Raw genomic sequence first — 226,121 nt, 5'->3', positions numbered from 1 at the left:
GGGTTATTCCACGGACGTCGGTCCCCGGATCAAGGCCAACTGGACCCGACACTGGGTTAACCCGCAGGGCGACAGTTATGGCTGGGAAGCCGAGCTATCGGCGCCCCGGCAAAACGTCGGGCTGTTCTACGACATCCCGCTGGACCCGCCGCTGACCGACAAACTGCGCTTTGCCGGTGGCTACCAGAACGAAGACATCGCCGGCACCGACACCCACAGCAAGCTGCTGACCATCGGCCCGGAATGGCACAGCAAATTGCCCAGTGGCTGGCAGCGCGTGGTGTCGTTGAAATGGCAGCGCGAGGATTACTCCCTGGGCGACGACGCGGGTTTGAGTACGTTGCTGATGCCCGGCGTCAACTATTCCTACCTGAAAAGTGACAACCGCATCGACCCGCACAACGGCTATCGCCTGCAATTCGAGTCCAAAGTGGCGAAAGAAGGCCTGGGTTCAGACAGCAACTTGGTCTACGGCACCGCGTTGGTGAAAGGCTTGACCACGGTCTTCGACAAACACCGCTTTCTCGGTCGAGTGCAGGTGGGCGGCAGCGCCACCAATGGCTTTAGCTCAGTCCCGCCGTCGCTGCGGTTTTTCGCCGGTGGCGACCAGAGCGTGCGCGGTTACGACTATCAAAGCCTGTCCCCGGAGAACTCCGAGGGCGATCGCATCGGCGGCCGCTACATGGTCGCGGCCAGCGCCGAATACCAATACTCCATCGCCGAGAAGTGGCGGATCGCGACCTTCGTCGACCAGGGCAACGCTTTCAATACACTCGAACTGCCAAACCTCAAGACCGGGGTCGGCATCGGCGTGCGTTGGGTTTCACCGGTGGGGCCGATCCGCCTCGACCTGGCCCACGCGCTGGACGATGACGGCGGCATTCGGCTGCACTTTTCCATGGGGCCTGAGCTGTGAATCGCGGTTTGAAAATAACGCTGCTGGCGATTCTGGCGCTGCTGATGCTGGTTGGCCTGAGCATCGCTTCGGTGCTGGGCACGGCCACGGGCAGTCGCTGGGCGTTGGGCTTCGCGCCGGGTTTGACCGTCGAGAATTTCCAGGGGCGTTTGGGCGGGCAGTGGAGCGCCGATCATGTGCTTTGGCAGCAAGACACCAGCCGGGTTGAGCTGAGTAAGGTGATTTTCGCCTGGTCGCCGCTGTGCCTGACACGCATGACGTTGTGCCTTGAGCAGGTGAAGGCCGATCAAGTCAGCCTGCAATTTCCACCCGGTGTTGAAGAAGCAAGCAGCGGGCCGATCAGCCTTCCGGATCTGAAGTTGCCGCTGGCCCTCGAGCTGGGTGATGTGCAGATCGGCAGCCTGCTGTTCAACGGCAGTGAGCAGCTCAAAGGCCTGCAACTGGCGGCGCACTGGACCGCGCAAGGGATGCAGATCGACTCGGTTAAGTTGCAGCGCGATGACCTGAGCCTGAACCTCTCCGGCCTGCTGCAACCCACCGGCAATTGGCCGCTCAAGGTTGAAGGCCAACTGACCCTGCAAACCCCCGCGCCGTGGACGCTGGAGCTGAAGGTTGACGGCGACCTGCTGAAAACCCTGAACCTGAAAGCCGACAGCAGTGGTTACCTGAACGGACAGTTGACCGGTGAACTGCAACCGCTGGCGGACAACCTGCCGGCCAAGGTACGAATCACCGCCGACGGCTTCAAACCCGCCGCCGACCTGCCAGACACCCTGCAACTCAATCAACTGGAACTCACCGGCGACGGCGACCTGAAAAACGGTTACCAATTGCTCGGCAACGCCTCGCTGCCCGCCGAAAAAGGCCCGGTCGCGTTGCTGCTGCAAGGCAAGGTCGACGCCAAGGGCGCGCAAATCGCCGCCCTCGACCTCACTGCCAACGACAAACAAAGCCTCAAACTCAGCGGCACCCTCGACTGGAGCAAAGGCCTGAGCGCCGACGCGAAAATCGCCTGGCTGGACTTCCCGTGGCACCGCCTCTATCCGCTGATCGACGAGCCGGACGTGGCGTTGCGCAGCTTCAACGGTGACATCTCCTACACCGACGGCAAATACCTCGGCAGCTTCCAGGCGGCGGCGGATGGCCCGGCCGGTGCCTTCACCCTGAACAGTCCGTTCAGCGGTGACCTGACGAAAATCTACCTGCAACAAATCCAACTTCAGGCCGGGCAGGGCAAGGCCGAAGGGCACTTGAACCTGCAATTCGCCGACGGCATTGCGTGGGACACCGCGCTCGACCTGTCGGCGATCAACCCGGCGTACTGGGTGGCCGAATTGCCGGGCACGCTGGCCGGACCGCTGCGCAGCAAAGGCGAGATGAAGAATGACAAGCTCAGCCTCAATGCCGACCTCGACCTGAAAGGCAAACTGCGCGGGCAACCCGCCGTGATCCAGGCCAAGGCGGATGGCGGCGGCGAGCAATGGAACCTTAATGCGCTGCAAATCCGCCTCGGCGACAACAGCATCAACGGCAAGGGCAGCCTGCAACAGAAACTCGCCGCCCAGATCGACATCAAGATGCCGCGTCTGGCCCAGCTCTGGCCGCAACTGCGCGGGCAACTGAACGGCCGCATCGACGTCGCCGGTACGCTTAAAGCGCCGCAAGGCAAGCTCGGGCTGCAAGGCACGCAACTGGCTTTCGACGATAATCGCCTGCAAAGCCTCAATCTCGACGCGACGCTCGACAGTGCGCAGCGGGCGAAAATCGACCTCAAGGGAAGCGGTATTCAGACCGGTGAAACCTCACTGGGCACGCTGACTGCCAGAGGCCAGGGCGACATCAAAAACCAGAAGCTCAGCCTCGACCTGCAAGGTCCGCAGCTGAAGCTGGCCCTCGGTCTCGACGGTGCCTTGGACAAAGGCAGTTGGCGCGGACGTCTGGCCAGCGGTGATATCCAGACCGGTGGGCAGGACTGGAAGCTGCAAGGGCCGGCGAAACTGGAGCTCCTGGCAGATGGCAAAATCAACGTTGGCGCCCATTGCTGGATGTCCGGCCCGGCCAGCCTGTGCGGTGAGGACCAGCGTTTAATGCCAGAGCCGAAGCTGCGTTTCCACCTCAAGCAATTCCCGATTGAAAGCCTGGCGCAGTGGCTGCCGAAGGATTTCGCCTGGAAGGGCAGCCTCAACGCCGACCTGCAACTGGACCTGCCGGCCAGCGGCCCGAACGGCCAGATCAGCATCGATGCCAGCGGTGGCACGTTGCGCATGAAAGAGAAGGACCAGTGGCTGGACTTTCCGTACCAGACGCTGAAACTCACCAGCAAACTGACGCCGAAACGCATCGACACCGACCTCAACTTCGTCGGCGGCAAGCTCGGCGAACTGATGGTGCAGGCGCAGATCAACCCATTGCCGAAAAACAAACCGCTGACCGGCTCATTCCGCTTGAGCGGGCTGGACCTGTCGGTGGCGCGGCCGTTCGTGCCGATGGTCGAGAAACTCACCGGGCGCTTGAATGGCAGCGGCACGATTTCCGGTGGCCTGTTGGCGCCGCAGGTCAACGGCAGTCTGCTGCTCAGCGACGGCGAAGTCTCCGGGGCGGAACTGCCGATGACGTTGCAAGCCTTGCAACTGCGAGCGGTAATTGCCGGCGAAACCGTGCAATTGAACGGCGACTGGAAAAGCGGCAAGACCGGGCAGGGCACCCTTAAAGGCAACATCGCCTGGGGGCAGGCGTTGGTGGTGGACCTGGCGCTCAAGGGCTCGCAGTTGCCGGTGACGGTCGAGCCTTACGCGAAGCTGGAAGTCGCGCCGGACCTGAAAGTCTCGATGAAGGGTGACGAGTTGGCCATCGCCGGCAAAGTGCTGGTGCCCAAAGGTGAGATCATCATTCGCGAATTGCCGCCCTCTACGGTCAAGGTCTCCGATGACGTGGTGATCGTCGGCCAGCAGACTGAAGAAGGCAAACCACCGTTGGCCATGAAAATGGACATCGATGTGGAGGTCGGTGCTGACAAGTTGAGCTTTGCCGGGTTTGGCCTGACCGCGAATGTACAGGGGCATGTGCACGTCGGCGACAACCTGGACACACGTGGCGAGCTGTGGCTCAACGACGGGCGTTATCGCGCCTACGGTCAGCGCCTGACCGTGCGCCGGGCGCGTTTGCTGTTTGCCGGCCCGCTTGATCAGCCGTACCTCGACATCGAGGCGATTCGCCAGACGGACGACGTGATCGCCGGTATTCGCTTGAGCGGCAGCGCCGAGCAGCCGACCACGCAGATCTTCTCCGAACCGGCCATGAGCCAGGAACAAGCCTTGTCCTATCTGGTGCTGGGGCGCCCGTTGAGCACTAACGGTGAAGACAACAACATGTTGGCCCAGGCGGCACTCGGGTTGGGCTTGATGGGCAGCTCCGGCGTGACCAACGGGTTGGCCAAGAACCTGGGGATTCAGGATTTCCAACTGGACACCCAGGGCAGCGGCAACGCCACCAGCGTCGTAGCCAGCGGCAATATCTCCGAAAAACTCAGTTTGCGTTATGGCGTTGGCGTGTTCGAACCGGCCAACACCATTGCCTTGCGCTACAAGCTGAGCAAAAAGGTCTACCTCGAAGCCGCCGGCGGTGTGGCCAGCTCGCTGGACATTTTCTACAAGCGGGATTTTTGATTTAAAAACTTCAAACGCTCTCTCCTCTTCATGTAACAACAATGTGAAGTAAGGAGGGAGGTTTTTGTGTGTGGGAATATTCACTATAAGGAATAAGAAAAGTTGTCACGGTTTGAGTGATTAACTTTATTGTTATCGTAGGGTGAGTGGATGTTTTCTTGTGGGAACTGTTTGTTTGGTTGTTTTTTTGTGAGGCATGTATTGATGTGAGTTTGATCGATTTAGGTGTTTAGGGTATTGGTTTGTAAGGGTTTGGCTGTCATTTCTGATTTTGTTTTTTATTGCTTTTCATTTTTTTGTAGTGGCCTAAGTTTAAACGTTTTGATGTTTTTTTACGTCTCTCTACTGGTTTGTTGAAATCAGTTTCTGTACTAGGATCCGTCATCGCAATTGATGCGATCAATTGATTTATCTGCCTGGGCTAATAGTCGTAGATGGATGATGACTAATCTTGAAGTGCACATGGAGTAACAAGCATGACCGGTATTAACAAGAAATTTTCCGCTGGCGTAGTTGTAATGATGGCTTTGATGGCTAATGCCTACGCCGGCAACGCTTGCCCGACTGTCGGGGCGATTCAGCAAACAGCCATGAAAGACGGCGGCTTTGTTTACACCGCAGCTGCCAGTAAAGGTCTGCAATGGACGGGCGAGAACCCGGTAGCTGCAAAGGAGGATCTGAAAGCCGTAGCCTTCGAGGAAGCGTATGTCGTCAACGCGAAAAACTTCGTAGCCTGCGATTACGTGGGGCCAAAACGCGAAGGTATGCGAATGACGTTGAAATCCGCCGACGCGGTGAAGCCAGTGGGCACTGCCTGGACCAACCAGACCCAGGCCGATGGCAGCGTGCTGCCTCGTTGCTCTGGCGTGGCGCCGGAGCAGTGCAAGTTTGAGTAAGTGAGTCTCGCGCCGACCTGGTTCAAGCCTGGCCACTGCGGCAACGTTTGTGAGCAAAAAGCATAAAGATCGCAGCCTTGCGGCAGCTTCTACGGGGTACACAAAAACCTGAAGAAGCTGCCGCAGGCTGCGATCTTTTTGCTTTTGTGCTGCGCCATTAATCTGTCAAATACAAAGCCTCCTAACTATTGGGTTGACATTCGCTGCCTAAGCAGTAACATCTCGACATACATTCACTGCTTAGGCAGCTAATTGGTGGTCAGATGAAACATTTCACCCCGGACGATTTCGAAAACTGCCATCTCGGCCTCCTGCTAGGGCGCGCCGCGCTGCTCAAGGACCGGATCATCGACACGCATATGGAACCTCACGGCATCACCGCCGCGCAGTTCAAGGTGATGATCATCGTGGCCCAGTTCGGCGTCGATACCCCGGCCGAGCTGTGCCGTCACCTGTCGCTGGACAGCGGCTCGATGACCCGCATGCTCGATCGTCTGGAACAGAAAGGTTTCCTTATCCGCCAACGCTCCGAGGCGGATCGCCGCCAGGTTCAATTGGTGCTGACCGAAGAAGGTCAGAAGCTCGCCGACCGGCTGCCGCATATCGGTGCCGACGCCATGAACGAATTGGCCGGCGCCATCACCCCCGATGAGTTGAAAACCCTGGAACACATCCTCAAGAAAATCCTGGTAGCAGCCGGTGATTCGATCACGTTGCTGCGGGTAGGTGACAAATGAACAGCAAAACCCTGCGTACCGGGCTGAGCCTGGTGCTGGCCGCCATGACCCTGGCCGGTTGCGCCAGCTATAGCGGCCTGACCACCGAAGGCAAAAGCCTCGATGCGAAAACCCTCAAGGCCGGGCAGTCCCTGAGTGGCGTAACCCTGACGCCGGCGGCCTGGCCGAAAAGTGACTGGTGGAAAAGCCTCGGCGACCCGCAGCTCGACGGTCTGATCCGCGAAGCCCTGCACGACAGCCCCGACATGCAAATCGCCGACGCTCGCGCGCATCAGGCCAGCGCCGCTGCATACGCCGCCGACGCCGCGCGCATGCCGACTCTCGATGCCAGCGCCGGCGTCAGCCGTTCGCGTCTGTCGCGGGATCAAGACCCGAGCGGGCAGGGCGGCACTTACGCCACCGTGCGCAATATCGGCGCCAGCTTCAATTACAACTTCGACTTGTGGGGTGGTCAGCGTGACGCTTGGGAAGCTGCGCTGGGCCAGGCCCGCGCCGCCGAAGTCGATCAACAGGCCGCGCAGTTGACCCTGTCCGCCGACGTCGCCCGCGCCTACAGCGATTTGGGTCAGGCGCACATCGTCTACGACCTCGCCAATGAAGACCTCAAACGAACTAAACAAATGCTTGATTTGGGCCAGCGTCGCTTGAGCTCGGGCATCGACAGCCAGTACCAGTTCCAGCAGACCCAAAGCCTTGAAGCCACGTCCGAAGCCAGCCTGATCGACGCCGAAAAACGTCTGAACAGCGCAAAAATCGCCCTGGCGGTACTGCTCGGAAAAGGCCCGGATCGCGGCAACGAAATCGCCCGGCCGAAGATTCTTCAGGCCAGCGCCGTTGCATTGCCGTCGGTGCTGCCCGCTGAATTGCTCGGTCGCCGTCCCGATCTGGTGGCCGCGCGCTGGCGGGTCGAGGCTGCGAGCAAGAACATCGCCGCCGGCAAAACCCAGTTCTATCCCAACTTGAACCTCAGCGCCGCCGCCGGTGCCGAATCGTTGTTGGGGGATGCCATGTTGGGTTCGGCGAGCCGTTTCTTCAACATTGCGCCGACCATTTCTGTGCCGATTTTCGACGGTGGCCGCCTGCGCGCCAACCTCGATTCGCGCGACGCCGATTACGATCTCGCGGTGGCGCAGTACAACAAAAGCCTGGTGAAAGCGCTCGGTGATGTCAGCGACACCATTAACCAGTTGCGCGATATCGGCCGCCAGATCGGTGCCCAGCAGCACGCCACCGACATTGCCCAGGATTCTTACAACACCGTGGTCCAGCGGTACGGTTCCGGCATCGGCAACTACCTGGACGTGCTCAGCATCGAGCAGCAATTGCTCCAGGCCCAGCGTCAGCTGGCCAACTTGAATGCCGAGCAGATCGACCTGTCGATCCAATTGATGCAAGCGCTGGGCGGCGGTTTTCAGGACGAAACCCTGACCGCAGCCAACGCCCTCCCAGCCACGCAGCACAACTAATTCAAGGTATTTGTCATGGCCACTGTCGATACATCTCCTGCTCCAACCAACACGGTGTCGGACAACGCTCAAGACTCGAGCAATCCGCGTAAACGCAAAGTCATGCTGGTCGCGCTGGCCATCGTGGTTGTCCTCGCCGGTGTCGGCGTCTGGGGTTATCACGAAATGTACGGGCGCTGGAACGAAAGCACCGATGACGCCTATGTGAACGGCAACGTGGTGGAAATCACCCCGCTGGTCACCGGAACCGTGGTCAGCATCGGCGCCGACGACGGTGACCTGGTCCACGAAGGTCAGGTACTGATCAACTTCGACCCGAACGACGCCGAAGTCGGCCTGCAAAGTGCCCAGGCCAATCTGGCCCGCACCGTGCGCCAGGTACGCGGTTTGTACAGCAACGTTGACGGCATGAAAGCCCAGGTCAACGCGCAGCAGGCTGAAGTGCAGAAGGCCCAGGATAACTTCAATCGCCGGAAAAACCTCGCTGCCGGCGGCGCGATTTCCCAGGAAGAACTGTCCCACGCCCGCGACGACCTGACCTCGGCGCAAAACGCCCTGGCCAACGCCAAACAGCAACTGAAAACCACCAGTGCGCTGGTCGATGACACCGTGGTTTCGTCGCACCCGGACGTGATGTCGGCCGCCGCACAATTGCGTCAGGCGTACCTGAACAACTCGCGCAGCACCTTGATCGCGCCGGTCACCGGTTACGTGGCCAAGCGCTCCGTGCAATTGGGTCAACGGGTTCAGCCTGGCACCGCGCTGATGGCGGTGATTCCGCTGGATCAGCTGTGGATCGACGCCAACTTCAAGGAAACCCAGCTGCGTGACATGCGCATTGGTCAACCGGTGGACATCCAGGCCGACCTGTACGGCAGCGACGTGAAATTCAGCGGCACCATCGACAGCCTCGGCGCCGGAACCGGCAGCGCGTTTGCCCTGCTGCCGGCGCAAAACGCCACCGGTAACTGGATCAAGATCGTCCAGCGCGTGCCGGTGCGAATCCACATCAATGCCGAAGAACTGGCCAAGCATCCATTGCGTGTGGGGTTGTCGACTCAGGTTGACGTGAACCTGCACGACCAGAGCGGCCCGGTGCTGGCACAACAGCCGCCGCAAAAGGCCTCGTTCAGCACCAACGTCTACGACCGTCAGTTGGCTGAAGCGGACGCGATGATCACTCAGTTGATCCACGACAACAGCGCTGCGGTCAGCAAGACCGCGCAACGCTGATTCGCCCCTGTGGAAGCGAGCTTTTGTGGCGAGGGAGCTTGCTCCCGCTCGGCTGCGAAGCACTCGTCAAGCTTTGGGGCCGCTTCGAGACCCAGCGGGAGCAATCTCCCTCGCCACAAAGGCTCCCACACGGTCAGCTGCGTCTGTAACAGGCGCAGCGCCCACCCGGTTTCCAAGGATTCGCGATGAGCAATAACGCCTCTTTCACGCCGCCCAGCCTGTTGCTCAGCACCATCGGCCTGTCGCTGGCGACTTTCATGCAGGTGCTCGACACCACCATCGCCAACGTGGCGCTGCCGACCATTTCCGGCAACCTGGGCGTGAGTTCGGAGCAGGGCACTTGGGTGATTACCTCATTCGCCGTGAGCAACGCCATTGCGCTGCCGCTGACCGGTTGGCTCAGCCGCCGCTTTGGTGAGGTGAAGCTGTTTCTCTGGGCCACGGTGCTGTTTGTGCTGGCCTCGTTTCTCTGTGGGATCTCCACCTCGATGCCGGAACTGATCGGTTTTCGGGTGCTGCAAGGCCTGGTGGCCGGTCCGTTGTACCCGATGACCCAGACGCTGCTGATCGCGGTCTATCCCCCCGCGAGGCGCGGCATGGCCCTGGCGTTACTGGCGATGGTCACGGTGGTGGCGCCGATTGCGGGGCCGATCCTCGGCGGCTGGATTACTGACAGTTATAGCTGGCCGTGGATCTTCTTCATCAACGTGCCGATTGGCGTCTTCGCCGTAATGGTGGTGCGCCAGCAACTCAAGGCGCGCCCGGTGGAAACCAGCCGCCAACCGATGGATTACGTGGGGTTGATCACGCTGATCATCGGCGTCGGTGCGCTGCAGATTATCCTCGACAAGGGCAATGACCTGGACTGGTTCGAGTCGAGTTTCATCCTGATTGGCGCCGCCATTTCCGTGATCGCGCTGGCGGTGTTCATCATCTGGGAAATGACTGATAAGCATCCAGTGGTGAACCTGCGGCTGTTTGCTTACCGCAACTTCCGCATCGGCACGTTGGTGCTGGTGTTGGGGTACGCCGGGTTCTTCGGCATCAACCTGATCTTGCCGCAATGGCTGCAAACCCAGATGGGCTACACCGCGACCTGGGCCGGCCTGGCTGTAGCACCGATAGGGATTCTGCCGGTGCTGATGTCACCGTTTGTCGGCAAGTACGCGCACAAGTTCGACCTGCGATTGCTGGCCGGGCTGGCGTTCCTGGCCATTGGCCTGAGCTGCTTCATGCGTGCCGGGTTCAACAATGAAGTGGACTTCCAGCACATCGCCCTGGTGCAGCTGTTCATGGGCATTGGCGTGGCACTGTTCTTCATGCCGACCCTGAGCATCTTGATGTCGGACCTGCCGCCGAGCCAGATCGCCGACGGCGCGGGCCTGGCGACGTTCCTGCGTACGCTGGGCGGTAGTTTTGCGGCGTCGCTGACCACCTGGATCTGGATTCGTCGGGCGGATCAGCATCACGCGTATTTGAGCGAAAGCATCACCACCTACGACCAGCCGACCCGGGATGCCCTGAACACGCTGGGCGGGGCGAGCACCCCGGCGTATGCGCAGCTGGATCATGTGCTGACGAGCCAGGCGTATATGCTCTCCACCGTGGATTACTTCACGTTGCTGGGCTGGGGGTTCATGGGGCTTATTCTGATTGTATGGCTGGCGAAACCGCCGTTTGCGGCGAAAGCGGGGCCTGCTGCCTCGGGTCACTAACCCAAACACAATGGGTTGGTGTCACACCAAAAATTGGCTGACACAGTGGGGACCCAATGTGGGAGCGGGCTTGCTCGCGAAGGGGGCGTGTCAGCCAACTAACATGTTGAATGAACGACCGCATTCGCGAGCAAGCCCGCTCCCACAGCGTTTTGTGTTCGGCCTTTAGTGAGTGGGAGCGGCCAATTGCGCTGGCGGGGTGAAGTCGAACGGGGCCAGCGCAAACCCTTGCTCATCCACCTGCAACGCCCAGCCCTGACGATCCCAATCCCCCAACACAATGCGTTTGGCCGCTTGTTCGCCCAACTGCAACTTGTGGATGGCCGGGCGATGGGTATGGCCGTGGATCAAGGTCTTCACGCCATATTCCTGCATGATCCGCGGAATTTCTTCTGGCGTGACATCCACAATGTCATTGGCCTTCATCCGCGTTTGCGCACGGCTTTCACTGCGCAGCTTGCGCGCCAGCTTATGCCGGGTGCGCAGCGGCAAATTCCGCAGGATGAACAGGCTGATCGGGTTGCGCAGGTAGCGACGCAGCTTCATATAGGCTTCGTCGCGGGTGCAGAGGCTGTCGCCGTGCATCAATAGCACTGGCTCGCCGTAAAACTGCACGACACTCGGGTCCTTCAACAACGTGCAGCCGGCCTGTTTGCAAAAGGCCTGGCCGAGCATGAAGTCGCGATTGCCGTGCATCAGAAAGATGGCCGTGCCGCTGTCGCTCAATTCGCGCAGGGCCTGGCAGATGGAACGCTGAAAGGGCGTCATGGCGTCGTCGCCAATCCACGCTTCGAAAAAGTCGCCCAGGATGTACAACGCACTCGCCGAGCGGGCGCGTCCGGCAAGCAAATCCAGAAACGCCCGGGTAATGTCCGGGCGCTCCTCTTCCAGATGCAAGTCTGAAATCAGCAGTATCACGCTTCGATAATCTCGGCTTTCTCGATGATTACGTCGTCTGCTGGAACGTCCTGGTGGCCGGATTTCATGGTGGTGGAAACACCTTTGATCTTGTCCACGACGTCAGTGCCGGCAACCACTTTGGCGAATACCGCGTAGCCCCAGCCCTGGGTGGTCTTGGCGCTGTGGTTCAGGAAGCTGTTGTCAGCCACGTTGATGAAGAACTGGGCGGAAGCCGAGTGCGGCTCCATGGTGCGGGCCATGGCCACGGTGTACTTCTCGTTCGGCAGGCCGTTGTCGGCTTCGTTCTGGATGCTTGGACGCTTGTCTTTCTTTTCTTTCATGCCTGGCTCGAAACCGCCGCCCTGGATCATGAAGTTACCGATGACACGGTGGAAAACGGTGTTTTCGTAGTGACCGGCTTTAACGTATTCGATGAAGTTGGCCACGGTGATCGGGGCTTTATCAGCGTTCAGTTCCAGGACGATGTCGCCATGGTTGGTGGTCAGTTTGACTTGGGTCATGATCGGTACTCTATCTGGGAATTCGTAGGTTTCGGGGCACAGCAGCCCCCAACCGGTCTGGCCAGTAACAGCCAAGGTGCGCAGTTTAGCGTGCCGGGCGCGAATTTCGAGGGTGTTTTTCATCGATAGCCGATTAAATGCGACCGTTTGCAGGCGCGCTCTGTCAGGTGCTTGACAGCATCGGCTATGATAGCGGCTTTGTTTTACTTGGCCCTCTTCCGGCCGCGCACTTGTACGTTCAAGGATCCTATGAGCAAGCCCACTGTCGACCCTACCTCGAATGCCAAGACCGGCCCTGCCGTGCCGGTCAATTTCCTGCGCCCGATCATCCAGGCGGACCTGGACTCGGGTAAGCACACGCAGATCGTCACCCGTTTCCCGCCTGAGCCCAACGGCTACCTGCACATCGGTCACGCCAAGTCGATCTGTGTGAACTTCGGCCTGGCCCAGGAATTCGGCGGCGTCACCCATCTGCGTTTCGACGACACCAACCCGGCCAAGGAAGACCAGGAATACATTGACGCGATCGAAAGCGACGTCAAATGGCTGGGCTTCGAATGGTCCGGTGAAGTGCGCTACGCCTCGCAGTATTTCGACCAGTTGCACGACTGGGCCGTTGAACTGATCAAGGCCGGCAAGGCCTACGTCGACGACCTGAGCCCGGAACAGGCCAAGGAATACCGTGGCAGCCTGACCGAGCCGGGCAAGAACAGCCCGTTCCGTGATCGCTCCGTGGAAGAAAACCTCGACTGGTTCGCCCGCATGCGTGCCGGCGAGTTCCCGGACGGCGCACGAGTACTGCGGGCCAAGATCGACATGGCCTCGCCGAACATGAACCTGCGCGACCCGATCATGTACCGCATCCGTCACGCACATCACCACCAGACCGGGGACAAGTGGTGCATCTACCCGAACTACGACTTCACCCACGGTCAGTCGGACGCCATCGAAGGCATCACCCACTCGATCTGCACCCTGGAGTTCGAAAGCCACCGTCCGCTGTACGACTGGTTCCTCGACAGCCTGCCGGTGCCCGCGCACCCGCGTCAGTACGAATTCAGCCGTCTGAACCTGAACTACACGATCACCAGTAAGCGCAAGCTCAAGCAACTGGTCGATGAGAAGCACGTGTTCGGCTGGGACGATCCGCGCATGTCCACGCTGTCGGGCTTCCGTCGCCGTGGCTACACGCCTGCGTCGATCCGCAATTTCTGCGACATGGTCGGCACCAACCGTTCTGACGGCGTGGTCGATTTCGGCATGCTCGAGTTCAGCATCCGTCAGGATCTGGACCAGAACGCTCCGCGCGCCATGTGCGTGCTCCGTCCGTTGAAGGTGGTAATCACCAACTACCCGCAAGACCAGGTCGAGAACCTCGAACTGCCGCGCCATCCACAGAAAGAAGAACTGGGCGTGCGCAAGCTGCCGTTCGCCCGTGAAATCTACATCGATCGCGATGACTTCATGGAAGAGCCACCAAAGGGCTACAAGCGCCTGGAGCCGAACGGCGAAGTGCGTTTGCGCGGCAGCTACGTGATTCGTGCCGACGAAGCGATCAAGGACGCCGATGGCAACATCGTCGAACTGCGTTGCTCGTACGACCCGGAAACCCTCGGCAAGAACCCTGAAGGCCGCAAGGTCAAAGGCGTGGTGCACTGGGTACCGGCCGCGGCCAGCGTTGAGTGCGAAGTGCGTCTGTACGATCGCCTGTTCCGTTCGGCCAACCCTGAGAAGGCCGAAGACAGCGCCAGTTTCCTGGACAACATCAACCCTGACTCGCTGCAAGTACTCACCGGTTGTCGTGCCGAGCCCTCGCTTGGCAATGCACAGCCGGAAGACCGTTTCCAGTTCGAGCGCGAAGGTTACTTCGTCGCGGATATCAAGGACTCGAAACCGGGCGCTCCGGTATTCAACCGTACCGTGACCCTGCGTGATTCGTGGGGCCAGTGATTCCAGGAAATGACTAAAGTGCTATCGATCTACAACACGCTCACCAAGAGCAAAGAAGTCTTCAAGCCGCTGGATGGCAACAATGTGCGCATGTACGTCTGCGGAATGACCGTGTATGACTACTGCCACATTGGCCACGGCCGCAGCATGGTCGCGTTTGACCTCGTGACCCGCTGGTTGCGCTTCAGCGGTTACAACCTGACTTACGTGCGCAACATCACCGACATCGAAGACAAGATCATCAATCGGGCCAAGGAAAACGGCGAGCCGTTCGACGTGCTGACCGAGCGCATGATCACCGCGATGCATGAGGACGAGGCACGCCTCAACATCCTCAAGCCGGATATGGAACCGCGGGCCACTGATCACATCGCTGGCATGCAGACCATGATCCAGACTCTGATCGACAAGGGTTACGCCTACGCACCGGGCAATGGCGACGTGTACTACCGCGTCGCCAAGTTCATGGGCTACGGCAAGCTGTCGCGCAAAAAGATCGAAGACCTGCGCATCGGTGCGCGGATCGAAGTCGACGAGTCCAAACAGGACCCTCTGGACTTCGTGCTGTGGAAAGGCGCCAAGCCGGGCGAGCCGAGCTGGCCTTCGCCGTGGGGCGACGGTCGTCCGGGCTGGCACATCGAGTGCTCGGTGATGTCCACCTGCTGCCTCGGTGAAACGTTCGACATTCATGGCGGCGGCAGCGACCTCGAGTTCCCGCACCACGAAAACGAAATCGCTCAGAGCGAAGCGGCCACTGGCAAGACCTACGCCAACGCGTGGATGCATTGCGGCATGATTCGCATCAATGGCGAGAAGATGTCCAAGTCCTTGAACAACTTCTTCACCATTCGCGACGTGCTGGAAAAGTACCACCCGGAAGTCGTGCGTTACCTGCTGGTCTCGAGCCACTACCGCAGCGCGATCAACTATTCGGAAGACAACCTCAAGGACGCCAAAGGCGCACTTGAGCGTTTCTACCATGCGCTCAAAGGCCTGCCGAACGTGGCGCCTGCTGGCGGCGAAGCCTTTGTCGAGCGTTTCACCCAGGTGATGAACGACGACTTCGGCACACCGGAAGCCTGCGCGGTGTTGTTCGAGATGGTGCGCGAGATCAACCGTCTGCGAGAGAGCGATCTCAATGCAGCGGCGGGTCTGGCGGCGCGCCTGAAAGAACTGGCGAGCGTGCTGGGCGTGTTGCAGCTTGAGGCCGATGACTTCTTGCAGGCTGGCGCTGAAGGGCGTGTGGATGCCGCTGAGGTTGATGCGTTGATCGCTGCGCGCCTGGCGGCTCGTGCCGGTAAAGATTGGGCCGAATCCGACCGCATCCGCGACCAGTTGACCGCGATGGGCGTGGTGCTGGAAGACGGCAAGGGCGGCACGACCTGGCGTTTGGCTGACTGATTGCCTTGATCGCGACAAAACAAAACCCGCCTTGTGCGGGTTTTTGTTATGTGCAGGGTTTGAGGTTTGCGGTAATAGGGCTGACGCCTTCGCGAGCAAGCCCGCTCCCACATTGGATGTGTGGTGTACACAGAACTCAACTCACCGCCGACCAAATGTGGGAGCGGGCTTGCTCGCGAAGGTCGCAAGTCAACCACAGCCAGTACGGCTTAATTGTCATTCCGACTGGCGCAATCGCTTGTAAAGGGTATTGCGGCTAACCCCCAGACGCCGGGCCAAGTGCGAGATATTCCCCCCAGCCGCCGCCAACTGCCGATTCAAATCCTCGACATCATTCAAATCCACCGCCAGCACCTCCGGCGAATCCACCGGTTCCATCTCCAGATCGACAAAAAAATCATCCGGCAAATGCTCCAGCCGCACCGGTTGTTCCTCGGCCATGGCCAGCGCCACCTGCATCACGCTGCTGACCTGGCGCAAATTCCCCGGCCATGGATGACGGCCGAACAGCTCCAGCACCTCCCGACTTAACCCGGCCCATTGCGACGGCTCGCGGTGTTGCTCCCACAAGCGCTTGAACAGCGCCTGCTTGTCGCTACGTTCCCGTAGCGGCGGCAATTCCAGGGTCAAGCCGCCAATCCGGTAATACAGGTCTTCACGAAACCGCCCCAGTTGCACTTGCTCGCGCAACGCACGGTTAGTCGCCGAAATAATCCGGATATCGACCGGGAACAGCTCGCTGCTGCCCACCGGTTGCACGCAACGCTCCTGCAACACCCTCAACAACCGGGCCTGCGTCGGCAGCGGCATGTCGCCGATTTCATCGAGGAACAGCGTGCCTTTGTCGGCCTTGCGAATCAGCCCGATGCTGCCTTTCTGATTCGCGCCAGTGAACGCACCTTTCTCGTAGCCAAACAGCTCGGATTCCACCAGCTCGGCGGGGATCGCCGCACAGTTGACGGCAATGAACGGTTGTTTACTGCGTGAGCCGGCCTGGTGCAAGGCTTTGACGAACACTTCCTTGCCGACCCCGGTTTCGCCGTGGATCAGCAGCGGAATGTCTTTCTCCAGCAGGCGTTCGGCCTGACGCACGGCTTTTTCCACGCGACTGTCGCCGAAGTGCAGGGTGTTGAGGCTGATCGCTTCGGGTGCCGCCACGACCACCGGCTCGGCGCTCTTGGGCTCAGAAAACAGCCGCGGTTGAATCGGCACTTGTTTCGGCCGCCGCAGGAGGCACTGGAAGCGGTTGCGCCCCGAAGCTTGCAGAGCAAACGGCAGACCGTCGGGCTGGTTCAGTAATTCCAGCAGCGAGACCTTGAACAGGCTCTCAACGCTGACCCGCGACAGGCTGATGCCCAGCAGATTGTCGGCCCGGCGGTTGGCGGATAGCACCTGGCCGGTCTCATCGAAGATCAACAACCCGGCCCACTGGCTGTCGAGGTTGTTCAACCCGGTGTTGAAGGTCAGTTGAAAATGCTGGCCATGGAACAGGTTGAGAATCAGCCGGTTTTCCACGGTCTGGCTCATCATCTTGACCATGCCGAGGGTGTGGGACGGCGGCAGGTAGCTGTCGCTGGACACGTCCAGCACCGCGATCACTTTGCGCTCGGCATCGAAAATCGGCGCGGCGGAACCGGTCATGAAGCGGTTGGCTTTCAGAAAGTGTTCATCGTGTTCGATGTGCACGGCCTGTTCGCAGGCGAGGGCGGTGCCGATGGCGTTGGTGCCGCTGCAACGCTCCATCCAACTGGCGCCCGCGCTGAAACCACGGGTCAGGCTCGGTTCGATAAAGCGCTGGGTGCCCCAGGACGTCAGGACCTGGCCTTGATTGTCGGCGAGCATGATCAGGCAATTGGAGTTGCTGAGGATGTTTTCGTAATACGGCAGGACTTCCTGGTGCGTGGTCTGCACCAGGGAGTGCTGGCTCTCCAGCAGTTGCGCGATGCCTTCGGCCGGCAACTGATCGAACGCCGGGGCGCTCTGGTGATCGAGGCCGAAGGCGCGGCAGCGTTTCCAGGAGTCCTGAATGACGGCGTCGTGGGAGAGCGGCGAGGCGGGTGCGGCCATGGCAGTCGATCTCTGAGCATTATTATTTTTGTTGTGAGTAGCGCCGTGCGTAATTCGGAATATTTCGCAGTAAAACGGTGTGTAGAGTGTTGTTCACTATTGTTCATTGTCAACCAGCGGATTGTTCAGTTGTTCAGCCTCAGTTGTTCATTTCTGTTCAGCAACGAAAGTGTTCAATCCCTTCGCTGGAAGATTTTCAAACCAGATCAATAGCTTGCAATTTCTGGCACGAAACTCGCTCTGTAGCTCCGGTCGCTTGACTCCAAATAATAAAAAGGCCGAGCCATGTCATTAACCCTGGAGCACGTCAGCCGCACCGTCGAGGGCCAGACCTGGATCGACGATGCCTGCCTGAGTTTTGAACCCGGTTCCTTCAACGTTTTGCTCGGGCGCACGCTGTCCGGCAAAACCAGTCTGATGCGCCTGATGGCCGGGCTGGACAAGCCTGACAGCGGTCGCATCCTCATGAACGGCGTCGACGTTACCCAGCGCCCGGTGCGGCTGCGCAACGTATCGATGGTCTATCAGCAGTTCATCAATTACCCGACCATGACCGTCTTCGAGAACATTGCCTCGCCTTTGCGCCAGGGCGGTGTGTCCAATGAGCTGATCCAGAGCAAAGTGCTGGAAACCGCGAAGATGCTGCGCATCGAGAAATTCCTCCAGCGCCATCCCCTCGAACTCTCTGGCGGCCAGCAACAGCGCACGGCCATGGCCCGCGCGCTGGTCAAGGACGCCGAGCTGATCCTGTTCGACGAGCCGCTGGTCAACCTTGATTACAAGCTACGCGAAGAGCTGCGCCAGGAAATGCGCGAGCTGTTCAAGGCGCGTCACACCATCGCGATTTACGCCACCACCGAACCCAACGAAGCCCTGGCACTGGGCGGCACCACGACAATTCTTCACGAAGGCCGGGTGATCCAGAGCGGCAAGTCGTCCGAGGTCTATCACCAGCCGCAAAGCGTGCTCGCGGCCGAGTTGTTCTCCGAGCCGCCGATCAACCTGATGCCGGGGCGGATTGCCGGCAACGAAGTCAGCTTTGCCAATTTTGTGCACTTCCCGTTGAACGTGGATTTGCGACCGGTGGGCGAGGGTGAGTTCCGCTTTGGCGTACGCCCGAGCCACATCTCGCTGGTGCCGAGCAACGACGATGACCTGGAGCTGGCCGTGACCGTCGAGGTCGCCGAGATCAGCGGTTCGGAAACCTTCCTGCACGTGCGCAACGAGCATTTCCTGCTGGTGTTGCACCTGCCGGGCGTTCACGAATACGACGTCGACGCGCCGATCCGCATCTATATCCCGACCCATAAACTGTTTGTGTTCGATGCGCAGGGACGTTTGGTCCAGGCGCCCGGTCGCCGTATCGCGAGGGTTGCCTGATGGCCGAAATCCGTTTGCAGAACCTCGCTCACAGTTACACCAAAACCCCGGCCGGCCCTGAGGATTACGCGATCCGCGAGATGGACCACATCTGGGAGCAGGGCGGCGCCTATGCGTTGCTCGGCCCTTCGGGGTGCGGCAAGTCGACCTTGCTCAACATCATTTCCGGGTTGCTCAGCCCCTCGCAGGGGCATGTGTTGTTCGACGGCAAAGCGGTCAACGACCTGACGCCGGAGAAACGCAATATCGCCCAGGTTTTTCAGTTCCCGGTGGTCTACGACACCATGACCGTGTTCGATAACCTGGCGTTTCCGTTGCGTAATCAGGGCATGGCCGAGGCGAGAATTCACACCAAGGTGCAGGAAATCGCCGAGGTGTTGGATTTGCAGGCGTTGCTGAGCAAAAAGGCCAGCAACCTCACCGCCGACGAAAAGCAGAAAGTCTCCATGGGCCGTGGGCTGGTGCGCGATGACGTCTCGGCGATCCTGTTCGACGAGCCGCTGACTGTGATCGACCCGCACCTGAAGTGGAAGCTGCGGCGCAAGCTCAAGCAGATCCACGAGCAGTTCAACATCACCATGGTCTACGTCACCCACGATCAGCTGGAGGCCTCAACCTTCGCCGACAAGATCGCCGTGATGTACGGCGGGCAGATCGTGCAATTCGGCACGCCGCGAGAGTTGTTCGAACGGCCGAGCCACACCTTTGTCGGCTATTTCATCGGCAGTCCCGGGATGAACCTGATTGAGGTCACGCCGCAACCGGGTGGCGTGGGGTTCGCCTCGACGCATTTGCCGCTGTCTGAGGCGCAACAACAACGCATCGCCGAATCCGAGTGGAAAACCCTGAAAGTCGGTATCCGCCCGGAGTTCGTCCACGTGTGGGAAGAACCCTTTGATGACGCGATGCAGGCACAGGTCGTACACATCGAAGACCTCGGTACCTACAAGATCCTGACCCTGAACCTCGATGGCGCGCCGCTGAAAGTACGCCTGGCCGAAGACAAACCGGTGCCTGAAGGCACGGCGTACATCAGTTTTCCGGCGCAGTGGTTGATGGTGTATGCCGATGAATACCTCTTGGAGGCACAGCCATGAACAAGGTGCAAAACAACAAGGCCTGGTGGCTGGTGTTGCCGGTGTTCCTGCTGGTGGCCTTCAGTGCGGTGATCCCGATGATGACGGTGGTCAACTATTCGGTGCAGGACATTTTCGACCAGTCCAGCCGCTACTTCGTCGGCGCCGACTGGTACAAACAAGTGCTGCTCGACCCGCGCTTGCATGACTCGCTGTTGCGGCAGTTCATCTACTCGGCCTGCGTGCTGCTGATTGAAATCCCGTTGGGCATCGCCATCGCCCTGACCATGCCGACCAAGGGGCGCTGGTCGTCGCTGGTGCTCATCATCCTGGCCATTCCGTTGCTGATTCCATGGAACGTGGTTGGCACCATCTGGCAGATCTTCGGCCGTGCCGACATCGGCCTGCTGGGTTCGAGCCTGAATGCCATGGGCATCAACTACAACTATGCGTCGAACACCATGGACGCCTGGGTCACGGTGCTGGTGATGGACGTGTGGCACTGGACGTCGTTGGTGGCGCTGCTGTGTTTCTCCGGGTTGCGGGCGATTCCGGACGTGTATTACCAAGCGGCGCGGATTGATCGCGCCTCGGCCTGGGCGGTGTTCCGGCACATCCAGTTGCCCAAGCTGAAAAGCGTGCTGCTGATCGCGGTGATGCTGCGCTTCATGGACAGTTTCATGATCTACACCGAGCCGTTCGTGCTGACCGGTGGCGGCCCGGGGAATGCCACGACGTTCCTCAGTCAGACGTTGACCCAGATGGCTGTAGGGCAATTCGACCTGGGGCCGGCAGCGGCGTTTTCGCTGGTGTACTTCCTGATCATCCTGTTGGTGTCCTGGCTGTTCTACACCGCCATGACTCACTCTGACGCCAACCGCTGAGGTCTGCCATGAGCAAGAGAAAACTCATTCCGTTGCTGCTCTACATCCTGTTCCTGCTGGTGCCGATTTACTGGCTACTGAATATGTCGTTCAAGAGCAACACCGAAATCCTCGGCGGCCTGACGCTGTTTCCTTCGGATTTCACCTTGCATAACTACAAGGTGATCTTCACCGATCCGAGCTGGTACACCGGTTACCTCAACTCGCTCTACTACGTCAGCCTGAACACGGTGATCTCCCTGAGCGTGGCGCTGCCGGCGGCGTATGCGTTCTCGCGCTATCGCTTCCTCGGTGACAAGCACCTGTTCTTTTGGCTGCTGACCAACCGCATGGCGCCGCCGGCGGTATTCCTGCTGCCGTTCTTCCAGCTCTATTCCTCGATCGGTCTGTTCGACACCCACATCGCTGTGGCCCTGGCTCACTGCCTGTTTAACGTGCCGTTGGCGGTGTGGATTCTTGAAGGCTTCATGTCCGGCGTGCCCAAGGAAATCGATGAAACCGCCTACATCGACGGCTACAGTTTTCCCAAGTTTTTCGTGAAGATTTTCGTTCCGCTGATCGGTTCCGGGATCGGCGTCACGGCGTTTTTCTGCTTCATGTTTTCCTGGGTCGAATTGCTCTTGGCGCGCACGCTGACGTCGGTCAACGCCAAGCCGATTGCGGCGGTGATGACGCGCACGGTCTCGGCGTCCGGCATCGATTGGGGCGTGCTGGCGGCGGCGGGGGTGTTGACCATCCTGCCGGGCATGCTGGTGATCTGGTTTGTTCGCAACCACGTGGCCAAGGGCTTTGCCCTCGGCCGGGTATGAGGAACTGATGATGGAATGGATGAGTTGGACGGTCCCGACCGCGGCGTTCTTCATTGTCATTGGCCTGATTCTGGTGGGCATGACGACCTGGGAATTGCGTTCGCCGAGCATTCTTCGGCGGGGTTTGTTGCCGATTGCCACCACCCGTGGCGATCGGCTGTTTATCGGTCTTCTCGGCAGCGCCTACCTGCATTTGCTGGTAATCGGCGTCACCGACTGGAGCATCTGGGTAGCGTCCGCGTTGTCCCTGGTGTGGCTGTTGGCTGTGATGCGTTGGGGCTAGTCGAATCGCTCGGCAATGTTGCTCCGAAAATCAAACAGGAGGTCTCTATGTTCGACAAAAACAATAAGCTGCGACATAGCATTTCATTGGCAGCCATGCTGGCACTCAGTGGGTTGAGCGCTGCGGCCTGGGCCGACGCCTATGAAGACGCTGCGAAAAAATGGATTGGCGCCGAGTTCAAACCGTCTACCCTGACGGCCGACCAGCAGCTCGCGGAATTGAAGTGGTTCATCAAGGCGGCCGAGCCGTTTCGCGGGATGGACATCAAAGTCGTCTCCGAAACCCTGACCACCCACGAATATGAGTCCAAGGTGCTGGCCAAGGCCTTTACCGAGATCACCGGGATCAAGGTGACCCACGACCTGCTGCAAGAAGGCGACGTGGTGGAAAAGCTGCAGACCGTGATGCAATCGGACAAGAGCATCTATGACGGCTGGGTCAACGACTCGGACCTGATCGGTACGCACTTCCGCTACGGCAAGACCGAAGCGATCACGGACCTGATGGCCAATGAAGGCAAGAACTTCACCTCGCCGACGCTGGACCTCAAGGACTTCATTGGTCTTTCGTTCACCACGGCTCCGGACGGCAAGCTCTATCAGCTGCCTGACCAGCAGTTCGCCAACCTGTACTGGTTCCGCGCCGACTGGTTTGAACGGCCGGAGCTGAAAGCCAAGTTCAAGGAAAAGTACGGCTACGAATTGGGCGTGCCGGTGAACTGGTCGGCCTATGAAGACATCGCCAAATTCTTCAGCGAAGACGTCAAGGAAATCGACGGCAAGCGGGTCTACGGGCACATGGACTACGGCAAGAAAGACCCGTCCCTGGGCTGGCGCTTCACCGATGCCTGGTTCTCCATGGCCGGTGGCGGCGACAAAGGCCTGCCGAACGGTTTGCCGGTGGACGAGTGGGGCATCCGTGTCGAAGATTGCCATCCGGTAGGTTCCAGCGTGACCCGCGGTGGCGACACCAACGGCCCGGCGGCGGTCTTTGCCACCACCAAGTACGTCGATTGGCTCAAGGCCTATGCACCACCAGAAGCGGCGGGCATGACCTTCTCCGAGTCCGGTCCGGTGCCGTCCCAGGGCAACATCGCCCAACAAATCTTCTGGTACACCGCGTTCACCGCCGACATGACCAAACCCGGCCTGCCGGTGGTCAACGCCGACGGCACGCCGAAGTGGCGCATGGCGCCATCACCACGCGGTCCGTATTGGGAGGAGGGCATGAAGCTCGGGTATCAGGACGTGGGTTCGTGGACGTTCATGAAGTCCACGCCTGAGAAACAGAAACTGGCGGCGTGGCTCTATGCGCAGTTCGTGACCTCGAAAACCGTGTCGCTGAAGAAAACCATCGTCGGCCTGACGCCGATCCGCGAGTCGGACATCAACTCGCAAGCGATGACCGACCTGGCACCCAAACTCGGTGGTCTGGTCGAGTTCTACCGCAGCCCGGCCCGCGTGCAATGGACCCCGACCGGGACCAACGTGCCGGACTATCCGCGTCTGGCGCAACTGTGGTGGAGCCACATCGCCGAAGCGGCCAGCGGCGAGAAAACTCCACAAGAGGCGCTTGATGGTTTGGCCAAGGATCAGGACGCGATCATGTCCCGTCTGGAACGTTCGAAAGCGCAAACCACCTGTGCTCCGAAAATGAACCCCGAGCGCGATGCGCAATACTGGTTCGATCAACCGGGCGCACCGAAGCCTAAATTGGCGAACGAGAAGCCGAAGGGCGAAACCGTGAGCTACAACGAACTGCTGAAATCGTGGGCGGATGCGCGTAAGTAAGCGAGTGTACTGAGCAAGGCGAACGGCACCGAAAGGTGCCGTTCTTGTTTGTGGCTGATCCATTGTTATTGCGAGCAGACACCCAATTTCTCCAGCTGAACCAGCATCCGACAAAGGCACCTTTTTTCAGCGGCACAGGCTTCGCGTCAAAGTGCGTCGCACGGCTTTCAGCATGGCCCCCTCAAACGCATCATGCCCGGCGTGGAGCAACTGACACTGCAGGTTCAGGTGTTGACGAAGCCAGCGCAGGCTAGTCATGCCAAACGTATCCTTGATGCCTTGTATCACCTGGGTGTTGGCATCGAGGATGAGATGCTCTTGCTTGCGGGTGAAGAAATATTGATTGAGGTGGTAGTGCAACTCCAGACGGATCGAGCGCACGGCTTCTTCATCGACGAAGTCTTCAAGCGTGTCTTGACGCATCGTCTGCCCGTTTAATTGCAAAACGGCCTTTAACCAATGGGTTGCCGCCTGACGTTGCTGCGCTGCACAGCCGTTGCTCAGTATCTGGTAGATCTGCCGCGTACTAGAGCCATCGGTCCCCAGGCTTACACTCGCCAGACATTCGCTTAACTGTTGGTCGTAGGCACTGACGTTTGCGCTAAAGGGTACAAACACCGAGACCAAGGTGGTTTTCAGCACTGCTTGGGGATAAAGCTGCTGGTACTGGATCGCCAGCCAGCTTCCCCAGGAAACTCCCAACAGGCTGATTTTTTCGAAACCCAAATGCTGGCGTAGCGCATCAATGTCTTCTACGCACAGTCCGGTGTTGTTGTGCTTGAGTTCGCCGTGGGGATGAGAGCGTCCGCAGCCGCGCTGATCAAACAGGACGATGTCGAAACGGTTAACGTCGAAGAACTCCAGATGATGACGAGTGCTACGCCCACCCGGTCCGCCGTGCAGGAAAAATATCGGCTCGGTGCCAGGGGTGCCGTGCCGCTCCCAATAGAGCAAATGCCCGCCGCAGGTCGGGAAGTAGCCGTTCTTGAATGTAGGTGTCATTGCATGGGGACCCTCAGCCGGTAGAACTGGAACAGTTCTACTTGCCCGGGTCGAGCCGCCAAACTGGAAATCAGCTCAAGTTTCAGCATCTGGGCCATGTACGGCACCTCGAGCAGCACCGGGGTATGACCGAAAACGAGAATAGTGCCTCCCGGATTCACACAGGCCGTCATCTCGTGAAAAACTTGCCGGGCATCGACCCGAGTCATCACTTCGGCATTGAGAAAACGCAGAATCAGCACATCGCATTTGAGGCCGGACGACGCAACGTTTCGGGCATCGCCCATAAGGAACTCCACCGTGCTGTTGGCATGACGGCCTTTGGCGTGTTCGATCATCGAGGCTGAAAGGTCGGAACCCAGGCAATGGCGGTCGGGAAGCGCACGGGCCAGGTGCGTTATGAACTCGCCAGTCGAACAGGCCGGATCAAGAATCACGGTGCCGGGGTGCGACAGGGTTTTAAGCAGGGCTGCGCAATGCTGGCGCAGGTGGATTTCGTCGGCATCCAGTTGTGTGGCGAGCAAGTCGTCACACTGCCAGTAATCGGTCGGGCAGACGAACTCCAGCCCCTTGTCATCGATTGCAGGAAACGGGAAACGGACTTCACTGTCGGGTCGCGCCTGTGCGAGGTTGAAAGCCGCTTCCTTTTGCTCCAGGGACGCACTGTGAAAATAGAGGGCGATGCCATCATCGCACCACTGCATATCTGCCAGCGGTCCAAGCAACATCCAGGGTTTGAGCAGGCTGTTGATGTACCAACCGCCGGTTTCAGTCTGTTGCAGCACTTTGCGACCAGCCCAGTTGCAGCCGTTCACCCGCAAAACGAAGAGGTGATGGCGCCCGGGGCCGTTGGGTTCGATGTAGCAATTGAGTCCCGCTGTCGCGCTGGGAGGCTGGACGAAGGTTTGAGCCAGTTGCACTTCTCTCCGAGGGTTCATGCGCTCACTCCCTCTTCACGTTCCAGGCGACGCCCCCGCGCTTGCGGAACCACCACATTGCCGCTGGAAACAACAAAAAAGCGTTCCAACCCCGGTATCACGACGTTGACCAGTGTGGTTCCCAGTCTGGTTTGATGCAGCTGTGAAATGCCCAGTGTCCGCTCATGTCGCTGCAGGTCTTTGGCCAGCAGATCGATCTGTTCAGACAATGGCTTTTCCTCCTGTGCGGCGGGCAAGGTCACGTACTGTTGTTCGCTCAGGTTCAACAAAGGATCGAGGTCGAATCGCAAGCAGCGCAACAGCCGGGGAAAATGCTTGAGATGACGTTCCGCGTTACCCAGGCAATGCTTCAGTTCATGTTCGCCGGCCCCGTGATGCAACTGAACGAGCTCTGTCAGGGCGCGCCATGCACCATGTCGGGCCATGAGTGAGCACCCTGTTCCGAACACTCTGGGCGTTGCACAAGGCCCGATGGAAAAAGCGAGAAAGGTACGCGGCAGAAATTCATTGCTGATGTCGACAAGGACAATCTCGGCGCCGATTTCAGACTCGGCGTCTGACCACAGTCGGCCCAGGACATCGTCATCGGTTAATCGGGCGACGCGGCGTAAAGGTGGGTGGTTTTCGTAGTAAAAATGTTCCAGTAGAAACAATGACACTGCGTCGCGTTCGATACATTCATTGGCGGCGTGCAGCACGGCCTCGTTGTAACTCGCCCCAATAGCGGTTCCGCTGTTACTGGCATAACGTCGCAGGGAACGGTAGTTAGTGGTGTCGGGTGCAAAGATATTGTTTGAATAGTCTGGTGTGCACAGGGCTATCGGATAGTAAAACGAAGATTGGTTTAGTGGGTTGATATACGTTCGGCAGGCAGTGCAGGCATTTTGTTTTGCGATAAGTGTAAGTGCCGTGTCGTCGTTAAAAAGTGGGTCGGTGGAAAAACAGGTCGGCGCGATGTAGTGGGCGATGGAAGTATCACAATGATCGCTCAGGTAGTGTTCCAGGGTTTCGTACAGAGCACCGACTCGGGCCTGGTTTGCGTAGCCTTTGCCGGCGCCTCTTGCCCTGCGTCGAGGATTGTAGGTGCTGACAGAGGCGTGGGTCGCAACGATTTTACTGCCAATAGTGCGGATGTCGAGATGAAGTCCAAAGCCCTCCAGTTCGGCAAAAATTCGCTGCTCGGCCTGGGCCAGTGTCAGTTCCCGTTCAGCAACCATGAACTTTTCCATTATTCGCTCCTTCGAGAAACCGGGGGCATTGCCCCCGGTTTTTTTATTCGGCGTCCAGTTCGGCCTGTTCTTCCTCGGTCAATTGAAGTGCTTCGATTTGTTCGGCAGTCGGGGCTTCCTGCTGTACAAGATCGATGACTTTGTTAGCGTTCCAGCTGGAGATATAACCCATGATTGAATCCTCTTGTTGTTAGTGGGATGTGCTTTGTTGAGCACGGATCAAATGTATTCGTCATGGGTTCAGGCCGTCAAAAATGTCAGGAAGTGTCGAAGGCGAGTTGAAGTAACGCGGAAATACGTACACAACAATTGATGTATTGACCGGGTATTGCGTGACGCCGTGGTGAGTTTCGCCAAGAGCGACATTACAAAACGAATAGTTGGTTGACCTTTTTCGTGGTCACTTGTGGGAAATTTCAGCCATAGAACAGGGAAGAATCTCAATAACTGTTTTTTGTGTTCGCTTTGGTCTTTAGTTTGACGAATGTTCCTACAGCATTTGCGTGGAAAGGAGTAACGGAGCGTCTCGTGGTTTGGGTTTTCGGCCTCCGACAAACGAAAAACGGCACCCGAAGGTGCCGTTATGCCTCGATGGTTCAGGACAGGGCTGCGAGCTGTTCGATGGTCTGCGGAAAACGTTCAACCAATCGGATGAGTGTTGTTGCCTGGGCATTGGGCGTTGCGCGTCCCTGTTCCCAGTTCTCGAGGGTCCGGGTGTTGGTGCGCAGGTACATGGCGAACACGGACCGGGAGAGGTTGAGCTGTTGGCGGATAGCTACCACTTCCTCGGCAGTGATCGGCACCAGCTTTGGCAACTGGACTCTGTGGGTTCGCAAAGTGATCTTGCCTTGGCGCTCATCGGCCAGGGCTTCGAGGCCATCCATCAGTTCGGAAAAAATGTCACGTTTCATCGTGGGATCTCGTGTTGATTTCTCTTGCTAGCGCTTGTCTGAAAATTTTTCTCTGGGAGGGCGACAGGTCGTCTTGCTCGTTTTTGTCGTACACGGTGAATAACCAGAATTGATCGAAGCCTGGCCACCAGTAATAAATCACCCGTAATCCGCTGCGCTTGCCCTTGCCTCGGTGTTGATCGCAGAAGCGGATTTTGCGCAGCCCACCGGTGCACTCGATGAGATCGCCCGCTTCCGGATTTTTCAGCAACTCCAGCTGGAGGCTGCGAAACAGATCGTCATCCAGGTAATCGTCTCGGTGTTTCTGAAACATAGGTAATTCGATAAAAAGAGCATCCATGTTCTGTACGCTACCTACGTATAGTGTTGTCTCGATAATCGAATCGGTCAAGGCATCAGCGCCATCCTTTTCGTTTCTGATTTCAACGGTAGACCCCGGTCGTAAAAACACCTGTAGGACAAGGCGACCAGTACGGTGAGAGCATTCGATAAAAGGGAGGGGATACTTGGCAGTAGGACTGACGGGGGGGGCAGCAGGCTTCGTCTACACCGCTAAATCTGTGGGAGCAGGTCTTATAATTCCGTGCACCACAGTTCGTATTTCTATTCTGAATGTTTAAGTGTTTAGTGGAATTAGCTGAACCTTCCCACAGTGTTTTCAGGTTGTCCGTCGGACGTCCGTTCTCTAGCCTGTGAGCGTCGCTGCCAATTCAGCGATCGGGATTGGAACCCCGGCACCCCGAAAGCGCAAAAGTGGCTTTCATGACGTATGCTTGCGCACCTTGATGGTATGCACTCCGTTATGGCGGCTGTACGCGGGAGACTTCGAGTCTGTCGGGTTTTCGGTGTCCCGGGTTCCAACCTGCGTACAGCTGCCACCCCTTCGATTGGAACCGAATGGGTCAGCTCCACAGCCACACACCGGAATTACTTATGAAAAAACCAACACCCAACCCTCCCAAAGCAGACTCCGTTGCGGACGCCGACTCAACATCCCCTTACGCCTCTGTCGACACCCGAAAACTCCATGAAGCCGCCGACCGCGCGCTCGACTACTATCTGAATCCCACCGCCAACATCATGGCCGCGCCATACACCCCCAACGAAATGTTCTTCGTCAACCCCAAAGCCGATACCGAATCGTTGCTGGCCAATGCCTGTGAATCCTTGGCATCGGCCACGGTCATGCTCGGCGACTTTGCTGCGCTGCTGGAAGGCACGCATCGCAGAACGCTGTTGGGGATTGCGCAGGTGGTGATGTTGGGCGAACTGGCGGTGAACAAGGCACTGGATAACGTCGACCCCGCTGGCTGATCAGCGGGGCTGAGCAGACACAAAAAACGCGGCGCCAGAAGGGCCGCGTTTTTATTGAATGGCTGATAGTCGGTTTCGCTGCCGTCAGGCAAATATTCCAAAGAAGGTTCCGCCGAGATGGATCACGCAATAACCTAAAAAAGAATAGCCAAACATTCGAGCTGGAATGATGATCCAGCGTCGCACGGGTAATGGGAAGCGAGCAATCTCGTTCATTGCATCAGGATCACTTCCCGACAAAAAATCATGGTCCAGTAAAAGTATGGGCGAGATCAGGGGGGATCACAGATAACCCGTGACATTGATCCAGACAAGTATTAAAAAAAACCACAAGACACAAATTGTGTTGATGTGACCGGGAATGACCACCCAAGGGCGCAAAGTTTTTGGAAAAATCTCTACCTCATCAATCGAGTCTGGATCCATATTGCGAAAAAATTTGAAGGTTAGTAGGGCATATATAATCTCCAGATTTCCTACTTTGAAGATGATCGCAGTATTCTTGTCTCCTCGATGAGATGCGACGAAGCGAGAGTTGGTGAAGTGGCTTTGAATCTCTTCTAGTTTGTGGGTTGCTACGTACGCCGAGAATAAGTAGTTCACAAAAAACAATACGAAAAGTGGGACTCCGGATAAGCCAATTAATTGGTCGAAGGTCATTGCTGGTTCACCTCGTACAATTTTTCGCCGATAAATTCTCCCGCTTGACCACCGCTATCTCCCATTTGTGCGGCAAGCATACCGCTCACAACTAGCATGCAAGCTAATCCTCCCGTACCAACTGTTCCCACCCCAATCGCAGCACACGTCATTTGTGCAACAACTGGTGCCAGTCGGGTAGCAATCATTCCGCCTGCGACGTTTCCAGATAGTTTCGAGCCCTCCACATATTTTGCTTGACGACATTCCTCCTCGCGTCCAGTGCGACATGCCTCGCGAATCTTCATCGCTGCTGAACCAGCACCTAGACCAATCGCCACATAGCCACCTGCCTTTATGTATTTAGAAGCTCGCGCGACGCCTTCGATATGAGTTGCATAGCCCGGAAGTTGAGTCGGTGCGCCAGCCTTGTTCCAGTTGTGCACGATTCTTCGCGTTGACAAGCCTAGCGCCCGTTTAAGTTTCGGATGATCCGGAATACCTGTTGCCTTGCGAACCAAAGGCCCTAAATCGGCATCGAGTTTAGTCATCAACCTTTTGCGTTTCGCAAAAAAATCCGGGGATTTCAGATGGCCATACTGGCGGTACTGCTCCATGTGTAACCGTTCAAGTTCTTTAAGCGTGTTCTTCAGTGTTTCCATATGCTGACCCACCATAAACGACGCTACACCCAACGCTCCGGAAGAAACTCCCAAAAACGGCTCAATCACCTCATGATGCTCAACCATGAACGAAGCCTCTTCGTCCGTCAGATCCTTCAGCGCTTCATTCACTTTTTCCGCCGCCGCCATCATCTGTGCCTCTTCGCGTCGGCACATGTAGTTGCGCGAGTCGCTGAAGATGACCATTTGCCCCGGCTTTACCTGTTCACCGAGATGAAGATTGAGCGAGCGGAACTCTCGGCGCAGCACATCGCTGGGTGTGACTTCGTACAGCGAGCGTTCCAGTGCTTTGAGGGTCATGGGAGTCTGGACGATGTGGAAGCCTGACTCTGCCGGTTTGGGCAGAGTGAAGGCGTGTTCTTCTACCAGATGGTGTGCGGGTGCTGGCTCGGGTTTGGGTTTGAAGGCGTTCCAGGAGGCACCGCCGCTATCACCAGTAACGCGCGGTTTCACCAGTGCCCAGTCACCGTTACTGATGGCATCCATGAGTTTTCGTTGGTTGATACCTTGCAGGTAGTTGGAGCGATGGAGGCCCAACGCGTTTAGCAGATTGTCGAAGCCGGGCAGATCATCGGGGCGATTCAGAGCCTGTCGGAACTCTTCCATGGCTTGGTAAGGGTCGAGTAGCTGGCTACGTTGGCCATTGAGTTCGCTTTTGGGGATGAGTCTAGTCACGTTCGTGTCCCGATTCGTAAAACGGGGACTTTGGCGAGCGGCCTCAACTTTAAATGCCGGGTGATTCCGTTTTAGGTGTAGGGAAAGTCCGATTTATCCCCAAAAGAATTAGCTTTTCCAAAGGAACCGACAATCCCGCGAGAGCTTCGGGGATTACAGTAGGAGAGGACAGGACATCCGTAACAAATCCCACAAACGCAAAAACGGCACCCGAAGGTGCCGTTTCTGTTTTCTACCGAGTGTCGCTTAAGCGATCAACCCGCCAAGCCGGCCTGCTGAACCAGAACCAGAAGCGGCTGCGGGTAAACGCCGAGGAAGAACGCTACGAGAGCGATCGCCAGCAGCATCACGCCGCCTGCACGTTGTTCCCAGTGCAGTTGCGCATCGTGGCGACGCAGGTTCGGTTCGATCAGGTACAGGGTGACCATCACACGCAGGTAGTAGAACACGCCGATGGCGCTGCCCAGTACCAGAGAGCCGACCAGCCACCATTGGTGCGACTCGACACCGGTCGCGATGATGTAGAACTTGCCGATGAAGCCCGCGGTCAGCGGGATACCGGCCAGGGACAGCATCATCACGGTCAGTACGGCGGTCAGGTACGGACGGCGCCAGAACAGGCCGCGGTATTCGTACAGGGCATCGGCGTCACGGCCGTTGTATGGCGAGGACATCAGGGTGATCACGCCGAAGGCGCCGAGGCTGGTGATCACGTAGGTGACCAGGTACACGCCGATGGCTTCCACGGCCAGACCCTTGCTCGCCACGAGGGCGATCAACAGGTAACCGAAGTGAGCGATGGACGAGTAACCCAGCAGACGCTTGAGGTTGCTCTGGGTCAGAGCCAGCAGGTTACCGAACAGGATCGACGCGATGGCGATGATGGTCAGTACGTCGCTCAGCACGCCGCTGCTCGCCGCTGGCGAGATCTGGAACAGACGCACCATCACCGCGAACACAGCCACTTTGGACGCGGTCGCCAGGAACGCGGCCACCGGTGCCGGAGCACCTTCGTACACGTCCGGGGTCCAGAGGTGGAACGGTACCAGCGACAGCTTGAACGCCAGACCGATCAGCATCATGCCCAGGCCCAGTTGCGCCAGCGAGCTTGGCAGGCCAGTGGCGGCCAGTGCCTGACCAATACCGACGAAGCTCAGGCTGCCCGAATCGGCGTACAGCAGCGCCATACCGAACAACAGGAACGCGGAACCGGCGGCCGACAGCACCATGTACTTGATACCGGCTTCCAGCGAACGCTTGTTGAAGAAGGCATACGCCACCAGACCGTAGACCGGCACCGACAACAGTTCCAGACCGATGAACAATCCGGCCAGGTGCTGCGCGCTGACCAGAACCAGGCCACCGGCGGCGGACATCAGGATCAGCAGGTACAGTTCTTCACGGTTGCCCGGATAACCCGAACCGCCATCGCCGAGGTAGGCGTGCGCGAGGGTGACACAAGCGAGGGTGGCGACCAGGATCAGCGCCATGTACAAGCAGGCAAAGCTATCGATTTGCAGCAGTGGAGTCACGGCCAATGGCGCGACTTTCAAGGCTGGCAGGATCGACAGCAACGCCAGGTTCAGGCCCGCCACGGAAATCAGGAAGGTCTGCGAGTGGTTGCGGCGCCAGGCAATCGCCAGCATCACCACGATGATCGTGGCGCTAGTGATCAACAACGGCGCTAGCGCGATAAAGTGTTGAGTCGTGAATTCCATAGCGCTCTTACCGGGCCGAAGCGAGTTGAGTGAAGGCGGAGCCGAGCCACTGCTGCACGCCATGCATCGTCGCGGCAGAGGTATCGAGGAACGGTTGCGGGTACACGCCGATGTAAATCAGCAGCGCCGCCAGACCGACCACCATGATCAGTTCGCGACCATCCATGCCATGCAACACCGCGTCCGATTTGGACGGGCCGAAGTAGGCACGGTGGATCATGATCAGCGAATAGACCGAACCGAACACCAGGCCCGACGTTGCGATCGCGGTGATCCACGGCGCAGCGGCGAAGGTGCCGATCAGGATCAGGAACTCACCGACGAAGTTACCGGTACCCGGCAAGCCCAGGGACGCCGCAGCGAAGAACAGGCTGATGGCCGGCAGGTAAGCGATCTTCGACCACAGGCCACCCATTTCACGCATGTCGCGGGTGTGAGTGCGCTCGTACAACTGACCGCTGAGGATAAAGAGTGCCGCCGCCGATATACCGTGCGCCAGCATCTGCATCACCGCGCCCTGCAGCGCCAGTTGGCTGCCGGAGTAGATGCCGATCAACACGAAGCCCATGTGGGAAACGGAGGAATAGGCGATCAGACGCTTGATGTCGGTTTGGGCGAAGGCCAGGAACGCACCGTAGAAGATCCCGATCAGACCCAGGGTCATGGCAATCGGCGCGAACTCGGCCGAGGCATTCGGGAACAGCGGCAGGGCGAAACGCAGCAGGCCGTAAGCCGCCGTCTTCAACAAGATACCGGCCAGGTCGACCGAACCCGCGGTCGGCGCCTGAGCGTGAGCGTCAGGCAACCACGAGTGGAACGGTACGACCGGCAGCTTCACCGCGAAGGCGATGAAGAAGCCGAGCATCAGGATGTACTCGGTGGTGAGCGACATCTTGGTTTTCAGCAGGTCGGCGTAGTTGAACGTGATCACGCCGGTGCTGTTGAAGTTGACCAGCACCAGACCCAGGATCGCCACCAACATGATCAGGCCGGACGCCTGAGTGAAGATGAAGAACTTGGTCGCCGCGTAGATCCGGGTTTTCTTGCCGTCCGAAGAACTGTGACCCCAGAGCGCGATGAGGAAGTACATCGGCACCAGCATCATTTCCCAGAAGAAGAAGAACATGAACAGGTCGAGGGCGAGGAACACGCCGACGACACCGCCCAGGATCCACATCAGGTTCAGGTGGAAGAAGCCAACGTGACGCTGGATCTCTTTCCACGAGCAGAGTACCGAGAGGATACCCAGCAGACCGGTCAGCAGGATCATCAGCAGCGACAGGCCGTCGAGGGCCAGGTGCACGCTGATGCCGAAGCGCTGGATCCAGACGTGCTTGAACTCAAGCGCCCAGGTCGGATCGGCGCCAGGCGCCGGAGCAAATGAATAATTACCGTGGGCCCACAGCCAGAGGCCGAGTGCGAGTTCCAGGGTCATGGTCAACAGCGCAATCCAGCGGGGGAGGGTGGCGCCGAAGCGCTCACCCATCCAGCACAGCAGGCCGCCGATGAAGGGGATCAGGATTAGCCAAGGCAGAATCATGACGGGCTCAATTCCTTTCGCAAGTTCGCAAGGTTCATATTCAGACCGCTACCAGCACGATGGCGCCGATGACCAGCACGGAGCCGGCTGCCATCGAGGCGGCGTACCAACGCAGTTGACCGGTTTCGGTACGGCTCAGGGCGGTGTGGCCGCCTTTGGCCATACGCGGGATCAGACCGATGGTCTGGTCGAGCGGGTCTTTGCGCAGTACGTGGCTGATCGCAAGATATGGCTTGACGAACAGTTTGTCGTAGATCCAGTCGAAGCCCCAGGCAGCGAACCACCAGGCCGAAAGGAAGCGGCCGATGCCGCTGTTGGCGATTGCAGTGACGAAACGACGCTTGCCGAGGAACAGCAGCGCGGCCAGCAGGATACCGGCCAGGGCGATGGCGCCCGAAGCGATTTCCAGACTGTGCTTGGCTTCGCCGCCGGCATGGCCGACGCTTTCCGGCAGCACACCGTGCAGCGGCGGAACGATCATGGCGCCGATGAAGGTCGACAGCACGATCAGCACCGACAGTGGCAGCCAGTGAGCGATGCCGTGACCGGCGTGCGCTTCGGTCTTCGCTTCACCGTGGAACGCGATGAAGATCAGGCGGAAGGTGTACAGCGACGTCATGAACGCGCCAACCAGACCTGCGTACAGCAGACCGTGGTTGCCGCTGGCGAACGCTTCCCAGAGGATTTCGTCTTTGGAGTAGAAACCGGCGGTGACCAGTGGCAGGGCAGACAGTGCCGCGCCGCCGACGATGAAGCTGGTGTAGGCCAGCGGCAGTTTCTTCCACAGACCGCCCATCTTGAAGATGTTCTGCTCGTGGTGGCAGGCAACGATCACCGCACCGGACGCAAGGAACAGCAGCGCCTTGAAGAAGGCGTGGGTCATCAGGTGGAAGATCGCGCCTTCCCAAGCACCAACGCCCAGCGCCAGGAACATGTAGCCGATCTGGCTCATGGTCGAGTAGGCGAGGATACGTTTGATGTCGGTCTGAACCAGTGCCGCGAAACCGGCAAGCACCAGGGTCACGCCGCCGACGATGCCGACGAGGTGCAGGATATCCGGCGCCAACGCAAACAGGCCGTGGGTACGGGCGATCAGGTAAACGCCTGCGGTCACCATGGTTGCGGCGTGGATCAGTGCCGAAACCGGAGTAGGACCGGCCATCGCATCCGCCAGCCAGGTTTGCAACGGCAGTTGCGCGGATTTACCGACAGCGCCGCCCAGCAGCATCAGAGTCGCCAGAACGATCCAGAAGTCGCCGACCTTGAAGTGCTCAGGTGCCTTGACCAGCAGTTCCTGGATGTTCAGCGTGCCCAACTGTTGGAACAGGATGAACAGGCCGATGGCCATGAACACGTCGCCGATACGGGTGACGATAAAGGCTTTGAGTGCGGCGTTACCGTTGTTGCGGTTGCTGTAGTAGAAACCGATCAACAGGTACGAGCACAGGCCCACGCCTTCCCAGCCGAAGTACAGGAACAACAGGTTGTCGCCCAGCACGAGGAACAGCATGCTGGCGATAAACAGGTTGGTGTAGGCGAAGAAGCGCGAGTAACCGGCTTCACCGCGCATGTACCAGGACGCGAACAGGTGGATCAGGAAGCCGACGCCGACGACCACACCGAGCATGGTCACGGACAGGCCATCCAGGTACAGCGCGAAGTTCGGCGTAAAGCCTTCAACCGCCATCCACTGCCACAACACCTGGGTGTAGTGACCGCCCTCAGGCGGGGCGACGTTGAATTGCCAGATCACGTAAGCCGTGACGATGGCCGACAAACCGATGGACCCGACGCCAATCAGCGCCGACAGGTTTTCCGAGAAGCGGCCGCGTGAGAACGCCAGCAGCAGGAAACCTATGAGAGGGAATACGAAAGTCAGATAGAGAAGATTCATCCGCGCATCTCGCTGGCAGCGTCGATATCGAGAGTGTGGAAGCGGCGATACAGCTGCAACAGAATCGCCAGGCCAATACTGGCCTCGGCGGCTGCCAGGCTGATCACCAGGATGAACATGATCTGTCCATCCGGCTGCGCCCAGCGGCTACCGGCAACGATGAACGCCAGTGCGGAGGCATTCATCATGACCTCCAGGCTCATCAGCACGAAAAGGATGTTGCGGCGGACCATCAGGCCGACCAGACCGAGGCAGAACAGGATGCCGGCGACCGCCAGACCATGCTCCATAGGGATAGCAGGCATCGTCATTGCTCCTTGGCTTCGTTGCGGCCCAAGTGGAACGCCGTGACGGCTGCGGCGAGCAGCAGCATCGAGGCGAGTTCGACCACCAGCAGGTACGGACCGAACAGGCTGATGCCCACGGCCTTGGCGTCTACGGTGGTGTGGCCGATGGCCTGGCCGCTCTGGTGAGCGAACAGTACGTACAGCAGTTCAGCCAGCAGCAGGGCGCCGAGAATCACCGGGCCGAGCCAGATGCCGGGCTTGAGCCAGACGCGCTCTTGCTGAACCGAGGCCGGGCCAAGGTTCAGCATCATCACCACGAACACGAACAGCACCATGATGGCGCCAGCGTAGGCGATCACTTCCAGGACACCGGCAAACGGTGCGCCGAGGGCGAAGAACGTCATGGCCACGGCGATCAGCGAAATGATCAGGTAGAGCAGGGCGTGCACGGGGTTGGTGTTGGTGATCACGCGAAGCGTGGACACCACAGCGATACCCGATGCGAAATAGAAAGCGAATTCCATCTTTCTTCCTTAAGGCAGCAAGCTCTTCACGTTGATCGGCTGGGCTTCGTTCTGCGCGGAGCCTTTCGGCTTCCCGGCAATCGCCATACCTGCAACACGATAGAAGTTGTAATCAGGGTTTTTGCCGGGGCCGGAGATCAGCAGATCTTCTTTCTCGTACACCAGGTCCTGACGTTTGAACTCGGCCATCTCGAAATCCGGTGTCAGCTGGATTGCGGTGGTCGGGCAGGCTTCCTCGCAGAGGCCGCAAAAGATGCAGCGCGAGAAGTTGATGCGGAAGAAGTCCGGGTACCAGCGACCGTCTTCGGTTTCAGCTTTCTGCAGCGAGATGCAGCCGACCGGGCACGCCACGGCGCACAGGTTGCAGGCTACACAACGCTCTTCGCCATCAGGGTCGCGGGTCAGGACGATACGGCCACGGTAGCGCGGCGGCAAGTACACGGCTTCTTCCGGGTACTGCAAAGTGTCGCGCTTGCGGAAGGCGTGGCCGAAGATCATCACCAGGCTGCGAAGCTGGGTGAAGAAGCCATGCACGATGTCAAATATGTACTTCATGATTCTCTATCCTCACTGAGCCGCGACGGCGGGCGTGTTGAGCAACACGATCGCAGCGGTCACCAGCATGTTGACGAGGGTCAGCGGCAGGCAGAACTTCCAGCTGAAATCCATCACTTGGTCATACCGTGGGCGCGGAATCGAAGCGCGCAGCAGGATGAAGATCATGATGAAAAACGCGGTTTTCAGTGCAAACCAGATGAACGGGATCTGCGGCAGGATATCGAACGGACCGTGCCAGCCACCGAAGAACAAGGTCACCAGCAGCGCCGAAATCAGCACGATGCCGATGTACTCACCGACGAAGAACATGCCCCATTTCATGCCGGCGTATTCAATGTGGTAACCGTCGGCCAGTTCCTGTTCCGCTTCCGGCTGGTCGAACGGGTGACGGTGAGTCACGGCGACGCCAGCGATGAAGAAGGTCAGGAAACCGAAGATCTGCGGAATGATGAACCACAGGTGCTGGGCCTGGTAATCAACGATGTCGCGCATGTTGAACGAGCCGACCTGGATCACGATGCCCATCAGCGACAGGCCCATGAACACTTCGTACGACACGGTTTGTGCCGAGGCCCGCAAGCTGCCCAACAGGGCGAACTTGTTGTTACTCGACCAACCGGCGAACAACACCGCGTAGACCGACAGACCGGCCATGGCGAAGAAGAACAGGATGCCGATGTTCAGGTCCGCCACGCCCCAGGTCGGGGTGATCGGGATGATCGCGAAGGCAATCAGCAGGGCGCTCATGGCCACGACCGGTGCCAACGTGAAGATCATCTTGTCGGCGAACGGCGGGGTCCAGTCTTCCTTGAAGAACATCTTGATCATGTCGGCCGCGATCTGGAACGCGCCGAACGGGCCGACGCGGTTCGGACCGTAACGATCCTGCCAGAGGGCGAGCAAACGACGCTCGACCCAACTGAGCAACGCGCCGCACACCACCACGGCGAGCAGAATCACGATGGCCTGGATGACCGAGATGATCACGGCGATCACTTCAGGAGTGAACCAAGTCATTGAGCTGCCTCCTGCAGGCCGTCAACGGATTTGCCAAAGATCGCTGGCGGAATGCCGGCGATGCCCGCAGGCAATGCAACCAGGCCAGCGCCCAGCTCTTCGTTGATGCGCAGCGGCAGACGCAGGGTCTGACCAGCGACGTTCAAGCTGAGCATGGCGCCGTCATTGACACCCAGACGATCGGCTTCGGACTTGGCCAAGGCGACGTAAGCGGCCGGAATGCGTTCCTGAACCGGTGCGGCTTTCGAAGAGGTCTCTTCGCTGCCGAGCAGGTGGAAGAACGGCACGACTTGCCAGGTGCCCGGAGCCGGGTTGAACGCACGCGGCACAGCGGCGAACCAGTTCAGCGAATCACCGGTGCTTTCGATCAGGCGGGTGCCCGGGTCGCCAGCGCGGATGTGACCACCGACTTCGTCCTGGAACTTGTTCCAGGCTTGCGGCGAGTTCCAGCCCGGGGACCAGGCGAATGGCACTTGCTGACGCGGTTCGACCGAGCCCGAGTAGCCTTCCATCGAGAAGTTGAACGCGGTGTCGTTGTCTTGCGGGGTACGCGGTTCGTGCACGCTGATGTCAGCACGCATGGCGGTACGACCGGAGTAACGCAACGGTTCGCGGGCCAGTTTCATGCCCTTGATGCGGAACGCGGCGGACGGTGCGGCGTCGACGATGCGGTTCAGCAGCGGTGTGCTCGAAGCGACGGCGGCGGTGACGTGGTCCAGTAGGGTCCAGTCGATCGGCTGGTTCAGCAGGGTCGAGCGCAGGGCATGCAGCCAGCGCCAGCCTTCGTGAACCAGGATGCTGGCGTCCATGTATTTCGGATCAAAGACCTGGAAGAAACGCTGGGCGCGGCCTTCCTGGCTGACCAACGTACCGTCACCTTCAGCGAAGCTGGCGGCTGGCAGAACCAGGTGCGCGCGATCGCTGGTGGCGGTTTTTTGATGGTCGGCCACGATCAGCACTTTCGCGGCGGTCAGGGCGGCATCGACCTTGGCTTTGTCGGTACGGGTGTACAGATCGTTTTCCAGCACGACGATGGCGTCGGCCTTGCCATCGATCACGGCTTGCAGCGCGGCGTCGACCGAGTCACCACCGAGCATGGCCAGGCCGAGGCTGTTGGCCTCTGGCACGATCAGGCTGATGGAACCGTTCTTCTCGCGCAGCTTCAAGGCTTTGGCGATGTTCGCAGCCGCTTCGATCAGCGCCTTGGAACCCAACGAGGTTCCGGCAATGATCAATGGACGCTTTGCCGCGAGCAGGGCGTCGGCAATGCGCTTGGCCAGTTCGAGGGCTTCAGCATCCAGGCCTTCAACCGCTGGAGCGCTGGCGTCGAGGGCGTGAGCCACGGCGAAACCGATGCGGGCCAGGTCGTCTGGCGCGGCGTGAACGCATTCTTCAGCGATGTCGTCGAGCTTGGTTTCAGCCAGGCTGGCGATGAACAGCGGGTTCAGCGCGTGCTGACCGATGTTCTTCACCGCAGCGTCGAGCCAAGGCTGAACGCGCATGGCGTCGGCCATGTCTTCAGCTTTGCCCTTGACCGACTGACGCAGGGACAGGGCCATACGCGCTGCAGTCTGGGTCAGGTCTTCACCGAGGACGAAAATCGCGTCATGGTCTTCGATGTCGCGCATGTTCGGGATCGGCAGCGGGCTGTCTTTCAGCACCTGCAGGACCAGACGAATGCGCTCCAGCTCAGCGGCTTCGATACCGGAGTAGAAGTGCTCGGCGCCCACCAGTTCGCGCAACGCGTAGTTGCTTTCAAGGCTGGCACGCGGCGAACCGATACCGACGATGTTGCGACCGCGCAGCAAGTCAGCGGCTTTATCCAGCGCTTCGTCGAGGCTCAGCTTGGCGCCGTTGGCCAGCAAAGGCTGACGTGGGCGATCTTCGCGGTTGACGTAGCCATAGCCGAAACGGCCACGGTCGCACAGGAAGTACTGGTTGACCGAACCGTTGAAACGGTTTTCGATACGACGCAGTTCACCGTAGCGCTCGCCCGGGGAGATGTTGCAACCGCTGGAGCAGCCATGGCAGATGCTCGGCGAGAACTGCATGTCCCACTTGCGGTTGTAGCGCTCGGAGTGAGTCTTGTCGGTGAACACACCGGTCGGGCAGACCTCGGTGAGGTTGCCGGAGAACTCGCTTTCGAGGGTGCCGTCTTCAACGCGACCGAAGTACACGTTGTCGTGGGCGCCGAACACACCGAGGTCGGTGCCGCCAGCGTAATCCTTATAGAAGCGTACGCAGCGGTAGCAAGCGATGCAGCGGTTCATTTCGTGGGAAATGAACGGGCCCAGTTGCTGGTTCTGGTGGGTACGCTTGGTGAAGCGGTAACGGCGCTCGTTGTGGCCGGTCATTACCGTCATGTCTTGCAGGTGGCAGTGACCGCCTTCTTCACAGACCGGGCAGTCGTGAGGGTGGTTGGTCATCAGCCATTCAACGACGCTGGCGCGAAACACTTTCGCTTCTTCGTCGTCGATGGAGATCCAGCTGCCGTCGGTGGCGGGGGTCATGCAGGACATGACGATCCGACCACGGGTGTCGTTGGCGTCGGTGTACTGCTTGACCGCGCACTGGCGGCAAGCGCCAACGCTGCCAAGGGCTGGGTGCCAGCAGAAATAAGGGATATCGAGGCCTAGCGACAGACATGCCTGTAACAGGTTGTCTGCCCCATCGACTTCGAGCTCTTTGCCGTCTACGTGGATAGTGGCCATGGTTCAAAGTTCTTCGTTGGCCCGGTGTCAGCGGGCGTGGCTAATGGAATCTTGTTATTCGCGTGAATCAATACAGCCGTTCAAAGGCGTCATCACACGAGAAGGCGAAGGGCACGGACCCTTCGCCTTCTTTAAGCGTTTACGCGCCGACTACGATCGGCCTTGCCAGAGGCGGGACGACGGCGCTGGTAGGCGCGATGCCGGCTTCGAACTCATGGCGGAAGTATTTGATTGCGCTGCCCAACGGCTCCACGGCGCCCGGTGCGTGAGCACAGAAGGTCTTGCCAGGGCCGAGGAAGCCGACCAGACCCAGCAGGGTCTCGATATCGCCGGCTTGCCCTTCACCGTTTTCGATCGCACTCAGCAGCTTGACGCTCCACGGCAAACCGTCACGGCACGGGGTGCAGAAACCGCACGACTCACGGGAGAAGAACTCTTCCATGTTGCGCAACAGGGACACCATGTTGACGCTATCGTCGACCGCCATGGCCAGGCCAGTACCCATACGGGTGCCCACCTTGGCGATGCCGCCGGCGTACATTTGTGCGTCCAGGTGTTCCGGCAACAGGAAACCGGTACCGGCGCCGCCTGGCTGCCAGCACTTGAGCTTGAAGCCGTCGCGCATGCCGCCGGCGTAGTCTTCGAACAACTCACGAGCCGGGACGCCGAATGGCAGCTCCCACAAGCCAGGGTTCTTGACCTTGCCGGAGAAGCCCATGAGCTTGGTGCCCATGTCTTCACTGCCTTCACGGGACAACGATTTGTACCAGTCCACGCCGTCGGCAATGATCGCCGGCACGTTGCACAGGGTTTCAACGTTGTTCACGCACGTCGGCTTGCCCCACACGCCCACGGCGGCAGGAAAGGGCGGCTTGGAACGCGGGTTGGCGCGGCGGCCTTCGAGGGAGTTGATCAGCGCGGTTTCTTCACCGCAGATGTAACGCCCGGCGCCGGTGTGGACGAACAGCTCGAAATCGAAGCCGCTGCCCAGGATGTTCTTGCCCAAAAGGCCAGCTGCCTTGGCTTCTTCCACGGCACGGTTGAGGTGCTTGGCGGCGGTGGTGTACTCGCCACGCAGGAAGATGTAGCCACGGTAGGTTTTCAGCGCGCGAGCACTGATCAGCATGCCTTCGATCAGCAGATGGGGCAGTTGCTCCATCAGCATGCGGTCTTTCCAGGTGTTCGGTTCCATCTCGTCCGCGTTGCACAGCAGGTAGCGGATGTTGATGGATTCGTCTTTGGGCATCAGGCCCCACTTAACGCCAGTGGGGAAGCCTGCACCGCCGCGACCTTTCAAGCCGGAATCTTTCACGGTCTGGACGATGTCGTCCTGAGCCATGTCGGCGAAGGCCTTGCGCGCAGCGGCGTAACCGTTCTTGGCCTGGTACTCGTCGAGCCACACGGCTTCGCCGTCGTCACGCAGACGCCAGGTCAGCGGGTGAGTCTCGGCCGAACGCTTCATGCGGTTGGCAGGACCGAAGGAAGTCAGGGTCATACGTAGCCCTCGAGCAATTTGGCAACGCCGGCAGGCTGCACATCGCCGAAAGTGTCGTCGTCGATCATCAACGCCGGCGCCTTGTCACAGTTGCCGAGGCAGCAGACCGGCAGCAGGGTGAAACGACCGTCGGCGGTGGTTTGACCCAGGCCGATGCCCAGCTTGCTCTGGATTTCGCTGACCACGGATTCGTGACCACCGATGTAGCAGACCATGCTGTCGCAAACGCGAATGATGTGACGGCCCACGGGCTGACGGAAGATCTGGCTGTAGAACGTCGCCACACCTTCAACGTCGCTCGCCGGGATGCCGAGGATCTCGCCGATGGCGTACAGAGCGCCGTCCGGCACCCAGCCACGTTCCTTCTGGACGATCTTCAAGGCTTCGATCGACGCCGCGCGCGGGTCTTCGTAGTGATGCAACTCGTGCTCGATGGCCGAGCGCTCGGTTTCACTCAAGGTGAAACGGTCTGTCTGGATAAGCGTGCTATTCATGCTTAGCGGTCCACGTCGGCCATAACGAAATCGATACTACCCAGGTACGCAATCAAGTCCGCGACCATGCTGCCTTTGATCACCGAAGGGATCTGCTGCAGGTGCGGGAAGCTTGGGGTGCGAATCCGGGTGCGGTAGCTCATGGTGCCGCCATCGCTCGTCAGGTAATAACTGTTGATGCCCTTGGTCGCTTCGATCATCTGGAAGGATTCGTTGGCCGGCATGACCGGGCCCCACGAAACTTGCAGGAAGTGCGTGATCAGGGTCTCGATGTGCTGCAGGGTGCGCTCTTTCGGTGGCGGCGTGGTCAGCGGGTGATCCGCCTTGTACGGGCCTTCCGGCATGTTGCGCATGCACTGCTCGATGATCTTGATGCTCTGGCGCATTTCTTCGACGCGCACGATGCAACGATCGTAGGCATCGCCATTGGCGGCCAGCGGCACTTCGAATTCGAAGTTTTCGTAACCGGAGTATGGACGTGCTTTACGCAGGTCGAAGTCGCAACCGGTCGAACGCAGGCCGGCACCGGTGACGCCCCATTCCAGGGCCTCTTTGGTGTTGTAGGCGGCGACGCCGATGGTCCGGCCTTTGAGGATGCTGTTGTCCAGGGCGGCTTTCTGGTATTCGTCCAGACGCTTTGGCATCCACTCGACGAAGTCTTTCACCAGTTTTTCCCAGCCGCGCGGCAGGTCGTGGGCGACGCCACCGATGCGGTACCAGGCCGGGTGCAGACGGAAACCGGTAATCGCTTCGATCACCGTGTACGCCTTCTGACGGTCGGTGAACGTGAAGAACACCGGGGTCATGGCGCCGACGTCCTGGATGTAAGTCCCCAGGAACAGCAGGTGGCTGGTGATCCGGAAGAACTCGGCCATCATGATGCGGATGACGTCGACCTTCTCGGGCACCTTGATGCCGGCCAGCTTCTCGACCGAGAGCACGTACGGCAGGTTGTTCATCACGCCGCCGAGGTAGTCGATACGGTCGGTGTACGGAATGAAACTGTGCCAGGACTGACGCTCGGCCATCTTCTCGGCACCACGGTGGTGGTAGCCAACGTCCGGCACGCAATCGACGATCTCTTCACCGTCCAGCTGCAGGATGATGCGGAACGCACCGTGCGCGGAAGGGTGGTTAGGGCCGAGGTTGAGGAACATGTAGTCCTCGTTCGCACCGGAACGCTTCATGCCCCAGTCTTCAGGCTTGAAGCGCGCGGCTTCTTCCTCAAGCTGTTGCTTGGCCAGGTTCAGGGTGAACGGGTCGAACTCGGTGGCACGGGCCGGGAAGTCCTTGCGCAGCGGGTGACCTTCCCAGGTCGGCGGCATCATGATGCGGGTCAGGTGCGGGTGACCGGCAAAGTTGATGCCGTACATGTCCCACACTTCACGCTCGTACCAGTTGGCGTTCGGCCACAGACCGGTCACGGTCGGCACGTTGAGGTCGCTCTCGGACAAGGCGACCTTGATCATCACGTCACTATTACGTTCGATCGACATCAAGTGATAGAACACAGTGAAGTCGGCGCCGCTTGGCAGCCCTTGGCGCTTGGTGCGCAGACGCTCGTCCACGCCGTGCAGGTCATAGAGCATGACGTACGGCTTGGGCAGGTTGCGCAGGAAGGTCAGGACTTCGACGAGTTTGGCGCGCGCAACCCAAAGCACCGGCATGCCGGTGCGGGTAGGCTGAGCGGTGAAGGCGTCCGCGCCAAAACGGTTGTTCAGTTCGACGACCACATCCTGGTCGTCTGCCTTATAAGGCGGGATGTACAGAGCACTGCCTGTAGTCATGGTTATTTATCGCTTTCGGTCAACGTAAAGAATGAAGCCAGTGTCTCGTTCTATTAAAGAAGCAGATCTGGATCAGACTTCGTCGGGGCTGCGCAGGTTGGTGACTGCGATTCGCTGTTCGCGGCGCTTTTCCTTCTCGGAAGGCATCTCGGCGCGGTATACGCCTTGATCACCAACGACCCAGGAAAGCGGACGACGCTCCTGTCCAATCGACTCTTGCAAGAGCATCAAGCCTTGCAGGAAAGCTTCAGGACGGGGCGGGCAGCCAGGCACGTAGACGTCCACGGGCAGGAACTTGTCCACCCCTTGAACGACAGAGTAGATGTCGTACATGCCACCGGAGTTGGCGCACGAACCCATGGAGATCACCCATTTAGGTTCGAGCATTTGCTCGTAGAGACGCTGAATGATCGGCGCCATCTTGATGAAGCAGGTACCGGCGATAACCATGAAATCCGCCTGACGCGGCGATGCCCGGATAACCTCGGCGCCAAAGCGCGCGATGTCGTGGGGCGCCGTGAAGGCGGTGGTCATTTCCACGTAGCAGCACGAAAGACCGAAGTTATACGGCCACAGGGAGTTCTTGCGCCCCCAGTTGATCGTGCCGTTAAGCACGTCTTCGAGCTTGCCCATGAAGATGTTTTTGTGGACTTGATCTTCTAACGGATCGGAAACGGTTTCCCGTTCGCCAATCGGATACTGCTCGTTAGGAGCATCGGGGTCGATCCTGGTGAGATTGTATTGCATTGCCAAAGCCTCATTGTTTCAGCTTCGCTTGCCGCTTACGACGAGCTTCCGGAGCCCAGTCAAGGGCGCCCACTCGGAATAGGTAGACAAGGCCTGCCAACAGAATTGCTATGAAAACGAGAGCTTCGACGAATCCGGTCCAGCCGCTTTCGCGGACGGACACAGACCATGCAAAGAGAAAGAGGGCTTCGATATCGAAGATCACGAAGAGCATCGCGACCAGATAGAATTTGGCTGAGAGCCGCAGACGGGCGCCACCTGTAGGCAGCATGCCGGATTCGAACGGTTCGTTTTTGCTGCGGCCCCAGGCTTTTGACCCAAGGAGGCTGGAAACGCCGAGCATGAAGGCGCAGAGGCCGACGACGCCCAGAAGGAAAATGGCAAAGCCCCAGTTGTGGGCCATGAGTCCTGTCGCTTCGGGCATGCTGGTAATCCTTAACAGAGAGCAAAGGTCTCTGAGCTTGAAAAGAAACAAAGCAGTGACGATATGTCGCAGCAATCAATCCCGCTGATTTTATGGCACAACACTCAGCAAGTAAAATTCCTATAGCGAAATTATTTATAGGAATAAGGACATAGCGCACTTCCAAAGCCCCGCAGCCCATGCGTTGCGGGCATTAGCCGGGTTTTCATCAATATTGTTTTGTAGGGAATGTAACGAACATAGTTGCGGCTAAATGATAATCAATACCGTTTGCGGTGGTTTTTAAACGGGTTATCCGGGTTGGGGCGGGGAAGTTGTCTTTTATGTGCGTTACAGCAAGTAGTGAAGGTGACCGTTTTAGCGGATTTTTCTGACACCGATACCGCGCTGGATCAATGTTTTCTTCGGGCGCCACCATCCCTTGTGGGAGCGGGCTTGCTCGCGAATGCGGTTCAACATTCACCATTGATGGCGACTGATCCGGCGCCTTCGCGAGCAAGCCCGCTCCCACAGGATTTTGTGGTGTTTGAGAAATCGCAGGCAAAAAAACGCCCCGAACCAGTCGGGGCGTCAGATGTGCGGCGTTGCGGTTAGCTTTCTAGTCGGTCCGCAGCGGCCGATCGTTCAGGCGAAGCAGATCAGTGGAACTGTTCTTCTTCAGTCGAACCGGTCAGTGCGGTTACCGAAGACGAACCACCTTGAATCACAGTGGTCATGTCGTCGAAGTAGCCGGTGCCCACTTCCTGCTGGTGAGCCACAAAGGTGTAGCCTTTCGAAGCGTCAGCGAACTCTTGCTCTTGCAGCTTAACGTACGCAGTCATGTCGTTGCGGGCGTAGTCGTGCGCCAGGTTGAACATGCTGTGCCACATGTTGTGAATGCCGGCCAGGGTGATGAACTGGTGCTTGTAACCCATGGCGGACAGTTCGCGCTGGAACTTGGCGATGGTCGCGTCGTCCAGGTTTTTCTTCCAGTTGAAGGAAGGCGAGCAGTTGTACGACAGCAGTTGGTCCGGGTATTCCTTTTTGATCGCTTCAGCGAAGCGACGAGCCTCGTCCAGATCCGGCTTGGCGGTTTCGCACCAGATCAGGTCGGCGTACGGAGCGTAAGCCAGGCCGCGAGCGATGGCCTGGTCCAGACCGGCGCGCACTTTGTAGAAGCCTTCCTGGGTACGTTCGCCAGTCACGAATGGCTGGTCGTACGGGTCGCAGTCGGAAGTCAGCAGGTCAGCAGCGTTAGCGTCGGTACGGGCCAGAATGATGGTCGGCGTACCGGCAACGTCAGCTGCCAGACGGGCAGCGGTCAGCTTCTGTACAGCTTCCTGGGTAGGAACCAGTACCTTGCCGCCCATGTGGCCGCATTTTTTCACGGAAGCCAGTTGGTCTTCGAAGTGAACGCCGGCGGCGCCTGCTTCGATCATGCTCTTCATCAGCTCGTAAGCGTTCAGTACGCCGCCGAAACCGGCTTCAGCGTCAGCCACGATTGGGGCGAAGTAGTCGATGTAGCCTTCGTCGCCCGGGCCTTTGCCGGCTTTCCACTGGATCTGGTCAGCACGACGGAACGAGTTGTTGATGCGCTTGACCACGGTTGGAACGGAGTCCACCGGGTACAGCGACTGGTCCGGGTACATCGATTCGGCGGAGTTGTTGTCCGCAGCCACTTGCCAGCCCGACAGGTAGATCGCCTGGATACCGGCTTTAACTTGCTGTACAGCCTGGCCGCCGGTCAGGGCGCCCATGCAGTTGACGAAATCCTTATCAGGACGGAAGGACGGCTTGGCACCCTGTGTAACCAGGTTCCACAGCTTCTCGGCGCCCAGTTTTGCAAAGGTGTGCTCAGGTTGAACCGAGCCACGCAGGCGGACGACGTCAGCAGCGGAGTAAGCGCGTGTCACGCCTTTCCAGCGTGGGTTTTCAGCCCAGTCTTTTTCGAGGGCTGCAATTTGCTGTTCGCGTGTCAGTGCCATGGAGATAAACCTCGTCGCGTCTTTTACGGAAAGTTGTTCTGCGGTGGAAAATTCATGCGCTCGCTGACCAGAAGCTTGGTGGTCAAGTCGGATTTGGCGGGGGTGGCGACGGGATGAACGATGGGCTCGAGGGGAAGTGAGCAGGTAAGGGCAAACTGGCGAACGCATTGGGGCATCGTGGGCCTTGGTGCAAACTTCAGTGATGTGCCGGGTTACCTAATTACGCTTCCGTCCCTCGGGACAACTTCGTTCCAGTCGGCAACCTCGTCAAACACACCTTGTGGGCGGTACAGACACGAAGCGGCTCGCGGGGTAGGTGCGAGCATCGCTTCGAAGGCCCTTGCCAGGGCCCCTGATTAGCGGGAGCGAGGCCATCATGCCTTTGCTTTTTTCGATCGTCAAACGTTTTGTAGTGCTTTTTTTAAGGCACTACATCTTTGGTCTAATACGACTAATCAGTCAGTTTTCGGTGGTTTAGTCCAAAGTATCGACTTTCACCCGCAGGGTCATGTCATCCCGGCCCTGAGTAGCGTAGTTGCGGCTCGTGCCCTGTTTGTCGGCTTGGGTCTGGCGGTTGACGCCGGCCAGCAGGATCCATTCGCCGAGGCGGCCCGTGACAGTTGTGTCGGTACTTTGCACGTTCACTACATCGGAACGTTCCTGGCTCACGCGGTCACGGTTAGTACTGATCGCCAAGTGAACGATGTCGCCGGTGACGCTGGCGGTGACGTAGAAGCCTTGAGTGACGTTGCGGTATTCGGTCTGGCTGCGCAAATCACCGTAGGAATCAGTCTGCGCGCTGGTGAGCGGAACACTCTGGCCGACCTGGATAAGTGCGGGCGTGCCTTCGCTGGCCTGAATCTGCTGGATGCCGCCGTCGCGGCTGGCGGTGCCGTAATTGATGATTCGGGTCTGGTTTTGCTTGGCGCCGTTGACCGAGTAACCCTGATCACCCTGGATATTGCTGTCGTTGGTGTCGACGGTGATCAGCAAGCGCTTGGCGGCGACGTCGAGTTGGCTGATCAGGGTTTTAAGTTCGTCGATCTTGCGTTGATCTGCATTGACGATCAGCTGATTGCCATAGGCGCTGACCTGGCCTTCCTTACCAATGAAATCCTGCGCCATCGGCAGCATGTCGGCGCTGGTGCGGTAGTTCAGGGGCACGATCTCGGTGGCAGCCATGGCTGAAAAACTGCAGGTCAGCAACAGAGTGGTGAGCAGGGTGCGTAGGGACATATCCGTTATCTCCGACATCTTGAAGTGTTGATAGTGCCAGTTTGTCGGCCCGGCGTGGTGCAAGTTGAATCGTAGACAGCAAAACGCCCCGGCATCCGAAAATGGCGGGGCGTTTTGTGTTCTTGCGGGCCTTTGTGGCGAGGGGGCTTGCCCCCGTTGGGTTGCGTAGCAGCCCTAAAATCTTGGGGCCGCTGCGCGACCCAACGGGGGCAAGCCCCCTCGCCACAGGGGATCAGGCGGAGTGACGCACCATGTCCACATGCGGAATCCCGGCTTCCAGGAATTCCTCGCTGAGAATATGAAAGCCCAGGCGCTCATAGAACGCCGTGGCTTGCACTTGCGCGCTGAGCATTTGTTGCTTCAGCCCGCGCTCCTCCGCTTCACCAATCACCGCGTGCATCAGTGCATCGCCGACCTTCAGGCCGCGCCAGTCCTTGAGCACCGATACCCGGCCGATGTGACCATCGGGCAGCAGGCGAGCGGTGCCAATCGGGAAGTCGCCTTCGTAGGCCAGGAAATGCACCGCGGTGGCGTCATCGGCATCCCATTCCAGCTCAGGTGGAACGGATTGCTCGGCGATGAACACCGTCTCACGAATGCGCCGGATCTCGGCGATGTCCTTCTGCCAGTCTGCGACACGTACGTGAATTTTATTCATCAGCAAACCCCAGGCTGCCTTGCTTGATCAGTTCGCAGATCAGGCCACGGCCGTCTTCGTCGCTCAGCCACTCGCCCAAGTTGTCGACGTGCAGCGCGTCAGCGGCGCAGATCATTTTCAGCAGCTCGCGCAGTTTGCCCGGCAGGTAACGGCTCTGGCCGCTGGCGAACAGCAGCAGGTCGTCATCGACTTCGGACCAGGCGAGGCGGGCGCTTGGGTTACGGATAAGGACGGCGCCTTGCTCAAGGCTGGCAAGCAGGTCGTCTTCCTCGATCTCTTCCGGACCCACCACCAGTTCCGGGTAGCGCGGTTCGGTCATGTACTGGCCAAACCATGTCAGCAGCAGGCGCTCGTCGCTCATGTGCTCGGCCAGCAGGCTTTTCAGGCGATCAAGGGCGTCGTGTTGGATCTGGTGCGGATCAACTGCCGGTAGAGCGTCGGCGTCGGTGTAACGCTCTTCGTCCGTCAGGAACTGGCTGAGGAAGTCAGTGAAGTGGGTCAGCACTTCGGCGGCGCTCGGCGCGCGGAAACCCACCGAGTACGTCATGCAGTCATCGACAGCGACGCCGCAGTGAGCCAGGCGTGGTGGCAGGTACAGCATGTCGCCCGGTTCCAGTACCCATTCTTCGGTGGCTTCGAATTCAGCGAGGATGCGCAGGTCGGCGTGTGGCAGCAGGGCGCTTTCGGAGTCGCACATCTGGCCGATTTTCCAGTTGCGCTTGCCGTGGCCTTGCAGCAGGAACACGTCGTAGTTATCGAAGTGCGGACCGACGCTGCCACCTGGGGCGGCGAAGCTGATCATCACGTCGTCAACACGCCAGCTCGGCAGGAAGCGGAAGTGTTCCAGCAGTTCGCTGACTTCCGGCACAAACTGATCGACCGCTTGAACCAGCAAGGTCCAGTCGCGTTCCGGCAGTTTGCTAAATTCGTCTTCGGCGAACGGGCCGCGGCGCAATTCCCATGGGCGCTCGCCGTTCTCGATCACCAGGCGCGATTCGACTTCTTCTTCCAGCGCCAGGCCGGCCAGTTCGTCGGCGTCGATCGGGCTTTCGAAATCAGGAATCGCCTGGCGGATCAGCAGCGGTTTTTTCTGCCAGTAGTCGCGCAGGAATTCGCGCGCCGTGATGCCGCCCAGAAGTTGAAGAGGAATGTCAGGATTCATGTGTAACCTATTGAAAAAAACTACTTTTTAGACAGGAATAAAAACGCCCGGCGCGGCCGGGCGTCTCAAGCAGGTCCAGCGGTCAATCAGATGCGTTTGGCTTGCTCTACAGCGTTACCGATATAGTTGGCCGGGGTGAGCAATTTCAGCTCGGCCTTGGCGGCGGCTGGCATGTCCAGACCGTCGATGAAAGTCTGCAGCGCTTCGGGGCTGATGCCCTTGCCGCGGGTCAGTTCCTTCAGCTTTTCGTACGGGTTTTCGATGTTGTAGCGGCGCATCACGGTCTGGATCGGCTCGGCCAGCACTTCCCAGCACGCGTCCAGGTCGGCAGCGATCTTCTGAGCATTCAGCTCAAGCTTGCTGATGCCTTTGAGGCTGGCTTCGTACGCGATTACACTGTGGGCGAAGCCGACACCGAGGTTGCGCAGCACGGTAGAGTCGGTCAGGTCACGCTGCCAGCGGGAGATTGGCAGTTTGCTCGCCAAATGCTGGAACAGTGCGTTGGCGATGCCCAGGTTGCCTTCGGAGTTTTCGAAGTCGATCGGGTTGACCTTGTGCGGCATGGTCGACGAACCGATTTCGCCAGCGATGGTGCGCTGTTTGAAATAACCCAGGGAGATGTAGCCCCAGATGTCGCGGTCGAAGTCGATCAGGATGGTATTGAAGCGCGCGATGGCGTCGAACAGCTCGGCGATATAGTCGTGCGGTTCGATCTGCGTGGTGTACGGGTTGAAACCCAGGCCGAGTTCGTCTTCGATGAAGGCGCGGGCGTTTTCTTCCCAGTCGACTTCAGGGTAGGCCGACAGGTGAGCGTTGTAGTTGCCGACAGCGCCGTTGATCTTGCCCAGCAGCGGAACGGCGGCGACCTGAGCGATTTGACGCTCCAGGCGGTACACCACGTTCGCCAGCTCTTTGCCCAAAGTGGTCGGCGAGGCTGGCTGACCGTGAGTGCGCGACAGCATTGGCACGTCGGCAAAACGGATGGCCAGTTCGCGGATGGCTTCGGCGGTCTGACGCATCAGCGGCAGCATCACATCATCACGGCCTTCGCGCAGCATCAGGGCGTGAGACAGGTTGTTGATGTCCTCGCTGGTGCAGGCAAAGTGGATGAATTCGCTGACGGCAGCCAGCTCCGGCAGCTTGGCCGCTTGCTCTTTGAGCAGGTATTCGATGGCTTTGACGTCGTGGTTGGTGGTGCGCTCGATCTCTTTGACGCGCTCGGCGTGCTCAAGAGCGAAGTTTTCCGCCAGGGTGTTCAGCACAGCGTTGGCTTCGGCGGAGAACGCCGGCACTTCGCTGATGCCAGGGTGAGCGGCCAGGCGCTGGAGCCAGCGCACTTCAACCAGAACGCGAGCACGGATCAGGCCGTATTCGCTGAAAATCGGGCGCAGGGCCTGGGTTTTGCCGGCGTAGCGGCCGTCAACAGGGGAAACCGCAGTGAGCGAAGAAAGCTGCATGGGGTGTTCTCGGACAGTCGGGCAACGAAATGGGGCGCGTATCATACATGAAAAAATCCGTCGGTCCGTTGCCAACTGACCGGCGTATTACGCGTAATGCGGAGTAAATAGCTGTCTGCGTGACTTATTCGTTACGCATCAAGGGGTAAAGCTCTTTCAATAATTTGCGACGGCTGATCACCAGCTGCCAGCGATGACCGCCCAACTGCCGCCACAGGCGCGCCGAGCGAATTCCGGCCAGCAACAGGGCGCGGATTTTCGAGGCATTGCTCGGCTGCTGCAGGTTGCGCATGTCGCCGTGGACCTGAATCCGTTGGCGCAAGGTGCTCAGGGTGTCCTGATACAGCGCGCCACACGCAGCGATCACGTTTTCGTGAGCCGGGCCGAAGTGCTCGACCTGGGATTGAATCTGCGGCAAGCGCTTGCCAATGACGTCCAGCATGTCGTTGCGCTTGGCCAGTTGGCGCTCCAGGCCGAGCATCGCCAGCGCGTAGCGCAAAGGTTCGCGCTGAAGGGCGCTCGGGTCGCGTTCAAGTGCGCCCACCAAAGCGCGATAACCTTCGCGCAGATTGAGGTCATCACCGCCGTAGACTTCCAGGGTGTCCTTGGGGTCGCGAATCAGCAGGCTGCCGAGCATGCAGGTCAGGCCGGCTTCGGTGGTCTGGCCGGTCTTGGCAATCTTGTCGACGAGGACAGCGGCGAGAAACACGCCGCCCAGCGCCGTCAGTTGCTCCTGAGTGGGGCTCATTGTTGCTGGCCTTTGCTGGTCCACGGCTCGGCAATTTCGATGACGCCGCCACCCAAGCAGATTTCTCCGTCGTAAAACACCACGGACTGGCCGGGGGTGACCGCGCGTTGCGGGTCATCGAAGGTGGCGCGGTAACCGGTGGCGGTTTTCTCCAGTGTGCAAGGCTGATCACTCTGGCGATAACGCACTTTCGCGGTTAGCTTGCGCGGCTCGGTCAGATCGACCGGGTTGACCCAATAGATGTCCGAAGCGAGCAGGGCGCGGGAGAACAGGTACGGGTGGTCATTGCCCTGGCCAACGATCAACTCGTTGTGTTCCAGGTCCTTGATCAGCACGTACCACGGCTCGTCACTGGCGTCTTTCAAGCCGCCGATGCCCAGGCCCTGGCGCTGGCCAATGGTGTGGTACATCAAGCCGTGGTGACGGCCGATCACTTCGCCTTCGGTGGTCTTGATCTCGCCCGGCTGCGCCGGCAGGTACTGCTTGAGGAAGTCGCTGAACCGACGTTCGCCGATAAAGCAGATGCCAGTGGAGTCCTTTTTCTTCGCGGTCGCCAGCTCGTATTTCTCGGCAATCGCGCGGACTTCAGGCTTTTCCAGCTCGCCGACCGGGAACAGGGTCTTGGCGATCTGTTCGCCGCCGACGGCGTGCAGGAAGTAACTTTGGTCCTTGTTCGCGTCCAGGCCCTTGAGCAGCTCGGTGCGACCGTCGATGTCGCGGCGACGCACGTAGTGGCCGGTGGCGATCAGGTCAGCGCCGAGCATCATGGCGTAGTCGAGGAACGCCTTGAACTTGATCTCGCGGTTGCACAGGATGTCCGGGTTCGGCGTGCGACCGGCCTTGTATTCGGCCAGGAAGTGCTCGAACACGTTGTCCCAGTACTCGGCGGCGAAGTTGGCGGTGTGCAGCTTGATACCGATCTTGTCGCACACAGCCTGCGCATCCGCCAGGTCGTCCATGGCGGTGCAGTATTCCGTTCCATCGTCTTCTTCCCAGTTCTTCATGAACAGGCCTTCCACCTCATAACCCTGCTCGATCAGCAGGAGAGCGGAAACGGAAGAGTCCACGCCGCCGGACATGCCGACAATGACGCGCTTCTTTTGTGTGTCAGAAGGGGCTGGATCACGCATAGGGATTCAATGAGTGTCTTGAAAAAGGACGCGATTCTAGCAGGCTGGAGCCCGCAAGGCTAAAGAGAAGGGCGGATCAGTTCGAGACCGAAGTGATTGCCGACCAGATAATCATCGATGCAGCGGATGATCAGCTCACTGCGCCAGTTTGCGCGCTGTTCCAGCAATTCGTCACGCGTCAGCCACTTGGCGCCGACGATGCCGTCATCCAGTTGATAGTCCGGGTGGTGTTTAAGTGGTTTTGCGATAAAGCAAACCCGTTGGTACGTCACGCCGTTGCTCGGGGCGGTGTACAGGTAAATGCCGACTACGCCGGTGGTTTCGACGTCCCAGCCGGTTTCTTCGAGGGTTTCGCGTACCGCGGCTTCGATCAGGGTTTCATTCGGATCGAGGTGGCCGGCGGGTTGATTGAGTACGACACGACCGTGTTTGAGCTCTTCGACCATCAGGAAGCGGCCGTTGTCTTCGACGATGGTGGCGACGGTGATGTGGGGTTTCCAGTCCATGAAGCTTCCTCGAATTTTAAATAGTGAAACACCGTCAATGTGGGAGCGGGCTTGCTCGCGAAAGCGGTGGGTCTGCCAGCATCAATGTTGAATGATAAACCGCCTTCGCGAGCAAGCCCGCTCCCACATGGTCCGGTGTTCACAGAGTAATGTGCACCACAAACAGAAACCCCGGCACATGGCCGGGGCTTCTTTGCATCCTTACAGCCTTAAACCAGCGCAGCAACTGCTGCGTTGAAGGTTGGGCTCGGGCGCATGGCCTTGCTGATCAGCTCGGCATTGGCGTGGTAGTAACCGCCAATGTCCACTGGTTTGCCCTGAACGGCGTTGAGCTCGGCAACGATGGTTGCTTCGTTCTCGGTCAGGGTTTTGGCCAGGGTCGCGAACTGCGCTTGCAGTGCAGCGTCTTCAGTCTGGGCCGCCAGGGCTTGAGCCCAGTACAGCGCCAGGTAGAAGTGGCTGCCGCGGTTGTCGATGTTGCCGACTTTGCGCGATGGCGACTTGTTGTTGTCCAGGAACTGGCCGGTGGCCTGATCCAGGGTCTTGGCCAGAACCAGCGCCTTAGGGTTGTTGTAAGTCACGCCCAGGTGCTCAAGGGAAGCGGCCAGGGCCAGGAACTCACCCAGGGAATCCCAGCGCAGGAAGTTTTCTTCCAGCAACTGTTGAACGTGCTTTGGAGCCGAACCGCCAGCGCCGGTTTCGAACAGACCGCCGCCATTCATCAGCGGAACGATCGACAGCATCTTGGCGCTGGTGCCCAGTTCCATGATCGGGAACAGGTCAGTCAGGTAGTCGCGCAATACGTTGCCGGTCACCGAGATGGTGTCCTTGCCTTCGCGAGTGCGTTGCAGGGTGAATTTCATTGCGTCGACAGGCGCCATGATCTGGATGTCCAGGCCGGCCGTGTCGTGATCCTTCAGGTAAGCCTGAACTTTCTCGATCACCACGCCGTCGTGGGCGCGCATCGGGTCCAGCCAGAAAATCGCCGGGGTGCTGCTGGCGCGAGCGCGGTTGACGGCCAGTTTGACCCAGTCCTGGATCGGCGCGTCTTTGGTCTGGCACATGCGGAAGGTGTCGCCGGCTTCAACCGACTGTTCCAGCAGAGTACGACCGGCGCTGTCGGAAACCCGAACCACACCGTTGCTCTTGATCTGGAAAGTCTTGTCGTGCGAACCGTACTCTTCGGCTTTCTTCGCCATCAGGCCAACGTTGGGCACGCTGCCCATGGTGGTCGGGTCGAAAGCACCGTTGACTTTGCAGTCTTCGATAACGGCCTGGTAGATGGTTGCGTAGCAGCGATCCGGGATCACAGCCTTGGTGTCGTGCAGCTGGCCGTCGGTGCCCCACATTTTGCCGGAGTCACGGATCATTGCCGGCATCGAGGCGTCGACGATGACGTCGCTCGGCACGTGCAGGTTGGTGATGCCTTTGTCGGAGTTGACCATGGCCAACGACGGACGAACGGCGTAGACCGCCTGGATGTCCGCTTCGATCTGCGCTTGCTGATCGCTAGGCAGGGCCTTGATGCGAGCGTACAGATCGCCAATGCCGTTGTTCAGGTTGAAGCCGATCTGAGCCAGCACGTCAGCGTGCTTGGTCAGTGCGTCTTTATAGAACTCGGCAACAATCTGGCCGAACATGATCGGGTCGGAGACCTTCATCATGGTGGCTTTGAGGTGAACCGACAGCAGCACGCCCTTGGCTTTGGCGTCTTCGATCTCGGCAGCGATGAAGCTGCGCAGAGCGTTTTTGCTCATGACCGCGCAATCGAGGATCTCACCGGCTTGTACGGTGGTTTTTTCCTTCAGGACGGTGGTGGTGCCGTCTTGAGCGATCAGTTCGATTTTGACAGCGTCAGCGGCTTCGATCAGGGCGGCCTTTTCGCTGCCGTAGAAATCGCCGGCGCTCATGTGCGCGACGTGAGACTTGGAGTCTTTAGCCCAGGCGCCCATTTTGTGCGGGTGCTTGCGAGCGTAATTTTTTACCGACAGCGGTGCACGACGATCGGAGTTACCTTCGCGCAGAACCGGGTTTACGGCGCTGCCCTTGATCTTGTCGTAGCGCGACTTGGCGAGCTTGTCGGCGTCGCTGGTCACGGTTTCCGGGTAGTCAGGAACGGCGAAGCCCTGGGCTTGCAGTTCTTTGATGGCGGCTTGCAGCTGCGGCACGGAAGCACTGATGTTCGGCAGCTTGATGATGTTGGCTTCAGGCGTAACGGCCAGGTCGCCCAGTTCGGCGAGGTGGTCGGCTACGGCTTTGTCACCCAGGTGCTCGGGGAAGCTGGCCAGAATGCGTCCTGCAAGAGAGATATCGCGGGTTTCAACGGCGATATCAGCCGAGGCGGTGAAGGCCTCTACGATAGGCAACAGTGAATAGGTGGCGAGGGCTGGGGCTTCGTCGGTGAAGGTATAGATGATCTTCGAGCGGGTGGGCATATTCGGATTAACTCTCTCTTCTTTGCTAAAGCGTGCGCAGAAACTCGAGGGGCGCCGGGTAAGCGCGTTCGTTCAAAGTCATCCATGAGCCGAATATCGAGGTTTCGTTGCTGTGATGTTGGGTGCATCAGTAGGGCGTCAAGCATTCGGACTGCGGTAACAGACCGGCTTGTGGCGGAAAGTCTCGTCGCTTTTTATCAAGGAGCAGGCCTTTCCACCGTCGTGACCCTTTAGTCAGCGGCGGCATTATACATAGGTAGCTGGCTTTCTGCCGATGGTTCATGAGTAACGATTCTCGTCCATTGGTCTAAAGGTCGCAGGCACGAGTGGGGCGTATCGTCGTTCGGCGTGCTCGACTTTGGCGCTTTTCCCTTTGCTTTCAGGCTTGTAGCCCGCGAGGAATGCAGCTTTGCGGCAGATGGATGGAACATAGGGTTTGCGCGCCGATTTAACTGGGTTACGCTCGAACGAAGCCAGATGTTCAATCCAAACAATGGAGTTCAGCATGGGATACAAGAAGATTCAGGTTCCAGCAGTCGGCGACAAAATCACCGTCAACGCGGACCATTCTCTCAATGTTCCTAACAACCCGATCATTCCCTTCATCGAAGGCGATGGTATTGGCGTTGATATCAGCCCGGTCATGATCAAGGTTGTCGATGCTGCTGTTAAGAAGGCTTACGGCGGCGAGCGCAAAATTTCCTGGATGGAAGTCTACGCCGGGGAAAAAGCGACTCAGGTTTACGATCAGGACACCTGGCTACCTCAGGAAACCCTGGACGCAGTCAAGGATTACGTGGTTTCCATCAAGGGCCCTTTGACCACCCCGGTCGGTGGCGGCATTCGTTCCCTGAACGTGGCCCTGCGTCAACAACTCGACCTTTATGTGTGCCTGCGCCCTGTGCGCTGGTTCGAAGGCGTGCCTAGTCCGGTGAAAAAGCCAGGCGACGTCGACATGACGATCTTCCGTGAGAACTCGGAAGACATCTACGCCGGTATCGAGTGGAAAGCCGGTTCGCCGGAAGCGACCAAAGTCATCAAGTTCCTCAAAGATGAAATGGGCGTCACCAAGATCCGTTTCGACGAAAACTGCGGTATCGGCATCAAGCCGGTTTCGCTGCAAGGCACCAAACGTCTGGCGCGCAAGGCCCTGCAGTATGTGGTCGACAACGACCGCGATTCGCTGACCATCGTGCACAAAGGCAACATCATGAAGTTCACCGAAGGTGCCTTCAAAGAGTGGGCCTACGAAGTGGCGGCTGAAGAATTCGGTGCGACGCTGCTCGACGGCGGTCCGTGGATGCAATTCAAAAACCCGAAAACCGGCAAGAACGTCATCGTCAAGGACGCCATCGCTGACGCCATGCTCCAGCAGATCCTGCTGCGCCCGGCCGAATACGATGTGATCGCGACCCTGAACCTGAACGGCGACTACCTCTCCGACGCCCTGGCGGCGGAAGTGGGCGGTATCGGTATCGCACCGGGTGCCAACCTGTCCGACACCATTGCGATGTTCGAAGCGACCCACGGTACTGCGCCGAAGTACGCCGGCAAGGACCAGGTCAACCCGGGCTCGCTGATCCTGTCTGCTGAAATGATGCTGCGTCACATGGGATGGACCGAAGCGGCCGACCTGATCATCAAGGGCACCAACGGCGCGATTTCCGCCAAGACCGTGACCTATGACTTCGAACGTCTGATGGATGGCGCGAAGCTGGTGTCGTCTTCCGGCTTTGGTGATGCGCTGATCTCGCATATGTAAGCGAGCTGGCACAAAAAAAACCGCCCTCGGGCGGTTTTTTCATGTCTGGATGCCGGTCGCGTCAGTTCGATACTGTCTCCTGCTGGAGGGCGGGAGCGACAGGTTCGCTCACTGACGGCGCTGCACCAATATTCACGGCGTGCAATCCCTTGGGGCCCTGAATAATCTCGAAGCTGACGTTCTGTCCAGCCTTGAGGGTCTTGTAGCCGTCCATCTTGATGGCCGAATAGTGGGCAAAGAAATCGATTGCCTTGCCATCCTCGTCACGACCTTCTCTGGCGTCGGTGTTAATGAAACCGAATCCCTTGGCGTTGTTGAACCATTTCACCTTGCCGACTGCCATGCTCATATCCCTCTGCAACAGACTCCATCACTGGAGTATCATCCAGTACATCCGCAGTCTAATCTTGGAAATAAGATTGACTCCGCGGACCTTTTTTACCCACTGTGGGCTCTATTGGTTGTAACACCGTTTTCCCGATAGTCAAGGTGACCGGGCGGTCGGAGTTGAAATCGTCCCTGGGCGCCCCCACCACTGTCTTAGCACAACTGACGAACCTTTCTTTCCATGCATGCAATCAGCCAGATTCGACTAACATTCAATCAGGATCATCCTGATTCACACGACGACGATTCAGCGGGTATTGCTGTTCAGGAGGCAAAGCCTGCTTTACAGGCGCCGCCGATGTACAAGGTGGTTTTGTTCAACGATGACTACACACCGATGGATTTCGTCGTCGAAGTGCTCGAGGTGTTTTTTAACCTGAATCGCGAGCTGGCGACCAAGGTCATGCTGGCCGTCCATACAGAAGGGCGGGCAGTATGTGGAGTGTTTACCCGCGACATCGCCGAGACAAAGGCCATGCAGGTCAACCAGTACGCCAGGGAAAGCCAGCATCCGCTACTCTGTGAAATCGAGAAGGACGGTTAATCGCCGACCACTTGGGTATGAGGTGAAGCTATGTTAAACCGCGAGCTCGAAGTCACCCTCAATCTAGCCTTCAAGGAGGCCCGTTCGAAGCGTCATGAATTTATGACCGTCGAACATCTCCTGCTGGCCCTATTGGACAATGAGGCTGCCGCCACCGTTTTGCGTGCGTGCGGCGCAAACCTCGACAAACTCAAGCATGATCTGCAGGAGTTCATCGACTCCACGACGCCATTGATCCCCGTCCATGACGAGGATCGTGAGACCCAGCCAACCCTGGGCTTCCAGCGCGTATTGCAGCGTGCTGTGTTCCACGTACAGAGCTCGGGCAAACGCGAAGTGACTGGCGCCAACGTGCTCGTCGCGATCTTCAGTGAGCAAGAAAGTCAGGCAGTGTTCCTGCTGAAACAGCAGAGCGTTGCGCGCATCGATGTCGTCAACTACATCGCCCATGGCATTTCCAAAGTGCCCGGGCATGGCGATCACTCTGAAGGTGAGCAAGATATGCAGGACGACGAGGGCGGTGAGTCTTCATCTTCAGGCAATCCTCTGGATGCTTATGCCAGCAACCTCAACGAACTCGCGCGCCAGGGTCGTATCGATCCGTTGGTAGGCCGTGAGCTGGAAGTCGAGCGTGTCGCGCAGATCCTCGCGCGTCGTCGCAAGAACAATCCGCTGCTGGTGGGCGAGGCGGGTGTGGGTAAAACCGCGATTGCCGAAGGCTTGGCCAAACGTATTGTCGACAACCAGGTGCCAGACCTGCTGGCCAACAGCGTGGTGTATTCCCTTGATCTGGGCGCCTTGCTGGCCGGGACCAAATACCGTGGCGACTTCGAGAAGCGCTTCAAGGCGTTGCTTAATGAGCTGAAAAAACGTCCGCAGGCGATCCTGTTCATCGACGAGATCCACACCATTATCGGTGCGGGTGCCGCGTCCGGTGGCGTCATGGATGCCTCGAACCTACTCAAGCCGCTGCTGTCCTCGGGTGATATCCGTTGCATCGGTTCGACCACGTTCCAGGAATTCCGCGGAATTTTCGAGAAGGATCGTGCCTTGGCACGCCGCTTCCAGAAGGTCGATGTGTCGGAGCCTTCGGTGGAAGACACCATCGGTATCCTGCGCGGCCTGAAAGGTCGTTTCGAAGCGCACCACAACATCGAATACAGCGATGAAGCGTTGCGTGCCGCTGCCGAACTGGCATCGCGCTACATCAATGACCGGCACATGCCGGACAAAGCCATCGACGTGATCGACGAAGCGGGCGCCTACCAGCGTCTGCAACCGATCGAGAAGCGCGTGAAGCGCATCGAAGTGCCTCAGGTCGAGGACATCGTCGCGAAAATCGCGCGGATTCCGCCCAAGCATGTCAACAGCTCTGACAGAGAGCTGCTGCGCAACCTTGAGCGTGACCTGAAGCTGACGGTGTTTGGTCAGGATGCCGCAATCGACTCATTGTCGACCGCGATCAAACTGTCCCGTGCCGGGCTGAAGTCGCCTGACAAGCCTGTCGGTTCGTTCCTGTTCGCAGGGCCGACCGGTGTCGGTAAAACCGAAGCGGCTCGTCAGCTTGCGAAAGCGATGGGCATCGAGCTGGTTCGTTTTGATATGTCCGAATACATGGAGCGCCACACCGTCTCGCGTCTGATCGGTGCGCCTCCAGGTTATGTCGGGTTCGATCAGGGCGGTCTGCTGACTGAAGCCATCACCAAGCAGCCTCACTGCGTGCTGTTGCTCGATGAGATCGAGAAGGCGCATCCGGAAGTCTTTAACTTGCTGTTGCAGGTCATGGACCACGGTACGCTGACCGATAACAACGGGCGCAAGGCGGATTTCCGTAACGTGATCGTCATCATGACGACCAACGCCGGTGCCGAAACGGCAGCGCGTGCTTCGATCGGTTTCACGCATCAGGATCACTCGTCTGATGCGATGGAGGTGATCAAGAAGAGCTTTACGCCGGAGTTCCGCAATCGCCTGGACACCATTATCCAGTTTGGTCGCCTGAGTCATGAGGTCATCAAAAGTGTGGTGGACAAGTTCCTTACCGAGCTTCAGGCGCAGTTGGAAGACAAGCGCGTGCAGTTGGAAGTGACGGACGCAGCGCGCGGCTGGCTGGCGGTGGGAGGCTACGACACGGCAATGGGCGCTCGTCCAATGGCGCGTTTGATCCAGGACAAGATCAAGCGTCCGCTGGCTGAGGAGATTCTCTTCGGTGAGCTGGCTGATCATGGTGGTGTGGTGCACATTGATCTCAAGGATGGTGAGTTGACCTTTGAGTTTGAGACCACTGCTGAGATGGCCTGACGGCTGTTGATCTGTTGTAAAGCGAAAGGCGCCTTTGGGCGCCTTTTTGCTGTCTATGGGGTTGGGTGTATATCCGTTGCTGCGGTAACGGCGGCTATAGGTTTCGCTCTTACAGCGACTCCCTTTGGCAAACGCCCCAAAGGAAGCAAAGGTCTTCGCCCCTGGCGTCCGGCCCCTCGCTGGGGCTCGGGGTTCCTTCGCTCCGGTATTCATCTGGGGACATCGCCTACGGTTTGCTTCGCTGCACCTCCTCTCGATGTGTGCGGCTTCGCCGCACGGCGCTACGCGCCTGATCCCCAGATGAACACCTCCACTCAGCCTCCCGACGGGGCGGGTGAATCAAAAGCTGCAGGCGAGCTAACGCTCGGCCTGTTGAGTGGAGAGAGGCGTGGGGGATTACTGTAGGGGTTGTGGGAGGCTCGAAATTTTAGATTGGCTTTGGCTTTGGCTTTGGCTTTGGCTTTTGACCTTGATCTGCTTTTGATCTTTCGCCCCTTCGGCAGGCCGAGCGTAGGTGTTCATCAGGGGGGTAGGCGCGTAGCGCCGTGCGGCGAAGCCGCACACATCGAGAGGAGGTCGTCGCGAAGCAGACCGTAGGCGATGCCCCCTGATGGATACCGTAGCGAGGGAACACTGAGCCTTAGCGAAGTGCCGTACGCCGGGGCGAAGCCTTTTGCTTACTTTTCGGCGTCTGGAAAAGTGAGTCGCTGTAAGAGCGAAACCATATTCAGCCATCACCGCAGCAACGGATATACACCCAAAACCCAAGAACCCAAAACCCAAGAACCCAAGAACCCACCAAATCGCAGGCAAACAAAAACGCCCGGCAGAGCCGGGCGTTTTGTATTGACTTGATTAGCGAGCGCGGTACGTGATGCGCCCTTTGCTCAAGTCATAGGGCGTCAGCTCGACGCGCACTTTGTCACCGGTAAGAATACGAATGTAGTTCTTGCGCATCTTGCCGGAGATATGCGCGGTTACGACGTGCCCATTTTCCAACTCCACACGAAACATGGTGTTGGGCAGGGTGTCGACGACAGTGCCTTCCATTTCGAAGCTGTCTTCTTTCGACATGCAGTAAAGCCCTCGGTGTCCAATGAATGGCCCGGTGCAACTGCGCCAGGCAAAAGCGGCGTGCATTGTGCCCGAAAAATGGGGTTTAAGCCAAGGGGTTCTAGTTCAGGATGACCCAGCGTTGATTAATCAGCAGTTCGATCGGCCGATATTGGGTCTTATAGCTCATCTTTTTGCAGTTTTTGATCCAGTAGCCGAGGTAGACAGCCTCCAGTCCAAGACGCCGGGTCTCGCCGATCTGCCACAGAATCGCGAAACGCCCCAGGCTGCGACGTTCTTCGGCCGGTTCGTAAAAGGTGTAAACCGCCGACAGACCGTTCGGCAGTAAGTCGGTGACGGCCACCGCCAATAGCCGCCCTTCGAGACGAAATTCGTAGAAACGCGAGAACGGCAAATCCCTCACAAGGAACGTGGAGAATTGGTCTCGACTTGGCGGGTACATATCGCCATCGGCATGACGCTGTTCGATGTAGCGCTGATAGAGATCGAAATACTCTTCGCTGAACTGTGCCCTGGCGGGACGAACCTGCAGGTCGGCGTTGCGTTTGAAGATGCGTTTCTGTTGGCGGTTGGGGGTGAACTGGGCCACAGGAATGCGCGCCGGGACGCACGCGTTGCAGTTCTGGCAATGAGGCCGGTAGAGGTGGTCGCCGCTGCGCCGAAAACCCATTTCAGACAAATCTGCATAGACATGCACATCCATGGGCTGGCTAGGGTCGAGAAACAGGGTTGTAGCCTGTTCATCTGGCAGATAGCTGCAAGAGTGGGGCTGAGTGGCATAGAACTTCAAACGCGCCAACTCGGTCATGATCAACCCTCGGGATAAGCTTTGAATTAAGTGTAAGCCACCCGCGCGAAAGTCGCTCAGCAAACCCATGTGGCGCGGTTGGGTTGATCCAGATGCTGCGACAGATAACCGGCAAATTCGCGGCGTGGGATCGCTCGTGCGCCGAGACTGTGCAGATGATCGGTCGGCATCTGGCAGTCGATCAGCACAAAGCCCGAGTCTTTCAGATGTCGCACCAGTGTGGCAAAACCAAATTTCGAGGCGTTGTCGGCACGGCTGAACATGGACTCGCCGAAGAACAACTGCCCCATCGCCAGGCCGTAGAGCCCGCCGACCAGTTCGTCCTGATCCCAGACTTCCACCGAATGTGCATGGCCACGCCGGTGCAGTTCAATGTAGGCGTCCTGCATGGCCTGGGTGATCCAGGTGCCATCGGCGTAATCGCGCGGGGCGGCGCAGGCACGGATGACGGCGTCGAAATCCTGATCGAAGGTCACTGTGTAGCGCTGTTGGCGCAGCAATTTGCCCAGGCTGCGGGAAACGTGCAGTTCGTCGGGAAACAACACGGTGCGCGGATCCGGCGACCACCAGAGAATCGGCTGGCCTTCGGAGAACCATGGAAAGCAGCCGTGGCGATAGGCCTGAATCAGACGATCGGCAGACAGGTCGCCCCCGGCGGCCAGCAACCCGTTGGGGTCGCGCATGGCTTTGTCCAGCGGGGGAAAGGTCAGGGTATTGCGTTGTAACCAAGTCAGCATGGCATCCGGGCTTGCAGAAGGGGAGGGCGGTGGCGGGCTGGTGGGCCCGCCGTAAAGTGTGCCGTTAAACGGCCGGAATGTCGTCGAGGTATTTCTCGGCGTCCAGCGCGGCCATGCAACCGGCCCCGGCGGACGTGACGGCCTGGCGGTAAACGTGATCGGCGACATCGCCAGCGGCAAACACGCCGGGGATGGTGGTGGCGGTGGCGTCGCCTTCGTTACCGCTTTTGACCCGCAGATAACCGTCGTGCATCGGCAGTTGGTCGATAAACAGATCGGTGTTGGGTTTGTGGCCGATGGCGATGAACACGCCGGCCAGCGACAATTCACGGGTTTCGCCGGTCAGACTGTCGCGCAGGCGCGCGCCGGTCACGCCGCTGGCATCGCCCAGCACTTCATCGAGATTCTGATTCCAGTGCAGGCGGATATTGCCGTTGGCGGCTTTTTCGAACAGCTTGTCCTGGAGGATCTTCTCCGAGCGCAACTTATCGCGGCGGTGAATCAGATGGACTTCCTTGGCGATGTTCGACAGGTACAAAGCTTCCTCGACGGCGGTATTGCCGCCGCCGACCACCGCCACCACCTGATTGCGGTAGAAAAAGCCGTCGCAGGTGGCGCAGGCGGAAACCCCTCGGCCGGCGAACGTCTCTTCCGAGGGCAAGCCCAGGTATTGCGCCGAAGCGCCGGTGGCGATGATCAGGGCGTCGCAGGTGTAGGTGCCACCGTCGCCAATCAGTTCGAATGGGCGCTGTTGCAACTTGGCGGTATGGATGTGGTCGTAAACGATCTCAGTGTCAAAGCGTTCGGCGTGTTTTTGCATGCGTTCCATCAGCACCGGGCCGGTGAGCCCTTCGACGTCACCGGGCCAGTTGTCGACTTCGACGGTGGTGGTGAGCTGGCCACCTGCCTGTATGCCGGTAATGACAACGGGTTTGAGGTTGGCGCGGGCGGCATAAACGGCTGCGCTGTAACCGGCAGGGCCGGAACCCAGAATGATCAGGCGTGAATGCTTCGCTTCGCTCATAAAAACACCTCATAAGCCTTTGTCACGAAAGAGAATGCATGCTCAAATTGGCCGCCTGTACCGGCACTTTTTGGCTATGCTGTACCCAATGCCTCACGCATGTTAACGGGCGCACAAACCCGTACAATGCCTGCGTGCAAAGGGGGTTGTAACAAAATAAGCAGTGCTCACCGTGTTTATAAAAGACGGGGTGCAGTGTTAAAAGTAGTCCCGGTTGCGCCTGTTCACTTTTTTACCTGCCTGGATTGGGCAGTTTTTTATAGTCATTCAACAGATGGACGCGCCTCGGGCGCAGGAAAAGAAGCGTTTTGAAGAAATCCACCGCAGCACCCAAAACAGTCGTTCCGCTCTGGCGCCAGCATTTGCACTACCGGCTCAAGGAAGGTGCATTGATCGCCATCGGCGCCTTGTGCCTGTTCCTGATGATGGCCTTGCTGACTTACGGCAAGGACGATCCGGGCTGGAGCCACAACAGCAAAATTGATGACGTGCAGAATTTCGGCGGCCCCGCCGGTTCCTACAGTGCCGACATCCTGTTCATGGTGCTGGGTTACTTCGCCTACATCTTTCCGTTGTTGCTCGCGGTCAAGGTCTATCAGATCTTCCGTCAGCGCCATGAACCGTGGCAGTGGAGCGGCTGGCTGTTCTCATGGCGCCTGATCGGCCTGGTGTTTCTGGTGCTGTCCGGCGCTGCCTTGGCGCACATCCATTTCCACGCCGCCACCGGTCTTCCGGCAGGTGCTGGCGGCGCATTGGGCGAAAGCCTTGGCGACCTGGCCAAGAACGCGCTGAACATCCAGGGCAGCACGCTGCTGTTCATCGCGCTGTTCCTGTTCGGCCTGACGGTGTTCACCGACTTGTCGTGGTTCAAGGTGATGGACGTCACCGGCAAGATCACCCTCGACCTGTTTGAACTGTTCCAGGGTGCGGCCAATCGCTGGTGGGCGGCCCGTACCGAACGCAAGCAACTGGTGGCGCAACTGCGTGAAGTCGACGATCGTGTGCATGACGTGGTTGCACCGACCATCACTGACAAGCGCGAGCAGGCCAAGGTCAAGGAACGCCTGATCGAACGCGAACAGGCCCTGAGCAAGCACATGTTGGAACGCGAGAAGCAGGTGCCGCCGGTGATCGCGCCAGCGCCGCCGAAACCCGCTGCACCGAGCAAGCGTGTGGAGAAAGAGAAACAGGCGCCGTTGTTCGTCGACAGCGCCGTGGAAGGCACGTTGCCGCCGATTTCGATTCTCGACCCGGCAGAAAAGAAACAACTCAATTACTCGCCCGAATCCCTGGCTGCGGTGGGTCATTTGCTGGAGATCAAGCTCAAGGAGTTCGGCGTCGAAGTTTCGGTGGATTCGATTCACCCGGGCCCGGTGATTACCCGTTACGAAATTCAACCGGCCGCCGGTGTGAAAGTCAGTCGCATTTCCAACCTGGCGAAAGACCTTGCGCGTTCCCTGGCCGTGACCAGCGTGCGTGTGGTTGAAGTGATTCCGGGCAAGACCACCGTCGGTATCGAGATCCCCAACGAAGACCGGCAGATCGTGCGTTTCTCCGAAGTGCTGTCGACTCCCGAGTACGACAACTTCAAGTCGCCGGTCACCCTGGCCCTCGGTCACGACATCGGCGGCAAGCCGGTCATCACTGACCTGGCAAAAATGCCGCACTTGCTGGTGGCCGGTACGACCGGTTCCGGTAAGTCGGTGGGCGTGAACGCGATGATCCTGTCGATCCTGTTCAAGTCGGGTCCGGAAGACGCGAAGCTGATCATGATCGACCCGAAAATGCTTGAACTGTCGATCTACGAAGGCATTCCGCACTTGCTGTGCCCGGTCGTGACCGACATGAAGGACGCGGCCAACGCCCTGCGCTGGAGCGTGGCGGAGATGGAGCGGCGCTACAAACTGATGGCGAAGATGGGCGTACGCAACTTGTCTGGCTTCAACGCCAAGGTCAAGGAAGCCCAGGACGCCGGCACGCCGCTGACCGACCCGCTGTACAAGCGCGAAAGCATTCACGACGAAGCGCCACTGCTGACCAAGCTGCCGACCATCGTCGTGGTCGTCGACGAATTTGCCGACATGATGATGATCGTCGGCAAGAAAGTTGAAGAACTGATCGCCCGTATCGCCCAGAAGGCCCGTGCGGCCGGTATCCACTTGATCCTGGCGACCCAGCGTCCTTCGGTTGACGTGATCACCGGTCTGATCAAGGCCAACATCCCGACGCGTATGGCGTTCCAGGTATCGAGCAAAATCGACTCCCGGACCATCATCGACCAAGGCGGCGCCGAACAACTGCTGGGTCACGGTGACATGCTCTACATGCCACCGGGCACCAGTCTGCCGATTCGTGTACACGGCGCATTCGTGTCCGATGACGAGGTTCACCGTGTGGTGGAGGCCTGGAAACTGCGCGGCGCACCGGAATACAACGACGAGATCCTCGCTGGTGTCGAAGAAGCCGGCAGCGGCTTTGAGAATGGCGGCGGTGGTGGCGACGATGATGCTGAAACCGATGCGCTCTACGACGAAGCAGTGCAGTTCGTCCTCGAAAGCCGTCGTGCGTCCATCTCGGCCGTTCAGCGCAAACTGAAAATCGGCTACAACCGCGCCGCACGCATGATCGAAGCCATGGAAATGGCCGGGGTCGTGACGTCCATGAACACCAATGGTTCGCGTGAAGTCCTGGCGCCTGGCCCGGTACGCGACTGATTTGATTTGAAGCAGGGTGGCGCAGTGACGCGCCACTCGCAAACCCCACGAATATCAAGAGGACTCCCATGCGTCTTATCCGCATGCTGTTGCTGCCGGTACTGGCTTTGACCACACTCTCGGCCCACGCCGATGACAAGGACGTGGCGCGCCTGACCCAACTGCTGGAAAAATCCCAGACATTGACCGCACGTTTCTCCCAGCTGACGCTTGATGGCAGCGGCACCCAGTTGCAGGAAACCGCTGGCGATATGTCGTTGCAGCGCCCGGGTCTGTTCTACTGGCACACCAATGCACCGGCTGAACAAACCATGGTGTCCGACGGCAAGAAGGTCACGCTGTGGGACCCGGATCTGGAACAGGTCACTATCAAGACCCTCGACATGCGTCTGACCCAGACCCCGGCTTTGCTGCTGTCCGGTGACGTGTCCAAGATCAGCCAGAGCTTCGACATCAGCGCCAAGGAAGCCGGCGGCGTGATCGACTTCACCCTGAAGCCGAAAACCAAGGACACCCTGTTCGACAGCCTGCGCCTGTCGTTCCGTAACGGTTTGGTCAATGACATGCAACTGATCGACAGCGTCGGTCAGCGCACCAATATCCTGTTCACTGGCGTGAAGGCCAACGAGCCGATCCCGGCGTCCAAGTTCAAGTTCGATATCCCTAAAGGGGCGGACGTGATTCAGGAATAAAACGCAATACCTGTGGGAGCGGGCTTGTGTGGCGAGGGGGCTTGCCCCCGTTCGGCTGCGGAGCAGTCGTAAACCCGGTGGATGCGGCATACCTGATATAACGCGATTGCAGAATTTAGGGTCGCTTCGCAACCCAACGGGGGCAAGCCCCCTCGCCACAGGTAAGCCATTTCCCACAGAATTTCGCCAGATTCGAGAACGTAAGAGAGTGAGGTTTCGCAAGTCGTGATGGACCTGTTTCGCAGCGCCCCGATTGCTCAGCCCTTGGCCGCCCGCCTGCGCGCGGCCAATCTGGATGAGTACGTCGGTCAGGAACACCTGCTCGCTCGCGGCAAGCCTTTGCGCGAAGCGCTGGAGCAGGGTGCCCTGCATTCGATGATTTTCTGGGGCCCGCCGGGCGTGGGCAAAACCACCCTGGCGCGGTTGCTGGCGGAAGTCTCGGATGCGCACTTTGAAACGGTCTCGGCGGTGCTGGCCGGCGTGAAGGAAATTCGTCAGGCGGTGGAAATCGCCAAGCAACAGGCCGGGCAGTACGGCAAACGCACGATCCTGTTTGTCGACGAAGTGCACCGCTTCAACAAGTCCCAACAGGACGCGTTCCTGCCGTACGTTGAAGACGGCACGCTGATTTTCATCGGCGCGACTACCGAAAACCCCTCGTTCGAACTCAACAACGCCTTGCTCTCGCGGGCCCGCGTCTATGTGCTCAAGAGCCTCGACGAAGCGGCCCTGCGCAAATTGGTGCATCGCGCACTGACCGAGGAGCGTGGCCTGGGCAAGCGGCAACTGGCGCTCAGCGATGAAGGCTTCCAGATGCTGTTGTCCGCCGCCGATGGTGATGGCCGGCGGCTGCTCAATCTGTTGGAAAACGCCTCGGACCTGGCCGAAGACAACAACGAGATCGGCGTCGATCTGCTGCAAAGTCTGCTCGGCGATACCCGTCGGCGTTTCGACAAGGGCGGTGAGGCGTTCTACGACCAGATTTCTGCGCTGCATAAGTCGGTGCGCGGCTCCAACCCGGACGGCGCGCTGTATTGGTTCGCGCGGATGATCGACGGTGGTTGCGATCCGCTGTACCTGGCCCGACGCGTGGTGCGCATGGCCAGCGAAGACATCGGCAATGCTGACCCGCGGGCCCTCAGCCTGTGCCTGGCGGCGTGGGAAGTGCAGGAGCGCCTCGGCAGTCCCGAAGGTGAATTGGCGGTGGCTCAGGCCATCACCTATCTGGCTTGCGCGCCGAAAAGCAACGCGGTGTACATGGGCTTCAAGGCAGCGATGCGCAGCGCCACCGAACACGGTTCGCTGGAAGTGCCGCTGCACCTGCGCAATGCCCCGACCAAACTGATGAAGCAACTCGGTTACGGCGACGAATACCGTTACGCCCACGATGAGCCGGATGCCTACGCCGCAGGCGAGGACTACTTCCCGGAAGAACTCGAACCGCAGCCGTTCTATCAGCCGGTGCCGCGTGGCCTGGAATTGAAGATCGGCGAGAAGCTCAATCACCTCGCCCAACTTGACCGTCTAAGCCCTCGGCAGCGGAGAAAATAGTGATTCCATTGGTCATCGCGGTGTCCATCGGCGGTGTCGCCGGCACGCTGTTGCGTTTTGCCACCGGCAACTGGATCAACGCGAACTGGCCTCGGCACTTCTATACCGCGACGCTGGCCGTTAATATCGTCGGCTGTTTGCTGATCGGCGTTCTTTACGGTCTGTTTTTAATTCGCCCGGAGGTGCCGCTTGAGGTGCGTGCCGGGTTGATGGTCGGCTTCCTCGGGGGGCTGACGACTTTTTCATCCTTTTCACTGGATACGGTGCGCCTGCTTGAAAGCGGGCAAGTGCCGCTAGCCCTGGGCTATGCTGCCATCAGCGTATTCGGCGGGCTGCTCGCCACCTGGGCCGGCCTGTCCTTGACCAAACTTTGATAAACGAGAAACCGACATGCTCGATTCCAAACTGTTACGTAGCAACCTTCAGGACGTAGCGGACCGCCTGGCATCCCGTGGCTACACGCTGGATGTTGCGCGCATCGAAGCGCTGGAAGAACAGCGCAAGACCGTCCAGACCCGCACCGAAGCACTGCAGGCTGAGCGTAATGCCCGTTCCAAATCCATCGGTCAGGCCAAGCAGCGCGGCGAAGACATCGCGCCACTGATGGCCGACGTCGAGCGCATGGCCAACGAATTGAGCGCCGGTAAAGTCGAACTGGACGCGATCCAGACCGATCTGGATTCGATCCTGCTGGGCATCCCGAACCTGCCGCACGAATCGGTGCCGATTGGCGAAGACGAAGACGGCAACGTTGAAGTCCGTCGCTGGGGCACCCCGACCAAGTTCGATTTCCCGGTTCAGGACCACGTGGCCCTGGGCGAGAAATTCGGCTGGCTGGACTTCGAAACCGCCGCCAAGCTGTCTGGCGCACGATTCGCTCTGTTGCGCGGCCCGATTGCCCGTCTGCACCGTGCACTGGCGCAGTTCATGATCAACCTGCACGTTACCGAGCACGGCTACGAAGAGGCTTACACGCCTTATCTGGTCCAGGCCCCGGCGCTGCAAGGCACCGGTCAACTGCCGAAGTTCGAAGAAGACCTGTTCAAGATCGCTCGCGAAGGCGAAGCCGATCTGTACCTGATCCCGACCGCCGAAGTGTCGCTGACCAACATCGTCGCCGGCGAAATCGTCGATTCGAAACTGTTGCCGATCAAGTTCGTGGCCCACACGCCATGCTTCCGTAGCGAGGCCGGTGCGTCGGGTCGTGACACCCGCGGGATGATCCGTCAGCACCAGTTCGACAAGGTTGAAATGGTCCAGATTGTTGAGCCGTCGACCTCGATGGAAGCGTTGGAAGGCCTGACCGCCAACGCCGAGAAAGTCCTGCAACTGCTGGAACTGCCTTACCGTACCCTGGCGCTGTGCACCGGCGACATGGGTTTCAGCGCGGTCAAGACGTACGACCTGGAAGTGTGGATTCCGAGCCAGGACAAGTACCGCGAGATTTCGTCGTGCTCCAACTGCGGCGATTTCCAGGCCCGTCGCATGCAAGCGCGTTTCCGCAACCCGGAAACCGGCAAGCCTGAACTGGTTCACACCCTCAACGGCTCCGGCCTGGCGGTCGGTCGTACCTTGGTAGCCGTGCTGGAGAACTATCAGCAGGCCGACGGTTCGATCCGCGTGCCTGACGTGCTGAAGCCGTACATGGGTGGCCTTGAGGTCATCGGCTAAATGAACTATCTGCCGCTGTTTCACAACCTGCGCGGCAGTCGTGTGTTGGTTGTCGGTGGGGGGGAGATTGCCTTGCGCAAATCCCGTCTGCTGGCCGATGCCGGTGCGCTGCTGCGGGTGGTTGCACCTGAAATCGAACCGCAACTGCGCGAACTGGTGGCCGGCAGCGGTGGCGATTGCCTGTTACGCGGTTATGTCGAGTCGGATCTGGACGGTTGCGGGCTGATCATTGCCGCCACCGACGACGAGCCGTTGAACGCGCAAGTGTCCGCCGATGCCCATCGGCGGTGTGTGCCGGTCAACGTCGTGGACGCGCCGGCCCTGTGCAGCGTGATCTTTCCGGCGATTGTCGATCGTTCGCCCTTGATTATCGCGGTGTCCAGCGGCGGCGATGCGCCGGTGCTGGCACGGTTGATTCGCGCCAAGATCGAGACCTGGATTCCTTCGACCTATGGCCAACTGGCGGGCCTGGCGGCGCGATTCCGTCATCAGGTCAAAGGCCTGTTCCCGGATGTGCAGCAGCGTCGCGGATTCTGGGAAGACGTCTTTCAAGGCCCGATTGCTGACCGGCAACTGGCCGGGCAGGGCGCCGAAGCCGAGCGTCTGTTGCAGGCGAAAATCGACGGTGAAGCAGATGTCACGACCGGCGAGGTGTACCTGGTCGGGGCGGGGCCGGGTGATCCCGACCTGCTGACGTTCCGTGCCTTGCGCCTGATGCAGCAAGCCGACGTGGTGCTATACGACCGTTTGGTGGCCCCGGCGATTCTGGAATTGTGCCGTCGTGATGCCGAGCGTGTTTACGTCGGCAAGCGCCGCGCCGATCACGCCGTGCCGCAGGATCAGATCAACCAGCAATTGGTCGATTTGGCCAAGGCAGGCAAGCGCGTGGTGCGATTGAAGGGCGGTGATCCGTTCATCTTCGGTCGCGGCGGTGAAGAGATCGAAGAACTGGCGGCCCACGGCATCCCGTTCCAGGTGGTGCCGGGTATTACGGCAGCCAGCGGTTGCGCGGCGTATGCCGGGATTCCTCTGACCCATCGTGATTACGCGCAATCGGTACGGTTTGTCACCGGGCATTTGAAGGACGGCTCCTCCGATCTGCCATGGGCCGACCTCGTCGCGCCGGCGCAGACGCTGGTGTTCTATATGGGCCTGGTGGGCTTGCCGATCATCTGCGAGCAGTTGATCAAGCACGGTCGCGGGGCGGATACCCCGGCGGCGTTGATTCAGCAGGGCACCACGGTCAATCAGCGGGTGTTTACTGGCACGTTGGCGGATCTGCCACGGTTGGTGGCGGAGCATGAAGTGCATGCGCCGACGTTAGTGATTGTCGGGGAAGTGGTGAAGCTGCGCGAGAAACTGGCGTGGTTTGAAGGGGCTCAGGCGCAAGTCTAGAGACCGAGTCGCCTTCTTCGCGAGCAAGCCCGCTCCCACATTCGACCGAGTTCTAACTGAAGAATACGGTTAAATGTGGGAGCTGGCTTGCTCGCGAAGGGGCCTTCAAAATCAATGCAGAATTCCGATCAAGCCTGATTCCTGCGCCAAACCCCTTTCCCATCCAGCCGCGCCCGATCATGCGCCACGGTGAAGTCCTGCTCCGGCCCTTTCGGCACAATCCCGGTCGGGTTGATGGTCTTGTGACTGCCATAGTAGTGATGCTTGATGTGCTCAAAACTCACCGTCTCGGCAATCCCCGGCCACTGATAAATCTCCCGCAGCCAGTTCGACAGGTTCGGATAATTGGCAATTCGCCGCAGGTTGCACTTGAAGTGCCCGTGGTACACCGCGTCAAAACGAATCAGCGTGGTGAACAGCCGAATATCCGCTTCGGTCAGGTATTCGCCGGTCAGGTAACGATTGGCGCTCAACAGCTTCTCCAGTCGATCCAGTTCTTCAAACAAACCATCGAACGCTTCTTCATAAGCATGCTGTGACGTCGCAAACCCGGCGCGGTACACGCCGTTGTTCACCGCCGGGTAAATCCGCTCATTCAACGCATCGATCTCACCCCGCAGTGGCTCAGGATAGAAATCCAGGTCATTGCCGGTCAGATCGTCGAATGCGCTATTGAACATGCGGATGATCTCCGCCGATTCGTTATTGACGATACGGTTCTGCTGCTTGTCCCACAGCACCGGCACTGTGACGCGGCCGGTGTAGTTGGCGGTGTCGGCGGTGTAGCGCTGGTGCATGAAGTCGAGGTGATCGAGCTTGTCGCCGGTGGAGCCCAGGCTCTGGTCGAAAGTCCAGCCGTTTTCCAGCATCAGCCAGCTGACCACCGACACGTCGATCAAGCTGTCGAGGCCTTTGAGTTTGCGCAGGATCAATGTGCGGTGAGCCCACGGACAGGCGAGGGACACGTAGAGGTGATAGCGGCCGGCTTTGGCGGCAAAGCCACCGACACCGGTCAGGCCCGGCTTGCCGTCGGGGGTTACCCAGTTGCGGCGCTGCGCCTGTTCACGCTGGAACGTGCCGTCTTTGCCGCTTTCGTACCACTGGTCCTGCCAGCGGCCTTCGACTAATAAACCCATGATCAAGACTCCTCAAACCCAGTAAATCGTTGGAGAGGAGTCTATGCCCATGAGTTCGAACAAATAGCGCAAAGGTTGGGCAGTTATGATCGGTTAAATCGATCTGTTGCGAGCATCCCAATATTGCTGGGCCGTTTCGAACGCCTGATCACGGGATTGGCCGAGCCCGCGCAACGCCAGGGCCATGGTCGAAATCAGGGCCATTTGCGGGTAGCTGTCGACTACGTCACCGCGCCACACGGCCTTCATATGCTCAGGGTCGAGCGCGGCGGGTTTGACGTGACGCTGGGCCGACAGTTGCGGCCACTCTTCGTCCCAGCTTTCACCACCGGTGGTGCCGTACAAATGGCTGTCGGCGTCCGGGTTGATCTCGATCTCGCCGCCGTCGCCCTTCACCACAATCGCCGTGTCGCCCAGCAAGCCGCTGGCATCGCGGTGCACCGCCTGGTAGCCGGGGTGGAAAATACTTTGCAGGCCGCAACGCGCGCCCAATGGATTGAGGATGCGCGTCAGGGAATGGATCGGCGAGCGCAGGCCCAGGGTATTGCGCAGGTCGATCATGCGCTGCAGTTGCGGTGCCCAATCCACCAGCGGCATGAATGCCAGGCCGCCGTTATCCAGTGCCGCACCCACCTGTTGCCAATTGCGGCACAGTGGAATGTTCAGTCCTTCCAGCAGTTGTTCGCTGTAAAGCCGCCCGGCCGTGTGCGCGCCGGCGCCATGCATGAAAATGCGCACGCCGTTCTGCGCCAGGCACTTGGCCGCGAGCAGGTACCACGGCAGATGACGTTTCTTGCCAGCATAGGTCGGCCAGTCGAGATCGACGTTCAAGGCGGGCGCCTGCAAACGTTCCCGCAAGGCTTCGGTAAAGCCAGCCATTTCCTCGGCGCTTTCTTCCTTGTGCCGCAGCAACATCAGAAACGCGCCGAGCTGGGTGTCTTCGACCTTGTCGTCGAGCACCATGCCCATGGCGATACGGGCTTCTTCACGCGTCAGGTCGCGGGCGCCGCGTTTGCCTTTGCCGAGGATTCGCACGAACTGGGCGAACGGGTGTTCGGCGGGTGTTTCGAGGGTCAGCGCTGGGAAGTCGGTCATAAGCAATTCGTCGGTTTGGGCAGGCCCGCCAGTTTCGCGGCGAGTTTGGCAGGGGTGCCTTTGAACAGTCGGTTCAGGTGCAGGCTGTTGCCTTTTTCCGGGCCGAGCTTCAACGCGGTGTATTTGATCAACGGGCGGGTGGCCGGCGACAGCTGGAATTCTTCGTAGAAACGGCGCAGTAGTTCGAGGATTTCCCAATGTTCAGGGCTCAACTCGATGTCTTCGGCAGCGGCGAGGGCGCTGGCCACCTCAGCAGACCAGTCGCTCAGTTCGACCAGGAACCCGTCCTTGTCCAACGCGATGGCGCGAGCGCCGACTGTCAGGGAATTCATAGCCAGCTGTTGACCTTGTCGTAGTGAATCGACAGCTCTACGAACGCCGGGTAATCGATGGCCTTGGCCCAGTCTGGCGTTTCAATGGACCGGGCTTGAATGTCCTCGGCCAGTACGAACAGGTTCAGGCCACGAGTGTTCAGCGCGCTGAAAGGTGCGGTGTCCGGTTGCAAGGCATAGGCCGCGTCGCCGGTCAGCAGCAGCGCATCGTTGACGCCGATCACGCGCAGGCAACTGCTCAGGCGATCGTCGCCGAACGGGGAATGAGACAACACATGCAAAGTCGACATCAGAGGGTGATCACCTGGTCGTAACGGTCTATAAGGGCGGTGATGTCGTGGGCGGTCAGCGCCTGGGCTTCTTCCAGCGAAAAAGCGCAAGGATCGAGCCCACGTTCTGCGGCACTGTCAGCGCAGACGAACAGCTCCTCGACACCAAACATCGGCAAGGCTTGCAGGTTCGCGCTCAGGTCTTTTTGTTGCAGTGCCTTGGCGTCCTGCTTCGCGGCGAGTTGAAACACCCCGTCATCGAGAAACAGCAGGCCGATCGGCAGGTCGAAGGCGCCGCCGGCGAGCACGATGTCCAGTGCTTCGCGGGCATTCGGCCCGGACCATGGCGCCTGACGGCTGATAATCAGCAGGGATTTAGGCATCTCACGCGCCTCCGAAACAGATCAAGCGGTCCGCGTCTTGCACCGCGTCATGCAACTGGCCGAGGCCAGACAGTTCCCACGGCGCGCCCACGGCAACGGCGTCACGCTGATAACGCCCGGCTTCTTCCTCGTTCAACACGCCACGGCGCAGGGCGGCGGCGATACACACCACGCCGTCCAATTGATGCTCGCTGACAAACGCGCGCCATTGCTTGGGCAGGTCCAGTTCATCTTGCGGGGTGACCACGCTGGCGGACGCGTTGTAGACGCCGTCCTGATAGAAAAACAGCCGGACAATCTCATGCCCACCGGCCAACGCAGCCTGGGCAAACAACAGGGCGCGGCGCGAGGAGGGCGCATGGGCGGCGGAAAACAGCGCGATGGCGAACTTCATGACGGACTCGATCAGCGAAACTGCGGCCATGATAAAGCTTTATCGGCGGGGCGGCGAAGGGCGTTTTCGCTCTGGGCCGAGTTGCGGCCTTCGCGAGCAAGCCCGCTCCCACATTAGATTTCTGTCGATCACAAAATCATGATTGATCGCAAATCGAATGTGGGAGCGGGCTTGCTCGCGAAGGCGGCCTGTCAGGCAACACCAGATTCAGCGAGGCATATACCCCAACTGCCACCGCCGCGGAATCTTCAACGACACCACCCCCACCACCCCCGCCAGCAGCCCACTGGCAAACAACGCCTGAAGCCCCAAATGATGTTCCAGCACCGCCCCAAGGACCGCCCCGGCGAACATCCCGGTCCAGGGGATCAATTGCACCCTCCAGCCATTGCGCCGCTCGCCGAGCATCCAGCGCCCCAACCCGCGTCCGAAGCGTGACAGGGCGCCCGTGACATAGGTCAGGCCCACCGGTAGGCCGTTCACTTCCTCGACCGCGGCATTGAGCATGCCCATGGCAATGATCGCCGCCAGCAGCGCGGGCAATTGTTCGTCGTAAGGCCAGATGGCAGCCCCGCACAGCAGCGCGGCGATGGTCAGCATCAAGGGCAGCGCCCGTCGCCCGCCGAGGCGGCTGACGATAATGCCCAAGGCGTTGCCGACGATGAACGTGGCCACGAGCAGCAGCAAACGCCCGGTCAGCCCCAGATCGCCGACGCTGATGGCGACGGCGAGGCGCGTGGTGTTGCCGCTCATAAACGAGACGAAATCGCCGCTGGCCATGAAGCCGATGGCGTCGGTCATGCCGGCAAGAACCGAGAGCATGGCCACCAGTGTCATGCCGATGCGCCCGCGCCACTTTTGCGTGTGCAGGTGGCCGGGACTGGCGTGGGTTGAGGCGGCGGAAGGCAGCATCTGTGCGGGCATCCTTGTGCAGGGGTTACGGTTCTATCCCGTATAACTCGCAATAGTCCAGCCAGTCCATGCCGGCCATCTCTGCGACTTCCTTGTGCACTTCCCGGCGTTGGGCCTGATAGTCCTCCGCCGTGAGCGCAGTCAGTTGCAGCGTCAGTTCCCAGGCAAACAGCCCCAAGCGCTCGGCCTCGGCTTCGAAGGCTTCGTGCAGTCGCTCGTCGCGGTACTGCGCGGCAGTCTCGCCTTTGGCCTGGGCCAGCAGCGGGTTGAGGTTGTCGAGTTCGTGGCGCAGTTCAGGGCGCTCGTCGAGAAACTTCTTCAGCGCCTGCTCGTGTTGCTGTTCGGTTGCCGCCATGGTCGCTCCTTGATTACGGGTTACGAAGATTGTTTCTTGCTGGCCTTGGCCGCGGCGGCCAGGCATTCGAGGGCGAACTGCTCGGTATAGGTCATCTTGATCGGCGTGGTCTCGCCTTTGACGGTACGTTCGCCGTCGAGGATGTAACGAATGCGCTTGTCGGTGACGCCGATGCGCTTGGCAATCCAGGACGGCGTCTGGCCAATCTGGCTGATCAGTTTGTCGGCGTATTCAGGGGTTGGTTTGTAGAATTCGGCGTTGGGTGTCATGGGGTCTCCAGAAAAAGGCGGTGTTTATGGCGCGACAGGGTGCGCGAATCGTTACGCGGTGTCGCGGTATAAATGCAGTAAAGCAGAACGAAACGCCGCGCCACGGTGATACAGTCCGCTTTTTCTTGATGAGCGAACGTAATGCGAATTCTGATGGTGGCGCTGGCCGTAACGTTGCTGGCGGGATGCGCGGGCTCGGTGATGGACGATGCTCGCACCAAGGCCCCGTACAAAACCCTGAACTCGAACAAGCCGGAAATGGTTGTGGCCCAGTGCGTGCAGTTTTCCTGGCAGGACGAGGCAGTGTTTGGCGTCGATGCCGGCGCGTATTTGCAGCCGGGCAAGAAGGGCGGTTCGACCGTTTACACGCGATCGGCGGAATCCTTTATCGACGTGACCACCGATGCGTCCGGCACCGTGATCAATTACTACGCGCAGCATGATGATTTCGTGGCCAAGCGCCGTTTAGCGGCGTTGGCGACTTGCCTCTGATCCAAGGCTGACGCAATACCCCTGTGGGAGCGGGCCTTTGTGGCGAGGGGGCTTGCCCCCGTTCGGCTGCGAAGCAGTCGTAAATCCAGGCGACTCGGTTGGCTTGAAAAAGTGCAGGGGCCGCTTCGCGACCCAACGGGGGCAAGCCCCCTCGCCACAAAGGCTCACTCCAGGGTTGTGTGTTGATCAGTTGATCAGGCGCTTCTGGAAGAAATGGCGTTTGTGGCCCGGCGGGTAGTCGGCAATCTGGCCCAGTTCGCTGTAACCGAGCCGTTTGTAAAACTCCGGCGCCTGAAAGTCGAAGGTGTCCAGCCAGATCCCCACGCATTCCTTTTCTCGCGCCAGGTCTTCGGCCATCTGCATCAGCTTCGAGCCCAAACCCTGTCCCCGGGCTTGTTCGGGCACCGACAGCAACTCGATAAACAACCACTGGTAAAAGAACCGGCCATACAACCCGCCGAGAATCTCGCCTTTGTCGTCGCGCACCAGCAACGCCAGCGGTTGCGGATTGCCCGGGCCAGCCTGCGCGGCGTTGTAGGCGCGCAACGGCGTGAGAATCGCCTCGCGTTCTTCGTCCGTGGGGTTTTGCGATTTTTCGATTCGCAGGGTCATGAGCGACATCCTTATGGCAATGAACCGGCAGCCTAGCGTGCTCGCGGCAATTGTGGAACCGTCGCCCTCGCGCGGATGTCTAGCCTAAAGAGCGTCATTTCAGAACGCGGCCAATGAATGAGGACACCCCGTGAATATTTTCGAAGCCTTGCGTGAGAGTCACGAGCGTCAACGCAGCTATGCCGATGCGCTGATCAAAACCAGTGGCGACACCCCGGAGCGGGTCGAGGCTTACAAACAGCTCAAGTCCGAGCTCCAGGCCCACGAAACCGCCGAGGAGCGCCATTTCTACATTCCGCTGATGGAGTTCGACAACGGCGTCGACCTGAGCCGCCACGCCATCGCCGAGCACCACGAAATGGACGAAATGATGGAGGAACTGGACGAGACCGAGATGTCCAGCCCGGCGTGGCTGGCGACCGCGAAGAAGCTGGCCGAGAAGGTCCATCACCACCTGAAAGAGGAAGAGCAGAAGTTCTTCCAGATGGCCGGCAAACTGCTCGATGACAAGCAGAAAGAAACCCTCGCCGGCCAGTACGAAAAAGAATACAAGGCGCAGCTGTCCTGAAGCGTTCCGAGCCTTATTGTGGCGAGGGAGCTTGCTCCCGCTGGGGCGCGAAGCGGCCCTCCACTTCACCCAAAAAGAAGGGGACTGCTGCGCAGTCCAACGGGAGCAAGCTCCCTCGCCACAGGTTTCCGTTTTCCGCGAGATTTTCTTAGGTGGACAGGATTGCCAGGGATGCAGGGCTTTTCCGTTTTCGCCTACCATGGGCGCCTCTCACGAAAAAGGATGCGGTGCCATGGTGAACACAGCCGAACGGGTCAACATAATCGAATCCCAGGTGTTGTCCCACGACTGGTACCTGCTGAAGAAAATCACTTTCGACTATCAGCGCAACAACGGTGACTGGCAACGTCAGACCCGCGAGGTCTACGACCGGGGCAACGGCGCGGCGATTCTGTTGTTCAACCGCGAGAAGCGCACTGTGGTGCTGACCCGCCAGTTCCGCTTGCCGGTGTTCGTTAACGGCCATGACGGTTTGTTGATTGAAGTGGCCGCCGGGTTGCTCGAAGGGGCGGCGCCGGAAGAGCGCATCCGCGCCGAAGCCGAGGAAGAAACCGGCTACCGCGTGCACCACGTACAGAAAGTTTTCGAGTCCTACATGAGCCCCGGCTCGGTCACTGAAAAGCTGCACTTTTTTATTGCCGAGTACGACGCCGCGGCGAAAGTCAGCGATGGCGGCGGGCTGGAGGAAGAGACCGAAGAACTGGAAGTGCTGGAGTGGGCCTTCGACGAGGCACTTGAAGCGTTTTATCGCGGAGAGATCTGCGACGCCAAAACCATCATGCTGTTGCAATACGCGGCGATGAAAAACATTTTCACCGCGGCCTGAGAGTTGACACCTGAACCCTGTGGCGAGCGAGCTTGCTCGCGCTGGGCTGCGAAGCGGCCCCCAAAACATTGGCATCGTCGAAGATTTGTGCCAGCGCTGCGCACTGGAGCGGGAGCAAGCTCCCTCGCCACCACGTTCGGGTTAGTCAGCTCAGAACAAGTCGCCCGTTCTGCTGGTCCCTGACCACTCGCACCCTTCAAGCGTCAGCAACCGTTCTTTCGCCTCCAGCCCGCCGGCAAACCCGGTGAGCTTGCCCGAGGCGCCGATCACCCGATGGCAAGGTGCAACAATCGAGATCGGGTTCTTGCCATTCGCTGCGCCCACCGCCCGAACCGCGCTCGGGTTGCCGATCTGCTCGGCAATCTGGCTGTAGCTGCGCGTCTCGCCGAACGGGATGGTCAGCAGGGCCTGCCACACCTTCTTCTGAAAATCCGTGCCGGCAAAATCCAGCTCCAGATCGAAGCGGTTTCGGGTGCCGGCAAAGTATTCCTGCAACTGCTGAACGGCGCGCGCCAGGATCGGGTTGTCCGGCGCTTCGTGCATCGGGCCCAGTCGCACCCGGTTCGGTTTGTCGTTTTCCCAGAGGATGGCCGCCAGTCTTGCCTCTTTCGCCACCAGCTTCAGTTCGCCGACCGGAGACGCCAGGGTGGTGAAGGTGTAGGTCATGCTGGCGGACTCCGCAGAAGGGCTGAACAGAGGCTCAGCATACCGCCTCGACGGGGAGGCGCAATGTGTAATCCCAGCCATACTGCCTTCTGTTCTTGAAACGTTTTCTCTGCTTTTTTCAGACCCTAAAAACAAAAAGAGACCGACTCATGAAGTACGAATCTTTTGCCAAATCGCTCATCGCGACGTCATTGGCACTTAGCTGTCTCACTGCCCATGCCGCCTCCGTAGCCCCCGTCGCCGCCGAAAACGGCATGGTGGTCACGGCCCAGCATCTGGCCTCCCAGGTGGGGGTCGACGTACTCAAAAACGGCGGCAACGCCGTGGATGCCGGCGTCGCGGTGGCTTACGCGCTGGCGGTGGTCTATCCCGCAGCGGGCAACCTCGGTGGCGGCGGTTTCATGACCATTCAATTGGCGGACGGGCGCAAGACCTTCCTCGATTTCCGTGAAAAAGCCCCGCTGGCCGCCACCGCCAACATGTACCTCGACAAAGAAGGCAATGTCGTCCCCGACCTAAGTACCCGTGGCTACTTGGCCGTCGGCGTGCCAGGCACCGTGTCCGGCATGGAGCTGGCCCTGAGCAAGTACGGCACCAAGCCGCGCAAGGAAGTGATCGCCCCGGCGATCAAACTGGCCGAGGACGGGTTTGCCCTGGAACAGGGCGATGTCGATTTGCTCGACTACGCCACGGACGTGTTCAAGAAAGACATGAAGGACTCCGGCTCGATCTTCCTCAGCAACGGCGAGCCGATGCAAGTCGGGCAAAAACTGGTGCAGAAGGACCTGGCCAAGACCCTGCGGGAAATCTCCGAGAAGGGCGCCGACGGTTTCTATAAAGGCTGGGTCGCTGACGCCATCGTCACCTCCAGCCAGGCCAACAAAGGCATCATCACCCAGGCCGACCTCGACAAATACAAAACCCGCGAACTGGCGCCCATCGAGTGCGATTATGGCGGTTACCACGTGGTCTCGGCACCGCCGCCAAGCTCCGGCGGGGTGGTGATCTGCGAGATCTTGAACATCCTCGACGGTTACCCGATGAAAGACCTGGGGTACCACTCGGCCCAAGGCATGCACTATCAGATCGAAGCGATGCGCCACGCCTATGTGGACCGCAACAGCTACCTCGGCGACCCGGATTTCGTGAAAAACCCGATCGCGCACCTGCTGGACAAAAACTACGCCGCCAAACTGCGCGCCGCGATCCAGCCGCATAAAGCCGGCGTGTCCCGCGACATCAAACCCGGCGTCGCGCCGCATGAGGGCAGCAACACCACGCACTTCTCCATCGTCGACAAATGGGGCAACGCGGTGTCGATGACCTACACCCTCAACGACTGGTTCGGCGCCGGCGTCATGGCCAGTAAAACCGGGGTCATTCTCAACGACGAAATGGACGACTTCACCTCGAAAATCGGCGTACCGAACATGTACGGCCTGGTGCAAGGGGAGGCCAACGCCATCGCACCCGGCAAGGCGCCGCTGTCGTCCATGAGCCCGACCATCGTCACCAAGGACGGCAAGGTCGTGATGGTCGTCGGCACCCCCGGCGGTAGCCGCATCATTACCGCCACCTTGCTGACCATGCTCAACGTGATCGACTACGGCATGAACATCCAGGAAGCGGTGGACGCCCCGCGTTTCCACCAGCAATGGCTGCCGGAAGAGACCAACCTGGAGACCTTCACCACCAGCCCGGACACGGTGAAGATCCTCGAAAGCTGGGGGCATAAGTTTGCCGGGCCACAAGACGCCAACCACGTCGAGGCGATCCTGGTCGGCGCACCATCGCTGGCAGGTAAACCAGTCGGCAAAAACCGCTACTACGGCGCCAACGACCCTCGTCGCAACACCGGGTTGTCACTCGGCTACTAGCGGTTGTGTTTGAAGGGGGACGGATCTATGTTCGTCCCCTGATCCATTGATTTTTCAAGGAACGAATCATGGCCACTGCACTGTTAATCATCGACGTCCAGCAGGCGCTGTGCTCTGGCGAGTACGAGTGCTTTGAGATCAACCGCGTTATTGAAAGCATCAACCACCTCAGCACCCGAGCCCGGATAGCCAAGGTGCCGGTCGTTTTCATACAGCATGAGGAAGAGGGGAGCCCGCAGGCATACGGCACCGACGGCTGGAAACTGGCCAATAATCTGGACACCGAGCCCACGGATCATTACGTACGCAAAACCACCGCGGATTCGTTCTACCAAACCAATCTGGAAAAGCTGCTGCCGAGAGAAGACTTCGAGCGCCTGATCATCTGTGGGCTGCAAACCGACTACTGCGTCAACGCAACCGTGCGCCAGGCACTGAAACTGGGTTACGACGTGGAACTGGCGGCGGACGCGCACTCCACCGTCAACAACGGTAACCTCAGCGCCGAAGACATCATCGCCGAGCACAACGAGATACTGGCGCACCTGACCGGCCCGATGGCCCGGATCGATGTGAAGCCAGCGGCTGAAATCCGCATCTGAAGCCACTGTCAGCCCTGAGGCCTGTACGCTTCAGGCTGCACAGCGCCCGCCAGCGCTCACGTCACAAACATCAACTTCCTCGGCGACCGCGCAACCTCCGGCACCACACCCCCCAACACCAGCCGCGTGATGGTCGCCGCCGCCATCGCGTAATCCTCATCCTGCGGCGTCTGCTGCCCGGTGATGTGCGCCATCTGCCAGCCCAGATTGGTGTAGGTGCGGGTCGCCGACCAGATGAACAGCATTAAATGCTCCGGGTCCACCGGCGCCAACAGTCCGCGATCAATCCAGCTACTCAGGCACTTCACATTGCGTTGCGCCTCGGCATACAGCAGGTCCCGGCACTCCTCGGGCAATTGCCGGGCGCCCAGCAGCAGATCACCACTGAACACCTTGGCAATGTGCGGGAATTGGGCTTCGCAATATACAAAACTATATAGCGTGAGGGCCAGTAATGATGCCGTCGTTTAGCTATTGCGTCTGCGGCACCAACAATGTCGGTGGATACAGCTTTATTAGCCTACCTTTTAGTTGCGGTATGAGAATTTTTTACTGTTACGGGCTGACCGATGCGGCAATTCCTCGGCCGTCCCCGCCTAAGGAGCCAACGGCGTTTTTTACACCCGTACCGATGCCTTGATTAACTCAAAAGGGAAAAACCAATGAAATTGAGTGCACTGAACAAAGCCTTGGCAGTCTCCATGCTGCTGACAGCCGCTAGCCTCACCGCAGTGGCTGCTGAAATCCCGATAGCGTCTGACGTGATAGCGGATCAAGTCGTGACCACCGTTCTGGCTGTTGATCCCGCCAAGCACCAGATCGTTGTCGAAGGACCGCAGGGGCACCCAGTCCACGTTCAACTCACCGACCGCGCCAAAGATCTGAACCACTTGAAACCAGGCGATCAGGTCAACGTTGAAGTCATTCACTCGGTGGCGGCCGACCTGGACACCGACATTCAACAGGGCCTGCCAGAAAATGAAGAAACTGTGGGGGCCGTGCGTGCGACTCAAAGCAACCCGAATCCAGGAGGAGAAGCGTACCGACTGGTTCGCTTGCAATTGAAAATAACCAACATCGACCTGCAGGACAATCAACTGACATTTGAAAATGCAGTGGGGGGTACTAAGGTTGTTGACGTTGTCAGGCCAGAGATTCAGGCGAAATTGAAAAATTTGAAAGTCGGGCAGAGCATTCGTATGACTTATACCGATGTTCTCAAGGTTACTAGCAAGCACTGAGTTCCGGCAGGAGAAGGGATCTTAGGTAGCAGGTGCAGGCGCGAACTGAGTCCAAACCTGCACCACACCGTCCGGATCTATTTTCGTCCCCGGTCCGGCGTCGGAATCTGAACGCCCCAGGGGCTGGCCAAACGATAGAAAAATAGGCCCGCCAGTTTACGGGCTGAATATTCGCTCAAATCACCAGCTTCCGTAGGGGATACCGTACTTTTCGATATAGCGTTTGGAATTTTCCTCCAATGGGAAATAGCTCCCATGGGAGAGTCCTAAACCAGGTCCCTTAGGCTCGATTTCGACCTGCGCATGGGCTACATTCACCGGGCGTAGGCATTCATCAAATACCCAGACTTGCACCACTCCGCCTGGTGCCAAACCGAGCCTGATAGAGGCGTTTTTTGGCAAAGCATTCGCCTCCCCGAAGGCTGGGCAGTCTTTTGTCAGGGCAGTACGCATGACCTGGCGCGCAGCTTCCGGAATTTCAATCCAGCCTTGATAGGTTTGCGGCTCGACTAAAGATTGCCAACGGACATAAATGCGTACCGGAAGTTTGGCATCCCTCACGTTTCTTTCGCTGCCGATACCATCAACTGCCCAGCCATGTGCGCCGTTTTTACCGTTTTTCTTTCCCCCTGATGCTCCGCTGTTGATCTGACGATAGAGAGTCCCATGAGCATCGATCGTGGCCGCGTCCTCCACCCAGCCATCCATCGCATACGGTGTGACGAAACCCAGCGCCCACGGTCCGGCGTCGGGATCTGATCTTCCAAAAGGCTGACCTGAGGCTTGGCAACCACTCACCAGCAGAACCCCTAATATGATCCTTAGTGTGCGCATATTCGTGACTCCTAGTCGGGTACATGGGGATGTTGTACGCGGATCCCGTCCGCTGTGGGGGCATTAAAATAGAGCAGTTTCGCGCTGGTTCGAGGTGTCGAACCTTGCAGGATTGTTGGTGGGTTCCAACTGGCGGAAGTGTGAATGTACCGCAATTTGAGCAGTTGCTCCTCGGCGGGCGTTGTACTGTAGTCGCCCCCGACAAAGCGCTCGCTTAGTGCCTGTAGCTCCGCAGGGATGAAGTAGGACGGATACTGCTCATCTAGCGGCTTAAACTTCACTCCCCGTTCCTTGGCCAGCGAGTACATCACCCGCAGGTAAACTCGCGACAATTCACCTTGTACAGGTCGTTTGAGCCGTAATGCCGCATAGACCTGCTTGTCAGGGTTAGAGCTATTTTGCTGAGATCGAGGCAAGCCCCGAACATACGGTGTTACTACCTCCAGCATTTCGGACGGCCAACCTTTGGCTTCCCACTGAGCCTTCACCTGTTGCGCTTCCTGATAGATCGAGGTGTTTTTCACGTCCGTCGTACCGGGGACAACCAGCACCTGCATCGGACTGATCAGCAGGTTCTCTTCGGACTCAGGAAAGTAGCCACCGCCAAGGTCCGAGTGAACACCGGGCAATGTAATTTCCAGGTGATCGGGTTTTACTCGGTTCAAGGCGAAGTTAGCGCGGATTTCATCCCGGGCAGCCAATTGGACGACATTTGGAAACAAGTGGCGAGGCAGGTACAGCTTGAGACCTGGTTGAGTTTGGCTTCGTATATAGCCCAGGTTGGCCAAGCCGCCTACCGATGGGACGGTATCGAACAAGCCGATAAAAGCCATGTTGATATCGTGCTGATACTGGCCACTAAACGCCTGATGGAAGGCGCCGCGAAGAATCTTAAGGATTTGCCCCAAAGGGCCATTCATGCCTAACGCCACTTCATTGGCAAAGTGGCGCGCCGCCGCCCCCCCCCCGACTGAAACCGAACGTGTCAAACGTCAGGTTGATAATTTTCGTACTTGGGGTGCTTTGGATGATCCCGAGGATAGTCCTCGAAATTTGACGAAAGGCGTCTTCTACCTTGGCGCTAACCCCTGTAGCACCACGTCCCATGCCCGCGCCCGTCATGCTATCCGCCTGACCTGTTATCGTGCCGATACCCTCAATGTAGAGAGACTTGAATAGCTGCTGCTGACCGGCCATATCTTGAAGTTCGTCGGGAGCAAAATACAAATCGCTCAGCTTTTTGATATTCGATTCATCATTTGCATAACTGCTGTCCGGGTCGGACATGTAAGGTTTACAACTAGCGTCCAAATCTTCGGGCTTGATGGGGTGAGCAGCGCCACACAGCAGTCCCATTTCACCGTTATTTGCGTTATTCAGCGTGCCATCGAAGAACACACCGATGCGCAAGGTGATACCCACCGGTTTCTCTTCATCCAGCTCTTCTTCCTCTTCTTCCTCCTCTAAAACCGAGTCGTCAGCAGCAGCGACTGGCGTTGGGGCTGGGGCTGGGGCAGATACAGTGATTGAGGGGCGGTAACCGGAAGGCTCAATCAAATGAGCCAGCATCGGACTGACCGGCGAAACAGGTGCCGGCGTGAAGCTGTTACCGATGATGATGCTCGATGACCCACCCGTGATGGTGTCGCCATGCGTACCTTGCGAACCGGTGACCAGCGCGGCCTGGCCATTGATCTGGACTGAGGACATGGCGGCCATGGTCAAGATACTGCCGCAGGTGGTGCAGTCGGTTACCCGGGCAGCGGGTAGACCATCAAAAAATACATTGGGTGAGCCGGATTCGATGGCTGTTCCACCACAGCGGGGACAGCTCACGGAATCGGTCTTACGCGCAGCAGGCTTGCCGGACATTTTTGACTTCCCTATCAGTGTTCAGAGGCAGCACCATGCTGACGCTCTTTATAGAAAACAATCAGACGTTTCCTCAAGTACTCAACAACGTACTTGGCTCGTGTCCAGGTGTTGGAGCATATAAGACTAAATCTGCATCTGAAGCCACTGTCAGTCTCGAAGCTGCAATCGGCTGATAGCGAACTCACCCGGCTGCAAAAATCCCGATCAGCTCCGCCAAAAATGCACTCACTACCTCCCGTTGCCGCGCCGAATGCCGCACCGCCGCATGGAAACCAACCTCATAGCGCAGCAGCTCAGGGTTGAGCGGATGCAACTGCCCCAGTTGTTCATGTTTCGCCGCGTAGTGCTGTGGCAGAAAACCCAAGTGCTGACCCGACAGAATCAGCAGCGCGGCACCGTCCATGCTGTCGGTGAGCACCGTCAAGCGTTCGATGGACGTGGGCGCGGGCATTTCCGGCAAGGGGTGGCTGGGCCAGACCCAGTCGTAATCGCGCACGTCCTCGCGGCTCAGATCACCGACGTGATCGAACAGCGGATGCGCCGGGGCGCAGTAGGCGATCTGGGTTTCCTGGAACAACGGGAAGTAATCGATGTTGGGTAAGCGGTGCCAGAAATAGCCGATGGCCAGATCGATATGGCCGTTGATGATTTTCTCTTCCAGTAACGATGACGACAGCTCGGTGAAGTGGAAGTACAACCCCTCATGGCGCGAGCGCAAACGGGCAATCGCCAGGGCGATGTTCTTGTTGGCGGACGGATCGATTTGACCGAGCAAGCCAATGTTGATGGTGCCCGACACCTTGCGGTTGATGTGCTGTACTTCAACCCGAAAGCCCTCGGCTGCCGCCAGTAACCGACGGGCCGCGTCGACAAACTGGCCGCCCTTGGGCGTCACCGAAAACCCGCCGCGCCCACGCTCGCACAGACGAAACCCGACCCGCGCTTCCAGCGTCGCCAATTGCGCGCTGATGGTCGGTTGCGTGGTATTGAGCGCCGTCTGCGCGGCCGAGATTCCGCCGGCCTCGACGACGGTCAAAAAGACCCGGATCAAGCGCAGATCCAGTTCCGATACAGTACCCAGCATGTGTTGCCTCCGATGTTCACCACATAGACGCCGATCTATGTAAACAGTGCGCCTGCGATATTTTACTGCCCTGATCGACGCCCTACATTGCAATGAAACCGGCGCTTTGCCCATAAAAACAACAATCACCAGCATAGGAACATTCGTATGTCAGGGTCCCCACACACTGCGCACGCCCTCGAAGCGAGCAGCGGGTTGGCCATCGAAGGCCACTCGATCGATTACATTCCGGAAAACGAACGTCACGCCAAACTCAGCAGCCAGGGGCCATTCTGGTTTCTGGGCAACTTCCACTTCTTCACCATCTCCATCGGTTTCGTCGGCCCGAGCCTCGGCTTGTCAGCGCTGTGGACCATGCTCGCCGGTGCGCTGGGCATCATGTTCGGCACCATCTTCATGGCCTTCCACGGCTCGCAAGGTCCGGAAATGGGCTTGCCGCAAATGATCCAGTCCCGCGCCCAATTCGGTTATCGCGGGGTGATCCTGGCCTTGATGGCGACGATGTTTGTGTTCGTCGGCTTCAACGTGGTGAACATCTCGCTGATCATGAACGGCCTCGAACATGTGTTCGGCATCGACCCGACGATAGTCGCGGTGACGGTGGTGCTGATCGGCGCGCTGCTGTCGATCTACGGCCACGACCTGATGCACAAAGCCTTCAAGTGGGCGTTGCTCGCGACCTTGCCGCTGTACGCGCTGGTCACCATTGCCCTGATGTTCGGCGCCGGCCAAGAGGGCGTCACCCCGGCGGCGGACCTCGGCTTCAACTGGGTCGCGTTCGCCACGCTGTTCGCCATCGGCGCCAGCTACAACATTTCCTATGCGCCCTATGTCTCCGACTACTCCCGTTACCTGCCGAAAAACACCAGCCGCCCCAAACTGATCGCCGCCGTGTTCATCGGCGCCTCGCTGTCCGGCAGCTGGATGATCGGCCTCGGCGCGTGGCTGGCGCAGCAGTTGAAAGCGGTGGATGCGCTGGTGGCATTGAACCAGGTCGGCTCGTCGATGATTCCGGGGCTGGGCAACGTGCTGGTGATCGTCTCGGTGGCAGGCTTCCTGCCGATCATCGCGCTCAACACCTACAGCGCCATGCTGACGCTGCTCACCGGTGCCGACTCGATCAAGAAAATCACCCCGACACCCCGCGCCCGAATCCTGTCCATCACCGCGATCAGCGTGATCCTGCTGACCTGCGTGCTGTCGATCAAAGGCGACGGCATCGCACTGCTGAACACCTTCCTCGTGCTGCTCCTGTACTTCCTCGTGCCCTGGACCGCCGTCAACCTGGTCGATTACTTCTTCGTGCGCAAAGGCCGCTACGCCATCCCGCACTTCTTCACCCCGAACGGCATCTACGGCGCCTGGCAATTTCGCGGCATCGTCTCGTACCTGATCGGCTTCGCCGCGATGGTGCCGTTCTTCTACATCTTCGATGCCGCCGCCAACAAAGAAGTCTTCGTCGGCCCGCTGGCACGGATGCTCGAAGGCGTGGACATCGCCTGGCTGGTGGGATTGGTGGTGTCGGGTCTGACGTACTTCATCCTCAGCCGCTCGCTGGACCTGGCGGCGGAACGCAAGGTCATCGACGCGATTACCGAGAGCGACATCATTGCCATGACCCAACCGACTGTGGAGGCGGGGCGTTGAACACTGCAAAAAATACAGTGGTTGCTTGCTGCCAGGTGGCGCCGAAGATTGGCGATCTGGCGTTCAACCGCACGCTGACCGAGCGCGCGATTCGTTCGGCGGCGCATCAAGGGGCGCAGATTGTGGTGCTGCCTGAGTTGGTGCAGAGCGGGTATGTGTTCAAGGACCGCAGTGAAGCGTTGTCTTTGTCGGAAACGGTTGAGGGTCCGACCTTGCGGCTGTGGGCGGCACTGGCCCGGGAGTTGAACATTGTGGTGGTCGGTGGTTTTTGCGAACGGCTGGAGGGGGATGAACTGGCCAACAGCGCGGCGATGATCGATGCCCAAGGGTTGCGCGCTGTGTACCGCAAGGCGCACCTGTGGGATGCGGAGAGTGAAATTTTTAGCGCCGGTGATGCTGCGCCGCCGGTGGTCGAAACGGTGCATGGGCGGATTGGAATGTTGATTTGCTATGACCTGGAGTTTCCGGAGTGGGTGCGGCTGCCGGCGTTAGCGGGCGCGGACTTGCTGTGTGCACCGGTTAATTGGCCGGATGGACCCCGGCCGCCGACGGAGCGTCCGGCGGAAGTGGTGCGGGTGCAGGCGAATGCTTCGGTGAATCGGATGTTTATTGCGGCATGTGATCGGCATGGGTTTGAGCGCGGGGTGGGTTGGGTGCAGGGTTCGGTGATTGTGGATGCGGATGGGTATCCGGTGGCGGGGCCGGCGGAGGAGGGTGGGGAGCGGGTTTTGTTGGCGACGTTGAATCTGGGGGAGGCGAGGAATAAGCGGATTAGTGCGCGCAATGATTTGCATGGGGATCGGCGGGAGGGGTTGTATGGGGTGGTCGGGGAATAGAGTGGTAGGCCGATCCTTTTTGTTTTCCAAATGCGGTGGTTGAGAAGGGTGACCTCTACTCGTTTCGCAAGCCGGTTTCTTAGGCATATCCAATTTCCCGCATAGGGGTGGCCTCACCCGAGTTCAGATTGCTTCTGATCGAATGTTGATGTAACGAAGGATAGCAATCGACCCGGAACTGCCTTCGTGGGAGGCAGCTAACGACCGAGGCTGTGTAAAAACGTTTTAGAGCAGGTTTGACGGTCTGAATCGGAACGAAAATCGCGCTCCTAAACAAATTCCAGGTCCGCTGAGCTGCCAATCACGGGCAGATTTTACGTAGCGACGCAGACGTCAAAACAGAGTCTGCGTTTTTACACACTCTGGACCCAAAGGAGACGGTCAATCTCTGTGTTAGGTTCAATCCACAATAGAAACTAGGTCGCATGCTTTGTGAATGTGATATCCATTACCGGACGGTATAGTCCAGCAGGTATGCATGATGATGGCGGTACAACTGTAAGAGCATATCTGTATTGGGGCCAACCACATCCATACCCCTATCGTCATAGGGGAAAATCATGACGCGCTTTTTCAAATTGAACAGATAGAAATCACATCTGGGCTTAGGCTGTATCACGGCGAAGTCTTTAGCCAATGCACACCAAAGAAATGCTTGGAGCAGGTTCATAGGCGCTTCAAATGCCACGTTGATCCAATACTCTGGATCATTCTCGCAGTACCACTCAGCTGGATCTATTTCCTCGCTCCAGACTGACCGCTCAGTGGGTATGGCAATGCCGGCAGATCGAAGAGCATGAATCGCGGCACGATGAGCAAATTGATTCCTACCGGAGTGAATGCGCAGGCACGCGACAATCGCCGTTTCACCAAGAAAAACATCGCTGCAAATCTTCGTTGATTTTTGCAGCGCTGAAAGGAACTGCTCTATCACCCCGCCGGTTTCAGATAGTGCAAAGCGCAGCCCGCCCGGATACGAGTAGAAAAGAGGTCTAACAAAAGCTTTGCCCCCAAAAACTCTCTCAATTTCAAGCTCTAAATTCATTCAATCCCTTCGTGGCTATCAGCCAGACTCCATAACTTTGGCGGCGGGCATGGATATTACCGTATGCGTGAGATCTGAGCTAAAGCAGGCCTGCGAGAGACCGCTATTGGCCGATTTCTGCCTGTGGCGACCGGCTGAAAACTACCCAAAGCAGCCCTTCCAAAAGGAATGCTATCAGCTAGAAGAGACGCTGGGCCCCGATCTACTGCGAGCCTTACGCTGAAGATATCGCTATGTCGTAACGCTAAAAAAATAGCTTAATCTTGCCCATTTTGAACAGCGTGATCAGCGTGAGACTTAATCAATGGAATATCTGTCTAGGATTTGCTTCAACACTCAAGGATGGCGATGTCCCACTGGCGAGGCTCGGTTGCTTGAACTTGCCAGCCCGCCTTCTTTTTCACGCATGTTCGGTTACGGTCACGAAGAGTGGTTGTTCCGGTTCGATTGGCAAATTGATGGATGGCAGTACGGTTTTTTACAGGGTGTAAATAACAGCCGCTCTACGGTTGCGGGCATAGAAGAAGCGGTCGCCGTTACGCTTTACACATGTAAACCGGGGTTTCAACGTCGGTATGTCGCCAAGATTTTGGATGTTGAATGCCTCAGCTACTCACAATCCGAAGCCATCCACGCTCAGTTTGTTGCTAATGGCTGGCTGGCCGAAATGCAGGCCGATATTGTGGCTGTGAATGGAGATGTCTCTACATTAGGCGACCCGAATTGGGTTAACGGGATGATCAACGTACGTTTCCGTCAGGAGAATGTGCGGTGGTATCCAGCAGGCACCTATGCAGAAGAAGATTAATACGTACGGCCCCTTCGGTGTTACCAGTTCAATGAGATCAAAAACGATGCCCAGGCTCCTTTTGTGGATTGAAGCCAGCTGGGCCGGCATGGTCGTCCGGATGCCCCGAATCAAAATCCGTTTGATCGCAGTGGCTCTGCTGGAACAATGTGCACGCCGGAACACGGACTCATTCAAGCCAAATTGCTGGAAGAGTTGAAAGTCGAATACCCGAATGCGGGTATTTGTTGCGAGAAAGATTTTGTAGACATCACTGTCGAAACACCCAGCCAACGAATATTTTTTGAAATTAAGTCTGACCTTGTGCCGCGTACTGTGCTTCGACTGGCGCTGGGACAACTGCTGGAGTACGCCTTTTACTATCCATCGTATGACGCGGATTCCCAGCGGGTTACTCGACTGATCGCGGTTGGACGCAAAGCCCTGTCACCCGAGGACCAAGCGTATCTGAAATACTTGCAGGAAAAATTCAATCTACCGCTGGAATATCGCGTCGTACCCATCTGAGAATCAGGTTCGGAACCCTAAATACTCACATTGTTCATTTCTGAACTGACGCTTAAAGCCTTTCACCCAAGCGTACGCTAGGGTTCCAGTGGTGCCGTGGTGCCGTGGTGTACACGTTGGCCGATAGCTGCTTATCCGAAGGGTAGCTCTCGGCCAAAAGCGGTCTGTCATTAGGCGGTCGCGCGAAAAAAAGTGACCGGTTAAGCCCTTAATACGGCTGGCGTTATTGTGCCCCAATGTAGTGTCACTTTTGATGCAATTCAGCGCAGCTAAGACCATTCCAGTGGAGCTTTTGACTGAAATCAACTCCCACTATTATCGAATAGTATAGAAAAACAGACGTTGTATTTTATCCAGCGACTACACTTACAAATTAAGTAGCTTAATGAGTTGTGATGTCTGGATGTTGTTTCCATTGAAAACAGCGTCCTCCCTTTGATCCTACTAGCGGACTTTACATGAAGATTGAAATTCTCAAACAAGCGGTTATGGACTCACGGGACGGTATCACCATCTCCGACAATTGCATCGACGACAACCCGTTGGTTTTTGTAAATCCTGCTTTTGAGCGCATGACTGGCTACTCGTTCGAAGAAATTACTAACATTAACTGTCGATATCTACAAGGAGGCGATCGAAAACAGCATGAACTGGAAATTGTTCACAATGCTATTAAAAAAGGCGAGTACTGCCTTGTAACCTTGCGGAACTACCGCAAGGATGGAACTATGTTTTGGAACGAATTAAGCATATCCCCAATTTATGATGAGAATGGAGCTGTAACTAACTTTATTGGAATCCAAAAGGATGTAACACCTAGAATGATAATACAGCAACAACTTCGCGACGAACATCAGTCTCTCGAGGAAATGAAAATACACTTCGAGCAACTAGCCATAAAAGATGGACTTACAGGTATTTACAATCGTCGCTTTTTTGATACTCAATTAGAAATTCAATGTAAAATTGCATGCCGTAATGGTGATTCATTGACCCTTGCCATGATTGATGTTGATCACTTCAAATCATATAATGATATTTATGGACATCAAGCTGGCGATGAAGCGTTAATACGTGTCGCAGATAGTTTGAATAAGTCCTTCCAGCGAGGCTCTGATTTTGCAGCCAGGTATGGCGGCGAAGAATTTGTAATTCTGTCCAACGGTATGGCGAAAGACCAGGCAGCTCTGTATGTCAATTCGCTATGCCAAGGCGTGCGAAATTTAAGAATACCGCACACCGCTTCCAGCACAGGCTATTTGACCATTAGCATCGGTTTTTCAGTTCACACATTTGGTCCCCTGCACCCGTCTAACGTACTACTGGTGCAAGCGGATAAAGCTCTCTATTTAGCTAAAGAACGGGGAAGAGATCAATCTTTTAGTCTTTAGGGTCAATATGAAAATCTGGAGAAAATGGCGTTTGTATCACCATCATGTCGCCCCTAATGGGCACTTTCGGTCGCCCGGCGCTGGTCGTTGTCGGCAGCAATCGGCCAAAGCAGCCGCTCGAAAGTGACCGCTTTCGACTCATCGTCGACAATCCGACCAAGAACCGCTCATCCCTCTGGCTGCCGTTGGCTAAAATGAAAAAACCCGCATGGGCGGGCTCGGGGGGACTCACGATAAACGGTGCTGATTCATCAGCAACGAGTCTAGAAGGCTCCTGTTAATCCGCAAGAAATGCGATAAATGGTTGGTCAGGTAGAAAGCAAAAGAAGGCGAGCAAACGCATCCAATCCCCACCAAAAACGTTCGTCAAAGGATTGTTGCCTAATCAGGAGATAGGAGTTTTCTAACTTCAGCAATCATCAAGTCGATGTTGAATGACTTTGCCAAAACCGCATCAAACAGATCCGATCTCTGCATACCGATGTGTGCCTGAGCACCGCTCATCAAGATGATCGGCAAATGATTATTGGAAGGAAGAGCTCGGACAGCTGTGGCGAATTCTAGGCCGTCCATGACCGGCATCATAAAGTCGGTAATGACCAAGGCAGGCCGTTCTCTATCCAGCACTTCGAGTCCTTTTCGACCATTGCTGGCCGTTACCACCATGAACCCTTCATCCTCCAGCGCGAAGCTGAGAATGTCAGCGATCAAATACTCGTCGTCGACGACCAGGATGGTGGTCATGTTAATTCAACCCGCTCAAACGCTTAAGAAATTGAACCGGGAGATGACTCAGCGGGGACTGATGGTTCATGTCTTGAAGCCTTTTTCAGGAAAACATATTGATCCCGGATCACGACCTCAAATCGCGAAGGGTCATAAGAGCTGTCTCGTACTTTAAGAATGGAAAGCGTCCTGCTTAGTTCAGAGTGATTCTCACAGAACCGCATTAGCATCAAGTTGTCGACGATGCTAGACAGGTCGGAGTTTGGTGCGCTGACCTCGGAGCCAAATAGATCGCGCATCTCCCAGGACGCAAATACCGTAACGCCCCTGGATCGCAGCTCGTTCATCAGAGCACTGAAGAAGTCAGTTATCCGCGCCGGATTTGTCGAGACTCGTGTCATACCGCTAAGGCTATCGATGAATAGGCGCTTGATGCCCTTTTCTTCAACGATACTGAGCAATCGTGCCCCCAGCCCATCCAACAGGCCTTCGGTAGTAGGCTGCCAGGCAATGCTCAGCGCGCCGCCGTCTTCCATACCCTTGATATCGATACCCAGTGATAGGCCTTTGAGTCGCAGCCGTTGTGGGCTTTCGTAGAAGCCAAAATGTAGGCCCGGCGCCTCCACAGTCGATTCGGCCAGAAATTGGAGGCCCAGTGTTGTTTTACCAATCCCGGACGGGCCTATTACCAGAGACACACTTGAACTGTGCAGGCCTCCGCCTAAGATGTCGTCCAGTGATTCAATACCACTGGCGATACGCGTCATGTCGGCGCTGTCGGGGGACGACGGATGGCTGTAGATACTTTCAAGTCGTGGGTAAACCACCAAGCCATTTTCGGTAATTTCACACTCGTGAAGACCGGTCATTGCTGAGCTGCCACGAGTTTTACGAAGCTGAATTCGACGCACTGAACGAGTGCCATATAGCTCCTCGCCCATCTCAATCACGCCATCAACCATGGTGTGCTCAGGACTGCCATCGTCGAGGCGGGAACTGGTAAGAAACAGCACCGTGCAACCAGCGAAAGCGGCGTGACCTTGCAGCTCTGAAATGAATTTCTTGGTATCGATGGGCGAATCAGCTTTTGAACGCGCATTGAGCAAACCATCTACGACCATCACCGTAGCTTTCTGGCGGCTTATTTCGCGTCGAAGCAGCTTTACTACCTCATCCAGGCCTTCGTTTTCCAAGGTGTCAAAAGCACTGACAAACTGGATTTCGACGCCTACCTTGGATGAGTCGAAAAAGCTAAGGGTAGAAAGAAATTGAAAAAGACGGTCATGCGATTCAGCCAACAGTGTAGCGACGAGAACCCGCCCTCCGTTGTTCGCATGATAAAACCCAAGTTGGTTCGCGAGGATCGTTTTTCCAGATCCTGGGCGTCCTTGGATTATGTATGAAGCCCCTTCGACCAGCCCGCCCTTGAGCAGAGCGTCGAGCCCTTCTATTCCGCTTTGAAGGCGTTTTAGCTTTTCCACAATGCGACCCTGATCCGAAAAACATTCTATTTATACCAAGTAAATGGAATGCTAACGCCAATTCTGCTTCGGAGCCATTCAGGTTGAGTGGAAAGCTGGAGCGACATCGCACTCTTGGTGTCGTAAGAGCTGCTCACGAGCGGCTGCTATATTGGGTCGATTGCTGCCTGTCGTGAGGGGCAGAACACGACCCAGATCGGCCGATCAAAGTATTTTGGAAAAAACTCATTTGCTACCGTAATTGACAGCAATTGCAATGTTGCGTCGATTGGGGGTCGATAGCTAGCCATAGGGTGTACCATCAAGCACTATCCATCAGATATCAGTCAGCTATGTCCACGCTAAGCGAAGAGAGCCGTCAGATCGTAGCTTCTCTGGCGCACCGTGTTGGCCCCAACGCTGACACTGCATCCGTCGCACAAGCAATTGCTTCAATATTGCAGGATATGGACGCAGCCCTCACGCCCATCATTGGCCAGCAAGGGGTTACCGCGCTTTATCGTCGCAGCGTCCACCTGTGCGCTTCTACTCATCCGCGTTTGGCCGGCACCTGCGACAAAGTGCCGGCCGGCATGGACCTGATTGCCCTCAAATCCATAATCGTTGAGCAAAGCGACATCGATGCGCTGTTCTTCGGCGAAGTGTTGCTGATTACCTTTTACGAGCTGCTGACCACGCTCATCGGGCCCTCGCTCACCGAACGCTTGCTTCGTGGCATGTGGGAACCTTCTTTGAGCGACACCCCTTCGCAGGAAACTTCGCCATGAGCACCAAAGTGACTATCAACCGTCTGGCCACCGGTGTGCCAGGACTGGACGAGGTGCTGGGCGGAGGTTTGCCGGAGTTTTCGTTCAACCTGATCGCTGGCCCGCCAGGCTGTGGCAAGACCACGCTTGCCCATCAAATGATGTTCGCCCTTGCAACGCCCGAGCGTCCGGCATTGTTCTTTACCGTGCTGGGCGAACCGCCGCTGAAGATGCTGCGCTATCAGCAGCAATTCGACTTTTTCGACAGCGAAGCGATCAACCATTCGATCCGCTATATCAACCTGGCCGCCGACACTCTGGCTGGGAATCTGGACGAAGTGCTACGGCGTATCGTCAGCGAGGTGGAGACGCATTCCCCGGCGCTCGTGTTCGTCGATTCGTTCCGTTCGGTGGTGCTGGCCAGCCAGACCCAGGACAACCCGAACAACAACCTGCCGCAGTTCGTTCAACAACTGGGTATGTTGATGACCACCTGGCAGGCGACGACCTTTCTGATTGGCGAATACTTTACTGAAACCGACACCAACCCGATTTTCACCGTGGCCGATGGCCTTATCTGGCTGCGCCAGAGCGTCCAGCGCAACTCGATGGTGCGCAAAATGGAAATCATGAAGATGCGCGGCCAGCCGACGTTGCCCGGGCTGCACACCTTTCGCATCGCCACCTCGGGGATCAAGGTCTTTGCGCCAGCAGCACTCAACCCGGTTGAAGCGCCGTTGGAGTTTCCGATCAAGCGCCTGAAAATGGGCGTGCCACAGCTCGACGAGATGCTCGGCGGAGGCCTGCCCCGTGGTTACTCGTTGCTGGTGGCCGGGCCGTCGGGCTCGGGTAAAAGCATTCTGGCCACGACCTTCCTCGCAGAAGGTGCGCGCAATGGCGAAACCGGTGTGATCGCAGTGTTCGAACAACGGCCTAATCACTCCCAGAACGCCACCCTTGCGGGCCTGATACAGAGCGGTCAGGTAGGCCTGGTGGATAGCCGCGCGCCGGACCTGTCCATCGACGAGATCGTGCAGTTGCTGTTGAGTGAGATCACACGGCTGAAGGCCACCCGCGTGGTGATCGACTCTATGTCAGGCTTCGAACTGGCACTGGCGCCGACTTTCCGCGAAGATTTTCGCGAATCGCTGTCGCGAATGGTCACCGCCCTCACTAGCGTCGGCGTCAGTGTGTTGCTGACCTCGGAGCTCGAAGACCGCTACACCGACTTGCGCTTCAGCCCTTACGGCACGGCATTTCTCACCGACGCGATCATCGTCCAACGCTATATTGAAGTGCAGAGCCGCTTGCTGCGCATCATGGCCGTGGTAAAGGTACGCGCCAGCGCCCACTCCGATGAGTTGCGCCAGTACCACATTGATGATAGTGGTCTACGGATCGGCGAAATGCTGCCAGATCAAGAGGGGCTGCTGGGTGGTCGACCAACAAAACAGAGTTCAGGAGCGGTACGCACAGGAGATAAACATGTTTGAGCGCGACTCATGAGTGAAGCCGATGGCAAGAAAGAGCGTGAGGTGGCCAATGCAGCTCACGAACTTTTCCTGCTTGGCCAGAAAACTGTTGAAGCACGCGCCGTATTAGCTGCCCTGCAAAAGCAATTGAGCGATGCCAGCAGCCAGTTGGTGGATGTCCAGCAAGTCGAGCAAGTTATCGAGGCCAATCAGCAGTTGGTACTGGCGATACTCCTGGCGCAATCTGACGCTGAAACACCTCCTCGCTTGGAAGAGCAGCGTTTGTACCTGGAGCTGCGCGAGGCTAACGCGCAGCTTGTCATCGCTGCACTAAGCGCTCAAGACCTTCAGGCGGCAGCCGAGCGCGCACTGACTCAGCAGAAAAGCGTACTGGCGATGGTGGCCCATGAGCTGCGAAACCCTCTAACGCCCATCAGCATGATTGCAGAGCGTATGGTACGACTGCCTAGTGATCAGCTACCGCGGATGCGTGATTTGATCGAGAGCCAAGTACAGCATATTTCACAGTTGGTCGACGATTTGCTCGACGTCTCCCGCGCCAGCACTGGAAAGCTGCGAATCAATCGCCTCGATGTCGACATGATGCAAATTCTGCGTGACGCTATTGATGCGTGTGGTCCTGTGATGATCGCGCAAAAGCAGCATTTCGACCTCCATCTTCCCGATGGTATCTTGATGGTGAATGGTGACTCAGGACGCCTCGCCCAGATTCTCCGTAATCTACTGGCTAATGCAGCCAAGTACACTCCGGTTGACGGCAGAATCGAATTGTCTGTGACGGTAGAGGCCGACGTTTTGAGGATATGTATCTCCGACAATGGCATCGGCATTTCCGCGAAGGCACTGCCTTTCATTTTTGACCCATATGTTCAAGACGAGCACGCCATAGGTTTCAACGGGTCCGGCTTGGGCATTGGTTTGACCGTAGTTCGGGAGCTGGTCGAAGCACACGGTGGCAAGGTCACCGGTATGAGCGAGGGTACTAGCAAGGGAAGTGAGTTCGTGGTGACTTTGCCGTTGATGAGCCATTGATACGTCTTTGAAGCTAGCCGACAGAGAACCATTCTCGCATTTGGATTACTTCTGGTTGTCGATTGTCAAGAAGTAAAGGCCTGCTGTTGGCTGATTAATGCCTGTTGCGATGGGCAGCAATCGAACGAGCATAACCCGGCGTTTGCTGTTGACGCAGAACTCTGCTTTGCGCGCTCAACTGCTACTCAAGCTTCAATGCGAGCAGGTCACCCGCCAGTCCTTTCAAAACTAAGGCGCTAAAACATATTCATGAAAAATCTGCGGCCCATGCTGATCATCGATTCTGCTAGTAAATCCCATATTCATTGCCAAGCCGTGCATCGCCTCGTTACCTGACGAATCCATTGACGAGATTTTGCTGAAGCCTTGGCGAGTGGCGGTGTCCATCAAATGTTGTAACAGTGCAGTGGCGACCCCCCGTCGTTGCCAGCGGTCGCGAACAGCAACGGCGAACTCGCAATGAGCATCGCCTTCATACGCCCCGTAACGTGCTGTACCGATTTCAATGAGCTGGCTGCCTTCGTATGCCAGGGCGATGTAAGCCATGCGATTGTGCAGATTGATGTCCATGAGCTGGTCGTGGGGTTCTACCAGATTGCTGAACGAGGCTAGAAAATGAAAATGCGGTTTGCCTTTGCCCAGCTCGTTGAAAAAAGCCAGGTCCCGGTCTCGATCTGCTTCTGCCAACTCGCGAATCAGTAGGGGAGTGCCATCCCCCAAGGATTCCACCCAGTATTCGCCGGCCAGCCCATCGGTTTCATCCTTGAAGCGTGTGGTGATGCTTGCGTCATAAGACATGCGATGAACTCCGGCTCATTGATAGGACTGCTCACTCACCCTATTCTCATGCGAGGTTAGCGGGAGCACTATCCGCTCGCTGACCGGTTTAAGGGATAGCCGGTATCGCCGCCGGCCATCCATTCGAACGCATCACTCGTCCTGACGCCGAGTGTAATGCAACAGTCGATCGGTTTCAGTCTTGACCACTTGGTAGCACTCGCAGCTGAGGCGTTCGAGGCGCGCTCTATCCAGAACCGTGATCTGGCCCCGGCTGTACTCGATGACGCCTTGACGCTGCAGTTTGCCGGCCGCTTCCGTGACGCCCTCGCGGCGCACGCCCAGCATGTTGGCGATCAACTCCTGGGTCATGTTCAGGTGATTGCCGTGCAGGCGATCCAGCGACAACAGCAGCCATCGACACAATTGCTGATCGATGGAATGGTGGCGATTGCACAAGGCGGTCTGTGACATCTGCGTGATCAGCGCCTGGGTGTAACGCAGCATCAGCAGGAGCAGATCGCCATGACGGTTGAATTCTTTCTTGAGTTGTTGCCCCGGCAGGCGAAATGCACCGCCGGCACTCTGCACCACCGCCCGACTGGAAGTGCTTTCGCCGCCCATGAACAGCGCAATGCCTATCAAACCCTCGTTTCCGACCACGGCGATTTCTGCTGACGAACCGTTTTCCGTGACATGCAGCAGGGAGACGATGGCGTCGGTCGGGAAGTAAACGTGCCGCAAGGTGTCCCCCGGTTCATACAGCACATCCCCCAGCGCCAGACTGACCTGCTCCAGATGTGGCGCAAGACGCTGGAGATCGACGGCCGGGAGCGCCGCGAGCAGATGATTGTGGCTTGGATCGGGGGAGGCATGCATGGCAGAGCATCCGTGGCGGAACAGGGGCGTGACCGCTCAGGTTACTCCCATGCATGCCATGGCTGGTGATCAATGTCTATTCATCGGCGGCACGCTCGAATTCCAGCGCTTGGGGCCTGGGTGACCGCACGCGACAATCTACCCGGACCCAATGCTCCAGACCGCCGTCCTCCAGTGTCAGCGCGGCGTCGCTCAATGGCTTGCCGTCGAGGGTCATGGAGGTAAAGGTCGCACTGCCCTGACGCACATCAAAGTGGTAGAGGGTTTTGCCGAAGCGGTAGTGCAAGATGAAGCCCGGCCAGTCGACGGGTATCAGCGGTTCGATTCTGAGCGTGCGGCCACTGCGTTGTACGCCCAGCAATGACTCGACAATAAGCCGGTACATCCAGCCCGCAGAACCGGTGTACCAGGTCCAGCCACCTCGGCCTGCATGGGGCGCGGCGCCGTAGACATCCGCGGCCATGACATAGGGCTCGACCTTATAGGTGTCGATTTGAGCGTTGTTGGCAGGGGCGGCGGGGTTGATCAGATTCAGCAGTTCCCAGGCTTTTGCGGCTTCACCCAGCAGCGCAAACGCCATGCCCGCCCAAACGGCAGCGTGGGTGTACTGACCTCCGTTCTCGCGCACGCCTGGCACGTAGCCTTTGATGTAGCCGGGGTCCAGGGCGCCCTTGTCAAACGGGGGGGCCAGCAGCAGCACGGCGCGGATGTCACGTTTGATCAGATGCTCATCCAATGCCTGCATGGCCTTGATCTGGCGGACGGCAGAGCCGGCCCCCGACAGCACTGACCAGCTTTGAGCAATGGAATCGATACGGCATTCTTCATTGCTCGCCGAGCCGAGCATTTGTCCGTCATCAAACCAGGCACGGCGATACCAGGCGCCGTCCCAGGCCGTTTGATCGAGGTTGCGTTGCAGTGTCACCGCGCTGTCGCTGCAGCGTTTGGCAAATGCGTGATCACCGTGCAGGCGAGCGGTCAGCGCAAATTGCTCCAGCACCTGATAGCTGAAGAAGCCCAGCCAGACACTTTCCCCTGCACCCAGGTGGCCGACGCGATTCATGCCGTCGTTCCAGTCACCGGAGCCCATCAGCGGTAACCCGTGATGACCGCGGCGCAGGCTGTGTTCGATCGCCCGCACGCAGTGTTGATACAGGGACTCTTGCAGGGGCGATGTACCGGGCAGGTCATAGTAGGATTCTTCGCCAGCCACCAATTGGCGTCCTTCCAGGTATCCGGCGACCTCTTCCAGTACACCCACATCGGCGGTCATTTCGACATAGCGGTTGGTGGCGGCCACCAGCCACAAAAAGTCATCGGAGCAGGCGGTGCGGACCCCTCGATTCATTGGCGGATGCCACCAGTGTTGCACGTCGCCTTCCACATACTGATGGCCGGCACACAGCAACAGGTGCGCGCGCACGGCTGCCGGATCGGCATGGATCATCGCCATGCTGTCCTGCAACTGATCGCGAAAACCGATGGCGCCACCTGACTGGTAGTAGCCGCTTCGGGCCTGAAAACGGCACGCGATGACCTGATACATCAACCAGCCGTTAACCATGACGTCGACCTCAGGCGCGCCCGTTTCAATACGAATCGCCCCGAGCAATGAGCGCCAGTGCGCCCGCACTTTATGCAGCTCCTCGGCAGCCACCAGGCTACCCCGATAACGCTGCACCAACTGGGTGGCGGCCTTACTGGAAGACGCTGCCCCCAGGCGCAGAATGACTTCCCGCGTGTCACCCTCGCCGAGTTCGATCGACACTTGCAGGGCGGCACAGGGGTCGAGACCTCCGCCCATGCGCCCGGACAGACCGGCATACCGCATCGCTGCCGGTGAGGCGAGGGTGCCATTGCGGCCAATGAATTCAGTACGGTCACCACTGACACCGTGATCGATCGTGTCGGTGTCAAAGAACGCCACCCGCTCGGAAAATTCCACCGAATAGGCGTTGCGGGCGAAGAAGGCCCCACTGGTGGGATCCGATTGGCTGACCACGTGCATCGCCGATTTGCTGCGCAGGTCGCCCAGCACCCATTCCACATACCCGGTGACCGACAATGACCGGCGGCGTCCCGAGCGGTTGCTCAACACCAGGCGAGAGAATTTGATTGGCGCATCCAGCGCCACGTAGATCCACAGCTCGCTGTAAATACCGTCTTCTTCATGCTCGAACACGCTGTAACCGAACCCGTGACGGGTCTGGTACGGGCCTTGTCCGGGGCAGGGTTGAGGCGCTGGAGACCAGAAGTGCCCGGTCTCTTCATCGCGCAGGTAAATGGCTTCGCCGCTGCGATCGGTGACCGGATCGTTGTGCCAGGGCGTCAGGCGAAATTCATGGGCGTTTTCAGCCCAAGTATAGGCACTGCCGGCTTCCGAGACCACCGTGCCCAGATGTGCATTGGCGATCACGTTGACCCAGGGCGCGGGTGTCGGATCGGGCGCGAGCCCGGTGATGATGTATTCACCGCCATCGGCGCTGAAGCCGCCATATTCGTTACTCAACAGCAGGAAGGGAAGGTTCGGTCGTACCGAGGCCGGCCGAGCCTGAAAATGCCGGGTCGCCACAAAGGGCGCGTGCACCGGTGACACTTTGCGGCGATGAATCTGTTCGGCGAGGCTGCCCAGATCCTCGCTCAGCACCAGCCTGGCAACCGATAAGAACAGCACGCGATCTTCATTCGACATCTGCTGCGCGGGTCGCACAAAAATCCCGCCCGGACGATCCAGTAGCGTGGCTTCACTGCCTGAGGTGATAAGGCCCAGGATTGCGTCTTGCAGTTGCTGGCGATAACCCGCCTGATCTTCGTTCCAGATCAGCAAATCGACCACCAACCCTTTTTGCCGCCAGTAGGCGTGGGCCTGAATCAATTGCTGCACCAATGCGATGTTGTCCAGGCTCTGGATTTGCAGCAACACGATGGGCAGGTCGCCAGAAATGGCCTGCCCCCACAGCCCCGGCTGATTGCGGCGATTGGCAATCAGCACCGCATGGTTGGCGCGCATCGAGGCGTTCGCGTAAAGCAATGACGAGGCCATCTGCTCGAACAGACGGGCATCGGACAACGAGGCGTTGAGCTGACGCAGAAGTACCTGGCTATGGGTCCAGGACAGATCGAACACGCGGTCGGCGAGGTGGCGGTCGCGGTATTTGTTGATGAGGTAAAGGCAGTCATCACGGCTGTCAGCGACACCGGTGACCAGGTCGATGGTGGCCTGTTGGCCAGGTTGCAGGGTAATCCTGCAGCGAATCGCGATCACCGGATCAAGCACCGGACCTGCACTGCCTGACAAGCGCTGGCAATCGGCATCAAGGGCAACAGGTGACACAAGACTGCGTCCTCGGCCGATGAACCGGGCGCGATCGGTTTCGTACGAAATCGCATCGATGTCCACCCCGTGTGCCGCCAGCAAGTGGCACATCCACGGTGTTGGCTCATCGCTCGCACGGGGGCGGCGGCTACAGACAATGGCCTGAAGCGCAGGCAGTAATTCGGTCTGCACGAACAGCTTGCTGAACGCCGGGTGCATCGCGTCGTTGACCGGGGTTGTCAGCACAACTTCGGCGTAAGTAGTGATCTCCAGTGTCTTGGCCGCTGACGCTCTGTTGATGACATGCAGGCGGCGCAGTTCGATGTCGTCTTCAGGCGAGACAACAATCTCCAGGTGGGTGTCGAAATCCAGGTTGCGCGCACGGAACTCTGCACGGGAATCGCAGAAGATCGCCTCGTGGCTCTCGGGTTGATGCATCGTCGGTTGATGCGCCGCCGACCAGACCGTGTTGCTCTGGACATCGCGCAGGTAGCAGAACATCCCCCAATTGTCCTGTGAGGTGTCCTCCTGCCAACGGGTGATCGCCATCTCATTACGGCGGCTGTAACCACCGCCGCCGCTGGTCAGCATGACGTGATAGCGACCGTTGGAGAGCAACTGCACGGCCGGACGCTTGCGTCCCGGATCGGAGAACACCCGAAGCCCCGTATCCTGCCCTAGGCCGACATCGCCGAGTACTGGCGACTGGGCGGTCTGCAGGTACGGCGCGGCGGATTTCGGCACCCGCTCCTGTAGCAGCAGCAAGGCTGATCGCAGTGCCGGGTCGGCCTCGAATCGCTGTTGCATGGGTTGATTGAGCAGTCGGCTGGTCAAGGCCAGCAAGCTCATACCCTGGTGGTGAGCCATGAATGACCGGACCATGACGAAGTGTTGGCCGCGCGGTAAACGAGCCTCGGTGTAATCCACGGCTTCATATAGACCGAAACGTCCAGCGGAGCCTTGCAGGGCGAGGCGTTGCAGGTTCTTGCAGGCCGCATCGGCATCGACCATCAACGCTAGGGCGCTGGCGTAGGGCGATATCACGACGTCATTGCTCAGCCCGCGCTGGAGCCCCAGGGCCTGAACGCCGAAGGCGCGGTATTGATAATTGAAGTGCGCGTCGACGGCGGAATAACCTGACTCCGAAACGCCCCACGGTATGCCCAGCCTGGTGCCCTGTTCGATCTGCACCGACACGGCGGCGCGGCAAGTCTGGTCCAGCAGGCTGCCCTCGAAGTTGGGCATCACCAGCATGGGCATCAGGTATTCGAACATCGAACCCGACCAGGACAGCAACGTCGGTACGCCCGCGTTTTCACTCAGCAGCCTGCCCAGGGTGAACCAGGCGCGCTGGGGGATTTGTCCTTGAGCGATGGCCACGTAGTTGGTGAGCCGCACCTCGGACGCCAGCAGGTCGTAGTAACCGGTGTCGAGCCTGCGCTCCTCGGCGTTGTAACCGATGACAAACAGGTCACGCTGGTTGTCGTAAAGCAACGAGAAATCCATCTGCGCCAGCGAATTGGCCAATAACACTAGACGTTTGAGGGTTGCCAGACGCTGCGCGGCGTCACTTCGGACCCGCTCGATTTCAGGACGATGCTCGGCGACCCAGTCGGCGGGGTTCAGGTGGGCCAGTTGACGCAAGGTGCGAGGCGATTCAATCGTAACCAAGGCGGCAGGGAGGCGATAACGCTGCAGTTCTTCTGTCCAATCGGTGCATTGACGGGTAAACGCTTCTCGCCAGTAGAGGCTTTCCTCGTCGGTGTCCGCTGGCTGGCTAGTGACCCTGCTGCGAGCCGTGTGCAGCAGGTCTGCCAGCGCCTCAGGGGGCGCCGCTTGCGAGACCGTTTCAAGGCCTTTTCGCAGTGGCAGGGCGTATTCATCCGCCCCCGAGGCGCGTTGGGAATCCGCAAGGATGTCCAGGGTATCGCGCATGCCCTTGATCACGGCAGGGCCGAACATCGGGGCGTCTGCCAACTGCGCAATGCCGGTGCTCAACGTCAACAGCAGGCCCGCCAGGTTGCCGCTGTCGACGGTGGAGACGTAATGGGGACGCAGCGGCTCGAGGGTCTGCGTGTCGTACCAGTTATAGAAATGCTGCCGATAACGCTCCAGGCCGTCCATGCTGTCCAGCGACGCCGCAAGCCGCGACAGCAGCCGTTCGGTGCTCAAGTAAGCGAAATCGTGAGCGGCCAGGTGGGCGAGCAGCGACATGCCCATATTGGTGGGCGAGGTGCGATGGGCAATGGCAGGCCTGGGGTCTTCCTGCACGTTGTCCGGTGGCAGCCAGTGATCCTCGGGCCCGACGTATTGATCGAAGAACGCCCAGGTTTTGCGCGCCAGCAACCGCAGGAAGCGCAAATCCTCCGACGACGGTGCGAACACCGACTGCTTGGGTGCCGAACTGAGCCACCAAGCGATCCAGGGGCCGACTAACCACGACAGCAGCAGCGGACTGGCGATGGCCAGCGTCTGCGGATCCTTCACCAGCAGGGCCAGCGAGATCAGGGCCGACACCGGCTCGAACCACATCTGGCGATAGAGGCCGGACAGCCGGTTTTCGGTGGTGCGCTCGACCTCGCGCGAGGGCTGCCATTGCAACAGCCGGCGTCTGCTGAAGCCGATTCGCCAGAGTGAGCGCAGGATGGCGTCGGCGCTGTAGAACATTTCGTAGGGCAGCCAGGCGAGCGTCAGACCCGCCCGGGCGAGGTCTTGTGCCAGATCACCCAGCAGCGCCCTGAGGTATTGTCCATAGGGCACATTAGCGGGGGGCTGCATCAGATCGGTCACCGCCCGCAGCAACGGTTGAATCACCATCAACCCGATGACAGTCAGGGTCCAGTTCATTGGCTGACTGCTGGCAAACCAGCCCCATGCGAACATCAGCAACAGCGCCAGCGGTTCCAGGCTGCGTCGCAGATTGTCCAGAATCTTCCAGCGTGCCATGACGCTCAGCCTGTTGCGCACCCACTTGCCGTCGGCGTTGCGCGCCCAGGGCAGTGTCCACGGCAGCAGTTGCCAGTCGCCACGAACCCAGCGATGCCGTCGATTGACATCGGCACCGTAGCGCGAAGGGTATTGCTCGTAGACTTGCACGTCGCTGAGCAGGCCCGATCGTGCATAACACCCTTCGATCAGGTCGTGGCTGAGAATCTGGTTATCCGGCAAGCAACCCTCCAGGGCGCAGGTGAACGCGTCCACGTCGTAGATGCCTTTGCCGATGAAAGAACCTTGCTGGAACAGGTCCTGGTAAACGTCCGATACCGTCCGAGTGTAGGGGTCGACACCGGCATCACTGCCAAACAGCCGGGCATAGATCGAGCGCGTGGCGCTGGTCAGGCTGATGCCCACTCGCGGTTGAAGCACCGCGTAGCCGGAAATGATCTGCTCGCCGCCACTGTCGAACAACGGACGATTCAACGGGTGCATCATGGCCGCCACGCATTGGCGAGCGACATCGCGCGGCAGCAGGGTGTCGGTGTCGAGCGTGATCACGTAACGCACCCCGCGCAATGGCGTGATGTCGCCGACGATGGTGTTGAAGCGTTCCTCTCCATGGCCACGCAACAGCGCGTTGAGTTCAATCAGCTTGCCGCGTTTGCGCTCATGCCCCATCCACACACGTTCGCTGGCGTTCCAGCGACGCGGCCGATGCAGCAGAAAGAACCGGTCGCTGAGTCCGTCCGAGTATTTTCGATTGAGCAGGGTGATTGCACGGGAGGCCTGTGTGATCAGCTCGGCGTCTTGCGGCTGAGACGCTTCAGGCGCGTCCAGAAAATCGCTGAGCAACGCGAAATACAGGTTGCTGTCGCGGTTGGCGAGAAACCGCACTTCAAGACCTTCCACCAGTTCGTCCACATCTGCCGGGCTGGCGATCAGCGTCGGGATCACCACCAGACTTCGCGCGTCATCGGGAATACCGCTGGCAAAATCCATTTTCGGCAGCGTCGTCGGCAACAGACTGAACGTCACTAGCCAGTTGATCAGGCTGATCGCCAGTCGGCTGGTCATGATCAGGCAGGGAATCGCCATCATCAGAAGCGCCGCATCGGGCATTCCGTCGCGTTGCGCGGAGGCCAGTAAAGGCCAGGCGAAGATGAACGTCAGAACAGCCACCGGCGCCAGATAAAACATCAGCGGCGACTGCTGCAACAACCGTTTCCAGCGCTCATGAAGCGGCACCCTGGCCTTGAGTCGTCGCTCCAGCGTCGGCAGTCCTGCACTGACCAGGTAATACCCGACATGGCCCGCCAGCAGTTCGCAGGGCACGATAGCGGTTCCGGCCGCGGCCAGATTGATCACGGCGCGGGCGACCTGGATTTCCGAGTGCTGGGGACTTCTGCGGGCAATGCGTTCTATGACATGCCGATAGCTGTCGCGGGTACTGAAATCCATCGCCCGGTAAATGCCTGCCGGGTCTTCATTGAGAATTTGCTCGACATGACTCATCGACTCGACAAACTCGCGCCAGTCCGTGGCGGACAGGAGGCGCAAACTGCCGATGCTGTTGCCAATCGACACCTGATCCGCTGCCTGTTGTTGCGCATCGAGCTGCACCTGGCGTTCGATGCTGGAGCCTGTCTCACTCAGCGACTGCTCCATCCAGTTCAGCGCCAGGGCCAGCGCTGCGCTCTGGCCCTGCAGGCGGCGGGTGAATTCGGCGACAAAGGCGGCGGTCATCGGCGGTGCGGAGCGGGCCATGTCGGCAACGGTCAGCACCACGCTTTTGACGTCTCGTTCCGCGGTTTCGATCAGGTGTTCGGCCCAGTCATCGGCCAGATTGCGCTCGCCGGCATTGGCCATGACTCTGGAGGCCACTCGCCGCAGATTTTCAATCAATGCCAGACGCAGCATGATCGGTATCGCCCACAGTTCGCCCAGCGCAAGCGGCATCACGGTCTGATAGGAAAAAATGAAGCGGCTCAGGCTTTCCTCATCGACTCGACCGTCGCCATGGGAGATGGTCTCCAGCGCGATGTCATAGACGCGAGGCAGCCCCGCTGACGGGCCGTTGATCAGGCGCGGCAACTCACGGCTGTAGCCTTTGGGCAAGTGCGTTCTGGCGGTGCGAATGTTTTCATCGATCAGGTAGTAATTGTCCAGCAGCCATTCCGCTGCCGGCGTCACTCGTCGGCTGGACACTTGCGCGTTGGCCAGCGCCGTACTGCTGCGTTTGAGCAGCTCCTCGTTGTCATCGAGCCTGTGCAGCATCGAGTCCCGTGCGGACAGCGTAGTCAGGCGATGCTGCCCGGCCAGGGCGATGCCGTGACTGGCCATCTGATCGGCGCTGAAAAGCTCCGAACGCAAAATGGGCTCGTATTTGAATCGGGGTGGGGGAAACAGTCGGGTTCGCCAAAAATCGGACGAGTGAGAAAATACCTTCTGTAGGCGTGTCCATATGCTGTTCATAAGGTCCTGTGCCTAAAACGCATCATACAATTGCGTGCATTTTTATGGGGGCGCCAACGCATTGCGCCAGCCCTGAGCAGCGCTTGGGTGGACGTAGCTTTTCAACTTGAGTGTGGAGACTGGGAGGACTGTTCGTCTGTTCGCTGGCGAACATAGCCGGCGCTCTTTGGATGCAGTCAAGTTAAATGGAACGCGTGAGCTTTATTGATATCTACTCCCTACGACTACCGGGGAGGGGCACGATGAAAGAGGCACGTAGAAGGCGAGCATTAACAGCCTGGCGAGAGCTCTTTTCACTGTCCGACAACTGTATCGATGCTGAGGACCGGTACGACACGCTATTGAGGTCTGCTGACAAAATGGAATGCGAAGGCCTGATCACCAGTATCGAGTGGCGCAAGCTCGTTCAACAAGCCGCGACATTGTTCGCCAGTAACGCAGAATGCATGCGCGAAGCACGTGCGAAACAAAATCGGCACGTCGACATTCAATGGTGGGCTCCAGCAAAAGTAGCGCGTTACTAGCTGAACAGCTCTGTCGATAAAGTTTATGTCTCAGACCTGGATGCTCAATTAGGCGCGAAGCAGGACATTCGAGAATATGAATCTTTAGACATGGTCGCACTCTACTGCTTGAGAGGTGCTTGCTTCTCAGATAGCGGTGATATCCGCCGGGGCTCGCACTATGACTTCGATAGATGACTTTAGAATCCACTCACATGCACTGTTGATCGAACTGGATGCCGCCACCATGGGCATGATGACGCTGGTTTCATCCCGATGTGTTTCCGGGCCCGACTGGGACGGTGCAACTAAACGACATCACGATGCTTATGAAGCCTGGAATGCTTTTCTCAATAGTCCTGCGTCAACCCTGAATCCGAGTCTTCGTTGAATTCAAGTCATGCGTCTTCAGAGAGTGCCCGGCACGCTTGGTCCTTGGCGTCTGTCGACCGCTGTATCGCTTTCCCGGTGAGTGCTCAACGGAAGGAGCACGAAGAAGTTTGTTCCTGATTGACTCTCGGATGACACCTCAATACGGCCACCATGAGCACCGACTATCTGGTCGGCAATGAACAGGCCCAACCCCAGGCTGGAGTAGGGGCCGTTGTCAGTCGATGCCTGAGGCGAATATCGCCCCATCGGATTGAAAATGAACGGCAGAACCTCTTCAGGTATCGGTTGGCCACTGTTGTGAACACTGAACGAAAGTGTGTCTGCAGAGACGTCCAGCGTAACGGTGATTGGATCGCGACCATCACCGTGCTGGACTGCGTTATTGATCAAATTGGAAAAGACCTGTTCCAGGCGATCGCCATCGAAGTAACCAACCGCACGACCGACCGAATTCAAGTGGATCTCTGTCCCAGGATAAACAGTACGGGATTCATCGACAATTCTCTCGCATACAGGGCCGATGTCTATTTCAACTGTCTTTACCGGTATGCCTAGGCCGACCTGAGAGCGGGTAAAATCCAGGAGGTCTCCGACTATCTGGCTGGCTCGCTTCACGCTTGAATAGATCCGGGACGCGATTTTGGTGGGCCGCGCCCCTAAATTGTCCATTCGCAGAAGCACGTCCGCACCCAAGAGTATTGCACTCAAGGGCGTGCGCAAGTCATGTCCCAGAATGCCGAGGAAAACATTTCGGGAGGCCTGAACAGCTGCCGTGTAGCTATTGATTGATTCGGCGAGCGCCTGATCGATTGCCTCGTTGAAACGGATCAAGCAGGGGAGGGCGGGCGAGTTTCGCGCAACCGTGGTAATCACCGGTACACCACCTTATGGGTATGGGACTTCAGGCAGCGGCCTGACTATTTGCAGGCTTGTAACGCAACAAGATCGACTCCCCACCTCCAGTCGCGCACGACACCTCATCCCCTTCGAAAACCAGCGGGCTCCCTAAGGATTACCTCGGTAGAACAAGCCTCTGCAACGATCCTGGCGCCAGCTGTGAGTAGGCTCATGCTGGATTACCCAGAGGTTCGGGTCGAAATCATCAATGACTATGAGTTGGTTGATATCGTCGAACAACGGTACGACGCCGGGATTCGTTTAGGCGAGCAGGTGGCCAAGGACATGATCGGAGTTCGAATAGATCCTGACTTTCGGCAGGCGGTGGTGGTATCGCCCTCATACTTCGATCGCAGGACCAAACCTGTGACGCCCCATGATCTGACAGCCCATATGGAATCAACTTACGTCTGCCTACAGCCTGCGTTCAGAATTTTGCTGGATGTGCTCCGCCGTCAGCGGGGATGAACGCTTCTGGCCGAAAGCGGTCCTGAGATGAACGTCCACTATTGGCCGTTAGCAGTCGGTGCAGATTCGATTTTCCCGAACTGAAAAGTCCTGGACGCACATGCGATCTCACTACATCCCCCTCTGCGGCGGCGAACCAGTTCCCCGCCACAGAGGCTCGCCCTTACTCCTTCACTTCAACCTTATCCAACGCCTGATTCACCGCCAATTCCCCCAACATCACCACCTGCGTAATCCCCAGCAGCGTCTTGCGGTGCGAGTTCTCCAGCAACGCCGCGAGATTACTGAGCATGGTCGTAGCCGAGCCCAGTGATTCGCTGGCATTAACCAGCAGGGATTCGGTGTTGCACTTCGGATTGGCGAGGAACATCGGTTCGGGTTCGTGGGTGCTGGCCATGATCTGGGCAGCCGGGTTGAGGTAATGGTCGAGTGCGCGTTCGGCCGCTTCGTGGAATTTTTTCGAATCGAGCGATTCGTAGGGCGATGCCGGATCGGTGTCCGGTGGGTTGGGTGTTGGTTTGCACATAGATGACTTCCACTTAGAAAATTAAGGAGCCATCACCCTTGCTACCAAACGAGGGTGGTGGCCATACGCGGGTTGGTAGACCGGTCTAAGTGGGAAACCCGGCGCTCACGAAGGAGCCCCACGCATGACCACCATATAAAACAGAGCCCGAAAAAAGGCTGCATATGGTGTTGTCATGCGACCACTTAAAAGCGGGCTACCAAACCCGATCACTGTTTTTCAGTGACCGAGAAACGATATAACCCACCCCGCAGCCGCACAAGCCGGCGGATTCTGTCTTACCCGTAGGCGATGGCGCAAGGCGTTGTAGCCTTTGGGTGGTAACAGGAGGCTTCGTTTAAACAGGCAGGAATTTCCTTGTTTAAGCATCCGTTCGCAAAACGTTCGCAGCGCCTGATCCGTTGATTGCGCGCCCAACGCAAAAAGCCCCCGCAAGGGGGCTTCATTGGGTCTTTGCGCTACAGCAGCTCGCACCCGGAAAAAGACATTACGCCGTCGCTTCTTCTTTATAGAACTCGTAGTCGGTATAGCCCACTTCGGTACCGCCAAAGAAGGTTGGACGGTCATAAGCGTTCAGCGGCAGATTGTGGCGCAGACGCTCCGGCAAGTCCGGGTTGGCGATGAAGTGGCGACCGAAGGCCACCAGATCGGCGTCACCCGCTTGAAGAATGGCTTCTGCGTTTTCACCGTTGAAGCCACCGGCAGCGATGATCACGCCTTTGTAGTGTTTGCGCATCAACTGGGCAGCTACGGGGGCAGGGTTGGCATTTTCGTCCTCGATGTTGCCCAGAATGCGCGGCTCGATCAGGTGCAGGTAAGCAAGGTTCAGCGGCGCCAGTTGTTGCGCTACGTAGGTAAACAGGCCTTCTGGATCGCTGTCGCCCATGTCACCCCAAGTGCCGCTCGGGCCGACACGTACCGCCACGCGATCACTGCCCCACACTGAAATCAGCGCGTTGGTCACTTCAAGCAGAAAGCGAGTACGGTTTTCAAATGAACCACCATACATGTCGGTGCGCTTGTTGCTGTTGTCCTGCAGAAACTGGTCGACCAGATACCCGTTGGCGCCATGCAGTTCCACGCCGTCAAAACCGGCTTTCACGCCGCGTTCGGCAGCGGTGCGGAAGTTTTCTACCTGCTCTGCGATCTCTTCGAGGGTCAGGGCGCGGTTCGGGGTATTGGGTACCCAGCCTTCAGTGGTGTAAGCCACGCCACCGTGCAGGACTTCCGACGGGCCGACGGGGATGCTGTCTTCAGGTTGCACGTCGACATTGGATTGTCGACCCGCATGATAAAGCTGCAGGAAGATCTTGCCGCCTTTGGCGTGCACGGCGTCAGTGACGTGTTTCCAGCCCGCGATCTGGCTGTCCTCGAACAGGCCAGGTGCACCGAGATAGCCGTTACCGTTTGGCGCGGCGATGGTGGCTTCACCGATCAGGAAGCCGCCTTCGGAAGTGCGCTGGGCGTAATACTCGGCCATCAAGGCGCCAGGGCGAGCGCCCTCTTCGGCACGCATGCGGGTCAGCGGTGCCAATACGACACGGTGGGCGAAGGTGAAGGGGCCGACGTTAACTGGGGAGTGAAGTTTGGACATGATTGCCTCGGTCTGAAGAGTAAGGGGTAGAGCCATTGAATATCTGCCCGGGTCGAAAGCCGTGTGGGCTTTCGGGGTTGAGGCGCTTGGCATTAGTTAATGCGATTTCCCCAGGCGGATAAACGGGCCGTGTTTCCCAACACTTCGGACTTTTCGGCTGTAATGCAGGTTGATCGTGAGGATCAAACTGCGGGATGGAGGGAGGAATGCAGCCACAGCGCGCTCAGTGAAGCGGCTCAGCCTTTGATGATGTCGGCTGGCCGGTTAACCCACTCACTTTTTCGCGGGTTTACCGCTCGTAGGAATATGCAGGTACGACATCACGCTTTCAGTCAATTCTGTCGCCAGCTTCACCGCCTCTTTATTGCGCGCCATCACGCCGGCGACCAAACCTTCGATCAAGGCCAGCACGGCGATGTTGGAACTGGTCAGTACCGGGTGGTCGCACGGCGCAAACAGCGTGTGCTCGGCGATGCCGGTGAGGGGCGAGGCGGGGGAGTCGGTAATGGCCAGCACCGATGCGCCACGTTCATTGGCGAAGCGTGCCAGTTGCAGGGTGTCGAGGGAGTAGCGCGGCAGGGAGATCGCCAGCAAGACGTCCTGGTCGGTGATCGCGGCCAGTCGGTACGCGGCATTTTCGTTGCCGCCCTCCATGCTGATGGCCGTGGCGTCGGCACAGAAGGGCATCAGGGTCGAGGCGGCGAGGCCGGCGAAGTAAACGCTGTTGCCGAACCCCAGAATGTAGATTTTACGTGCCGTGGTCAGGCGCGTGACGAACGCTTCAAACGTGTCGGCGTGGTTGTTGGTTACCGCTGTTGCCAGGTTGCTGCTGGCGCTCTGGAGTTGCTCATGCAAGCCAAATGCGCCGCCCGGGCGGTGGGCCAGTTCGTTGCGCAATTTGTCGACCGGCGACACCATCTGCTGCAACGTTGCGACCAGTTCAGCTTTCATGCCGCTGTAACCACCGAGGTTCAGCGCTTTGGCCAGACGGTTGACGGCGGCGGGGGAGGTCAATGTTTCGTGAGCCATTTCCTCGATGGTCAGTGTCGCGGCTTTGAGCGGGTGACGCAGGATGAAGTCCGCGACCTTGCGCAGTGACGGCGGCAGTTCGGCAACGATTTCCGTCAGTTTTCGCATGACCGGCGCGGCGTAGACCGTGGTGTCTTTGGATGGGGTGGGCATATCCAGCTCAACATTTCCTGAAGGTGAGAGAAGGGCTGTGCCTGATGCCCTGACAAGGTTGGCTGGAGTGTATCCGAAGCCAACCTTGTCAGGGCAGCGCCGAGCAGTAGCGGTCTTACTTCAAGCTCCCGGCCAGAAACTGCTGGAGGCGCTCGGAGTGCGGATTGACCAGCACCTCACGCGGGTCGCCGCGTTCTTCGACAACGCCCTTGTGCAGGAACACCAGTTGGTTGGAAACCTCGCGGGCAAAACCCATTTCGTGAGTCACCACCACCATGGTGCGGCCTTCCAGCGCCAGATCCTGCATCACTTTAAGCACTTCGCCCACCAGTTCGGGGTCGAGCGCCGACGTCGGCTCATCAAACAGCATCACTTGCGGCTCCATCGCCAGTGCACGGGCAATGGCCACACGCTGCTGCTCGCCACCGGACATATGCGCCGGCCAGGCGTTCATGCGGTGCGCCACACCGACTTTGGCAAGGTAGTGCTCGGCCTTTTCCCGTGCCTCTTTCTTGCCCAGACCCTGCACATGCACCGGGGCTTCCATGACGTTTTCCAGAGCGCTCATGTGGGACCAGAGGTTGAAGTGTTGAAACACCATCGATAGCTGCGAACGCATGCGTTGCAATTGCTTGGGTTCGGCCGCTTTCAGCCCGCCCAGTTTGTTGGTCACCAGTTTGAGCGGTTCGCCATTGAGGACGATATTGCCTGCATTGGGTTGCTCCAGCAGGTTGATACAGCGCAGGAACGTACTTTTGCCAGAGCCGCTGGAACCGATGATGCTGATCACGTCACCGGCTTGAGCTTGCAGGGACACGCCCTTGAGCACCTGGTGCGCGCCGTAACTTTTATGCAGGTCCTGAACTTCAAGTTTGTACATGGTTTGAACTCTCTGGAATCAGTCGCTGAGCAAGCGACCCTGGCGAATGGGGGTAGAGCCTGCAACCTTGGCCAGCCACAATCCAGGCTGGGCAAAGCGCAGCCGTTCGCGGGCATAAAGAATGCCGTCGGTACTGGCGCATACCACGCTCTGGCGGTCGGTCAGCGGGTCAATGACTTCGAACAGCGGATCGCCGACCTTGACGTGCGCGCCCAGCGGTTGCAGGAAGCTCACCACACCCGGATGGGGCGCACAGGCGTACTGCGCGCCGGCGAAGGGCACGGCCTGGCAATGGCTCGCCGGTGCTGCGGGCCAGTCCCCGCTGATCAGGCCTTGATCGGCGAGATACCCGAGAATCGCATGTGCACTGTCGACGCATTGCTCGCGTTCGGTGTCTGCCATGCCGCGCAATTCGATGGTGGTGGCCGCGCACGCCAGGGGAATATTGGCTTCAGGAAACCGCTCAGCCAAGCGTAACCACGCAATGGCGCAGGCCTCGTCGAAGGCGCTGCCGCCCGCACCTTCGGCCAGCAGCGTGACTCCGGCGCCGAGGCGGGCGGCCAGTGATTGCAGGCGTGGCCAGTGTTGCGGCATCGCATACATCAACATGATCGATTCGAAATCGCAGTGCAGGTCCAGCACCACATCGGCGTCACAGGCATGCTGCAGCAACAGGCGGCGCAGGCCGTCGAGTTCCGAGTTCGCTGCCGGCATGGCGGCGAGGGCGTCGACCATGGCACCGCGGATGAGGGCGATGTTGACGGCGGCATCGCCTCCCAATCGGCCTTCCAACAGCGGTGCAACCACATCAACCAACTCCGGGAAGTCGCGATTGAAGTTCTTGCCGCTGGAAAACTCAAAGCGCCCTTGATGGGTGGCCTGGAACATCTGGGCGATACCGATCGGATTGGCCACGGGCACCAACTCGATCACCCCGCTCAGGCGGCCTTGTGCTTCCAGTTCCAGAAGACGGCGCTTGAGCTCGACAGCGACGCGCATCCCCGGCAGTTCGTCGGCATGCAATGAAGCCTGGATGTACGCTTTGCGTGCGCCACTGCCAAAACGAAACAGCGTCAGCGTGCGTTCGGTGCCCGATGCACTCCACGGCAAGCGGTATTGAATGTGCTCCATAGCAGCTCCTTAGTGCTTGCGCGGTGCCAGATACGCCAGCCAGCGGCGCTCGGCCAACTTGAACAGACGCACCAGAATGAAAGTCAGGACGAGGTAGATGAGGCCGGCGGTGATAAACGCCTCGAACGGTAAATAGAACCGCGAGCTGACAGTCCGCGCGGCCCCGGTGATGTCGACGAGGGTGACGATGGAAGCCAGGCTGGTGGTTTGCAGCATCATCAGCACTTCGTTGCTGTACTGCGGCAATGCCCGGCGCAAGGCCGACGGCAGGAGAATGCGCCGGTACAAGGTCAGGCGGGACATGCCCATCGCCCTGGCGGCTTCGATCTCGCCTGGGGGCGTGGCTTTCAAACTGCCGGCCAGCAGTTCTGCGCTATAGGCACTGGTGTTGATCGCGAAGGCCAGGCAAGCGCAAAAGGTGGCGCTGGAGAGGTAAGGCCAGAGCACGCTTTGGCGAACCGCTTCGAACTGCGCCAGGCCGTAATAGATCAGGAACAATTGCACCAGCATGGGTGTGCCGCGAATCACGTAGGTGTAGAGCCAGGCAGGGAAGTTGATCATCGGCGATCGCGACACCCGCATCAGCGCCAGTGGAATCGCCAATACCAGTCCCAGGGCCAGGGAAATGAGCAGGACTTTGAGGGTCAACAAGGCGCCGTTGAAGTACAGCGGCAGGTTTTCCCAGATCAGGTTGTAGTCGAGAATCATGGTTGGCTCCGCCTCACAATTCGGCGGCTTTGATGCCGACCGAGTAGTGTTTTTCCAGATAGCGCAGCACCAGCAAGGACAGGCTGGTGAGCATCAGGTACAGCGCCGCCACCGCGAGGAAAAACGTGAACGGCTCGTGTGTGGCATCCGCTGCGTTCTTGGCTTTGAACATCATGTCCTGCAAGCCGATCACCGAGATCAGCGCGGTGGATTTGGTCAGGACCAACCAATTGTTGGTGAACCCGGGAATGGCGAAGCGAATCATCTGCGGCACCAGAATTCGCCAGAACACCTGCGCGCCGCCCATGCCGTAGGCCACACCGGCCTCGGCTTGACCTTTGGGGATTGCCATGAAGGCGCCGCGAAAGGTTTCCGAGAGGTAGGCACCAAAAATGAAACCCATGGTGCAGACACCCGCGACAAAGGGATTGATGTCGATATAGCGGGTGTAACCGAACGCCAGGGCCATGCGGTTCACCAGATCCTGGCCGCCGTAGAAGATCAGCAGGATCAGCACCAGGTCTGGAATGCCGCGAATCAGGGTGGTGTAGCTTTCCCCGAGCAGGGCCAGCCATTTGAGCGGTGACAGTCGAAATGCCGCGCCGATCAGCCCCAGGGCAATCGCCAGGGACATGGACGTCAACGCCAAATTTATGGTCAGCCAGGCGCCATCGAGAATGCTCGATCCGTAGCCGTGGAGCATGATGAAGTTCCTCAAGCGAGCGCCGCGAGGCGCGCAAGACAAGCCCTAAGTGACGCCTGCAAAGGGCCGGCGCCGGGGCTATCGGTAGGGCTTACTCGCCGTAGATATCGAACGCGAAATACTTGGCCATCACTTGCTGGTATTTGCCGTTGGCACGAATGGCGTCAATCGCGGCACTCAGGCGCGCAACGTTGGCGCTGTCGCCTTTGCGCACGGCGATCCCGGCACCCCGGCCAAAGTATTTCGGGTCGTTGATGTCGGGCCCTGTCAGCGCGAAACCCTGGCCAGCTGGTGTCTTGATGAAGCTTTCATCGGTGTTGACGATGTCGGCGAGGGTGGCGTCCAGACGACCCGAGGCGAGATCGAGGAAGGCTTCATTTTGTGAGCCGTAACGCACCACGACGACGCCGGCTTTTTCCAGTTGCTCGGTGGCAAATCGATCGTAAGTCGAGGAACGTTGCACGCCGACTTTCTTGCCTTTCAAGTCCAGCAACGGGTCATTGATCACGTTGCCGGCCTTCATCGCGAACTTGCCCGGTGTGTGGTAGTACTTTTTGCTGAAGTCCACGGACTTCATCCGGTCTTCGGTGATTGACATCGACGACAGCACGGCATCGATCTTGCGCACTTTGAGCGACGGGATCATGCCGTCGAACTCCTGAATGACCCACTCGCACTTGACCTTCATTTCTTCGCACAAGGCGTTGCCGATGTCGTAGTCGAACCCGCTGACGTTGCCCTCCGGTGTCTTGAAGGAGAAGGGTGGGTAGGCGGCTTCGATACCGATTCGCAGGCTGTCGTCATCGGCATGTGCCAGGAAGCTGAAAGCACATAGCGCCAGAGCACCTAGAAGTTCTGTCTTGTTCATTTTGTTGACTCCTTGGAGGGCATTTGAGGGAACGGGTTGCCCGCCATCCGGGTTGGCGCGGTGGATCAGTCCTGTGATCGGCGAGGCTATAAATGACACAATAAAAATCAATAAGCAACACGTATGAAAATAAACGTATCAGATTGGCGCGTGGCAAAGCGCATCAAAACCCGGTCCGGCCGCGGAATTTTGAACTCCCAATCCCGGCGCTAACTCCTAACTCACAATGCCCTGCACATGAAAATGATGAGGCGATGACCCACCAACAGCTCTTTAGCCGCAACTCCGGCGCAGTTTTCGAAACCGATCTTCCAGCCCGCCTGGACCGTTTGCCATGGGGGCGTTTTCACTCCTTGCTCGTGGTCGCGCTGGGCATCACCTGGTTGCTCGACGGTCTGGAAGTGACGCTGGCCGGCTCGGTGTCCGGCGCGCTGAAAAACAGCCCTGACCTGCGCATGAGCAACGTCGATATTGGCTTGGCCGGCGGCGTCTACATCGCCGGCGCCGTGCTCGGTGCCTTGCTGTTCGGCTGGCTGACCGATCGCCTGGGGCGGCGCAAGTTGTTCTTCATTACGTTGTGGCTGTATGTCGGCGCCACGGCGGCGACGGCGTTTTCCTTCAACCTGGAAAGCTTCCTGTTGTTCCGCTTCCTCACGGGCATGGGCATCGGCGGCGAATACACGGCGATCAATTCGACCATCCAGGAATTCACCCCGGCACGTTTTCGCGGTTGGGTTGATCTGACCATCAACGGCACGTTCTGGTTAGGTGCAGCGCTGGGCGCCGGTGGGGCCATTGTCCTGCTGGATCCGAACGTGGTCGGCGGCGATCTGGGCTGGCGTCTGTGCTTCGGCATCGGCGCAGCGCTGGGGCTGGTGATTCTGGTGATGCGCCTGTGGTTGCCGGAAAGCCCGCGCTGGTTGCTGGTCCACGGTCGGAGCGATGAGGCGCGACGCATCGTCGAAGGCATCGAAGCGCGTCTGCGCGAACAAGGCCATGAACTGCCGGCCGTGACCAGCAAACCGCTGCGCCTGCACGCGCGGGACCATACGCCGCTGGCGGAGGTCTTTCATACCCTGTTCATCCGTTTCACCCGTAGGGCGTTGGTCGGGATGACCCTGCTGACCGCGCAGGCGTTCTTTTACAACGCGATTTTCTTCACTTACGCGCTGGTGCTCACCGATTTTTACCAGGTGCCCGCCGAGCAGGTCGGTTGGTACGTATTGCCCTTGGCCCTGGGTAATTTCTGCGGGCCGCTGCTGTTGGGGCGGTTGTTTGACATGATCGGCCGACGGGTGATGATCAGCTTTACCTACGCGACGTCCGGGATCTTGTTGGCGCTCAGTGGCTATGCTTTCCAGCAGGGTTGGCTGGACGTGACCCAGCAAGCGGCGGCGTGGATGGTGATCTTCTTTTTCGCGTCGGCGGCGGCCAGCTCTGCGTACCTGACCGTGGCAGAAACCTTCCCACTGGAAATCCGCGCCTTGGCCATCGCCGTGTTTTACGCGTTTGGCACTGGCCTGGGCGGCATCATCGGGCCGATGCTGTTTGGCCAACTGATCCAGACCCAGCAGCGCAGCAGTTTGTTGATCGGTTATCTGATAGGCGCTGCGCTGATGTGTGTGGCGGCGGGGGTGCAAGCGGTTTGGGGCGTGGCGGCGGAGCGTCAGGCGTTGGAGCAGGTGGCCAGGCCTTTGTCGCAGGCGGGGGATTGAGCCTTAAACATCGCGGTCAGCACCGCCCAAACGGTTGTGCTGACCGTGACGTTGTCTCACCGAACCAGTTCGAGCTCGCTCGGCCGCCACGCTTTGCTGAAGAACGATTCAAGTGGACTGTAGAGGCGCAGGATCGTGAACCAGCCCTTGTCCGGCGTGGTCTGGATCCAGTTGCCTGCCTTGGCTTCGGCTGGCTTGGTCGGACCGAAGTAAATGGTCGTGGACCCGTCCGCATTCTCGACGGCGGCCGGGGAAGGGTAGGTCTGGCTGCCGGCGCGCGGGTAGCGCTGCGGCGTCTGGAGCATGGACCGCGTCTGATTGTCGTAGACGGTGAACGACCAGAACCTGGCTGCTGGAATTTTCGGTGGCAAGGTCACCTTGTAGGTTTTGCCGCCATCGAAGGGATTCTTTTGCGCATCGGTGAAGCCCATGAGGTACTGCGAGCCCACATTGGGCAGTCGCATGATCATGCCCGGCGAATCCATGGTGTAGCCGTAATAAAAGGCCGTGCGCGAATCGAGCGTTCGCGCACCGGTCGGTGGTAATGGCTTGAACAAGCCTTCCTTGGTGATCATGGGCGGCGGTGTCTCAAAGTCGAAACCACCCTGCCATAGCATGTTGGCCCACATCGAATTCGGGTAGTAAGCCCAGCCGGGGTATTCGGCGCCACGAAAGTTCAGTGATCGTCCCGCTGCATTGCCCACGGCCGCCGCGTCGGTGAGGATCTTCTTCATCCGCTCGTCCGGAGCAAAGGGCTTGCCCTTGGCGATCCCGATGCCCGCCAGTTGGCCAAGGAGTTCCGGGTCGAACGAGGTGGCCGGTTCCAGCTGCACAAGTTTGTCGAGCATCTCGTAATAGGCAAAGTCATTAGGGGGAATGGTGTTGAAAGACTTGCCGCTGCCCTCCACGAATTTTGTCGGCGGTATCGGCGGATCGGGCTCCAGCCTGATCTGGCCGGCGAGCGCCGTGGCGATGCTGGTGCCGTAGCCGCCGGGCGTGTAGGGATAAATTTTCAGCTTGTCTTTGATCAGGTCGACAGAGGGTTTCGGATCATTGTTCTCCATGAAGGCGCGAACGGCATACAGAACATGATTGGTTTTAGATCGGCCTACGAAGAAGCCACTGTCTGGAAGCGGACCGTCGTAGTCCGGCGGCACGACCAGGTACTTTCCGCCTTCGCCCCGATCAGGGCCGGGCGCGCCGATGTCGATGATCCAGCCGAACCACATGTCATTGAGCGTGCCGAGTGATTTGGGTGGCACCTCAATCACCATTGGACCTTTCGTCAAGTCGAGAACAGACAGCGAATAGATGGTGTCGGCGTTGGCGGTGAGAAAGAGCGATTGGGCGTCCATCAACTCGGAGAAGATGACCACCGAATTGTCTTCAGCCCCAATGCTGTGGAAACCCTCGCGAATCGCATAGGCCGATGCGCCCGAAAAACTGTTCATGAACGCGTCGATACCGCGAGTGAACGCCAAGGTGTCGTAGACGTCCTGCGTGGTTTTTACGCTTGGCGCGCCGTCCTTGAACTCCAGTGTGCCGATACGGGTTTCGATGTGATCGGGTGTAGTGATCCCCCGTGGAATTTCGGTGGCTGCCTGCGTGGCTGCCATGGCAGGCAAGGCCAGCGCGATAAAAGCAGCCAGAACGGCTATGGGTTTGAGAGCTTGCGTCATAGAGTTCTCCTTGAAGGATGCCAAATGCATGGACAACCCAAACTCGGGAACTACGGCGCAGGGACATTTCTCTAAGCGCGGTCACTTACTTAGCGCTCGGGTCATCACTGAGGAGTACTGGCGTTGATTCGCTCAGATGACCTGTTTCAAATGTTGCGCACCCTTGTCGGAGCAGCACCGTCTGCTTGATCGGTTTTCCAGCAAAACCAAGCATAGGTGCACATTTGCCATTGCTCCAGTTACCAGCTGCTTTGGGCTGATTGCGGCCCATCGAGACGGACTGAAAGCGACCCTCCCTGACTGTCGCTTGAACGAAACCTAAGTGCTTTGGCATTCCTGTCAGGAATGCGTTACATAAAATTAATGAATTTTTATTATCATTCTTTAGACCTAAGTTGATTCGGGTTTTGGGGACGCTACCCGGTTTTTCAGCAGCCTGTTCTGGAGTGCCTGGTTAACGTGTAAAACAGTCTGAACGGCGATCTGAATGGCAGCTCTTGGCTGATGAACTGCCCCTCAGGAGGGGCTGCAATCGACCCGAAGCGGGCGTTCACCAAGCCTACTCTCCCGGCATCTCGATATTCGACTCGATCTTTTTGCCCATACTGATTCGCGGTTCGGTCGAGTAGACCAAAGATTCGTAGAAGGTTTTGACACTTTCATTTGAGCTGACGATTTGCAGGTTGATTTTCATGCAGCCTCGCGCTGTCAAAGCATCCTCTGCATGACGGACTAGATTCATCCCTATGCCTTTTCTGCGGTGCGACGGGTGCACCGCCACCGAGTACAACCATCCACGATGGCCGTCGTATCGGGAACGGTTACAACAACTTCATTTCCCGACAGCGCTACAAAGAAAAGGCCATCCGCTGCGGCCAGTTTTTTGTCGATAGCAAGGCTGGGGGTGTTATGCGCGGTTTCGTAACCGAATACGGTTTCCCAGAGTTCTACGACGCAACGGCGATGGTGTTCATTTGAGTAGTCGGCAATAGCATCCATGGTGTAGCACTCGAATTGAAGGGGCTGACGCTAGCGCCTTGGCGTGGGAAATGTCCATTGTTTTGGCCGATAGCTGCCCCCTACGAAGGGCTGTAATCCACCAAAAAGCAACCGGTGAAGAACGATACGATAGGAGTGTGCGCAGGTTTTTTTGTTCTCGCCATTCGTCTATTGCCGGGCACTTACAGCGCTGCTCTGCGTCACATGTTCAAGCACGGACATATACATAACCATCGGAGAGCAGCATGGATATCGATGAGAATGCACCGGGAAACATATCGCAGCAGGGCAGTACGAGCGGCACGGATAACGAAACGGGTCATGACCCCAAGCGGTCTGAAGTGCCGTCGAAAACGGCCGAGGTTGACGCGCCTAATAATCCAAAACAAGACCCCGCAGCTAAAGAAAACTCGTTCAGTCCCGACTTCAAATCAGAACCTGAACATAAGCCGGTTCAAGATGCCGATATTGATACTCAAGGGGGGTAGTAACCTCTCGCGAATCAGTACAGAGACTCAGCATGGAAATGATGAGGGTGCAGCTGGAAACATGATTCAAAGCGCAAAGAATTGAATCCCCGCGGCCTGCTGGGTAATTGCTCAGACATGTCCAACCAGTTGCATTCGACCTGACCAGTCATTTGCATTGTATTAGAACAACATGCTTCGCATCCCTGACCGGCAGAGAATGACCAAAGAAGTCATTAGGACTATTTGATGTTGCTGCTCTGGCATCTGCCAAATCTGCTTTATTCGCTCACCATAGCTGTGCTTCTGCTTAATCAAATTTATCGGCGACTTTCAACAAAGTATTTGCCCACCCGCTGCTGATACTGACTTCTTGCAGCGGGCCTGTTGGGGCAAAAAGTACAGCAAAGCGCACTCTTTCGGGCAGTACCCCAGCTCTAAGCGAGTTGATCAGCCCCTCCAATTCTGCTTTCGCTTCATCTCTATCCGACCAAAGAGACCAGCTGAAATCATTCTCGGGAAGCGATACCAATTCGATGGAAGCCTCCAGCACATGGATGAGAAGCTCAAGTGGACTGTTGTGTTGTGTTGATCCTTGGACTAACTGCTCTGTACGGTTCATCTCTACAAGGCACCCAAGTGTCAAACCTTCGTAATAGTTAAACCCTAGCGCGCTTTGTAAGGCTCGGACAGGTATGTGGTGTCTAGAGAACTGCTTCTAGCCGATTGCTGCCTGCGACGACGGGCAGCAATTGACTGTGAGTTCAACCGGTCGACGCAACACAACCTAGCGACGATAGTAACGGTGCTCGTCCTCGTAACGGTGCCGCATGGCTCGATCCTGATGGCGCTCCCAATCACGACTTTCCGCTTCTCGGCGAGCTTGCTCTCTGCGCCAATTCTCTCTGCGCCATTCGTCCCGGCGCCAATCGTCTCTACGATCATGCCAACGGCCGTCGCGCCAGTAGCGGTCGTCATGGGCAAGCAACGGCCCTGGATGATTGCCGGCCATACTGGCCAAGGTTGGCCAAGGGTTCTCAGCGGCGTGGGCAGGCGCTTGAACGACTGTGACTTCATTGGCGAAAACAGGGGTTAAGGTTTTCATCTGTGTGGCTGATGCCGAGCTCACTGCCGCAAACGCGAACAGGCCGAAGAGCACCATCCGTGGGACATTGAATTTCATGAGCGAAGACAACCTCTGATCGAAAATTGGGCATGTGGCCAATTGGCTGAGGCAAGCCTGCGGGGGCAGTGCTTACCGAGCGAAAGTGCCTATCCAGATAGACCGATAAATAGAGAAAAGTTCTAAAGGACCATTGTTTAAATAGGTCCCGTAGCAGCAGGAACTTCGGGGTATTGCCCCGGTCAATTGCCGCCCTGTATCGCAAACGCCGAGCAGCGCCGTGGCCTGTTTAACAGCAATGCCTTCCGAGTTCTGTCGAGTCCGACCCTGATGCCCACCCAGTATTTTCTGCCCGGCCTTATCCTGATGTTCTGCGCCGTCGGGTCGTTTTGTTCGGTTGCTGCCGAGCGAGGTGCGTCCGCGCAAAGCAACAGCGCGTCTACCGCCCTGATCGAAACAGCCTCGCAGCAGTATGGAAATGGCCAACGGGACCAGGCCGCCGCCACGCTGGAGCGTGCCCTGCATATCCAGCCGAACAATCCCGCGACGCTGCATTACCTCGGTGTGTTGCGCCTTCAGCAGGGGCAGTACCAGCAGGCTGAAACATTGGCGGTGCGCTCGAACTTGCGGGTTGGGCGCAACATCGAGTTGCGCAACCGCAACTTCCAACTGATTCAGGCGGCGCAGCAGGCCCAATCTTCGGGTATTCCACCCAACGCCAAAGAAGATCGGGTCGCAGTGCGGGAAGCGCTGGAAGCGGAGACCCAAAGGCGCCGCGAAGCGCAGAGGGCGGTGATTGAGCAATCCACTGCAGACACTGGGCGTGACGCGGGCAACTTCGCTCGCGCACAGGCAGATTTGGCATCGGATTCACCGACGGCAGGCAGACTTCTGCCCGTAGGAACGGTGCAAATGACTTCCGTCGAGCCAGAGTCCGCCTACGATCAGCTTGAGATTCCCCGCGGCCACAGGCCGCCACCGGGTAAATGCCGAATCTGGTTTCCTGGTCGCCCGCCAGGGCATCAGCCTGCCCCCGGCAAATGCAAGAAACTGCGATATCGGGTTCCTTCAGGGGCCTATTTGGTGCGCGGTTGAATTCGCTTGTGATTAAGGACTCATCCTCCATTTGCGCATTCAAACGCGATGACCGGCAGAGAACGACCCAAAGCGGCCCTTTCCCGAAATATAGCTAACGGTCAAAGCGGTCAATTACTGGTTACATACCTGATGATTTCCAGTTCATGGAGCCAGCGCTGATCAAGCTGTTGGACGCGAGTGTGACGCGGTATTTGCCGTCCTGAACAACGGAGAGAGCCCCCGACAAATGCCGGGGAACCTGCGGGAGCCGGCGCGTGTTCTATTTCGATACCACGATGCCTGCTGGTTTCCATGTTCCTTCGCCAGCCGGCAGGACTGAGGGTGGCGTCTCTTTGGGCCAGTAGAGGCGCATCACCAAATAAATCGGGCCGTCGGGCGCGGGCAACCAGTTGCCTTCCAGCGCCTTACCGGGCGAGTTCCGTTGGATGTAGAGGGTAAGCGCGCCGTCCTTGCCCTTCTTCATGGCCGGCAGCATGGGCGAGTTCAGCAGATAGCGGTCGATCGGGTTCTTGATCAGGAGCTGCGTCTTGCCGTCGTACATGGTCACCGACCAAAACGCGTTCACCGGCGGCAGCTGTCCGGCGGGGAAGGTGAGCGTGTAGTTGTGTTTGCTGCCGTCCAGTGGCTCGCCGGTCGCTGTTGTGCGGGTGATGGGATAAGTGGCTTCCACTGTATCGTTGCCGTAGATACCGCCCTTGGCCGCGCCCGCGCGCATCAGCCAGTTGCCGTTGTAGAAGTGGCGGTCGCCAAAATACGAACCGATGCCCCAGCCATTGATGTTCTTGAGTCCGCCGGACAACCACTTGTCCACCTTCTCGTCGCCTTCCTTCATGCCGAGCAGGACGGCGGCCTTGTGTTCGAGCGAGAGCTCCTTGAGCTTAAAACTCTTGCCCGGGCCGATGCCGATTTGCGCGATTCGTGCCCGAATCTCCCTGTCTTCCGGTGTTGGCGGCACGTACTGGAGCGCGGCATCGAGGTACTCGAAGAAGTTCTCCTTGATCCCCGCCGTGGTAATTGGCGGGAAATCGATAACCGGCGATGCAGGCGGCGCCGGTTGTTTCAAAAACGCCGACAGCGGCTGGACTTTGTAGCCTGACTGCACCTTGATCACGTTCGGCATATCCTTGGGATTGAAGAGCTGGGTTCGGTAGCCAGCGATCGTGAAGGGCGTTGTCGAGTAGAAGACCTTATTGATGCCCGGTGGCATGGAACCCTTCCAGTCAGGCCCGACCACCATGTAGTTGCCCGGGCCGTTCCCCGTGGTGCGACTGCCAATGTAGCCGTAGTTGTAGGTGTTGCCGTCGATCAGCTGCACCGAGTAATAACGCTTCTTTTCCACTGCGGGTACCGTGAGCACCATGGGCTCGGTGCGCAGATCCATCCAGAGGAACGAATAGGGGGTGTCGCTGTTGGGTGTGACGATGGCCGTGTCCTGGTAGGTGAAGACACGGGGCTCGTTCTTGATTTTGTTAAAGGGTGCCTTGAACTGCGGGCCGCTTTTGTCCACGGCGTATTCATACATCACCGCATAGTTCATGACGATCGGCAGTCCGTAGATGAAGGCTTCCTCGGCGATGGCCTTCGTTTCGGTGAGGCTGGGCGCGGCGATGCCCTTGGCTGCATCGGCTTTCTCGGCCTGGGCCACGGGATCGCTCTGGCTGGCACAGCCTGCTACAAGAGCCACCGAGGCGGCAGCGATTGCGATCCATTTCATGCAGGTTGAATAATCCGGTTTCATCGTTGCGTCGCTCCCGATCAAAATCATCTGTGCTCTGGATGTCCTCATCAGCGATTGAACACGTCGAGACTCCAGCTGGTTTACTGCCGTATCTGAGCGTAGGTCACTTAGCAAACTCCCGCTATTCACAGGAGGGCAGCCAATATAGGAGGCAAACTTCTTCGATTGGGGTCAGCACTGGACAATATTCAAAATCGGAATAGCCCACATGCTTCATGGACACTGACTGACCGCTTCTGGCCGTTCTCTGCCGATCATGATTACAACGCGTGCCGGTAAAATCCGATGCAATCGGTGGTCAGGACGAATGCAAATAATGGGTCAATTCGAATGCAAGCGGGCGGTCAAATGGAGCGCAATTTCTCAGCCATGACCCGCAGCGATGACAATGAGCGCAAGAAAGCACAGCAACTGAACGCTAAAGAAGAAAAACCGAACGGCCACGAAAGCATCGGTTTGCACATGGCCTACGTGAACCAGCGATTGGCACACGCGAGCGATCAGCACGATCAGGCTCAAGTAGTTGACCGCAGGCCCGTTGATCTCGAGGGCTGAAATCACCCAGACGATGACGGCAAAGACCGGCAGATTTTCCACGCAGTTGGCGTGTGCCCGTGTCCCGCGCCGATACCAGTCCTCGCCTTCAAGTTGATCGCTGCGGAAAGAGGCGATCGGAACCTTCGAGAACAGGATGGCGACCCAGCGATACACGCCGACGGTGGCCATCAACAGCAGTAACGTCCAGGTCGCAAATCCCAGCAGCATCCACATCGGTATCGTCATGGCCGCCATCCTCCACAGATCGCTGTCAGCACGTCATCGCGCAACGCGCGGCCGACGGGCAGTCGGTCGCGCGCTGTCGTTCAGTGGCTGATGATGGGCGCCAGTGCGGCCTCAATCCTGGCCATCTGTTCGGGCGTAGTCATGCTCGTCAGCAGCCGGCCAAAGTGTGGATGCTGCACGCCCGAGACAAGGTATTGCCAGCGGTACGCTCCCAGCACGCCGGCCTTGATTTGCGCTGTCTCATCGGCACTGAGCGATCTGCAAACATTGCCAATGAAGTACTCGCCATCGGCGGTCGATTGTGCCTGCAAGATGGCGTCGACGGCGCCCACCAGTGCAATCAGGTCATTCACCGCCCGGTCGCATTCGGCTGGTGTGAGTTTCGCGTGCTCTGCCTTCCACTCCAGTTCATCGAGGACGACGTGGCGGCTTTCATCCTTCCAGTGAAATTTGAAGACGTCCTTGAACAAGGGGCACAACTCCTCGCGCGGGGCGATGCTTTTCGTGTAGTGGGTTTGAACAAACAGCTCGATATGACAGGTCAGCGCCAGCACCGACCAGGTGCTGGACGCCAGTACCGCACGCGCCACATCGTTGGCATCGGCCACTTGGCGATATCCCGCTGGGAGGTGCGAATCCAACATCGTTTCGATGCGCCGGAACAGCTCCTGGTGCTTGAGCTCGTCGTTGGAAAAACGCACCAGCGCTTCGAGGGCGAGCTGATCGTCGAAGACATGGCCGCGCCCCTGGTCGAGCATCTTGGCACTGATAAAACGCTCGACCAGGCCAAAGAGGTACGCATAGGTCCGGCCCTGAATCTGACTGAGCAGGCGCGCCTCGTCCGCGGCGAGAAAGCTCAGGCGGTCGATGTGCGACAGCCCGTCGGGCAGGAATTTGCGCGAGAAGTCGAAATTGCGGTCCTGGAGCAAATCGCGATCGATCTGCCATTCCGATTTTTTTGATGATCTGACAAGTTGCGCATAACGGGCGGCGTTGCCTGAATTCGGGCCGGGTATGGTCGCGAGGGTGTTCATATCGATCTCCTGCTGTGGGCCGCTACGGTTGACGTCGGAACCCATAACCATGGGCAGAGCCTCTGGGGCTCGTCTCGGTCGCCGGGTCCGCGTTGGTGCTAATCTAGGTGTCGCCGTTGCGGCAGTGAATGACCAGTACGCCTGATTACCTGCTCCGGGCTCCGGAAAGGAGGGTTGGCAATTGCTGGATGCGCTTTCTGATGTTTTGCGGGTGATTCGGCTGTCTGGAGGGGTCTTTCTCGAGGCTGAACTCACTGCGCCCTGGTGCATCAACGGCAGGATCTCGGCGGATGACTGCAAGCCGTTCCTGGCGGCGCCCCGACACGTCATGTCATCGCATTTTGTCGCCGCCGGGCACATGCAAATTCGCATCGACGGGGGTGCCGCCATCGACGTGGGGGCAGGCGAACTCGTGCTGCTTCCTCACAATGACGCTCATTCCTTTGGCAGCGACCTGAGTATTAAGCCCATGTCGGCAAAGGACGTTATCCAGCCGCCGAACGTCGGCGCGATTTCACGGATCAACTACGGCGGAGGCGGCGAGGCCACACAGTTATTGTGCGGATTCCTCGGCTCTGAAACGCCCTTCAGTCCGTTGCTTTCGGCGCTGCCATCCTTGTTGAAACTGGACCTGCGCGCGACGGCTTCGGGCACCTGGATCGAAAGCTCATTCCGTTTCGCTGTCAGTGAGATTGCGGCGGGGCGCGTCGGCTCGACAACGGTCATCGCCAAGCTATCGGAATTGCTGTTTGTCGAGGCCGTCAGCCAGTATGTCGCCAGCCTCCCCGCGGAGCGGAGCGGATGGCTTGCAGGGTTGCGGGATCCGCAAATCGGACGAGCGCTGGCGCTGCTCCATGCCAGGCCAACCGAAAGCTGGACTGCGCAAGCCCTGGCGCTGGAGGTGGGCATGTCGCGCTCGGTATTCGCGGAGCGATTCACGGCACTGGTCGGACAGCCACCGATGCAATACCTGACTCTCTGGCGTATGCACGTGGCGGCTCAACACCTGCGCGAAGGTCGCGGTAATGTGGCGCAGATCGGCTTTGCCGTCGGCTACGAATCCGAAGCCGCGTTCAGTCGCGCGTTCAAGCGCCAGTTCGGCACATCCCCTGGCACTTGGCGCAGACAATCGGCATGAGCGAGTCAGGTGCCGATGGACGTTTACCGGGTTTCATCGAGTTGCGTGCGCCACATCGCCGCAGAATATATCGGCGCTGCCATCCTCGGGTGAAGTACGCACGACAATGGAGTATTTGCCAGACAGCAGGTCTGGCATTTTTATCGGCGCGCTTCGGTAAAAGGTCCATCCGCCGGTACCCGCATTGGGTTCAGTGTTGACCTTATCGTTCATTGCGAACGCGGCTGGCCCGGGCTGCTGGCAACTGCCTTTGTTGATGAACGTGTAGATGCGAGGGGGCAGGATGGTTCCGCTTGGAACACCCGTGATGTAGAAGTCAAAGTTGGTTTGATTGCCCACACTGGTTAATGTGGTCGTGGCGGTATGACCAGGGTTTCTCTGGGTCGCTGCCAAAGCAAGATTCATTGATTGGTGTGATGAGTGAGTGCAGCCGAAGAGACTCGCGGTGATCATTAGCGCTGACAGGGGAGTAGAGAGTTTCATTGCCAACCTCCAATAGTGGAAGAAGTGCGGTGGGGGACTATTGGGTATAGCTCATTAACGCGGCGATGCGTTCTTGAACATCTATTTTTACAGCGGCCCCCAAATCCCTGAATACCCCCGGTTTATCAATCAAGCGGGGGGAATCTCATGCTCATATGCTTGAACACTTGCCAGTCAGTGCGTGGTTACGGCACGAGGCCGCGTTGTCACAAAAGTGCATGGCTTCACTAGCCTGAATGGGACTGCCAGCGCGCTCGCTCATTCAGACGGGCCTCTTGGAGCAACCTGCCACCAGCGCCATACCTCAACTTCGCAAAACCCTCAAAGCAACCGTTCAATGGCAGAATCCCCTCAACTTGATCGTTTTGGAGAACACCATGCTTCGTGCGTTTGAACGAAGACTCGACCCTTTTCCCCCTGACGAGGTTCCTCCACCACCCAGCGGCCTGGCTCGCTTCCTGTGGGCCTGTACGCGCGGCGCCCGCGGTTACATCCTTGCGCTTGCACTGCTCAGTGCCGCTGTGTCGATTTACGAAGCCTGGCTGTTTTCCTTCCTCGGGCAGGTCGTGGACCTGCTCTCGACCTGGCAAGCGGGCGGTGAAGCGGCTGCGCAGGAAAGTCGCGTGTTGTGGGGTATGGGCATCGTCATGGTGGGCAGTGTCGGGCTGGTGGCGCTGCGCACGATGGTGCAGCACCAGATATTGGCGATTAACTTGCCGTTGCGGCTGCGCTGGGACTTTCATCGCTTGATGTTGCGGCAAAGTCTTTCGTTTTTTTCCGATGAATTTTCCGGCCGGGTCACGACCAAGGTGATGCAGACGGCGCTGGCCGTGCGCGACGTGCTGTTCACCCTGATCGAGATCGCCCCCGGGATCGGCGTGTATTTCATTGCGATCATCGCGCTGGCCGGTGGCTTCGCTCTGAAGCTGATGCTGCCTTTCGTTGCCTGGGTCATGTTGTTCGGGCTGGCCATGCTGTACTTCGTACCCCGCCTGGGGAAAGTCGGGCAGGAACAGGCCAATGCGCGGTCGATGATGACCGGGCGTATCTCGGATGCCTACACCAACATCACGACGGTGAAGCTGTTCTCCCACTCCAATCGTGAAGCGCACTTCGCGCGAGCAGCGATGGAGGATTTCAAGCAAACCGGCTTTCGCCAGATGCGCCTGGTCAGCCAGTTCGAGATCGTCAACCAGGCGTTGGTGGTGGCGTTGATCATGGCAGCGGGTGGCTATGCCCTGTGGCTATGGCACCAGGGTGAGGTCGGCGCAGGTGCCGTGGCGGCCATCACCGCCATGGCGTTGCGTATCAATGGCATGTCGCACTGGATCATGTGGCAAATGACCTCGCTGTTCGAGAGCATCGGCACCGTGCAGGACGGCATGGCAACCTTCACCCGTGGGCCAAAGGTGAAGGATGCGCCGGACGCGGACGTCCTGGTGACCTCCGGCGGCGCAGTCACTTTCGACAATGTGAGCTTCAATTACAGTGGCGAACGCCAGGTGCTCGATGGCCTGAGCCTGAACATCCGTCCGGGCGAAAAAATCGGTCTGGTTGGCCGCTCTGGCGCCGGCAAATCCACGCTGATTAACCTGCTGCTGCGCTTCTATGACGTCGACAGTGGAGAGATTTGCATCGACGGCCAAAACATCGCACACGTGACGCAAGACAGTCTGCGCGGCGCCATCGGCATGGTCACGCAGGATACCTCCCTGCTGCACCGTTCCATCCGCGACAACATCGCCTACGGCCGTCCCGATGCGACCGATGCGCAAATCCACCGCGCCGCGGCCAATGCCCAGGCCGATGAGTTCATCAGCCAACTGAGCGACCGGCAAGGCCATACCGGCTACGACACCCTTGTGGGTGAGCGCGGCATCAAGCTGTCGGGCGGCCAGCGCCAACGCGTCGCGATTGCCCGGGTGATGCTCAAGAATGCCCCGATCCTGCTGCTTGACGAGGCCACCAGTGCGCTGGACTCGGAAGTCGAAGTGGCCATTCAGGAAAGTCTTGATGAAATGATGCAGGGCAAGACTGTGATCGCGATCGCCCATCGGCTGTCCACGATTGCGGCCATGGACCGGCTCATCGTCATGGATGACGGACGCATCATCGAACAGGGCACTCACACCGAATTGCTTGGAAAAAACGGCATCTATGCGCGGCTGTGGCAGCATCAAAGCGGCGGGTTCCTCGGTGAAGATATGGGCGTGGTCGAGGCGATGGATCAGGTGTGAGCGGGAGGAATGCGCAGCAGGGGGCACGGTCATTGCCACTCGGCATGGGCTGCTCTCGACCCGAAACTATCGGTCGTACAGGATTTACAATCGGAGGCTCTGATGGACTTCCCGGTAGCTTCAAGACGATGCATCCAAGGTGGCCACGTCGAACAGGTAATTCAATCGCGTCCTGAGCAAACACGGCTAGGCGCGGGCACGCCGATATAGTCGACTCTATTGCCTACCGTATTTCCCGGAGCCTCCATCCAGTGTCTGACTTGCCGAGCAACGCCGCCTACACCAAACGCTTCGACTTGGTACTCGCCTACATCGACGCCAATCTCGAAGGTGACTTGTCCGTGAAGACGTTGAGCCAAGTCGCGAATTTTTCGGCGTTTCACTTTCATCGACAATTCACCGCGTTCGTGGGCGTGCCTGTTTCACGTTATGTACAACTGATGCGACTACGACGCGCGGCGCATAGCTTGTCTTCCCTCGCGGATTACTCGGTGCTGGACGCTGCTTTCGGTGCGGGTTTCGAAAGCCCCGAAGCATTTTCCAGGGCGTTCAGGCGGGCGTTCGGTATGACGCCGAGTGCATTCAGGAAGCAACCGAATTGGCAGGTCTGGAGTGCGGTGTTCACCATCCCTCATTTTTCCAGGAACATCATCATGCAGATACGAATTGTGGAGTTTTGCGAAGTCAGGGTTGCAGCATTAGAGCATTGCGGAGCGCCCGGGCTTGTTAATGAAAGCGTGCGTAAATTTATCGAGTGGCGCATGCAGAGCGGACAGTCGCCGGTGGCATCAAGTCGCAGCTTTGGTATTCCTTTCGGCAACCCCGATACGACCCCTGCCGATGAGTTCAGGTTTGCGATCTGCGGCGAGACTCACGAGGCGGTAGCAGCGAATGAATTCGGCGTAACCGAGAGGGTTATCCCTGGCGGGCGCTGCGTAGTGGTGCGTCACGTGGGCTCGACGGATCACATCGGTGAGTCGATTTATCCGATCTATCGCGACTGGCTCCCTACCAGCGGCGAAGAGCTTCGAGACCATCCACTGTTCTTCGATTATCTAAGCATTTTCCCCGAGACACCGCAGGATCAATGGCAGACCGATATTTATGTGCCTTTGCAATAACGGAGGTTACTGCTGGTTTGAAACGATCGTCGCTGAGTTCATTGTTGTAAGCTGCCCCTCGCCAAGGGGCAGCTTTTGGCCGATTGCTGCCCGTAGCGAATAACAGCAATCGACCCATAGCTGCCGGTCAGAATCGACTGAATTTGGCGATCGCTGCCTATCACGAAGGGTTGCCAACGACCCAAAGCGGATTGGGTCACCCAGCCCATAAAGTAAGATCAGCTTTGGCAGATCCGGATTCGGTTGCCAAATGGGTCATACACTTCCAGAACCTGGCCCCAGCCCTGCTGAACAATATCCGGACGTACGTATCCGTAAATGGGCACTGTTTTAGTCCGGCATCAACAGGGTCACCGCTACACGGAATCCATCGGTCGGCGTATCCGTCGGATTGGTTACATATTTGGTATAGCCAATCTCGAATTGCACTGGTTTTCCGGCGATCTTTGCCAGCTGCGCAACCGTCAGATTGACTGGTGAAGTCCAACCCTCGGTTGCCCCGTCATGTGCGTTATAGGTCGACTCAGTATTGATGCCGAAAGTGGTGTAGGTTTTGGTGGTGTACGTTAGAAACGGCTGCACAAAAGTGCTATCGACATAGTCGCGATTGGATTGGCCGGCGAAAGAGTTCAACTTATTTGCCAAGATTCCATAAGTCCAGCCGTCGTGCTGCTTGAGCACCACAGCAGTTGGGCCAGCACTCCACTTGCCACTGCCCAGTTCCTGTTTATTGGCGGTGGGTGCATTAATCGCCGCACCAACCCCCCAAACCCAGCCGTCAGCCTCCGCCACCGGAGAGTAAAAAAAACTCTGCAAGACATCGCCGATGCCCGACTGACCATTCACACCAGGCGCTGGGCTATCGAAGTTGATGATCGGCACGATGGTCCGCGAAATGATATTGGTCTGTGCATCCAGGTGAATCGGGATCACAGGTTGAATATTGGTGACATTCACATCCGCATTATTCGGCCCCAATCCTCTCAAGTGATTGTACTGAACTGGCATGCTGATCAAATCGGCGATTGGGTTACTGAGCTTTTTCGCCAGTTCGGCTCGTGATTGCTCCTGTGCAAGCGTGCCGGAGGCTTGCAGCAGGAGTGCGCAGGCTGCCATTGTGCTCACTGAACCACCTAGCGTGAATTTTGCTTGATTCATCATTGGCTCCCAAAATCTTAGAAAATACGCAGCTAGCTCTCTCAAGTACGCCATGCAGAACTCACCCAAGCAGGGGCTACCACAGATTTAACACTGCGACATTCCCATCCCTTTTGATTGTTGCTACTTCGCCTTCTGGATCAGCGGTGGCTTCCAAATCCATACCTGGACGGCGTGATGTCAGGCCGACCATGACAAGCAACCGGTTGAACTGCGTAGTCAGCGAAGCGCATCAAATGTTTACTGCTCTGGAGGAGTGTAGGTGCGATTTCAGCGCCGAGCCTTGCATGTCCGCTGTTGGCCGATTGATGCCCGTCGCAAAGGGCAGGTACCGACCCATTTGCTGCCGGTCGCAGAAGTCGGTGGTGGATATCCAGGCTACTTACTGCGCTTGGCGTTGATGAGTGATGGCTTTGGATGTTCAAAGTTTCGCGGCCAGGGCAGCTCCGGCAAACGTTGCCCCCGTTATTGCCAGCTTTGTTGGATGAGCTGAGTGGGGGATAGCCATCGGTTGTCAGAGGACGCTGAGGTGTTGAGGGCGCATTTCCCACCTGTCTACCCGGTCGGCACCTTATAGATACGGATCTATACTAACCCTCCTGTAATGGGTACGGGCTGTGAATGCCAGGGATGCATGGGACAAGAGCCGCAAGCCATTGCAGGTCAAAGCTCAAGATATTACGGATGATGCGCCAAAGAATGAACTGTTGGCCGTCAGTATGAAGATCGAGCAGTTGAAGATTTTGAGCCTTGAGAGATGAGAGCACGACTATCCGATATGGGGGGTTATGTGAATCAACTGCAAGAGGATCAGAATAATGAAACCGAGAAAATTATTACGGGTGGCATTGGCTTCGAGCTGTCTGGCAGTGGCAGCTTGCATGCCAGCAGTGATTCAAGCAGCCGAGAATAAACCGAACATCATGTTCATCATGGCAGATGACGTCGGTTGGATGCAGCCGAGCATCTATCACCAGGGGCTGGCGGTCGGTGAAACGCCGAATATCGATCGCATCGCCCAAGAAGGTGCGAAATTCATGACCTACTACGCCGAGCAGAGTTGTACGGCGGGGCGCAACGCTTTCTTTACCGGGATGCACCCGCTGCGTACCGGCATGATTCCTCCGCAATTGCCCGGCAGCCCATCGTGGCTACGCCCTGGTACACCCGCGCTGTCCAAGTTTTAGCTTGATCTGGGCTATACCACTGGCGAATTTGGCAAGAACCATCTGGGTGACAACTTCGAGGCACTGCCGACCTCCCATGGCTTTCAGGAGTTCTGGGGCTACCTCTATCACCTTGATGCAATGCAGGGCGTGAGCTTTGTCGACATTAACAAAACTCCGCAAGAGCAAGGCATTGCTCCGCCCTGTAAGGTCACTCCGATCAACGGGCTGCCGGAAGTTCCCGGAGCCATCGATCCGAGGGACGGAACCTGCCTGACGCCGCCACGTCCGGTCCTTTCCTGTGTCTCCAGCGACGGTACGCAGAAGAACACCACTTGCAAGGACGCAGGGCCGCTGACACTGGAACGCTCGAAGACTGTGGATGAAGAAATCTCCGCCAAGGTCATCGACTTCCTCGACCGCAACGATCCGAAGAAGACCAATAAGCCGTTCTTCGTCTGGTACAACCCGGCACGCATGCACATCACCACGGTACTGCCACCCAAGTATGAGGCCATGGTCGGTGAGGCTGGCGGTAAGGATTGGGGGACCAATGAAGCGGGCATGAAGCAGCTGGATGACAATATTGGTTATGTCTTGAAGAAACTCGAAGACATGGGCCAGTTGGACAACACCATTGTCGTCTTTACGACCGACAACGGCGCGGAAACCATTACCTTCCCGGACGGCGGTACTACGCCGTTCAAGGGCGGCAAGTTGACTACCTGGGAGGGCGGCATGCGCGCTCCGCTGGTCATGCGCTGGCCTGGGGTCATCAAGCCAGGCACGGTCCTGACTGACATCTTCGCCTCTCTCGACTGGGTGCCGACCTTGGTCAATATCGCTGGCGGCAAGAAGGGCAATGAACTGAATGAGCAGATCATGGCGGGCAAGTACCCCGGTATCGTCAAGACCAAGCTCGACGGCGTGGATCAAACTGACTACCTGACCGGCAAGTCTGACAAGTCGGCGCGTGACACCTTCTTCTACTACACCGGCTCGCAACCTTCGGCTGTGCGCTACAAGAACTGGAAGATGTATTACACCATGGTGCCGGATACCGCGACTGGCGGGCTGTTTGGTGCGACCACCTTTCACTGGACACAACTGCTCAACCTCAAGCGTGACCCCTTTGAAACAACAGTCGGCGGTGACGCGAAGTCCATCACGGGCTATGGCGGTGCATTGGGTTCCCCTGGGAACGCCTATGTCTACAACTGGAACATGCTGCCAATCGGGCAGCTGCTCTGGGAGAAAGAGCTAATGTCGTACAAGGAATTCCCGCCAATGCAGGCGCCAGAAACCTACAACCTGGACGGTATTCTCAAAGCCATGCAGCAGAGCGGTCATAACGGTCACGATTAACGCTGTGGCTAAGCCATTGCTATAGATCAACGGGCGTTCCAAACAGGCGCCCGTTTTTTTGATTGGATATAGTGTTCATTCCGAATGCCCGCATCTGGCCGATTGCTGCCCGTCGCGAAGGGCTGCAAACGATAGCGCTAGCCTTAGTCCTTAAAATAACCTGGTTATTTCATTCAAGATCCGATCCTGGGTTTCAGTACTGGGTCTATGTCGATAAGCCACTGCTAAAAATGCAACGCCTTCGTAGTCGCAGCGGATCGAAAAAGTCATACCTTCACGAAACCCAAAAACGGATCGTTCACCTGCATCAACAAAATATCTCGCTTTTGTAAGCGCTGCTTGGGCGTGTTTCAGGCATTCAGTTTGGCTAAGCGAGTGTTGTATCCAGCTAGTCGTGACACGCACAGAAGAAGTCTCGCTATCATCGATAGGTGGTCGAGCAATTGCCTTGGTAGGTGAATTAATATTTTCGTTACTGGTACAAGCGGTCAGCCCCATTGAGATAACGGTAAGCAAAAAGCCAAAATGAAGTCTTGAATGCTTAAGTGAGTTTCGCATCGCGGGGCGTTCCTCTGACGATGTGCAATTAATAAAATTGCAGGTACTAACGTAATAGCGGATTTCTGATCCTTTGCGACCTGTTTCCAGCGAATGCGACCAATGGTTGAACGTGGGCCCGTCATGTAGTTCTTCTCCAATTTATGCTGACTAACCGAACGTTCAAGTGAATCATGTCACTCGCTTGGTTAACTATGTCACCTAAAAAATTATCTTCAGGTCACACCCATGTACTGATATTACGTAAGCTCAAACCGCTCTAATGCATAATCCTTTCCTGCCAGGGTAAGTTCAAAAAAGGTGGCGCCGAACGTACCCCGTGTCACTTTTTGCCTCACAAGACGTTTAACTTGTAGTTGCTTTAAATCGGCTTCAACTTCTAGCGTACTAAGTGAGACAAGTTTGCAAATTGAGTCTAAATTTGCAATTTTCCTGAAGTTTGCGTGATAGGTTAACGCTTCCATCAGTAGCGTTTGGTTTTCTGTCAGTCGTGGAAACTCAGGGTTGTTTTTTTTGTAAACCTTTCGCTCTATCTCATGTAACTCGCCGGAAGCTCCGTCAGTGATGCGGGCGTAGTAAATCGCTACAGACAGCGTACTGATTGAAAACATGATAATCGTCAGCAGAGACCAATTCGGCAGTGGCGTTTCCAGCAAAAGCCAATCCAAAACCCGTAGCAGCCAGCCCTTGGTATCTGCCATCAACGTCAGGTCGAAGTAGGTGTCGAGCAGCTTCATGGCGGCCCAAGCGACAAGGAAACCAGCAGCCGAGCAGGCCATAGCCTTGAACATGAACGGGGTATGCTTGCCTTGTGCTGCCATTCTGCTCGTCTCTTGTGTAGAAACAGATGTTGTCAGCATAGCAGTGGAAAAGAGGCCCTCTGGCAGCCGATCTGAAGAAAAACGCATCTGATTTTCTGGAGATATGCTGACCAATTTTAGCCTGTCGCCACCGGCTGAATACGACTTTGCGGCCCCTCGTGTCTGTGAGCTAAAGTCAGGTCTTAGCGTCCGGGTGAGGGCGGTCCATAGAGCTCGGGTTCCCAGTCTTCAAAAGGCGGTTTTATTGCGGACGAGACAGGCTGGAGGCCGAGAATGACTGGCCAGATTGCACGCGCTCGCTGAGACCGTCGACATACCTACAACCGTTGACGGTTACGCTGCTGTTTCACCTTGTACATCTCGCGGTCTGCCAGCTTTGTGGCCTCGTCGACAGTCATGCTGCCCGGTGTCACGGCCACGACCCCGACACTCGCACCGGTGTATTGAATATCACCAAGCCCATGGTCCAACTCATATCGCCCAATCGTCGCTTTCGACAGGCGATCCTGCAGCAGTTCGGCGGCATGTCGCATGTCTTCCGCCAGGTCCAGGTGTTCGGAGGGTGTGCCCAGGGCAATTACGATGAACTCATCCCCACCCGTACGGCCGATGATGTCACTGGTTCTAAGGCCATGCTGCAGATGCGCGGCCACACCGCGCAGTAGCTGGTCTCCTGCCAAGTGGCCGCGGGTATCGTTGATGAACTTGAACCCGTCCAGATCGATGACACCCATGAGGATGTATTTGTTCTCGCGCTGGGCCAGGGCGAACAGGCGCGCGGCATCGTTAAGAATGGCACGCCGGTTGGACAGGCCGGTGAGTGGGTCGGTCAGGGCCAGCTTGGTCAACTCGGCGTTGGCAGCCTGGAGTCGCTCTACCAGCAGCCCGCGTTCAAGGGAATATCCCAGCAACCCTGACAGCAGCATCAGCAAGGGTTCCACTTCAGCAGAGCGGGCCACCTGATCCGAGCTGGCGGCACAGACCGTCCCCAGCAGTTGCCCATCCTGGGATCTGATGGGGGCGCTCACGTAGGTCCGGATGCCCAAGGCCGCGGCCGCGTCCGAGTCCCCCCAACATTCGGCAACGTTATCCGAGTACATGCGATTCTCGTCCAGCGCCCGCTTGCACAGCGTATCGGTCCAAGGCACGACCAGCCCTTCAGGAATCACCATGTCACCGACGTTGCGTGCGAACTCGACACGCTGGACACCCTCATCGGTATCGATGGTCGTCAGGTAGGTCGACTCCATACCGGTTACCCGGCTGAGCAGGGTCAGCAAGGGCCGTGTTAGCTGCTCCAGGGTTTTGGCTTTTGGAAGGGTATCGGAGAGAAGAGAAAGAACCTGATCCATTGGGGCGCGCCGATATTGAAGGGGGTATTTCGATTATCGACTAATCGGCGGATAACTGAACAGTGTGGGGCTTCAGCCAACGGAATCAGACTATGCAGTGCCGCCGAATGACCGGAAACGTCGGTATTTTGGCCCATGAGCCTTTAATCGCACGCCTAGCATAGAGCTTCAATTCGCAGCACGGGCGATCTGTCCGTGTTCCCGGAAACTGGAGGCTGCCCGCTTGAATATGCTCGATAACCTCAGTGCCCTGAAAATCTTCGCCCGTGCCGCGCAGACCTTGAGCTTCACCGAGGCCGGCAATCAGCTGGGGCTTTCGTCATCGGCCATCGGCAAGGCGGTGGCTCGGCTCGAGCAGCGCTTGGGGGTGCGTTTGTTTCATCGCAGTACGCGCAGCATTCAACTGACCGACGAAGGGCAGCAGGTGCTGGACAGCTGCCAGCGAATCTTCAATGAACTGGAAACCATGGAGGCGCAGGTTGCCCAATCCCGCGTTGTGCCCCGTGGCCGGTTGCGGGTGAGTTTGCCGCTGGCGGGTATGCTGATGATGCCGACCCTCACGGCCTTCATGAAGGCCTTTCCAGCGATAGAGCTTGATCTGCATTTTTCCGACAATCTGGTGGATATAGTCAACGATGGTTTTGATGTGGTGATACGTGCCGGGGAGGCGGCCGACTCGCAACTGATCGCCCGCAGCCTGGGCAACTTTCAGCTCAAACTGGTGGGGTCGCCGGCGTATTTCAAACGGGCCGGTATCCCGCTGAAACCGGCGGACCTGGCGGATCACAGCTGCTTGCATCATCGCTTTCCCAGCACCGGCAAGCTGGAGCGCTGGCCGCTGCGTGCGTCCCTCGACGGTGAGGAGGTGGTGGTGCCGGTGATGAGTATCGCAAGCACCATCGAACCGTTGATTGCCCTCGCTGAATCGGGGCTGGGAATTGTGTGCATTCCGGACCTGGCCTGCCGGGAACAACTGGCCGACGGCAGGCTGGTCGAGGTGTTGGCGGACTATGTTGAGCATACCGGCACCTTCCGTGCGGTCTGGCCGGCCAACCCGTTTCGCTCGCCGAAGCTGCGGGTGTTTGTCGACTTCATGGCCAAGCATTTGCTGGCGGCGTCCTCAGAGGCAACACCGTCGGTGTCGCTCAACGTTTCCCCTATACGACGCACGGCCTGAAATCCTGCCGTGCGACACACTCTTTGGGAAAAGAGAGGGTTACCTTTGGCAGGCGGAGGAGGGGCTGAACCGAGTCTATTGCGCTAGTTTGGAAAAGGCCGTGCCAGCCAATATCAACGCCGCTGACCCACCGCTTTCGCGAGCCGGCTCGCTCCCACAGGAGAGGTGTGTGGAGACAGGATTAGCTGATCGACAGCAGCATCCGTTGCAGCATCGCATCGCACGCGGTGAGTTGTTGGAAGCTGACGAATTCGTCGGGTTTGTGGCCTTGGTCCATGCTGCCGGGACCGCAGACGACGGTGGGGATGCCGGCCGCGTCGAACAGGCCGCCCTCGGTGCCAAAGGCTACAGTGCCGAATTCTCGGGAGCCGGAGAAAGTGGCAATCAACTCAGCCGCTTCACTGTGCGCATCGGTCGCCAGACCGGGGTACGCCGACAGTTCGCTGAAGCGGATCTCACTCTGTTCACTCACGGCCCGCATGCGCGGCAACACCTGTTGCTCGGCATAGGCCTTCAGTTCCTGCGCCACATCATTGGGATCAAACGAGGGCAGGGCACGGATTTCGAAGTCGAAGCGGCAATCGGCCGGGACGATGTTCAGTGCTTTGCCACCCGAAATCACCCCGGTTTGTACGGTGCTGAACGGCGGATCGAACCGTTTATCGTGAAGCTCTGGCGCCTTCAGTCGGTAACCAATCCGCCCAAGCTCACCGATCAATTCAGCCGCGTATTCAATCGCGTTGACCCCCAGCGGCGCATACGCCGAATGGCACGCTTTCCCGTGAACATCGCAACGCATTGCCAGTTTGCCTTTATGCCCGAGCACCGGTTTCAGCTCAGTCGGCTCGCCAATGATGCAGAGCATCGGTTTGACCGGACGCTGACCCAGTGCCGCCAGCAGAGAACGCACACCGAGGCAGCCCACCTCTTCATCATAAGAAAGCGCGATGTGCACCGGCACTCGGAGCGTGGCCTTCACCAGCGACGGCACCAGCGCCAGCACGCAGGCGATGTAGCCTTTCATGTCTGCTGTGCCGCGACCGTAGAGTTTGCCATCGCGCTCGGTGAGTTCGAACGGCGGGACGGTCCACGGCTGACCGTCGACGGGCACCACGTCGGTGTGCCCCGACAGCACAATGCCCGGCACATCCGCCGGGCCGATGGTGGCGAACAGATTGGCTTTGCTGCGTAGCTCGTTGTAGACCAGCTCGCACGGCACATCGAAGCCCACGAGGTAGTCGCGGACGAACTCGATCAGGTGCAGGTTGGATTCGCGGCTGGTGGTGTCGAAGGCCACCAGCGTCTGCAACAACTCGCGGCTGTGGCTCATCGGTCGTCTCCGGCGACGCCGTAGCCAGGGGATTTGTCCGGGGCGAGGGCGCGGTCGATGTAGTCCTGAACTTGTGGGCGATAGGCGTCCCATAGTTTTTCGAGCTGACCGATGGGGTTTTCGTCGGCCCAGTCGACTCGCAGGTTGATGATTGGCCAGGTCAGTTCACCGACCACGATCATCGCCGCCGAATGCACCGGCCCGGCTTCACCGCCGGCAGCAATCGCGGCTTTCATGGCGGCGAGCAATCGGTCGGCCAGTTGACCTTCGCCATGTTCGAACGCTTCAACCATCGCTTCGATCACCGAGCGGTCCGCGAGCATGTTGCCGGCCGCTACGCAGTGTTCGCCGGACACCGCGTTGTGGTTGCCCAGGGTTTGCGCGCCGCTGAAATGCGCGGTACGGCCGAGGTGGTCGATGGCGGTGATTTGCCGATATTGGCTGTAGCCGTTGCGGGTCAGGACTTTGTCCAGCGCTTCGGCCGGTTCGAGGCCTTGCTCCATCAGGGCAAGGGTTTCGGGGCCGAGTGAGGGCAAGGTGATGTTTTGCGTCGAGACCGCGCCGACACCCGGCAGCAGCCACGGGCAACGGGCGCCGACAGCGATGCTGGAGGAACTGATCGCGATGCCGAACTGACCGGTTTCGGGGCAACGGGCGGTGATGGAGAAGGTCATGGTTTTGCTCCTTGGTTTGCCTTGGAAAAGTGGTCGTCTGGGCGGGCCCCTTCGCGAGCAAGTCGAATCGTCGCACCGCCGCTCCCACATTCGATTGATGTCGTACGCAAATTCTGTGTTCACAGAAGATCAAATGTGGGAGCGGGCTTGCTCGCGAAGGCCGCGACTCGGTGTACCTGCTTACTCAGGAATCACCGCAATCACATCAATCTCCATCAACCACTGCGGCTGCCCCAGCGCTGACACTACCAACCCGGTCGAAATCGGAAACACGCCCTTCAGCCACTTGCCCACTTCCTGATAAACCGGCTCGCGATACCGCGGATCAATCAGGTAAGTCGTGGTTTTGACGATGTGGCTCAGGTCACTACCAGCCTCTTCCAGCAACTGCTTGACGTTGCGCATCGCCTGCTCGGCCTGCGCACGCGGATCGCCCAGACCGACCAGGTTGCCTTCGAAATCTGTCCCGACCTGGCCACGAACATAAACGGTATTCCCGGCCCGCACGGCTTGGCACAAATCGTTGTCCAGGCTCTGATTCGGGTAGGTTTCCTTGGTGTTGAACATGCGAATACGGGTATGGGTTGGCGTGGCCATGTGAAGCTCCTGGAAAATGACTTAAGCGCTGACAGTGGTTTTATGGGCGACCGGTACGGCTTCAGCCTGACGCTGCGCCGCATCGTGGTAGTCGAGGTACGAACGCTGGATGGCGATGTGATCAGCCACGTATTTCGCGTCGTGCCAAACGCCCCAGATGAACGAAGACCCACGACGCGACTGCCACGGCAGGCCGAGGAAATACACACCGGGCTCGCTCGACACACCGCGCTGATGTTGCGGCTTGCCGTTGTCGTCGAAGGCACCCACTTTGAGCCAGCTGTAATCGGTGGCAAAACCGGTGGCCCAGATGATCGAGGTCACGCCGGCCTTGACCAAGTCGAGCTCAAGAATCGGATTCGTCACGCACGCTGGATCAGGGAAGGTAATGCGTGCTTCAGGTTCTTCCGGCAGGTCCAGGCCGTTGCGCTCGATGTAAGCGTCGGCAGCGTTAAGCAATGCCAGATAGTTCTCGTCGCCACGCGCCAGGTTCTCGGCCAGATTCGGCTGGAACGTCGCCACGCCGCCCGTGAACGATTGGGTCAGGCCGACCAAGGTCATGCCGCGATGGGCAAGGCCACGGAAGTCGACGGTCTTTCCGCCATCGGCACCGCTGACCGCGATGGTCACGTGTTCCCGACCGGGTTTCATTGCCGCCTGATCCCACTCGCCGAGCACGCCCAGCCACCAGCAGAAATCCCGGTTGCGATAAGCGCGAGGCGGGCGGTCGTGGGCGCCGACCGAGAGGTAAACCTGTTTTCCCGAACGCTGCAATTCATCGGCGATCTGCACACCCGACGAGCCGGCGCCGACCACCAGCACAGCGCCTTCGGGCAGTTGCTCGGGGTTGCGGTATTCCGCCGAGTGGATCTGAATGAACGGCTGATCTTTGGGCGCGATGGGCGGGATAACCGGTTTCTGGAATGGCCCGGTGGCCGCCACCACACGGTTGGCCTCGATCACGCCGTCGGAGGTTTCAATGGTGAAGCCTGGGCGGCCGACATTGCGTGTGACGCTCAGCACGTCAACGCCGGTGCGCACCGGGGCGTTGAATTTTTTGGCGTAGGCTTCGAAGTAATCGGCGACACGTTCTTTCGGGGCAAAGCCGTCGGGGCTCAGGTCATCGAATTCCATGCCCGGAAAACGGTCGTGCCACGCTGGACCGTTGGCCACCAGCGAATCCCAACGCCCGGTGCGCCAGCGCTCGGCAATCCGGTTGCGCTCCAGCACCAGGTGCGGCACGCCGAGTTTGCTCAGGTGTTCACTCATGGCCACGCCAGCCTGACCGGCGCCAACAATCAGCGTGTCTGTTTTTGTTTTTTCTGTGGTCATCTCTTTACCCTTCGAAGTGGGATTCAGGTCGCTAATGGCCTGCCATCTCTTGGGGTCAAGACTAGGGATCACCCTGGTATCGGTAAAATATTATTAAGCTGGCATTTGAGTATAAATAACTGAGGCAGAGCGCCCGGACCCGCCTGGGCGGCGGGTCTGGAGGGGTGTCGTCGGACGCCTGTTTGAAACGGTTACAGCATTAAGGCCAACGCCTTAGTGCATTTTGCTGTGATCCATCGTGCCGAGTGCCCGCGCTTCGGCCTGCACTTCGATGGTTTCCTGCTCGCCCTTGGCGTTTTTAACGGTCAGGGTCAGCGGGACTTTATCGCCTTCCTTCACCTGCGCCGTCAGGTCAATCAGCATCACATGGTAGCCATGAGGATCGAAGGTCACAGGCTTGCCGGCCGGCAGCGCGACGGACTCGACCATGCCCATTTTCATCACATCGTCTTTCATGCTCATTTGGTGCACCTGTACTGTTTTTGCCGCCGGCGACTGAACGCTTAGCAGGGTGCTGTCGCTGTCAGCCTGCACAGTCATGAACGCGCCGGTGGACGGTTGGCCGGCAACGGTCGCGCGGACCCAGGCGTCGTGAACTTCGGTTTGCGCCGACGCCTGAAAGCCCAGGCCTATCAGCGACAGGCCCAGGGCCAGTTGTTTGATGCGTTGGAAGGATGGTGCAGTCATTAGCAGACCTCCATGACGGTGAGCAGGTCTTCTGCACACTCTTGGGCGGTAAGGGACGCGGACAGGCCCAGGCGCAGATTGCCCCGGGAGTCGAAGACGTAACTGGTCGCGGTGTGGGAGAGGGTGTAGCTGTCACCGTTCGGGACTTTTTCAAAGAACACGCCGAATTCCTTGGCGGTGGCGGCGGTTTCTTCCAGCGTGCCGTGCAGCGCTTCAAAGGTCGGGTCGAAGGATTTGACGTACTTGTCGAGCATCTGCGGTGTGTCGCGCTCAGGGTCCAGGGTGATGAAAATAACCTGGAGCTTTTCGCCATCGCGGCCCATCAATTTCTTCGCCTGGGCGGCGCGGGCCAGAGTCGTCGGGCACACGGCCGGGCACTGGGTGAAGCCGAAGAAAATCATCGGCATCATCCCGCGATAGCTGGTCAGCATCCGGGTTTCGCCATCGGCGTCCTTGAGCTTGAAGGTCCGGCCCATGATCTTGTCGCTGAGGTCCTTGCCGTACTTGAACGACAGCTTGCTGCTGTCATCACAACCGGCCAGCAGGCCGAGGCTCAACAGGCTCATGCCGCGCAGGACAGTGCGACGGGTATACAACGTACTCATGGGGGAAAATCCTGTGTAGCGACGTGAAATCTTGGGCGGCTGATGAATCAGACTAAAAAAGCGCGTGGATATTAACAAACTGTTGCGGTCCGCTGCGCATTGTCGGACCGACGCAGGTTGCGGTACAGAGACAGAACCTGCAGAAAACTACGGATCAGACGAACAGGGCACGTTGCCAGCGGCAATTATTCAACCCATTTTCTGTCGGCTGCTAAGCTTCGACGTTGCAGCGTCCGAGCCTTCCCCGGCGTAGACGTTGCACAGGGTCAAGGAGTACGACTTCAGTATCCATTCCACTTCAAATGAGGTGGCAAGCGATTGTCGATAACCTGCACGGAGGCAGGCAATGGTGATCAAGCGCGTTGGCAATTTGAGTGCCGAGGGTGTCCCCGAACCACTCGATCGTGAAGAAATCCAGCGGGTGCTGGCGCAGCTGTTGGCCAGCCCGGTGTTTGCCAAGTCCCGGCGGATGGGCGATCTGCTGCGCTATCTGCTCGAGCATGACCTTCAACATCCGAATATTGCGCTCACCGAGCACGCCATCGGCCTGGCAGTGTTTCGCCGTGATCCGGCGATTTACTGCACCGGCGACGATCCGGTGGTGCGCGTGCAGGTGGGGCGATTGCGCCGCAAACTCGCGACCCATTACACCACCACCGGTCAGCAAGACCCGGTACGCCTGAGCATACCGGCCGGGTGTTATCGCCTGGCTTATCAACGACATCATCCGAAAGCGAGCGCGACGCGCCACCCGGTGTTGCAGATTCAGCCATTTACCTGCATCACCCGCGACGGCGATGACTTTGCCCGGGGCTTGTGCGAAGAGCTGAGCTGCAGGCTGTTCGAGTCATTCGAACAGGCGCAAAACCGCGGCAACCATGTGTTGATGAAAGTGCCGCGCAACAGTGCCAAAGTCTCGGACCTGGTGCGCGCCGGGCGCGGCCATTATTCGCTGGAGGGCAGTGTGCGGGTTGAGTCGACCCGGGTCCGGGCCTCGGTGCGCCTGATTGATGTCGCACAGGGGCGGATTCGCTGGTCGGAGCAGTTTGATCGCAATCGCCCTTATGGCATCGCCACTCAGGAAGATCTGGCTGAGTCGATCTGCCAGTCATTGACCGGGTATTTCGCCCGTGGCGGTGGTGACGCTTGATTAGATGGGGCAACCGCAAGGTTGCCCCGGATGCAGGTTTTACACGACGGTCCAGCTGCCTCCGGAGTAGAGGCGGGCGGCATTGTTGTCGAACGTCAGGTCGATTTCGACGGATTGAGAGCGCGAGGTGCTGAACATGGTGCTGGTCTGCACGTTTTGTTCGAACCACACCAATATGGTTTCGACCGGGGTCAGCGCCGTGGAGCCTAGGACCACTGGGTTGGAGGCCACATAGATCGGAGTGCTGACCTGCTTGCCATCGATACCGGTGGACAGTTGACTGACGCCAGGGTGGATGTTGCCGTAATTGTTGATCAGGGTGATCGCCGTGTCAGGGCCACCGGTCGTCGCCGGGCCCATCAAGCCCGAATTGTCCAGTATTGACTGTTGACCCAGACCAATCGTGACGATGTTAGTCGAGACTTCCACTTGCACGTTGGCCTGGAACGTATTGGAGCCGAACAGCTGATACTGCGGGGTCCAGCTGAAGGTGTTGTTGCTCAGGTATTGAACATAGGACTGCCAGACCACGTTGAAGGCTTCGTTACCGACCTTCTTGGCGAAACACAACTTGTAGCCTGATTGTTTAAGCGTGGTCAGGTCGCCGGCGGCGATCTGGATTTTGACCGACTTTTGCGTCGCTGCCAGCGTCGACGTCAGGACCTTGCTGTAGTCAGTGCTTTTCAAGGCGGTTGGCGCGGCCAGCAGCGATTTGACGGCGGCCTGCACGTCGTCATGAAGTGTTTTCTGATGTTCGCTTACTGCAATGGATTTGCTCATGGTTTCCCTATTCCTTGGTGTGGTGAGTCGGGCAATCAACGGCTCATTGAGCACATTGACGGCTTCACTGTAGGCGGGCGGAGCGGGGCGGCGAAGTGTCTCGGCGTTACAGTCAGAGGGCGCGTCAACCCGGTTCCAGCCCGGCAGGTAACAGCATGTGTAACGGCGGAGTATCAAACGATGAAACAGCAGGGCGGCCCTTCGACCACCCCGCCGTGGCCTCAGTGCGCCGCCGCACTCACCGTTGCATCAGCCCAGCTGTAGGCCCAGCTGTTGCGTTTTCCTTTGGCAATATCGATCAGCTTGTTCTCGAACACCGTGTGATTGACCAGGCCGGTGTAGGTCATTTTTCGGCTGGCATTGGTGCCGGTCACTTCACCCGGCGTGCCGCCGGACTCGACCATGGCCTTTTTCAGATCGGCTTCGGACGGGACGCTGCTCTGGTTCTTCTCAACAATGACGAAACTCATGGTGTCACCTCTTCCGTGATGGGGGGATCGGCGGACAGCCGGGCCGAAAGCCTGTGCCTGCACACCGAAGGCACTACTCTATTGGCCGGCCAGCCCCCGCAGAAGTGACAACACGGTCGCTAAGGTAACAGCGTGGCGATCCCCGGAATCAGCCACGTAACAGCGGCGTATCAACCGACGCCGTCACGGCGCGATGAAGGCGCGGATCGCTTGAATGGTCGCGGTCGGCGCTTCCTCCATCAGCCAGTGCCCGGCGCCCGGGATTACCACTTCGGTGACGTTGTCCGCGGCGTTGCGCATCACGATCGCTTCATTGGCCCCAAAGGATTTTTCACCGCCGATGGCAAGTATCGGCATGGTCAGTCGCGTTTTCATCGAGGCTTCGTTGTCCACGGCGTCCTGACGAATGCTGCGGAACTGCGCGAAGGCCGCGTGCATCACACCGGGGCGGGCATAGAGCTTGGCGTAATGCTGACGGGTAGCTTCATCGACTTTGTTGCGGTCACCGGCGAACTCGTTCCAGAAGCGGTCCAGGTAGATGCGTTCACGACCCGCCACCAGACGCTCGGCGTCCGGCCCGCCAAAGTCGAAATGCCAGAGCATCGGCGAGCGGACGATGTCGTTCCAGGGCGGTATGCCGGGCACCGGCGCATCCATCACCACCAGGCGATCGGTCAGTTGCGGGTAACGCGAGGCGTAGGCGAAGGCGACCATGGTGCCGATGTCATGGCCGATGACCACCGAATGCTCGATCCCCAGCGCCGCCAAAACGCCACGGACGTCGCCGGCCTGGGTCTTTTTGTCGTAGCCGCTTTCCGGGATCGCCGATAGCCCCAGGCCGCGCAAGTCCGGCACCACGACGGTGTGGTCCTTGACCAGGTCCGCCGCCAGGGGCGCCCACATGTCGCCGGTGTCGCCGAAACCATGCAGCATCACCACGGCCGGCCCCTTGCCGCCGACGCGCACATGGATTTTGACGCCTTCGACGCTGATGTCCTGCGTATGAAACGCGGCGGGGAACGGTGTGACCCCGGCCTGTGCCGGGAGGCTGAGTGCAAGCAGCAATGAAGCGGTCAGCAAGGTGCGTAGCATAGCGGTCTTCTCCCAAGGTACGCGTGGGAAGTGGCGTACCTGAAGCAGCGTAGACCGCATTACGGCAAGCGTTTCTCCATGGTCGCCTTCAGCGCTTCCGTCACCAGCGCCGCCACAATCGGCTCCGACGTCGAACGCATCTCGCCACCGACGGTGGCTTGCTGGGCTTTTACTTTTTCCACGTATTGCGAGGCCGGCCCATCAGCGACCAGCGATGACAGCTCTTCCTCGGAGAACGACTTCTCATAGGCCCGCGCCAGGTTCTCGTCCCATTCCGGCTGGTACTTGGGCAGCAACGCGGTGATTTCTTCGGACACGATGCGGTTGGCGTCGTCAGCCCCCAACTTCTCGGCAATCACCGACCAGGAAACCGTTCCCTGCGCCGCCGACAGGGCGATGGCGGGGAGGTTGCTGCCCATGTGCGCTTTGGCGACCAATGTGCGCGCTTCATTCAGGGCCGGTGCATCGGCGGAGGCTGGATTCGACAGGGCAAATAACACGGTCAGCAAGAGGGCAGCAGAAGGCATCCGGTTCACAGTTGGGCTCCATGGGTGACAGGGAAAAAGGGGCGTCAGTGCAGCGTAGACCGAGGCTCATCGCGCAACCATTGGTTTAATCAATAATTACCATCAAGGAATGCAAGTTCTGTTTTTTCGCCATGGGAGGAGGATAGCCACATACCGAATTCGCCTTTGAAGGAACCTGTGCGATGAGAATGTCTACCTTGCTGGCTTTTATCGCTGTATTCACCGGCAGCGTCGCCGCCACCGTGCCGGCCTACGCGGCTGATCCGGCTTGCCATTTCGCCCCTGTCGCCGACAGCACAGCCAGCCTGCAACATGCCCAATCAGTGGGTGTGCTCTACAGCGAAAACACCGTCAACACCCTGCAATACCTCGAGCAGTACCATGCGGTGGCGGTGAACGGCGCGAAGAACCCGCAGCTTGATTCGCGCATCAGCAGTGCGTTCGTCAACAGCTCCGATCCGAAACTTGCGATTAACTGGCTTATGGGCTCGCTGCAAAAACAGTTCAGCTCGGTGACGGTCTACGACAACCTCGACGCACTGGTGCAAGCCCATCCTGACGTGGTGGTGATGCTGGACACCTATAGCCGCCTGGTGTCCAAGCGCAATAATCAGGTCGAAGCACGGTTCATGGCCAAGTTCTATGATGCGAATCTGCAGTACATCGGCCAGGCCGAAGGCTCACGCGCCCAACAAATGCCGTCGGTTTGGGTACACGGCAAAGCGGCCCCTGAAATTGCGGCGCAAATCGACCGGCAAACCGAATTGCAGGTGAATGCGCTGAAGCAATTTGATACTTCGCTGAAGGCGCTGGTGACGTCGGGCAATGTGGCGCAAGTGGCGAGTAACTGACGTCGGGGGTCGGCGTGCAAAGTGGGATCGGGATTATTGAATCACCGCGCTCATCAAGTGACTCACAGCTTGCGCCTCGACAGCCCCTTCGGCGCCACCCTCAGCAAACACCGCGCAACTCGCGGTGTTGTCATCTTCGCCACACCGATAGACCGCGATCACGCTGCCCGGCCCGCCGCCGGTGTGTCCACTTAAAACCAGTCCACCTTCGACCGCGCCTTGCATCAGGCCCAGCGCGTAACCCGGCGCAACCCACGGACGCCCGGTGATCGGCCCGCCAAGCGTACGAACCGATTGCATCTCGCGCAGCAACGCCGGCGGCAGGGTCTGGCCGGCCAGTAGACGATCCAGACAAACAGCGGCTTGATCCAACGGGCCAACCAGCAGGCCGTGATAAACCCAGCCCGGGTCGTACGATTGCGCGGCGCCCATCCTCACGCCTTCCAGATCGGCAGGCGTCGTGGCGAGGCGTACACCTGACAAACCGAGGGGTGAGAAAACCAGTCGGGTCAGCGCTTCTTCCAGCGCAAGACCCGTCAGGCGCTCGATGAAATTCGCCACGTACAGGTAGCCAACGTTCGAGTAGCGCCAGCCGTCACCGGGTGTGTAACGCAACCGGGTAGCGTCAAGCCGGCGCAGCATTTCATCGGCGGACCACGGCGTCTCGTTGCCCGCCACGGCCGCGTGGTATTCCGCCAACTCCCCGTAATCCGCCAGCCCGGCTTCATGCCGCAACAGTTGGCGCAAGGTAAACGGTCCTTCCGGCAGCGTATCGTCCAGGTCGAACAGGCCATCACGCACCAGCGACAACGCGGCGGCGCTGAGCACGGTCTTGGTGAAACTCCACCAGGGCACCGTCACCTCAGGTTGTGCAGGCGTAAGAAGTGAACCGTTTGAGACAAGGGCGACAAGCATGGGCGATGGCTGCTCTGGACGAAGGCACGGTGGGAGTTTGCCAGAAACGCCCTCAATCACCGCGCCGATTGTGTTTTTCCAGCGGCATGGCTAATCTCGCACAAACACGCAAAAACAGGCATAAACATGCAAGACCAGCACGCTGCATCCGAGCTCCCTTCCGTGCGCCGGCAGAAAATCCTCCTGATCCTTGAGCGCGACGGCAAAGTCATGGCCTCTGAGTTGAGCCAGCATTTCGCCGTGTCCGAAGACACCATCCGCCGCGATTTGTCAGAGCTTGCCAGCGCAGGACTGGTGCAACGGGTGCATGGTGGGGCGTTGCCGCGACCTAAAGACACGGGTAAGGATTTCTTCACCCGGGTCGGTGAAACCGATGAAGTGAAAACGCGCCTGGCGCAACTCGCTGCCCGCCGGGTGCAGGATGGCCAGATTGTGCTGTTCGATTCGGGGAGTACCACGCTGCAGATCGCGCGGTCGCTGCCCGCGGACATTGCCATCACGGCGATTACCGCGTCGCCGATGATCGCCATCGCGTTGGCCGACTACAAAGGCATCAAAGTGATCCTCGCGGGCGGGCAACTCAATCCCGCGACGATGTCGGCCAGCGGGCAGGAAACGTTGCGGCTGATTGAGGGGATCAAGGCCGATTTGCTGTTCACCGGGGTTTGCGCAATTCACCCGGACGTCGGCATCAGCTCGTTGCATTTCGATGAGGTGCCGGTGAAGCAGGCGATGCTCGACAGCGCGTCACACGTGGTGGCGGTGACCATGGCGGACAAACTGGGGGCGGTGGAACCGTTCGTGGTCGCGCCGTGCAATCGCATCCACACACTGATCACCGAACAACACATGGCGCCGGGCAATGTTGAGGATTATCAGCGGTGGGGTATTGAAGTGATTCAGGTTGATGCCTGAGCTCAGCCATGACCCAACGCAATCGCAAACGACACGACGATGAAGCAGGCAAAGGCAAAATTCAGGTTCATGAGGGGGTCGTCCGACTTATCCAAGATGGCGACATCTTGAATAAGCCGGGGACAAATAAAAAATTCGGCTTGGTGATGTAAAAGATCGAAGGAATTGATACCTAAGCCAGGTACTTGTGAAACCACGCCACCGTGCGGTCCCACGCCAGTTTCGCGGCGGCCTCATCGTAACGGGGCGTCGAGTCGTTATGGAAGCCATGGTTGCAGCCTGGATAAATGTAGGCTTCATAGGTTTTGCCTGAGGCTTTCAGCGCCGCTTCATACGCCGGCCATCCTTCGTTGATGCCCTTGTCCAGCTCACCGTAATGCAGCAGCAAGGGCGCCTTGATCCGGGGCACGTCTTCAGCCTTTGGCTGGCGGCCGTAAAAAGGCACGGCTGCCGCCAGTTCCGGATACGCCACGGCCGCCGCGTTGGCGACACCGCCGCCATAGCAGAAGCCGGTGATGCCGACTTTGCCGGTAGTCGTGTCGTTTTTCATCAGCCATTCGACGGCGGCGAAAAAATCATTCATGAGCTTTTCCGGATCGACCTTCGCCTGGAGCTCGCGGCCCTTGTCGTCGTTGCCGGGATAGCCGCCCACAGAACTTAAACCGTCGGGGGCGAGGGCGATGAACCCGGCCTTGGCGACGCGTCGGGCGACGTCTTCGATATAAGGATTGAGCCCACGGTTTTCATGCACGACCACCACCGCCGGGACTTTGCCGCTGGCCTTGGCCGGGCGCACCCGATACGCGCGCACATTGCCGTGGCCCTTGGGTGAGGGGTAAGTGATGTACTCGGGCAGGATGTCCGGGTCGGTGAATTCCACTTGTTCGGCGAGCGCGTAGTTGGGGCTCAGGGACGCGAGCAGCGCGCTGGCGGTCAAACCGCCCAAAGCGAACAACGCCGCGCGATCAAGAAACTCTCGGCGGTTAATCTTGCCGTGGACGTAATAGTCGTAGAGTTCGAGCAATTCGGGGGCGAAATCTTTAGCGGTAAGGCGTTCCATCGAGGCGCTTTCCGTGTATTCAGGATTTGAACCAGTAAAGCAGCGTTTGACCCACAACCCGGGCCATTCGTCCGGGTTGTGGCAAACGGTGTGCCGTGGGGACTAATGCCCACCCACCACCATGTGACTGAACGGCGCCACGTACGCCTGCAACGTCACCAGCCCGCCGACCAGAATCGCCAGCACGATCGAGTGGAAGAACACATACCGCAGAATCTCCCCCTCATGCCCGTACCAGCGGGTTGCCGTGGACGCGACCACAATCGACTGCGCATCGACCATCTTTCCCATGACCCCGCCAGAGCTGTTCGCCGCCGCCATCAGCACCGGGCTGATCCCCAGTTGTTCGGACGTCACCCGTTGCAAACCGCCGAACAACACGTTGGAAGCGGTGTCCGAGCCGGTCAGTGCCACGCCAAGCCAGCCGAGGAGGGTGCCGAACATCGGGTAGAAAATGCCGGTTGCGGCGAAGGCCAGGCCCATGGTCGCGTCCAGTCCCGAGTAGCGCGTGAGGTAACCCAGGGCCAACATCGCCGCGATGGTGATCAGCGAGTAGCGCACCACCCACAGCGTTCGCAGGTATTGGCGAGCCAGTTGCGGGATCGAGTAGCCCATCAGCAGCCCACCGAGAATGGCGGACAGCAAGATGCCGCTGCCGGTGGCGGTGAACCAGGTGAACTTGTAGATCGCCTCTTCGGTTTTCGGTGCCGGCACCACCGGCGGCACCTTCTCGACTTGCAGGTGCAGGGTGGTGAAGGTCAGGGCCGGCGAGAAGATCGGGTTGGCTTCGCGCATTGGTTTGCCCTGCGGGTCGAGCTTGACCGACTGGGTTTGCGGATCGATCGCCGGGCGGGTATCGAACATGTTTTTGAAACCCTGGGTACCCCAGGCAAAGACGAAGATCGTGAGGATGATCCACGGCATCCAGGCGCGCATCACCGCCGGTTTCGCTTCAGCGGAAAAGGTTGCACTGGCCGCCGGTGCCTGCTCATGTTCGGCATCGATTTTCGAGTTGTCGACGCGCCCGGTCAGGGCGGCCGAAGTGTGCACCGTGGCCGGTTTCCAGACCTTGAGGAAACCGGTCAGGCAGGCCATGGAAATCAGCGCGGCGATCACGTCCACCAGCATCGGGCCGTGGTAGTTGGACACGAGGAATTGCGGGACCGCGAAGCTGACCCCGGCCACTAGAATTGGCGGCCAGATCTCCAGCATTTTGCGCCAACCGGCGAAGGCCCAGATTAGCCAGAACGGCACGAGCACCGAGAAGAACGGCAGCTGCCGACCGACCATCATCGACAGTTCCATTTCATCCAGCCCGGTCACTTTGGCCAGGGTAATGATCGGTGTGCCCAGTGCGCCGAACGCCACCGGTGCAGTGTTGGCGATCAAGGCCAGGCCCGAAGCGGCCAGGGGCGAGAAGCCCAACCCGATCAGAATCGCACCAGTCACCGCCACGGGCGTTCCGAAACCGGCCGCGCCTTCGAAAAACGCGCCGAAGCAGAAGGCGATCAGCAGCAGTTGCAGGCGTCGATCGTCGGTGATGCGCGCCAGGGAATCCTGCAGCACCTTGAACGAGCCGTTTTCGGTGGTCAGCCTGTGCAGGAAAATGATGTTGAGCACGATCCAGCCAATCGGCAGCAAGCCGTTGGCCGCACCAAACAACGCCGCTGAGCCCGCCATGTTGGCCGGCATGCCGAAGGCAAAGATCGCGATCAGCAACGCGGATGCCAGCGCGAGCAGCGCCGCCATGTGCGCCTTGATGTGAAAAAACGCCAGGGAGGCCAGCATCACCACCACCGGCACGGCGGCCATGAGCGTTGAAATGACCGGGTTACCGAAGGGATCGTAGATTTGCTGCCAGACCATGTTCCACCTCTGCTTTTTATTGTGGGTAGCGCAGGCCCCGGGCGGGGTTGGTGAAATGCAGTATAGGTGGCATTACGCCGCTGTCTCGGCAGGTTCGTCATCATTGAAACGGGCCGTGGCCGGCGATGATCCCGGGCGAACTTCTACTACGCTCAGAAGGATGCCTGACTCGATCCATCCACCACGCCGGGGAGACAGCGATGACTGAACGCCATGAGGAACACAAGGAGACGCTTTCCAACGGATGCTCGATCAAGGTCACAGCCGAGATACTGAAGGACGGTTCCCTGAAAATGCTCATCGGGGTGTACCGGCCCGACGGCTCGGTAATAGAAGAGGACCATCATCCGTCCCCGCACCTGCTGGACTTTGATGACGCAATGGCTTGGGCCATCGAAACAGCCAAAACCGTCGGCAACAGTCAGCAAACGTTGTAAGAGCGGCTCGGCACCGCTCTGGCCATCGTCCTTATTGCGTACCGAACATGGCCGTCCAGTAGATGCCGGCATCGCTTTTCGGATCGTTTGCGTAAGCCGCACCGAGCTCACGGAATTGTGGGTTCATCAGATTGGCGCAATGACCGGGACTGGCCAGCCAGCCGTCGACCACCTTGCGCACGGTGTCTTGCCCGGCGGCAATGTTCTCGCCGATCTGCTGAAAGTTGTAACCCGCCAGTTCCGCGCGATCCCCCGGCGTGCGGCCGTCGCGGTCCTTGTGATCAAAATAGTTGCCGTTGGCCATGGCCCGCGAGTTGGTTTCGGCGGCGGACGCGAGGGTGGCGTTCCAGGCCAGCGGGGTGGTCGCGGAAAATGGCTGGCTGCCGCACTGGCGGGGTTTACTGCGCGCGGCGTTGAGCTCGACCAACAGCTTCTGGCCTTCGGCGGCGGCATCACCCAGGCGCGCGGTCAACAGCGGGCGGGCGAGCACGATGCGCCAGTCGTTGCCTTGGCGGCTGACGCCGATGTCGACGAATTTCAGGTTCAGCACCACCTGGCAGAAGCTTTCCTGTATCGCCATCATCGCCGCTTGCGCATCACGCGGGCCGGTCAGGGATATCGCTTGCACATGCAGCATCGGGTACGAGGCACGCACCATGGCCTGCTGCAAATCGACCTGTCCGCTGGCCGGCAAAATCAGGCGCGGATCGCTGGTCAGCGGTGGCAACTCCGGCGAGACCTGACCGGCGCAACTTTGCGGCAGGCTGCGAAAGGCGTTGATCGAATCGGCCAGTTGCGATTCCTCGGACGCCATGGCCGTTGTGGCAAGCACCAGACCCAACGACAACCCCGACAAGCGCATAGCGGATGAAAAGACGTGCATGGAAACCCCCTTGGACGGACTGCGCCCATGATGCGCGAACTCCCCCCGTACAAGGCAATGGGTTTTTGCAGATTGTTGCCCAGTAGTTGACATGATTTGGCTACTACACTGAACCGACACCTTCCTGAGTGCTTGCACCATGTCCATGTCCGTTAATTGGATTGCCGCGTTTCTCGCCCTTTCTCTGCTAACTGGTCAGTCCATGGCGGACGATCAACAACAAAAAAAGGAGGTCGCGGAAGACAAGGCGCAGGTGCTTGAACAGAAAGCGGCCGAGAAGGGCAACGATGTGCCGGTGCCCAAATCCCAGGCCATCACCCAGTCTGAAGTCCAGGCCGTCGACCCGGCCGGCACGGCGCCGCTGGACGACGCGATTACCTGCATGGCGCGCTCCATTTACTGGGAAGCCAAAGGCAAGGACACGGCCGACATGGAAGCGGTGGCCAACGTGGTAATGAACCGCCTCGGCCACGAGGGTTTTCCCGATACCGTGTGCAAAGTGGTCAAGCAAGGGTCCGAAACCAAAAACTGCCAGTTCTCCTGGTGGTGTGACGGGAAACCGGACACGGCTCAGGAAGAAACCCAATATGCCCTGGCCAAGGAAATCGCGCGCAAGGCGCTGAACAAACAGCTGCCGGATCACACCGGCGGCGCTATGTATTTTCATGACAAGACGGTGAAGCCGGTCTGGGCCAAGAAGTACATCAAAACGGCGAGCATCGGCTTGTTCGTGTTCTACAAGCCCCATGACGGGTCGGCGAAGTAAGTTGACCGACCCTGAGGTTCAAAACCCTCAGACCTCACGACCATGCGCAGCGGCGGCCAGTTGCCCGGTATCGACCCGGACAAACACTGAGTCGCCCACCGCCGTGAGCACGCCGTCGGCGTACACCTCGCAGATGACGCGGGTCTTGCGCCCGATGTCGCCTTCGACCTTGGCGCGCAAAGTCAGCGCAACGCCCATCGGCGTCGGTTTGATGAACTTGATGCCCAGGTTGCCGGTGACGCAGTCGATGCGCGGCAGTGAGCCCGGCTCGCGGTGTTCGGCCCGGTAGTGATACGCCATGGCCGTCCAGTTCGAATGGCAATCCACCAACATCGCAATCAAGCCGCCATACACCAGATCCGGCCAGCCACAGTATTTGGCCTCGGGCAGATGCTCGGCGACAACGTGGACGCCGTCCTCGTGCCAGTGGCTTTTGACGTGCAGCCCGTGAGGGTTGCGGCTGCCGCAGCCATAGCACACGCCATCCGGTGCGGCGCGGTCCTGCATGGAGATATCGAGCATGGTGATCCCTTGTTGTGCCTTGAAGTCCGCCTGCGATTAAAACGCCGGAACGAGGGGAAGTCCATTACGCCATTCTGGTGCTTTTTTAACATCGCACGCCGAGCGGCATCAGCTTCCCCGTATGGGAACCGTTGCCTTCAAATCAACGAGATAGCGATGCGATTCAGGCCAGGCGCAAACGTGGAATGCACATTGCGCCTGTCATAGCGCACCTTTTTTGCGGTGCGATTGATCCGGGACGGAACGGAGGCCTCGTGGCTCTGCGATATCTGGACGACCACTCAGGCCGGAGTGCGGAGTAGCGGTTGTACTCGATCCACTGATCGCCGAATTATTTTCCCCAGGCTAACCGGCGTAGAGTGACGGCTTGAAATCACCCATGCCACTTTTAAGGTCAATAGGGATCAGCCACCCCATGCACCACATCGGCCTCATCGTTTACCCCGGCTTCCAGGTCCTCGGCCTCGCCATGTGCGCCACCTTCGAGCTGGCCAACACCACCGCCGAAGACCCGGTGTACAGCCTTTCCCTGTTGTCCGAGCACGGCGGCACGGTGCAGACCTCCGCCGGTTTCGGTGTGGAAACCCGGCCCTTCGATCAACGCGCGTTCGATACGCTGCTGGTCATGGGCGACAACCTGATCCGGCCCACGTCGCCAGGCATGGTTGCTTTTTTACGCCGTGCCAGCGAGTCCACCCGGCGCCTGGGGTCGATCTGCACCGGTGCGATTGCACTGGCAGAAGCGGGTTTGCTCGACGGCCGACGGGCGACCACGCACTGGTGTCATGCGCCGGCCTTGCAGCGAGCATATCCAAAGGTGTTGGTCGAAGAGGACCGCATTTTCATCAACGATGGCAATCTCTGGACCGCTGCCGGCATGAGTGCCTGTGTCGACCTGGCGTTGGCGCTGGTGGAAAAGGACCTTGGTGCCCAAGTGGCGCGCACGGTGGCCCGGCAACTGGTGGTGTATCACCGCCGAGCGGGTGGTCAGTCGCAGTTTTCGGTGATGCTGGAACTCGAACCGAAGACCGACCGCATTCAGTCGGCGTTGACCTATGCCAAGCAGCACCTGAAATCCGCGTTGTCGGTGGAAGAGTTGGCCAACGCAGCGAATTTGAGCCCGCGCCAATTCAGTCGAGTGTTCCATGCCGAAACCGGTCAATCGCCGGCCAAGGCCATTGAAAACCTACGGGTAGAAGCCGCACGGTTGATGATGGAAACCGGACGTCATGCCATCGATGTGGTCGCCACCGAAACCGGGTTTGGTGACCGGGAGCGTATGCGTCGTGCCTTTATCCGCGCCTTCGGCCAACCGCCGCAAGTGATCCAGCGAGCGAATCGGGCGGTGTCCTGAAAGGTGGTGTATTCGACATTTAAGACAAAATATGATTGACGTAATCTGTATCTCGTTGAAGCCCATTCCCCCAGTGAGATCACCGCCATGACCATCGTCAAAGCCGCTGCCGTCCAAATCGCACCCGTGCTCTACAGCCGTGAAGGCACCGTAGAAAAGGTCGTCAACAAGATTCGCGAACTCGGCGAGAAGGGCGTGCAGTTTGCCGTTTTCCCGGAAACCATCGTGCCGTACTACCCGTACTTTTCCTTTGTGCAGTCGCCTTTCAAAATGGGGTCCGAGCACTACAAGTTGCTGGATCAGGCCGTGGTCGTGCCGTCGGCAACCACCGATGAAATCGGCAGAGCCGCCAAGGAAGCCAACATGGTGGTGTCCATCGGCGTCAATGAGCGCGATGGCAGCACCCTGTACAACACGCAGCTGCTGTTTGATGCGGACGGCACTCTGATTCAAGCGCGGCGCAAGATTTCGCCGACCTATCACGAGCGCATGATCTGGGGCATGGGCGACGGCTCTGGCCTGCGCGCCACTGACAGTGCGGTCGGCCGCATCGGTCAACTGGCCTGCTGGGAACATTACAACCCGCTGGCCCGTTATGCCTTGATCGAAGACGGCGAACAGATTCACGCCTCGATGTACCCTGGCTCGTTCGCCGGTGAATTGTTCACTCGGCAGATGGAAGTCAGCATCCGCATGCATGCCCTGGAATCGGCGTGCTTCGTGGTTAACTCGACCGCCTGGTTGTACCCGGAACAGCAAGCGCAAATCATGGCCGACACCGGTTGCGAGATCGGCCCGATCTCCGGCGGTTGCTACACCGCGATCATCGACCCGCAAGGTGAAGTCGTCGGCGCATTGACCGAAGGCGAAGGCGAGGTAATTGCTGACATCGACCTGTTCCAGATCGAGATCCGTAAACGTCAAATGGATGGTCGTGGTCACTACAGCCGTCCGGAGATCCTCAGCCTGAACATCGACCGCACGCCGCATCGCCATGTTCATGAGCGCAATGCTCAGCCGAAGCAGGCCGTCACCGGTCAATCGGAAGAAGTGTGATCGAGTAAGCGCGGCAAACAAAAAAGGCCCTTTCATCCATCGATGAAGGGGCCTTTTTCGTGGAGGGTGGGTTTTACAGTTCCTGACCGAGGAAGATCAACGTATTGCCATGTGCCTCAGCTGCTGCGCGCTGGTTGTAGCTGTCGCGGTGTGAGCAGTTGAAGCCGTGTTCGGCTTCCGGATACACAACTATTTCCACGTTGTCGTTGGTGTCGAAACGTTCGGCGATTTGCTCCACGGCTTCCAGGGAAATGTGGCTGTCCTGTTCACCGAAGTGCATCAACAGCGGCACCTGGATGTCATCGGCGCGGTCCAGGTGATTCTGGATGCCGCCGCCGTAATAGGCGACCGCCACATCCACCAGCCCGTTGGTGGCGGTGAGGTACGACAGCAGGCCGCCAAAGCAGTAACCGATGGAAGCGATGCCGCCATCCAGCCCCGGCTGGGCATCGAGGGTGTCGATGGCCAGTTTGATGTCGGCCTGCGCCTTGGTGATGTCGGTGGCGTTCATCAACTCGACGGCGCGTTTCCAGCCGGCTTCGTCGTAGGTCAGTTCAATGCGGTGGCCGCTGCGCCAGAACAGGTCCGGCACGATCACCAGATAACCATCCGCGGCGTATTGCTCGGCGACCGAGCGGATGTGCTCGTTGACGCCGAAGATCTCCTGGATCAAGACGATCCCCGGGCCGCGCTGGGTATGCGGAATGGCCAGGTAAGCGCCAAATTTACCGTCGTCGCTGTCGATCTCGATCCATTGGGTGGTCACGCTCATGGTGGCTCCTGTCTACGCAAGTGAGGTGGAAGGTGAAGCATGTCACGGTAGCATTTCAGCGATTGTGACGGCGCCAGAAAAATCGCGCCAGCAGCGTATCGAGGCTCAACTTGCCGGCACCCGAGAGCAGCAAGGGCAACAGGGCGGCGAGGTAGATCACCGGCAGTTTGAAGTTGCCGTGGCCTTTATTGCTGATGGCGTAACCCTGGGCAAGCTCACTTAATGTAGACCAATCGGCCGGCCAGTGAACGGCGGCGGTGGCGACGACCGTGACCACGATCAGAATGATCGCCGATACCCGCGTGCCCAAACCCACCAGAATCGCGAGCGCGCAAATCAGCTCGGCCCACATCGACAGTTCCCAGTTCAGCGTCGCCGGTACGTGGTCGAACGGAAACGGGAAGCGGTCCTGGATGTCGGCAAACCAGTTGTCGCCGTTCCATTTTTCCAGGCCCGACTCAAAAAACTCCCAGGCGATGAACAACCGCAAGGTCAGGGGCGCAAGCCAGCTACCGGCACGGTCGAGGTTCAGGTGCAGGCTTTTCACGGCCGAAGAGATTGAAGTGTTCATGGGCGGGATCTCCGTCAGGTCAGCAGTGCGGGGCATCGTGTGCCCTGCGCAAGGGGATTACTCGGCGGCGCCGCACTTGCCTTCGCCACATTTGCCTTCGGCGGGTTTTTCCTCGGTGCCGGCCTGGACCTGGCTGTAACCGTGGGCCAGTTGTTTCATGCTGAACGCTTCGGATTCGGAGGCCGACGCGACGTTGGACAGGGCCAGGCCACCGGCGATGAGCAGGCCGAGGGTCAGGGAAGAAGTGGAGAGCTTGAACATGGTGATACTCCGTACATTGAGTGAGTTGAGCGCTTTGATCGGCTTGGCCAATCGACAGGTGTAGTTGACCGGGCAGGTGTATCTGCGATGTGTCGTTTGGGCGGGGTTTTATGGGCGGGGTGTGTCAGGGGCGGGTTTGTACACACGCTGATACACAGCCACCGCAAATCTAAAAATGTGGGAGCGGGCTTGCTCGCGAATGCGGTGTGTCAGTCAACATCATTGTTTAATGACACACCGCATTCGCGAGCAAGCCCGCTCCCACATTAGATTCAGGGTGGATTCGGGAATGGGGTGGGTCAGCTGTGATTCGTGGCCGACCCGCAGCGTCTAGCCTCAGTGTCCCCGCAATCCCACGGGGCGTGACTTTGGAACCTCGCATGCAAGCGCTGTTGAACGAGATCCTCGATGCCGTCCGGCCGCTGATCGGCCAGGGCAAGGTGGCGGACTACATTCCTGCCCTCGGCACCGTGCCGGCCAATCAATTGGGCATTGCCGTGTACAGCAACGACGGTGAACTGTACTGCGCGGGCGATGCCGAGACGCCGTTCTCGGTGCAGAGCATTTCCAAGGTGTTCAGCCTGGTGCAGGCCATCGAACACTCCGGTGAAGCGATCTGGGAACGTCTGGGCCATGAGCCTTCCGGTCAACCGTTCAACTCGCTGGTGCAGCTGGAATTCGAGCGCGGCCGTCCGCGCAATCCGTTCATCAACGCCGGCGCCCTGGTGATCTGCGACATCAACCAGTCACGCTTTGCCGCCCCGGCGTTGTCGATGCGTGATTTTGTCCGTCGCCTGTCCGGCAACCCGCAGGTCATGGTTGATGGCAAAGTCGCCGAGTCCGAATACCAGCACCGTGCGCGCAACGCCGCCATGGCGTACCTGATGCAATCGTTCGGCAACTTTCACAACGACGTTGAGGCGGTGCTGCGCAGCTACTTCAGCCATTGCGCGTTGCGCATGAGTTGCGTGGACCTGGCCCGGGCGTTCTGCTTTTTGGCCAACGACGGGTTCTGCAAACACAGCGGCGAACAGATCCTCACCGCGCGCCAGACTCAACAGGTCAACTCGATCATGGCCACCAGCGGGCTGTACGACGAGGCCGGCAACTTCGCCTACCGCGTGGGTTTGCCGGGCAAGAGCGGCGTCGGCGGCGGGATTGTCGCGGTGGTGCCGGGGCAGTTCACGGTGTGCGTGTGGTCGCCGGAATTGAACGCCGCCGGTAATTCCCTGGCCGGGATGGCCGCGCTGGAGTTGCTGAGCCAGCGGATTGGCTGGTCAGTGTTTTAAGAAAATTCAGGCGGGCGGGATTAATGACGCTCCGGACAATTTCCTATACATTTTCCGGCCGCCCCCTGCATGGTGAAACCGTTTCATGTCTCTTGTGCTCGAACGTCTAGTCGCTGGTACGCCGATTCCTTTTGCCGGTAATCGTGTCACGGTCGTCAGCCCCGAACTGGCCGCGCGCTTCCAGCCCGGAGACCACCTGCTGGTGGAACAGCTCAGCGGCGAATTGTTGCTGATTCCGGTGGCTGACCAGCAAGCGGCCAGCGTTGCGATCGAGCGCGCAGAAGCGGCCTTCACCGCGATGTCGGCGGTGTCGGATCAAGCGATCAGCAGCTTCTTCGACCTGTTTGCCCAGCGTCTGGAAACCCCGCAATGCTGGGATTTGATCGCGGCCGCCAACCTCGCCGACATCGAGCGCGCCAAGGCCCGTGGACGTTCCACCACGCGTTTGCTGGCCGATGAGCGTATGCGCCACGACATGATCGCCGGCCTGCGGGCGTGGCGTGATGCGTCGGCCACACGCGGCAAAGTGATCAGCAGCGTCGAACATGACGGCTGGAAAGTCGAGCAAGTGGTGTCGCCGCTGGGCATCGTCGCGTTTGTCTTCGAAGGTCGGCCGAATGTGTTCGCCGATGCCGCCGGTGTCTTGCGCACCGGCAATACCGCGGTGCTGCGCATTGGCAGCGATGCGTTGGGCACCGCTCAGGCGATCGTCACCCATGCACTGAATCCGGCATTGAGTGACGCCGGGTTGCCGGTCGGCGCGGTGTCGCTGGTCGAAAGCGTCAATCACGCGGCCGGGTGGGCGATGTTCGCCGACCGGCGTTTGTCCCTGGCCGTGGCCCGGGGTTCGGGGCGTGCGGTCAGCCAATTGGGCAGCATCGCTCAACAGGCGGGCACCGCCGTCAGCCTGCACGGCACCGGTGGCGCCTGGCTGATCGCCGACCAGCACGCCGATGCGACGCGCTTCGCCGCCGTGGTGCGCAATTCCCTGGACCGCAAGGTCTGCAACACCCTCAACGTCTGCCTGATCCAGCGTGACCGCGCCTTTGAGCTGGTGCCGCTGTTTCTCGACGCGTTGCAACAGGCCGGCACTGCACGGGGCCAAGGCTGCAAGTTGCACATTATTGAAGGCAGCGAATCTTGTTTGCCGACTGAATGGTTGAGCACGAGCGTCGAGGTGTACCGCGCCGAAGGCTACCGCACCGAAGCGATGGCCGAACCACTGCCGGAGGACCAATTGGGCCGCGAGTGGGAATGGGAAGAAACCCCTGAGGTCAGCCTGATGATCGTCGATGACCTGGACCGTGCGATTGCCTTGTTCAACCGCTACAGCCCGCAGTTCACGGTGTCGTTGATCAGTGAGGATGACGCGGCGCATGAGCGTTTCTACAACGCGGTCAACGCGCCATTTGTCGGTAACGGCATCACGCGTTGGGTCGACGGCCAGTACGCGCTGAACAAGCCGGAGCTGGGTCTTTCGAACTGGGAGAGCGGTCGACTGTTTGCGCGCAGCGCGATTCTCTCGGGAGACGGTGTGTTCACCATTCGCAGTCGCATGACGCAGACCGATCTTTCAGTCAAACGCTAGGCATTCCGACCTCAGGCGAGGGGCGCACTATAATTAAGGTGTTTGCTCCTTCGTTCTGAAAGAGGGATCCATCATGAAACTTCGTTCCTTCGAGCAATACTCCCATCACTTGGAGTCGGTTGCTCACGATACCTGGCTGACGACCCGGGTGAAGTCAGCCCTGGCCATGGCCGAGCCCACCCTGGCCATGCACATTCACGTCAAAACCCATGCGGGCACTGTGGCGTTGAGTGGTCGGGTCAATACCCATCGGGAGTGTGAGCAGGCGGTTGCGCTGACTCGCTCGGTTCAGGGTGTTGTCGACGTCGATGCACGGGAATTGCTGACCCACGTGTTCAAGCCAGGCAGTTTTCCCGAAGCGCCCAACGCTGAGGAGAGCGCTGAGCAACGGCCACGTTCGTCAGACGACAAATGACCCAGTCAGCAGCGCTTCCGCGATCGGGAGCGCTGCGCCAGGGTTGTTTCTCAAGCGGCTTCGGCGGCTTTGCCGTACACCGCGCAGGTGGTCGGATGTTCCGCCAGTGAGACGAAGGTACGGCTGCTGGCCTCCAGGGCGTCAATCGAACCGGTCTCGATGTCGTACACCCAGCCATGCAAATTCAACAGGCCTTTTTCCTGCGCCAGGCGCACGCTCGGGTGTGTCTGGATGTTGGCCAGTTGCGCGATGACGTTTTCCCGCACCATTGAGCTGACCTTCGCCGCGTCAGTGGCGTGAGGGCGGGATTCGTTAATGACTTTTGCCGATTCGGCGTGTTGCAACCAGCCGCTGACTGCCGGCAGGTGATCCATGCATGTGCACTTGGCGATAGCGGTCATGGCGCCGCAATCGGAATGGCCACAGATCACAATGTCGGTAACGCCGAGCACCGCGACCGCGTATTCAACCGTGGCCGATACTCCGCCCGGGTGCGGACTGTAGGAGGGCACGATGTTGCCGGCGTTACGGATGACGAACAATTCACCGGGTTCTTGTTGGGTCAGTAATTCGGGCACTACACGGCTGTCGGAACAGGTGATGAACAACGTGCCGGGATGTTGAGTGGTGGCCAGGTGTTTGAACAGGTCGGTGCGTTGTGGAAAGGCTTCGTTCTGAAACTTCAAAAAACCGTCGATGAGCGCTTTCATGCGGGTGTCCTCGTGCGTGATGTGGGGGGACCCGCGCGGTAGCGCGGGCCAGTCTCAACTTAGAACGGGCGCAGGGGCAGGAACTTGCCGTCGAGGGTGATCACCGCGCGGGAGCCACCTTCCGGGTCTTCGACCTTCTTCATGTCGAGCTTGAAGTTGATCGCGCTGATGATGCCGTCGCCAAACTGCTCATGAACCAGGGCTTTGAGCGTGGTGCCGTAGATCTGGATCATTTCGTAGAAGCGGTAAATGGTCGGGTCGGTCGGGACACCGGAGAGGCTGCCGCGCAAGGGGATGATTTGCAGGCGGGCCACGGCGTCGGCGTCCAGTTCCAATTTGTCGCCGATCACTTCGGCAGCGGCTTTGGGCAGTGGATGCTGGCCGAGGAGGGCGGCGGTGACGTAGGCCAGGCCCAGGCCGGTGCCGTCGGTCAGGTCCTGCCAGGACAGATTCTTGCGGGCCTTGGCATCGAGGATCGACGTGGTCAGGGCCAGGCTTGGGTCGTTGTAGGCGTGGGACTGTTGCATGGTGATTCTCCTGTCGGCGTGGTGTGGCTTGGGTGTGAAGCAATCTTCTGCCGATCGAACCATAGCGTCCAAGACCCATATACAATGCCGCGCATAAGCCCTGCCTATAGATGGTATTCCCATGCTGTTACGACATCTGCGCTACTTGCTGGCGGTCGCCGACCACGGCGGTTTCACCCGGGCCGCCGAGGCGCTGCATGTGTCGCAGCCGACCTTGTCCCAGCAAATTCGCCAGCTGGAAGAAACCCTGGGCGTGAGCCTGTTCGACCGCACCTCGCGCACGGTCAAACCGACCGATGCCGGCGCGGCCTACATCGAATGCGCTCGTCGCGTATTGGTGGAACTGGAAGCCGGCAAGCGTGCGCTGCATGACGTGAAGGACTTGTCCCGCGGCACCTTGCGTCTGGCCATGACGCCGACGTTTATGGCGTATTTGGTGGGGCCGTTGGTGCGTGATTACGTGGCGCGGTTTCCGAACATCCATCTGGAGATTTTCGAGTTGTCGATGGATGACATTGAGGCGGGGTTGGCGGATGACTCGCTGGACATCGCCATCGCGTTCAATGAAGTCAGAAATGCCGACATCGAATCGATCCCGGCGTTTACCGAGACACTGGGGGTGATGGTGGGGCGAGATCATCCGTTGTATGACAGCCAGCTCGCATTGTCCGCTGAAGAGCTCGCTCAATTGCAGTTCGCGCTGTTGACCCCGGACTTTATCACCCGCACCCGTATCAATGAGTATTTTGCCCAGGAGCAGATCACGCCGAAGGTGGTGATCGAGGTCAATTCTGTGAGCACCTTGCTGGAAGTCATTCGGTACACGGCGATTGCCACCATCCTGCCGGAAGCCATCGCCAGCCAGGAACGCGCATTGCGCAAGATTCCATTGTTGGGAGACGCGCCTACACGCGGGGCTGCGTTGTTGCGTCGTAAAAACAACTATCACAGTGCGGCGTCGGTGGCGTTTATGAATCTGGTGTTGGGGATGTAAAACAGTCAGGCACAAAAAAGGGCCTGCTCTTTCATGGGAGCAGGCCCTTTTTGTTAGTGGGTCAGATTGTTAGTAGAACCGATCAATCACCCGAACTTCGTTCTGGTTCTGCAGCGATGCCCAAGCCTGTTTCAGCGTTTGCAGAACATTCCCGATGAAGTCCTTGTCGGCCGCGGCTTTCTTGCCGACATAGCCCTGGCCGCGACGGTACATCTTCAGTCGGGCCAGCAGGTTCTGGTTGTTCTGGTCGAACTCCGCTTCATGAGCGTGAGGCGACAGGCAGTCGATATGAACCTGGCCCGATTTGCTGATCCACAGGATGTGGCTGTCGTGGCTGTCTCTTTGCGCCGCGAACATGCGAGCCAGTTCATCGATAGAAGGTTGATTGTTCAGATTCATAATATGCCCCTTGACCATTTGGTGATCTTTCAAAGTTGGTTCGCTAATACAAGTAGCCCATCGGTTAGTTGATCCCTGGCACCGAAACCAGGACGTCAGCGGTCGGCCGTTGAATTCAACGGGGTCGCGCATCTGTTGCATGTAGTCGTGTTGAATAACTGCTACGCGTTAGCGTCACAACGAAGAGAAGCAGCGAATACCTGGAGGCCACTGCCGACTTTTCAGGGTCGGCCACAAGCTTCATGAGGATTGATCGCCAGCGCTTCTCGTCCTTGTACTGGACGTTCGGGCCAGGTCAGCTTCTTCAATCTGCCTTGTGGGCAGCGTGTATCCGGGAAAAACAGCTCGGCGGTCAGACGAGCTTGCTCAAACATGTTGCTGTACTCCCGATCGGGGAGATGTCTGCATCATGCAAGGGCAAATCGGAGGCGTCAACCGTTATGTAGTGATTATTTTCAGTCACTACATATTGTCGGACAAAACGGATTGGAATGAAAAAGCGAGGCCGGAATGCGCCTGTCAGGCCTATGCTGGGGGCTTTGGAAGCGGTAGAACGTGGCGGGATAACCGTCGACCGGCTGCTGATGCAGGGTGAACTGATTGCCCGTGAGATCAGGCATCACTTTGGCCCAGAACCGCCGTGCAGGCGGGTTCGCATCGATGTGGAAAATCTGCCATTGACCGGGGAACTGGCTCAAGAGGGTGGAAGCGACAAACTTCGCGACACCTTGGCCACGGAAGCGCCGACTGACAAAAAAGTAGCCGACGTTGTACTCGGCGCCTTCGAGGTGGGTGTCGTCATCCACGGTCACGAAACCCGCCAGCTCACCGTCGACCCGGATCAGAAACGGCCGGGTCGCGGGCTTGCGCCAGTAATCGAGTTTGGGCTGGATATTGAAAAACCCATGCTCGCCGAGTTCCAGCGGCAGCCATTCGCTGAAGTCATAGACGTAGAACTGCATCAGGTTTTCGAGAGTGTCGAGGTCGTCGCGCTGTGCGGCGTGCAGTTCTATCGAAGGCATTGCGGGGCGCTCCAAGGTAAGCAGGGCCATCCGTGGCCCTGTCAGGGACACTCAGTGCGGCGCGAAGTCGTACTTGCCACCTTTATTCAGCGCAGCGAGGTAAGCCGGGCGCGCTTGAAACCGTTGGACCCAGGCCGCTACATGAGGGTAGTTGGCCAGCTTGCCCTGGGCCCGGGCGATTTCGCCGATGAAGCTCATCTGGATATCGGCGGCGCTGAACTCGTCACCGAGCAGGTAATCGGACTGGCTCAGTGCGGTGTCGAGGTAGCCCAGGTAGTTGGCCACTTCCGAGTTGATGCGCGGATGCAGCGGCGCACCGGCTTCACCCAGGCGCCCGACATACAAGTTCAACATCAGCGGCAATATGGCCGAGCCTTCGGCGAAATGCAGCCATTGCACGTATTCATCGTAGGCGGGGGTGGACGGATCGGGTTGCAGGCGACCCTGGCCATGACGGCGGATCAGGTAGTCGATGATCGCCGCGGACTCGATCAGCTTCTGCGCACCGTCTTCGATGACCGGCGATTTGCCCAGCGCATTGACCGCTTTCAATTCCGGTGGGGCGAGATTGGTTTTCGGATCGCGCTGATACAGTTTCAGCTCGTAAGGAATCGCCAGTTCTTCCAGCAGCCAGAGAATGCGCTGGGAGCGGGAGTTGTTCAGGTGGTGCACGATAATCATAAACAAGATTCCTGTAGGAACTGTCGAGTGGAACGAGGCTGCGATGTTTTTTCAGAACAGACGGCCGCCGGGCTTGAAGAACACTAGACCATCCCGGTCCCTTCGAAGTGCCATCAAGCCTTGCTGGTCGGTTTCGCGGCGCGTTTGCTGCCCGTCGAGGGTTTGCGTGGCGCCGGTTTGCGTTTTTTCTTCCACGGTGCGGCACCTCGTCCGGCCGGGCTGGCTGGCCCGCTGATGGTCAGGCTCAAACCGGCGCAACGGGCGACTTGCTTGCTCATCCACGCCGCCTGTTTGGTGACGAATTCTTCCAGGCTCATTTCGCCGCTCTGCACCATGTCCAGCGCTTGTTCCCAGATCGCGGTGGTGCCGGGGTCGGCAATCGCACGCGGCACCGCATCGATCAGGCTGAAGGCCGCCTGCGTGGCGGCCAGGGCTTTACCGTTCTTGATCAGGTAACCACGGTCGAGCAGGCCCTGGATGATCGAGGCGCGTGTCGCCTCGGTGCCGATGCCGGTGGTGTCCTTGAGTTTCTGTTTGAGCAGCGGGTCTTCCACCAGTTTGGCCACGTTCTTCATGGCTTTGATCAGGTCGCCTTCGGTGAACGGTTTCGGTGGTTGCGTCCACAGGTCCTTGAGCCTGACGTCGGCGACGGCGCAATCCAGCCCTTCGGCCAGTGCCGGCAACGTTTGTGGCGCGGGAGCCTCACGACCCTTGGCGGGGGCCAGGGCTTCCGGCAGGGCACGCTTCCAGCCGGGTTCGACGATCTGCTTGCCGACGGCACGCAGGGCTTCACCGGCACAATTGAAGTCGGCCTGAGTGCGGTCGTATTCATGATTGGGCAGGAACTGCGCCAGATAACGGGCGCGAATCAATGTGTAGACCGCCCGCTGTTTACCCATCAGCCTTTCCAGATTCTTTGCCGCCGCTGTGGGGATGATGCCGTGGTGCGCGGTGACCTTGGCATCGTTCCAGGCCCGTGAGCGCCGTTGCGGTTCCAGGTAATCGTTCAGGGCGTTCAGGGACGGGTCAGCATGACGCAACGCGGCGAGAATGCCTGGGGCTTCACTGTGCTGACTCAATGGCAGAAAACCGCAATCACTGCGCGGGTAGGTGATGACTTTGTGGGTTTCGTAGAGCGCCTGGGCGATATCCAGGGTTTCCTGGGCGCCGAGCCCGAGTTTCTTCGAGCAGACTTCCTGTAAGGTGCCCAGATCGAACGGTAATGGCGCGACTTCACGCATGCGCTCGGTGCGCAGCTTGATCACACGCGCAGTCGATGCGTTCGCAAGCGCTTGAGCCGCGTTTTGCGCGAGACCCTGATTCAGGCAGCGATCCTGATCATCACAAGCATCGGACGCCGCGCGCCACTGAGCCGTGAACGTGGTGCCTTCGTGCAACAACTGCACGTCGATGGCCCAATAAGCCACGGGGACGAAATCAGCAATGCTGCGATCGCGGTCCACCACCAGCCGCAAGGTTGGCGTCTGCACGCGACCCACCGGCAGCACACCCTGATACCCGGATTGACGCCCCAGCAACGTAAACAACCGGCTCATGTTCATCCCGATCAGCCAGTCGGCCCGGGAGCGGCCCAACGCCGAATGATAAAGGCTGAAGGTTTCGGCCCCCGGCTTGAGCGCGGCCAGTGCCTTGCGAATCGACGCGTCGTCCAGCGCCGACAGCCACAACCGGCGGATCGGCCCGCGATAGCGGCAGTGCTCGACCAGTTCGCGGGCGATCATCTCGCCTTCGCGGTCGGCGTCGGTGGCGATCACCAACTCATCGGCCTCGCCGAGCAAGCGTTTGACGGCTTTGTACTGACTGGCCGTACGCGGCTTGACGGTCATCTTCCACTTTTCGGGAATGATCGGCAGGTCCGCCAGTACCCAGCGTTTGTAGCGCGCGTCGTAGGCGTCCGGCGGCGCTGTTTCCAGCAAATGGCCGATGCACCAGGTCACCGTGACGTCTGTTCCCAGCCAGCAGCCGTCGCCCCGACGCTTGGCGCCGAGCACTGCTGCAATGTCTTTGGCCTGGGAAGGTTTTTCACAGAGGTACAGCCGCATAACCACCATCGTTCATCAAGTGTGCAAGAGGCGCACAGAATGGCCGGTGATGAGCGCCGGATCAATCTTTATCTGTATGGATGTACAGCAAAGCTGTTGCGTCTGGTTGCTGCAAGCGAAACGGCCCGTTCGGCTGCGGGGCCGTGGCAACGGCGAATTTTGGGTTATACCTGACAGTTGTGGTCTCAGGTTTCGGGGCCTCTGCGCGCGCCATCACGGGCGCCACGCTCCCACAGGTTTATCACCGTCATGAGGAACGTATTCCATGAAAAGCTCCGGTCCCAGTCCTGTCATCACCATCGCCGAGCAGCCGGGCTGCCTGTTGGTGAAGTTTCATGGCATTCAGGTGGCAGCGTCCGCGCGCGCCTTGGTGCTGTTGGAGGCCAATTACCCGCCGGTGTATTACATACCGCGTGAGGACATCGACGAAAAGTATTACGCCCGCACCGACCACACCAGTTATTGCCCCTACAAGGGCGATGCCAGCTATTACAGCCTGCAAGTCCCGGGGCATGAAGGCGCCAATGCGGTCTGGAGTTACGAGAACCCTAAAATATCCGTCGATCAGATTCGTGAATACGTGGCGTTCTACCCGGATCAGGTGAAATTCGAGTTACTCGATTCCGAGGTCTGAGGATCGTTTCCCAAGGTGTGTGGCGAGGGAGGCCCTCGCCACAAAGTCCCGTCAGTTTTTATCGAGATCGACGTTCTTGGTCTCGCGCAAACAGATCATCCCCACCACCAGGCTCACCGCGGTAATCACCACCGGGTACCAGAGCCCGTAGAAAATGTCGCCGGTGTAGACCACCAACGCAAACGACACGGTTGGCAGGAACCCGCCAAACCAGCCGTTGCCGATGTGATAGGGCAGCGACATCGAGGTGTAGCGGATGCGCGTCGGGAACAGTTCAACCATCAACGCCGCCAGCGGGCCATAGCACATGGCCGAGATGATGATCAGCGCCACGATCAGCGCCACAATCATCGGTTTGTTGATCTGCTGCATATCCGCCTGCGACGGATAGCCGGCCAGTGTCACCGCACCACGCAAGGCCGCTTCGTCGTAACCGTCGATTTTCACGTCACCGACACTGACCTGCACGCCACTGCCGGCGGGTGCGGCGGCGCTGGCGTAAGGCAGGCCTTGCTTGACCAGAAAGGTTTTGACCTTGTCGCATGGGCTATCAAATTTCGCCTTGCCCACTGGGTCGAACTGGAACGTGCATGTCGCCGGGTCGGCCAATACGGTAATCGGCGCCTGACGGCTGGCCTGGTCAATGGCCGGGTTGGCGTAATGCGCCAGGGATTTGAAGATCGGGAAATACAGCGCGGTGGCCAGCAGCAGGCCGATCATCAGCACCGGTTTGCGTCCGACCTTGTCCGACAGCCAGCCAAAGAAAATGAAGAACGGCGCGCCGATGATCACGCTGACGATCAGCAAGCCGTTGGCCACGGCCGGGTCCATCTTCAGGAACTGGGTGAGGAAAAACAGCACGTAAAACTGCGCGGCGTAAAAGGTCACTGCTTGCCCGGCGTTGATGCTGAACAGAGCAATCAGCACGACCTTGAGGTTTTCCCACTTGCCAAAGGAATCACGCAGCGGCGACTTGCAGAGCTTGCCTTCCTCTTTCATTTTCACGAAGGCCGGCGACTCGTGCAGGCTCAGGCGAATCCAGGTCGAGATGCCCAGCAGAATGATCGAAAACAGAAACGGAATGCGCCAGCCCCAGACTTCAAACTGGTCACCGGTGAAGTAGCGGCAACCGAGTACCACTAGCAGCGACAGCAACAAGCCGAGGGTCGCCGTGGACTGAATCCAGCTGGTGTGGAAACCGCGTTTGCCCATCGGCGCGTGCTCCGCGACATAGGTCGCAGCGCCGCCGTATTCACCGCCCAGGGCCAGGCCCTGAAGCATGCGCAGCACCACGAGGATGATCGGCGCGGCGATGCCGATGCTCGCGTAGGTCGGCAGCAAACCGACGCAGAACGTCGCCAGGCCCATGAGCACGATGGTCGCGAGGAAGGTGTACTTACGCCCGATCATGTCCCCCAACCGACCGAACACCAATGCTCCGAAAGGTCGCACGATGAAGCCTGCGGCGAAGGCCATCAACGCAAAGATGAACGCCGTGGTGTCGTTGACCCCGGCGAAAAACTGCTTGCTGATCACCGCCGCGAGGGCGCCATAGAGGAAAAAGTCGTACCACTCGAAGACCGTCCCCAGCGACGAGGCGAAGATGACTTTGCGGGTGTCATGGCTGACTGTCGCGACGGGCACGGCTTCCATAGGCTGAACATGTTCTGACATATCGGTATCCCTCACAGTGATTGTTTTTGTTGTTCCACTGGTGTTGCGTGTTCCTTGTAGAGGTAGTGCCCGGCACCGCGAACAAAGTTCAATCCCTCAAGGACAGCATTAGTCCCCTGTGGGAGCGGGCTTGCTCGCGAATGCGTCGTGTCAGTCACCATCAATGTTGAAGATCCACCGCTTTCGCGAGCAAGCCCGCTCCCACAGGGGTTGTGCTGGGTGTGGGTTCGAGGATTAGCTGGGCGGCTTTTTCGGCAATCATCAACGTCGGTGAGCAGGTATTGCCCGAAGTAATGCGCGGCATGATCGAGGCGTCAGCCACCCGCAACCCGGGAATGCCATGGACCCGCAACTCGGCGTCCACCACCGCATCCGCATCGTTACCCATCCGGCAAGTGCCCACCGGATGGAAAATGGTCGTGCCAATCTGCGCAGCGGCTTCGTGCAATTCCTCTTCAGTCTGCAAACGGTCACCGGGCAAATACTCGACCGGTTTGAACGCATGCAACGCCGGCGCGGCAACGATGCGTCGGGTCAGGCGAATGGCATCAGCCGCCACGCGCAAGTCCTCTGGGTGACTCAAATAGTTGGGCTGAATCACCGGCGCGTCCTGCGGATTGGCAGAACTGATGTCCACCCGGCCACGGCTTTGCGGCCGTAGATCGCAGACCGAAGCGGTAAAGGCAGGGAAGGGGTGCAACGGTTCGCCGAAGCGCTCCAGCGACAACGGCTGCACGTGGTATTCGAGATTCGCCGAGGTCTGTTCAGGTCCCGAGCGGGCGAAGGCGCCGAGTTGACTTGGTGCCATGGACAGCGGGCCACTGCGGTCATACAGGTAGCGCAAACCCATGCCCATCTTGCCCCATACGCTGCCGGCGATCTGGTTCAGCGTTCGGGCGTTTTCCAGTTTGTAGATCAGCCGCAGTTGCAGGTGATCCTGCAGGTTGCCGCCCACCCCCGGCAGCTCATGGGCCACACCGATCCCGAGTTTTTGCAGCAGCGGGCGAGGGCCGATGCCGGAGCGCTGGAGGATGCCCGGTGAACCGACAGAGCCGGCACACAGGACGATTTCCTTGCGCGCCTTGAAGGCTTTCGCCTGACCTTGCCAGCGTGTAATCACTGCCGAGGCGCGGCCGTTTTCCAGCAGCACGCGGTCCACTTCGATGTCGGTCAGTACCGTGAGATTGGCGCGATGGCGGACCGGTTTGAGAAACGCCTTGGCCGCGTTCCAGCGGATCCCGGCCTTCTGATTGACCTGAAAGTAGCCGCAGCCTTCGTTATCGCCCTGGTTGAAATCATCGATGCTGGCAATGCCGCTTTGCTCGGCAGCGTTGCGGAAGGCATCGAGAATCGGCCACGACAGCCGCTGCCGCTCAACCCGCCAGTCGCCGCTGGCACCATGAAATTCGGAGTCGCCGGCAAAATGGTTTTCGCTCTTCTTGAACAGCGGCAACACATCGTTCCAGCTCCAGCCCGGATTGCCGTCAGCAGCCCAGCGATCGTAGTCGCCGGCCTGGCCACGCATGTAAATCATGCCGTTGATGGAAGAGCAGCCGCCGAGCACTTTGCCGCGCGGGTAACTCAGGGTGCGCCCTTGCAGGCCGGGTTGCGCCTGGGTCTTGAAGCACCAGTCAGTGCGCGGGTTGCCAATGCAGAACAGGTAGCCCACGGGAATGTGAATCCACGCGTAGTTATCGCGACCGCCGGCTTCGAGCAGCAACACCCGGTGTTGCGGGTTGGCCGACAGTCGATTGGCCAGTAAACAACCGGCCGGCCCGGCGCCGACCACGATGTAGTCGACTTCATCCAGGAGAGTCTGCATCCCTGACCTCGTCTTGTTGTTCTTGTTGTCAGTCATCCTAGTTGTTCGCTTTCGTCAAAAGAATGTTAGTTTTTGCGCAGCCGCTGTGCGTTTTTAAACAGCCTTGCCTCAAGGACGGATCATGTTCGACTGGAATGACCTGCGGTTTTTTCTCGAGTTGCAGCGCAGCGGGCGTTTGCTCACCGCTGCTCGCCGTTTGAACACCACCCACGCCACGGTCGCGCGGCACATCGAGGCCATCGAAAAGAGCCTCGGCACGGCGCTGTTCGTCCAGCATGCCCAGGGTTATGAAATGACCCCGGCCGGCGAAGCGCTGCTCAAACACGCCGAAGCCATGGAAAACGTCGCGTTGCTGGCCCAGGAAGAAATCACCCAGTCCACCGCGCCGCTGGGCAAAATTCGCGTCGGGGTCACGGAAGGGCTGGGCATCATGTTCCTCGCCAGCCGCATGAACGGTTTGTTCGAACGCTACCCGGGTCTCGAAGTGGAACTGGTAGCGGTGCCGCGCTTCGTCAGCATCCTCAACCGCGAAGCCGAAATCAGCATCCACCTCGAACGCCCGGCCGCCGACATGCTGGTCACCCGCAAACTCACCGACTACCGACTGGGGCTCTACGCCAGCCAGGCGTATCTCGACCGCTCACCACCGTTGCGCAGTCGCGAAGACCTCGGGCGTCATGCCTGGATTGGCTATGTAGACGACTTGCTGTTCAGCCAGGAACTGATGTTCCTTAATAGCTTCTGCCGCAATCCACGGGTGGTGTTTCACAGCACTAGCGTCATCGCCCAGCAACAGGCAGCGCGTTCGGGGTTGGGGATCGCGGTGTTGCCTTGTTATATGGCGAGTGCTGATGCGGATCTGGTGGCGTTGTTGCCGGATGAGAGTATTGAGCGCAGTTACTGGATCAGTACCCGGCGCGAGCTGCACAAGTCGGTGCGGCTGCGGGTGGTTTGGGATTATGTGGTGGGGTTGTGTGAGGCGGAGCAGGGATTGTTGCTGGGATAGCCAATCGCGGCCAGCCTGAAAAGCAGCGATTGCATCATTGTGCCAACTGCGCGGTGGTCCCTTGCATCGCTTCGGGCAGTAAGCAGCCTTTGGCCATCCACTGACACTCTCTGGCCCAGCGATAGCCGGTTTCCAGATCGCCTCGATCACTGTAAAACGCCAGCCGCAGTTGATGGGCGTTCAGGTCGAGTTTGGCAAACCCGGCCCGTGCTGCAGCGAACGTGCTATCGGGGGCAGGGCTATCCAAGGGATCAAGTGTCTGCCCGCCTGCACCGGAGATGACCCACGCAGGTTCTCCTGCACGCAACACCAATTGCTGATTGTGGTCATGGCCAGATAAAAGCAGATCCACTTTGTTACGTTGCAACGCGGGTAAAAGACTGACCACCAGGTCCGACTGTTCAGCGTTCTGGCCCTGATCGCGCACCGGATGGTGGGACGCCGCTATACGCCACACCGGCACCGGACCGGGTGCCTGGAACGCCTGATCAATAAAGTCGATTTGCTGCTGCAAACTTTCACGCGGCGCTGACGTGTCTAGGAACACCATTCGCACCAACGGGCGCCCGTCGACGTCACCGAAGTCCTTGACGTAGAAATTCATCGGCATCTGCCAGCGGCCCGACCCCTTGTGCTGTTGTCCGTACTCAATCTCGTACTGTTGCGACACCGGGTAATCGTGATTGCCCAGCACCGCGTAGAACGGCACATGACTCAGCCAGTGCCCCGAGTAGACACGCTCGAATTTGGTTTGCCAGCTCAGATCATGCGTGCTGCCTAAGGGTTTGCCGTAAAAGTTGTCGCCCAGGAACACCACCATGTTCAGCCGCCCCTCATTGGCGGCGACTCGCTCCATGGCCTGACCCACCCGCCACTGTTGCAGGTTACCGCTGCCTTGATCGCCCACAGCGATCATCGAGACCGACGCAGGGTCCAGGCCGCTCAGCGGAACATAGGGAGCGGGCGGCGTAGACAGCCAGTAGCCGCCCGCGATCAGCGCAACGGCGAAGGTGGCGCCTGAGCACAGCACGATCCTTCTGAGCACCGAACGTTTTACAAATACTCTGGGGGAACTCGTGCGTTTCAATCGGCGACCCACTGGGAATTGGCAGGGAAGGATTCAAGGTCATCCTTCTCCCGGCAATAGAGCACGCCAGTTGTTCACGATGTGTTAAAAAATCGTAGTGTGCGCATTATCCAGTGAAGCTTTTCCTGGCGACAGCCGTCGATGACGGCTTGGCGTACAACATCCCTTTTTTGCTTTTTTGAATTGCCTCGCTTAGATATGCAGCCAAGCCAACGAACCCAACATGACGCCAACACTGGCGGCCCCGAACGAGACCCGCTTGAGCCATTCCTTACGCGTCAGCAGGGTAATGGCCGCCAACGAAATTGCAATTTGAATCGCCGTCATTGCCTGGGCCCAGCGGTGATGCTGATGCAGCAGCTGTTCTGACTTCTCGTCCCAATCGCGTGCCCCTTGTTCGAGTTCCTCCGCTTTCTGGCGCGCCTGCTCCTTCTGTTCCGCATAACGCCGCGCCTCAGCAACATAGTGAGCGGAATCCAACCCCGGGAGATTGCTTGCCAGCTCCGACAGGTTCTGCCGGCTGGACTTGGCCTGGTAGTAATTCCACTCGTTGGCGGCTTCGGTCTTCTGAATGGCCGCGTTGCTCGCTCCCACATGGATTTCATTTGCCTGACACAGTTATTTGCTTCTATTCGTCTGGCGCTTAAACAACAAAGCCCCTATCTGTTTAAACGAAGCCTCCTGTTACCAGCCAAAGGCTACAACGCCTTGCGCCATCGCCTACGGGTAAGACAGAATCCGCCGGCTTGTGCGTCTGGGGCACGGGTTCTATCGTGGCTGTGTCACTGAAAAACAGTGATCGGGTTTGGTAGCCCGGTTTATGCCTAGATGCATGGCGTCACCTTGCACAGTCGTTTTTTAGACTCTGCTTTCATGGTGGTCATGCGTGGGGCCCATTCGTGGGCGCCGGGTTCTAGTGCGACCGGTCTACCAACCCGCGTATGGCCGCCACCCTTCGTTTGGTAGCGAGGGTGATGGCTCCTTTAAGTATTCGCGCTAGAGGTTCCATCCATGATCAAACCAACACCCAACCCACCGGAAACCGATCCGGCATCGCCCTACGAATCCCTCGATTCCAAAAAATTCCACGAAGCGGCCGAACGCGCCCTCGACCACTACCTCAACCCGGCCGCCCAAATCATGGCCAGCACCCACGAACCGGAACCGATGTTCCTCGCCAATCCCAAGTGCAACACCGAATCCCTGCTGGTCAACGCCAGCGAATCACTGGGGTCGGCTACGACCATGCTCAGTAATCTCGCGGCGTTATTGGAGAACTCACACCGCAAGACCCTGCTGGGGATTACGCAAGTAGTGATGTTGGGGGAATTGGCGGTGAATCAGGCGCTGGATAAGGTTGAACTGAAAGAGTAAGCACGGCCCTCTGTGGCGGGGAACTGATTTCTCGCCACAGAGTGCACCAAACTGCATCCAATCAACGCTAATCCCATCAAGGAAGATAAAAACAGTGAAAATATTATTCATCGCTTCACTAGGGATGTTATCGCTAATACAAACATCACTGTCCTTCGCTGAAAATGTTAATGGAAAAAACCTCTATTTACAGCGATGCGCCATGTGCCACGGAGTAGATCTCAAAGCAACAGGGCCATTGGCTAATAAGAGCAATCCTCCTACACCTGATCTAACTACCTCCGCTTTCAAAAAACGATTAAATGATTATCCTGGCGTGATTGTGTCATCGATAATACTTCGTCCCAATGGAGACTTGATTCCAAAAACGTTACGAGAGAACGGTGTAAAGCTATCGCCGTACGCATGGAGCGTTAAAGATCTGCGCGATTTGAATCAATACATGGGTGGTGTTATTTCAACAAATCGATGAGTGGTTTCGATCAAATAGTTGGGCGATCTGTTGGAGCGAGTCGCCTTTCTGCCAGTGATCCGAGGTCTCTGCTTCATCTGCAACACTCCTCCTGCTTACACAGAATTTAGTTGTGTTGCATCGCCCGGTTGAATCCACAGCCGAAAGCCACCCTTGCTGATGGGTAGCTTTTGGCCGAAGGGGTGGCAGCTTGCACTGGTTTGTAGACCCGTACGCGAGTAGACCGGCAGGCTCGAAAGCGCCCTGTGCATGACAATCCTAAAACCGGGTCGAATGAACGCCGCAACGGTGTGCTACCCCCCCTTTTTTTGTCTATCGCAGGGCCAATCAATCTCATCTTCCCCACAGCAACCTTTCAACCTCATCAAATTTGCCGGCGACCTTCAAATAAGTCTCAGCCCATCCACTACTCATGCACAGCTCCTGCAACGGACCGGTGGGCGCAAACAACACGGCGACGTTCAAACCCTGGAGCAAGCGATGCAGTTGGCGGGTTTTCATGGGGTATTCCATTGGACGATAAAAAGGCGGCGAAACATGATCAAAACACAGTGGGCCGCAACTCCTGCGCCAGTTCAATCAGTGCACGCAATCGCGACGGCACGAAGCGATGGCCCGAGTAGTAAAGCTTCAACCCGCCAAACGACGGGCACCACGGCATCAGCACCGGCACCAGGGCGCCGCATGCCAGTTCTTCCTGGATGAACCACTCGGAAATGAAACCGATACCAAGACCCAACAACACGGCCTGTTTGATGGCCAGCATCTCGTTGGAGGCGAATCGCACCGGCAGATCCATCTGCAGCTTTTGGCCATCGCGCTCCAATTCCCACTGGTAGAGGCCACCATGGGCCATGCGCATGCCGATGCTCTGGTGGCTGAGCAGGTCTCGCGGGTGCTCGGGCACGCCATGGCGTTCGAAGTACTCAGGCGTTGCCACCACGAGCATCCGGATATCACCGGACAGTGCCACGGCAATCATGTCTTGCGGTACCGACTCTGCCAGACGAATCCCTGCGTCAAAGCCCCCGGCGATGATGTCGACCATGCTTGATTCGCTGACGATGTCGATGCGCATCTCGGGATACCGCTCAGCGTACTGCTTGAGCAGTGGATCCAGCAGCAGGTAAGCCGCGCCGTGCGGGGCGTTGATGCGCAGTGTGCCGCTGGGTTCATCGGGGCCGACGCTGACCTGTTCGTCGGCACTTTTGATTTGTGCCAACGCCGGGGCGATGCGTTCCACATAACGTTGCCCGATGTCGGTGAGGGCAACGCTGCGCGTGGAGCGATTGAACAGGCGCACTTTCAGGCGTGCTTCCAGGCCGGCCACCGCGCTGCTCACGGCGGTGGTGGACATGCCCAACTCCTGTGCTGCGCCCCGAAAACTGCTGCGGCGGGCGACGGCCAGAACCACTTCCAGCTCGGTCATTCCTGTTCTGTGCATGGATTGTCCTGAATATAAGGATGCTTCATAAGCCAAAGGATGGCTTATCGGAATAATGAACCCTTCTTAGACTTCATCACAGAGGCTCGATTCGGGTGAGTCATTTTGAGCGAGGAGTCGCCATGCAACGCATTGAACATATCTACATCAACGGCGAGTTCGTCATTCCACACGGTCAGGAATGGTTCGACCTTCATAACCCGAGCACCGAGGAAGTCATCGGTCAGGTTCGGCTGGGCGATGCACTGGACGCACAGCGTGCGATTGCAGCCGCGAAGGTTGCGTTCCCGGCGTGGGCTCGTACTAGCCGGGAGGAGCGCATTGCGGCACTGCAACGCATGCACCGGGCCATGGCGGCAAGGGAGGAGGAGCTGCTGGAAGCCATCCTCGTGGAATACGGCGCGCCTGCGGTTCGCGGGCGCTGGATGGCGACTTATCCAGCCGATGTGATTGCACAAGCAATCGATGCACTGGAGGCGTTCGATTTCGAGGAACAGGTCGGCATGGCCAGGGTCATTCTGACGCCCGTAGGCGTGACCGGTCTGATCACGCCCTGGAACAGCAATGCGGGCTTCATCTGCAACAAGCTGGCCACCGCGCTGGCGACAGGTTGCACCGCCGTCATCAAGCCCAGCGAGATGAGCGCGTTGCAGACGCAGGTCGTGGTCAAGGCGTTGCACGAGGCAGGTCTGCCAGCGGGTGTATTCAATGTCGTCAACGGACGGGGCGATGTGGTTGGCGAGGAGATCGCCCGTCATCCCGACGTTGCCAAGATCTCGTTCACGGGTTCGTCCGCTGTCGGTCAGCATCTGGTAAGAACCGGTGCCGACACCATGAAGCGCGTGACGCTCGAACTGGGCGGCAAGTCGCCCACCGTGGTGCTTGACGATGCTGATTTCCAGGCGGTCATGCCGTTGGTGCTGCAAGCCGGATTTCTCAATAGCGGCCAGGCTTGCATTGCGGGCACTCGCATCCTCGTGCCGCGCAGCCGGCTGGCAGAGTTCGAGCGGATTGCGAAGGAGGATGTCTCACAGATTCAATCGGGCGATCCACGCAACGCCGACACCGACATCGGTCCGATGGTGAGCCAGAAACAATGGGAACGGGTGCAGCGTTACATCCGTACCGGCCAGGAAGAAGGCGCGAGGTTGTTGGCGGGTGGCGAAGGTCGCCCGGAAGGCTTGCATGCCGGATGGTTCGTGAAGCCCACGATCTTTACTGATGCCAACAACCGGATGCGCATCGCTCGTGAGGAAATCTTCGGCCCCGTCCTGTCAATCATCCCCTACGAGGATGATGCCGATGCGATCAGCATTGCCAACGATACGGACTATGGGCTGAGCGCCCTGGTGCTGGGAAAAAGCGCCGAACGTTGTATGAACGTTGCCCGTCAGATCGATTCGGGACGCGTGCTCATCAACACCCTGGCACACGAACCACGTGCCCCCTTCGGTGGATTCAAGCATTCAGGTCTTGGGCGCGAAATGGGCAGGTGGGGGATGAGCGCGTATCTGGAGCCGAAGACGTTGATCAGGTATGACCCGTTGCAATGACTGGGTCAGGTTCCTGACTGGGAGCACTGGAGGGGGAATGGCAGCCAGCGTCGGCTATTGGCCGATTGCAGCCTGTCCCGAAGGACTGCAAACGACCCAATATAGCGATCATTTGTCTGTCGTAGTGATTAGCGTGTATTACGCCACTGACCTCTTGGCTGGACGGACGTAATAGCTGATCTATGCTCAAGCATCAACATCGCTTGAATGCAGGTGTGATATTCGATGTCTGTGTTGATTATCTTTTCTGCGCCACATAAACACGCAATCTGCGTAACGCACATTTTTCAGTTCAATCAATACCAAAACAGAATTAAACCTATAACGATTTAAGTGGGATGCCTGGCACGGCGTCGCACGCCGCCTGGGTGATGGATCAATATCTAGGAGGTTCCATGTGCAACGTCAAACCAGACACTGATACACGGACGGGCAAACTGCTAGGGATCTTGGTATTCGCTCTAACAGCATCTGTTGTGCAACCTGCCAGTGCGGGCAACGATGTGATCAACGGGGTACCGGGCTCACCAAGCGCTACAGTGACTATCAGCGGCGAACAGATTCCGGCGCCGCCCCCTAAGTTTGAGGGCTCGATTGAACGTAATGCGGCTCAGTCGAAACCTTATTGGCCACCGCGTATAGAGCCACACAAGGGGGCGCCAAACGTACTGCTGATCATTACCGATGACACTGGTTTCGGCACACCCAGCACCTTTGGCGGAGTGATTCCAACGCCCACCCTGGATCGGGTCGCCCGGGATGGACTGCGCTATACAAATTTTCACTCGACAGCATTGTGCTCGCCCACTCGTGCGGCGCTTCTGACCGGGCGCAACCATCACTCGGTTGGCTTCGGCGTCATATCAGAACAGTCCTCTGGCTACCCTGGCTACAACAGCATCATCTCGCGCGATAAAGCGACAATCGGACGGATGCTCAAAGACAATGGATACCGAACTGCATGGTTCGGCAAAGATCACAATGTCCCGACCTTTCAAGCGAGCCAGGACGGGCCTTTCGATCAATGGCCAATCGGGATGGGCTTCGAGTACTTCTACGGATTCATTGGTGGCGACGCTAATCAATGGGCGCCCAACCTGTTTCGTAACACCACACAAATCTATCCGTTTGTAGGCAAACCAGGGTGGAACCTGACCACGGCGATGGCCGATGACGCAATCGACTACGTGAATCGCATCAATGCAGTGGCACCTGACCAGCCGTTTTTTATCAAGTACGCGCCGGGCGGTGTGCACGCGCCACACCATCCAACACCGGAGTGGATCGAGAAAATCAGCAAGATGAAGTTGTTTGATCAGGGCTGGAACAAGCTTCGGGATCAGATTTTCGAAAACCAGAAAAAACTAGGTGTGATTCCAGCCGACGCCAAGCTGACACCTTGGCCCAAGGATCTGCTCAAGGACTGGGACACGCTGTCGCCGGACGAACAGAAAATGTTCATCCGCCAAGTCGACGTATTCGCCGCGTATGTCGCTTATACCGACCATGAAATCGGTCGTGTCATCCAGGCCGTCGAGGACATGGGCAAGCTCGACAACACCTTGGTCATTTACATCAGCGGCGATAACGGTGGTAGCGCTGAGGGCACATTACTCGGCACTCCGAACGAGGTCGCCAGTTTCAATGGCGTCAATGTGCCGGTCGCTGACCAACTGAAGAATTTCTACGACGATTGGGGCTCGGATAAAACCTACAATCACATGTCGGTGGCCTGGTCATGGGCATTTGATACCCCCTTTTCGTGGACCAAGCAGATCGCCTCGCATTTCGGTGGCGTCCGGCAAGGCATGGCCATCATGTGGCCGAAGGTGATCACAGACAAAGGTGGTATCCGTAACCAGTTCCAACATGTCATCGATGTCGTACCGACCATCCTCGAAGCAACGCAGGTCAACCAGCCCAAAGTGGTCGATGGCATCACGCAGAGTCCCATTGAGGGAGTCAGCATGATGTATACGTTCAATAAGGCAAATGCCGACTCGCCCTCAAATCACAAAACCCAGTACTTCGAAATGATGGGTGACCATGCGATCTACCACGACGGCTGGATCGCCAGCTCGAAAGTCATGCGACCACCGTGGATCATCGTGGGCAACGTGAGTCAGGACCCCGCCGCTTTCCCCTGGGAACTTTACGACCTGCACAAGGATTGGACGCAGTCCGAAGACGTCGCTGCTAAATTTCCAGAGAAGCTTAAGGAAATGCAGGATATTTTTTGGACCGAGGCGCAGAAGTATCAGGTACTGCCACTCGATTCGACGGTTGCGACGCGACTGGTGACACCGCGTCCCAGCTTGACTGCCGGACGTAACGAGTTCACATGGACGACGCCGCTGACGGGCATTCCCAACGGTGATGCGCCCTCGGTTCTTAATACCTCTTACACCTTCAAGGCCGAGGTTGAAGTGCCGGCAGGCGGCGCCGACGGGATGTTGATCACCCAAGGCGGACGTTTCGGTGGGTACGGTTTTTACCTGCTGAAAAACAAGCCAGTATTCCTGTGGAATCTGGTGGACCTCAAGCGTCAGCGTTGGGAGGGGCCGGAGCTGAAACCCGGCAAGCACGTTCTTGAGTTCGACTTCAAATACGACGGCCTTGGTATGGGAACCCTCGCGTTCAATAACATGTCTGGTATTGGCCGAGGGGGTACCGGCGTACTGAAAGTAGACGGTGAAGCCGTCGCAGAGCAGAAGATGGAACGGACGATTCCTCTGATTTTGCAATGGGACGAAAGCCTCGATATTGGTTCAGACACGCTGACCGGGGTGGACGATCAGGACTACCAACCGCCATTCGCCTTTACCGGCAAAATTGAAAAAATCACGCTGACGGTCAGCCGACCAAAACTGACGCCGGAGGACGAACAGAAACTCTTGCAGGCGCAACGTGACAATAAAACCAGCGAATAACGAGTAGCGAAGGTGCCTCAGACAGCAATCCCTATAAGTCGAGGGGCTGCTGTCGGTGGGTGATCAAGGCGTGGATATGCGCGTACGTCGACAGAAACCAACAGGATCGCAAATGCTTATCAAAAAACAGCGATTGGGTATTGCCATAATTGCAGCCGGGATTGTTTGCGGCTGCCTGGCATTGGCTTGGTATCAGTACAGTCGAACTCCATCGCCCTTGACGTTGGGTGATGGAAAAAACGGTCCTCTGGAAATGGTCTGGCTGCCTGCTGGTGAATTTTTGATGGGTAGCGATCATAAGAAAGCGCGGCCCAATGAGGGACCGGCTCACAAGGTGAAACTCGATGGTTTCTGGGTCGACCGTTATGACGTCACCAATGCCGATTTCGCCCGTTTCATTGCGGCAACACACTACGTCACTACTGCCGAACGCAAACCTAAATGGGACGATCTGAAAGTACAACTACCGCCAGGCACGCCTGCGCCTGACGACAGTGTCATGGTGCCCGGTGCATTGGTTTTCGTGGGCACGGACCGGCCCATTCCGCTGGACGATTTCAGTCAGTGGTGGGCGTTTGTACCCGGCGCGGACTGGCGTCACCCCTCCGGCCCGGACAGCTCCATTGAGGGGAAAGAAACCCATCCGGTCGTTCAGGTCTCACGAGAAGATGCAGAGGCCTACGCAGCATGGGCGCATAAACGCCTGCTAACAGAGGCTGAATGGGAGTACGCCGCAAGGGGCGGGTTGGAACAAGCAAACTATGCGTGGGGGAATGATTTCTCACCCAAAGGTGAAAAAATGGCAAATACCTGGGATGAGGTACAGCCGTTTCCGGTGACGGGTTCCAGCAATAAATTCAAAATTGGCACTAAACCAGTAGGCAGTTACCGACCTAACACTTATGGGCTATATGACATGTCGGGAAACGTTTGGCAGTGGGTCGCCGATTGGTACCGCGCTGATGCCTTTAAGGTCGGCCTCAAGTCGACTGGCGCAGTAGCGCTGAATCCGATGGGCCCATCCGATAGCTATGACCCTGACTTGGGCGTAACGGCTAATGCACCACAACGTGTGATTCGTGGTGGATCTTTTCTGTGTAGTGACAGCTATTGCACGAGTTTTCGAACGAGTGCAAGACAGGGCGCGGATCCCATGAACTCCATGTCGCATCTCGGCTTTCGCTTGGCGATGAGTGATGATCAATGGGAAAACAACCGCTGAGTCCAATTAGAGCGCGGATGATGCGTGGAATGGCTGCTCCTGGGCCAATTTCTGCCGGTTGTGACGGGCAGTAATCGGCCCCAAAGCTGACATGCCGTGTCAAACGCAATAACCCGTCGGGATGAATTACGCGCAGCCCTGAGCACCAATAGTTCATCCAGGCGCCGCCGTTTTTTTAGGCGTTATTAGTCTTGTTCATTGCACGTTCCCGACAGATTGTGCGGCGCCTTTCAAGCCATCGGGCCTGAGGTGATCCTGTTGCTGTCGTTGGGTGTATTGACGTTGTGAAGCGGAATTGAAGTCGCGGGGGCTATCAGGATTTTGGCGTGCTGCTCGGGATCGCCCAAGGCGGTGAATGCCTGTTCGACGCCGTTCAGCCCTACGGTGCCCGTGATTAGCGGCGCGCAATTGAGTTTCCCGTCGGCGATCATGTGTAAGGTGTCGCGAAATTCCAGCGGCGTGTAACCGAGCACGAAACGTAAATCGATTTCCTTGTTGATGGCGATAGCGGGTTCCAGCGTGTCACTCTGCATGCAGACACCGACCACCACCACGCGCGAAAACATGGGTGCGCCGTCGATCACATTCTGCAGTAACCCTGGCACGCCCACGCACTCAAAGATCACCGGGCGTGGCGGTTTCGCACCGAACGCTTCGGCGAGACGCCAGGTGTGCCACCATGGCAAAGGCAGCTTGCCCAGCTTCTCGCGTGTGCCCACGGCCAATTCCAATGCGCCGCTCAGTTCGCCGATATGACCCATTGCCTTCCAGTTCGCGAACGGCGAATCCTTGGCCGGATCAAGCACGATGTCTGCCCCGCATTTGGCCGCCAGCACGCGACGGCCTGCTGAAAAATCACTGGCAATAATGGTTTTGATGCCGCGCGCCTTCAGCACACAAATCACCGCCAGGCCCACCGGCCCGCAACCGATGACAATGGCGACGTCCCGTTGTTTGAGTTCGCCACGGTTCACCGCGTGTAGCGCGACTGCCATTGGTTCGGTCAGGGCTGCCAGGTCGGGCGACAAGCCATTAGGCACCGGCATCATCATGCTTTCCTGTAACAGCATATGCTCGGCATAGCCGCCGCTAGCCTGAGCAGAAAAACCCAGCATTTCAATAGTGGTTCCGTTGCGTAAGACAGGTACTGCGCATACCACCGTGCCGGGTTTAATCTTCTTGTCACAGCCAAGCCCGTGCTCGACCACTTCCGCACAGATTTCGTGGCCGAACACCACCTCCTGTCCGGGTTTTACGAAGCCATCGTATCCGCTGCGCCGCATCAGATCGCCCCAATGACCGCAATGCTGGCGCGCATGCAGGTCGGAGCCGCAGATCCCGCAGCGCAGTACTTGCACTAGCATTTGACCGGTGGCTGGCGTGGGCAAATCAAGATCGCCCACGCGCAATTGTTGATCCCTACAGATGACGGCGCGCATAATTTTTATTAGTCCGTGGTTGAAACGAGGGTGCCAGCAATTGTGCGCCGCCACTCGGCTACAATATTGTCCAAAGGCGAAAGATTTTTGTCCTGAGACGAAAGGCCATGAAGGAAAGCTAAAGATGCAAGTGATGGTGCGCAGTGCATCCCTGACCGGCTACCGGGCGCTCGTGAACGATCTGGGCGGTGATCCGCTGCCATTGCTGGACCGGTTTCAAATTGCATCTGCAACACTCGACGATGACGAGGGCATGGTGCCCTACAGTCATGCTATCCGACTGTTGCAGGCGACGGCCGAATGCTTGCCGTGCGCAGATTTCGGGCTGAGGCTGGCTGAGCGGCAAGGGTTGCAAGTGCTTGGGCCGCTGGCCATCGTCGGGCAGGGGGCGAAGACTGTGGGCGAAGCCTTTGGCGTGATTGGTCGTTACTTGCATTACCACAGCCCTAGTCTGCGCATAACAGTGGAAACCGATAATGCGCCGGAACTGCGCCGCATCGGGTTCACTATCGATGTCGAGGATTGCCCACAACGCAATCAGGTGACAGAGCTAACGCTGGGTGTTACGCGCAACGTGCTGAAATTGCTGGCGGGTGAGACGGTCCGACCCGCACTCGTGTTTCTGCGTCATATGCCCAGCCTTCCGGAGCGGCGCTATCGCGATTGGTTCGGTTGCGAAGTGCGCTTCGGGGAAAAGGTCAATGCGTTGTTGGTCCACGCCGATGTGCTGGCGCAGCAAATCGACCCGACTCAGCCTGGTCTGGTACGCATGGCGCAAAACTATGTCGAGAGCATCATCGGGCAGCGTCCGATGAATCTGGCCGACCAGGTCGGGGCCTTGGTCGAGCGTCTGCTGGGGACTAGTACGTGCACTTTGAAGCAGGTGGCGGCACACGTCTGCATGCACGAGCGCACGCTGCAAGGGCACCTGATGGCGCAGGGGCTCAGCTTTTCGATTCTGGTTGACAGGGTTCGACGTCAGCGCGCAGAGGAGTACCTGGCACAACAGGGTATGCCGATAGCGCAGATTGCCGGGCTGCTCGGTTACTCCGAGCAAAGCTCCTTCAACAAGGCGTGCCAACGCTGGTTCGGCATCGCGCCGAAAAATGTCCGCGCAGCGATCTTGCTTTCTGCCTGGCGTGAATAGGCTTATGAATACTCGCGCCGTGCGTGTGTACCTTGAAGCCCTCGATGAAGAGGCTCTAGCGCGAAACGCTACCGAAGCGGCTGTCGATGACGGATCCTAAGGCTCGCTGAACCGCTACTCCAGGAGGCCCAGCGTTCTTCGGCTATATCACGAACTATCTGATCGATACGGAACACGGCGTCATCGTGGATGCGGAGCCCACACCCGTTCATCGCACGGCGGAGGTCCCGAACACTGAGTTTCGCAAGATCGCCCGCAGCGTCCATGAAGCCGTTCGGGATATGGCTTGGCGCATTGCAACAACGCCGGCGTATCAGCGCTCTCGCCACGAACATAAAAAGGTCGAAATGTTGTTTGCCCACCTGAGGCGAATCCTCGGAATAGGTGCGCCTGCACCAAGCAAAAAACCTCAAACTCACCCAATAACCTCACTCCCTCAAGGACTCCGATCAGCTGGAACAGCCTGAGATTTTACTCAAACGCTCGGCGGCAACTCGCGCGGGGTGCGTTGCAAAGGCGCGCAGGACTGGCCGTCCGGAATCGCCAGCGTCGCACGCAACCCGCCTTCCGGTCGGTTGACCAGCGTGATGCGTCCACCCAACCGAGCCGCGATGGTGTTGACGATGGTCAGCCCCAGTCCCGCGCCCTGGACATTCCCGCGGCTGTAAAACCGTTCGAACAATCGCTCGCGATCTGCTTCGTCGATGCCTGGTCCCTGGTCTTCGACACTCAACAAATAGAAGCCGTCCGCCTGGCTCAACTGCACGGTGATAACGCCCTGATCCGGGGAAAAGTTTGCCGCGTTGCTGATCAGGTTGTTCAGCGCAATATCGATCGCGGCAGCGTCGGCCACCACTATAAAAGGGCGGTCCTGGACGTCGAAGGCCAGCTCAAGATTCTTACTCAGTATCCACGGCGTCAGCTGCGCCAGACTGCCGCGCACGATTTCGGCCAGGTCGATGCTGTGCTGCACCGGCGCCATGGCTTTGGGCTCCAGGCGGGCCATGGTCAGCAATTGATTGACCAGGCGGCTGGTGCGGTCGACGCCGGCGATCAAAAACTCCAGCGAGTCTCGGCGTTCTTCCTCGGTACCGGCCTCCAGCAGATTTTGCGCATGCACCCGTAACACCGCCAACGGCGTGCGCATTTCGTGGGCCGCATCGGCGATGAAGCGGTGTTCGCGGGCCAGCACTTCCTGAATTTGCGCCAGCATGCGATTGAGCGCCGCTTGCATCGGCTCCAGTTCACTGGGCAGCGGGGTCAGTTGCAACGGTTCCAGAGAGCCGCTGTGCCGTGCCCGCAAGGTCGCCGCCATGTTTTCCAGAGGCTTGAGGCCCCAGCCGATAGCGATCCAGATCAGCGCCGCCAGAATCAAGCTGCCAAGCACATTGGGCCCTAAGGTATGACGCATGATCCGATCCACCAGATCAGCACGCACGTCGTCCCGTTCGCCGACCCAGATTTTCAGCTCATTCTGTTTGTCTTCCAGCAGAAACGCGCGCCAGTGGCGGTTGGACAGGTCAACCACATCACTGAAACCGGGTGTGGCTGGCGGTGTGTTGAAAGAGGGCGCGCTGGCCGTGTGGACCAGCACTTCGCCACGACGGTTCCAGACCTGAAACGCCATTTTGGTTTCATAAGGATGGCCGTCGACCCTGGGATCTGCTTCGCCCAAGGCTTTATTGAAGGCCTGATACAGGTCGGCATGTTCCTTGTTGGCCATGGGCATGCGCATCACGCCTTGCAACAGCCGGGCATTCTGAGCCAGTTGGGCGTCATAGACTTCGGCGATTTCGTGATTGCTGTCGCGCAGATTGAACAGGCTGATCACGGCCACGCCGACCAGCATCAGGCCAATGATGAGTGTGAGGCTGCGGCGTCGGATCGACGTCATCGACGCTCCTCCACCAGATAACCAACACCGCGAATGGTGCGGATCAGGTCGGTGGAGAATTTTTTGCGCAAGTGGTGGATATGCACTTCCAGGGTGTTGCTTTCGGCTTCCTCGTTCCAGCCATACAACAACTGCATCAGGTGATCGCGGGTCATGACCCGGCCGGGCGGCGAGAGCAATTCGTGCAGCAGCTGATATTCCTTGGGCGTCAGCGCTACCGGCTCACCGTGATAGCTGACTTGCTGGGTGCCGGGGTTCAGGCTGATGCCAGCGTGCTCGATCAGCATTTGCGCACGTCCGGCACTGCGCCGCAGCAAGGCCCGCAGGCGAGCCTTGAGTTCTGCCAGGTCAAAGGGTTTGATCAGGTAGTCGTCGGCCCCGGCATCGAGCCCGGCAATGCGGTCCTCGGTATCGTCCCGCGCGGTGAGGATCAGCACCGGCAGGTTGGAGCCGCTGTCACGCAAGCGCCGCAACACTTCAAGCCCGTCCATGCGCGGCAGGCCGAGGTCGAGCACCGCCAGGTCAAACGTTTCGCTCAGCAGCGAGTGCAAGGCGCTGGCGCCATCCTGGAGCCAATCGACGGTGTAACCCTCACGGCCCAGGGCCTGATGGATGCCCTCGCCGAGGGCAACGTCGTCCTCGATCAGTAATAAGCGCACACGAACTCCTGTCAGTCGAGTTTCTTGTTCACGTCCACCAGCAACGCTTCAATCTCTTTGCGTCGCCCCGCATCGGCGGTTTCACGTCCGGGCCTTGGCGCTGCTTGCAACGCTTTTTGCAGCGCGCTTTTGGCTTCGCTGTAGCGCTTTTGACGGTAGAGGTGATCGCCCCAGAAGTACAGACTATCGATGCCGTCCGGGTTGAGTTGCAAGGCCTGTTTGAGCAACTGTTCGGCCTTGTCCGAGTCACCAAAACCGATGGGCCAGCCCGGCACTCGGTCATACAGCGCGCCAAGGCTTGTGTAGGCTGAGCCTTGCAGAGCTTTTGGGTCCAGGGTGAGGGCTTTTTCCAGGTCGGCTTTCGCCGCCTTGACCTTGCTCAGCGCGCCGAGACCGCCTTGGGCACCGGCCCAACTGCTGGTGACGATGCCGGACCAGATCCACGCTTCTGCCACCGATTGGCGTTGCTGGGTGAACGCGGAAGCCTGGGCTGCCAGTGCTTCGAACGCTGCCGTGCGCTGCGCTTCGGGTACTTCGTATTGAATGTGCGCCCATTCTTGTTGAATACCCTTGAGGCGTTGCTGGTCGGCGGGGTCCAGCGCCCAGGCACTGTGGCTCAAGGCGCCGGCCAGCAGGCAAACGATGATTTTTTTCATGGTTTGAGGTTCTCGTTATCGGGCTTTTCACTCAGGCGCCGAATCAGTGGCAGTTGCTTGCGTAAACCCTTGTCCACCAGATGGGGCAGCAGACTATTCAAACGCACGAAAAAGCGTTCCGGCCAACCCAGGTACAAATCGCGGTGATCACCGGCAATGGCATGGATCACGGCCGCCGCGACCGTTTGCGGATCATCGACGTTGGCCTTGAGCGCATCGTTCAAGGCCTGCGCCGCCGGGCTGTTCATGCGGGTGCGGGTGGCGCGCGGGGCGACATACAGCACGCTGACGCGGGTGTCCGCCAGTTCCCGGCGCAGGGCTTCGGAAAACCCCCGCAGGGCAAATTTGGTGGCGCAGTAGCTGGCGTAACCGGGGTAACCAATGGAACCGTAGGTCGAGCCGACATTCACCACCATCGCGCTCTCGGCTTCTTTGAGCAGCGGCAGCAACAGTTTGGTCAGGCAGATGGGGGCGCTGATGTTGACCGCCATCATTGCGTGGATGTCGCTGTCCTCAAGTTGTTCGAGCATGGCGAAGTGATTGATTCCGGCGGCGTTGATCAGCAAGTTGATCCCGCCAATGGCTTGGGCAGCCGCCAGCACTTTGCGCCGATCGGTGAGGACGGTCAGGTCTGCGCCGATCCAGCACAGGTGCTGCGGATAGCGCGCCAATAACGGCGCCAACGGTTCTTGTTGCCGCGCCACCGCGAGCACCCTGGCACCACTGGCGCACAGGGCAGTCGCAATCGCCAGGCCGATGCCACCGCTGGCACCGGTGAGTACCACTCGAGCTTCAGACAGGCGCATGCAATGTCTCCCCGTCGCGTGGCAAGCCACGGAACATGTCGGTGTAAAGCGTGTACACCACTTTGGACGCGTGAATCACCGCCGCCTGGTCAGCCGGATCGTCGAGGGTATTCATCAGTCGGCGATAGGTCTGCATGTGCTCGATGTCCAGGGAGCCATGGGAGCTGAGGTAGCTGAAGGCGCTTTCCGGTAAATCCAGCCGCTCGCGAATGCTGCCGGCGGCGTGAGTGGCCAAGGCAATGCTGGTGCCTTCAAGCACGTTGACCATCCCGAACAGGCCGACCGGGTTGTCCCGGGCAATCAGGTCGTAGAGAAAACTGACCATCAGTTCGATCGACAGGCACGGACGACCATGGCGCACCGCATCCTTGTCGCCGCCGCAGGCTTCGATGTCATTGAGGACCCATTGTTCGTGGCCGTATTCATCCTCGATGTACTCGCAAACGGCTTTGCGCAGCCATTCCAGGCGCGATGGCAGACGCGCGCCGCAGGCCATCATCAAGGGCACGGTATGGCGCACGTGGTAATAAGCTTGCGCCAGGAAGGCTCGATAGCTTTCCAGGCTGACCTTGCCCTCGAGGGCGTCGACAATGATCGGCAGATTGAACAGCGCATGGCGTTCTTGTTGCGTGGCTTCTTGTAGCCGGTCGAAAAAACTCATGATGCGGATTCCTCGGAAAATGCAGGTTCAGACAATTGCGCCCGGTAACGCTCGACGATGGCGTCGCGGCGCAGTCGGCCATTGGCGGTCAGCAGGTCATTGGCGGGGGTGAAGGGTTGATCCAGTCGGGTCCAGTGATGGACCTGGGCGTAATCGGGCAAGGCTTCGTTGGCCTGGGCGACGGTGGCGGCGAGTTCGTCGTCGGTGCAGTCAGGGCGCGAGGGCCAGAGCAGCGCATGGTTGTGCGGCAGGGCTTCGCCGTAGACGAAGGCCTGGGCGACGTGGCGGCGCTGGGTCAATTCGGACTCGACCCACTCCGGGTTCACGTTGCGCCCGAAACTGGTGACGAATTGATGCTTCTTGCGCCCGTTGAGGTAGAGAAAACCTTCGGGGTCGAATTCGCCGAGATCACCGGTAGGCCACCAATCGTCGGTGGGTGGCGCTTCGCCCAGATAACCGAGCAAGGTCGAACCCTTGACCAGCACTTCGCCGTCCTCGGCCAAGCGAATCTCTGCATGGGGCAGGGGCTGGCCCACGCTGCCGGGTCGGCGCGCGCCTGGCCGATTGAGGCTCACCACCGAGGCGCACTCCGACAGTCCGTAGCCTTCATATACCGGCAGGCCGATACGGCGCGCACGGTGCAGTAATTCCTCGGACACCCGCGCGCCACCCACCGCGGCAAAACGCAGCGTGCCGGGGTTGAAGGCTTTCTGCTCGGCGGCGCTGACCAACATCAGTAACAGCTGCGGCACCAGAATCAGGCTTTCGGGGGCACGGACGGCCAGGCAACCGAGCAGCTGTGGCACGTCCACGCCGCTGGCCCCTTGGATGCCGAGGGTTTTCTGGCTGGGCAGGCTCAAGGTTGCACCGGCATACAACGCGGCATAGCAACCGAGGTTTTCCAGCAGGATCGCCAAGGGCAACAGCGCCAGGTGATGCTGCGGGTCGGTGGGTTTGCTGGCCTGATCCAGTTCGCGAGCGACGGTCAAAATACTCTGCGCGCTCAGGCACACACCCTTTGGCGTACCCGTGGTGCCAGAGGTGAAGGTCAGTTTGGCGGTCCCCTCGGGCAGACGGTTCGGGCCTATGAAGGTCCGGCACCAGAAACCGTCGGCTTTCTCGTAGCCGGCCTCCAGCCATTCGGCGTCCAGTTGCGGTTCGGCAATCACTCGTTCGGCGTGGCTCTGTTCCAGGCAGTGGCGGCGTTGGGCCGGGCTGAAAAACGGTGGCAACGTCAGGCAAGTCAGGCCTTCGAACAGCGCGGCCAGGTCCCAGAGCATTGCTTCAACGCCATTGTCCAGCGCCAGCGCCAGCACACTGACGTGTTCGTCGCGCAGACGCTGCTGGCGAGTCAGCACTTCGGCGTACAGCGTGGCGTAGTCCACTTTCACCTGATCGCCCCACAACGCAATCGCGGTGGGCGTGCGTTCGGCATGGCTGTGCAGGGCCTGTTTGAAACGCTCGGTTTCAGGCGACATGGCTGGATTCCTCGTTGGACGTTGGCAACCCCAGGCGACTGAACATCCCGCTGTTGTGCAAATGGATGAAGCCAGCGCGAATGTTGCCAACATGAACCCAGGGCTTGCTCTCGTAATAGCTGCCCCAGTGGTGGCGCTCATCACCCAGCCGCTCGGGATCGGCAGCGCAGAGCGTCACCGGTTTCAAACCCAGCCGATGAAAGCTGTTCACCAGGCCGACGTTGCCGGTGAACGCCACCCATTCCAGACCCCCCATGGCCAGGAGGTAAGTGATGGCGATGATGCTCATCCGTGCGCTGCCGGTGTCGCTGGCGGCCAGATTGCCGACTTCGACGATGCCGGCACGGTCCACCGGGTGATCGGCGGCCGCGCTGATCAGCGGGTCGATCGATTCGTCCAGATAACGCTCCAGAAAAAGTTGGCCGACGCTCGCCATGCGAATCCCGGCCACTGCACAGAGTTCGTTCGACGCGTTGCTCATGCCGAACAGTTGCGGCATGAAATGACGGATGTCAGCACCGTGGGCCTTGCGAAAACGTTGCTGGATAAAGTCTTCGAAGAGGGGGCGCCGGGGTTCGTCCGGCAGCGCTCTGTGCAAACTCATCTGTTCGGTTTCGGTTTGGCCGAAACGCAAGGGGAGCGCGATGTTCCACTCAAAATCGGGCATGGGAAGACGCCTCCACGGGGCAGTTTGGGTGGAGTATCGAAGGCGTTGCTTAAGAGAGTCTGAAGGTGGAAAAAAGGAGGAGGGGAACAGTCTTCAGATTGCCTTAAGACTTGACGGGCAGTGTGCGGCTCGCCAGTCCGATGACAAATCGGACCCAGGCTGGGCGAGTGACTCGCCAGCCGGCAACGACTTTACGAGGCGCCTTATGACCCGCAATTCAGCAGCACCCCGCTATGGAAAACTTTCGATGACGATGCACTGGCTGATGCTGGCCTTGTTTGCAGGCGTCTACGCCAGTATCGAGCTCAAAGGCATGCTCCCCCGCGGGAATGCCTTGAAGGGCCTGTTTCTGGGGCTTCATGGGCTATTCGGGTTGAGCATTTTGATTTTGGTCTGGGTGAGATTGCTCGGGCGACTCACGCCTCGTCCGCCCATCACCCCCGCATTGCCAATGTGGCAGACCGGCTTTTCGCACCTGATGCATTTGGCGTTGTACGTATTGATGATCGCCACGCCGCTGCTGGCCTGGCTGATGCTTTCTGCTGGCGGTAAGCCGATGCCTTATTTCGGGTTCTTTCTGCCGTCGTTGGTGGCGGTTGATCCGGACCTGGCCCGGCAGTTCAGGCATTGGCACGAACTGCTCGGCAGTGCCGGTTACTGGCTGATTGGTTTGCACGCGGCGGCAGGGTTGTTCCATCACTATTGGATTCGCGACAACACCCTGACCCGCATGCTGCCCGGTCGATCTGGCACTGCGGACAATCAGCGGCAGCGATGATCCTGGATCGGGTAACGGTGCACGGACTATTGCAGTCGCCCTGAATACCAATCAGACAAATCACAAACCCTTCAGGCGTGAGCCCGACCCTCTGTCGCTACAAACTGGTTCGTCGCCACAGAGGGACATGTAATCAGTGCGCATGAGCGTGTGAGATTTTTTGTTTGCGCTTACTGCTTCTTGAATAACAGTAAGAGCAGAGCTGTTGTGGCAAGCAACGCACCGGTGAGAAAAGTGCTGGCCGACCCAAAGTTTTGCCAAAGCCAGCCTGCAAGAACGCTGGCGATCAGGAGGCATACACCACTGACAAGGTTGAAAATACCGAAGGCCGTACCCTTGAGTTCCGTGGGTGCTTTATCTGCTACCAGCGAGGCAAGAATGCCTTGGCTGAATCCCATATGAAGCCCCCACAAGGCAATTCCCAACATCATCGCAATGACAGAACTGGACTGAGCAAGCAGCAAATCCGCAAGGACGAGTATGGCCATCCCCACACAAAGCAGTTTGATGCGACTGATGCGATCAGATAGCCAGCCGACTGGGTAGGCGGACAGCGTGTAGAAAAGTGCCATCACCACCATCACCAGTGGAGTCCAGGTGACCGACAGGCCGATCTGTTGCGCCCGTAATACCAGAAACGCCTCGCTGAAACGGGCAAGCGTAAACACTCCTCCAACGATAACAACCCACCAATACCCAGAGGAAAAGTCATCCAGGACTTTCCAATGAATTGGCGATCGAAATGTGTGATCGCTGGGGCGGTGTGTGGGCTCTTCTACGCCTGTGACAATGAGCGCCACCGCTACCGCTGCCGGAATAACTGCAAACCACAGGACAAGCTGTATATCGGCGAGCCATAACATGAGCACGATGGCCAGAGCAGGGCCAAGAACAGCCCCTACGGTATCCATCGACTGCCGCAGTCCAAAGCAGGCGCCACGGATTTCTGGTGGCGACACATCTGCGATCAGAGCATCTCGTGGTGCCCCACGAATGCCTTTGCCAATTCGATCCAGAAAGCGTGCGGTGAAGACCACTTCAACGGAATGAGCCAGAGGAAAAAGTGGTTTGGTCAGAGCAGCTAAACCATAGCCGAGCAACAGCAATCCTTTGCGCCGCCCCATAAAGTCGCTGATAGCACCAGAAAATATCTTGACGAGCATGGCGGTCGACTCGGCAATACCTTCGATCACGCCGACGGTCAATGCACTCGCACCTAATGTTGTGACCAAAAACACAGGCAATAAGCTGTGTACCAACTCCGATGATAGATCCATGAACAGGCTGACAAAGCCAAGAGCCCAAATTGTGCGCGGAATACCAAAACGCTCGGCCGTGGTGTTTGAATTTCCGCTACTCATAGTTTCATCCTGTACTTATCGGCACCCGGGAAAGACTGAAAAAGCGGTTTAGTCGTGCACGCAGGCGAACCAGGTTCCCGTCAGAGCGGAAAAAATCAATGAAGCTGCCGTTGCCTCTGTAGTTCCTTCATCAGCCAGGTACGTGCCGGTTGCGCGCCTTCTGGGCATCGCACCTCATAGGCGCGGCCACTCATACTGCTTTTACTGGCCGCTAGATCGATGAAGTCTTCCGCGCTGTTCACCCTATTCTTGCCTTCGAGATAACTCAGCTTCTTCTCCAGATGCGCCCGAGCCCGGGGGCCTGGGAATTCGTCCCCGTTACGCACAAACTGACATTCACTATGCTCGACAAAGTCCAACAAGCTCTTTATCTCTTGGGTGGCTTGAGATGTGGCTTGAGCCTGCACATTGGTTACGATTGCAATAAGGCTGATACCAGCGGCGATTATCAATTGGCTAATAAGCCTGGCGATCGCTCCTATCCACACACGCATGATTCATCCTCGTGCTGAAAGTGGAATGAATGCAGCTCTGATGATAGTCCTTGGGTTGTACTGCCTGTAAACGTTTGATGGCGACTGATCGGGAAGACACGCACATCGATCGCCTCCTCACCGACATTGCATAGGCTGCCAGCGAATGATGACGTCCCTGGTCTCATCGATCATCGAGTTCCTCACGGTGAATCCGCATGTTGCCTATCTGGCTGTCTTACTTCTGGCACTTTCCGAGTCAATTCCGATCATCGGTGCCGTCGTTCCCGGTACAGCCGTGATCCTCGCGCTCAGTGCCTTGGTGCCGAGCGGCGTATTACTGCTCTGGCCGTTACTCGTCGCCGCCACGTTAGGTGCCATCGCGGGTGATGGTCTTTCGTTCTGGCTCGGGCATCGGTATCACCGCGAGATTCTTGGCTTCTGGCCTTTGAACCGCCACCCTGAACTGATTCAGAGCAGCGAGGTGTTTTTCGAACGTCACGGCACCAAGAGTGTGTTTTTCGCGCGCTTCGTACCCGGCGTCCGCGCCTTCATCCCGCTATTCGCCGGAATAATGGGAATGGCGGTCAGTCGATTCTATGCGGTCAATATCGTCTCGGCGCTCGCTTGGGCGTCGACGCATATCCTGTCAGGTGTTCTCGCCGGCGCGACGTTCCGCATGCTCGGAGCGGCTGCAAAGCCGCTTGCGATCCTGCTGGTCGTTTTACTCGCGGCCGGCTGGGCACTCCTGCATCTCGTACGCTGGACCGTGCGTCGCGGTGTCCCTTACTTCATCGACGCACTGATGCGGCTGCGGTACTGGGCAGGCACCCACAACACCTGGTTAAGCCGCGGCGTCACCCATTTACTCGATCCTTCTCGGCCCGAAGCACGGGCTCTCGCATTGTCAGCAGTGCTTCTCGTCGGTGCAGCCTGGCTCTTCTTTGGCATCCTTGAAGATATCGTCACCGGTGACCCATTGCTGCTCGCCGACAGCGCGATATACCACCTGCTCCAGGATCTTCGTACAGCACCAGGCGACGCCGTGATGATCGCCATTACAGAACTCGGCGACACCACGGTCGTGGTGGCGGTCACGATGGTTGTCCTGCTATGGCTCCTGTGGAAACGCGCCTGGCGTACAGCGACCTATTGGCTGGCTGCGATTGCCGGCGCTTCGGTGCTCAACACGGTCATCAAATTCGCGTTGCATCGAGCTCGCCCCGGTGAACTTCTCTACTCTGGGTGGAGTGCATTTTCCTTCCCCAGCGGCCATAGCACGGTCAATCTCGTGCTCTACGGCTTCCTTGCTTTTCTCATCGCGCGTGAGAGCCGCCCGGCATGGCGCCTCGTGGTCACTCTCGGCGCAGCAACCTTGATATTTCTGATTGCCTTCTCGCGGCTCTACCTCGGTGCGCATTGGTTTTCCGACGTGCTCGGGGGGATGGCATTCGGGTCGGCGTGGCTGGCGTTGCTCAGCCTGTCCTACCTGAGGCGCGAAGCCGGACGCATTGGATCTATGGGCCTGCTCGCCGCCGGATGTTTGGCGCTGATGCTCGTCGGAGGACTCAATGTCTATCGTAGCCATGCGACAGACAGCGATCGCTATGCCATCAAGACAGGGGCTCCGTCTATGACCGCCACGGATTGGTGGGCGTCGGGTTGGGAACAACTGCCGGCACGGCGCATCGACCTGACTGGCGAGACGAATGAGCCGCTGACGTTACAGTGGGCCGGTGACCTGCCGGAATTGCAGGATGTCCTGCTGCGTAACGGGTGGCGCGACTCAACGGCCTGGACAACATTAAGTGCCCTGAATTGGCTTTCCACCCAGACCGACTCGGCAGCTCTTCCAGTTATTCCACTGTTTGCCAGTGGTCGCCTCCCGAGTCTGACGTTCATTCGAGTGAATAGTGGTGGCGCACTGACCAGCTCGCGCCTCGTGCTTAGAGTGTGGGACGTCGACTTCGAGCTTACAAACGAGCGGACTTCATCGCTGTGGATGGGCTCGGTCGTCGAGGAGCGCTTCTATCATCCCCTATCCCTCGTCACGTTGACGTCGACACAGCCCGATATGAATGCACCGCGAAGTACGCTGGCTGCCGCTCTTGGTGGTGGACGACTTGTGCCTCGCCCCCTGGGAGCGGCAAAGGGTGATTGGGATGGCAATGTCCTGTTAGCTCGACACGGCAAGACACAGAAACCAATATCCGACTGATCGCGGCGAATGCCTGGCGATGAGGTACACGACCGGAAATAAGCCACCATCACGTCTGCAGGATTGGTAGTGTGTGGTGTCTAAAGTTTCCCCTCGGTGACAGCCAACTTCGCTGCCCCTCAGTGACTCCCTTCCCGCAGCCACCGCCTGACCTCACCCTGCACGGCATAAGCCGGCGCCTCCACCGCATTGAAATCTTGTGTATACCGCTGGGCAAACCCCTCAACTCCCCATTCCTGAAACTGCTGCACATGCTTCAGCTCGTGAGCCCAGAGCGCGACGTTTTGTTCTGCGGTTTGGGCATCCCGAAAGAGGATGATGTCGATCAGCGTTACGGCCCCGATATCAGGATTTTGCAGCATGGCAGTGGCGGCGGTGAGTTGGCCGTTGTCGCTCACTTTGTAGCGCGCGGCATCGAGGACGCCGGGGTCGTACCAGCGCAGCAGTTGCTCGCGGATGTGCGGTGGAATGGGCTGGGTGTCGGGGATGGCGGCTTCAGCGCGGGCTTGGGTCAGCCACAACGCCAGGGCAGGTGCGGCGATCTGGTAGATACCATCAGGTGGGAGGCCGAGCAGTTGCCCCACGTCTGGCAGGCAGATGCAGCTATCCAGGCATACTTGTTTTTCGCCGGCCGGCCGGGCAGGGGTTGGGCTGGGCTGGCACTTCAAGTGTCAGGCAAAGAAAAAGCAGCGTCATCAGGCGCGTGGTGATGGGCGGCATTGGGCGCTCCAGGGACGGATGCGGCGTGAGCAGTAATGACAGTTGCTCGATGACCCGCATCGCTTCAGCGTAGACCCGAACCCAGCACCGTCACTAAAGAGCCGTTTCCGGATTTACGACTGCATCGCAGTCGGGCGCAGAGTTGCTGCGGGTCAGGGGAGGATTTCGAATGAGGTGCTGGCCAAGCGTTCGCCGTTTATCAGGATGTGCACGGCATGCACGCCTACATAGTGTTTGCGGGTGGTGAGTTCTTTGATCTGCTGGCCTCGGCTGACGAATTCGGTGGCGTTGCCGGGCAGCGTCAAGGCCTTGAGCTTGAACACCTTCGCCGACGAGCTGCCATTGGCTTTGACGTAATCAATCGCATAGTCGATCACCAAGCGCTGACTCTCCGCCACCGTGGATTTTACGTTGAAGGACAGGGTGATTTTCTCCCCGAGCCGAATCACCGCCGGCTCAACCTGCACCCCAACAATCTCGACCTCGGCTTTGCCGCTGGCCCCAATAATCGCCAGCGCCCGCTGATTGCCCCGTTTGATCAAACTGCGCAACGCATGCTTGGCAATCCACGCCGTGTGCTTGTTATCCAGCGCCCAACCTTCGATCAGGTCCAACACCCACTCAGGATGATCCTTGGTGATGTCATTGAGATGGTTGGCCACGGACTTGCGCACATAAAGGCTTTCATCGGCCTTCAAGTTGTCGAGAATCGTCGCCGCCAGCGTCGGATCGGCCTGAACCTGCTCCAGCCGAAATGACCACGGCAACCGCGGTCGACTGCCTTCGCTGGCCAGACGCCGGACATGCTCATTCTCATCCTGCGACCATTCCTGCATCAGCGCCAATGAACGCTTCAAGTCACTGCGCAGAAAATACCGAACCGCAAACTCCGCTGAACCAAACGCGGTGAAGTACTTGAGCGCCTCCATCGACCGCTCGAACTCATGCGCGCCATACGTCGCCACATAATGCGGCAGCGAAATGCTGACAAAACCACTGTTCAGCCGAGGGGCGAGGGCGCGCAGCACCTCAAGCGATTCGTCATACCCCAACGGCAGCGCTGCATGCAGGCATTCACTGACCCGCGCCATGCGCTGCATGATCGACAGATCGGCGAGGCCGTCGTTGGCCCTCTTCAGGAAGGCCTTGGCATTGAAACCGGGGTAAACCGCCGTCATTTCGGTTGCGATGTGTTTGAGGCGCTCGGCGTTGAAGATTTCCTTCAGCGCCGGGGCGGATTGTTCGGCGGCGGTCATGGGTGAGTCCGGTCGGGAGGGCGGCTCAGGTTATCGGGGTATTGATGAACGCCTCAAGCTTTTCTGCCTGCGCGGTGAACGCGGCGATGCGCGGGAAGCGCTCGGCATCGACCTGATCGGGGATCACCAGATTGGTGAAGCTCCAGGCGACTGCCACCGTAATCCCGTCTTGGGCAATCAAGGCACCGTTCGCCAGCGGCTGCTTTTCCAGTTCGCGTTCGAGTAAAGAATAAGCGGCGGCCAATTGGCCTTCGACGCGCTCCATCCATGGCTGGAATTGGATCTCGGCTGGGCGCAGGTTGCGTTCGTAATAAAGCTGCACCGATTTCTCGCACGCCGCCAACGCCAGACCGATCACACGCAGGGCGCGCAGCCGTTGCTTGAGCTCACCGGGCATCAGGCTTTTGCCGGGGCCGGCGAGGGCTTCGAGATAGTCGATGATCAGGGTCGAATCCATCAACACGTCGCCGTCGTCCAGCACCAGGGTTGGTGCCTTGACCACGGGGTTGATCTGTTGAAATTGCTCGAAGTGCCGAAACACTGAGACCGATTGATGTTCCAGGTCGATGCCCAAGTGTTGGGCGGAAATGGCCACGCGCCGTACGTAGGGTGAATCCAGCATGCCGATCAGCTTCATTAATACGCTCCTGCAGAGGACCATTTCGGGACGGTCAACCTTAGCTGAGGATCCGCGTCCTGCAAGCAAAAGGAGGGCTTGTGCGGCCGTTTGTCTTCTATATACAGCCGCTCGATTGAATTTCTTGCTATAAACGCACTCCGATAACCGCCGCAACGGTCGCAGTAGAGCACTTTGCGTACCTTGTCGGACAAATTCGCTGACTTTTCAGTTGCTGGGGCCTCAAGTCGGCCTTAGACTGCCGCCCCTCGTAAATTGAGTGCCGGGTGGCGCTTGGAATAAACGGCGCCTTTCCGATGGCCTTCAACAGGTCCGCCGGAACGCTCCCTAATTCGCCTTAATGCACGTTTTTTTATAGAGATATCAATGACAAAGGACAAGTTGCTGGCCATGCCGGCGGATGACTACATGAATGCTGAGCAACATGCTTTCTTCTCTGAGCTGTTGCAGAACATGAAAGTCGAAACCCATGAGCGCATCGAGCAGAACCGCATCGCCATCGAGAGCCTGGACACCCCGGCCGATCCGGCAGACGCGGCTTCGGTCGAAGAAGAGCGCACCTGGCTGGTCAACGCGATCGATCGCGACCAGCGCATGCTGCCTCAGTTGGAACAGGCTCTGGAACGCATCAAAGAAGACAGCTTCGGCTGGTGCGACGACAGCGGCGAGGCCATTGGCCTGAAACGCCTGCTGATCAGCCCGACTACCAAGTACTGCATCGAAGCGCAAGAGCGTCACGAACAGATCGACAAGCACCAGCGTCAGGCCTGATTTCGTAGCGCCCCGCATCGCGGGCGAGCCTCGCTCCCAAAGGAGCAAGGCTGGCCCGCGATGCTTTTTTTCGTCTGCGAAAAACCTCTCGCGCCTCTATTGATCTGCTGCAGTACACGCGACTAATGGACCATAGATAATGGCCTTGTGGTGGCGTTTAATGCGAAGACAACAATTAGAAGATCGTGGGGTGACGAAGATGACGAGAGACGGATCTCTGGCGACGGCCGCGCCTGCGCCAGTGCTTTTGCCGAAAAACCCGTGGCTGACGCCGACCCTGCAAAGCATCGCCCTGATGCTGTTGTTGTGCGGCATGGCGTTGGGTGGCTGGCCGCTTTACGTTGGCCTGCCGTTGGCGGTGCTGATTGTCTGGTTGCCGCGTCTGCGTTCTCGCGCTGCGCCTCAAGACTCGCCGGCGGAAAACCTCAGCGCCATCACCGCTTTGACCCGCGATCTTTCCTACACCACCAGTCATAACGCACTGTCTGCGGCCGGCGTGGCCTTTTCGGTCAAGCAACTGGCGGACAAGCTGCAATCGCAACTCGGCGCAGCGGCACAGATTGTTCGCAATGCCGAGGCGATGATCGCGACCGAACAAGTCACGTCCAAACTCAGCCGCGAAGCGCTCGGCGCCGCCAGTGAAGCGCATCAGAGCGGCGCGGCCGGGCGCAAGGAACTGATCGAGTCCATCGCCCGCATGCATCAACTCAGCGAGCGCGCCAGCAACAGTCGCGAGCTGATCGAGGCCCTGAGCCTGCGCAGTGACGATATCCAGCGGGTGAGCCTGGTGATCCAGTCGATCGCCAGCCAGACCAATCTGCTGGCGTTGAACGCCGCTATCGAAGCGGCGCGGGCCGGGGAGCACGGGCGCGGTTTTGCGGTGGTGGCCGATGAAGTACGGGGTCTGGCGGCGCGCACCGCGACGGCGACCGGTGAAGTCGGCGAAATGGTCGCCGATATTCAGCAACGCACCGCTCAGGTCGTCGAGCAGATCCGCCAACTGTCCAGCGACCTTGACACCGGTGTCGAACAGGTCGAGCACACCGGTCAACACCTGGAAAACATTGCGCGCCTGGCCGCGGGTGTCGAACATCAGGTCGGGGAAATCGCCCGTGGCGCGGACACCAATCGCGAGCAACTCGACAGCCTGTTTCATGCGATCGAACAGATGCGCAGCGATCTGGCGGTCAGCGACCAGCAGACCCAGCGTCTGGCCCAAGCCGCCGTGCAAATGGAAGGACAGGCCGAATCCATCAGCGAACGCCTGGCCGAAGTCGGACTCGATGATTATCACCAACGGATTTATGACCTCGCCCGGGAGGGCGCGAGCCAGATTGCCGCGCGTTTCGAAGCGGATATCGACCAGGGCCGTGTCAGTCTCGATGACTTGTTTGACCGCAATTACCAGGCGATCCCCAACACCAGCCCGGCCAAGTTCCAGACCCGTTTCGACCGCTACACCGATCAGGTCCTGCCGACGATTCAGGAGCCGTTGTTGCCACGTCATGAAGGCCTGGTGTTTGCCATCGCCTGCACGCAGCAGGGTTATGTGCCGACTCACAACAAGGTTTTCAGCCAACCTCTGACGGGCGATGCAAAGGTCGATACCTTGCAAAACCGCACCAAGCGCAAATTCGCTGACCGCACCGGTATCCGCTGTGGCAGCCATCAACAGCCTGTGTTGTTGCAAACCTACACCCGTGACACCGGCGAACTGATGCACGACCTCTCGGTGCCCATCCTCGTCAAGGGCCGGCATTGGGGCGGTTTGCGCCTGGGTTACAAGCCGCAGGGTCCACGCTAGACGTTGGCCATTGTTACGATTGCGGCAACGAAGCTGTGCAGCCTCGTTGCTGTTTCCTCGCGGATGAATTCATTAACATGCCTATATAGTTAGGTTGCTAATGAAATTCGAGAGGCCAGCATGCAAAGCAAAGTGGATGTCGCGGTGATGATTGGCAGCGGGGTGCCCGCCTGTTTGCGCGCGACGGGGCAAAGCGTTTGTTGGGTTGTGCTGCTAAACGGTGAGCGCCGGGGGACGGCTTTTTCCAGTCGCGATGAAGCCGAAGAGTGCAGGGCTGCCTGGCTGGCGCAATTGAATGCTGAATCACCGGACAGCCTGCACTGAGTGTGCGGGTTAGTGAACCTGGTGCAGACGCAGGTTCAGGTCGTCGACCACTCGCGCCCAATCGGCGTCTTCACGCAGTTGTTCTTTGAGGAAGCCGGCTTGTTGCGGGGTCCAGAACTCGGCGTCGATCATTTTCTTGTCGTCGGGCAATGGTGAATGGCTGGCGATGAAATCGTCGATACCCTTTTGGCTGGAGTCCAGGCCAAGTTGGTCGAACAAACCTTTCAAGTCGTGTGTGGGTGAATCCATGTTCATCTCCTGGTGGGTCGCGTCGAATGCGAGATCTGAAGTGCGGCTTCAATGCATCTGAGGAGGCCGCGCTTCAGGAGTTCGATGGATGTTCAAAAGCAGGAGTGAGCATAGACGGCAAATTCGATGATCAGGCTTTCAATGCGCCTGCATCAACGGCAGCCTTCAGTTCTATGGCCGCTTCCTGAGCGGCGACGGCGGCGACATCTGCCGTTTTGAACCAGCGATCTTTCTCGACCTGGTGATACGTCACTGTGGTCAACTTCGGTTTGGCGCGCATAACTATCACTGCCTGGAATTCGCCGTCGACCTCTCTGGCTTCGCCCCGGATAATAAATTCGCCGATATCAAATTCCGTCACGTAGCAGCCTTCCCTTGGAAATGTTTTGTTGTTTTGAGCGCCGTCCGACGTGGGAACGGGTTTCATGGGGCGGGCAGTATGGCAGTAGTTGCCCGCTGACGGCTGAGTTAACTCGGCGGTGTGACGAAACGTCTATTGAAATGAACTCAACGGTTGCTTGATTCGCGGGACTCAAGTGAGCGGGCTAGCGCGCAGGCCTGGTTGTGGTCACCGCGGAAACCTCTGACGCGTCCTGTGGAAGTTTCCTTGATATGAAAGAACGCGTGCCCGGCCAGAACGACCTGAAACCTTGGCCGGGTAGAATTTTCAGCGGAAAATGGAGGGTGTTCGAACAACCCCTGAGGCGGCAGCGAGGTCTGCGCGTCAGGCGTCTGGGCGGTTGCAAAGTGAGTCATTGTGCACATATGAAGTCCTTTTCATTGTTTTGCCGACGTATGTACGCCGTTTTGGCTAGTCTCTGTCAGCATCGCTGCTCTAGAATCGTCATCACGGCTTAGCGAGTGGTGACCATCTAAAGCAATTTTTTGCCGACGATCTGTCGGAAAAATTGCTTTTCTTGTAGGGTTTTTTCCTTAAAGTTGGTAGTCCTGTTTCCTCTGGCAGCAAGAAGGGCATTTTCCTTCAACATCTGACGACGTTGAGGGAAGACGGCGCGAGTGTTATTCCAGTACGCTCACGGTCCTCGCGATGCATGAGCCCTCTGCCCGGATCAGGATTTCAACCCGGTTTTTTTGCTAGACCCTCGGCATGGCCGCTTTTTTCTGCTGCACGCTTTTCCTGCGTGCGGCATCCATTTCAGATGTGGGGATGTTTCCTTGGCAGTAAGTAATCTCGATATGCATGCTTTGTTCGTGCTGGGTGATTTGCGCGCAAAGTTGGTTAAACAGTTCCAATCTCGTTTCGTCTACGTCACCGAACAGAACGCCGAAGGCATTTACATTGCCGAGATCGACACCGAAGAAGCGCTGGTGGTGGATGACAAGCCTGGGCTCAAACTCAAGGTTGGCGATCACTTCAGCGCTTCGGTCCTGCCCAGTCGCGAAGGCGGCAAGCTGGACATCAAGTTCCGCGAAATCAAATTGACGGTGTATGGCCTGGGCGATTACGCGTTTGTCACCACCGCCGATGGTCAGGCAATTGTGTTCAAGGAAGGTCATAGCGTGGTGATGGTGTTCGCCGCCCATCAACAATTGCAGGAAGGCCTGACTAAAACCCTGAAAGCCGTGACCGCCAAAGCCGCCAAGTGGCGCAAGGGCGAACTGGTGACCTTCAAGGCCAGCGAGTAATGACCCTGACCCGCGCCGATTTCCACGAACAGAACCAGGCCAGTGCCCACACTGAAGCCCTTCGGTTGTTCGAGCAGAAGGCTGTTCTGCAGGGAACCTGGCTGAATTGGGTGGCGTCACAGATCTATACGCTGCGTCCGGCGGCGTTCGCCAGCATGGTCAGAAGAGAGCTATCCCGCTTGCAGGAATCTTCCGAAAATTAAATCCAGCCCCTCGACATCAGGATCCTCTACTACAGTCAATTGACTGAATATTTTGAGGCCCGCGGTCTTCCATCAGGCCATCCTGCTATTGCTGTGAACAGCACGAGGTGCAAAAGCATGAAAGGATTTCGACGGTTACTGGCTGCGTCCGTGGCCAGTGTCGGGTTGTTGGCGTCACCCGTTCCGGTATATGCCGCCCAGGCTCCGATCCACTTCGCCGACCTGAATTGGGAAAGCGGCAGCCTGATCACCGATATCCTGCGGATCATTGTCGAGAAGGGCTACGGACTACCGACGGATACCTTGCCGGGCACCACCATTACCCTGGAGACCGCGCTGGCCAACAATGACATTCAAGTCATAGGCGAAGAGTGGGCCGGTCGCAGCCCGGTCTGGGTCAAGGCAGAGGCCGAAGGCAAGGTCGTCAGCCTGGGCGATACGGTCAAGGGCGCGACCGAAGGCTGGTGGGTTCCGGAATACGTGATCAAGGGTGACTCGGCCAAAGGCATCAAGCCACTGGCGTCGGAGCTGCGCAGTGTCAGCGACCTGCCCAAATACAAAGACGTGTTCAACGACCCGGAAACCCCGGGCAAGGGCCGCTTCCTCAACAGTCCGATCGGCTGGACGTCGGAGGTGGTGAACAAGCAGAAACTTACCGCCTATGGCCTGAACGACAGCTACGTGAATTTTCGCAGCGGTTCCGGGGCGGCGCTGGACGCGGAAATCACCTCGTCGATCCATCGCGGCAAGCCGGTGCTGTTCTATTACTGGTCACCGACGCCCTTGCTCGGACGCTTCAAGCTGATCCAGCTGGAGGAGCCACCCTTCGACGCCGAAGCCTGGAAGACCCTGACCGACGCCGACAATCCAAATCCAAAACCGACCCGTTCACTGGCCTCGAAGTTGTCCATCGGTGTGTCTGCGCCGTTTCAAAAACAGTACCCGCAAATCACCGAGTTCTTCAGCAAGGTCGATTTGCCCATCGATCCATTGAACAAGGCGCTGGCCGAGATGAGCGAAAAACACACCCCGCCACGCCAGGCCGCGGAAGCGTTCATGAAGGCGCACCCGGACGTCTGGAAGGCATGGCTTCCCAAGGAGGTGGCTGATAAGGTCTCCGCCGACCTGAAGTAAACAGGTGATCCACTCAACTGCATTCGCTATCGCCGCCCGGAGCACGTGTGCTCTCACTGGATGGATAACTGAATATGAACCTGTTGGTTGCGCAATGGATGGCTTCAATCTTTCTGATGATTAGCCTGGTCCACGTGTATTGGGCGTCGGGTGGCAAGTTGGGCAGCGAGGCGGCCATACCGCGAGTGCCTGGGGTGGGCGGTACGCAATCAAGGCCGGCGTTCAAGCCGTCGGGGTTCGTGACGTTGCTGGTGGCGGTGGGGTTGCTGCTGATTGCGATGCTGGTGTGCCTGCGGGTCGGTCTGTGTTTGCCGGCGGTGCAGGACGGCTGGCTGCAATGGGTGATCAGTGGCATTGCGATACTGATGTTCGCCCGGGCGATTGGCGATTCGAACCTGGTGGGATTTTTCAAAGAGGTCAAGGATTCGAAGTTTGCCCGGCTCGACACCTGGGTGTATTCGCCGTTGTGTGTGGTGTTGGGGGCCGGGTTGTTGGCAGTGGCATGGATTTGAGCTGCTGCTGAAATCGCTATCGCGAGCAAGCTCGGCTCCTACGGTGATCTAAGCCGTGTTACCGATGTAGGAGCCGAGCTTGCTCGCGATGAGGCCAGTCCAGTCAACGAAAATTTTCGGACCTAACTCCCACGCTCACTCCGCCGACTACTCACCTCAGCCGGCACATCGTCCCCAGCCATACGCTTGCGAAACAACGCCGCCCGAGCCAGCAGCAACGTCGTCACCGGCACCGTAATCGCCAACAGAATCGGAATCAGCCAGGCATGCAGCACCGGCCCCGATTTGAGTGCCGAAAAGTAAATGATCGACGCCAACGCCACGCACCAAGCACCCAAGGTCGAAGCCAGCGCCGGTGGGTGCATGCGCTGGAAGTAATCCTTCATCCGCACCAGGCCAATGGCGCCGATCAGCGCGAACAGACTGCTGAGCAGCAGCAGAATCGCTACCGGAATCTCAACCCACAGCGACAGTTCGCCACTCATTCGATCACCTCGCCACGCAGCAGGAATTTCGCCAGGGCAAACGAGCCGACGAAACCGAACAGGGCGATCAACAGCGCCGCCTCGAAATAGGTGTCACTGGCATAACGAATGCCCAGCGTCAGCATCATCAGCATCGCGATGATGTATAGATAATCCAGAGCCAGAACCCGATCCTGGGCCGATGGCCCTTTGAACAGGCGGAGCAGCGTCAGGATCATCGCCACGGAAAACAGGAACAGGCTCGCCAGGATGGCGTTCGACAGCAATGCGCTCATTCGAAGATCTCCATCAAGGGGCGCTCATAGGTCGCCTTGAAGTGCTGGATGAACAGCGCTTCGTCATCCAGATCGAACACATGCAGCAACAGGATGCTGCGGTCCAGCGCCAGCTCCGACCAGACGGTGCCAGGCACTACGGTGCAGATCGCCGACAGCGCGGCGAGGCCATTGGCGTCGCGCAAGTCCAGCGGCACCTTGATGAAGCGCGAGCGGGCCGGACGACGACCGGCGTTGAGCACGCCCCAGGCCACGGCGAGGTTGGACATCACCACATCGCGACAGACCACCAGCAGCAAGCGCAGGATCACGTCCGGGCGACGTATACGAATCGGTAATGGTCGCAACTTGCGCATCATCAACGGCGCGCAGAAGCCCAGCATCGCACCGAGCAACAGGTTGCCAGGGCTGATCGACTGGTTCAGCACCAGCCATAACAGCAAGAGTGCTAACGACAGCCAGGGCGCAGGAAACAGGCGCTTCATGGTTGCATCTCCAACATCGCCGCCTTGGCTTCCGGGCTTGGCACGGCACGCGTACCGAGCACGGCCATTACGTATTGCTGAGGGTTGTTCAAGGAGTCAGCGGCCGCCTGGGTGTAGCGCAGCAGCGGTTCAGCCTTGAAGGTCAGCGCGATGCTCAGTCCCAGCAGGACGATGATCGGTACGCATTCAAAGCGGCGCAGCAGCGGTGATGGGCGTTCTTGCGGGGTCCAGAAGCGCTGGATACCCAGGCGCGAGAACGCGATCAGCGAGGCGAGCCCCGACAGAATCAACAGCGCCAGCAATCCCCACGCCGCATTCGATACCGGTTCGCCGACGCCATTACCCAGGCCCAACGGGTTGAGAAGGGCGTTGAGCAGGCTGAGTTTGCCGATGAACCCAGAGAGCGGCGGCATGCCGATGATCAGCAGCGCGCAGGCAATGAAGCTCAGGCCGAGGAAGGCCTTTGTCCAGGGAATCACCTGGCCGACCACGGCTTTCTGATCATCATCGAGGTTGATGCCTTTGAGCGGTTGCGCAGCCGGCGCCGGTCGCGCAATCAGGTCGGCGTCGTCGAACAGCGGCAGTTCATTGACCGAACGCGAGCGCTCGATCAACTCGGCCAGCAGGAACAACGCGCTCAACGCCAGGGTCGAGCTGAGCAGATAAAACAGCGCCGCCGCGATCAGGTTTGGTTGGGCGAAACCAATGGCGGACAGCAGAATCCCGGCCGACACCAGAATGCTCAGGCTGGCCATCTTTTCCAGGCGTTGCGCCGCGAGAATCGCCAATGCCGCGCAGACAATCGTCGCCATGCCGCCGTAGATCAGCCAGTCGCCGCCAAAGTAGGCGGACGCCCCGGCCTGACCGGAGAACAACAGCGTCCACAAGCGCAGCAAGGTGTAGACCCCGACCTTGGTCATGATCGCGAACATCGCCGCCACCGGTGCGCTGGCCGAGGAGTAGGCCGGCACCAGCCAGAAGTTCAGCGGCCACATCCCGGCCTTGGCCAGAAACGCTACCGCGAGAATCCCCGCGCCGGCATGCAGCAAGCCGCGATCGGCTTCCGGCACCAGCGGGATTTTCAGCGCCAGGTCGGCCATGTTCAGCGTGCCGGTGACGCCGTAGATCAGCGCCGCGCCAATCAGGAACAGCGACGACGCCAACAGGTTGATCGAGATGTAATGCAGCCCCGCCGACACCCGCGGCCGGCCGGAACCGTGCAGCATCAAACCGTAGGACGCCGCCAGCAGCACTTCGAAAAACACGAACAGGTTGAACAGGTCGGCGGTCAGGAATGCGCCATACAGTCCCATCAATTGAATCTGGAACAGTGCGTGGAAGCTGGAACCGGCGCCGTCCCAGCGGGCCATGGCGAACAGCAAGGCGCTGACGCCGATGATCCCGGTCAGCACCAGCATCAACGCAGACAGGCGATCGACCACTAACACCAAGCCGAACGGCACTTGCCAGTTGCCCGGCAGGTACACGCCGATGGAGCCCGGCACGCCGGTGGTTTGTGTCCATTGCAGCAGCAACACGGAAATCCCCAGGCCGAGCAGGCTGGAGAACAGGTTGATTTTGGCCTTCAGCGGACGGTGTTTCTCGCCGAGCATCAACATGATGGCGGCGGTCAACAGCGGTAGCAGAATCGGTGCGGCAATCAGGTGCGTCATCGCATTCATTCTTTAGGCTCCCGGCCATCCACATGGTCGGTCCCGGTCAAGCCCCGGGAAGCGAGCAGCACCACCAGAAACAACGCGGTCATGGCGAAGCTGATCACGATGGCGGTCAGTACCAGCGCTTGCGGCAGTGGGTCGGTGTAGTGCAACAAGTCCTGCGGCACGCCGTCCTTGATGATCGGCTCGCGGCCGATGAACAGGCTGCCCATGCTGAAGATGAACAGGTTGACGCCATAGGACAGCAGGCACAGGCCCATCACCACCTGGAAGGTCCGTGGCCGCAGGATCAGCCAGACGCCGGAGGCCGCGAGCACGCCGATGGCGATTGCGATGACTTCTTCCATCAGACGGCTCCTTGCGTGGCGACGGGTTTGGGCTGGGCCGCGGTTTTGTGGCCGCGAACCGATTGGTGGGCGAGGGCGGTGAGGATCAACAGTGTCGAACCGACCACCACGGCGTACACGCCAATGTCGAAAAACAGCGCGCTGGCGATGTGAATGTCACCCAGCACCGGCAGTGAAAAGTGCCAGGTGTGAGTGGTCAGGAACGGATAACCGACGGCCATGGCCCCGAGTCCGGTGACCGTGGCGAACAACAACCCGGTGCCCATCCAGCGCAGCGGTCGCAGGCTCATTTGCGCCTCGACCCACTGCGTGCCGGCGACCATGTATTGCAGGATGAACGCCACCGACATCACCAACCCGGCGACAAAACCACCGCCCGGTTGATTGTGCCCGCGCATGAACAGGTAGAACGACACCACCAGGGCAATCGGCAACAGCAGGCGCACCAGCACCGCCGGGACCATCATGAAGCCCAGTGCGGTATCGCTGGCGTGGCGCGGGTTGACCAGGTCGGTGACCACGTCCGGCGCCAACAGGCGTTGCTGCGCCGGCAGCTGCAGGCTTTCTTTCGGCGGGCGGAAGCGTCGCAGCAGGGCGAACACGGTCAGGGCCACAGCCACCAACACGGTGATTTCACCGAGGGTGTCGAAGCCACGGAAGTCCACCAGCATCACGTTGACCACGTTGCTGCCGCCGCCTTCGGGCAGGGCGCGGCTGAGGTAGAACGAGGAAATGTCGTTGGGCGTCTGGCGCGTCAGCATCGCGTAGGCCAGCAAGGCCATGCCGCCACCGACCACGGTCGACAAGAGCAAGTCGCGGATACGCCGGATGCGCGCCTTGCGCAGGGTGCTCGGCAGTGGCGAGACTTCCTCGATCCGCCGAGGCAGCCAGCGCAGGCCCAGCAGGATCAGAACCGTGGTCACCACTTCGACCGCCAATTGCGTCAACGCCAGGTCCGGCGCGGAGAACCAGACGAAGGTCACGCAGGTCATCAGGCCGCAAACGCTGACCATGGTCAGGGCCGCGAGTCGGTGATACTTGGCCTGCCACGCCGCGCCGAGGGCGCAGGCAATAGCCAGTAACCACAGAGTCACGAACACGATTGAACCCGGAATTTTCGGCCGATCGCCCCAGCTCAGGTTGTTGTGGAGCATCGGGATTAACCCGGCCAGCACGGCGGCGAGGACCACCAGGAACAATTGGGTTTGCAGGCGATGGGTGCTGATCCGGCGCACCAGACGACGGGCCAGGCGCATCATGATCACCAGGCTGCGCTCGAACAGACGCTTGCCGCTGAACCGGCCAATCACTGGCGGGTACTTGAAGCGCCCGCGCTTGAGCTGATTGCGCAACAGCAGGTAGAGCACGATGCCGCCGGACATGGCGATCAGGCTCATGATCATCGGCGCGTTCAAGCCGTGCCAGATCGCCAGGCTGTATTCCGGCAGGGTGCCACCCACCACCGGCAAGGCCGCGGCGGCCAGGATGGAACCGACTACTTGCGCCGGGAACATCCCCACGACCAGACAGGTGAACACCAGCAACTCCACCGGCGCACGCATCCAGCGCGGCGGTTCGTGTGGGGTGTGTGGCAGGTCTGTGGCGGTCGGGCCGAAGAACACGTCGACGGTGAAGCGTAGTGAATAGGCGACGCTGAAGGTGCCGGCGATGGTCGCGACGATCGGCAGGCTCCACTCGACCCAAGCCGTGGCATTGATGAACACGGTTTCGGCAAAGAACATTTCTTTCGAGAGGAAACCGTTGAGCAGCGGCACACCGGCCATCGAGGCGCTGGCGACCATGGCCAGGGTGGCGGTGAACGGAATCAGTTTGATCAGGCCGCTGAGCTTGCGAATGTCGCGGGTGCCGCTTTCGTGGTCGATGATGCCGGCGGCCATGAACAGCGAGGCCTTGAAGGTCGCGTGGTTGAGAATGTGGAACACCGCGGCCACGGCGGCCAGCGGACTGTTCAAGCCCAGCAGCAGTGTGATCAGGCCCAAGTGGCTGATGGTCGAGTAAGCCAGCAACCCCTTGAGGTCGTTCTGGAACATCGCGCAGTACGCGCCGAGCAACAGGGTGCAGGCCCCGGCGCCGCTGACGATGTAGAACCATTCTTCACTGCCGGATAGCGAAGGCCACAGCCGTGCCAGCAGAAACACCCCGGCCTTGACCATAGTCGCCGAGTGCAGATAGGCCGAAACCGGTGTCGGCGCCGCCATCGCGTGAGGCAGCCAGAAGTGGAAGGGGAATTGCGCGCTTTTGCTCAAGGCGCCGATCAGGATCAGGGGTAGCAGAATAGGGTAGAGGGCATGTGCGCGAATCAGATCGCCGGCGGCCAGGACCTTGTCCAGGTCATAGCTGCCGACCACATGGCCGAGCAGCATGACCCCCGCCAGCAGGCACAAGCCGCCTGCACCGGTGACCATCAGCGCCATGTAGGCGCCGCGTCGTGCATCGCTGCGGTGGTGCCAGTAACCGATCAGCAGGAATGAGAAGAGGCTGGTCAACTCCCAGAAAAACACGATCTGGATCAGGTTGCCGGAAATCACCAGCCCGAGCATGGCGCCCATGAACGCCAGGAAAAACGCGAAAAACCGCGGTACCGGATCGTCCGGCGACATGTAGTAACGCGCGTACAACGAGACGAGGGTACCGATGCCCAGCACCAGCATCGAGAACAACCAGGCGAAACCGTCCAGGCGCAGGACGAAGTTCAGGCCGAGGCTTGGCAGCCAGAAGAATTCTTCGCGAATCACGCCGCCGTGGGCGATTTGGGGGTACAAGAGCGCGACCTGGACCGTGCCGATCAGTGCGATCAGGCCGGCCAGCAGGGGGGCGGTATTGCGCGCGTTGTGTGGCAGGACGGCTGCCAGACAGCTGCCGATGAAAGGCAGAAGCAGTAGAACTATCAGGGACATAGGCTTCTAATCTGCGGAAGTTTGTGAAGCATCATACGTGCCACTCCCAAGATCGCCAAACGCCAAGCTGTCGCAGAATCCTACACGGTAGACGGAAAAAGCCTGATTCACATTGTTTCCGGGACCAGTGTTTAGCAGGTCTGGCCCCTTCGCGAGCAAGCCCGCTCCCACATTTAATCTCAGTCGTACACGCATTCTGTGTTCACTGAAGATCTAATGCGGGAGCGGGCTTGCTCGCGAAGGCGATCTATCCGGCAACCAACTTATCAAGGTTCAACCGATGTTTCTGGCTCCGACTCTTCCTCCGCCGCCACACCCTTACCCTTGGTCTTCAACTCACTCACAATCACCGCCGCCACAATCAACCCCGCGCCCAGCAGTGCAATCGCCGGCAAGCGCTCCCCGGCGATCCGCCCGACAATCCCGGCCCACACCGGCTCACCCGCATAAATCAAGGTCGCCCGGGTCGGCGAAACACTTTTCTGCGCCCAGTTCATCGCCACCTGAATTGCCGCACTCGCCGCGCCCAGGCCCAACGCGCTGCACAACAGCAGCCAGGAAAAGTCCGGAATCCGTTCCTGGGTCGGCACCACCATCAAAAATGCCAGCACCGAAGTGGTCGCCAATTGCACCACCGTCACCCGCCGCACATCGACCTGACCGGCGTAGGTGCTGATCAGAATGATCTCCGCAGCAATCGCGATGGCGCTGATCAGCGTGGCGATTTCACCGGGGCTGAAATTGAAGGACGCGCCGGCAGGCCCGGACAACAACATCAACCCGGTAAACGCCAGCATGATCCCGATGCTCGGCATCAATCCCGGGCGACGTCCCAGCACCAGCCATTGCAGCAACGGTACAAAGGGCACGTACAACGCCGTAATAAACGCCGACTGACTGCTGGGAATGCTTTGCAGACCCACGGTCTGCAAGCCGTAGCCGAGCATGATCGCCACACCGATAAAGGCCCCGGCCTTGAGTTCGAACAGGGTCAGTTCCCGCAGGTGACGCCAGGAGAACAGCGCCACAATGATCGCCGCGGCGGCAAAGCGCAGGCCGACGAAAAACATCGGGCCGCTGACGGTCATCGCGTGCTGCACCAACAAAAATGTGCCGCCCCAGACCATGGTGATCAGCACCAGCACGCACTCGGCTTTGCTGAACCGTGAGAAACGGGGGGAAGAAGAGTTCACCGACGTCATGACCTTGCGCGCTACCTGAGGGGGACGCACAATGCGCCGAATGTTGCGCAGTATACTGCCCAACCCCACCGAGTGAGCAATATAGTGCACAAAGATTCCACGCAACGGGCTTCGGTCCTCCAGCACGTCAGCCTGAACGTCCGACGCCTGCGCCATGCCGCCGACATGAGCCAGACCGCGCTGGCCGAAAAGTCCGGAGTCAGCCGGCGGATGCTGGTGGCCATCGAGGCCGGCGAGAAAAACGTCAGCCTGACCACCCTCGACCGCGTGGCCGAAGCGCTGGACGTGAGGTTCAGCGACCTCATCCAGGCCCCTGACGCCCGCGACCCGAGCCGCATCAACGAAGTGGCCTGGGCTGGATTAATCCCCGGCAGCAAAGCCGTTTTACTGTCCAAGGCCTCTGCGACTCGCGAAGTGGAACAGTGGGAATGGTGCCTGCAACCGGGGGAAATCTACCCCTCGCAACCGGATGCCGAAGGCTGGAGCGAACAGATCTACGTGTTCGAAGGCTGCCTGACCCTGATGTTGGGCGACACGCCGCAGCACATTGCTGCCGGTGAGTTCTTCATGTTTGCCAGTAACCAGCCCCATGCCTATCGCAACGATGGCCCGGTGGCGACGCGGTTTGTGCGTAACGTGGTGATCTGACTGTTTGCCGATCAACAGTGGATAGACACTTTGCTTTTCCAAAGCTGCAGATTTTTCTCTGAAGATTCACCAACCTGTTGAAACAACAGGAAATAGCTTTCGGGCACAAGCGCCGGTCAACGATCCGCTGCAACGGATCCCGCCGATGGCGCTCGTCACCGAGCATCTGGGTTTCGGCCTGACCGCGTCGCTGTCCTTCGAGCACCCCTATCCATTCGCCCGACGTCTGTCGACGCTCGACCACCTGACTAAGGGCCGCGCCGGCTGGAACATCGTCACGTCATATCTGGAAAGTGGCGCGAAGAACATCGGTTAGAAGAATCAGACTGAGCACGACGCCCGTTACAACTTCGCCGAGGAGTACCTGGAGGTTTGTTACAAGCTTTGGGAAGAGGGCGCGATTCTGCGTGATCGCGAGCGGCGGACAAGAGTGGGTGGAGGAGACCGACGTGGACGGGTTTAACCTGGCTGACGCGCATGCCCCATGAAACCTTCATCGATGTCGTGGCATTGCTGGTGCCGGAGTTGCAGAAGCGCGGGGTGTACAAGACCGAGTATGCGCCGGGGACCTTGCGCGAGAAGTTGTTTGGAGACGGGGCGCGGTTGCCAGAGAGTCATCCGGGGGCAGGGTATCGGGATCTGGCGGCGTTGCGGCAGCAGGAGAAGAAGGTGGCGTCTGCGTAGACGCCTTCGCGGGCAAGCCCGCTCCCACATTTGATCACCTGTCCCCCAGACAATGCGGTCACCTGTGGAGTGAGCCTGCTCGCGATGGCGGTGTATCAGCCTGCATTGAGGGAGCCTGACACACCGCCATCGCGAGCAGGCTCACTCCTACAAAAGGCGGTATTTGTGTGCGGGAGAGCAACGCATTAAGGTGGCACGCAGCAGCATTCCATTTGACCAACGAGCATGGCATGAGCGAAATCCAGAGCGCACAGACGACCGACGACACCCGCCACTCCGACATCCTGATCATCGGCGGCGGCCTCAGCGGCGCGATGCTGGCGGCGCAGTTGTTGCGCGTGCCGGGCCGGCGTTCGGTGCTGGTGATCGAACCGCGTGCCGAGCTCGGTCGAGGCGAAGCCTACAGCGCCGTCGAATTGGGTCATACGCTCAACGGCAACGCGGCGCGCATGAGCGTCGATCCGGACAACGCCGATGACCTGACGCAATGGCTAACCGAGCACATTGCCGCCGGTGGCTGGCCGGAATCGGCCGAACAACCGGTGCCAATCAGCGAGTTGTTCCCGCCACGAGGGCTGTTCGGCGTGTACGTACAGCAACGTCTGGCCGAAGCGCAAGCCGTCGGGGCGTTGCATGGCTCAACCGTCGAGCATGTGCGGGCGGAAGTGATCGATCTTCAAACGGACGACGATTGGGTACGGCTGACCTTGAGTGACGGTCAACGCTTGCAGGGCGCTTTTGCGGTGCTGGCGACTGGCATGTTCCCCGCCGCACGCACGCCACAGACCGAGTCCAGCGGTTTGAACGCCGCAGCGCTCGATCCGTGGGATGTCGCCGCCATGCGCCAGCTCGACCCGCAGTCGACAGTGCTGATCATCGGTTCCGGCCTGACCATGGTCGATGCCGTGGTCTCACTGGAACAAGCCGGGCATCGCGGCCCCATCGAAGTGTTTTCCCGCCACGGCTTGTTGCCGCATGTGCGTCGGCAACCGCCGGCCTGGGTGGATTTTCTCGCCGACGATCACAGCCTTCGCACACCCCGCCAACTGGTGCGCGAACTGCGGCGGCAGTGCCGGGAGGCGATCGCCCAAGGCATTGACTGGCAAGCACCTCTCGACACCGTGCGGGCGCACATTGGACGGTTGTGGAATCAGGCGACGGACCTGCAGCGTCGACAGTTTGTGCGGCATGTGCGGCCATGGTGGGAAAGTCATCACCACCGTTCGCCACCGTTGAGTGCGGCTTTGGTGGAGCGGTTACACCGGAAAGGGCGGTTGCGGATTCAGGCTGCGTCGTTCAAAGGGCTTGAGCTTGTGTCGCAGGGCGGCGTCAGCATCCGCATTCGCCGCCGTGGCGAGGCCGATACCTGTGTGGTGACTGGCGCGGCGTTGATCAATTCCAGCGGTATCGAGTATGACTGGCGCCGGGTCGCTCGACCGTTGCCGCAACAATTGCTGGCGCGCGGACTGATCCAGCCGGGGCCGCTGGCACTGGGGATCGCTGCGGGGACAGACGGTGCCGTACTGGACGCCGATGGCCAGGTCGCCCGTCGCCTGTTCGCCATGGGCCCGCCGTTGCGAGGCTTGTGGTGGGAAAGCACGGCCGTCACCGACGTAGCGCTACAGGCCAAAGCCCTGGCGGCGCGAATAGTGGTAGCAGCTGACGAGCTCCCATTGAGATAAATGTCTCTGTGGGAGCCGAGCTTGCTCGCGATTGCGTCTGGTCAGTCATCATCAATGTTGAATGTCAGGCCGCCATCGCGAGCAAGCTTGGCTCCCACAGGTTTCCTCTCTCAAAGAAAAACCCCGGGTAGATCGGATCTACCCGGGGTTTTTGGTTCAAGCGGCGCAAAGCCGTTGATCAATAGCGCTGATACTTCGAACCGAACTCAGGACGGTTTTCAGCGACGTAGAGTTTGCTTGGCTGGCTGTCCTTGTGATCGAGGCCGACGGTGTTCACGTTCAGGGTCGCTGGTTGGCTGACCTTGACGGCGGCGACAACTTGCGAGGTGGCGTGCGGGGCGGCGATGGCGGATGTAGCGCCAAGGACCGACAGGGCGAAACCAAGACCGATGAGGCTTTTCATGATGTTGCTCCAGAGTGGGGGAAGAAGATGTGGCCACTGTAGTGCTGGAGCCCGGCGATGAAAAAACACCCTTGGGCATAGTCGTTATCGAGAACGTTGATCCATGGTCAGTGAGGTGTGCGGTCGAGGCTTTAAAAGCTCAAGGCTAATAACTGACACAACCCAATCAAAATGTGGGAGCGGGCTTGCTCGCGAAGGCTGCTTAACATTCAACATTTATTTTGAATGTTA

212 protein-coding genes and 9 pseudogenes (1 of these 221 running past the window's edge) are annotated in these 226,121 nt (G+C 58.6%); 84 read left to right on the top strand and 137 right to left on the bottom strand.

Annotation, left to right across the window (positions count from 1 at the left end):
• From EAH78_RS12490 to EAH78_RS12460, 7 genes are all read left to right on the top strand, one after another.
• On the top strand, positions 1-916 hold the 3' portion of the coding sequence (locus EAH78_RS12490) for an autotransporter assembly complex protein TamA (RefSeq protein ID WP_140667796.1). Its footprint begins 812 nt before the window's first position; the window shows 916 of its 1,728 coding nt (coding positions 813-1,728); its start codon lies off the left edge, out of view; its stop codon occupies positions 914-916.
• A complete protein-coding gene (locus EAH78_RS12485) occupies positions 913-4,581 on the top strand; it encodes a translocation/assembly module TamB domain-containing protein (protein WP_140667795.1) in 3,669 nt (1,222 codons plus the stop codon). The genes EAH78_RS12490 and EAH78_RS12485 overlap by 4 nt, the downstream gene beginning before the upstream one ends.
• Before the next feature lie 476 nt (positions 4,582-5,057).
• Positions 5,058-5,477: a DUF3757 domain-containing protein gene (locus tag EAH78_RS12480; RefSeq protein WP_205017964.1), complete on the top strand. Its 420-nt coding sequence runs from the start codon at positions 5,058-5,060 to the stop codon at positions 5,475-5,477.
• Positions 5,478-5,740: 263 nt separating this feature from the next.
• The gene (locus EAH78_RS12475) at positions 5,741-6,214 is read left to right on the top strand and encodes a MarR family winged helix-turn-helix transcriptional regulator (protein WP_140667794.1); all 474 of its coding nucleotides are present in this window, start codon (positions 5,741-5,743) and stop codon (positions 6,212-6,214) included.
• The gene (locus tag EAH78_RS12470; RefSeq protein WP_140667793.1) at positions 6,211-7,680 is read left to right on the top strand and encodes an efflux transporter outer membrane subunit; all 1,470 of its coding nucleotides are present in this window, start codon (positions 6,211-6,213) and stop codon (positions 7,678-7,680) included. Before EAH78_RS12475 ends, EAH78_RS12470 begins: the two co-directional genes overlap by 4 nt.
• A gap of 15 nt (positions 7,681-7,695) precedes the next feature.
• Positions 7,696-8,913, top strand: a complete 1,218-nt coding sequence (locus tag EAH78_RS12465) for an efflux RND transporter periplasmic adaptor subunit (protein ID WP_140667792.1) — start codon at positions 7,696-7,698, stop codon at positions 8,911-8,913.
• 185 nt (positions 8,914-9,098) lie between these two features.
• Positions 9,099-10,628, top strand: coding sequence for a DHA2 family efflux MFS transporter permease subunit (locus EAH78_RS12460; protein WP_140667791.1), 1,530 nt, complete (start codon positions 9,099-9,101; stop codon positions 10,626-10,628).
• Positions 10,629-10,793: 165 nt separating this feature from the next.
• Here the strand turns inward: EAH78_RS12460 and lpxH are convergent, their stop codons facing one another.
• Together lpxH and EAH78_RS12445 are read right to left on the bottom strand one after the other, a co-directional pair.
• On the bottom strand, positions 10,794-11,546 hold the full coding sequence (gene lpxH, locus EAH78_RS12450) for a UDP-2,3-diacylglucosamine diphosphatase (RefSeq protein ID WP_140667790.1): 753 nt from the start codon (positions 11,544-11,546) through the stop codon (positions 10,794-10,796).
• Positions 11,543-12,049: a peptidylprolyl isomerase gene (locus EAH78_RS12445; RefSeq protein ID WP_140667789.1), complete on the bottom strand. Its 507-nt coding sequence runs from the start codon at positions 12,047-12,049 to the stop codon at positions 11,543-11,545. Before EAH78_RS12445 ends, lpxH begins: the two co-directional genes overlap by 4 nt.
• A gap of 249 nt (positions 12,050-12,298) precedes the next feature.
• On the opposite strand from EAH78_RS12445, the gene EAH78_RS12440 reads away from it, so the two are divergent.
• Together EAH78_RS12440 and cysS are read left to right on the top strand one after the other, a co-directional pair.
• A complete protein-coding gene (locus EAH78_RS12440; protein ID WP_140667788.1) occupies positions 12,299-13,999 on the top strand; it encodes a glutamine--tRNA ligase/YqeY domain fusion protein in 1,701 nt (566 codons plus the stop codon).
• Positions 14,000-14,017: 18 nt separating this feature from the next.
• Positions 14,018-15,400 (top strand): cysteine--tRNA ligase, encoded by a 1,383-nt coding sequence (gene cysS / locus EAH78_RS12435; protein ID WP_140667980.1) that lies wholly within the window; start codon positions 14,018-14,020, stop codon positions 15,398-15,400.
• Positions 15,401-15,616: 216 nt separating this feature from the next.
• Here the strand turns inward: cysS and EAH78_RS12430 are convergent, their stop codons facing one another.
• The gene (locus tag EAH78_RS12430) at positions 15,617-17,467 is read right to left on the bottom strand and encodes a sigma-54-dependent Fis family transcriptional regulator (RefSeq protein ID WP_140667787.1); all 1,851 of its coding nucleotides are present in this window, start codon (positions 17,465-17,467) and stop codon (positions 15,617-15,619) included.
• A gap of 285 nt (positions 17,468-17,752) precedes the next feature.
• Between EAH78_RS12430 and EAH78_RS12425 the strand changes: the two genes are divergently transcribed.
• The 6 genes from EAH78_RS12425 to EAH78_RS12400 are packed head-to-tail and all read left to right on the top strand — an operon-like array spanning position 17,753 to position 23,689.
• Positions 17,753-18,847 (top strand): ABC transporter ATP-binding protein, encoded by a 1,095-nt coding sequence (locus tag EAH78_RS12425; RefSeq protein ID WP_027925087.1) that lies wholly within the window; start codon positions 17,753-17,755, stop codon positions 18,845-18,847.
• Positions 18,847-19,944, top strand: a complete 1,098-nt coding sequence (locus EAH78_RS12420; protein WP_140667786.1) for an ABC transporter ATP-binding protein — start codon at positions 18,847-18,849, stop codon at positions 19,942-19,944. Before EAH78_RS12425 ends, EAH78_RS12420 begins: the two co-directional genes overlap by 1 nt.
• Positions 19,941-20,807 carry a carbohydrate ABC transporter permease gene (locus EAH78_RS12415; protein WP_027925089.1) on the top strand — a complete coding sequence of 289 codons (867 nt, stop codon included), beginning with the start codon at positions 19,941-19,943 and terminating at the stop codon, positions 20,805-20,807. The genes EAH78_RS12420 and EAH78_RS12415 overlap by 4 nt, the downstream gene beginning before the upstream one ends.
• An 8-nt stretch (positions 20,808-20,815) precedes the next feature.
• The gene (locus EAH78_RS12410; RefSeq protein WP_140667785.1) at positions 20,816-21,616 is read left to right on the top strand and encodes a carbohydrate ABC transporter permease; all 801 of its coding nucleotides are present in this window, start codon (positions 20,816-20,818) and stop codon (positions 21,614-21,616) included.
• 10 nt (positions 21,617-21,626) lie between these two features.
• Positions 21,627-21,899 carry a DUF2160 domain-containing protein gene (locus tag EAH78_RS12405; RefSeq protein WP_027925091.1) on the top strand — a complete coding sequence of 91 codons (273 nt, stop codon included), beginning with the start codon at positions 21,627-21,629 and terminating at the stop codon, positions 21,897-21,899.
• Positions 21,900-21,946: 47 nt separating this feature from the next.
• Entirely contained in the window at positions 21,947-23,689 is a 1,743-nt protein-coding gene (locus EAH78_RS12400; protein ID WP_140667784.1) for an extracellular solute-binding protein, read from the top strand.
• Between the two features lie 126 nt (positions 23,690-23,815).
• On the opposite strand, the gene EAH78_RS12395 is transcribed toward EAH78_RS12400, so the two are convergent.
• The 6 genes from EAH78_RS12395 to EAH78_RS12375 form a co-directional block, all read right to left on the bottom strand.
• Positions 23,816-24,691, bottom strand: a complete 876-nt coding sequence (locus EAH78_RS12395; protein ID WP_140667783.1) for an alpha/beta fold hydrolase — start codon at positions 24,689-24,691, stop codon at positions 23,816-23,818.
• Positions 24,688-25,629, bottom strand: a complete 942-nt coding sequence (locus tag EAH78_RS12390) for a class I SAM-dependent methyltransferase (RefSeq protein WP_140667782.1) — start codon at positions 25,627-25,629, stop codon at positions 24,688-24,690. Before EAH78_RS12390 ends, EAH78_RS12395 begins: the two co-directional genes overlap by 4 nt.
• Positions 25,626-26,858 (bottom strand): YcaO-like family protein, encoded by a 1,233-nt coding sequence (locus EAH78_RS12385; protein ID WP_140667781.1) that lies wholly within the window; start codon positions 26,856-26,858, stop codon positions 25,626-25,628. Before EAH78_RS12385 ends, EAH78_RS12390 begins: the two co-directional genes overlap by 4 nt.
• Positions 26,859-26,901: 43 nt before the next feature.
• Positions 26,902-27,030: a hypothetical protein gene (locus EAH78_RS33005; protein WP_275671706.1), complete on the bottom strand. Its 129-nt coding sequence runs from the start codon at positions 27,028-27,030 to the stop codon at positions 26,902-26,904.
• Positions 27,031-27,454: 424 nt separating this feature from the next.
• The gene (locus EAH78_RS12380) at positions 27,455-27,769 is read right to left on the bottom strand and encodes a helix-turn-helix domain-containing protein (RefSeq protein WP_140667780.1); all 315 of its coding nucleotides are present in this window, start codon (positions 27,767-27,769) and stop codon (positions 27,455-27,457) included.
• Entirely contained in the window at positions 27,759-28,109 is a 351-nt protein-coding gene (locus EAH78_RS12375; protein WP_140667979.1) for a toxin, read from the bottom strand. The genes EAH78_RS12380 and EAH78_RS12375 overlap by 11 nt, the downstream gene beginning before the upstream one ends.
• A gap of 593 nt (positions 28,110-28,702) precedes the next feature.
• Here EAH78_RS12375 and EAH78_RS12370 point away from each other — a divergent pair.
• On the top strand, positions 28,703-29,083 hold the full coding sequence (locus EAH78_RS12370; RefSeq protein WP_140667779.1) for a DUF6124 family protein: 381 nt from the start codon (positions 28,703-28,705) through the stop codon (positions 29,081-29,083).
• Between the two features lie 282 nt (positions 29,084-29,365).
• On the opposite strand, the gene EAH78_RS12365 is transcribed toward EAH78_RS12370, so the two are convergent.
• The 24 genes from EAH78_RS12365 to EAH78_RS12240 all read right to left on the bottom strand — a co-directional run bounded on the left by EAH78_RS12365 (position 29,366) and on the right by EAH78_RS12240 (position 57,572).
• Positions 29,366-29,743 carry a hypothetical protein gene (locus EAH78_RS12365; RefSeq protein WP_140667778.1) on the bottom strand — a complete coding sequence of 126 codons (378 nt, stop codon included), beginning with the start codon at positions 29,741-29,743 and terminating at the stop codon, positions 29,366-29,368.
• On the bottom strand, positions 29,740-31,080 hold the full coding sequence (locus EAH78_RS12360) for a hypothetical protein (RefSeq protein ID WP_140667777.1): 1,341 nt from the start codon (positions 31,078-31,080) through the stop codon (positions 29,740-29,742). Before EAH78_RS12360 ends, EAH78_RS12365 begins: the two co-directional genes overlap by 4 nt.
• A 254-nt stretch (positions 31,081-31,334) precedes the next feature.
• A complete protein-coding gene (nuoN, locus tag EAH78_RS12355; RefSeq protein WP_027925104.1) occupies positions 31,335-32,798 on the bottom strand; it encodes an NADH-quinone oxidoreductase subunit NuoN in 1,464 nt (487 codons plus the stop codon).
• 7 nt (positions 32,799-32,805) lie between these two features.
• Positions 32,806-34,338 carry an NADH-quinone oxidoreductase subunit M gene (nuoM, locus tag EAH78_RS12350; protein ID WP_140667776.1) on the bottom strand — a complete coding sequence of 511 codons (1,533 nt, stop codon included), beginning with the start codon at positions 34,336-34,338 and terminating at the stop codon, positions 32,806-32,808.
• A gap of 40 nt (positions 34,339-34,378) precedes the next feature.
• A complete protein-coding gene (nuoL, locus tag EAH78_RS12345; RefSeq protein ID WP_140667775.1) occupies positions 34,379-36,232 on the bottom strand; it encodes an NADH-quinone oxidoreductase subunit L in 1,854 nt (617 codons plus the stop codon).
• Positions 36,229-36,537 (bottom strand): NADH-quinone oxidoreductase subunit NuoK, encoded by a 309-nt coding sequence (nuoK, locus tag EAH78_RS12340; protein ID WP_007946416.1) that lies wholly within the window; start codon positions 36,535-36,537, stop codon positions 36,229-36,231. The genes nuoL and nuoK overlap by 4 nt, the downstream gene beginning before the upstream one ends.
• Before the next feature lie 2 nt (positions 36,538-36,539).
• Positions 36,540-37,043 (bottom strand): NADH-quinone oxidoreductase subunit J, encoded by a 504-nt coding sequence (gene nuoJ / locus EAH78_RS12335; protein WP_034146904.1) that lies wholly within the window; start codon positions 37,041-37,043, stop codon positions 36,540-36,542.
• 9 nt (positions 37,044-37,052) lie between these two features.
• Entirely contained in the window at positions 37,053-37,598 is a 546-nt protein-coding gene (gene nuoI, locus EAH78_RS12330) for an NADH-quinone oxidoreductase subunit NuoI (protein WP_007946418.1), read from the bottom strand.
• Positions 37,599-37,610: 12 nt separating this feature from the next.
• Positions 37,611-38,618: an NADH-quinone oxidoreductase subunit NuoH gene (gene nuoH, locus EAH78_RS12325; RefSeq protein ID WP_046032492.1), complete on the bottom strand. Its 1,008-nt coding sequence runs from the start codon at positions 38,616-38,618 to the stop codon at positions 37,611-37,613.
• Positions 38,615-41,329, bottom strand: a complete 2,715-nt coding sequence (gene nuoG, locus EAH78_RS12320) for an NADH-quinone oxidoreductase subunit NuoG (protein WP_140667774.1) — start codon at positions 41,327-41,329, stop codon at positions 38,615-38,617. The genes nuoH and nuoG overlap by 4 nt, the downstream gene beginning before the upstream one ends.
• Before the next feature lie 139 nt (positions 41,330-41,468).
• The gene (nuoF, locus tag EAH78_RS12315; protein WP_140667773.1) at positions 41,469-42,824 is read right to left on the bottom strand and encodes an NADH-quinone oxidoreductase subunit NuoF; all 1,356 of its coding nucleotides are present in this window, start codon (positions 42,822-42,824) and stop codon (positions 41,469-41,471) included.
• Positions 42,821-43,318: an NADH-quinone oxidoreductase subunit NuoE gene (nuoE, locus tag EAH78_RS12310; RefSeq protein WP_008020715.1), complete on the bottom strand. Its 498-nt coding sequence runs from the start codon at positions 43,316-43,318 to the stop codon at positions 42,821-42,823. The genes nuoF and nuoE overlap by 4 nt, the downstream gene beginning before the upstream one ends.
• Positions 43,319-43,320: 2 nt before the next feature.
• Positions 43,321-45,105, bottom strand: a complete 1,785-nt coding sequence (gene nuoC, locus EAH78_RS12305; RefSeq protein WP_140667772.1) for an NADH-quinone oxidoreductase subunit C/D — start codon at positions 45,103-45,105, stop codon at positions 43,321-43,323.
• Positions 45,106-45,177: 72 nt separating this feature from the next.
• On the bottom strand, positions 45,178-45,852 hold the full coding sequence (locus EAH78_RS12300) for a NuoB/complex I 20 kDa subunit family protein (protein ID WP_007946424.1): 675 nt from the start codon (positions 45,850-45,852) through the stop codon (positions 45,178-45,180).
• Between the two features lie 10 nt (positions 45,853-45,862).
• On the bottom strand, positions 45,863-46,276 hold the full coding sequence (locus EAH78_RS12295; RefSeq protein WP_003223812.1) for an NADH-quinone oxidoreductase subunit A: 414 nt from the start codon (positions 46,274-46,276) through the stop codon (positions 45,863-45,865).
• A 638-nt stretch (positions 46,277-46,914) separates the two neighbouring features.
• Positions 46,915-48,240, bottom strand: coding sequence for an isocitrate lyase (gene aceA / locus EAH78_RS12285; RefSeq protein ID WP_033057066.1), 1,326 nt, complete (start codon positions 48,238-48,240; stop codon positions 46,915-46,917).
• A 474-nt stretch (positions 48,241-48,714) separates the two neighbouring features.
• The gene (locus EAH78_RS12280) at positions 48,715-49,476 is read right to left on the bottom strand and encodes a secretin N-terminal domain-containing protein (RefSeq protein WP_140667771.1); all 762 of its coding nucleotides are present in this window, start codon (positions 49,474-49,476) and stop codon (positions 48,715-48,717) included.
• A 232-nt stretch (positions 49,477-49,708) separates the two neighbouring features.
• Positions 49,709-50,134 (bottom strand): GNAT family N-acetyltransferase, encoded by a 426-nt coding sequence (locus EAH78_RS12270; protein WP_140667770.1) that lies wholly within the window; start codon positions 50,132-50,134, stop codon positions 49,709-49,711.
• Positions 50,127-51,296, bottom strand: coding sequence for a cupin domain-containing protein (locus EAH78_RS12265; protein ID WP_140667769.1), 1,170 nt, complete (start codon positions 51,294-51,296; stop codon positions 50,127-50,129). The genes EAH78_RS12270 and EAH78_RS12265 overlap by 8 nt, the downstream gene beginning before the upstream one ends.
• Positions 51,297-51,382: 86 nt before the next feature.
• Positions 51,383-52,753: an adenylosuccinate lyase gene (gene purB, locus EAH78_RS12260; RefSeq protein WP_140667768.1), complete on the bottom strand. Its 1,371-nt coding sequence runs from the start codon at positions 52,751-52,753 to the stop codon at positions 51,383-51,385.
• 124 nt (positions 52,754-52,877) lie between these two features.
• Entirely contained in the window at positions 52,878-53,501 is a 624-nt protein-coding gene (gene hflD, locus EAH78_RS12255; RefSeq protein WP_140667767.1) for a high frequency lysogenization protein HflD, read from the bottom strand.
• Positions 53,498-54,631, bottom strand: a complete 1,134-nt coding sequence (mnmA, locus tag EAH78_RS12250) for a tRNA 2-thiouridine(34) synthase MnmA (protein ID WP_140667766.1) — start codon at positions 54,629-54,631, stop codon at positions 53,498-53,500. The genes hflD and mnmA overlap by 4 nt, the downstream gene beginning before the upstream one ends.
• A gap of 59 nt (positions 54,632-54,690) precedes the next feature.
• A complete protein-coding gene (locus EAH78_RS12245) occupies positions 54,691-55,137 on the bottom strand; it encodes an NUDIX hydrolase (RefSeq protein WP_140667765.1) in 447 nt (148 codons plus the stop codon).
• 209 nt (positions 55,138-55,346) lie between these two features.
• Positions 55,347-57,572, bottom strand: coding sequence for an NADP-dependent isocitrate dehydrogenase (locus tag EAH78_RS12240; protein WP_140667764.1), 2,226 nt, complete (start codon positions 57,570-57,572; stop codon positions 55,347-55,349).
• Between the two features lie 505 nt (positions 57,573-58,077).
• Here EAH78_RS12240 and icd point away from each other — a divergent pair.
• Positions 58,078-59,334: an NADP-dependent isocitrate dehydrogenase gene (gene icd / locus EAH78_RS12230; RefSeq protein ID WP_027925122.1), complete on the top strand. Its 1,257-nt coding sequence runs from the start codon at positions 58,078-58,080 to the stop codon at positions 59,332-59,334.
• Between the two features lie 61 nt (positions 59,335-59,395).
• Here the strand turns inward: icd and EAH78_RS12225 are convergent, their stop codons facing one another.
• On the bottom strand, positions 59,396-59,677 hold the full coding sequence (locus EAH78_RS12225; RefSeq protein ID WP_140667762.1) for a cold shock domain-containing protein: 282 nt from the start codon (positions 59,675-59,677) through the stop codon (positions 59,396-59,398).
• Between the two features lie 225 nt (positions 59,678-59,902).
• On the opposite strand from EAH78_RS12225, the gene clpS reads away from it, so the two are divergent.
• Both clpS and clpA read left to right on the top strand, forming a co-directional pair.
• On the top strand, positions 59,903-60,265 hold the full coding sequence (gene clpS / locus EAH78_RS12220) for an ATP-dependent Clp protease adapter ClpS (RefSeq protein WP_027925124.1): 363 nt from the start codon (positions 59,903-59,905) through the stop codon (positions 60,263-60,265).
• 30 nt (positions 60,266-60,295) lie between these two features.
• Positions 60,296-62,566 (top strand): ATP-dependent Clp protease ATP-binding subunit ClpA, encoded by a 2,271-nt coding sequence (gene clpA / locus EAH78_RS12215; protein ID WP_140667761.1) that lies wholly within the window; start codon positions 60,296-60,298, stop codon positions 62,564-62,566.
• Positions 62,567-63,421: 855 nt separating this feature from the next.
• Here the strand turns inward: clpA and infA are convergent.
• From infA to trxB, 4 genes are all read right to left on the bottom strand, one after another.
• On the bottom strand, positions 63,422-63,640 hold the full coding sequence (infA, locus tag EAH78_RS12210; RefSeq protein ID WP_002553999.1) for a translation initiation factor IF-1: 219 nt from the start codon (positions 63,638-63,640) through the stop codon (positions 63,422-63,424).
• A 100-nt stretch (positions 63,641-63,740) separates the two neighbouring features.
• A complete protein-coding gene (locus EAH78_RS12205) occupies positions 63,741-64,448 on the bottom strand; it encodes an arginyltransferase (protein ID WP_140667760.1) in 708 nt (235 codons plus the stop codon).
• 56 nt (positions 64,449-64,504) lie between these two features.
• Entirely contained in the window at positions 64,505-65,185 is a 681-nt protein-coding gene (gene aat / locus EAH78_RS12200; RefSeq protein ID WP_140667759.1) for a leucyl/phenylalanyl-tRNA--protein transferase, read from the bottom strand.
• Between the two features lie 64 nt (positions 65,186-65,249).
• A complete protein-coding gene (gene trxB / locus EAH78_RS12195) occupies positions 65,250-66,209 on the bottom strand; it encodes a thioredoxin-disulfide reductase (RefSeq protein ID WP_140667758.1) in 960 nt (319 codons plus the stop codon).
• Between the two features lie 308 nt (positions 66,210-66,517).
• On the opposite strand from trxB, the gene EAH78_RS12190 reads away from it, so the two are divergent.
• The 6 genes from EAH78_RS12190 (at position 66,518) to cysG (ending at position 74,232) form a co-directional block, all read left to right on the top strand.
• Complete coding sequence (locus tag EAH78_RS12190; RefSeq protein ID WP_140667757.1) at positions 66,518-68,923, top strand: DNA translocase FtsK; 2,406 nt, start codon at positions 66,518-66,520, stop codon at positions 68,921-68,923.
• 68 nt (positions 68,924-68,991) lie between these two features.
• A complete protein-coding gene (lolA, locus tag EAH78_RS12185) occupies positions 68,992-69,615 on the top strand; it encodes an outer membrane lipoprotein chaperone LolA (RefSeq protein WP_027925132.1) in 624 nt (207 codons plus the stop codon).
• A 228-nt stretch (positions 69,616-69,843) separates the two neighbouring features.
• The gene (locus tag EAH78_RS12180) at positions 69,844-71,166 is read left to right on the top strand and encodes a replication-associated recombination protein A (protein WP_140667978.1); all 1,323 of its coding nucleotides are present in this window, start codon (positions 69,844-69,846) and stop codon (positions 71,164-71,166) included.
• A complete protein-coding gene (gene crcB / locus EAH78_RS12175) occupies positions 71,166-71,540 on the top strand; it encodes a fluoride efflux transporter CrcB (protein ID WP_140667756.1) in 375 nt (124 codons plus the stop codon). The genes EAH78_RS12180 and crcB overlap by 1 nt, the downstream gene beginning before the upstream one ends.
• 16 nt (positions 71,541-71,556) lie before the next feature.
• Entirely contained in the window at positions 71,557-72,837 is a 1,281-nt protein-coding gene (gene serS, locus EAH78_RS12170; protein WP_140667755.1) for a serine--tRNA ligase, read from the top strand.
• Positions 72,838-74,232, top strand: coding sequence for a siroheme synthase CysG (cysG, locus tag EAH78_RS12165; protein ID WP_140667754.1), 1,395 nt, complete (start codon positions 72,838-72,840; stop codon positions 74,230-74,232).
• 128 nt (positions 74,233-74,360) lie between these two features.
• Here the strand turns inward: cysG and EAH78_RS12160 are convergent, their stop codons facing one another.
• The 9 genes from EAH78_RS12160 to EAH78_RS12120 all read right to left on the bottom strand — a co-directional run bounded on the left by EAH78_RS12160 (position 74,361) and on the right by EAH78_RS12120 (position 79,377).
• Positions 74,361-75,368: a glutathione S-transferase family protein gene (locus tag EAH78_RS12160; protein ID WP_140667753.1), complete on the bottom strand. Its 1,008-nt coding sequence runs from the start codon at positions 75,366-75,368 to the stop codon at positions 74,361-74,363.
• Between the two features lie 93 nt (positions 75,369-75,461).
• Entirely contained in the window at positions 75,462-76,463 is a 1,002-nt protein-coding gene (locus tag EAH78_RS12155) for a glycosyl transferase family protein (RefSeq protein WP_140667752.1), read from the bottom strand.
• The gene (locus tag EAH78_RS12150) at positions 76,460-76,795 is read right to left on the bottom strand and encodes a TusE/DsrC/DsvC family sulfur relay protein (RefSeq protein WP_140667751.1); all 336 of its coding nucleotides are present in this window, start codon (positions 76,793-76,795) and stop codon (positions 76,460-76,462) included. The genes EAH78_RS12155 and EAH78_RS12150 overlap by 4 nt, the downstream gene beginning before the upstream one ends.
• On the bottom strand, positions 76,792-77,085 hold the full coding sequence (gene tusB, locus EAH78_RS12145; RefSeq protein WP_140667750.1) for a sulfurtransferase complex subunit TusB: 294 nt from the start codon (positions 77,083-77,085) through the stop codon (positions 76,792-76,794). Before tusB ends, EAH78_RS12150 begins: the two co-directional genes overlap by 4 nt.
• A complete protein-coding gene (tusC, locus tag EAH78_RS12140) occupies positions 77,085-77,447 on the bottom strand; it encodes a sulfurtransferase complex subunit TusC (RefSeq protein ID WP_140667749.1) in 363 nt (120 codons plus the stop codon). Before tusC ends, tusB begins: the two co-directional genes overlap by 1 nt.
• Position 77,448: 1 nt before the next feature.
• Positions 77,449-77,841 carry a sulfurtransferase complex subunit TusD gene (gene tusD / locus EAH78_RS12135; RefSeq protein WP_123432542.1) on the bottom strand — a complete coding sequence of 131 codons (393 nt, stop codon included), beginning with the start codon at positions 77,839-77,841 and terminating at the stop codon, positions 77,449-77,451.
• 207 nt (positions 77,842-78,048) lie between these two features.
• The gene (locus EAH78_RS12130; protein WP_140667748.1) at positions 78,049-78,753 is read right to left on the bottom strand and encodes a YoaK family protein; all 705 of its coding nucleotides are present in this window, start codon (positions 78,751-78,753) and stop codon (positions 78,049-78,051) included.
• A gap of 25 nt (positions 78,754-78,778) precedes the next feature.
• Positions 78,779-79,108, bottom strand: a complete 330-nt coding sequence (locus EAH78_RS12125; protein WP_140667747.1) for a DUF6388 family protein — start codon at positions 79,106-79,108, stop codon at positions 78,779-78,781.
• A gap of 20 nt (positions 79,109-79,128) precedes the next feature.
• Entirely contained in the window at positions 79,129-79,377 is a 249-nt protein-coding gene (locus EAH78_RS12120) for a hypothetical protein (protein WP_027925145.1), read from the bottom strand.
• Between the two features lie 141 nt (positions 79,378-79,518).
• Between EAH78_RS12120 and EAH78_RS12110 the strand changes: the two genes are divergently transcribed.
• Entirely contained in the window at positions 79,519-79,869 is a 351-nt protein-coding gene (locus tag EAH78_RS12110) for a hypothetical protein (RefSeq protein WP_140667746.1), read from the top strand.
• Between the two features lie 186 nt (positions 79,870-80,055).
• Here EAH78_RS12110 and EAH78_RS12105 read toward each other — a convergent pair whose 3' ends face one another.
• Entirely contained in the window at positions 80,056-80,481 is a 426-nt protein-coding gene (locus EAH78_RS12105) for a GNAT family N-acetyltransferase (protein ID WP_140667745.1), read from the bottom strand.
• Positions 80,482-80,611: 130 nt separating this feature from the next.
• Here EAH78_RS12105 and EAH78_RS12100 point away from each other — a divergent pair, with 130 nt between their 5' ends.
• Together EAH78_RS12100 and EAH78_RS12090 are read left to right on the top strand one after the other, a co-directional pair.
• Positions 80,612-81,049, top strand: coding sequence for a hemerythrin domain-containing protein (locus EAH78_RS12100; protein WP_140667744.1), 438 nt, complete (start codon positions 80,612-80,614; stop codon positions 81,047-81,049).
• A 232-nt stretch (positions 81,050-81,281) separates the two neighbouring features.
• Complete coding sequence (locus EAH78_RS12090; protein ID WP_140667742.1) at positions 81,282-81,875, top strand: NUDIX domain-containing protein; 594 nt, start codon at positions 81,282-81,284, stop codon at positions 81,873-81,875.
• A gap of 150 nt (positions 81,876-82,025) precedes the next feature.
• Here the strand turns inward: EAH78_RS12090 and EAH78_RS12085 are convergent, their stop codons facing one another.
• Positions 82,026-82,541, bottom strand: a complete 516-nt coding sequence (locus EAH78_RS12085) for a methylated-DNA--[protein]-cysteine S-methyltransferase (RefSeq protein ID WP_140667741.1) — start codon at positions 82,539-82,541, stop codon at positions 82,026-82,028.
• 149 nt (positions 82,542-82,690) lie between these two features.
• On the opposite strand from EAH78_RS12085, the gene ggt reads away from it, so the two are divergent.
• Entirely contained in the window at positions 82,691-84,418 is a 1,728-nt protein-coding gene (ggt, locus tag EAH78_RS12080) for a gamma-glutamyltransferase (protein WP_140667740.1), read from the top strand.
• Positions 84,419-84,486: 68 nt separating this feature from the next.
• A complete protein-coding gene (locus EAH78_RS12075) occupies positions 84,487-85,020 on the top strand; it encodes a cysteine hydrolase family protein (protein WP_140667739.1) in 534 nt (177 codons plus the stop codon).
• A 56-nt stretch (positions 85,021-85,076) separates the two neighbouring features.
• On the opposite strand, the gene EAH78_RS12070 is transcribed toward EAH78_RS12075, so the two are convergent.
• Positions 85,077-85,472, bottom strand: a complete 396-nt coding sequence (locus EAH78_RS12070; protein ID WP_275671713.1) for a TetR family transcriptional regulator C-terminal domain-containing protein — start codon at positions 85,470-85,472, stop codon at positions 85,077-85,079.
• A 210-nt stretch (positions 85,473-85,682) separates the two neighbouring features.
• On the opposite strand from EAH78_RS12070, the gene EAH78_RS12065 reads away from it, so the two are divergent.
• The gene (locus EAH78_RS12065) at positions 85,683-86,261 is read left to right on the top strand and encodes a hypothetical protein (protein ID WP_140667738.1); all 579 of its coding nucleotides are present in this window, start codon (positions 85,683-85,685) and stop codon (positions 86,259-86,261) included.
• Positions 86,262-86,441: 180 nt separating this feature from the next.
• Here the strand turns inward: EAH78_RS12065 and EAH78_RS12060 are convergent, their stop codons facing one another.
• The 4 genes from EAH78_RS12060 to EAH78_RS12050 all read right to left on the bottom strand — a co-directional run bounded on the left by EAH78_RS12060 (position 86,442) and on the right by EAH78_RS12050 (position 90,054).
• The gene (locus tag EAH78_RS12060; protein WP_140667737.1) at positions 86,442-87,095 is read right to left on the bottom strand and encodes a DUF2931 family protein; all 654 of its coding nucleotides are present in this window, start codon (positions 87,093-87,095) and stop codon (positions 86,442-86,444) included.
• 11 nt (positions 87,096-87,106) lie between these two features.
• Complete coding sequence (locus EAH78_RS32700) at positions 87,107-88,015, bottom strand: phospholipase effector Tle1 domain-containing protein (protein WP_240051876.1); 909 nt, start codon at positions 88,013-88,015, stop codon at positions 87,107-87,109.
• Between the two features lie 13 nt (positions 88,016-88,028).
• Positions 88,029-88,967: a PAAR domain-containing protein gene (locus tag EAH78_RS32695; RefSeq protein WP_240051875.1), complete on the bottom strand. Its 939-nt coding sequence runs from the start codon at positions 88,965-88,967 to the stop codon at positions 88,029-88,031.
• A 184-nt stretch (positions 88,968-89,151) separates the two neighbouring features.
• Positions 89,152-90,054, bottom strand: coding sequence for a LysR family transcriptional regulator (locus tag EAH78_RS12050; RefSeq protein ID WP_140667736.1), 903 nt, complete (start codon positions 90,052-90,054; stop codon positions 89,152-89,154).
• Between the two features lie 147 nt (positions 90,055-90,201).
• Here EAH78_RS12050 and EAH78_RS12045 point away from each other — a divergent pair, with 147 nt between their 5' ends.
• A complete protein-coding gene (locus EAH78_RS12045) occupies positions 90,202-91,701 on the top strand; it encodes a purine-cytosine permease family protein (RefSeq protein WP_140667735.1) in 1,500 nt (499 codons plus the stop codon).
• Positions 91,698-92,537 carry a nitrilase family protein gene (locus EAH78_RS12040; RefSeq protein WP_140667734.1) on the top strand — a complete coding sequence of 280 codons (840 nt, stop codon included), beginning with the start codon at positions 91,698-91,700 and terminating at the stop codon, positions 92,535-92,537. Before EAH78_RS12045 ends, EAH78_RS12040 begins: the two co-directional genes overlap by 4 nt.
• A 448-nt stretch (positions 92,538-92,985) precedes the next feature.
• Here EAH78_RS12040 and EAH78_RS12035 read toward each other — a convergent pair whose 3' ends face one another.
• Positions 92,986-93,582 (bottom strand): DUF3885 domain-containing protein, encoded by a 597-nt coding sequence (locus tag EAH78_RS12035; protein WP_140667733.1) that lies wholly within the window; start codon positions 93,580-93,582, stop codon positions 92,986-92,988.
• A 370-nt stretch (positions 93,583-93,952) separates the two neighbouring features.
• Between EAH78_RS12035 and EAH78_RS12030 the strand changes: the two genes are divergently transcribed.
• The 3 genes from EAH78_RS12030 (at position 93,953) to EAH78_RS12020 (ending at position 96,288) form a co-directional block, all read left to right on the top strand.
• Positions 93,953-94,390: a hypothetical protein gene (locus EAH78_RS12030; protein WP_140667732.1), complete on the top strand. Its 438-nt coding sequence runs from the start codon at positions 93,953-93,955 to the stop codon at positions 94,388-94,390.
• 147 nt (positions 94,391-94,537) lie between these two features.
• Complete coding sequence (locus EAH78_RS12025; protein WP_140667731.1) at positions 94,538-94,897, top strand: hypothetical protein; 360 nt, start codon at positions 94,538-94,540, stop codon at positions 94,895-94,897.
• A 458-nt stretch (positions 94,898-95,355) separates the two neighbouring features.
• Complete coding sequence (locus EAH78_RS12020) at positions 95,356-96,288, top strand: GGDEF domain-containing protein (protein WP_140667730.1); 933 nt, start codon at positions 95,356-95,358, stop codon at positions 96,286-96,288.
• 381 nt (positions 96,289-96,669) lie between these two features.
• Here the strand turns inward: EAH78_RS12020 and EAH78_RS12015 are convergent, their stop codons facing one another.
• A complete protein-coding gene (locus tag EAH78_RS12015) occupies positions 96,670-97,032 on the bottom strand; it encodes a response regulator (protein WP_140667729.1) in 363 nt (120 codons plus the stop codon).
• 23 nt (positions 97,033-97,055) lie between these two features.
• Positions 97,056-98,498 carry an ATPase domain-containing protein gene (locus EAH78_RS12010; protein WP_170219119.1) on the bottom strand — a complete coding sequence of 481 codons (1,443 nt, stop codon included), beginning with the start codon at positions 98,496-98,498 and terminating at the stop codon, positions 97,056-97,058.
• 329 nt (positions 98,499-98,827) lie between these two features.
• Here EAH78_RS12010 and EAH78_RS12005 point away from each other — a divergent pair, with 329 nt between their 5' ends.
• From EAH78_RS12005 to EAH78_RS11995, 3 genes are read left to right on the top strand one after another with little or no spacing between them, the layout of a single operon-like run.
• Complete coding sequence (locus tag EAH78_RS12005) at positions 98,828-99,262, top strand: hypothetical protein (RefSeq protein ID WP_240051874.1); 435 nt, start codon at positions 98,828-98,830, stop codon at positions 99,260-99,262.
• Positions 99,259-100,734: an ATPase domain-containing protein gene (locus tag EAH78_RS12000; protein ID WP_140667727.1), complete on the top strand. Its 1,476-nt coding sequence runs from the start codon at positions 99,259-99,261 to the stop codon at positions 100,732-100,734. The genes EAH78_RS12005 and EAH78_RS12000 overlap by 4 nt, the downstream gene beginning before the upstream one ends.
• A gap of 9 nt (positions 100,735-100,743) precedes the next feature.
• On the top strand, positions 100,744-101,766 hold the full coding sequence (locus EAH78_RS11995; protein ID WP_140667726.1) for a sensor histidine kinase: 1,023 nt from the start codon (positions 100,744-100,746) through the stop codon (positions 101,764-101,766).
• A 228-nt stretch (positions 101,767-101,994) separates the two neighbouring features.
• On the opposite strand, the gene EAH78_RS11990 is transcribed toward EAH78_RS11995, so the two are convergent.
• From EAH78_RS11990 to EAH78_RS11980, 3 genes are all read right to left on the bottom strand, one after another.
• A complete protein-coding gene (locus EAH78_RS11990) occupies positions 101,995-102,564 on the bottom strand; it encodes a GNAT family N-acetyltransferase (protein WP_140667725.1) in 570 nt (189 codons plus the stop codon).
• 132 nt (positions 102,565-102,696) lie between these two features.
• Positions 102,697-103,422, bottom strand: coding sequence for a Crp/Fnr family transcriptional regulator (locus EAH78_RS11985; protein ID WP_140667724.1), 726 nt, complete (start codon positions 103,420-103,422; stop codon positions 102,697-102,699).
• A 76-nt stretch (positions 103,423-103,498) separates the two neighbouring features.
• Positions 103,499-112,147, bottom strand: a complete 8,649-nt coding sequence (locus EAH78_RS11980; RefSeq protein WP_140667723.1) for a GH36-type glycosyl hydrolase domain-containing protein — start codon at positions 112,145-112,147, stop codon at positions 103,499-103,501.
• A gap of 242 nt (positions 112,148-112,389) precedes the next feature.
• Between EAH78_RS11980 and EAH78_RS11975 the strand changes: the two genes are divergently transcribed.
• A complete protein-coding gene (locus EAH78_RS11975) occupies positions 112,390-112,671 on the top strand; it encodes a hypothetical protein (RefSeq protein ID WP_140667722.1) in 282 nt (93 codons plus the stop codon).
• Between the two features lie 387 nt (positions 112,672-113,058).
• On the opposite strand, the pseudogene EAH78_RS11965 reads toward EAH78_RS11975, so the two are convergent.
• Positions 113,059-113,874 (bottom strand): annotated as a pseudogene (locus EAH78_RS11965) (sensor histidine kinase); the annotation flags it as partial.
• Between the two features lie 90 nt (positions 113,875-113,964).
• On the opposite strand from EAH78_RS11965, the gene EAH78_RS11960 reads away from it, so the two are divergent.
• Positions 113,965-114,408 (top strand): LysR substrate-binding domain-containing protein, encoded by a 444-nt coding sequence (locus EAH78_RS11960; RefSeq protein WP_240051873.1) that lies wholly within the window; start codon positions 113,965-113,967, stop codon positions 114,406-114,408.
• A gap of 163 nt (positions 114,409-114,571) precedes the next feature.
• On the opposite strand, the gene EAH78_RS11955 is transcribed toward EAH78_RS11960, so the two are convergent.
• The 8 genes from EAH78_RS11955 to EAH78_RS11920 form a co-directional block, all read right to left on the bottom strand.
• Entirely contained in the window at positions 114,572-114,934 is a 363-nt protein-coding gene (locus tag EAH78_RS11955; protein WP_140667719.1) for a DUF6124 family protein, read from the bottom strand.
• Positions 114,935-115,421: 487 nt separating this feature from the next.
• On the bottom strand, positions 115,422-116,528 hold the full coding sequence (locus EAH78_RS11950) for an alkene reductase (RefSeq protein WP_140667718.1): 1,107 nt from the start codon (positions 116,526-116,528) through the stop codon (positions 115,422-115,424).
• Between the two features lie 273 nt (positions 116,529-116,801).
• Positions 116,802-117,710 carry a MurR/RpiR family transcriptional regulator gene (locus EAH78_RS11945; RefSeq protein WP_140667717.1) on the bottom strand — a complete coding sequence of 303 codons (909 nt, stop codon included), beginning with the start codon at positions 117,708-117,710 and terminating at the stop codon, positions 116,802-116,804.
• A gap of 115 nt (positions 117,711-117,825) precedes the next feature.
• The gene (locus EAH78_RS11940; RefSeq protein ID WP_140667716.1) at positions 117,826-118,590 is read right to left on the bottom strand and encodes an ABC transporter ATP-binding protein; all 765 of its coding nucleotides are present in this window, start codon (positions 118,588-118,590) and stop codon (positions 117,826-117,828) included.
• A gap of 18 nt (positions 118,591-118,608) precedes the next feature.
• A complete protein-coding gene (locus tag EAH78_RS11935) occupies positions 118,609-119,721 on the bottom strand; it encodes a succinylglutamate desuccinylase/aspartoacylase family protein (protein WP_140667715.1) in 1,113 nt (370 codons plus the stop codon).
• 9 nt (positions 119,722-119,730) lie between these two features.
• Positions 119,731-120,429 carry an ABC transporter permease gene (locus tag EAH78_RS11930; protein ID WP_140667714.1) on the bottom strand — a complete coding sequence of 233 codons (699 nt, stop codon included), beginning with the start codon at positions 120,427-120,429 and terminating at the stop codon, positions 119,731-119,733.
• Between the two features lie 13 nt (positions 120,430-120,442).
• On the bottom strand, positions 120,443-121,132 hold the full coding sequence (locus EAH78_RS11925) for an ABC transporter permease (protein WP_140667713.1): 690 nt from the start codon (positions 121,130-121,132) through the stop codon (positions 120,443-120,445).
• Positions 121,133-121,223: 91 nt separating this feature from the next.
• Complete coding sequence (locus EAH78_RS11920) at positions 121,224-122,000, bottom strand: ABC transporter substrate-binding protein (RefSeq protein WP_140667712.1); 777 nt, start codon at positions 121,998-122,000, stop codon at positions 121,224-121,226.
• A 254-nt stretch (positions 122,001-122,254) separates the two neighbouring features.
• Here EAH78_RS11920 and EAH78_RS11915 point away from each other — a divergent pair, with 254 nt between their 5' ends.
• The gene (locus tag EAH78_RS11915; RefSeq protein WP_140667711.1) at positions 122,255-123,715 is read left to right on the top strand and encodes an MFS transporter; all 1,461 of its coding nucleotides are present in this window, start codon (positions 122,255-122,257) and stop codon (positions 123,713-123,715) included.
• Positions 123,716-123,771: 56 nt separating this feature from the next.
• Here EAH78_RS11915 and EAH78_RS11910 read toward each other — a convergent pair whose 3' ends face one another.
• Positions 123,772-125,394: a DUF1254 domain-containing protein gene (locus EAH78_RS11910; RefSeq protein WP_140667710.1), complete on the bottom strand. Its 1,623-nt coding sequence runs from the start codon at positions 125,392-125,394 to the stop codon at positions 123,772-123,774.
• Positions 125,395-125,791: 397 nt separating this feature from the next.
• Here EAH78_RS11910 and EAH78_RS32685 point away from each other — a divergent pair.
• Positions 125,792-125,869 (top strand): annotated as a pseudogene (locus tag EAH78_RS32685) (SAM-dependent methyltransferase); the annotation flags it as partial.
• An 84-nt stretch (positions 125,870-125,953) separates the two neighbouring features.
• On the opposite strand, the pseudogene EAH78_RS11900 reads toward EAH78_RS32685, so the two are convergent.
• Positions 125,954-126,384, bottom strand: a pseudogene (locus EAH78_RS11900) (GNAT family acetyltransferase); the annotation flags it as partial.
• Positions 126,385-126,638: 254 nt separating this feature from the next.
• On the opposite strand from EAH78_RS11900, the gene EAH78_RS11895 reads away from it, so the two are divergent.
• Complete coding sequence (locus EAH78_RS11895; RefSeq protein ID WP_140667709.1) at positions 126,639-126,881, top strand: hypothetical protein; 243 nt, start codon at positions 126,639-126,641, stop codon at positions 126,879-126,881.
• 289 nt (positions 126,882-127,170) lie between these two features.
• Here the strand turns inward: EAH78_RS11895 and EAH78_RS11890 are convergent, their stop codons facing one another.
• The gene (locus EAH78_RS11890; RefSeq protein WP_140667708.1) at positions 127,171-127,482 is read right to left on the bottom strand and encodes a hypothetical protein; all 312 of its coding nucleotides are present in this window, start codon (positions 127,480-127,482) and stop codon (positions 127,171-127,173) included.
• Positions 127,483-127,647: 165 nt separating this feature from the next.
• Positions 127,648-128,043 (bottom strand): hypothetical protein, encoded by a 396-nt coding sequence (locus EAH78_RS11885; RefSeq protein ID WP_140667707.1) that lies wholly within the window; start codon positions 128,041-128,043, stop codon positions 127,648-127,650.
• Between the two features lie 270 nt (positions 128,044-128,313).
• On the opposite strand from EAH78_RS11885, the gene EAH78_RS11880 reads away from it, so the two are divergent.
• Positions 128,314-129,078 carry a tetratricopeptide repeat protein gene (locus EAH78_RS11880; protein ID WP_140667706.1) on the top strand — a complete coding sequence of 255 codons (765 nt, stop codon included), beginning with the start codon at positions 128,314-128,316 and terminating at the stop codon, positions 129,076-129,078.
• A gap of 262 nt (positions 129,079-129,340) precedes the next feature.
• Here EAH78_RS11880 and EAH78_RS11870 read toward each other — a convergent pair whose 3' ends face one another.
• The 3 genes from EAH78_RS11870 to EAH78_RS11860 form a co-directional block, all read right to left on the bottom strand.
• Positions 129,341-130,819, bottom strand: a complete 1,479-nt coding sequence (locus EAH78_RS11870) for a DUF1254 domain-containing protein (RefSeq protein ID WP_140667705.1) — start codon at positions 130,817-130,819, stop codon at positions 129,341-129,343.
• 363 nt (positions 130,820-131,182) lie between these two features.
• On the bottom strand, positions 131,183-131,602 hold the full coding sequence (locus EAH78_RS11865; protein ID WP_140667704.1) for an MAPEG family protein: 420 nt from the start codon (positions 131,600-131,602) through the stop codon (positions 131,183-131,185).
• A gap of 80 nt (positions 131,603-131,682) precedes the next feature.
• Positions 131,683-132,636, bottom strand: a complete 954-nt coding sequence (locus EAH78_RS11860; protein ID WP_140667703.1) for a hypothetical protein — start codon at positions 132,634-132,636, stop codon at positions 131,683-131,685.
• A gap of 181 nt (positions 132,637-132,817) precedes the next feature.
• On the opposite strand from EAH78_RS11860, the gene EAH78_RS11855 reads away from it, so the two are divergent.
• Complete coding sequence (locus tag EAH78_RS11855) at positions 132,818-133,774, top strand: AraC family transcriptional regulator (protein WP_140667702.1); 957 nt, start codon at positions 132,818-132,820, stop codon at positions 133,772-133,774.
• A gap of 33 nt (positions 133,775-133,807) precedes the next feature.
• On the opposite strand, the gene EAH78_RS11850 is transcribed toward EAH78_RS11855, so the two are convergent.
• Positions 133,808-134,257, bottom strand: a complete 450-nt coding sequence (locus tag EAH78_RS11850; protein WP_140667701.1) for a hypothetical protein — start codon at positions 134,255-134,257, stop codon at positions 133,808-133,810.
• A gap of 377 nt (positions 134,258-134,634) precedes the next feature.
• Between EAH78_RS11850 and EAH78_RS11845 the strand changes: the two genes are divergently transcribed.
• Together EAH78_RS11845 and EAH78_RS11840 are read left to right on the top strand one after the other, a co-directional pair.
• Positions 134,635-136,494, top strand: a complete 1,860-nt coding sequence (locus EAH78_RS11845; protein ID WP_140667700.1) for an ABC transporter ATP-binding protein — start codon at positions 134,635-134,637, stop codon at positions 136,492-136,494.
• A gap of 251 nt (positions 136,495-136,745) precedes the next feature.
• Positions 136,746-137,615: an AraC family transcriptional regulator gene (locus EAH78_RS11840; protein ID WP_140667699.1), complete on the top strand. Its 870-nt coding sequence runs from the start codon at positions 136,746-136,748 to the stop codon at positions 137,613-137,615.
• Between the two features lie 218 nt (positions 137,616-137,833).
• Here the strand turns inward: EAH78_RS11840 and EAH78_RS11835 are convergent.
• Positions 137,834-137,932: pseudogene (locus EAH78_RS11835) on the bottom strand (glyoxalase superfamily protein); the annotation flags it as partial.
• 13 nt (positions 137,933-137,945) lie between these two features.
• On the bottom strand, positions 137,946-138,773 hold the full coding sequence (locus EAH78_RS11830) for a transporter (protein WP_140667698.1): 828 nt from the start codon (positions 138,771-138,773) through the stop codon (positions 137,946-137,948).
• A gap of 818 nt (positions 138,774-139,591) precedes the next feature.
• Between EAH78_RS11830 and EAH78_RS11825 the strand changes: the two are divergent.
• Positions 139,592-141,304: pseudogene (locus EAH78_RS11825) on the top strand (arylsulfatase).
• A 150-nt stretch (positions 141,305-141,454) separates the two neighbouring features.
• On the opposite strand, the gene EAH78_RS11820 reads toward EAH78_RS11825, so the two are convergent.
• From EAH78_RS11820 to EAH78_RS11810, 3 genes are all read right to left on the bottom strand, one after another.
• Positions 141,455-141,862, bottom strand: a complete 408-nt coding sequence (locus tag EAH78_RS11820; RefSeq protein ID WP_140667697.1) for a hypothetical protein — start codon at positions 141,860-141,862, stop codon at positions 141,455-141,457.
• Positions 141,863-142,101: 239 nt separating this feature from the next.
• On the bottom strand, positions 142,102-142,683 hold the full coding sequence (locus EAH78_RS11815; protein WP_140667976.1) for a hypothetical protein: 582 nt from the start codon (positions 142,681-142,683) through the stop codon (positions 142,102-142,104).
• Positions 142,684-143,000: 317 nt separating this feature from the next.
• Entirely contained in the window at positions 143,001-144,035 is a 1,035-nt protein-coding gene (locus EAH78_RS11810; protein WP_140667696.1) for a sensor domain-containing diguanylate cyclase, read from the bottom strand.
• A gap of 229 nt (positions 144,036-144,264) precedes the next feature.
• Here EAH78_RS11810 and EAH78_RS11805 point away from each other — a divergent pair, with 229 nt between their 5' ends.
• Complete coding sequence (locus EAH78_RS11805) at positions 144,265-145,212, top strand: LysR family transcriptional regulator (protein ID WP_140667975.1); 948 nt, start codon at positions 144,265-144,267, stop codon at positions 145,210-145,212.
• 181 nt (positions 145,213-145,393) lie between these two features.
• Here EAH78_RS11805 and argE read toward each other — a convergent pair whose 3' ends face one another.
• The 6 genes from argE to EAH78_RS11775 form a co-directional block, all read right to left on the bottom strand.
• The gene (argE, locus tag EAH78_RS11800; RefSeq protein ID WP_140667695.1) at positions 145,394-146,542 is read right to left on the bottom strand and encodes an acetylornithine deacetylase; all 1,149 of its coding nucleotides are present in this window, start codon (positions 146,540-146,542) and stop codon (positions 145,394-145,396) included.
• A complete protein-coding gene (locus EAH78_RS11795) occupies positions 146,539-147,216 on the bottom strand; it encodes a DUF1028 domain-containing protein (RefSeq protein WP_140667694.1) in 678 nt (225 codons plus the stop codon). Before EAH78_RS11795 ends, argE begins: the two co-directional genes overlap by 4 nt.
• A 180-nt stretch (positions 147,217-147,396) precedes the next feature.
• Entirely contained in the window at positions 147,397-147,813 is a 417-nt protein-coding gene (locus EAH78_RS11790) for a RidA family protein (RefSeq protein WP_140667693.1), read from the bottom strand.
• Positions 147,814-147,834: 21 nt separating this feature from the next.
• Entirely contained in the window at positions 147,835-149,181 is a 1,347-nt protein-coding gene (locus EAH78_RS11785; protein ID WP_430539932.1) for a flavin-containing monooxygenase, read from the bottom strand.
• Between the two features lie 177 nt (positions 149,182-149,358).
• Positions 149,359-149,832, bottom strand: coding sequence for a copper chaperone PCu(A)C (locus EAH78_RS11780; RefSeq protein WP_140667691.1), 474 nt, complete (start codon positions 149,830-149,832; stop codon positions 149,359-149,361).
• Positions 149,832-150,437 (bottom strand): SCO family protein, encoded by a 606-nt coding sequence (locus EAH78_RS11775; RefSeq protein WP_140667690.1) that lies wholly within the window; start codon positions 150,435-150,437, stop codon positions 149,832-149,834. The genes EAH78_RS11780 and EAH78_RS11775 overlap by 1 nt, the downstream gene beginning before the upstream one ends.
• A 346-nt stretch (positions 150,438-150,783) precedes the next feature.
• Here EAH78_RS11775 and EAH78_RS11770 point away from each other — a divergent pair, with 346 nt between their 5' ends.
• On the top strand, positions 150,784-151,587 hold the full coding sequence (locus tag EAH78_RS11770) for a hypothetical protein (protein ID WP_140667689.1): 804 nt from the start codon (positions 150,784-150,786) through the stop codon (positions 151,585-151,587).
• A gap of 39 nt (positions 151,588-151,626) precedes the next feature.
• Here EAH78_RS11770 and EAH78_RS11765 read toward each other — a convergent pair whose 3' ends face one another.
• The 4 genes from EAH78_RS11765 to EAH78_RS11750 form a co-directional block, all read right to left on the bottom strand.
• Complete coding sequence (locus tag EAH78_RS11765; RefSeq protein WP_140667688.1) at positions 151,627-152,367, bottom strand: hypothetical protein; 741 nt, start codon at positions 152,365-152,367, stop codon at positions 151,627-151,629.
• A 221-nt stretch (positions 152,368-152,588) separates the two neighbouring features.
• The gene (locus EAH78_RS11760) at positions 152,589-152,837 is read right to left on the bottom strand and encodes a hypothetical protein (RefSeq protein WP_140667687.1); all 249 of its coding nucleotides are present in this window, start codon (positions 152,835-152,837) and stop codon (positions 152,589-152,591) included.
• A 183-nt stretch (positions 152,838-153,020) separates the two neighbouring features.
• Positions 153,021-153,929 carry an alpha/beta fold hydrolase gene (locus tag EAH78_RS11755; RefSeq protein ID WP_140667686.1) on the bottom strand — a complete coding sequence of 303 codons (909 nt, stop codon included), beginning with the start codon at positions 153,927-153,929 and terminating at the stop codon, positions 153,021-153,023.
• 59 nt (positions 153,930-153,988) lie between these two features.
• On the bottom strand, positions 153,989-154,465 hold the full coding sequence (locus EAH78_RS11750; RefSeq protein ID WP_140667685.1) for a hypothetical protein: 477 nt from the start codon (positions 154,463-154,465) through the stop codon (positions 153,989-153,991).
• Between the two features lie 173 nt (positions 154,466-154,638).
• Here EAH78_RS11750 and EAH78_RS11745 point away from each other — a divergent pair, with 173 nt between their 5' ends.
• Positions 154,639-155,307, top strand: coding sequence for an ATPase (locus EAH78_RS11745; protein WP_140667684.1), 669 nt, complete (start codon positions 154,639-154,641; stop codon positions 155,305-155,307).
• 33 nt (positions 155,308-155,340) lie between these two features.
• Here EAH78_RS11745 and EAH78_RS11740 read toward each other — a convergent pair whose 3' ends face one another.
• Complete coding sequence (locus tag EAH78_RS11740) at positions 155,341-156,222, bottom strand: serine hydrolase domain-containing protein (RefSeq protein ID WP_140667683.1); 882 nt, start codon at positions 156,220-156,222, stop codon at positions 155,341-155,343.
• 126 nt (positions 156,223-156,348) lie between these two features.
• Here EAH78_RS11740 and EAH78_RS11735 point away from each other — a divergent pair, with 126 nt between their 5' ends.
• Both EAH78_RS11735 and EAH78_RS32145 read left to right on the top strand, forming a co-directional pair.
• A complete protein-coding gene (locus EAH78_RS11735) occupies positions 156,349-157,137 on the top strand; it encodes a DeoR/GlpR family DNA-binding transcription regulator (protein ID WP_140667682.1) in 789 nt (262 codons plus the stop codon).
• Between the two features lie 8 nt (positions 157,138-157,145).
• The gene (locus EAH78_RS32145; RefSeq protein WP_161599682.1) at positions 157,146-157,289 is read left to right on the top strand and encodes a hypothetical protein; all 144 of its coding nucleotides are present in this window, start codon (positions 157,146-157,148) and stop codon (positions 157,287-157,289) included.
• Positions 157,290-157,309: 20 nt separating this feature from the next.
• On the opposite strand, the gene yghX is transcribed toward EAH78_RS32145, so the two are convergent.
• Together yghX and EAH78_RS11725 are read right to left on the bottom strand one after the other, a co-directional pair.
• On the bottom strand, positions 157,310-158,197 hold the full coding sequence (gene yghX / locus EAH78_RS11730; protein ID WP_140667681.1) for a YghX family hydrolase: 888 nt from the start codon (positions 158,195-158,197) through the stop codon (positions 157,310-157,312).
• Positions 158,198-158,299: 102 nt separating this feature from the next.
• Positions 158,300-160,063, bottom strand: coding sequence for an L-lactate permease (locus tag EAH78_RS11725; RefSeq protein ID WP_140667680.1), 1,764 nt, complete (start codon positions 160,061-160,063; stop codon positions 158,300-158,302).
• 200 nt (positions 160,064-160,263) lie between these two features.
• On the opposite strand from EAH78_RS11725, the gene EAH78_RS11720 reads away from it, so the two are divergent.
• A complete protein-coding gene (locus tag EAH78_RS11720) occupies positions 160,264-160,500 on the top strand; it encodes a hypothetical protein (RefSeq protein ID WP_140667679.1) in 237 nt (78 codons plus the stop codon).
• A 31-nt stretch (positions 160,501-160,531) separates the two neighbouring features.
• Here EAH78_RS11720 and EAH78_RS11715 read toward each other — a convergent pair whose 3' ends face one another.
• Positions 160,532-161,383, bottom strand: a complete 852-nt coding sequence (locus EAH78_RS11715) for a CAP domain-containing protein (RefSeq protein WP_140667678.1) — start codon at positions 161,381-161,383, stop codon at positions 160,532-160,534.
• Between the two features lie 145 nt (positions 161,384-161,528).
• Here EAH78_RS11715 and EAH78_RS11710 point away from each other — a divergent pair, with 145 nt between their 5' ends.
• Positions 161,529-162,149, top strand: coding sequence for a cell wall hydrolase (locus tag EAH78_RS11710; RefSeq protein WP_140667677.1), 621 nt, complete (start codon positions 161,529-161,531; stop codon positions 162,147-162,149).
• A 27-nt stretch (positions 162,150-162,176) separates the two neighbouring features.
• Here the strand turns inward: EAH78_RS11710 and EAH78_RS11705 are convergent, their stop codons facing one another.
• Entirely contained in the window at positions 162,177-162,671 is a 495-nt protein-coding gene (locus tag EAH78_RS11705; RefSeq protein ID WP_140667676.1) for a PaaI family thioesterase, read from the bottom strand.
• Between the two features lie 415 nt (positions 162,672-163,086).
• On the opposite strand from EAH78_RS11705, the gene EAH78_RS11700 reads away from it, so the two are divergent.
• Both EAH78_RS11700 and EAH78_RS11695 read left to right on the top strand, forming a co-directional pair.
• Positions 163,087-164,025 (top strand): GlxA family transcriptional regulator, encoded by a 939-nt coding sequence (locus EAH78_RS11700; RefSeq protein ID WP_140667675.1) that lies wholly within the window; start codon positions 163,087-163,089, stop codon positions 164,023-164,025.
• Positions 164,026-164,112: 87 nt separating this feature from the next.
• Complete coding sequence (locus tag EAH78_RS11695; protein ID WP_140667674.1) at positions 164,113-165,081, top strand: nitrilase-related carbon-nitrogen hydrolase; 969 nt, start codon at positions 164,113-164,115, stop codon at positions 165,079-165,081.
• 73 nt (positions 165,082-165,154) lie between these two features.
• Here EAH78_RS11695 and EAH78_RS11690 read toward each other — a convergent pair whose 3' ends face one another.
• Genes EAH78_RS11690 through EAH78_RS11680 form a run of 3 tightly spaced genes read right to left on the bottom strand, consistent with a single transcriptional unit; the run spans position 165,155 to position 166,685 of the window.
• Positions 165,155-165,853 (bottom strand): dienelactone hydrolase family protein, encoded by a 699-nt coding sequence (locus tag EAH78_RS11690; protein WP_140667673.1) that lies wholly within the window; start codon positions 165,851-165,853, stop codon positions 165,155-165,157.
• Positions 165,854-165,908: 55 nt separating this feature from the next.
• A complete protein-coding gene (locus tag EAH78_RS11685; RefSeq protein ID WP_140667672.1) occupies positions 165,909-166,424 on the bottom strand; it encodes an HvfX family Cu-binding RiPP maturation protein in 516 nt (171 codons plus the stop codon).
• A 57-nt stretch (positions 166,425-166,481) separates the two neighbouring features.
• Positions 166,482-166,685 carry an HvfA family oxazolone/thioamide-modified RiPP metallophore gene (locus EAH78_RS11680; protein WP_140667671.1) on the bottom strand — a complete coding sequence of 68 codons (204 nt, stop codon included), beginning with the start codon at positions 166,683-166,685 and terminating at the stop codon, positions 166,482-166,484.
• Positions 166,686-167,065: 380 nt separating this feature from the next.
• Between EAH78_RS11680 and glsB the strand changes: the two genes are divergently transcribed.
• The 3 genes from glsB (at position 167,066) to EAH78_RS11660 (ending at position 169,977) form a co-directional block, all read left to right on the top strand.
• Positions 167,066-167,974 (top strand): glutaminase B, encoded by a 909-nt coding sequence (gene glsB / locus EAH78_RS11670; protein ID WP_140667669.1) that lies wholly within the window; start codon positions 167,066-167,068, stop codon positions 167,972-167,974.
• 85 nt (positions 167,975-168,059) lie between these two features.
• The gene (locus EAH78_RS11665) at positions 168,060-169,562 is read left to right on the top strand and encodes an aldehyde dehydrogenase family protein (RefSeq protein WP_140667668.1); all 1,503 of its coding nucleotides are present in this window, start codon (positions 168,060-168,062) and stop codon (positions 169,560-169,562) included.
• A gap of 73 nt (positions 169,563-169,635) precedes the next feature.
• The gene (locus EAH78_RS11660) at positions 169,636-169,977 is read left to right on the top strand and encodes a BON domain-containing protein (protein ID WP_140667667.1); all 342 of its coding nucleotides are present in this window, start codon (positions 169,636-169,638) and stop codon (positions 169,975-169,977) included.
• A 50-nt stretch (positions 169,978-170,027) separates the two neighbouring features.
• Here the strand turns inward: EAH78_RS11660 and EAH78_RS11655 are convergent, their stop codons facing one another.
• Both EAH78_RS11655 and cynS read right to left on the bottom strand, forming a co-directional pair.
• Positions 170,028-170,687 (bottom strand): carbonic anhydrase, encoded by a 660-nt coding sequence (locus tag EAH78_RS11655; protein ID WP_140667666.1) that lies wholly within the window; start codon positions 170,685-170,687, stop codon positions 170,028-170,030.
• A gap of 59 nt (positions 170,688-170,746) precedes the next feature.
• Complete coding sequence (cynS, locus tag EAH78_RS11650; protein WP_027925323.1) at positions 170,747-171,214, bottom strand: cyanase; 468 nt, start codon at positions 171,212-171,214, stop codon at positions 170,747-170,749.
• A gap of 121 nt (positions 171,215-171,335) precedes the next feature.
• On the opposite strand from cynS, the gene cynR reads away from it, so the two are divergent.
• Positions 171,336-172,208 (top strand): transcriptional regulator CynR, encoded by an 873-nt coding sequence (gene cynR / locus EAH78_RS11645; protein WP_140667665.1) that lies wholly within the window; start codon positions 171,336-171,338, stop codon positions 172,206-172,208.
• A 69-nt stretch (positions 172,209-172,277) separates the two neighbouring features.
• On the opposite strand, the gene EAH78_RS11640 is transcribed toward cynR, so the two are convergent.
• The 5 genes from EAH78_RS11640 to EAH78_RS11625 form a co-directional block, all read right to left on the bottom strand.
• Entirely contained in the window at positions 172,278-172,607 is a 330-nt protein-coding gene (locus EAH78_RS11640) for a hypothetical protein (RefSeq protein WP_140667664.1), read from the bottom strand.
• Between the two features lie 221 nt (positions 172,608-172,828).
• Positions 172,829-172,981: a hypothetical protein gene (locus EAH78_RS32140; RefSeq protein WP_007946257.1), complete on the bottom strand. Its 153-nt coding sequence runs from the start codon at positions 172,979-172,981 to the stop codon at positions 172,829-172,831.
• Positions 172,982-173,062: 81 nt separating this feature from the next.
• Complete coding sequence (locus EAH78_RS11635; protein ID WP_140667663.1) at positions 173,063-173,629, bottom strand: GNAT family N-acetyltransferase; 567 nt, start codon at positions 173,627-173,629, stop codon at positions 173,063-173,065.
• A gap of 51 nt (positions 173,630-173,680) precedes the next feature.
• Positions 173,681-174,310 (bottom strand): glutathione S-transferase family protein, encoded by a 630-nt coding sequence (locus EAH78_RS11630; RefSeq protein WP_140667662.1) that lies wholly within the window; start codon positions 174,308-174,310, stop codon positions 173,681-173,683.
• A gap of 113 nt (positions 174,311-174,423) precedes the next feature.
• Complete coding sequence (locus EAH78_RS11625; RefSeq protein ID WP_140667661.1) at positions 174,424-176,373, bottom strand: DNA topoisomerase III; 1,950 nt, start codon at positions 176,371-176,373, stop codon at positions 174,424-174,426.
• Between the two features lie 265 nt (positions 176,374-176,638).
• Between EAH78_RS11625 and EAH78_RS11620 the strand changes: the two genes are divergently transcribed.
• Positions 176,639-177,007 carry a DUF427 domain-containing protein gene (locus EAH78_RS11620; RefSeq protein WP_140667660.1) on the top strand — a complete coding sequence of 123 codons (369 nt, stop codon included), beginning with the start codon at positions 176,639-176,641 and terminating at the stop codon, positions 177,005-177,007.
• Between the two features lie 51 nt (positions 177,008-177,058).
• On the opposite strand, the gene EAH78_RS11615 is transcribed toward EAH78_RS11620, so the two are convergent.
• Together EAH78_RS11615 and EAH78_RS11610 are read right to left on the bottom strand one after the other, a co-directional pair.
• Positions 177,059-178,681 carry an MFS transporter gene (locus EAH78_RS11615; protein WP_140667659.1) on the bottom strand — a complete coding sequence of 541 codons (1,623 nt, stop codon included), beginning with the start codon at positions 178,679-178,681 and terminating at the stop codon, positions 177,059-177,061.
• Between the two features lie 160 nt (positions 178,682-178,841).
• The gene (locus EAH78_RS11610; RefSeq protein WP_140667658.1) at positions 178,842-180,503 is read right to left on the bottom strand and encodes a GMC family oxidoreductase; all 1,662 of its coding nucleotides are present in this window, start codon (positions 180,501-180,503) and stop codon (positions 178,842-178,844) included.
• A 121-nt stretch (positions 180,504-180,624) separates the two neighbouring features.
• Here EAH78_RS11610 and EAH78_RS11605 point away from each other — a divergent pair, with 121 nt between their 5' ends.
• Positions 180,625-181,509, top strand: a complete 885-nt coding sequence (locus tag EAH78_RS11605) for a LysR family transcriptional regulator (RefSeq protein WP_140667657.1) — start codon at positions 180,625-180,627, stop codon at positions 181,507-181,509.
• A gap of 34 nt (positions 181,510-181,543) precedes the next feature.
• Here the strand turns inward: EAH78_RS11605 and EAH78_RS11600 are convergent, their stop codons facing one another.
• Together EAH78_RS11600 and EAH78_RS11595 are read right to left on the bottom strand one after the other, a co-directional pair.
• The gene (locus EAH78_RS11600) at positions 181,544-182,539 is read right to left on the bottom strand and encodes a metallophosphoesterase (RefSeq protein WP_240051872.1); all 996 of its coding nucleotides are present in this window, start codon (positions 182,537-182,539) and stop codon (positions 181,544-181,546) included.
• A 249-nt stretch (positions 182,540-182,788) separates the two neighbouring features.
• A pseudogene (locus tag EAH78_RS11595) lies at positions 182,789-183,181 on the bottom strand (DUF4337 domain-containing protein); the annotation flags it as partial.
• A gap of 426 nt (positions 183,182-183,607) precedes the next feature.
• Here EAH78_RS11595 and EAH78_RS11590 point away from each other — a divergent pair.
• Positions 183,608-183,970, top strand: a complete 363-nt coding sequence (locus tag EAH78_RS11590) for a DUF6124 family protein (protein ID WP_140667656.1) — start codon at positions 183,608-183,610, stop codon at positions 183,968-183,970.
• 94 nt (positions 183,971-184,064) lie between these two features.
• Positions 184,065-184,442, top strand: coding sequence for a c-type cytochrome (locus EAH78_RS11585; RefSeq protein ID WP_240051871.1), 378 nt, complete (start codon positions 184,065-184,067; stop codon positions 184,440-184,442).
• A 333-nt stretch (positions 184,443-184,775) separates the two neighbouring features.
• Here EAH78_RS11585 and EAH78_RS32135 read toward each other — a convergent pair whose 3' ends face one another.
• Both EAH78_RS32135 and EAH78_RS11580 read right to left on the bottom strand, forming a co-directional pair.
• The gene (locus EAH78_RS32135) at positions 184,776-184,943 is read right to left on the bottom strand and encodes a hypothetical protein (protein ID WP_161599681.1); all 168 of its coding nucleotides are present in this window, start codon (positions 184,941-184,943) and stop codon (positions 184,776-184,778) included.
• A gap of 40 nt (positions 184,944-184,983) precedes the next feature.
• On the bottom strand, positions 184,984-185,886 hold the full coding sequence (locus EAH78_RS11580; protein WP_170219117.1) for a LysR family transcriptional regulator: 903 nt from the start codon (positions 185,884-185,886) through the stop codon (positions 184,984-184,986).
• A gap of 122 nt (positions 185,887-186,008) precedes the next feature.
• On the opposite strand from EAH78_RS11580, the gene EAH78_RS11575 reads away from it, so the two are divergent.
• The 3 genes from EAH78_RS11575 to EAH78_RS11565 all read left to right on the top strand — a co-directional run bounded on the left by EAH78_RS11575 (position 186,009) and on the right by EAH78_RS11565 (position 191,591).
• Complete coding sequence (locus EAH78_RS11575) at positions 186,009-187,439, top strand: aldehyde dehydrogenase family protein (RefSeq protein WP_140667655.1); 1,431 nt, start codon at positions 186,009-186,011, stop codon at positions 187,437-187,439.
• Between the two features lie 395 nt (positions 187,440-187,834).
• Positions 187,835-190,369, top strand: a complete 2,535-nt coding sequence (locus EAH78_RS11570) for an arylsulfatase (protein ID WP_140667654.1) — start codon at positions 187,835-187,837, stop codon at positions 190,367-190,369.
• A gap of 112 nt (positions 190,370-190,481) precedes the next feature.
• Positions 190,482-191,591, top strand: coding sequence for a formylglycine-generating enzyme family protein (locus tag EAH78_RS11565; protein ID WP_140667653.1), 1,110 nt, complete (start codon positions 190,482-190,484; stop codon positions 191,589-191,591).
• Positions 191,592-191,821: 230 nt separating this feature from the next.
• On the opposite strand, the gene EAH78_RS11560 is transcribed toward EAH78_RS11565, so the two are convergent.
• Positions 191,822-193,030, bottom strand: coding sequence for a zinc-binding dehydrogenase (locus EAH78_RS11560; protein ID WP_140667652.1), 1,209 nt, complete (start codon positions 193,028-193,030; stop codon positions 191,822-191,824).
• Positions 193,031-193,154: 124 nt separating this feature from the next.
• Between EAH78_RS11560 and EAH78_RS11555 the strand changes: the two genes are divergently transcribed.
• Both EAH78_RS11555 and EAH78_RS33300 read left to right on the top strand, forming a co-directional pair.
• Positions 193,155-194,177: an AraC family transcriptional regulator gene (locus EAH78_RS11555; protein ID WP_161599680.1), complete on the top strand. Its 1,023-nt coding sequence runs from the start codon at positions 193,155-193,157 to the stop codon at positions 194,175-194,177.
• Positions 194,178-194,181: 4 nt separating this feature from the next.
• Positions 194,182-194,413 (top strand): annotated as a pseudogene (locus tag EAH78_RS33300) (IS5/IS1182 family transposase); the annotation flags it as partial.
• A gap of 239 nt (positions 194,414-194,652) precedes the next feature.
• On the opposite strand, the gene EAH78_RS11545 reads toward EAH78_RS33300, so the two are convergent.
• Genes EAH78_RS11545 through EAH78_RS11515 form a run of 7 tightly spaced genes read right to left on the bottom strand, consistent with a single transcriptional unit; the run spans position 194,653 to position 200,998 of the window.
• Positions 194,653-196,071 (bottom strand): sensor histidine kinase, encoded by a 1,419-nt coding sequence (locus EAH78_RS11545; RefSeq protein WP_140667650.1) that lies wholly within the window; start codon positions 196,069-196,071, stop codon positions 194,653-194,655.
• Entirely contained in the window at positions 196,068-196,730 is a 663-nt protein-coding gene (locus EAH78_RS11540; protein WP_140667649.1) for a response regulator, read from the bottom strand. Before EAH78_RS11540 ends, EAH78_RS11545 begins: the two co-directional genes overlap by 4 nt.
• A gap of 11 nt (positions 196,731-196,741) precedes the next feature.
• Complete coding sequence (locus EAH78_RS11535; RefSeq protein ID WP_140667648.1) at positions 196,742-197,386, bottom strand: tetratricopeptide repeat protein; 645 nt, start codon at positions 197,384-197,386, stop codon at positions 196,742-196,744.
• Positions 197,383-198,192 (bottom strand): SDR family oxidoreductase, encoded by an 810-nt coding sequence (locus tag EAH78_RS11530; RefSeq protein WP_140667647.1) that lies wholly within the window; start codon positions 198,190-198,192, stop codon positions 197,383-197,385. Before EAH78_RS11530 ends, EAH78_RS11535 begins: the two co-directional genes overlap by 4 nt.
• Positions 198,179-198,853: a TenA family transcriptional regulator gene (locus tag EAH78_RS11525; RefSeq protein WP_140667646.1), complete on the bottom strand. Its 675-nt coding sequence runs from the start codon at positions 198,851-198,853 to the stop codon at positions 198,179-198,181. The genes EAH78_RS11530 and EAH78_RS11525 overlap by 14 nt, the downstream gene beginning before the upstream one ends.
• On the bottom strand, positions 198,850-200,331 hold the full coding sequence (locus EAH78_RS11520) for an AMP-binding protein (RefSeq protein ID WP_140667645.1): 1,482 nt from the start codon (positions 200,329-200,331) through the stop codon (positions 198,850-198,852). The genes EAH78_RS11525 and EAH78_RS11520 overlap by 4 nt, the downstream gene beginning before the upstream one ends.
• On the bottom strand, positions 200,321-200,998 hold the full coding sequence (locus EAH78_RS11515) for a thermostable hemolysin (protein ID WP_140667644.1): 678 nt from the start codon (positions 200,996-200,998) through the stop codon (positions 200,321-200,323). The genes EAH78_RS11520 and EAH78_RS11515 overlap by 11 nt, the downstream gene beginning before the upstream one ends.
• A 205-nt stretch (positions 200,999-201,203) precedes the next feature.
• Between EAH78_RS11515 and EAH78_RS11510 the strand changes: the two genes are divergently transcribed.
• On the top strand, positions 201,204-201,776 hold the full coding sequence (locus EAH78_RS11510; RefSeq protein WP_140667643.1) for a cytochrome b: 573 nt from the start codon (positions 201,204-201,206) through the stop codon (positions 201,774-201,776).
• 170 nt (positions 201,777-201,946) lie between these two features.
• On the opposite strand, the gene EAH78_RS11505 is transcribed toward EAH78_RS11510, so the two are convergent.
• Positions 201,947-203,137, bottom strand: a complete 1,191-nt coding sequence (locus EAH78_RS11505) for an MFS transporter (protein ID WP_140667642.1) — start codon at positions 203,135-203,137, stop codon at positions 201,947-201,949.
• Between the two features lie 95 nt (positions 203,138-203,232).
• Positions 203,233-203,631 carry a DUF5329 domain-containing protein gene (locus EAH78_RS11500; RefSeq protein ID WP_140667641.1) on the bottom strand — a complete coding sequence of 133 codons (399 nt, stop codon included), beginning with the start codon at positions 203,629-203,631 and terminating at the stop codon, positions 203,233-203,235.
• A gap of 145 nt (positions 203,632-203,776) precedes the next feature.
• Here EAH78_RS11500 and EAH78_RS11495 point away from each other — a divergent pair, with 145 nt between their 5' ends.
• Complete coding sequence (locus EAH78_RS11495; protein WP_240051870.1) at positions 203,777-205,828, top strand: bifunctional DedA family/phosphatase PAP2 family protein; 2,052 nt, start codon at positions 203,777-203,779, stop codon at positions 205,826-205,828.
• Positions 205,829-205,947: 119 nt separating this feature from the next.
• On the opposite strand, the pseudogene EAH78_RS11490 reads toward EAH78_RS11495, so the two are convergent.
• The 3 genes and pseudogenes from EAH78_RS11490 to EAH78_RS11480 all read right to left on the bottom strand — a co-directional run bounded on the left by EAH78_RS11490 (position 205,948) and on the right by EAH78_RS11480 (position 208,441).
• Positions 205,948-206,548 (bottom strand): annotated as a pseudogene (locus EAH78_RS11490) (eCIS core domain-containing protein).
• 152 nt (positions 206,549-206,700) lie between these two features.
• The gene (locus EAH78_RS11485) at positions 206,701-207,804 is read right to left on the bottom strand and encodes a DNA alkylation repair protein (protein WP_140667640.1); all 1,104 of its coding nucleotides are present in this window, start codon (positions 207,802-207,804) and stop codon (positions 206,701-206,703) included.
• Between the two features lie 25 nt (positions 207,805-207,829).
• Entirely contained in the window at positions 207,830-208,441 is a 612-nt protein-coding gene (locus EAH78_RS11480; protein ID WP_140667639.1) for a glutathione S-transferase, read from the bottom strand.
• 366 nt (positions 208,442-208,807) lie between these two features.
• Between EAH78_RS11480 and EAH78_RS11475 the strand changes: the two genes are divergently transcribed.
• The 3 genes from EAH78_RS11475 to EAH78_RS11465 all read left to right on the top strand — a co-directional run bounded on the left by EAH78_RS11475 (position 208,808) and on the right by EAH78_RS11465 (position 211,340).
• Positions 208,808-209,212, top strand: a complete 405-nt coding sequence (locus tag EAH78_RS11475; protein ID WP_007907888.1) for a TraR/DksA family transcriptional regulator — start codon at positions 208,808-208,810, stop codon at positions 209,210-209,212.
• Between the two features lie 139 nt (positions 209,213-209,351).
• Positions 209,352-211,016 (top strand): methyl-accepting chemotaxis protein, encoded by a 1,665-nt coding sequence (locus tag EAH78_RS11470; RefSeq protein ID WP_430539931.1) that lies wholly within the window; start codon positions 209,352-209,354, stop codon positions 211,014-211,016.
• Between the two features lie 120 nt (positions 211,017-211,136).
• The gene (locus tag EAH78_RS11465; RefSeq protein ID WP_140667637.1) at positions 211,137-211,340 is read left to right on the top strand and encodes a hypothetical protein; all 204 of its coding nucleotides are present in this window, start codon (positions 211,137-211,139) and stop codon (positions 211,338-211,340) included.
• Between the two features lie 9 nt (positions 211,341-211,349).
• Here EAH78_RS11465 and EAH78_RS11460 read toward each other — a convergent pair whose 3' ends face one another.
• The 3 genes from EAH78_RS11460 to EAH78_RS32675 form a co-directional block, all read right to left on the bottom strand.
• Positions 211,350-211,589, bottom strand: coding sequence for a DUF2789 domain-containing protein (locus EAH78_RS11460; protein WP_123435826.1), 240 nt, complete (start codon positions 211,587-211,589; stop codon positions 211,350-211,352).
• A 130-nt stretch (positions 211,590-211,719) separates the two neighbouring features.
• Positions 211,720-211,950: a hypothetical protein gene (locus EAH78_RS11455; RefSeq protein ID WP_140667970.1), complete on the bottom strand. Its 231-nt coding sequence runs from the start codon at positions 211,948-211,950 to the stop codon at positions 211,720-211,722.
• A gap of 146 nt (positions 211,951-212,096) precedes the next feature.
• Positions 212,097-212,354 (bottom strand): hypothetical protein, encoded by a 258-nt coding sequence (locus EAH78_RS32675; RefSeq protein ID WP_140667636.1) that lies wholly within the window; start codon positions 212,352-212,354, stop codon positions 212,097-212,099.
• A 432-nt stretch (positions 212,355-212,786) separates the two neighbouring features.
• Here EAH78_RS32675 and EAH78_RS11445 point away from each other — a divergent pair, with 432 nt between their 5' ends.
• From EAH78_RS11445 to EAH78_RS11430, 4 genes are all read left to right on the top strand, one after another.
• On the top strand, positions 212,787-213,236 hold the full coding sequence (locus EAH78_RS11445; protein ID WP_172825907.1) for a hypothetical protein: 450 nt from the start codon (positions 212,787-212,789) through the stop codon (positions 213,234-213,236).
• Positions 213,236-213,439 carry a hypothetical protein gene (locus EAH78_RS11440; RefSeq protein WP_140667635.1) on the top strand — a complete coding sequence of 68 codons (204 nt, stop codon included), beginning with the start codon at positions 213,236-213,238 and terminating at the stop codon, positions 213,437-213,439. The genes EAH78_RS11445 and EAH78_RS11440 overlap by 1 nt, the downstream gene beginning before the upstream one ends.
• A gap of 117 nt (positions 213,440-213,556) precedes the next feature.
• Positions 213,557-214,573, top strand: a complete 1,017-nt coding sequence (locus EAH78_RS11435) for an ABC transporter substrate-binding protein (protein ID WP_140667634.1) — start codon at positions 213,557-213,559, stop codon at positions 214,571-214,573.
• Positions 214,574-214,647: 74 nt separating this feature from the next.
• Positions 214,648-215,085 (top strand): DUF3995 domain-containing protein, encoded by a 438-nt coding sequence (locus EAH78_RS11430; protein ID WP_140667633.1) that lies wholly within the window; start codon positions 214,648-214,650, stop codon positions 215,083-215,085.
• 122 nt (positions 215,086-215,207) lie between these two features.
• On the opposite strand, the gene EAH78_RS11425 is transcribed toward EAH78_RS11430, so the two are convergent.
• From EAH78_RS11425 to EAH78_RS11395, 7 genes are all read right to left on the bottom strand, one after another.
• Complete coding sequence (locus EAH78_RS11425) at positions 215,208-215,570, bottom strand: Na+/H+ antiporter subunit G (protein WP_140667632.1); 363 nt, start codon at positions 215,568-215,570, stop codon at positions 215,208-215,210.
• Positions 215,567-215,845, bottom strand: a complete 279-nt coding sequence (locus EAH78_RS11420) for a K+/H+ antiporter subunit F (RefSeq protein ID WP_027924693.1) — start codon at positions 215,843-215,845, stop codon at positions 215,567-215,569. The genes EAH78_RS11425 and EAH78_RS11420 overlap by 4 nt, the downstream gene beginning before the upstream one ends.
• The gene (locus tag EAH78_RS11415) at positions 215,842-216,330 is read right to left on the bottom strand and encodes a Na+/H+ antiporter subunit E (protein ID WP_140667631.1); all 489 of its coding nucleotides are present in this window, start codon (positions 216,328-216,330) and stop codon (positions 215,842-215,844) included. The genes EAH78_RS11420 and EAH78_RS11415 overlap by 4 nt, the downstream gene beginning before the upstream one ends.
• The gene (locus tag EAH78_RS11410) at positions 216,327-218,012 is read right to left on the bottom strand and encodes a monovalent cation/H+ antiporter subunit D (protein WP_140667630.1); all 1,686 of its coding nucleotides are present in this window, start codon (positions 218,010-218,012) and stop codon (positions 216,327-216,329) included. The genes EAH78_RS11415 and EAH78_RS11410 overlap by 4 nt, the downstream gene beginning before the upstream one ends.
• A complete protein-coding gene (locus EAH78_RS11405; protein ID WP_007944721.1) occupies positions 218,009-218,353 on the bottom strand; it encodes a Na+/H+ antiporter subunit C in 345 nt (114 codons plus the stop codon). The genes EAH78_RS11410 and EAH78_RS11405 overlap by 4 nt, the downstream gene beginning before the upstream one ends.
• A complete protein-coding gene (locus EAH78_RS11400) occupies positions 218,353-221,271 on the bottom strand; it encodes a monovalent cation/H+ antiporter subunit A (protein ID WP_140667629.1) in 2,919 nt (972 codons plus the stop codon). The genes EAH78_RS11405 and EAH78_RS11400 overlap by 1 nt, the downstream gene beginning before the upstream one ends.
• A 266-nt stretch (positions 221,272-221,537) precedes the next feature.
• The gene (locus EAH78_RS11395) at positions 221,538-222,563 is read right to left on the bottom strand and encodes a DMT family transporter (RefSeq protein WP_140667628.1); all 1,026 of its coding nucleotides are present in this window, start codon (positions 222,561-222,563) and stop codon (positions 221,538-221,540) included.
• Between EAH78_RS11395 and EAH78_RS11390 the strand changes: the two genes are divergently transcribed.
• The 4 genes and pseudogenes from EAH78_RS11390 (at position 222,558) to EAH78_RS11380 (ending at position 225,487) form a co-directional block, all read left to right on the top strand.
• Positions 222,558-223,121, top strand: coding sequence for a helix-turn-helix domain-containing protein (locus EAH78_RS11390; protein WP_140667627.1), 564 nt, complete (start codon positions 222,558-222,560; stop codon positions 223,119-223,121). The two genes, EAH78_RS11395 and EAH78_RS11390, sit on opposite strands and share 6 nt — an antisense overlap.
• Before the next feature lie 103 nt (positions 223,122-223,224).
• Positions 223,225-223,545, top strand: a pseudogene (locus EAH78_RS33295) (LLM class flavin-dependent oxidoreductase); the annotation flags it as partial.
• A 53-nt stretch (positions 223,546-223,598) separates the two neighbouring features.
• Positions 223,599-223,805 carry a hypothetical protein gene (locus tag EAH78_RS33290; RefSeq protein ID WP_430539930.1) on the top strand — a complete coding sequence of 69 codons (207 nt, stop codon included), beginning with the start codon at positions 223,599-223,601 and terminating at the stop codon, positions 223,803-223,805.
• Positions 223,806-224,035: 230 nt separating this feature from the next.
• Positions 224,036-225,487, top strand: a complete 1,452-nt coding sequence (locus EAH78_RS11380) for an FAD/NAD(P)-binding protein (RefSeq protein WP_140667626.1) — start codon at positions 224,036-224,038, stop codon at positions 225,485-225,487.
• 178 nt (positions 225,488-225,665) lie between these two features.
• Here the strand turns inward: EAH78_RS11380 and EAH78_RS11375 are convergent, their stop codons facing one another.
• A complete protein-coding gene (locus tag EAH78_RS11375; RefSeq protein WP_140667625.1) occupies positions 225,666-225,890 on the bottom strand; it encodes a hypothetical protein in 225 nt (74 codons plus the stop codon).
• Between the last annotated feature and the right edge of the window lie 231 nt (positions 225,891-226,121).

The sequence above is a fragment of the Pseudomonas arsenicoxydans genome (genome assembly GCF_006438915.1).
In the GTDB taxonomy this organism is placed as follows: Bacteria; Pseudomonadota; Gammaproteobacteria; order Pseudomonadales; family Pseudomonadaceae; genus Aquipseudomonas; species Aquipseudomonas arsenicoxydans_A.
This window is presented reverse-complemented; position numbering and strand designations above follow the sequence as displayed.

What these genes read in the sequence shown, in the direction of transcription:
- glsB (WP_140667669.1), top strand. Translation starts at nt 167,066, where the DNA reads ATGCAAGCGCTGTTGAACGAGATCCTCGATGCCGTCCGGCCGCTGATC.
- EAH78_RS11470 (WP_430539931.1), top strand. Translation starts at nt 209,352, where the DNA reads ATGGCCTTGTGGTGGCGTTTAATGCGAAGACAACAATTAGAAGATCGT.
- EAH78_RS11680 (WP_140667671.1), bottom strand. Translation starts at nt 166,685, where the DNA reads ATGTTCAAGCTCTCCACTTCTTCCCTGACCCTCGGCCTGCTCATCGCC.
- EAH78_RS12365 (WP_140667778.1), bottom strand. Translation starts at nt 29,743, where the DNA reads ATGACCTTCGACCAATTAATTGGCTTATCCGGAGTCCCACTTTTCGTA.
- EAH78_RS11510 (WP_140667643.1), top strand. Translation starts at nt 201,204, where the DNA reads ATGACCCGCAATTCAGCAGCACCCCGCTATGGAAAACTTTCGATGACG.
- EAH78_RS11415 (WP_140667631.1), bottom strand. Translation starts at nt 216,330, where the DNA reads ATGAAGCGCCTGTTTCCTGCGCCCTGGCTGTCGTTAGCACTCTTGCTG.
- EAH78_RS11745 (WP_140667684.1), top strand. Translation starts at nt 154,639, where the DNA reads ATGAGAATGTCTACCTTGCTGGCTTTTATCGCTGTATTCACCGGCAGC.
- EAH78_RS11950 (WP_140667718.1), bottom strand. Translation starts at nt 116,528, where the DNA reads ATGTCCAAACTTCACTCCCCAGTTAACGTCGGCCCCTTCACCTTCGCC.
- EAH78_RS11425 (WP_140667632.1), bottom strand. Translation starts at nt 215,570, where the DNA reads ATGAGTGGCGAACTGTCGCTGTGGGTTGAGATTCCGGTAGCGATTCTG.
- EAH78_RS11565 (WP_140667653.1), top strand. Translation starts at nt 190,482, where the DNA reads ATGCTTATCAAAAAACAGCGATTGGGTATTGCCATAATTGCAGCCGGG.
- mnmA (WP_140667766.1), bottom strand. Translation starts at nt 54,631, where the DNA reads ATGCGTGATCCAGCCCCTTCTGACACACAAAAGAAGCGCGTCATTGTC.
- EAH78_RS11485 (WP_140667640.1), bottom strand. Translation starts at nt 207,804, where the DNA reads ATGACCGCCGCCGAACAATCCGCCCCGGCGCTGAAGGAAATCTTCAAC.
- EAH78_RS11980 (WP_140667723.1), bottom strand. Translation starts at nt 112,147, where the DNA reads ATGAACAGCATATGGACACGCCTACAGAAGGTATTTTCTCACTCGTCC.
- EAH78_RS12150 (WP_140667751.1), bottom strand. Translation starts at nt 76,795, where the DNA reads ATGAATTCCCTGACAGTCGGCGCTCGCGCCATCGCGTTGGACAAGGAC.
- EAH78_RS11430 (WP_140667633.1), top strand. Translation starts at nt 214,648, where the DNA reads ATGAACCTGTTGGTTGCGCAATGGATGGCTTCAATCTTTCTGATGATT.
- EAH78_RS12280 (WP_140667771.1), bottom strand. Translation starts at nt 49,476, where the DNA reads ATGTCCCTACGCACCCTGCTCACCACTCTGTTGCTGACCTGCAGTTTT.
- EAH78_RS11850 (WP_140667701.1), bottom strand. Translation starts at nt 134,257, where the DNA reads ATGAAACTCTCTACTCCCCTGTCAGCGCTAATGATCACCGCGAGTCTC.
- cynS (WP_027925323.1), bottom strand. Translation starts at nt 171,214, where the DNA reads ATGCAACAGTCCCACGCCTACAACGACCCAAGCCTGGCCCTGACCACG.
- EAH78_RS11880 (WP_140667706.1), top strand. Translation starts at nt 128,314, where the DNA reads ATGCCCACCCAGTATTTTCTGCCCGGCCTTATCCTGATGTTCTGCGCC.
- EAH78_RS12120 (WP_027925145.1), bottom strand. Translation starts at nt 79,377, where the DNA reads ATGACACCCAACGCCGAATTCTACAAACCAACCCCTGAATACGCCGAC.
- cysG (WP_140667754.1), top strand. Translation starts at nt 72,838, where the DNA reads ATGAACTATCTGCCGCTGTTTCACAACCTGCGCGGCAGTCGTGTGTTG.
- EAH78_RS11625 (WP_140667661.1), bottom strand. Translation starts at nt 176,373, where the DNA reads ATGCGGCTGTACCTCTGTGAAAAACCTTCCCAGGCCAAAGACATTGCA.
- EAH78_RS11545 (WP_140667650.1), bottom strand. Translation starts at nt 196,071, where the DNA reads ATGACGTCGATCCGACGCCGCAGCCTCACACTCATCATTGGCCTGATG.
- EAH78_RS12225 (WP_140667762.1), bottom strand. Translation starts at nt 59,677, where the DNA reads ATGGCAGTCGGCAAGGTGAAATGGTTCAACAACGCCAAGGGATTCGGT.
- EAH78_RS11830 (WP_140667698.1), bottom strand. Translation starts at nt 138,773, where the DNA reads ATGAATCAAGCAAAATTCACGCTAGGTGGTTCAGTGAGCACAATGGCA.
- EAH78_RS12050 (WP_140667736.1), bottom strand. Translation starts at nt 90,054, where the DNA reads ATGCTGGGTACTGTATCGGAACTGGATCTGCGCTTGATCCGGGTCTTT.
- EAH78_RS11690 (WP_140667673.1), bottom strand. Translation starts at nt 165,853, where the DNA reads ATGAGCGTGACCACCCAATGGATCGAGATCGACAGCGACGACGGTAAA.
- EAH78_RS12090 (WP_140667742.1), top strand. Translation starts at nt 81,282, where the DNA reads ATGGTGAACACAGCCGAACGGGTCAACATAATCGAATCCCAGGTGTTG.
- EAH78_RS11705 (WP_140667676.1), bottom strand. Translation starts at nt 162,671, where the DNA reads ATGCTCGATATCTCCATGCAGGACCGCGCCGCACCGGATGGCGTGTGC.
- tusB (WP_140667750.1), bottom strand. Translation starts at nt 77,085, where the DNA reads ATGTCGACTTTGCATGTGTTGTCTCATTCCCCGTTCGGCGACGATCGC.
- EAH78_RS11405 (WP_007944721.1), bottom strand. Translation starts at nt 218,353, where the DNA reads ATGGAAGAAGTCATCGCAATCGCCATCGGCGTGCTCGCGGCCTCCGGC.
- EAH78_RS12415 (WP_027925089.1), top strand. Translation starts at nt 19,941, where the DNA reads ATGAACAAGGTGCAAAACAACAAGGCCTGGTGGCTGGTGTTGCCGGTG.
- nuoM (WP_140667776.1), bottom strand. Translation starts at nt 34,338, where the DNA reads ATGATTCTGCCTTGGCTAATCCTGATCCCCTTCATCGGCGGCCTGCTG.
- EAH78_RS11925 (WP_140667713.1), bottom strand. Translation starts at nt 121,132, where the DNA reads ATGCTCCACGGCTACGGATCGAGCATTCTCGATGGCGCCTGGCTGACC.
- EAH78_RS11605 (WP_140667657.1), top strand. Translation starts at nt 180,625, where the DNA reads ATGTTCGACTGGAATGACCTGCGGTTTTTTCTCGAGTTGCAGCGCAGC.
- EAH78_RS11665 (WP_140667668.1), top strand. Translation starts at nt 168,060, where the DNA reads ATGTCTCTTGTGCTCGAACGTCTAGTCGCTGGTACGCCGATTCCTTTT.
- EAH78_RS11620 (WP_140667660.1), top strand. Translation starts at nt 176,639, where the DNA reads ATGAAAAGCTCCGGTCCCAGTCCTGTCATCACCATCGCCGAGCAGCCG.
- EAH78_RS11985 (WP_140667724.1), bottom strand. Translation starts at nt 103,422, where the DNA reads ATGCATGCCTCCCCCGATCCAAGCCACAATCATCTGCTCGCGGCGCTC.
- EAH78_RS12270 (WP_140667770.1), bottom strand. Translation starts at nt 50,134, where the DNA reads ATGAATAAAATTCACGTACGTGTCGCAGACTGGCAGAAGGACATCGCC.
- EAH78_RS11555 (WP_161599680.1), top strand. Translation starts at nt 193,155, where the DNA reads ATGCAAGTGATGGTGCGCAGTGCATCCCTGACCGGCTACCGGGCGCTC.
- EAH78_RS11845 (WP_140667700.1), top strand. Translation starts at nt 134,635, where the DNA reads ATGCTTCGTGCGTTTGAACGAAGACTCGACCCTTTTCCCCCTGACGAG.
- hflD (WP_140667767.1), bottom strand. Translation starts at nt 53,501, where the DNA reads ATGAGCCCCACTCAGGAGCAACTGACGGCGCTGGGCGGCGTGTTTCTC.
- EAH78_RS11885 (WP_140667707.1), bottom strand. Translation starts at nt 128,043, where the DNA reads ATGAAATTCAATGTCCCACGGATGGTGCTCTTCGGCCTGTTCGCGTTT.
- EAH78_RS11515 (WP_140667644.1), bottom strand. Translation starts at nt 200,998, where the DNA reads ATGCCCGATTTTGAGTGGAACATCGCGCTCCCCTTGCGTTTCGGCCAA.
- nuoN (WP_027925104.1), bottom strand. Translation starts at nt 32,798, where the DNA reads ATGGAATTCACGACTCAACACTTTATCGCGCTAGCGCCGTTGTTGATC.
- EAH78_RS11590 (WP_140667656.1), top strand. Translation starts at nt 183,608, where the DNA reads ATGATCAAACCAACACCCAACCCACCGGAAACCGATCCGGCATCGCCC.
- EAH78_RS11480 (WP_140667639.1), bottom strand. Translation starts at nt 208,441, where the DNA reads ATGAAGCTGATCGGCATGCTGGATTCACCCTACGTACGGCGCGTGGCC.
- EAH78_RS12110 (WP_140667746.1), top strand. Translation starts at nt 79,519, where the DNA reads ATGCGAATTCTGATGGTGGCGCTGGCCGTAACGTTGCTGGCGGGATGC.
- EAH78_RS12085 (WP_140667741.1), bottom strand. Translation starts at nt 82,541, where the DNA reads ATGACCTACACCTTCACCACCCTGGCGTCTCCGGTCGGCGAACTGAAG.
- icd (WP_027925122.1), top strand. Translation starts at nt 58,078, where the DNA reads ATGGGATACAAGAAGATTCAGGTTCCAGCAGTCGGCGACAAAATCACC.
- EAH78_RS12160 (WP_140667753.1), bottom strand. Translation starts at nt 75,368, where the DNA reads ATGGGTTTATTAGTCGAAGGCCGCTGGCAGGACCAGTGGTACGAAAGC.
- nuoC (WP_140667772.1), bottom strand. Translation starts at nt 45,105, where the DNA reads ATGACTACAGGCAGTGCTCTGTACATCCCGCCTTATAAGGCAGACGAC.
- EAH78_RS11890 (WP_140667708.1), bottom strand. Translation starts at nt 127,482, where the DNA reads ATGAACCGTACAGAGCAGTTAGTCCAAGGATCAACACAACACAACAGT.
- EAH78_RS11575 (WP_140667655.1), top strand. Translation starts at nt 186,009, where the DNA reads ATGCAACGCATTGAACATATCTACATCAACGGCGAGTTCGTCATTCCA.
- EAH78_RS11915 (WP_140667711.1), top strand. Translation starts at nt 122,255, where the DNA reads ATGACCCACCAACAGCTCTTTAGCCGCAACTCCGGCGCAGTTTTCGAA.
- EAH78_RS12460 (WP_140667791.1), top strand. Translation starts at nt 9,099, where the DNA reads ATGAGCAATAACGCCTCTTTCACGCCGCCCAGCCTGTTGCTCAGCACC.
- EAH78_RS11725 (WP_140667680.1), bottom strand. Translation starts at nt 160,063, where the DNA reads ATGGTCTGGCAGCAAATCTACGATCCCTTCGGTAACCCGGTCATTTCA.
- EAH78_RS12430 (WP_140667787.1), bottom strand. Translation starts at nt 17,467, where the DNA reads ATGGCCGCACCCGCCTCGCCGCTCTCCCACGACGCCGTCATTCAGGAC.
- aceA (WP_033057066.1), bottom strand. Translation starts at nt 48,240, where the DNA reads ATGGCACTGACACGCGAACAGCAAATTGCAGCCCTCGAAAAAGACTGG.
- EAH78_RS12295 (WP_003223812.1), bottom strand. Translation starts at nt 46,276, where the DNA reads ATGCCCGAAGCGACAGGACTCATGGCCCACAACTGGGGCTTTGCCATT.
- EAH78_RS11635 (WP_140667663.1), bottom strand. Translation starts at nt 173,629, where the DNA reads ATGCCTTCGATAGAACTGCACGCCGCACAGCGCGACGACCTCGACACT.
- nuoK (WP_007946416.1), bottom strand. Translation starts at nt 36,537, where the DNA reads ATGCCTGCTATCCCTATGGAGCATGGTCTGGCGGTCGCCGGCATCCTG.
- EAH78_RS32700 (WP_240051876.1), bottom strand. Translation starts at nt 88,015, where the DNA reads ATGAATGGCCCTTTGGGGCAAATCCTTAAGATTCTTCGCGGCGCCTTC.
- EAH78_RS12440 (WP_140667788.1), top strand. Translation starts at nt 12,299, where the DNA reads ATGAGCAAGCCCACTGTCGACCCTACCTCGAATGCCAAGACCGGCCCT.
- EAH78_RS11380 (WP_140667626.1), top strand. Translation starts at nt 224,036, where the DNA reads ATGAGCGAAATCCAGAGCGCACAGACGACCGACGACACCCGCCACTCC.
- EAH78_RS12465 (WP_140667792.1), top strand. Translation starts at nt 7,696, where the DNA reads ATGGCCACTGTCGATACATCTCCTGCTCCAACCAACACGGTGTCGGAC.
- EAH78_RS11615 (WP_140667659.1), bottom strand. Translation starts at nt 178,681, where the DNA reads ATGTCAGAACATGTTCAGCCTATGGAAGCCGTGCCCGTCGCGACAGTC.
- EAH78_RS32675 (WP_140667636.1), bottom strand. Translation starts at nt 212,354, where the DNA reads ATGTGCACAATGACTCACTTTGCAACCGCCCAGACGCCTGACGCGCAG.
- nuoJ (WP_034146904.1), bottom strand. Translation starts at nt 37,043, where the DNA reads ATGGAATTCGCTTTCTATTTCGCATCGGGTATCGCTGTGGTGTCCACG.
- EAH78_RS11790 (WP_140667693.1), bottom strand. Translation starts at nt 147,813, where the DNA reads ATGGCCACGCCAACCCATACCCGTATTCGCATGTTCAACACCAAGGAA.
- EAH78_RS11770 (WP_140667689.1), top strand. Translation starts at nt 150,784, where the DNA reads ATGGTGATCAAGCGCGTTGGCAATTTGAGTGCCGAGGGTGTCCCCGAA.
- purB (WP_140667768.1), bottom strand. Translation starts at nt 52,753, where the DNA reads ATGCAGCTTTCTTCGCTCACTGCGGTTTCCCCTGTTGACGGCCGCTAC.
- EAH78_RS11815 (WP_140667976.1), bottom strand. Translation starts at nt 142,683, where the DNA reads ATGGCAGCACAAGGCAAGCATACCCCGTTCATGTTCAAGGCTATGGCC.
- EAH78_RS12125 (WP_140667747.1), bottom strand. Translation starts at nt 79,108, where the DNA reads ATGGCGGCAACCGAACAGCAACACGAGCAGGCGCTGAAGAAGTTTCTC.
- aat (WP_140667759.1), bottom strand. Translation starts at nt 65,185, where the DNA reads ATGCTGACTTGGTTACAACGCAATACCCTGACCTTTCCCCCGCTGGAC.
- EAH78_RS11410 (WP_140667630.1), bottom strand. Translation starts at nt 218,012, where the DNA reads ATGAATGCGATGACGCACCTGATTGCCGCACCGATTCTGCTACCGCTG.
- EAH78_RS32145 (WP_161599682.1), top strand. Translation starts at nt 157,146, where the DNA reads ATGACCCAACGCAATCGCAAACGACACGACGATGAAGCAGGCAAAGGC.
- EAH78_RS11710 (WP_140667677.1), top strand. Translation starts at nt 161,529, where the DNA reads ATGTCCGTTAATTGGATTGCCGCGTTTCTCGCCCTTTCTCTGCTAACT.
- EAH78_RS11760 (WP_140667687.1), bottom strand. Translation starts at nt 152,837, where the DNA reads ATGAGTTTCGTCATTGTTGAGAAGAACCAGAGCAGCGTCCCGTCCGAA.
- EAH78_RS11695 (WP_140667674.1), top strand. Translation starts at nt 164,113, where the DNA reads ATGACCATCGTCAAAGCCGCTGCCGTCCAAATCGCACCCGTGCTCTAC.
- argE (WP_140667695.1), bottom strand. Translation starts at nt 146,542, where the DNA reads ATGAGCCACAGCCGCGAGTTGTTGCAGACGCTGGTGGCCTTCGACACC.
- EAH78_RS11740 (WP_140667683.1), bottom strand. Translation starts at nt 156,222, where the DNA reads ATGCTTGTCGCCCTTGTCTCAAACGGTTCACTTCTTACGCCTGCACAA.
- EAH78_RS11975 (WP_140667722.1), top strand. Translation starts at nt 112,390, where the DNA reads ATGAAAGAGGCACGTAGAAGGCGAGCATTAACAGCCTGGCGAGAGCTC.
- tusD (WP_123432542.1), bottom strand. Translation starts at nt 77,841, where the DNA reads ATGAAGTTCGCCATCGCGCTGTTTTCCGCCGCCCATGCGCCCTCCTCG.
- infA (WP_002553999.1), bottom strand. Translation starts at nt 63,640, where the DNA reads ATGTCGAAAGAAGACAGCTTCGAAATGGAAGGCACTGTCGTCGACACC.
- EAH78_RS11630 (WP_140667662.1), bottom strand. Translation starts at nt 174,310, where the DNA reads ATGATTATCGTGCACCACCTGAACAACTCCCGCTCCCAGCGCATTCTC.
- EAH78_RS11435 (WP_140667634.1), top strand. Translation starts at nt 213,557, where the DNA reads ATGAAAGGATTTCGACGGTTACTGGCTGCGTCCGTGGCCAGTGTCGGG.
- EAH78_RS11610 (WP_140667658.1), bottom strand. Translation starts at nt 180,503, where the DNA reads ATGCAGACTCTCCTGGATGAAGTCGACTACATCGTGGTCGGCGCCGGG.
- serS (WP_140667755.1), top strand. Translation starts at nt 71,557, where the DNA reads ATGCTCGATTCCAAACTGTTACGTAGCAACCTTCAGGACGTAGCGGAC.
- EAH78_RS11820 (WP_140667697.1), bottom strand. Translation starts at nt 141,862, where the DNA reads ATGCGAAACTCACTTAAGCATTCAAGACTTCATTTTGGCTTTTTGCTT.
- EAH78_RS11955 (WP_140667719.1), bottom strand. Translation starts at nt 114,934, where the DNA reads ATGTGCAAACCAACACCCAACCCACCGGACACCGATCCGGCATCGCCC.
- EAH78_RS12420 (WP_140667786.1), top strand. Translation starts at nt 18,847, where the DNA reads ATGGCCGAAATCCGTTTGCAGAACCTCGCTCACAGTTACACCAAAACC.
- EAH78_RS12385 (WP_140667781.1), bottom strand. Translation starts at nt 26,858, where the DNA reads ATGGAAAAGTTCATGGTTGCTGAACGGGAACTGACACTGGCCCAGGCC.
- EAH78_RS12475 (WP_140667794.1), top strand. Translation starts at nt 5,741, where the DNA reads ATGAAACATTTCACCCCGGACGATTTCGAAAACTGCCATCTCGGCCTC.
- EAH78_RS11860 (WP_140667703.1), bottom strand. Translation starts at nt 132,636, where the DNA reads ATGAACACCCTCGCGACCATACCCGGCCCGAATTCAGGCAACGCCGCC.
- EAH78_RS11775 (WP_140667690.1), bottom strand. Translation starts at nt 150,437, where the DNA reads ATGAGTACGTTGTATACCCGTCGCACTGTCCTGCGCGGCATGAGCCTG.
- EAH78_RS11865 (WP_140667704.1), bottom strand. Translation starts at nt 131,602, where the DNA reads ATGACGATACCGATGTGGATGCTGCTGGGATTTGCGACCTGGACGTTA.
- EAH78_RS11720 (WP_140667679.1), top strand. Translation starts at nt 160,264, where the DNA reads ATGACTGAACGCCATGAGGAACACAAGGAGACGCTTTCCAACGGATGC.
- EAH78_RS33005 (WP_275671706.1), bottom strand. Translation starts at nt 27,030, where the DNA reads ATGGGTTATATCTCCAGCTGGAACGCTAACAAAGTCATCGATCTTGTA.
- EAH78_RS11910 (WP_140667710.1), bottom strand. Translation starts at nt 125,394, where the DNA reads ATGACGCAAGCTCTCAAACCCATAGCCGTTCTGGCTGCTTTTATCGCG.
- EAH78_RS12445 (WP_140667789.1), bottom strand. Translation starts at nt 12,049, where the DNA reads ATGACCCAAGTCAAACTGACCACCAACCATGGCGACATCGTCCTGGAA.
- EAH78_RS12370 (WP_140667779.1), top strand. Translation starts at nt 28,703, where the DNA reads ATGAAAAAACCAACACCCAACCCTCCCAAAGCAGACTCCGTTGCGGAC.
- lolA (WP_027925132.1), top strand. Translation starts at nt 68,992, where the DNA reads ATGCGTCTTATCCGCATGCTGTTGCTGCCGGTACTGGCTTTGACCACA.
- nuoH (WP_046032492.1), bottom strand. Translation starts at nt 38,618, where the DNA reads ATGACTTGGTTCACTCCTGAAGTGATCGCCGTGATCATCTCGGTCATC.
- EAH78_RS12375 (WP_140667979.1), bottom strand. Translation starts at nt 28,109, where the DNA reads ATGGATGCTCTTTTTATCGAATTACCTATGTTTCAGAAACACCGAGAC.
- EAH78_RS12035 (WP_140667733.1), bottom strand. Translation starts at nt 93,582, where the DNA reads ATGAATTTAGAGCTTGAAATTGAGAGAGTTTTTGGGGGCAAAGCTTTT.
- EAH78_RS12075 (WP_140667739.1), top strand. Translation starts at nt 84,487, where the DNA reads ATGGCCACTGCACTGTTAATCATCGACGTCCAGCAGGCGCTGTGCTCT.
- EAH78_RS11530 (WP_140667647.1), bottom strand. Translation starts at nt 198,192, where the DNA reads ATGCGCCTGTCTGAAGCTCGAGTGGTACTCACCGGTGCCAGCGGTGGC.
- nuoI (WP_007946418.1), bottom strand. Translation starts at nt 37,598, where the DNA reads ATGAAGTACATATTTGACATCGTGCATGGCTTCTTCACCCAGCTTCGC.
- EAH78_RS11520 (WP_140667645.1), bottom strand. Translation starts at nt 200,331, where the DNA reads ATGTCGCCTGAAACCGAGCGTTTCAAACAGGCCCTGCACAGCCATGCC.
- EAH78_RS11935 (WP_140667715.1), bottom strand. Translation starts at nt 119,721, where the DNA reads ATGGAGCACATTCAATACCGCTTGCCGTGGAGTGCATCGGGCACCGAA.
- EAH78_RS11755 (WP_140667686.1), bottom strand. Translation starts at nt 153,929, where the DNA reads ATGCTACGCACCTTGCTGACCGCTTCATTGCTGCTTGCACTCAGCCTC.
- EAH78_RS11870 (WP_140667705.1), bottom strand. Translation starts at nt 130,819, where the DNA reads ATGAAACCGGATTATTCAACCTGCATGAAATGGATCGCAATCGCTGCC.
- EAH78_RS12480 (WP_205017964.1), top strand. Translation starts at nt 5,058, where the DNA reads ATGACCGGTATTAACAAGAAATTTTCCGCTGGCGTAGTTGTAATGATG.
- EAH78_RS11765 (WP_140667688.1), bottom strand. Translation starts at nt 152,367, where the DNA reads ATGAGCAAATCCATTGCAGTAAGCGAACATCAGAAAACACTTCATGAC.
- ggt (WP_140667740.1), top strand. Translation starts at nt 82,691, where the DNA reads ATGAAGTACGAATCTTTTGCCAAATCGCTCATCGCGACGTCATTGGCA.
- EAH78_RS11795 (WP_140667694.1), bottom strand. Translation starts at nt 147,216, where the DNA reads ATGACCTTCTCCATCACCGCCCGTTGCCCCGAAACCGGTCAGTTCGGC.
- EAH78_RS11460 (WP_123435826.1), bottom strand. Translation starts at nt 211,589, where the DNA reads ATGGATTCACCCACACACGACTTGAAAGGTTTGTTCGACCAACTTGGC.
- EAH78_RS32140 (WP_007946257.1), bottom strand. Translation starts at nt 172,981, where the DNA reads ATGTTTGAGCAAGCTCGTCTGACCGCCGAGCTGTTTTTCCCGGATACA.
- nuoL (WP_140667775.1), bottom strand. Translation starts at nt 36,232, where the DNA reads ATGAATCTTCTCTATCTGACTTTCGTATTCCCTCTCATAGGTTTCCTG.
- EAH78_RS12020 (WP_140667730.1), top strand. Translation starts at nt 95,356, where the DNA reads ATGAAGATTGAAATTCTCAAACAAGCGGTTATGGACTCACGGGACGGT.
- EAH78_RS12405 (WP_027925091.1), top strand. Translation starts at nt 21,627, where the DNA reads ATGGAATGGATGAGTTGGACGGTCCCGACCGCGGCGTTCTTCATTGTC.
- EAH78_RS11500 (WP_140667641.1), bottom strand. Translation starts at nt 203,631, where the DNA reads ATGCGTGTGTGGATAGGAGCGATCGCCAGGCTTATTAGCCAATTGATA.
- EAH78_RS11715 (WP_140667678.1), bottom strand. Translation starts at nt 161,383, where the DNA reads ATGCACGTCTTTTCATCCGCTATGCGCTTGTCGGGGTTGTCGTTGGGT.
- EAH78_RS11685 (WP_140667672.1), bottom strand. Translation starts at nt 166,424, where the DNA reads ATGAACACTTCAATCTCTTCGGCCGTGAAAAGCCTGCACCTGAACCTC.
- nuoF (WP_140667773.1), bottom strand. Translation starts at nt 42,824, where the DNA reads ATGACCCTGACTTCCTTCGGTCCTGCCAACCGCATGAAGCGTTCGGCC.
- EAH78_RS12060 (WP_140667737.1), bottom strand. Translation starts at nt 87,095, where the DNA reads ATGCGCACACTAAGGATCATATTAGGGGTTCTGCTGGTGAGTGGTTGC.
- EAH78_RS11940 (WP_140667716.1), bottom strand. Translation starts at nt 118,590, where the DNA reads ATGTACAAACTTGAAGTTCAGGACCTGCATAAAAGTTACGGCGCGCAC.
- EAH78_RS11810 (WP_140667696.1), bottom strand. Translation starts at nt 144,035, where the DNA reads ATGGATCAGGTTCTTTCTCTTCTCTCCGATACCCTTCCAAAAGCCAAA.
- cynR (WP_140667665.1), top strand. Translation starts at nt 171,336, where the DNA reads ATGCTGTTACGACATCTGCGCTACTTGCTGGCGGTCGCCGACCACGGC.
- EAH78_RS12240 (WP_140667764.1), bottom strand. Translation starts at nt 57,572, where the DNA reads ATGCCCACCCGCTCGAAGATCATCTATACCTTCACCGACGAAGCCCCA.
- EAH78_RS11990 (WP_140667725.1), bottom strand. Translation starts at nt 102,564, where the DNA reads ATGTCTTATGACGCAAGCATCACCACACGCTTCAAGGATGAAACCGAT.
- EAH78_RS11580 (WP_170219117.1), bottom strand. Translation starts at nt 185,886, where the DNA reads ATGCACAGAACAGGAATGACCGAGCTGGAAGTGGTTCTGGCCGTCGCC.
- EAH78_RS12245 (WP_140667765.1), bottom strand. Translation starts at nt 55,137, where the DNA reads ATGGACTGGAAACCCCACATCACCGTCGCCACCATCGTCGAAGACAAC.
- EAH78_RS11735 (WP_140667682.1), top strand. Translation starts at nt 156,349, where the DNA reads ATGCAAGACCAGCACGCTGCATCCGAGCTCCCTTCCGTGCGCCGGCAG.
- EAH78_RS11660 (WP_140667667.1), top strand. Translation starts at nt 169,636, where the DNA reads ATGAAACTTCGTTCCTTCGAGCAATACTCCCATCACTTGGAGTCGGTT.
- EAH78_RS12390 (WP_140667782.1), bottom strand. Translation starts at nt 25,629, where the DNA reads ATGAACCCTCGGAGAGAAGTGCAACTGGCTCAAACCTTCGTCCAGCCT.
- nuoE (WP_008020715.1), bottom strand. Translation starts at nt 43,318, where the DNA reads ATGAATAGCACGCTTATCCAGACAGACCGTTTCACCTTGAGTGAAACC.
- EAH78_RS12000 (WP_140667727.1), top strand. Translation starts at nt 99,259, where the DNA reads ATGAGCACCAAAGTGACTATCAACCGTCTGGCCACCGGTGTGCCAGGA.
- EAH78_RS11805 (WP_140667975.1), top strand. Translation starts at nt 144,265, where the DNA reads ATGCTCGATAACCTCAGTGCCCTGAAAATCTTCGCCCGTGCCGCGCAG.
- EAH78_RS12005 (WP_240051874.1), top strand. Translation starts at nt 98,828, where the DNA reads ATGTCCACGCTAAGCGAAGAGAGCCGTCAGATCGTAGCTTCTCTGGCG.
- EAH78_RS12015 (WP_140667729.1), bottom strand. Translation starts at nt 97,032, where the DNA reads ATGACCACCATCCTGGTCGTCGACGACGAGTATTTGATCGCTGACATT.
- EAH78_RS11780 (WP_140667691.1), bottom strand. Translation starts at nt 149,832, where the DNA reads ATGACTGCACCATCCTTCCAACGCATCAAACAACTGGCCCTGGGCCTG.
- EAH78_RS11505 (WP_140667642.1), bottom strand. Translation starts at nt 203,137, where the DNA reads ATGAGTAGCGGAAATTCAAACACCACGGCCGAGCGTTTTGGTATTCCG.
- EAH78_RS12425 (WP_027925087.1), top strand. Translation starts at nt 17,753, where the DNA reads ATGTCATTAACCCTGGAGCACGTCAGCCGCACCGTCGAGGGCCAGACC.
- EAH78_RS32695 (WP_240051875.1), bottom strand. Translation starts at nt 88,967, where the DNA reads ATGTCCGGCAAGCCTGCTGCGCGTAAGACCGATTCCGTGAGCTGTCCC.
- EAH78_RS11525 (WP_140667646.1), bottom strand. Translation starts at nt 198,853, where the DNA reads ATGAGTTTTTTCGACCGGCTACAAGAAGCCACGCAACAAGAACGCCAT.
- EAH78_RS11465 (WP_140667637.1), top strand. Translation starts at nt 211,137, where the DNA reads ATGCAAAGCAAAGTGGATGTCGCGGTGATGATTGGCAGCGGGGTGCCC.
- EAH78_RS11995 (WP_140667726.1), top strand. Translation starts at nt 100,744, where the DNA reads ATGAGTGAAGCCGATGGCAAGAAAGAGCGTGAGGTGGCCAATGCAGCT.
- EAH78_RS11945 (WP_140667717.1), bottom strand. Translation starts at nt 117,710, where the DNA reads ATGCCCACCCCATCCAAAGACACCACGGTCTACGCCGCGCCGGTCATG.
- EAH78_RS12400 (WP_140667784.1), top strand. Translation starts at nt 21,947, where the DNA reads ATGTTCGACAAAAACAATAAGCTGCGACATAGCATTTCATTGGCAGCC.
- EAH78_RS11420 (WP_027924693.1), bottom strand. Translation starts at nt 215,845, where the DNA reads ATGAGCGCATTGCTGTCGAACGCCATCCTGGCGAGCCTGTTCCTGTTT.
- EAH78_RS12410 (WP_140667785.1), top strand. Translation starts at nt 20,816, where the DNA reads ATGAGCAAGAGAAAACTCATTCCGTTGCTGCTCTACATCCTGTTCCTG.
- EAH78_RS33290 (WP_430539930.1), top strand. Translation starts at nt 223,599, where the DNA reads ATGCCCCATGAAACCTTCATCGATGTCGTGGCATTGCTGGTGCCGGAG.
- clpS (WP_027925124.1), top strand. Translation starts at nt 59,903, where the DNA reads ATGCATGCAATCAGCCAGATTCGACTAACATTCAATCAGGATCATCCT.
- yghX (WP_140667681.1), bottom strand. Translation starts at nt 158,197, where the DNA reads ATGGAACGCCTTACCGCTAAAGATTTCGCCCCCGAATTGCTCGAACTC.
- trxB (WP_140667758.1), bottom strand. Translation starts at nt 66,209, where the DNA reads ATGAGCGAAGCGAAGCATTCACGCCTGATCATTCTGGGTTCCGGCCCT.
- EAH78_RS11475 (WP_007907888.1), top strand. Translation starts at nt 208,808, where the DNA reads ATGACAAAGGACAAGTTGCTGGCCATGCCGGCGGATGACTACATGAAT.
- EAH78_RS12065 (WP_140667738.1), top strand. Translation starts at nt 85,683, where the DNA reads ATGAAATTGAGTGCACTGAACAAAGCCTTGGCAGTCTCCATGCTGCTG.
- EAH78_RS11440 (WP_140667635.1), top strand. Translation starts at nt 213,236, where the DNA reads ATGACCCTGACCCGCGCCGATTTCCACGAACAGAACCAGGCCAGTGCC.
- EAH78_RS11700 (WP_140667675.1), top strand. Translation starts at nt 163,087, where the DNA reads ATGCACCACATCGGCCTCATCGTTTACCCCGGCTTCCAGGTCCTCGGC.
- tusC (WP_140667749.1), bottom strand. Translation starts at nt 77,447, where the DNA reads ATGCCTAAATCCCTGCTGATTATCAGCCGTCAGGCGCCATGGTCCGGG.
- EAH78_RS11495 (WP_240051870.1), top strand. Translation starts at nt 203,777, where the DNA reads ATGATGACGTCCCTGGTCTCATCGATCATCGAGTTCCTCACGGTGAAT.
- EAH78_RS12470 (WP_140667793.1), top strand. Translation starts at nt 6,211, where the DNA reads ATGAACAGCAAAACCCTGCGTACCGGGCTGAGCCTGGTGCTGGCCGCC.
- EAH78_RS32135 (WP_161599681.1), bottom strand. Translation starts at nt 184,943, where the DNA reads ATGAAAACCCGCCAACTGCATCGCTTGCTCCAGGGTTTGAACGTCGCC.
- EAH78_RS12025 (WP_140667731.1), top strand. Translation starts at nt 94,538, where the DNA reads ATGTGCACGCCGGAACACGGACTCATTCAAGCCAAATTGCTGGAAGAG.
- EAH78_RS12205 (WP_140667760.1), bottom strand. Translation starts at nt 64,448, where the DNA reads ATGACCGAGTTGGCGCGTTTGAAGTTCTATGCCACTCAGCCCCACTCT.
- EAH78_RS12380 (WP_140667780.1), bottom strand. Translation starts at nt 27,769, where the DNA reads ATGAAACGTGACATTTTTTCCGAACTGATGGATGGCCTCGAAGCCCTG.
- EAH78_RS12045 (WP_140667735.1), top strand. Translation starts at nt 90,202, where the DNA reads ATGTCAGGGTCCCCACACACTGCGCACGCCCTCGAAGCGAGCAGCGGG.
- EAH78_RS12265 (WP_140667769.1), bottom strand. Translation starts at nt 51,296, where the DNA reads ATGAATCCTGACATTCCTCTTCAACTTCTGGGCGGCATCACGGCGCGC.
- EAH78_RS11445 (WP_172825907.1), top strand. Translation starts at nt 212,787, where the DNA reads ATGCATGCTTTGTTCGTGCTGGGTGATTTGCGCGCAAAGTTGGTTAAA.
- EAH78_RS11895 (WP_140667709.1), top strand. Translation starts at nt 126,639, where the DNA reads ATGGATATCGATGAGAATGCACCGGGAAACATATCGCAGCAGGGCAGT.
- EAH78_RS11920 (WP_140667712.1), bottom strand. Translation starts at nt 122,000, where the DNA reads ATGAACAAGACAGAACTTCTAGGTGCTCTGGCGCTATGTGCTTTCAGC.
- EAH78_RS11930 (WP_140667714.1), bottom strand. Translation starts at nt 120,429, where the DNA reads ATGATTCTCGACTACAACCTGATCTGGGAAAACCTGCCGCTGTACTTC.
- EAH78_RS12105 (WP_140667745.1), bottom strand. Translation starts at nt 80,481, where the DNA reads ATGACCCTGCGAATCGAAAAATCGCAAAACCCCACGGACGAAGAACGC.
- EAH78_RS11640 (WP_140667664.1), bottom strand. Translation starts at nt 172,607, where the DNA reads ATGAATCTGAACAATCAACCTTCTATCGATGAACTGGCTCGCATGTTC.
- EAH78_RS11570 (WP_140667654.1), top strand. Translation starts at nt 187,835, where the DNA reads ATGTGCAACGTCAAACCAGACACTGATACACGGACGGGCAAACTGCTA.
- EAH78_RS12300 (WP_007946424.1), bottom strand. Translation starts at nt 45,852, where the DNA reads ATGCAATACAATCTCACCAGGATCGACCCCGATGCTCCTAACGAGCAG.
- clpA (WP_140667761.1), top strand. Translation starts at nt 60,296, where the DNA reads ATGTTAAACCGCGAGCTCGAAGTCACCCTCAATCTAGCCTTCAAGGAG.
- EAH78_RS11375 (WP_140667625.1), bottom strand. Translation starts at nt 225,890, where the DNA reads ATGAAAAGCCTCATCGGTCTTGGTTTCGCCCTGTCGGTCCTTGGCGCT.
- EAH78_RS12395 (WP_140667783.1), bottom strand. Translation starts at nt 24,691, where the DNA reads ATGACACCTACATTCAAGAACGGCTACTTCCCGACCTGCGGCGGGCAT.
- EAH78_RS12130 (WP_140667748.1), bottom strand. Translation starts at nt 78,753, where the DNA reads ATGCTGCCTTCCGCCGCCTCAACCCACGCCAGTCCCGGCCACCTGCAC.
- EAH78_RS11535 (WP_140667648.1), bottom strand. Translation starts at nt 197,386, where the DNA reads ATGAAAAAAATCATCGTTTGCCTGCTGGCCGGCGCCTTGAGCCACAGT.
- EAH78_RS11560 (WP_140667652.1), bottom strand. Translation starts at nt 193,030, where the DNA reads ATGCGCGCCGTCATCTGTAGGGATCAACAATTGCGCGTGGGCGATCTT.
- EAH78_RS11400 (WP_140667629.1), bottom strand. Translation starts at nt 221,271, where the DNA reads ATGTCCCTGATAGTTCTACTGCTTCTGCCTTTCATCGGCAGCTGTCTG.
- EAH78_RS11655 (WP_140667666.1), bottom strand. Translation starts at nt 170,687, where the DNA reads ATGAAAGCGCTCATCGACGGTTTTTTGAAGTTTCAGAACGAAGCCTTT.
- EAH78_RS12180 (WP_140667978.1), top strand. Translation starts at nt 69,844, where the DNA reads ATGGACCTGTTTCGCAGCGCCCCGATTGCTCAGCCCTTGGCCGCCCGC.
- EAH78_RS12155 (WP_140667752.1), bottom strand. Translation starts at nt 76,463, where the DNA reads ATGACCGACTTCCCAGCGCTGACCCTCGAAACACCCGCCGAACACCCG.
- nuoG (WP_140667774.1), bottom strand. Translation starts at nt 41,329, where the DNA reads ATGGCCACTATCCACGTAGACGGCAAAGAGCTCGAAGTCGATGGGGCA.